Genomic DNA, 227867 nt, shown 5'->3' with positions numbered 1-227867 from the left:
GGGCGTCCTGGCATCCAGCGCATAGACGATGTTGATCCTGATATGAGGGAAAGTAATTCTCAGCCTAGGCAGCTGCGGAATGAGCCATCGCACCGCCATGGAGGGAATGCATGCAACGCTGACCGGCCGGCTGTTTGCTTCCAGCCTCAACTGCCGGGCGGCGACTTCGATATGCGCCAACGCCTGTGTAACGGCTGCGCCGAATTCCCTGCCTGCGGCCGTCAGCGTCACGCCCCGGCTATGACGCAAAAATAAGGGCATGCGGAGCCAATTCTCCATCGCCCTAACGTGCTGGCTGATGCCGGCCGGTTTCAGGTTCAGTTCGGCAGCCGCCCTGACGAAGCTTTCGTGGCGTGCGGCAGCTTCGAATGCCCGCAGTGATGCGAGGGGAAGGTTTCTCATTTCAGGATGACTAAGCAAAACTTTCCCATAGGGCAAGAAACATCTCGGTTGCCCAATGGCGCAGCCCTGCTAAGAGTGCTCGGCGACTTATCGCGTGTCACCGGGCGCAGCACCCGACGACCGCAAGCGGAGCGGAACCAACCGGATGTCGGAGCAGTCGATAGTGCCAATTCCATCTGACGCGGCCGAGCGGCGGTCAGCACCGCCCGTGGTCGTCTATCCCGTCGAAAGGTTGCCTTCCGCCGATCTCCGTCTGCTCGAGGCCGCCCGCCAAACGCTGACGAAGATCAGCGAGGTGATTGTGCCACCGCGCAAGGCGGGCAGCTTCCACGTTCCGCAGGGGCATTTCTTTCGCATCGTCAGTATCGACGGTCCGCAGGTTGGTGACCTCAATCTTTGGAACGCTGCCGATCTCACCGAACGGTTTTTCAGCGGCAAGACACGGGCTCTACACGCAACCCATGTCGGGGTCGGCGATCGTCTCTGGAGCACGCTGCCGCACCTGCGCCCTATGGCGACCATCACCTATGACAGCCTTGGCTGGTACGGATGGGACGACGATGGCGCCGGCATTCACGATGTCATCGGCACGCGTTGCGATCCCTATACCAACCGATTGCTGAAGGATAGCGACTATCATCATTGCTGCCATTCGAACCTGACGCGGGCGCTAGCCGCCGAGAGCGGCATGTCGGTCGAGCAAGCCGAGATACATGTGCATGACGTCCTCAACGTCTTCATGTGCACCGGCTTCACCAGGGACACGCACCAATATTTCATGAAGGCGAGCCCCGTCAGGCCGGGAGATTTCATCGAGTTCTTTGCTGAGATCGATCTTCTTGGTGCCCTGTCGGCCTGCCCGGGCGGCGATTGCGGCGCAGGCCATTCAAGCGACGAGGCCGCCTGCTATCCTTTGAAGGTCGAAATATGGAAGCCCGATCCTGCTGCACTCGCCAGCTGGACGCCACCGGAACCGAATCCTTATCCGAGAACGCATCGGTAAATCGGCGGGCCGCACAATTCTCCTATGGAGGAGCGGTCAGACGATCAGGATGGCTCTGAAATCGTTGACATTGGTGCCCGTCGGGCCGGTTTCGAAGAGGTCGCCGATGGCCTTGAAGCCGGAATAGCTGTCATTGGTATCCAGCACATGGCGCGGGCCAAAGCCTGCGGCGCGCAGCCGCTTGACCGTGCTGCCGTCGGCAAAGGCGCCGGCATTGCTTTCCGAGCCGTCGATACCATCGGTGTCGGCGGCAAGCACGTGAACGCTGTCATAACCGTCGATCGCCAGCGCCATGGCCAATGCGAATTCGCTGTTGCGCCCGCCTTTGCCCCCCCTGGTGCGCAACGTCACTGTCGTTTCGCCGCCGGAGAGGATGACGACCGGCCTTTTGAACGGCCGGTCGCGCCCAGCGACTTCCCGGGCGATTGCCGCATGCATCAGTGCCACATCGCGCGATTCCCCCTCGATGGAATCCGAGAGGATCGCCGGCGCAATGCCTTGCGCGCGGGCGGACTCGGCAGCGGCTTCGAGCGACACGCTGGACGAGGCGATGATGTGATGTTCGTGACGGGCAAAGACCGGGTCGTCCGGCCGCGGTGCATCGGCCTTTGGAGAGCTCAAATGATCCATGGCCGCCTGCGGCAGCTTGAGGCTGTATTGCTGGATGATCTGGAGCGCGTCATGTCGGGTTGAGTTGTCGGGAACGGTCGGACCCGAGGCGACATGGGCGGGGTTGTCGCCGGGAATATCGGAGACGATCAGGCTGACGACACGGGCTCTGGTCGCGGCGGCCAATCGCCCGCCCTTGATGGTGGAGAGATGCTTGCGTACGACGTTCATGTCCGAGATCGGCGCGCCCGAGGCGAGCAGCAGTTCGTTGAGCAGGATCTCATCCTGCAGTGTCAGGCCTTCGGGCGGGGAAGGCAGCAGTGCCGAGCCGCCGCCGCAGATCAGGGCTATGACGAGATCGTCCTCGCCCAATCCTGCGACTGCTTCCATCAGCCGCCTGGAGCCGATAAGGCCGGCTGCATCCGGAACCGGGTGGGCGGCTTCGATGATCTCGACGTGCCGCGTTTCGCAGCCATAGCCGTAGCGGGTGACGACCACGCCTCCGAGCGGCCCCTTCCATACGCTTTCCAGGGCGCGCGCCATCTGCGCTGCACCCTTGCCGGCGCCAACCACGACTGTCTTGCCCTTTGGTTTTTTCGGCAGATGCGCGGTGATGCCGGTCAGCGGATCGGCGGCGCGCACGGCTGCGGAAAACAGGCTGGTCAAGAAATCGCGGGGGGAGAGCAGGGTCATTATGATCTCTCTGGAGATACGGCAGGAAGGATGACTTCCGCTCTTTTAGGCATGACTGGCGAGCTATCGCTTGTCAATCTAATGGCGGTCCCTATCCGTTCGCTATGATTGATAATTGCCCCGACGCGGCTATCTATCAAAGAGAAAAGCAACAATCATTTGGAGAAATTGCAATGGTCAACGAACAGCAGTTGATCTCGAAGATCACCTGGCGGCTCATGCCATTCCTCGGAATCCTTTATCTTATTGCCTATATCGATCGTCAAAACGTCAGTTATGCCAAGCTGCAAATGGTCGATGCGCTCGGCATGAGCGAATATGCCTATGGGCTTGGCGCCTCGCTCTTCTTCATCGGCTATTTCCTCTTTGAAGTGCCGAGCAACCTGTTCCTCGACAAATTCGGTGCGCGTGTCTGGTTCGCGCGCATCCTGGTTTCCTGGGGCATTGTAACGATCCTGCTCTCCTATACCCAGAACGCGACGATGTTCTACATCCTGCGCTTCCTCCTCGGCGTCTGTGAAGCAGGTTTTTTTCCAGGCGTCCTTTATCTTTTGACGCTCTGGTTCCCGGCGGATTATCGCGGCCGCATGGTGGGGCTGTTCATGATCTTCAGTGCCCTTGCCAATGCCGTTGGCGCGCCGGTTGGCGGCATGCTGCTTGATCTCGACGGTTTTCTCGGCCATGCCGGCTGGCAATGGGTTTTCCTGGCAACCGGTATTCCGGCCGTCGTCGCCGGTATCGTCACCTTCTTCTATCTCAATGGCCGGCCTGAAGACGCAGACTTCCTTAGCGACGAGGAGAAGAGCTGGCTCGCAAATCGGCTAGCATCCGAAAATTCCGGCATGGATCACAATGCCGAAAACGGCTTCAAGGCGCTGATCGATCCGCGCGTCCTGTTGATGGCGCTTTGCTACATCGCCTTTCCGCTGGCCGCCTATGGTCTTAGCTATTGGTTGCCGACTATCGTGAAGGCTTTCGGCGTCAGCAATACCGTGAACGGTTTCCTCAACATAATCCCGTGGATGCTGGTGGCGATCGCGCTATGGGCGGTCCCGGCTGCCGCCGACAAGGTGAAGGCGAAGACGCCCTATATCGTCATTCCCGCCTTCATCGGTGCGGCCTGCCTGCTGCTCTCGGCGCTCGTTCCCAACAACACGCTGCAGTTCATCTTCCTCTGCATTGCCGCGGCCGGCATCTTCGCGCCGCAGCCGGTCTTCTGGAGCCTGCCGTCCCGCTTCCTGAAGGGCGCAGGTGCTGCCGCCGGCCTTGCCGCCATCAATTCCGTCGGCAATCTCGGCGGCTTCGTCGCCCAGAACGTCGTGCCCTGGATCAAGGACGAGACAGGAAGCACGATTGCGCCGATGTTCTTCCTGGCTGCCTGCCTCGCTGCCGGTGCGTTGCTCGTCTTCGTCGTCGCGACGGTAATGACGCGCAAGCAGCGCGATACCGTGCCGCGCGGCGCCTGAGGACTCTGTGCAGGCGAATGACAGGTGCAGGATTTTTCTCATGGCCGAATGAGCCACGAGCAATATTACGGGCAGTTTTCGCCGATATTTGAGGAGCATAGCCGGGACAGCGATGTAGCCTCGGGCGAGGAAGCGAAAAAGCAGCGGCGTTGAACACATCAACGCCGCATCAATGATTTGCGCTAGCGGGTATCTCGGGCGTTAGTCGCAGACCCGAACGGTTTCGGTATGATAGCCGCCGTCGTAACGGTTGCGAACATCACGATCTTCATACCAGCATCTCGGCGGCGGCGGGCCTGCATCGTAATAGCGAGGACCCTCGACATAACGAGGACCGCTATTGGCAAGCGCACCACCGATCAAGCCGCCAACGACACCGGCAGCAACGCCGCCGGCAATGATGCGGCCGGTATTGTTGTGATGGTGATGATCGCGTGCGGCAGCAGGCTGAATAGCCGAGCCCACAAGGGCCGTCGCGATCAACAGACTGCTAACAATTCTCTTCATGACATTCTCCTTAGTCGCAGATCGCCCCTATCGAACATAAAATGCTCCACGGCGGCGTTTGTTCGTTCAAATCTTGCACCTTTTGAGGCAAGCCGGCCAAGAAAACGGTAGGTAGGCCCTCAATTTATATTTTGCACTGAAATCCTCAGCGCGAATTCGGTGGATCAAACGCACAATCGCAACTGCCGGCATCAGGTCGCCGATTCTGTCACCGTTTCTTCCAGCACGTCCTCGGGAATATCGTCGAAGGATGCGTAGTTGAGGTTATAGAGCTTTGAGTAAAGCTTGCCGTTTTTCATGAGCTGGTGGTGATTACCGCTTTCGACGATCTCGCCGTTCTGCAGCACGATGATGCGGTCCGCTTCGCGGATCGTTGCCAGACGGTGGGCGATGACGAGACCGGTGCGGTTTTCGAGCAGCTTCACCAGCGCCTTCTGGATCAGCATTTCGGTATAGCTGTCGATATTGGCCGTCGCCTCGTCGAGCACGAGGATCTTGGCGTCCGCCACCAGTGCGCGGGCAAAGGAAAGAAGCTGGCGCTGGCCGAGCGAAAGATTGCCGCCGCGCTCGCCGAGCATACTGTCATAGCCCTGGGGCAGACGCATGATGAAGTCATGTGCACCAACGGCCTTGGCGGCCTCGATCACCTGCTCACGGGTGGCTTCCGTCTTATGATACCGGATATTTTCGAAAACGGTGCCGGTGAAGAGGAAGGGTTCCTGCAGCACCATGGCTATCTGCTGGCCAAGCGAATCCTGAGTGAGTTCGCGCACGTCATGGCCGCCGACCACCACCTGTCCCTGCTGCACCTCGTAGAAACGGTGGATCAGCGACATGCAGCTCGACTTGCCCGAACCCGTCGGGCCGACAAGGGCGACCGTCTCTCCGGGATTGACCCTGAAGCTCACATGCTTGAGCACCGGCTGCTTGGGATTGTACCCGAACACGACATCGCGGAATTCGACGGAGCCGTCCATATCGGGCGAGAGCACCTTGGCATCCGGAGCATCCTTGATTTCGATCGGCACGTCGAGCACGTCGGTCAGCCGCTGGCCCGAGGCCATGGCGCGCTGCATGACCGAATATTGCAGCGTCAGCGAGCGGATAGGGTCGAAGAAGCGCTGGATGTAGAAGAGGAAGGCGACGAGTACACCGACGTCGAGCGCCTGGTTCAATACGCGCGCACCGCCGACGACGATGACGAGCGCCATGGCGATACCTGTCAGCGTATCGACGATCGGCACCATGATCTGCGCGTATCGGGCCGCCGTCAGATGTGTCAGCAGGTTGGCATGCGCCTTGTCGTCGTAAAGCGTGAAGTTGACCTCCTGCCGATCCATGCTCTGGACGGCACGCACGCCATGGATCGCTTCGGCAAGCGCGCCATTCGCGACCGAATTCGTCTCATGCGCCGCCATGAAAGACTTGCGGGCGAGCGGCAGCCAGAACAGGCGCACGACAAAGAGTACCGGCAGCACGGACAGCGTCAGGAGGCCGAGCTTGAAGTCGAGATAGAGCATCACGAAGACGATGCCGAAGAGCAGGAAGATATCACCGACGGACAGTACGCAGGTTTCCAGAAATTCCTGCATCGAATTGACGTCGCCCTGCAGGCGCGACATCAGCCGGCCGATCTCAGTCTTATCCATGAAGGAGAGCGACACGCGCTGAAGATGGGAGAACATCGCCTTGCGGATATCGAAGAGCACGTTTTCCGCTACGCCGCCGACTAACGTTTCCTGAAAATAGCTGGCCCCGTAGTTGATGAGGATGGCGATCAGGAAGGCGACGATCGCTAAGGTCAGTGCTGAGCCATTGTCGTCCGGCTGCATGCCATGGTCGATGGCGTAGCGGATAATCAGCGGAATGAGAAGCTGCATGCCGGTAAAGACCAGCACGGAAATCACCGACAGGATGACATCGCGCCGGTAGGGATGGACGAAGGCCCAGATGCGCTTGACGATGTTGGAATCGAAGACCTTGCCGAAGATTTCCTCTTCTACACGCTGCGAGCCGACGACTGCTCTTGGCGGGCGTCTGCCATCCTCGCGAACGTCGGAGCGTTCGGTTTCCAGTTCCTCGGCCATCTTGTTTCCTCCTGCGCCGGTTTCTTACGCGCTCAAAGCGTCGTCGCCCGGTCGCACCTGCAAATCGTAAAGTGCCTTGTAGCGGCCGCCGAGCGCCAGGAGCTCGTCATGCGTGCCCTGCTCGACGATACGTCCGTCCTCGATGAAGAAGATCTTGTTGGCATGCATCAGCGAGCTCAGGCGATGGGCGACGATGATCGTCACGCGATCGGCGGCGTAGCGGCGCATGGCGCTGCGGATGCGCTGCTCGGTTGCTGCGTCGATTGCTGCCGTCGAATCGTCGAACACCATCACGGCGGGCTTGAGCATCAGCGCACGGGCGATCGAAAGCCGCTGTCGCTGGCCGCCCGAAAGCGAAACGCCGCGTTCGCCGACAACAGTGCCGTAGCCGGTCGGCAGGCCGAGCACGTAGTTGTGCAGCTGCGCGCTTTCGCTGGCCCGCTCGATGCGGCCTTCCTTGGCCCAAGGGTCGCCATAGGCGATGTTGTTTTCGATCGTCGTGGTGAACAGGAAGGAATCCTGCTGCACGACGGCGACGGAGCGGCGCAGCGACTGCAGCGTCGCCTTACGGATATCCTGCCCGTCGATGGTTATCCTACCGCCGGTTGCATCGTAGAAGCGTGGGATCAGGTGCGCGAGTGTCGACTTACCGCTGCCGGGTGGCCCGACAATGCCGACCGTTTCGCCGCGCTTGGCCTCGAAGCTCACGTCATGCAGAACCTCGTGCATCGGCGAACTTGGATAGGCGAAGCTGACATTCTCGAAGCGCAGCGTGCCCTCCGTCACCTTTAACTCCCTGGCATCGGGGGCGTCGCGCACGGCGATTTCGAGATCCAGAAGGTCAAAGAGGCGCGTGCCGCAGGTCGAAGCACGGGCGAAGGCGTTGACCATCAGGCCGAGCTGCCGCACCGGCATTTGCAGAATGGTCATGAAGGTCAGGAAGGAGGCCAGCGTACCGACGGTGATCTGGCCGGAATGCACTTTGCTGCCGCCGACCCACAGCACCAGTCCCATGGCCACGAAGAAGGAAAAAGTCATGGCGCTGGTATTGACGACGCGGATGCCGACACGCTGATGTGCAAGTTCCAACGCTTTCTTCGATGCCTCGTCGAACTTCGATAGTTCGTGGTCCTGGGCCGCAAAAGCGCGCACGACGCGGATGCCGCCGAGATTTTCTTCCATGATGCGCGTCAGCACCGACAACCGCTGCTGCAGGTCAAGCCAGGTGGCGCGCAAGCGAAGCTGGGTCACAGAAGAGCGCCAACCGACGAACGGCACGAACGAGAGCGCCAGCAGGCCGAGCAGGACGTCGGTCGAGAGCAGCATGTATGCGCCGATGCCGATCAGCATGGTCAGCAGGAAGACGCGCACAAGCGCCGTCGAGAAATACATGCGCACGCCTTCCAGATCGAGCAGGCCGACCGTTATCAGGTCGCCCGAATGCACGCTGTCATGAAAAGAGAAGGAGAGACGTTGGATCTTTTCGTAGCAGGCGAGGCGCAGTTCGTAGCCCATGTGGTGGCCGACCGCTTCGCTGTAGTAGTTCTGGATCATCGTGAAGATGCCGCGCAGCACGCTGGCGCCGAGCAGCAGCAGCGCCGTCGTCAGAAGCGCATCCTGCGCCTGCTGCCCGATTGTGCCGCCATGGAGCGCCACCTGCGTATGGTCGACCGCTTGGCCGAGCAGGCGAGGGATCAGAAGCTGGAAGGTGGAGGCGATCAGGGTCGCGCAGATGGCGAGGCCTGCTTGCCAGGGATGACGGAAGGCCATTACGGTGATGCGGAACAGCGTGTAGAGGCCTTTGCCCCACCCTGCCGCGGTTGCAAGCGCCATCGAAGCCGAAGGCTTCATCGCGCGTATGGACGCATCGCTGCTCACGGTATTTTCCAATAGATGTGTGCTCGGACACAGGTGGCCCGGAAAGAGGGCAAATCCATGAAGGGATTGATAGCGCATTCACTTTTGCCGATTCCAACAGGGGGTTCAAGTAAAGAATTCACCAGTTGGTTATTTTTACGTGAGCCTCCTTCGCATTGGCCGATGACGCTGCGTTGACGCGCCTCGCATACACGCAGCGGGCGTAGTTTTCCGCCGGAAGACGAAAATTTGGAAGCGGCGCAACGCCGGTGGAAATCCGCGTGCCAGGCATGTATGGTCCGCTCGCCAACCAGCACGAAGAGGCGTTCGATGTCATCCACGGTCCGGATTGCTAATCAGTTTCTCACCGTCGACGTTTCCTCGCTGGGCGCCGAAATGCAGGCGCTGACATCGAGCGACGGCCGCTCCTGGATCTGGAACGGTGACGCCGCCTTCTGGAGCGGCCGTTCGCCGATCCTGTTCCCGATGGTGGGCAAGGCGCCGAATGACATCCTGAAGGTTGGCGGTCACAGGGCGTCGATGGCCCAGCACGGCTTTGCCCGCCGCAGCGAATTTGCGCTGGCATCCTCGTCCGAAACGAGCTGCCGTTACGAACTCGTCGCTTCAGAGGCCACGAAGGCGGTTTATCCCTTCGATTTCCTGCTGGCCGTTATCCATAGCGTCGAAGGTCAGGCGCTGACCGTTGCCGCCGAAGTCACCAACCGCGACATTAGGCCGATGCCTTTCGGTCTCGGCTTTCATACGGCTTTCGTCTGGCCGCTGCCGGATGCTGCGAACAAGCCGCATAAGGTCTCTCTGGACAATGGCGCCGAGCCGGCACTCGTCCGGCTCGAAGGCGGTCTGATATCGCCGAAGAAACTTGCTTCACCCTTCAAGTCCGGCAGCCTCGTGCTCGATCATTCTATGTTCGAGGAGGACGCGATGATCTTCCCGGAAGGCGCTGGCCCCGGGCTGCGTTATGAGGCTGGAGGCGGTCCGTCCATGCATTTCAGCTTTGAGAACCTTCCCAATCTGGCGCTCTGGACTAAGCCCGGCGCTCCCTTCCTCTGCGTCGAGCCCTGGCACGGGACTGCCGCCGAAAACGGCGGTCCCGACGATCTGGAGGGCCGTCCCTACACGAACGTGCTTGCATCGGGCGAAACCGCACGCTTTTCCTTCACTGTCGAAATCCTCGCATAGGCCGGTCGCGTTTCCTTTTTGGATCAAGGTGTTAGGCAGGTGGTAAAATAAACTTCTTGCCACCTTGTGCTTTTCGCGCTTTCATACACGACTAGTTTGATAGACTATAGGTCGGGCGAGGATGCCTTTTCCGACCCAGATTTGGCGGCGAACGTTTTGAATGGCCGCATGAACCTGCCCAACGCACGACTTCAGATATCCTGCGTTGAAACCTCGATCGAGACACGTGCGGATGAGCCGCAAGGGAGTTGAGATGACGGTTCAGGGACTTTTTTCAGGCAAGGCGAATGCGGCCGCCCAGATTTCAGCCGTACCGCGCATTGCGATCGTCGGCCGCGGTTTTTCCGGTATGATGATGGCAGTGGCACTGATGCGCACCGTGCGCACGCCTTTCCACCTCCAGCTCTTCGATCCGAACTCCACGGTCAATGGCGGCCAGGCATTGGCGTCGGCTAGATCCTCGACCATCCTCAATACGCGTGTGCGTGATCTCTCCGTTTCGCTCGGCGATCCTGATGATTTCAATGACTGGCTCTGTAGCAACGCTGAATTCCGCGCCGCCGTACCAGCCGCCATCCCCGGCTTCCGGCAAATCTTCGTACCCAGGGAAATCTTCAGCGACTACGTCTACCAGCGCTTTTCCGAAGCGCTCGCCGCCCGTCGGGACATCACCGTCCAGGTCTGCCATGATCCTGTCGTGGCAATCCGCAGGAGCCATGGCAGCCGGTTCCTGCTTGAAAGTGCCAATCCGTCCAATCCGCTTTTCGATATCGTGATTCTCGCGACAGGTTACGGCCTGCCTCGACCTCACGAAGATCCGGAGGTTTCACCGGTCAGGGCGCAGCGCCTTGTCGCCCGGCCGCATACGGTTCTGCTCGGCAGCGGCATTCGCGTCGTGGACCAACTGCTGCAGCTTCGCGATGGCGGTTACACCGGCCAGATAACGATCATTTCACGGCACGGTTTCCTGCCGCAGAGCCATACGCCGAACTCCGCCGATCCAGTCTTCCCGGCCGAGGCGCTACCGCATAGCCTGCCCGATATCGTCAGTTTCATCCGCCACGCCTGCCGCGAAGCGGAAGAGGAGGGGCGAAGCTGGCAGTCGATCATGAACGGCCTTCGCAGGCACGCCCGTTCGCTCTGGCGATCGCTGCCAGCGCGTCAGAAGCGTCAGTTCAACCGGCATCTGCGGGCAATCTATGACAGTCACCGCAACCGCCTGCCGGAGGCGATGCATCTGCGCCTCAAGCAGGAGCTTGCCGGGGGCAGTACGGTGCTCAGGCGCGGCCGCGCCGGGCGTCGAGGTCTCAGCGGCCTGTTCTTCACGCCGTCCGGTTCATCGAGCGAAGAAGTCATCCATGCCGAACGCATCATCGATTGCCGCTGCCATGCGCCGGATCTTTCTGCTCCTCTGATTCAAAGCTTGTTCGCGGCGCGGCTCGCCATGCCTGACGAGCTCGCGCTTGGCCTGGCGGTCAATGCATGCGGCGAAACGTTCCTGGACGACGGCTCGTCGGTCGACGGGGTTTTTGCGGTCGGTCCTCTCGGCCTCGGCAGCCTGCCGGACATCGATCTCGTGCCTGAGATCGTCACTCAGGCTTATTCGGCGTCAGAACGCATTGCGGAACGCTTCTATCCGCAGAGCCAAGCCGTCTGAGGCAATTCGCAGCGCTTCTCTGGAACCATCCCCACGAACCAGCGTTATAATGCGCTGGTAATTCGTTTAGAGGGGCAGATGGAAGCTGTGGATAGATATGATACCTCTCTTGAGGATGAGGGGCGTTTCCGGGTGCTCGTCGATGCGATCACCGACTATGCAATCTATATGTTGAGCCCTGAAGGTTACGTGGCGAGCTGGAATTCCGGCGCTCAGCGCTTCAAGGGTTATCGCGCTTCCGAAATCCTCGGCCAGCATTTCTCCCGATTCTATCTCGATGCCGACAGGGAGGCTGGTCTGCCCGCCCGGGCGCTCAAAATCGCGGCGACGGAAGGACGCTTCGAGGGAGAGGGCTGGTGCCAACGCAAGGATGGCACGCGTTTTTGGGCGCACGTCATCATCGATCCGATCCGTCATGCCTCCGGCGAGCTGATTGGTTTTGCCAAGATCATCCGCGACCTGACGGAGCGCAGGGCGGCCGAAAACGCGTTAAAGCGCAGCGAAGAGCAGTTTCGACTTCTTGTTCAAGGTGTGTCTGATTACGCGATCTACATGCTCGACCCGGAGGGCAACGTGACGAGCTGGAATTCCGGGGCCGAACGCATCAAGGGTTATCGCTCGGAAGAGATCATCGGCCGGCACTTTTCCACATTCTACACGGATGAGGATCGCCTCAACGGATTGCCTCAGCTGGCATTGGCCACCGCTAGCCGCGACGGACGGTTCGAACGAGAAGGCTGGCGCGTACGCAAGGACGGGTCACGCTTTTGGGCAAGTGTCGTGATCGATGCGATTAGGGACGATTACGGCGGGCTGATCGGCTTTGCCAAGATCACCCGCGACATTACCGAGAAGCTGGAGACGCAGCATGCGCTGGAGCGGACCCGTGAAGAACTTTTCCAGGCGCAGAAGATGGAGGCGATCGGCCAATTGACCGGCGGGATCGCTCACGACTTCAACAACCTGCTGATGGCGGTGCTGGGCAGCCTCGAAATCCTCAAGAAGCGCATGCCGCAGGATCCTGTTTTGTCGCCCCTTGTCGACAATGCCATACAAGGCGCACAGCGCGGCGCGGCGCTGACCCAACGGATGCTCGCCTTTTCCCGCCGCCAGGAGCTGCAAGTGGAGAGGATCGATGTGTCTGAGCTCCTGCGTGGCATGATGGACATGGTCTCTCGCTCCATCGGCCCGATCGCCTCGCTTGAAACCGAATTCCCCGAAAGCCTCCCGACGATCGCTACCGATCCGACTCAACTGGAGACGGCGGTGCTCAATCTCGTCGTCAATGCCCGTGACGCCATGCCCGGCGGCGGAATTATCAGGATCAAAGCCACTGAAGAGATCGTGCCTGACGGTGGTACTATGGCGGCCGGTCATTATGTACGCGTCGCCGTTACCGATGAGGGCGAAGGCATGGACGAGGAGACGCTGAAACGGGCGGTAACTCCGTTCTTCACGACCAAGGGCGTCGGCAAGGGAACGGGCCTCGGCCTCTCCATGGTGCAAGGACTCGCCGGTCAGTCCGGCGGCAGGCTCATACTGAACAGCCGGCTGGGTGAAGGCACCGCCGCCGAGCTATGGTTTCCGGTCACGGAAGCCAAAAGCGCCGTTGAAGAGCCCGAACAATCCGTGCACGAAGCGGCAAATAGCTCACGACCGTTGCGCATCCTTGCAGTCGACGATGACGGGCTGGTTCTGATGAACACGGCGCTGATGCTGGAGGATCTCGGCCACACCGTGATCGAGGCGACGGCCGGCGCCGACGCGCTCGACATTCTTCGCCACGAAAGCGTCGATCTCGTTATCTCTGATCACGCCATGCCGCGGATGACAGGCTCGCAGCTTGCGCTCGCAATACGGAGCGAGTGGCCGGACATGCCAATCATTCTCGCGACCGGTTTTGCCGAGATTCCCGAGGGTGCAGGCATCACCGATATACCGCGCCTCGGTAAACCCTTTTCACAGGCGCAGCTTGCCGAGGCGATCAGCCGCATTGCGCAATAGATCATTCAAAAAAGCTCTGCGGACCCTGAATTCGTTGCGTGCGATATAGACCAGCAGCCCCGCCACCATGAACGCCAGCACATACCAGGTGACCGCATAGACAAGGTGGTTGTTCGGGAAATCGAGGACCGTCAGCCCTCCGACGGGCAAGCCGCCGGCATTGGGTGTCGCCTCCGCGTCGATGAAAAAGGGGGCAATGTCCGCAATACCACGCTTTTCGGCGATGGCTGAGACATCGCGCGAATACCAGCGGTCGGCAGCCGGATCGTTGGAGCGCAGCACCATGCCCCTTGGCTCCGTCATGCGCATCAGCCCGGTGATACCGGCCGGCCCATCGATCTCGCTTTCCGGTCGCGAGGCGGGGTCGCGGCGGTCTGTCGGCACAAAGCCGCGATTAATCAATATCGCGCTGCCGTCCGCAAGCCTTAGTGGCGTCAGCACCCAATAGCCGGCGCCGAGCGCTGTTGATGCTGCGACCAGCGTTTCCTTGTCGTTTTCGAAGGTGCCTGTTGCCGTTACCCGCCGGTATTCGTCATCGGCGGCATTAACCTTGGCCCAGTCGGCGCGAGTCGGCGGGGCGACGGGCTCGGCATGAACGCGCGCATCGACGCGGGCGATTAGATCGAGCTTCCAGGAGAGTCGATAGACCTGCCAGGTGCCGAGCGCGATCAGGGTGGCGACGAGGGCAAGAAGGCCGATGCCAAGGATCGCAAGTGTGACGGCCGAACGTGGCCTGTCCTGTCGGTCGGAAGAGATATCGGTCATGGGGACACCGCAACGGGCGGCGTTGCCGCCGTCCGTTCCTTTGCCGCTATGGCATGTTCTTCATCATTTCGGGGCTCATCGGCATCATGTTCGTGTTCAGGTGATACATGACCCAGAGCGAGCCCGAGAGAGCAATCGCGATGATGATGATCGTGAAGATCAGTGCCATGATCGTCCAGCCGCCTTCCGATTTCGTGTTCATGTGCAGGAAGAAGATCATGTGAACGACGATCTGCACGGCGCCGAGCGCCATCACCAAGATGGCGGTTACGATATGATTTTCGAAGACCTCTCCCATGACGAGCCAGAAAGGGATGGCAGTCAGGATGACGGATAGAATGAAGCCCGTCACGTAGCTCTTGAAACTGCCGTGGCCGGCCTGATGTCCATGGCTGTGGCCGTGGTGAGCCTCGTGGGCATCCTCATGTGCGGGTGCTTGCGAACTCATCCGAGAACTCCCATCAGGTAAACGAAGGAAAAGACGCCGATCCAGACGACGTCGAGGAAGTGCCAGAACATGGAAAGGCACATCAGGCGGCGACGATTGGCTTCATGCAGGCCATGCATGGAGACCTGCACCATCAGCGTGATCAGCCAGATGATGCCGGAGGTAACGTGCAGACCGTGCGTACCGACCAGCGTAAAGAAAGACGACAGGAAAGCGCTGCGCTGCGGACCGGCGCCCTCGTGGATGAGGTGTACGAACTCGTAAAGCTCAAGGCCGACGAAGGCCGCGCCGAAAAGGCCGGTCACTGCCAGCCAGAACAGCGTTTCCGCCTTTGCGTTTCGCTCCATCTGCAGCATCGCAAACCCATAAGTGATGGAGGAGAGCAACAGCATCGAGGTGTTGATGGCGACCAGGGGCAGATCGAAGAGATCGGCCGGCGACGGGCCGGCGGCATAACTGCGGCCGAGCACGGCATGGGTGGCAAACAGCACCGAGAAAATCAGGCTGTCGCTCATCAGATAGAGCCAGAAGCCGAGATTGGTGCTGTTCTCCGGATGATGGTCTTCCGTGAGGTAGAATTCAGGCTTTTGGGCCGTGTCGACAGTTTGATCGCTCATGGTCTCTTACACCTGTTCGGCAAGCAACTTTGTGCGCTTGCCTTCCGTTTCGGTGACTTCGTCCGCAGGAATGTAGAAGTCACGCTTGTAGTTGAACGTATGGCCGATCGCGACGACGAGCAGGGCGACGGCGGAGACGACGACGAGCCACCACATGTACCAGATCAGGCCGAAGGCGAGCGCGACGCTGATGGCGGACAGAATCGCGCCGGTACCGGTATTCTTCGGCATGTGAATCGGCTTGAAGCCGCCGAGCGGACGCTCGTAGCCGCGGTTCTTCATGTCGTACCAGCTGTCGTGATCGTGTACGACCGGTGTGAAGGCGAAATTGTAGTCCGGCGGCGGCGACGAGGTCGACCATTCCAGCGTGCGGCCATCCCACGGATCGCCGCTATCGTCACGCAGTTCCTCACGCTTCATGAAGGATACGACGATTTGAATCAGGAAGGACGCGATGCCAAGCGCGATCAGACCGACGCCGAAGGCGGCAATGATGAACCAGATCTGCAGCGACGGATCTTCGAACTGGCTCATCCGCCGGGTGACGCCCATCAGGCCGAGCACGTAGAGCGGCATGAAGGCGAACCAGAAGCCGATCTGCCAGAACCAGAAGCTCATCTTACCCCAGAAAGGATCGAGCTTGAAGCCGAAGGCCTTCGGGAACCAGTAGTTCACACCGGCGAACATACCGAAGAGAACGCCGCCAATGATCACGTTATGAAAGTGGGCGATCAGGAAGAGTGAGTTGTGCAGCACGAAGTCGGCCGGCGGCACGGCAAGCATGACGCCCGTCATGCCGCCGATAACGAAGGTCACCATGAAGCCGACCGTCCACAGCATCGGCACCTCGTAGCGGATACGGCCGCGGTACATGGTGAAGAGCCAGTTGAACATCTTCGCCCCCGTCGGGATCGAGATGATCATTGTGGTGATCCCGAAGAAGGAGTTGACGGAAGCACCCGAACCCATCGTGAAGAAGTGATGCAGCCAGACGAGGTAGGAGAGGATCATAATCACGCAGGTGGCGTAGACCATCGAGGCGTAGCCGAAGAGGCGTTTGCCGGAGAAGGTCGCGACCACTTCCGAGAAGATGCCGAATGCCGGCAGCACGAGAATGTAGACTTCGGGATGGCCCCAGATCCAGATGAGGTTGATGTACATCATCGGATTGCCGCCGAGATCGTTCGTGAAGAAGTTCGTGCCGGCATAGCGGTCGAGCGACAGGAGAGCGAGCGTTGCAGTCAGGATCGGGAAGGAAGCGACGATCAGGATGTTGGTGCAGAGCGCCGTCCAGGTAAAGACCGGCATCTTCATGAAGGTCATGCCCGGCGCGCGCATCTTCACGATGGTCGCGATCAGATTGATGCCTGATAGCGTCGTGCCGACACCGGCGACCTGCAGGCCCCAGATATAATAATCGACGCCGACACCTGGACTATAGGCGGCACCCGACAGCGGCGGATAAGCGAGCCAGCCGGTCTGGGCGAATTCGCCAATGAAGAGCGAGAGCATGATGATGATTGCGCCCGCCGTTGTCATCCAGAACGAGAAGTTGTTGAGGAACGGGAATGAGACGTCGCGCGCGCCGATCTGCAGCGGCACGACGAAGTTCATGAGACCGGTGACGAAGGGCATCGCCACGAAGAAGATCATGATGACGCCGTGGGCGGTGAAGATCTGGTCGTAATGGTGCGGCGGCAGGTAGCCTTCATTGCCGTTGAAGGCGATTGCCTGCTGGCCACGCATCAGAAGCGCGTCGGAGAAGCCGCGCAAAAGCATGATGACGGCCAGGATCACATACATGATGCCGATCTTCTTGTGATCGACGCTGCAGATCCAGTCGCGCCAGAGCGGACCCCAGAACTTGAAATAGGTGATGATGCCAAGCACTGCGATGGCGCCGATGACGACGCCGATGAAGGTCACGACCAGGATCGGCTCGTGATAGGGGATCGCATCGAGGGTCAACCGGCCGAAGATGAACTTCAGGAGGTCAGGATTGGAAAACATGGAACAACCCGTTCATTATGTCTTGCGACGCAAAGCGCCAGGTTAATTGTTATTGTTGAGCTGTGCCGGCGCCGGATCGCCGCCATTGCCCGAGCCGGGCATCGAATGACCCTCATGCTGCATGTCCATTCCGGGCATGTTCTGCATCCTGTTGCCATCAGTGCTTTCGGCCGGCTCGCTGCGTGCGGGTGCGCCCGTTGCAGGCACGGTGGCCGCAGGCGCGACGATCCCTTCGTCCGCATGGCGATTGTCGTAGGTCAGCTTTTCGCGGTTTTCTTCGCTTTCCTTGCCGCCGCCGCCCATCATGTCGATGTGCATCATCTCGTTCATGCACATCTTCCCGGGTGTGGCGCACATGTTGAGGATCGCGTCGTAGAGCTCGGCATCGGCGCCGGCATAGTAGCGCACCGGTTCCTTCTCGCTCGGCTTTTCGAGTTTCAGGTAAGCGTCGCGGTTCAGCATCGTGCCCTGCTGCTTGACTTGCGCCACCCAAGCGTCGAAGCCTTGCTGGCTCAGGCCGTGGAACTTGAAGCGCATATGTGAGAAGCCTTCGCCGCTGTAATTTGCGGAGAAGCCATCATATTCGCCTTCCTTGTTGATGACGGCGTGCAGCTTCGTTTCCATTCCCGGCATAGCGTAGATCTGACCGGCGAGGGCGGGGATGTAGAAGGAGTTCATCACCGAAGAGGAGGTGATCTTGAAATTGATCGGCACATCGACCGGCGCTGCGAGCTCGTTGACGGTCGCGATGCCGAGGTCGGGATAGAAGAATAGCCACTTCCAGTCGAGTGCCACGACCTCGACGGTCAACGGCTTGGTATCGGCCGGAATGGCACGGTCCGCATCGATGCGGTCAAGTGGACGGTAGGGATCGAGCTTATGCGTGGAAATCCAGGTGACCGCGCCGAGCGCGATGATGATGGCAAGCGGCGCCGACCAGATCACGATTTCGAGGCGGGTCGAATGATGCCATTCCGGTGCATAGGTCGCGGCCGTATTCGAGCGCCGGTAGCGCCAGGCGAAAAACAGCGTGAGGAAGATCACCGGAATGATGATCAAAAGCATCAGGACCGTCGACACGACGATGAGGTCGCGCTGTTGGGCTGCGATGTCGCCCGAAGGCGACATGACCACCATGTTGCATCCTGCCAAAAAAAACAGCGGCAAGATTAATAGAAGGCGGGAAAACTTCTGCAGTTTTGGCACGTCTCTAAGCTCTTTTTGTTTCGTTCGATTGCCGACTAAAGCACTGGCACAATGAGCGATATGAGGTCTTTGGTCGCAGTGCAACATGCATTTTGCACCGCGGGAGAAGTCAGCTTCCACGGCGCCCACAAATCCTGATAAAAGTCAGAAGGAAATTTCCGGCGCCGCCACGTATATAGCCGAAAAGCAAGACCTTGCCCAATGAAACTCTGGAATAAGTTGACGCAGGTATCACGCGATTTTTCCATCGCATCGATTTTTGAGAATTCGGCGCCAACTATTTGCGCCATCAGGACTTGATAAGCTGCAAATATGGAACAAGATCAGCTTGAGGTGCTTTGCAAAGGGCACCTTAAACGAGGGAGGCGTTTCATATGGCTACTGCCACACATTTAGGACCATCATCATCATCGCTGGAGCGGGACGCGCGGCGCATTCACGATGACAAGCCGGTTTCGCCCGGTAGCATCGCCATCGGCGTGGTGATCGGTCGCATGTCCGAGTTTTTTGATTTCTTCGTTTACGGCCTCGCATCCGTACTCGTCTTTCCACAGCTCATCTTTCCTTTCGCGCCGGACCGGCTGACGGGCACGCTCTATTCTTTCGCGATTTTCTCGCTGGCCTTCCTTGCTCGTCCCGTAGGCTCTGTCGTTTTCATGACGATCGACCGCTTCTACGGACGTGGCACTAAGCTCACCATCGCGCTCTTCCTGCTCGGCGGCTCAACTGCATCGATCGCCTTCCTGCCGGGCTATGATGAAATCGGCTACTGGGCGATCGCGCTGTTGGCCCTCTTCCGGCTTGGCCAAGGCTTTGCGCTCGGCGGGGCGTGGGATGGCCTTGCGTCGCTGCTTGCTCTCAACGCGCCGCCGAATCATCGCGGCTGGTATGCAATGATCCCGCAGCTTGGCGCGCCTATCGGCTTTGCGCTGGCAAGCATCCTATTCGGTTACTTCGTCGCCAACCTTTCTTCGGAAGACTTCCTCTCATGGGGCTGGCGTTACCCGTTCTTCGTCGCCTTCGCGATCAACGTCGTTGCTCTCTTTGCCCGCCTTCGGCTTGTCATGACCAAGGAGTTCGGCACGCTGCTGGAGCAGCATGAGCTTGAAGCAGCGCCGATCCTCGACGTGCTGCGCGTCCACGGCCGCGATATCCTGATCGGGGCCTTCGTGCCGCTCGCAAGCTTTGCCATGTTCCACCTCGTTACCATCTTCCCGCTCGGCTGGATGAGCCTTTACGGCAACCAGCCGATCGGTGCCTTCATGGTGGTACAGGTCATCGGCGCCATGGTCGGTATCGTTGCCATCATAGCCTCGGGCATGATTGCCGACCGCATCGGCCGGCGGAAGCAACTGGCGATTTGCGCCATTCTGATCGCGATCTTCAGCTTCGTCGGGCCGCTTCTGATCGGTGCCGGCAACAGCGGCCACGATGCCTTCGTCATCATCGGCTTTGGCGTGCTTGGCCTCTCCTTCGGCCAGGCGACAGGCTCGATCTCGTCGCGTTTCGGCCGCGGCTATCGCTATACGGGTGCCGCATTCACGTCGGATCTTGCCTGGCTGGTCGGTGCGGGCTTCGCGCCGCTGGTGGCGCTCAGCCTGTCCAGCCAGTTCGGCCTGACCTTCGTCGGCTATTACCTGCTCTCCGGAGCGATCTGCACGCTGGCGGCTCTCGCCTTCAACAGGGCGCTGGAACAGCGCGAATAGTGCAGGAAGCACAAAGAAAGGCGCGCTTGGGAAACCCGGCGTGCCTTTTCATTTGGGATCTCTTTTGAAATTCACTGCGCCATCTGCGGCTGTTTAGAAGCGCGCGCAGCGGTCAGTTCGGCGGTCGTGTGGTTGAGACGGTCAGCAAGCACGCGCATGATTTCTACCGCCATTTCCGGAAAATCGCTCAGAAGCTTGAGGAAGTGTTCCTTGCTGATACGCAGGACTTCGAGCGGTGAAGTGGCGCGCACGGTCGCGGTACGCGAGACGTCGCAGAGGATGGCGATTTCCCCGACGATAGAATTGACTTCGACATCGGCAACCTTGATCTCGCCGGCAGGAGAGGCAACGATGATATCGGCCGTGCCTGACAGAACCACGTAGGCGGCGTCGCCGACATCGCCCTGACGAAACAGGTTCTGGCCGGCCCGGTATGTCATACGGTCGGAGGTGAAAGCCAAGAGTTTGAGCTTCGCTGGTGCGATCCTCGAGAAGATCGGCACCCGCCGCAGCATTTCGACTTCATCTCTCAACAGCATGAGCGTTACAACTCCCTGCCGCATGGTCCTTGATCATGCGCTAAAACCAACTCAAGCGCCTTGCGGGCGCCGTCCGTGCCGCCCCAATAGAATATTACGATAACAGTTCCTTGAACATCCCGTTTTTCTCGGAAAGTTCCGGATAGTTGCCCGCCTCGGCAAGATTGCCGCGCTCGAAGAGCAAAATTCGATCGAAGATTTCCGCCAGTTTGGCGTTGGACAGCACCCAGATGATTGCCGGGCGCTTGCCTTCTTCGTGCAGACCTTCGATGATGTTGTGAGTGATCTGATCCTGGATACGCTGGTCGAGCGCCGGGATCGGCCGGTTGAAGATGAAGTAGTCGGAGCGTTTGAGCAGAGCCCGGGCAAGATTGAGCTTCTGACGCTGCACCCCGGTCAGGCGCTTGCCGCCGGTGCCGACATCGAATTCCAGCCCGATCGACAGTACGTCGTCATAGAGATCGAGCGCATCGAAGAGTTCTCCCATGATGAGGCGAATGCGGTCGGAGGCATCGGCCTGCTGATAGGCGATGCGACCGAAGAGCACATTGTCCATTAGACTCGCCGAGGCCGTGAAGCGATTGATGTCATAACGCTCGATCAGCTCGGCCAGATCGCTGGGGATGTTCTCGTGGAACTGCTTACGGGCGCTGACAATCTTGTCCGTCAGCGTCTGGGTCAAGAGACCGAAGCGATGCCGCGGTTCGATATAGGCAAAGCTTAAGCGGATGATGCTTGCCCGGTCCTCCGGTGTGGCATCCTCGAAGCGCTTGCCTTGGAGCTTCTGCAGCAGTGCCTGATAGGTCGGAATGTCATCCGCCGTCATGAAGGTAAGCTGCTGGAAGAAAGGGTGGTCCGGCGGCAGGTCGTGGAAGAGTTCCACTGCGTTTTCGGCGATTTCCAGCCCCATCGTGTAGAGGTCGGTACTCAGCCCGGTTTCGCGGAAGAGCTGCTGGAAATAGGGATGGCCGGCGAGCCGCCGGTTGTTCATCAGCGGCCGCTTCATCGTGCCGAAGAGCAGGTTTTCGCCGACGGTCGCCTGCGTGTTGTAGGTGTCGAAATCGAATGGCACGACGATGGCGTCGAGATTTTCCGCGGTCAGACGTTCGCGCAACGATGTTCTGAGTTCCACGATATGGCTGCCGAGTGCCGTGTGAACCTCGGTATTGACGGTGGATCGCAGCGCCAGATCCAGAATGTCCTGCGACATCATCACGGCGTCGAGCACCGGCCGGATCGCCTTCAGAAGATCTTCAGGTCCGTTGGCGCCCGCAGCGTTGTAGTCTACCCAATCACTGTTGAGATCGAGCGTGGGATTGCCTGCCTTCTGCGATTCCGCAACGTGCCATTTGTATTCCTGCGCTGCCTTGCCGTCATATTCGGGTTCTTTCATCGGCGCATGCTTGAGGCCGTAGACCAGATTGTCGCGCAGCGTGCCGTGGAAGAAATAACTCTCGGCAGAGGCATAGGAAATGCGCCGGCCAGTGACCGATTCCGGCAGATCCAGCAGATCCTGTCCGTCGATGGTGATGCGGCCGGAATCCGGCCAGACGAGACGGCCGAGCGCTTCGGCGAAGGCTTCCGCACCGCTCCCGTTCGGCCCGACGATCGCAACCGTCTCGTTCGGCTTGATCTCGACCGAGACATGATCGACGAGGCGCGCGCCGCTGTCGTCGCTGACGGAGAGATTGGTGACGACGAGGGCGCTTGTCAGCGGTGCGACCGGCGCTGTGGCGAGTTCCTGAATGCGGCTGTCGATCAGCGGCTCGACATTGAACTGCTCGTAGACCTGCGCATACTTGACTTGCACGTCCTGGCGCATCTGGTCCCAATCGATCAATTCCTTCAGCGGGCCGGGTAGGTCCTTGTAGGCGGAAATGACGGCGACGAGCTGACCGATGTCTAGCCGGCCCTGCAGTGCCAGGTAACCGCCGATCGCGTAGAAGAGGAAGGGCGTGACCTGGGCGAGGAAGTTGTTGATGAATTTGACCAGGAATTTCCACTGGTAAAGGTCGTAGCGGATAGAGAAGATACGGCCGAGGCGGGTTGCGATATCGGCGCGTTCGAAGTTGGAGGTGTCGTTGCCGTGGATCGTGCCGATACCGTCGACGATCTCGCCGACGCGGCCGGAGAGTTCACGTGCGGTCAGCTGGCGCTGACGCCCGAGTTCCAGCAGGCGCTTGCGCATGCGGGGGATGACCACAGCCTGCACGCCGACGATGGCAGCCGCGATCATGCCCAGCCAGAAATTCTGGATGATGATGAAGGCAAGCGCGGTAATCGCCTGGCCGCCGAGAAGGGCGGGCGAGACGAATGCATCGCCGGTGAAGCCGCCCATCGGCTCCACCTCGTCCTTGATCATGGTGGCGATTTCAGCAGACTTCACCCGCTTGAAATGGGCGGGCGGGAAGCGCAGCACGCGATCGATGAGCTCGAAGCGGATGCGGCGCAGCATACGCTCACCGAGCCGGCCCTTATAGGTATTGATATAGAACTTGAAGAGGCCGTTCAGCACCACCAGCGCCAGGAAGACGAGGCTCAGCGCCATCAGCATCTGAAGGCGGTTAAGCTCCAGGCCCCTGAAGAATTCGACATGACCGATGAACGGTATGTCGTAAGCGATGTGCATGAAGATCTGTCTTGCGCCCGGCCCTTCGAAGCCGTCACCCTGAATAGGTCCGTTGACGATCTGCTTCGGCAGGTCGAAGGACAGGAAATAGGGCACCATGGAAGCTGCGACGACCAGCAGAATCCAGAGCTGCTGCAATCGCGTGTTCTTCCAGATGTAGCGCGCGAGGCTTTTTTCCATGGCTAACCGTCAGACTGTTGGAAAAGTCCGGACAGCGACCCTGATGCTGAGGAAGAGGGAATCTTCGAGTACAGGACCATGCAGTCAGACCGCCGATATCGCAACGAAAACAAGGCGGAGCGGACTAATGTCGAAACGCCGATTCTCGCCGGAATTTTTCTTATATCACATGAATTTTGGAATAGGCGAGGGTTTCAACCGATCATCGAACGAATGATGCTTGCACTTTTGGCAGCCCCGTCGAGATCGAGGGACGTGGCCGGACGCAATGGTGCTGCAAGTGCCCGTTCGACCGCAGCCTTGAGATCCTCGAACGTCAGCCCCTCCTCCGGCAGAATTTCGGCAAGGCCAAGCGCCTGCAGTCGTTCGGCGCGCACCGTCTGTTCCGTCTCACCGGCGGCCACGAAAGGGATGAGGATCGGGCGGCATTGTGTGCGCAGGAGATCACCCACCGTGTTATAGCCGGCCTGCGAGATCGAGACTTTAGCGCCGCCCAGGAGGGAGGGGAAATCCTTGCGAAAGCGCACCATCCTCACATTAGCAGGCGCATCTTCCGACAATGTTGAAAAATCGGCCGCGGGAAGATTGGGGCCGGTAATCAGCAGCCAGCTGATATCGGCAGGCAGCAATGCTGCCGCACCGCGCGTGGCGCGGATCAGTTCCAGCCCGACGGCGCCGCCGCCTGCCGACGCGATAATATCGAACGTCTCGGCCGGTTCCGGCGCGGGCGGCGGAGCAACGAGACCGGTATAGCGCAGCCGGCCGGCGATCTCTGCCGTCAGCGGAAAGGTATCCTCCAGACGTACGAAGTCCGGGTCGCCATGGACGAGTACGGCGTCGAAATGGTCCTTGATGAGTTTGACGGTTTCCTCGTCGCGGCCGGGTTTGCGATTTTCCTGCAGGATGTCGCGTACGGAACTCAAAAGCTTCGGCCGCGGACTGGCCCTTTCGACCGCATCGAGCAACGGCAGCAGTTCGAAGCGCATCTGCCTGCGGCCGAAGGGAAAAGCCTCGATGATGACGACGTCTGGCTTCGTTTCCTCGAAGGCTTGCAGAAGCAGGTCGCGCCGTCTGGAAAGGAATTCCTCGCCCGCCGCCTGTCCATCGGCATCGGCCAGGCCGGAAAAGCCGACATTGCTGGCGACGACCGGCGGCAATTCGACTGTTCTGACACCCTCGCCCGGAAAACCCGGTACGGGCAGTCCGCCAGTGACGATCGTCACCTCCAAACCGTCCTTCACCAACGCATTGGCGATACGGCTCGCGCGCGCGATATGGCCGATACCGAGCAGATGCTGGACATAAAAGAAGATGCGGGGAGCCGTCATGACGCCTTCTGCCATTCTGCCTCGAACAGGGCGCTCAACTGCCGGATACTGGAGTGATAATCGAAATGACCGCGCACGCGCTCTTCGGCAGCGTCGCCGAGCCTCTTGCGCAGATCGGGATCGCGGATCGCCGTCTCGAGCGCTTTTGCAAGAGCTGCCGGATCTTCCGCCGGCACGACCAGGCCGTTCTCGCCATCGCTCAACAGTTCCGGCACGCCTGAGACATTGGTTGAAAGGCAAGCGAGCCGCTGACTGGAGGCTTCGACCAACACATTCGGCAAGCCGTCGCGATCGCCATTGGCGGCGATGCGGCAGGCAAGCGCGAAGAGATCGGCGCGGCGATAATGGTCGAGCACGTCTTCCTGTGCCAGTGCGCCTTTCCAGGTGATGCGCTCGGCAAGGCCGAGTTCAGCGGCGATCTTCTTCAGTGTCGAAAGCGCCTCGCCGCCCCCGATATGATCCATGCGCCAATTCAGTTCTTTCGGCAGCAAGGCAAGGGCACGCAGCAGTATATCATAGCCCTTCTTTTCCACGGCACGGCCGACGCTGAGGATGAAGGCGGGGTCGGTAGGGTCGCTGCCATTGCGGCTGGAGTGCTCGCCTGCGAAATGGCCGAAGCGGGCGAGGTCGAGGCCGTGATAGCTCAGATGCACGGCATCCTTGCGGTCCGTCAGCGTTTTCATATGCTCATAGCCGGCGCGCGTGCAGGTCACTGCCCAACGGGCGTTTTTGAGCTTTTGGCCGATATCCCAGTCGGGCGATGTCCAGATATCCTTGGCATGGGCGGAACATGTCCATGGCGTGCCGGTCAGGATGCTCGCATACTCCGTCACCGAGGCGGGTGTGTGGATGAAATGGGCATGCAGCCATTCGCCCTTGTCGGGCCATTCGCGTGCCAGCACCAGCGCCTGGCCAAGTCGGCGGAAACGATTGCGGGAGATATCGCGCGGCAGATCAGAAAAGAAACGCTTCATCAGCGCGCTGAAGCCCGGTTTCGAAAAACCTGAAAAGACGCCCTTCAGCACACGGACCGGCTCTTCGTGCAAATATTCCGGCAAATAGACGATCGGCGCCTTGATCTCGTCATGCACGGGGTGGCGCTTCTTGTCGGTCGGCCGGCGCATGGAGATCAGCGTCAGGTCGAAGCCGGCCTTTTCGAGACCGAGCAATTCCTGGGCGATGAAGGTTTCTGAAAGGCGGGGATAGCCTTTCAGCACGACGAGAATCTTGCGGCGTGGCGGCAAAGGACGGCTCTTTATTCTGCGCCGACAAGCGAAAGGTGGCGTCCGCGGCTGTCCAGCCACCCGCCAACGGTGCGGGAAATCTGGTTCAGTCCTTCAAGATGCATATTGCTGCCGCTTTTCGACGGCGGCAGTCGTGACGGCAGCTGCTTGAGCGTTTCAGCCATGATGGCTGGGTCGGCTGACTGCTCGGGCGGCAGCATGTCGACGAGGCCAAGCTCACTGGCGCGGCGGGCGCGCAAAAGCTGCTCTTCGCGGGGGGCGACGCGGGGCACGATCAACGCCGGCTTGTCGAAGGAGAGGATCTCGCAATAGGTGTTGTAGCCGCCCATGGCGACGACGGCAGTGGCGCCGTCGATCAGCTCTTCCATGTGGTTGTCGAACTCGATCACTTCGATATAGGGGATTTTCTCGCCTTTCCTGACAAGCTTTGCGCGTTCTGCCGCCGGCATATAGGGTCCGAGCACGACGAGCGCCTTCTGTCTCAGGGTCTCATCGGCCTCATAGGCGTTCATGACATCGTGAACGAGATCCGAGCCGTCGCCGCCGCCTCCCGTCGTGACCAGGATGTAGTCGTCCTTGCGAGCGTTCACCGAGTTCTTGCCCTTGGAAACGCTGCGCTGCAGAAAGCCGACGAAATCCATCTTGCGACGAACACTGGGCGGTACGTCGAGACCAACAAGCGGATCGTAGAAATCCGGTGGCCCATAGACCCAAATGCTATCGTAATACTGGTCGATCTTCTGCATGACGCTGTTTCTCTTCCACTCGGCTTCGAGCAGATGGGGTGCATCCATGATCTCGCGCAAACCAAGCACTAGAGTGGTGCCGCGCGCCTTCAGATAGGCAAGCGTCTCCTCAATCTCACCCTTCAGGCCCATTGGCTCCTTGTCGACGATGAAGATATCGGGCTGAAAGGTTTCGGCGGTGTGACGAATGCTCGCTTCGCGCATCTTCAGCGTATCCTGAAGGTCGATATGGCTGGCGAGAGACGTGTATTCGCCGTTGCGAAGCTTGATGACGCTTGGGATTTTCACGAAATCGACGCGGGCACGGTAGTCGAAAGCACCGGCAATCGTCGCACCTGATATGATGAGGATGTTCAGGCCGCGATAATCCTCAACGAGAGCATGGGCGATCGTGCGGCAACGGCGCAGGTGGCCAAGGCCGAATGTGTCGTGGCTGTACATGAGGATGCGTGCATCTTCGAGACGTCTGGCCATAGGTGTGCCCTCTGAGGTGGACGACATACTTCTACCACCCCCGGAAATCGGAGGCCACGATTCGACGGACGCGAAGCGCGCCGCCGAACTCGACGCTATTTGTAGGGATCTGCCGCATCGCGCAAGCCGTCTCCCAGAAAATTGAACGCCAAAATTACCAGCACTACCGGAACGATCGGAAACAGCAGCCACGGGTAGAAGGCGATGACGCTCACGCTCTTGGCCTCCGTCAGCAGGATGCCCCAGCTGGTAATGGGCGGTCGCAAGCCAAGGCCGAGGAAGGAGAGTGCCGTCTCACCGAGGATCATTCCGGGGATGGAAATGGTTGCGGATGCGATGAGATGCGATATGAAGCCCGGCACCAGATGCCGACCGATGATACGGGGCGTGCTGGCGCCCATGAGCTGGGCTGCCTGGACATAGTCTTCTTCCCGCAATGCCAGAAGCTTGGAGCGCACGGCGCGGGCAAGCCCCGTCCAGTCGATGATGCCGAGAATGACGGTGATGCCGAAATAAATGACGATCGGGCTCCACGTCACCGGCATGATGGCGGCAAGCGCCATCCAGAGCGGCAGCGAGGGCAGTGATTGCAACACTTCGATCAGGCGCTGCACGATGAGATCGAAGATGCCGCCCCAGTAACCGGCGAGACCGCCGATGACGATGCCGAGCACGAAACTGATGGCAATGCCTATCAGCCCGATGGTCAGCGAGATACGGGCGCCGTAGAGAATGCGTGAAAGCACATCGCGGCCGAGCCGGTCAGTGCCGAGCAAAAACATCTGTCCGCCGATCGCCGGGCAAATCAGATGATAGTCGGAAGAGACAAGCCCCCAGAACTTGTAGTCATCGCCGCGGCAGAAGAAGCGGATCGGCTGGATGTCGTTCTGCTTGTCGCTGTAGAGCCGGTGCAGGGTATCGATATCGAGCGTCATCTGCCGGCCATAGACGAAGGGGCCGACAAAATTGCCCTCGCTGTCGAAAAGATGGACGCGCTGCGGCGGCGAATGGATGAAATCGACGTTGCGCGTATGAAGCCCATAAGGCGCCAGGAACTCGACGATAAGGATCATAAGGTAGATGGCGGCAAGGAAAATTCCGGATGCAAGCGCCAGCTTGTGGCGTTTGAACTTCCACCACATGAGTTGCTTCTGCGAGGCGAGATGGATCCGCGACTGGGCCGAGGTCATCGTCTCCGTTGCGATCGGATCGAACGGGGCGGTCGAAACATAATGCGGCAGCGGCGCACCGGGAGCGGGTAGGGGCGACATTATTTGGTGCTCCTGCCTTGCAGACGGATGCGCGGATCGAGGAAGCCGAGCGCGACATCGGAAATGAGTACGCCAATCACGTTCAGGAACGCGAGGAACATCAGGAACGAGCCTGCGAGGTACATGTCCTGGCTCTGCAGCGCCTTGATCAGCATTGGTCCCGTCGTCTCCAGGGACAGGACGATGGCGACGATCTCGGCGCCCGAAATGATCGACGGCAGAATGGAGCCGATATCGGCGACGAAGAAGTTGAGCGCCATGCGCAGCGGATATTTGACCAACGCCCTTACCGGATGCAGGCCCTTGGCGCGTGCCGTCGTCACATATTGCTTCTGCATCTCGTCGAGCAGGTTGGCGCGCAAGCGGCGGATCATGCCGGCTGTCCCCGCCGTCCCGACGATGATGACCGGAATCCAGAGATGGGCGAGGATCGATCGGGCCTTTTCCCAACTCATCGGCTGATTGAGATATTGCTGGTCCATCAGATGGCCGATCGAGAGCCCGAACCAGACATTGGCGAAATACATGAGGATCAGCGCCAGCATGAAGTTGGGGATGGCGATTCCGAGCAAGCCGAGAAAGGTCAGTCCGTAATCGCTCCAGCTATATTGATGGGTCGCCGAATAGATGCCGATCGGAAAGGCGATCAGCCAGGTGAGAAGGATGGTCGAGAAAGAGACGAGGATCGTCAGCCACAGGCGGTCGCCCACCACGTCGGAAACCGGCAGCTGATATTCGAAGGAATAGCCGAAATCGCCGTGCAGCATGCCGCCGACCCAGTAGAAGTAGCGCACAATCTCCGGCTGGTCGAAACCGTATTGATGGCGCAGTTCTTCGATTTCCTGCAGGTTTGCGGTCTCGCCCTGGGCGCGCAGTTCGGCGATCTGGCTTTCGAAGAAGTCGCCGGGCGGCAATTCGATGATGACGAAGACCAGAGCCGATATCACGAGCAGGGTCGGCACCATGGCGGCAATGCGCCAGAGGATATAGCGGATCATCGCTTAGGCCTCCTTGAACCAGAACGTATCCGGCATGTAGACGCCGAGGAACGAGGTCGGATCGAAGCCGTAGAGCGCATGCTCCGGCATATTCCGCATCTTGGCTGATCTAAGGATCGGCTGCAGCGTGCTGTTGATGAGGCCGATCGAAAAGACCTGCTGGGTATAGAGGGACAGCATCTTGTGCCAGATAGCCTCACGCTCTTCCATCTTGGCGCTGGCGCCCCATTGGTTCAGAAGATCCACAAGCTCGGCCGCCTCCGGCAGGTCAGGCGCCTCGCCCTCCTGGCCGGCCGAAAGATAGTACATGCCCCAAAGCGGCCATTGAAGCTGGTCGTCAAGCGTGGGGGCTAGTCCATAAGGAGACATGTCGGCTGTCGGCACTCCGTTATCCAGCCCGTACCAGATCGACATCATGATCGAACCGCTCATGGCGCGATTGCGAAAGACGTCGCGCTGCGAAGTGCGGGTAAAGAGCGCCAGGCCGACATTGGCCCAGTGATCGTGCACGAGTTCCAGAACGTCCGTGTCGAGATTGCTTTCACCGGCAGTCTCAACGGTGATTTCGGCGCGCCGACCGTCCGGCAGGAGCCTGATGCCGTCGCTGTCGCGCTTGTCGAGGCCGAGTTCGTCAAGCAGCTTATTGGCCGTGTCGGGGTCGAAATTCACATAGGCATCGGCATATTCCTGCCTGAAGAGCGGACTTTCGGGCAACACCGTATCGGCACTCGCTTTGCCGAGACCGTAAAAGGCGACCATGTTGATCTCATGCCGGTCGATTGCCAGCGACAAGGCCCGGCGAAAGCGCACGTCGCGGAAGAGTACGCGCCAGGCTTCGTCGGCGACGTTGAGGTTCGGCAAGAGCGTCACGCGCGAGCCGCGTGCCATCTTCCAGAGATCGACTTTCACCGGGAAGCGCTTTTCCGCCTCTTTCAGGAAGGTGTAGTCGTTGAAGTCGATACCGGTCGCCTGCAGGTCGGATTCGCCAGCACCCGCCTTGGCGGCGATGATGGAGGAAGACGAGACGTTGAGGATGAAGCGGTCGAGATAGGGCAGTTGCACGCCGTTTTCGTCGACGCGGTGGAAGAAGGGGTTGCGCTCGAAGATGAACTGATCGGCCGGCGGAGCCGTGCGGTTCTGCCAGGGATCGAGCGTCGGCAGGTCGGGATTGTTCGGCCGTGAAGCGAGCGCCATCTTGATGTGCAGGTCGGCCCATTTCTTGGCGCGGCTTTTTTTCATCAGCTCTTCCAGCTTGGCCTTGTCCTGAAAACCCTTGTGGAATTGTTTCAAATAGTGGCCGGGGCCGTAGATAACGAGCGGCAGAGGTCCGGCGAGCGATGACAGGAAGACCGGGTTGGGCTTGTCCCAGCTGTAGCGCACGGTCAGTTCGTCGAGCACTTCGAAGCGCGGCAGGGAGCCGTGGGGACGCAGCTCAAGCGCGCCGCCGCCGGGCGTCAGTTCCTTGTTGAGGATGACGTCTTCCCACCAGTAGCGGAAGGCTTCGGCCGTGAAGGGATGACCGTCCGACCACTTATGTCCCTCGCGCAGACGAAAGGTGAAGACCGTATCATTCTCCGAGGTGAAGTCGCGCAGGATATCGGGCTGGAACAGCAGCTTCGTGTCGTAGCCGACCAGCCGCGAATAGCCGTAGACGGTCATGTAGCGGATGTCGCGTACGCCGCCGATGATGGTGCGCACGCTACCGCCATAGGTGCCGGGTACACGGCCCATCTCCTTGAGGTTGATGATACGCGGCTGCGCAGGAATGCGCTCGGCCATTGGCGGCAGGCTGCCGTTGGCGAGCCTCGCCTTCAAAAATTCGGGCTCGGCGATCTGCTGGGCCACGAGCACCGAAGGGGCGATGGTCGAGCCGATCAGGCCGCCGAGGAATACGCGGCGCGTCACCATCAGACCAGCTCCTTCGCATCGGCGCCCTTGCGGGCGCGCACCAGATGGCCGCCGCCGAGATCGGCATAGGCGAGTTCGGAGGCATCGTCATGGTCGGCCCTGAAGACACGGCCCCAATTTTGCTTGTCGGCCGCGCCATTTTCCTGCAGTGCCTTGAAGTCGAGCGGCCGGTCAAGATCCGGGAAGGGAACGGCGGCAAGCAATGACTTCGTATAGGGGTGAACCGGATCGCGCAGGATGATTTCACGCGGCGCGATCTCGACGATACGGCCCTTGCACATGACGGCGATGCGATCAGCCATGTAGTCGACGACGGCGAGATTGTGCGAGATGAAGAGATAGGTGAGCCCAAGTTCTTTCTGCAGATCCTTCAGCAGATTGAGGATCTGAGCCTGCACCGAGACATCGAGAGCCGAGACCGGTTCGTCGAGAATGACGAGCTTGGGACCGAGCGCAAGCGCCCGGGCGATGCCGATGCGCTGACGCTGGCCGCCGGAGAAACTGTGCGGATAGCGGTTGAGATAGCGCCGGTCGAGGCCGATCGCGCCCATCAGCGCCTCGACCTTGGCCTTGCGATCGGCACTGTCGCCGCGATCATGGATTTCGAGCGGCTCGCTGAGAATATTGCGCACCGTCATGCGCGGCGAAAGCGAAGAAACGGGGTCCTGAAACACCATCTGTATCTTGGTGCGTAAATCCTGCAGTTCCGAACCCTTAACGGAGAGGACGTCGATGACATCCTTGCCGTCGTTGAAGACGACCGCACCGCTATCAGGCGTGATCGCGCGCATCAGAATCTTACTGACGGTGGTTTTGCCGCAGCCGGATTCGCCGACGAGCCCGAGACATTCGCCGCGGCGGATATCGAAGCTGACATCGTCGACAGCGTGCACGATGGTGGCCTCCTGGCCGCCGAAGAAGCTACGCTTGCGCGTTTTGTAGGTCTTGGAAAGGTTGGCGACGGAAAGGAGCGTGCTGGGCGCTTCCTTTTCGACCGGCCTCTTCTTGCCGATCAGCGATTCCAGATTGACCGGAACCTCCCTCAGGGCTTTCAACCGCTCGCCCGGCTTCATATCGAAATGCGGAACAGCGGCCATCAGAGCCTTGAGATAGGCATGCTGCGGATTACGGAAGATCGCCTCGACCGGACCGGCTTCCATGATCTCGCCGTGATAGATCACCACCACTTCATCGGCCATATTGGCGACGACCCCGAGATCGTGCGTGATGAGCAACATGGCCATGCCGAGCTTGGCCTGCAGATCGCGCAAGAGTTCGAGGATCTGGGCCTGGATCGTCACGTCGAGCGCCGTGGTCGGCTCGTCGGCGATCAGCAGCGCCGGCTTGCAGATCAGCGCCATGGCGATCATGGCGCGCTGGCGCATGCCGCCTGAAAGCTCGAACGGATACATGTCGTAGGTGCGTTTCGGATTGGAAAAGCCGACGAGGCCGAGCATTTCCTCGGTGCGCTGGCGCGCTTCCTTCTTGTCGGCATCCGTGTGGATCAGCAAAACCTCGCTGATCTGATTGCCGACCGTGTGGAGCGGCGAGAGTGACGTCATCGGCTCCTGGAAGATGGTCGCCATGCGCCGGCCGCGCAGGTCGCGCATATCGGCGCTGTCGCGCGACAGGGAGAGAATATCGGTCGCCTTGCCATCCAGCGGGTCGGTAAACAGGATGCGACCGCTCGCATGAGCGGGTGCCGGCAGGATGCCCATGATCGCTTGGCTGATGACGGATTTGCCGGAGCCGCTTTCGCCAACCAAGGCAGTCACTTTGCCCGGCAGAATGCGGAGATTGGCTTCCTTTACGACACGCAGCCGGTCGCCGAAAACGGAGAAGGCGACGTCCAGATTCTCAATACGCAACAAATCGGCTGCTGACGCCATACCAATGAAATTCCCCAGTCTTTATGTGTTCCCGTTAAGGCACACTACCGTACCGTAAACGGGGTGTCCAGTTGATGACAGGCATGGGGAAAAGCGGCGCATGGCACCTGTGTTGAAGGCGCGTGATGCGAGGCTTCTGATATACGGTGCAGCTGCTAAAGCGGCTGCAATGTTTGCGCGTAATTACTGAATGAATTTTTCGATCGGCGTACGTTTTACCTGTTTCTTGTCGCGGTGAAGCATGATGACCTGTTCGGCTTCCGAGAGGCCGTTCTGAACGGATTCGCGGAAACCGTCGTCGACATGAATGGCAGATGCGGGCGCGCGCGGCTGCAGCACTGTCACCTTCTGGCGGATTCCGCGCAGCTTTTCCTCGCCGAGCGTGATCCATTCGCCGCCGCAATAGCCGGCAAAGGCCTGGCTCGCGACGACCTCGCGGCTGTATTTCTTCGTCAATACCTGCAGGCGCTGCACCTCGTTCACTGCAGAGCCGAAGGCGGAGAAGGTAAGGCGGTCCTTCAGGCCAACATTGCCGAACATGACGTTGCCGACATGCAGGCCGATGCCGTAGCCGATCTTCGGAAGCCCCTTCGCCTCGCGATCCTTGTTCAGCTCGGCAACCCGCGCTTGAGCGTGATGCACCGCGGAAAGCGCCGCCTCACAGGCGATTTTGGAGGGGTCCTTGTGGCGGCCGCAGGGATAGACGGCCAGGAAGCCGTCGCCGAGGAAACTCAGGATTTCGCCGCCGTTGCGGTTGAAGGGTGCGGCGATCGCATCGAAGAACTGATTGAGCGTATCGATATAAGCCTGCCGGCCTTCCTTCTCGGCATACATGGTCGATTCGCGCATATCCGCCATGACGAGAGCGGCACGGATCGTCTCACCGTCGCCACGACGAACCTGGCCGTTCAACACGCGTTTGCCGGCATCGCCGCCGAGATAGGTGGTCAGCATATTGTTGGCGAGCTTGGCAAGCACCGCCATCTTGGCGGCGACCGCCAGGTGGTTCTGCATGCGCAGCAGCGCGTCGATCATGTCGTCGGAAAAACCGACCGGGCTGTCGGTCGACCATGAACCCATCATGCCCTGCACCGAGCCGTCACCGAACGGCTGCACGAAGGCGAGGTAATCGGTGATCTTTTCCTGCCGCAGATCCTCGAAAATCGGGAATTCATTCGGGCCTTCAGGCATGATACGGCGACGGATATGCTGCAGATTATTGTCGAGAAGATGGAAATAGGGGCTCTGCAGGAAACGATCCTGCTTCTGGCCGGCCGGCATCCGAAAGCCTTCGATGGTTACGCCGCTCGCGCGCTTCCAGGTGAAGCTCAGTGCGTCGTAGAGGGGATGCAGCATCGAGAAGGTTAGGTGCACGCGCGCGAGTGGCAGACCGGCGGCAGCAAGCCGCTCGCAGAAACCGCGCACGATGTTTTCAAGGTCGTCACCGGCCAGCGAAGAATTCGTCAGCCATTCAGCAACACGGTCCAACAAAATGGAGGATACGCTGGATTCGATCGTGCTCATTCTTGGTATTATCCTCATGTCGCACGTCCATCCCGAAAGGCAAAAACGACCCAGACCTGCACATTCACGACGAGCAGATCACAAAGAAATCAGGATGTACGAGCGGCATTATCGTGTCAACGATTGCCAACGGCCGGCTGTGACACCCGCCGGCTTCCGACCTCCTGGAAACTGGCGAGCAATCTTTGCAAAGTGGTTCATTATCATCTGCCAAAATAGGCACGCTTAAAGTGCGAAACAATGGCATCAAGAATTTTTTTGTGCGCCCCGGTTGCCAAATTGGCGCCCCGTCACAGCCGGTTAATGAAGCCGGAGCTTGGTATGGTCAGGCGCCATGAAGAGGCCGGGTTTAATTTGCCGCGATCATGCATTAGATCAGCGTTCGGATTCACTTTTCGCAAGAGGCATGGCCTTGGACGCACGCTCCTCCACCTTCGGGACACTTTCAAAGAAGATTGAGACGCGCACCGCACGTGCCGGCATCATCGGTCTCGGTTATGTCGGCCTGCCGCTGGCGATGGCCGTGGCGCGCAGCGGCTTTGCCGTGACCGGCTTCGATATCGATCCTAAGAAGATCGTCGCGCTGGATGCCCGCCGCTCCTATATCGATGCGGTGACGAATGAGGCGCTGACGGCAGAGATCGATGCGGGGCGATTCTCCTCGACGACCGATTTCGCCGGACTTGCGGATTGCGATGTAATCGTCATCTGCGTGCCGACGCCACTCACCAAGCATCGCGATCCCGATCTTTCCTTCGTGGAAGCGACCTCGCGGTCGATCGCCGCCCATCTGCGGCCGGGCCAGCTCGTCGTGCTGGAATCGACAACCTATCCCGGCACGACCGACGATATCGTGAAGGTCATCCTCGAAGGAACGGGGTTAAAATCCGGCTCTGACTTCTTCGTCGGTTTCTCGCCGGAGCGTGAGGACCCCGGCAACCAGCATTACCACACCGCGACGATCCCGAAGGTCGTTGCAGGCGACGGCATGCAAGCCCTATCGCTCATGAAATCTTTCTACGGTGCTGCCGTCTCGACCGTCGTTCCGGTCTCTTCCAATGCGACGGCGGAAGCGGTCAAGCTCACCGAAAACATCTTCCGCTCGGTGAATATCGCGCTCGTCAACGAGCTGAAGACCGTCTATGCGGCAATGGGCATCGATGTCTGGGAAGTCATCGACGCTGCCAAGACCAAGCCGTTCGGTTATATGCCCTTTTATCCCGGCCCTGGTCTCGGCGGCCACTGCATTCCGATCGACCCTTTCTACCTCACCTGGAAGTCGCGCGAATACGAGCTGCCGACCCGCTTCATCGAGCTTGCCGGTGAGATCAATTCGGCCATGCCACGTTATGTCGTCGGCAAGCTGGCCGAGGCGCTCGATGTCCGTGCCGGAAAAGCGCTCAGCCGCTCGCGGGTCCTCGTACTTGGCCTGGCATACAAAAAGAACGTCGCCGATATTAGGGAAAGTCCATCACTGCGCCTGATTGAAATCATAGAGGAGCGCGGCGGCAAGGCGGATTATCATGATCCATTCGTCGCCGAGATTCCGCCGACCCGTGAATATCAGGCGCTGAAGGGCCGGCAATCCATCGACCTGACGCCGGAAGCCATTGCGGCATATGACGCGGTTCTCATTGCGACCGATCATGACATGATTGACTACGTTACTCTCTCGGAGAACGCCAAACTGATTGTCGATACCCGAAATGTTTTAAGCCGCCTCGGCCTTTCGGCCGATCACGTCATCAAGGCGTAACGAGCGCGGCGGAAAGCCGCTTGCCGGTGATCTGGCTGGCAGCGACCGCATAGCCACCGGAGGCACCATCGATGAAGTGCATGTGGTCGCGCGAAAGTGGCGTCGGCACGAAGCATGTCACCAGTGCCGATGACTGGCGGTGCAGGCCGTAGCGAGCCACGCCTCGTTCCTGCGCCTGCTTCAGCAGCGTCTCGATGCGGGCGAGATGAGCGGCATCCACATCGATAGTCATCTTCAGTCCGTCATCGAACTTTCGGAAATCCGAATTGCCCGCGATGTCCTTCTTATAGCGGCGAGCGTCGAAATGAGCGAAGGTGAGGCCGAGTTTGTGCAGGAAAACGATCAAGCCGGTCTGCAGGAAAATAAACAGCTTTTGCCGCAGCCGTCTGCCTTTGGGCGCCGTCGCATTCACCTCTCGATCGATACCCGTCATCGAAAAGGCAAATTCCGGCCCGTCTTCCGGCACCGGATGGCCATTGCGGTTCTGCTCGGCTGTGATCGAAACGATGCCGGCGACGAGAGCCTGGAATTCCGGGCCGGAACCAGCTTCGCCGGGGACGGCGATGATAGAGACGATCTCGCCGTTGCGGGCCTCGATCGGGCTCCAGCGGCAGGATAGGCCCGTCAGATCCGGACGGGTGCCGGGTGCGGCCTTTTCCACGCCATACCGGCCCATCTTCATGTTCTTTTCGGCCCAGATCGTGCCGCCGCCGGAGAACATCGCATAGGTGACATAGGGACTTGCCGAATAGCGGGCGACGCGCACGTCGAGACCTTCCGCGCGGATATCGGCGATCGGCACAATGGCGATACGCAGATCGAGGTCAAGATCCTCTTTCACCCAGACCTGTGTCGCGGCGAGCGCTTTTCGCGCTTCATTCTCAAGCGAGGCTGGCAAAGCGAGCAGCGCGCCGTCGCCCGCGAAGACAAAGGGATAGTCGCCTTTGCCGACGGCGTTCAGCACCGCGGAAATGACGCTGGCGCCGGCCATATTGACGTCCTTGTAGCGGCCACCGGAAATCGCTTTCGTCGAGCCGACGATATCGGCCATCGCCAGCACCCACCCTTCGGGCAGCGGCTGGTAATTGCTCTCATCGGTCACGCCTTCGAAGTCGCTGAAGACAGGCACGTCGGCGAAGAATGCGTCGTTGGACATCTCGTTCATGAGGCTGAGTTTATCACAGACCCGTGTTGCCGCTGCAACGGCAATTTGCGTTTCCGGCAATCGACTTACACTGCGTCGATATGGTAGCACCGCTGACATATTTTATGATGGACAGGACAAGATGAGCCGCCTCGACAGCTTCATTCGCCGATTGACGGCTCAACGCGATATTCTCAACGCGATCATTGACCTGGTAGAAGAGGTGGAGGGGCCGGTGCTCGAATTCGGTCTCGGCAATGGCCGCACCTACGACCACCTGCGCGAACATTTTCCCGATCGACGCATTATCGCCTTCGATTGGGAGATACGCGCCTATTCCGCCTCTACGCCGCCGGCCGAAAATATGGTGACGGGCAATATCCGCGACACCGGCCAGGCTTTCCTCGGGACCAATGCCGCACTCGCCCATGCCGACATCGGCACCGGCCATGACGAGATTGATGCCGTGACGTTGACCTGGCTGCCGCAATTGATGGCTGGCGTGCTTACCCACCATGGCATCGCCGTGAGCGGCCTGCCACTGGAACATCCCGAGCTTTTGCCCCTGCCTCTGCCCGGCGGCATCAAGGAGGGGCGCTATTTTCTCTACCGCAGGAAATGATCCGCGCTTATGAAGCGCAGGAATAGGGCGTAGCCGACAGCGCTGAAAATTTTGCCTCGAAGTCGGCCGCGATTTTTTCCAGCGTCACGTCGCCCAACCGTCTCAGGAGCAGGGCCTGGGCCTCCTTCATCGCGTCCTCGAGGGCGGCATTCACGGCTTGTTCCACAAGGCATTTCGGCTGGTCATCGGCCGGGCCGATGGCGAAAAGATGCGGTTCGCCGATGGCGTTGTAGACATCAAGCAACGTGATTTCCGACAACGGGCGCACCAGCGTCCAGCCCCCGCCATGCCCTTTTTCGGAACGGACATAGCCCTGTTCTCGAAGGCCGGCCATGGTGCGGCGGACGACGACGGGATTGGTGTTCAGCATCTTTGCAATCATTTCCGAGGTCACCGAATGTTCATGCCGATCCATGTGGATCAGCACGTGCAGCATGCGTGAAAGGCGGCTGTCATTGCGCATGGGGTCCTATTCCTGTCGATCGAGTGGACCCATTATCACAAGCAGATCGTAACAAGACAAGTAACATGATGCTTGACCGTAACCCTTCATGTAACTTATGTTGCTTCATGATGAGGACGCCATTAAAGGAGAGTTTTATGTCATTCGAAGTCATCGTCATCGGCGGAAACTTCGCGGGCCTGTCCGCGGCCATGCAGCTTGCCCGGGCGCGACGACGGGTTCTGCTTGTCGATGCAGGCACGCCACGCAATCGGTTTTCGCCGGCGTCGCATGGCTTCCTGGGCCAGGACGGTCAGACGCCCGCAGCGGTCATGCGGGAGGGGAAGCGGCAGCTTTCGCTTTATCCGAACATCACCATTCGCGACGGAGAAGTTGTTCAGGCGCGTGCGGATGGCGATGAATTCGTGATCGACATCAAGGGCGGTGGCCAAGAAAGGGCCACGCGCATCGTTCTGGCAATCGGCATAAGCGACACACTGCCTGAAATCTCCGGGCTGCGAGACCGATGGGGGCACTCCGTGCTGCACTGCCCCTATTGTCACGGTTATGAGGTGAGCGGCGGTAAGCTCGGTGTGCTCGCAAACCATCCGCAGTCGGCACATGCGGCCATACTCATTCCCGACTGGGGAGAGACGACCTATTTCACGCAGGCGCTGTTCGAGCCCGATGAAGAGCAACTCGTACGCCTGACCGCTCGTGGCGTAAGGATCGAACGCAGCCCTGTCGTGGAATTGCTAGGCGATAGTCCCAGGCTTGAGGCCGTTCGCCTTGCCGATGGCCGGGTCGTGCAGCTGGACGCCGTGTTCGTCGCTCCGAAAACGGCGATGGCGAGCCCGATTGCTGAACAGCTCGGCTGTGTCTTCGACGACGGTCCGTTCGGCCCGGTTATCCGGACCGGCGATAATAAGGAAACCACCGTCAACGGTGTTTTTGCCGGCGGCGATGCGGCAAGCGCCATGCATAACGCCACGCTCGCTTCCGCCTCGGGCGTGCTCGCAGGCGTGCATTGCCATCAATCGCTGGCAATGCGGGCCCGATAGTTCTTCTTCGGTCTAAGGCAGGAACAGCACGTTATATTGATCGAATGCACCCGGCAGATCACGGACTTTCATCTCCTTCTCGCCGTCCTCGAAGACAACGAGACAATCCTCGTAGAAGCCGGCGAGCGTGCGAATGAAGGCCGTCGTGCCCTCCGGGCCATAAAAGAGCGGCGTGAATTCCATATAAAGAGGAGCGCGGCGGGCAAGCAACGGCTGCATCGAGCGGCAGGCTACCGGCTCATAACCCTCAATATCCATCCAGACGAGGCCGATGGCAGTCTGGTCGATGCCGAGACCGTCGAGAATGCCGGTCACGGACCGCACCGGAACTGTGATCTTCCGGTCGCTGGCGCTCTGGCGGATGGCGCTGCTCTTGCCGTGATTAGCGCTGTTCAAAAAGAAGTCGATCTTGCCTTCGCCTTCGCCGGCAGCGCAATTGACGAGGCGCACCGTGTCGATAAGACCGTTCTGGCGGATGTTCTGTTCCAGAAGGCGGAAATTGCGCGGGTCGGGCTCGACGCTGACGATCCCTGCAAATGCGCGGGCGAGCGCAAAATAGACTGTCTGTGTGCCGATATTGCCGCCGATCTCCAGCAGCATGCTGTCCTTCTTCAGCAGGCCGCGCTGGCGCAGGATCACGAGCAGCCGGTCGACTGCCTCGCGCTCGAAATGGCCCTTCCGGAAGACCTTGCGGCCGATATAGTCGGCGGGTGAAAAACTCATCAGGTGATCGCCGGCATCGACGGTCATGGAGGTCACGCGCGGCCCGATATTCTCGATCAGCAGCCGGCGGCCAAAGCGGGTATTGAAGAAACGCGTGGCCAGCGCATTGCGTGCCTTGCGCAAACGGCGCTTCCAATATTTGCCTGTAAGCCATGCTTGGCCGGACATTATTGTCTTTCCTTGAGCGGTTCGGCGGCTTTCTCTCTCGGAATGACATAGACTTTCAAGGGGAGTGCCCGGCCACGCACATTGATTTCGCAACTTTCGATCGTTTCCGGATTGATGCCGGCGCGCATCGCGACCGGCTCGGAAATGACGATCGCAGCGTTGAGCTCCTTTGCCGCCGTCTCCAGGCGACTTGCGACATTGACCGTATCGCCGACGGCCGTCAGACTGCGCACCCGCCCATAGCCCATCGTGCCGACGACTGCCGGGCCGGCGTGGATGCCGATTACGATCTGCAACGGCAAAGGCAGTTCGTCGGACAATTCGGCGGCGAGTTTCTCGATCTCGGCAATAATCGTGGTTGCGGCTGCCATAGCCTGCCGGCAGGCTTCCTCAGGCGTGGTGTTGAGGCCGAAGAGTGCCATGGCGCCGTCGCCGATGAATTTGTCGAGCCGCCCACCGGCCTGTTCCACTGCTTTGCCGACGATCCCGAAATAGCGGTTCAGCAGGAAGACGACGTCGAAGGGCAGGCGGGTTTCGGTCAGCGCTGTGAAATGACGCATGTCACAGAAGAGCACGGCGATCTCCCGTTCTCGGCCGGGACTGGTTTCCTGGCTGTTGGCGGGAAGGGCAGCCTCCGTCTGCGGCACGAGCAGCGGCGCGACAGTCAAGTCCTTATCCGGGCGGAGCTGACAGGCGAGGCGTACATCCGGTGCCGCATTGATGCGCTTCAGCGTCGTCTGCTCCAGCTTGTCGGGCGGCGGCAGGGTCCAATAATCGCTGAGGATCTGCACGCGGCAGGTGGAGCACTGGCCCTTGCCGCCGCAGACCGAATAATGCGGCAGGCCGCCAAGCCTGCTTGCTTCCAGCACTGTAAACCCGCGTGGTACGCGCACCGTCTCGCCGCCGGGATAGTGAACCGCGACTTGATTCGCCCGCTCCTTTAGCCTGCGGCGTGCCCGTGCCAGGATGACGAGGGCAAGCGCTGCGGAGAAGCTGCCGTAGAGCCCGGCGCGGATCGTCGCGATGTGCTCGCGTGCGTCGGGATCGCTGTCATAGCGGGTATTGATCATTTCTTCGTAATGTCCGGCTTCAGCCTCGATATACGAGGGATCGGACAGTGTGCGGCCCATCTCGACGAAGCCGAGCAGCGCCAGCACTGGCAGGAGGATGGCGATCGCCAAAAGCAGTGATGAGGAATTGTCGTACCAGGGCCGATAGCGAAGCCAGAAATGTATGCCGATACAGCCATGGATCCAGACGGCGAGCAGTGCGAAAGTCTGGCGCACGCCGTTCTGCGGCGAGTTGATCCAGAGCGTGCGAACGATCGTTTCGTAATTGTCGGCATAGCCGTAGAGCGCATGGACGATGCGGGTGCCGATGACATGGTCGATGAGCAGCAGTGGAATCAGAAGGCCGAGAACGATCTGCGCCATCTCGTTCTTCGGCATGACGAGGCTGCGGCGCATATAGAGCCCACGCAGCACCAGCGTCATATGGACAAGGACCGATCCGTAAAAGAGTAGCGTGCCCAGCGGATTGCGCCAGATCGCCAGAAACAGCCGGCGCGCATCATCGGCCGCTGTCAGCGAAACAAGCCCCAACGCATGGTTTGACATATGCAGGATGATGAAGACGAACATCACAAGGCCGGAGCCGAGCCTGGCCTTCCTGATCGCGCGTTCCGAAAAAATCTCTGTGGCCCAGACCGTAGTCATCAATTCCTGTTCTTGAAGCTCAAATCGCAAATGCACTAGAGAAGACGAAAAAGGGCGGAATTATCGTCTCGTCTAATCACGATCGCTTCGGTATGCCTGCCTGTATCGTTCAAGATAGTGACAATAGCGGAAATTTTCGCTTACGGCGCGAGCGCCGATTGGAAACACACTGTCACAACCGGAGTGTCGCGATGCGGATCGCTTTCTATGCGCCGATGAAATCGCCCGATCACCCGGTGCCGTCAGGCGACCGGCTGATGGCGCGGTTGCTGATCCGCGCGCTGGAAGTGGCGGGGCATTCGGTCGAGGTCGTGTCCGAATTCCGTATCCATGCCGGCACGCCGGAGGCGGCGGCCGATGTGCTGGTGACGGCGGAAGACGAGCTTCAACGGTTGCAACGCAAATGGCGGGACGAGCCGAAGCCCGAACTCTGGTTCTGTTACCATCCCTATTACAAGTCTCCGGATCTCTTCGGTCCCACCATCGCGGCGCAATTCGCCATTCCCTATGTCACGGCGGAAGCCTCTTATTCGCGCAAGCGCGACGGAATGGGCTGGGCCGCCTTTCAGAAACGGGTCGCTGACGCCATCCGGCAGGCGGCGATCAACATCGCCTTTACCGAACGCGATCGGAAAGGGTTGGAAGACGTCTTTCCCAAAGCGCGTATCGCCGAGGTAAGACCTTTCATCGAAACAGCGCTCTTCGAGGCGATAACGCCCACTCCCGATCCGCAACGCCTTATGACCGTGGCCATGATGCGGGCGGGCGACAAGATGGCGAGCTACAAGATGCTCGCTGCGGCACTACGCACAATCGAGGATCGGCCCTGGACACTCGGCATCATTGGCGACGGGCCCCTAAAGACCGATGTGCAAGCGCTGTTTGCGGGTTTTGCCCCCGGTCGTATCGACTGGCTCGGGCAGCGGGAACCCGAAGAAATAGCCGACCTGCTTTCGACGAGCGGCATCTATGTCTGGCCGGGCTGCGGTGAAGCCTATGGACTTGCCTATCTCGAAGCGCAGGCGGCGGGCCTTCCTGTCGTGGCGCAGGAGACGGCCGGTGTGCCTGCCGTGGTGGAGGCCGACATGACCGGACTATTGACGCCGGATGGCAATACGGAAGCCTATGCGCGGGCCATCGCCGGACTGCTGGAGGAGCGCGGGCGCCGTGACGCCATGGCATCCGCCGCCCGCCGTTTCGTCATCGATGAGCGCTCACTTGCCGGCGCGTCACATCAACTGGATTTGATCCTACGCAATCATGCAGGAGCAGCACATGATCGATAGCAGCATCCGCGAGCCGTTGTATCGGGAGTTGGAGCGCTGGCGTACCGCTGGCCGCGTGGCTCGGCTCTGGCTGCGGGATGACGATGCAATCGAGCCGACGGCGGCGCTGGAGCGACTGCTCGCCGAGACGAAAAACTACGGCATCCCCGTGACGCTGGCGGTCATTCCAGCCTTTACCGGCGCGCCGCTTGCCCGACGGCTTGCAGATGAGGCGCATGTCAGCGTGGCGGTTCACGGCTGGGCGCATCACAACCATGCCGGGCCGGATGAGAAGAAGCAGGAACTCGGTGGGCCACGTCTGGAGGAAGCTGTTCTCAACGAGCTCTATGAAGGCTTCCTGAAGCTGAAGGACCTCTACCCGACACGCTTTCTGACCATGCTGGTTCCGCCCTGGAACCGGATCGACAAGGGTCTCGTTCCCAAGCTTCCCGCACTCGGCTTCGAATCCCTTTCCACTTATGGACGCGTCAGGGGGGAAAGCCCACTCGCCGTCGTCAACTCCCATGTCGACCTGATGGACTGGCACGGCACACGCGGCGGCCGGCCGACGGCAGACCTGATCGGCGAACTGGTTGCGGAGCTAAAGGACAGGTTCGAGGGTCGCAGCGAGCCGATCGGCGTGCTCGGGCATCATCTGGTGCATGACGCGGCCGCCTGGGATTTCCTTGCCGAACTCTTCGAGGAGACGGCGGGCCACCCTGCAGTGGAATGGGTCTCGGCAACTGCGTTGGTGCAGGATCAGATGTCGACCACCTGATTGTCGCGGGCGGCGAAGGCGCCGGCAAAGGCGGCCTGCGCCTCGCTTTCCATAACGGCAAGCTGGTCATCGGTGCGCGAGGGCGCATGATGGAACAAGGCGAAGCGCTTTGCGCCCGCCATTTTCGCAAGTTCAGTGCCATGCTGCCACGTGGAGTGGCCGAAGCCCTTGAAGCGCTGCATCTCGTCTTCGTTATAGGTGCAGTCGTAGACCACGAGATCGGCGTCCTTCATCATCTCAAGCGCCACCGGATCATGCGTCCCCGGAATGTGCTCGATGTCGTAGATCAACGCCACGATGCGGCCCTTCCAATGGATGCGATAACCGATCGCGCCGCCCGGATGGTTCAGCATGTAGGTCTGCATTTCGACGCCTTCATGCGGGGTCAGCGTCTGGCCCGCGTGGAAATCACGGAAGTTCATCGTCGCCTGACAGATATCGGTCTTTACCGGAAACCAGGGCGGGCTGATGAACTGCTCGACCATTTCGCGCGTGCTCATCTTGCCGTCCAGGTGGCCGGACCAGATGTTGACATTGATCGACGGGTAGTAGATCGCCTTGAAGAAAGGCAGGCCGATGATGTGGTCGTAATGGCAGTGGCTGAAGAAGAGATCGACATCGCGGACTTCATCCGCAAGAAGCGAAAGGCCAGCCTCCCGCAATCCCGAGCCCGCGTCGAAGATCATCCGGTGCTCGCCGCAGCGAATTTCTATGCAGGAGGTGTTGCCTCCATATTGGTCGAATTCCGGGCCTGACACGGGAATGCTTCCCCGAACGCCCCAAAATTTTACCTGAAACAGATCGTTACTCATTTTCCTTCAAACCAGCTTTCCCGCTTCGTCATCGTAGTCACCATCGATCTCGATGCGAAGCTGCAGAATTCCACGGGTTTGCCTATATCCCCTCGCGCTCTTCCAACGGCTAGCCGAAGAAGAAGTAGATTTTCCTAAGCAATCGGCTTTTGGCTCAGAATGCAAGCCGGTATGGTTCGTTTTCGGTAAACGTTCCGGCATATGCGAGGTCGCCATATTTCCCGCGGGATCGTGCATCTTAAATGGTTGCGCGCGACCGAAAATGCAAATCTCTGCATTTCTGCGGTGTTAAGCCGTTGCACTATTCCAAAATCCGGGCGGAAGATTTTCGCGGAACAGGTCCAGTCAGGTGGGCACAGCTCTGAGCAAAATGCGGAATCTTCGCTCGCAAGGGCGGTTATAGCGACCGCTCTTAAAGCGAGGCGGTGATCCCGCCGTCCACCATCAGCATATGACCGTTGACAAAGGACGACGCGTCCGACGCCAAGAAGACGGCGGCACCCACTAGTTCTGCGACATCGCCCCAGCGGCCAGCCGGTGTGCGGGTCTCAAGCCACGCGGAAAATTCAGGGTCATCGACGAGCGCCTGATTGAGCGGCGTCTTGAAGTAGCCAGGCGCGATGGCATTGACCTGCAAGCCGCGCTTTGCCCAGTCGGTCGCCATGCCGCGGGTGAGATTGCGCACGGCACCTTTGGTGGCCGTATAGGGCGCAATGTTCGGACGGGCGAGTTCGGCCTGTACCGAGGCGATATTGATGATCTTGCCACGGCCGCGGCCGATCATTGCCTGTGCCACCGGCTGGCTCACATAGAAGATGCTGGACACATTGGTGCGGAAAAGCTCGTCCCATTTTTCGACAGGAAAATCCTCCAGCGGTGTGCGGAACTGCATTCCGGCATTGTTGATGAGAATATCGATCTGGCCGATCTCCGTCTCGATATAGGTAATAGCCGATCGGCAGGCCTCAGCATCCGTCACATCGAAGGCGGCGCTGACTGCATGGCGTTTCTGCTCGCGGATTGTCTCGGCTGCCGCCTCCGCCTTCTGGGCATTGCGGCCGTTAATGATGACGGAGGCGCCGTGTTCGGCAAGGCCGAGCGCCAGAGCGTAGCCGATGCCCTGGCTGGAGCCTGTCACGAGCGCGCGGCGGCCGGAAAGATCGAAGAGCGGAAATGTCACGGGATCACCCTCTGAAATCAACATGCTTACATAGCCGGTTTAACCGCTGCCGTGCAGAGGCGATGAGTTTGTCCCCAGACGTTGATATTGCCGACCAGTTTCGTTGCCAGGCGCAGCGAAGCGACGGTCGCCATCGCCATCGGCAGCAGGACAAGCCATTCGAGCAATCGGGACCGCACCCGGTTGCTGCTTATGGACGAGCGAATGGTGGAAGGCCGAGAGCCGCTTGGTGGCGACGGGCCGCCTTGCCCGCCGGCCTGACGTTCAGATGCACCATTGCTCATGGGCTCTTGTCTCCGATAGATGAGAGGAAGGCGCGCATGATCGCAGTCAGCGCTTCCGGCTGTTCGACGGGCGGAATATGAGCGCAGTCCGTGATCATTTCGTAGCGCGCTTTGGGAATCAGCTTTGCCGTTGAAAGCACCAGATCCGGCGGCGTCGAACCATCCTGATCACCGACGATGCAGATGGTCGGCACCTTGATCCTGCCCGCGGCCTCGGTGAAATCGGCGTCGCGGACCGCCGCACAGGTGGCAACATAACCTTCAACCGGCTGGCGGATCAGCATGTTGCAATAGCCGGCATAAGCGATGTTTTCCGGCCGGCGGAAAGCCGGCGTGAACCAGCGCTCCATGACCATGTCGACGATGCTGGCAATGCCATTCTTCTCGACAGCGGCGATACGACTGTTCCAGCTATCGGCTGTCCCGATCTTATGGGCAGTGTCGCAAAGGATCAGCGCTTTCACCAGATCCGGGCGGCGCTGGTAGAGCGACTGGGCGATCAGGCCGCCGACCGAGAGCCCACAGATGACTGCGTTCTTCACCGAAAGCAGATCAAGCAGGCCGGCCAGATCGGTGGCATGGTCCTCCATGGCGTAGGGCACCTGGCCGATGTCGGAGAGACCATGGCCGCGCATGTCGTAGAGGACAATGGCATAGTCACCGGCAAGACGCACGATCACATCTCGCCAGATGCGGAAGTCCGTACCGAGTGAATTGGCAAAGACGATAACCGGCCTGTCAGCAGGCGCGCCGATGAGCTGGTAGTGGATCGTTACGCCGTTGATACTGGCAAACTGCACTTTAAATCTCCTCCACGCGCAAATTGGGCGAGTTGATCCGGTTAAGTAGGTGAAATTTACCGGCTTTCCAATAACTCAGGGGTTGATACGAGCGAGACGAAGAGACCAGTCGGACCGACGGTTGCGCGCTGTGCAGCCGGCCTCCCGCTCGTTGCTGCTCTTGATCCTCATGGAGACAATCCGCACGGCGGTGCTGGAGAATTTCAGGCTAACCCGCGCCTGCGCACGAACCTTCAAGACAGACGTCTCATTTGCTCGTAGCATCGGTCCCTTGGGCATCCAGAGAGGCGGAAGCAATGACAACAGGCTTCATCGGTCTCGGCGTTATGGGCACGCCGATGGCGCTCAATCTCGCGCGGGCAGGCACAAATCTCATCGTCTGGAACCGTTCGCCGGAAAGCGCTGAGACGCTACGGACAGCCGGCGCCGAGGTTGCCGCGGATGTCGACGAAGTGTTTGTCAAAGCCCGAACCGTCATCCTTATGCTTGCGACGGCGGCGGTGATCGACACGGTTCTCGGGCGCGGCACACCAGGTTTTGCCGAACGTGTAGCCGGACATGTCGTCATCCATATGGGGACCACCGCGCCCGAATATTCGAAAGCGCTTGAGTCGGATATTCGTGCCGCCGGCGGCCGTTATGTCGAGGCGCCTGTTTCAGGCTCGCGTCGGCCGGCAGAGGCAGGCCAGCTTGTGGCCATGCTTGCGGGAGATGCGGATGTCGTCGAAAAGATTCGTCCGCTTTTGAGACCCATGTGCATGGAAACGGTTGTCTGCGGTGCCGTGCCGAATGCGCTCCTGATGAAGCTTGCCGTCAATATATTTCTGATCACGACGGTGACGGGGCTGTCGGAAGCAGCGCACTTTGCCGCCCAACAGGGATTGGACATGGGACTTTTCAAAGCCGTCGTCGATGCCGGCCAGATGGCGAGCGGCATCTCGCGCATCAAGAGTGGTAAGCTGGTGGATCGGGATTTCTCAGTACAGGCGGCGATCTCTGACGTGTTGAAGAACAACAGGCTTGTGGCCGAAGCGGCGCGGCAGGCAGGTATTGCCTCGCCGCTGCTCGATGCCTGCCATACACTTTATGCCGAAACCGAAAGCCTGGGATTCGAGCGCGAGGATATGGCGGCTGTCATCCGCGCGCTTGAAGCGCGGACGGAAGCGCTCGGCCAGTCTTTTGCCGACTGAACGCCAGACCGGGCTGGCCTTTCGCGTCATGCTGACGCAATCTTGCCTGTGCAGAGAGCGGCTTTTGAAGTTGGACGGTTGAATGCGCGTCTTGCTGGCGGAAGATGAACCGGAAATGGCCGCCGTGCTTGTGGCGGCGCTCCGCTGCAACAATATCATCACGGATCACGTTTCCACCATCGAGGCGGCCGAGGAGGCCGTGCGGCTTAACAGCTATGATGCCCTGCTGCTCGATCGCAGCCTGCCCGACGGTGATGGGCTTGAGCTGATTGCCGACGCGCGCCGCATCCAGCCCGCCGTTCCAGTCATCATGTTGACGGCACGCGGCGATCTGAAGGACCGGATCGAAGGCCTCGATCTCGGCGCCGACGACTATCTCGCCAAACCCTTTGCGGTCGAGGAACTGATGGCCCGTTTGCGGGCCATTTTGCGCCGCCCCGGCAATATCGAGATCGAGAGCCTGCGCCTCGGCCGGCTGCATTTCGACCTGCGCAACCGTGAGGCGCGTGTCGGCGACATGGCACTCGAATTGCCGCGTCGCGAATTGCTGGTGCTGGAAGCACTCATGCGCCGGGCCGGCCGCACGGTGGAGCGCTCAAGCCTCGAGGAAGCGGTCTATGGCATGGATGACGAGATCCAGTCCAACGCGCTCGATGCGCATGTCTCGCGGGTGCGCCGCAAGCTCGATGCCGCAGGCGCCGGCGTCGAAATCCATACGATCCGTGGCGTAGGCTATCTGATCCGGCAGGCCCGGTCATGAAGACGATGAAGTTCTATTCGCTGAAATGGAGGCTGATACGCCGGCTGGTGGCGCTGCAGGCCGCAACCCTGGTGCTGATCGCGATCGCCTTCGCCTTCGTCTTCTGGATTTCGGGCATGAGCGGCATTTTCGCTCCAGACGAACATGCAATCGATGCGGTTTCGGAATCGATTGCCTGGAACGCCGACGGTTCGATGCGTATCACCAACACCGATGATCTGGGTTACCAGCGAGATAAGGCGGCCGACTTCTGGTTTCTGGTGCGCGATCAGCAGGGCCGCATGGTCAGCGAAGGCAATGTGCCGGCGCAATATCTCGCCATCGCCGCGTCGGGTAGCGATATCGCCGAAGCCCGTTTCAATGGGGATGAGGACAATCCGGCGACAATTGCCGCACGCCTGCAAAAAATAAAGACGGATCACGGCGATCTGCTCGTCATTGTCGGTCGGCAAGGCAGCCTCTCTGCCGGCAAGCTGCTGGTTGTCTTCATGGCAATCGCTTCCGGTATCGTGCTGCCGGTGATTTTGCTGACGGGCCTGATAACACTGGCGGTCACACCATTCGTGGCGCGAGGCATCCACCGCGGATTGAGCGAGGTGGCGCAGGCGGCACAGGGCATCGACGGGACGACACGCGGCTACCGTTTGCCGCTGGAAAACGTGCCGGAAGAAGTTGCTCCACTGGTGATTGCCATGAACGAGACGCTGCAGCGTCTCGACGATGATCACAACAAGCAGCGGCGTTTCATGCTGGCCGCCGCCCACGAGCTGCGCACGCCGATCGCCATCCTGCAAAATCGCCTGGAAACTATGCCGCCGACGGAGGCAACGAACCGGCTGCTGGAGGATGTCGCCCGCCTTTCGACGCTGGCCCAGCAGCTGCTCGACCTGCAGCGGCTCAATCAGGAGCCGGTGCCCGATTGCTCGATCGATCTTGCGACGGTTGCGCGGCGGCAGGCCGCGGAGCTTGCGCCACTGATCATTGCCGCGGGCTATCAGGCGAATTTTGAGCTGCGCTCGATGCCGGAGCGTATTCTCGGCGACGAGACGGCGCTGGAGCGGGCAATTGCCAATCTGGTGCAGAATGCCATCCAGCACGGAGGCAGGAGCGGTACGATTACCATCGCCGTGGAGCGGCCGGCGCAGATCTCCGTCAGCGATGAAGGCCCGGGCATCGCAGCCGAAGACCGAGAGCGGATCTTCGAGCCCTTCCAGCGCGCCAATGGGCGCAGCCAGGGTATCGGGCTCGGGCTCCATTTGGTGCGCGAAATCGTCAAAATACATCACGGGCGCGTCTGGGTATCGGATGCGGCCGGCGGCGGGGCAAGCTTCAACATGAGTTTCGAGTCGACAGTTCAGCCCGCGTGAATCTTTTGCGTGGCGCCGGCACATGTCATGCTCGCATCATTTTAAAACGGAATATCGGCCATCGATTGATCGATGCTGGAGACCCGCATGCAACAGCCGCCACTGGCCGCCTTCTTTAGTACACTTCTCGCCGAGCCCAGGAAATCGGCGCGATCGTACCCTCGGGAGGGCGGCTGGCGCGACTGATGACCAGCGAAATTGAACCTTCCACAGGCAAGGTATTGGAACTCGGCCCCGGCACGGGAGTCTTCACGGACACGCTCTGAAGCGCGGCCTGCCGGCGCGAAACCTCACGCTGGTTGAGCTTGAAACCCGCTTCATCGCTCCGCTGCGACAGCGCTTTCCAGATGTAACGATACTCCAGCCACATGCGCGCGAGCTTGCCGCCTGCGTGACCGATGACGCGAAATATTCTGGTTTCCATAGGCGGGGTGGTGAAATATGGCGTCGAGGCTTCGGGATGTGAGGCAATGGAAGATTTCGATTTTTTCGTTGCGAGGCATCGTGAGGCTGACGACCTGAAAGGAGCGTGTGAATTGAGTTCTATGCCAGGCCCGCCGCACAGGTCGTTTCAACGGGCGGTCTACATTTGTCTCGGTCTGCTCATGACCGGTTTTGGAATTATCGGCGCCATCCTCCCGCTCATGCCGACGACGATCTTCCTTATCCTGGCCGCGTGGTTCTTCTGCCGATCGTCCGTGCGCCTGGAGGCCTATTTGATGAACAGTCGATTTGGCGGATCGTTGCGCGACTGGCGCGAGAACGGAGCGATTTCTCGAAGATCCAAGAGTTTAGCCTTTATCGGGATGACCGCTGGATACGCGATATTTCTCTTTACATCGGAACCGTCGGTTTCCCTTGCGATCATTGTCGGCGCACTGATCCTGGCTTGCGCTGTTTACGTCGCTTCGCGGCCGGGGTCGGCCAGGCGCGACCAGCAGGATGAAAACAACGAATGATCTGCGTTGCCGACAAGAACCACTTTACAACGGGCGCAAACTCAAATTATACGGCCCGCTCACTATTGCTCCCACCTCCCAGCATTCCCATCTGAGCGCCATGCCAAAAACCCATAAGCACAAGTTCCTTCGGGAACAGTATCGACGCATGCTTGCGTCCGACCTCCACATCGATCCACGCTGGCGCGACAGTTTTGACGCCTTTCTAACGGATATCGACCACTTGGCGCCGAACACCGGAAGTCGCCGAATTATTGGTCGCAGGAACCTCAAGCTCGGTTTCGTGCCCGGGAATGTTGAATGGCATTGGGAAAGGACGACACTGCCTGCATCGCGGGAAAGCAGGGGACGCCAAGCCTGACAGCGCGACACGGATGTAAGCATCTAATCAAACGGGAACGCTGAGGGCAAGGGGCAGGAAAAGCGGCCATCTCAGGCTTGGCCTGCCTTCCCTCAAAGTGCGCTGTCCCTTGCCCTGAGGGCCTTGCGGGCCGTTGGTCCGCGGCAGCACCCGCTCCGCCGGCGCCCTATCTCGCTTTTTCGTGCATTGCCCTTCTGCGATCTCGCCTGCTAAAACTGGCCCATATCGTTTCATCACCTATGTCCTTGGTTTTTGGGAGGCTATCGTCGTCATGGCAGATCTTGCACAATCGCTTGCATCCATAAAAATTCCCGACCTTGCCAGCAAGGCGGTGCTGATTACTGGCGCTTCGACGGGCATCGGTGCGGCCGTCGCACGCGCTCTCGCTGCGCAGGGCGTCAAGGTCGGCGTGCACTATAATTCCAGCCGCGAATCCGCCGAAAAGCTTGCCGATGAGATCAGGGCAGCCGGCGGCACGGTGCATCTGGTGCATGGTGACGTATCGCGGGAGGGGGAGACGGAACGCATCGTCGAAGAGACGGCGAAGACCTTCGGCCATCTCGACGGCCTCATTAACAATGCCGGCGGCATGCTCGGCCGTAAGCCGACCGCAGAATATACCGACGAGCATTATGAGAAGGTCATGAACCTCAATGCCCGTTCGGTGCTCGCAGCAACACGCGCTGCCCATCCCTGGCTGAAGAAGCAGGGCGGTTTCATCATCAATACGACCTCGATTGCAGCGCGCAACGGCGGCGGCAATGGCGCAATTCTCTATGCTGCCTCCAAGGGCTTCGTCTCGACGATCACTCATGGCCACGCCAAGGAATTCGTCGCCGACAAGATCCGCGTCAATGCAGTTGCGCCTGGGGTCATCGCGACACCCTTCCACGAGCGCTATACGAATGACGAGCAGATGGAATTGCAGCGCAAGTCCATTCCGATGGGCTTCGTCGGGACGTCGGAAGACTGTGTCGGCGCTTATCTTTTCCTCGCCTCCCCGACGCTCTCCGGCTACATCACCGGTCAGATCATCGAGGTAAACGGCGGTCAACTGATGCCCTGACGGGCCGGAAAGATCGTCGTTTACGGAACTTTCGCACCGCAATGACGTTTCCCGCTTGCCATTCATCAAGCGGGGGCGTCATGAGCTTTTCCTTTTCCGAACTCGACTTCCTGAAACCGGAGCTGGGGGCGGAATATACCGGTTCAGGCACGCATTTCGCGGTTTTTTCCGCCCATGCCGAGCAGATTGAGCTCTGTCTTTTTTCTCCCGACGGTAAAAGCGAAATCGCCCGGCTGCCATTGCCGAAGCGAGAAGGCGATATCTGGTCGGGCTATATTGCCGGCATCGGGCCGGGCACGGTCTATGGCTATCGCGCCCATGGCCCTTACGATCCGAAGAACGGCCATCGCTTCAACCCGAACAAACTGCTGCTTGATCCCTATGCCAAGCAGATCCTTGGCGACCTCAAATGGGACGACGCCCTCTACGGCTATACGATTGGTAAGGACGACCTTTCCTTCGATGAGCGCGACAGCGCGCCTTATATGGTCAAAGGCGTCGTTCAGGATCCGGATTTCGACTGGGCGGGTGAAGAGGCAATACGCCGGCCATGGCCGGAGACGATCATCTATGAGGCGCACGTTCGTGGACTGACAATGTTGCATCCCAAAGTGCCCGAGAGACTGCGAGGCACTTTCCTTGGCATGTGCAGCGATCCGATCATCGATCATCTCGTCAAACTCGGCATATCCGCAATCGAACTGCTGCCGATCCAGTTCTTCCCCAACGACCGCTATCTCGAAGAGAAGAAGCTGACGAATTATTGGGGCTATCAGACGCTCGGCTTCTTCGCGCCGCAGGCCCGTTATCTCTCGGGCGACAAGATCACCGAGATCAAGACCATGGTGAAGAAGTTCCATGCGGCCGGCATAGAAGTCATCATGGACGTCGTCTATAACCACACGGCCGAGGGTAGTGAGAAAGGCCCGACAATGTCTTTCCGCGGCCTCGACAATGCAAGTTACTACATCCTTTCGCCCGACGATCCGCGCCATACCTTCGATACGACTGGCACCGGAAACACGCTGAACGTCGCTCATCCCATGGTCATGCGCATGGTACTGGATAGTCTGCGCTACTGGGTGGGCGTGATGCATATCGATGGTTTCCGCTTCGATCTTGCTAGCACCCTTGGACGTCAGGATTTGGAGTTCGACCGGCAGGGCCTGTTTTTTGGCGCCATCCGTCAGGACCCGATCCTTGCCGGCGTCAAGCTGATCGCCGAGCCCTGGGATGTCGGTGCCGGTGGCTATCAGGTCGGCGGCTTTCCGCATCCCTTCCGCGAATGGAACGACAAGTTTCGGGACGATGTACGCCGCTTCTGGAAGGGAGACGGCGGCATGGTGTCGGAACTCGCGCAGCGCATTACCGGCTCGGCGCTGCAGTTCAACCACTCGGATCGGGGTGCGACGTCATCGATCAATCTCCTGTCGGCTCATGACGGCTTCACGCTCATGGACACCGTTTCTTTCAACGACAAGCACAATGAGGCAAACGGCGAAGATAACAGGGACGGTCATTCGGACAATCATTCCGACAATATGGGTGCCGAAGGCGCGACCGATAACGAGGACATCAACAGGCTGCGCGCGCGCCGACGCCGCAACATGATGGCAACATTGATGCTCTCCCAAGGCGTGCCGATGATCCTTGCTGGCGACGAGGTCGGCAACAGCCAGGGCGGCAACAATAACGCCTACTGTCAGGACAATGAGATCGGCTGGACGAAGTGGGACGGCCTCGATGATCCCTTTCTCGATTTCTGCCGCAAGATAGCCGCCTTCCGCAAGGCGCATCTGGTGCTCAGGCAAGAGCGCTTTCTGACCGGCGACAGTACCGAGGACGGCCGTATCGAGATCGCCTGGTACAAGCCGGACGCCAGTTTCATGGACGATGGTGCCTGGAATGATGACGCACTTCAAGTGCTTGGCGTCTATCTGTCGAAAAGTGCGCATTCTCCCGACACCGAGGAGATGGACGATCTTTACCTAGTCTTCAATGCCGGTGGAGACTGCGAGGTGCATCTGCCGGAGGTCAATGGGCTGAAGAAATGGGCGCGTGTGCTTGACACAGGCGCCGAGGACGACGCTTTCAAGCTCCATGAGCAGGAGAGCCCCGTCATGGTTTATGCCCAAAGCATCGCAGTCTTTGCACCGAGGGGACAAACCAAACCGCCAGAAGACGCAACCAAGGCGGAACGACGCAGATGGTTCCACTTCGGCCGGTGGGGTAGGTGATGGGTCGATAACCGGCAATGAATGCAGAAGTCATCACTGAGCTTGGCCTTGTTTATGTCAGCGACACCGAACCGGGTATCCGCAGGCGAAGGAAAGGCAAGGGTTTTAGCTATCAGCTCCCGGATGGTACTAAACTGACCGACGAATCCCAGCGGGCGCGCATACAGGCGCTCGGCTTGCCGCCGGCCTATGAGAATGTCTGGATCTGCATCTACGAGAATGGCCATTTGCAGGCGACGGGCTATGACGCGCGCGGACGCAAACAATATCGCTACCATAAGGATTGGCAGTCTTTCCGAAGCGCCGGCAAGTTCCATCAGCTCATAGAGTTTGGCCGGGCGCTGCCGAAGATCCGGCGAACGGTCCTGCATCATCTCGACACCGGTGCCGATGATATCAACGGCGTACTCGCGGCGCTGACGACCCTGCTTGACGAAGCGCATCTGCGTGTCGGCAACCAGGCCTACGTCAAAGAAAACGATACCTATGGCGCGACGACGCTTCTCAAGCGCCATCTGAAGATCGTCGATGGCCGCATCGAGCTGAAGTTCCGCGCCAAAGGCGGCAAGCGCGTACAGCGCAGTCTCAAACACCCGCGCCTGCAGAAAATTCTGGAGGAGATCGCGGACCTGCCGGGCCGGCAGCTCTTCGTCTGGAAGGATGAGACCGGCGCGCTGAAGCCAATCGATTCCGGTCGGCTGAATGCCTATCTCGCCGAGATTTCGGGCGTCGCCATTTCGGCCAAGACCTTCCGCACCTGGGCAGGCTCGCTTGCCGCTTTCGCCGCGGCACGCAAAGCCAAATCAGAGGGACGACGGCCGAGCGTGAAGGAAATGTCGGAGGCTGCGGCAGAGGCGCTGCATAACACGCCCGCGATTTCGCGCTCCAGCTATATCCATCCGTCAATTATCGCACTGTCAGGTTCCGACGAGACGCTGGAAGAAAGCAATATCGAGCCCTTGCGCGGGCTTCGGGCAGACGAAAATCGCATGCTGAATTTTTTAGAGTGCCACTCGTCGCCGGATGACGAAAAGAACCCGCGGCTGTGATCTGACGCCGCGGGCATCAAGTTTAACAGGAGCGTAAGCGTCAGGCGGCGCGCTTCTCGTGGCGGCCTTCCTCGACCTCTTCGACGATCTTGTTGACGAACGCTTCAAGATCGTCTGGTGAGCGGGAAGTGATGATGCCCTTGTCGGTAACGACTTTCTCGTCTTTCCATGTCGCTCCGGCATTCTTTACATCGGTCTTGATCGACCAATAGGAGGTTGCTTGGCGGCCACGAAGGGCATCAACCTCAATCAGCAGCCAGGGCGCATGACAGATGGCGGCAACGACCTTGCCGGATTTGACGAATTCGCGGACGACTCTTACAGCACTGTCGTCTATACGCAGCTTGTCAGGATTGATTTGGCCGCCCGGCAGCACCAGCGCGTCAAAATCTTCGATTTTTACATCCTTGGCCTGCAGATCGACAGGAACGCTATCGCCCCAATCGGTCTCGTCCCAGCTCTTGATCTCACCTTCCTTGATAGAAGCGATCTTCACGGACGCGCCGCGTTTCTGCAATTCGTCGAAGGGCACACGCAGTTCGGAGCGCTCGTAGCCGTCCGTGGCCAGGATCAGGATTTTTGCAGATTTGATGGAAGGCATTGCTTCTCCTTTCCTTCGTTTCGAATTCGGGATCAAAAGCAAAACTGATAGCGCACCTGATCGTTCCCGGAAAATTGAAGAAAGAGCTCAGGAAACGTCCGTGTCGAGTTCCGGATAGTGACGGAAAACTCCCTCCGTGTTGAAGGCCAGCCGGCGGTCGGATTTCAGATAGCGGGCGATATTGGGGCGCTGCTCGACGCTGTCATGCAAAGCAGCGAGCAGAGGGTATTTGCGGTGATAGTTGCTCATGGCTTTCGGGAAGGCATAAATGAGACCCTCGATGATCTGGAATAGCGACAAATCGGCATAAGTGAGCGTGTCACCGACGATACAGCCCGGACCTCTCGGGTTCTGTTTCAGCACCCGTTCAAAGTAGCCGAGGAATTTCGGCACACGCTCCTTGATGAAGGCGGCCGAACGAGCCTTCGCTTCTTCTTTCTGATCTTCATAATAGAGCGATGTTGCGATCGGATGGTGTGTGTCATGCACCTCGGCTACGAAATCGGTGATGGTGAGTTGCAGGCCGTTGACGACATAACGCAGCCCCTCGTCGTCAGGCGCAAGCCCGAGCTTGGGGCCAAGATAGAGGAGGATATTGGCCACATGCGAGATAATGAGATCGCCATCTTTCAGGAAAGGTGGCGCAAAGGGTATTTGGGTCTCGTTGTTGCTCTCCATGATGGCAAGCATCGCGCCGGTGCCGCGTCCGCGGCCCGACTGGCGGGTGATGTCGATCCTCCCGCTCTGCCCTGATAGTAGAGCTATTAGTGGTGGGCGTGTTGCTCGTTACGCTTGCGCGTAGCAGCGGCCTTCTTGGCTGATGCTGAGCGCTCTTCCTTCGAACGGGATGCAGAAGCCTGTCCACCGATGCGGCCGCCCTTTTCGGAGGATTCGTGTGTATCCTTCTTGCCGCGGCCCGAACCGGATTTATTACCGCCGCCACTTTCCTTGTTGACGGTTGCCCAGGCGCGGCGCTCGGCTTCGCCCTGAGAAACGCCGCGATCCTCATAGCCTTCCTCGATATGCTCGGCCTTCCTCTTTTGCTTGTCTGTGTAAGAAGATTTGTCACCTTTCGGCATGACTGCCTCCTCTGGTTAGAATGAAATTCAACTGCCGGCTTTCATAAAAGTTCCGGCCCGTTGCCGTTCTGCGGCGAAGAGATCGAAACCAGGAGCGAAGCTGTATTTGCGCGGCTTCGCTATCACCGCCTGGCCGGCTCGATGTCGGCGACACTCTGTCGATCGGCCTGAGGGCTCGCGATGACAGCTGCGCAAATCGCGAGGTCCTGTTTCAAAAATATGCGGAATTTGACGGCGCCCGGGCGGTCCGGGTCTAGGCGATGGGGCGCTGTTGCGCGGCAACCTTTACCGCGCGCTCGAGTGCTGCGGTCGTAAACGGCTTCGGCAGCAGCACCGAACCGGAAAAACGGCTCGCCTCCGGAAGGTTGCTGTTACCGGTCGCAAAGATAAGGCCGACCGAAGGGAAAGCTTCGCGCGCCAGCGCTGCGAAGGCCGGGCCGGACATGCCGGGAAGGCCGACATCGGCAACGATAATATCGATATCCGTATCTGTGCCGCGCAAGACTTCGATGCCCTGTTCGCCGCTGTCGGCTTCGATTACGTCATACCCGAGATCTCGCAGGATTTCGGCAGTATCCATGCGGATGAAGGTATCGTCTTCCACCAGGAGAAGCTTCAGCCTGGGCTGGACAATGTCACGCGGCTGTCCGTTGGCCGGCAATGGCACCGGATTGGTCTGGCGGCGTTGAGCCTGATTGACGAGGACGTGGCGGACTTTCCGCGCCAGAGCCTCCCGTGTATACGGCTTGGAAAGGAGCTCCAGGCCGGGGTCGAGCCGGCCGCCATGGACGATAGAGTTTTCGGTATAGCCTGACGTGTAAAGCACTGCGATATTCGGCAAGCGCTCGCGGGCCATCCGCGCTAGCTCCGGGCTTTTTAGCGGACCGGGCATGACCACGTCGGTAAAAAGCAGGTCGATATGCGCGCCGCTCTCGATCACGGTCAACGCGCTCTGGGCGTCCTTGGCTTTCAGCACGTAATAGCCAAGGTCGGTCAGCATCTCCACGACCGTTGCACGCACACCTTCATCATCTTCAGCGACCAATATCGTCTCGGTGCCGCCGGTTGCGGGGACATTGTCCCCAGTGGCTATTCTGTCCTCGCTCTGGAAGGAGCGGGGAAGATAAAGTTTCACTGTGGTGCCGTCGCCGGTCTCGCTATAGATCTTCACATGGCCACCGGACTGCTTGGCGAAACCGTAGACCATGGAAAGGCCGAGGCCGGTGCCCTTGCCCTCCGGTTTGGTGGAGAAAAACGGCTCGAAAGCCTGCTCGACGATCTCGGGCGGCATGCCAGAGCCGGTGTCGGTGACGGCAAGAACCACATATTGGCCGGCTGCGACCCCCGGATGCGTGCGGCTATAGGAATCATCGAGAAAGGCATTGCCCACTTCGATCGTCAGTTTGCCTGCGCCATCCATTGCATCGCGTGAATTGATCGCAAGGTTCAGCAGCGCGTTTTCAATTTGGGCAGGATCGGCAAAGCTGTTCCAAAGGCCGCCGGAAACCATGGTCTCTACCTCGATTTCCTCACCAAGCGCGCGGCGCAGCATGTCATCCATGGCAGAGACAAGGCGTCCGATATTGATTACCTTCGGCTCCAAAGGCTGGCGGCGGCCGAAGGCGAGAAGCTGACTGGCGAGCCGCGATCCGCGCTCGACGGCTAAGAGTGCGTTGGAAATGCGTTCTTTGGCCCGGCCGTTGTTCATCACATCCTTGCCGAGCAATTGAAGATTGCCTGAAATCACCTGCAGCAGGTTATTGAAATCATGTGCGACGCCGCCGGTGAGCTTGCCGATCGATTCCATCTTCTGCGCTTGCTGGAGAGCTGCCTCCGCCTGCTGTCGTTCGAGAATTTCGGCAGCGACACGGATCTCAAGCGTTTCGTTCAGCTTGCGGAGCTGGTCCTCGGCCTCGCGGCGCTGGGCGATTTCGATCTCTGCGGCGCGGATGAGCCGGGCATTGTCGATTGCGACGGCAGCCTGGCCAGCCAAGCTGACGAGGCTTGCCTCTGCCGCATCCGAAAAGCGAGCGGGCTGGCTATGACCGAAGAACAGCCCGCCGATGACGCCGCCGTCGCGCGACTTGACCGGCACGGCGAGATAGCTGCGCACGGGAAGGTGGCCGCTCGGCATCCCGGAATGCGGCGCATTCTGGCCGTAGCGCGGATCAAGCAAGATATCGTCGGAGCGCACGACGCCTTCGCCGCTGAAAGTCGGCTCAAAGACCTTGGTATTACGCGGCATCGGAAACCTCTCGAAATGTTTCCGATCGACGCCCGACAGCGCGTAAAGCATGTAGCTGCCGCCTTCGCCGTCGTCGACATTGTAGAAAAAGGCGCCGAATTCAGCGCCCGTCAACGCTACGCCGGCATCGACGGCGATCTGCGTCAGGCGATCGACATTGAGCTCGGCGGTAATCGCCGAGCCGGCCTGGTTGACGAGAGCCAGTGTTGCTGATTTTTCCCGCGCCTCATCCAGTGCGATGCGCTCCCGTCGCTTGGCGAGCACCTGGTCCGTCACTTCCATTGTCGCGCAGAGGATGCCGGCGACCTTGCCGTCGTCGTCCCGCAGCGGTGTGTAGGAAAAGGTGAACCAGGTATCTTCCGTCTGCCCCTCGCGCCACATGGGAACGCGCAGTTCCTTGTAGAGCTGCGACCGACCGTTGAGCGTCGCCTTCACGATCGGCTCGAACTGCGGCCAGATATCTGACCAGACCTGCTGAAACGGTTTTCCGAGGGCGGCCGGATGTCGTTCGGGGAAGATCGCGACATAGGCGTCGTTATAGATGAAGGCGAGTTCGGGACCCCAGGCGACGAATTTCGGCTGACGCGAATTGACGACCATCTCCACAATATGCCGCAGTGAACTCGGCCATGCTTCGACTGGCCCGATGCCGGTCGCCTCCAAGCCGTTCTGGCGCAGCAAGTTCCCGATTTCGCTATCGCCTTCCGGCCAGCGGCCCCCAACCCGTGCCATCAAAATCGCTTTCAATCTTACTGTGGCATCACCCGAGCCGGGTCTGCCGGTCCACCGTCGACAAAATAGAGGCGTCGGGCAGGAGGGAAAGGGCGAGCTGCAAATATCGTTAACCGGGAAAAGTGTCCGATTACTCGCAGAAAGGCTGTTTATATTTGTTATTCTTCGTCCAGTTTCTGCGAGGTGATGAGGCTCAAGGCAAAGGAACGAAGCTGGATCGGTTTGCGTGCATCGCGAAAAAATACGCCGACTATATTATCAACCAGAAGGATAAGCCCCAGTGCGAAACCGATATAGAGCAAAGCGGCGATTAGAAGAAGCGACATCTCCATCCTCACACCAGTGCCAAAAAAACCGGGCCGAAAGCCGCGGGAACTGGGGTAACGAGGGCATAAGCGAAATGGCGGTTCACGGCGACTTCCCCTGTTTGCCCATAAACAGCTGAAAGATAATCTTGTTCCCCGTTTCGAGGGGTGGACGCAGCTTTTTACAAAGCTGTCCGGACGGACGTTTCATTCGGCTTGTGTTCACCCCCGCGCAGAAGCTGTCGCTCCATAATCCTCCTATCACGCAACTAATTCAAACTTATGACAAAACCGCATCAGGGCGCCGTGAAGGCGCCCCTTTCGTTAAATTTGAATATTGCTCTGTCAGGAAGCCGACTTGCGTACGGCTGCGCGCTTCGGGGCCGGGTTGACGATGCCGCTAGCCTTTGTGTTTGTCGCCGCCCGTTTGGCAGATTTCTTGGCTTCACCGCCATTCGTAACCTCAGCCGCTGCTGCGGGTGCCCCCGTCTTGGCCGCCGCTGTTCGCTTCGCCCGAGGTTTCACTTCCTTACCGTTTGAGGATTTTGAAGCCCCCTTGAGTGCGTCATGCTCAACCCGTGCTTGCTCCCAATGGATCGAATCCCGTCCCGTTGGGTGTCCCTCTTCTTCCCAGAGGGCATATGCACGTTTTTTTATCCACTCGTCCCGAGTTTCTGCCATCGCTGATCTCCAGTCACAACATGCCGTCGTCCGAACGCGATACTGTTGGAAAGGTTCCAGACAATGGGTCCGGTTTCAAGGGGATTTGCCAAGTAAATCCGGAATATTTTTGCGTTGCAGTATTTATAGGCAACAACTCGTTCTAGTTGCCTTGATATTGGACAGCGCGGTGCAGGTCCGCGATGAAATTTGCACGCTGGCGCGCGACATCCTCTTCGTCGCGAATCCGCAGAAGGAAGGAGGGGTGGATGGTCACGAGGACCGGCGGGTGGTTGCCGGGCGTAAGAATGTGGCCGCGCTCCGGCGTCAATTTCACCTTCGAGCCGAGGAGAGAGTACAGTGCTGTCGCGCCGAGTGCGACAACCAGATTCGGCCGCACCAGTTTGATCTCGGCCCCGAGCCACCAGGCGCAACGCTGGATCTCCCCTGCATTGGGTTTCGAATGCAGGCGACGCTTGCCGCGAGGCTCGAATTTAAAATGCTTGACCGCATTGGTGACGTAACAGCGCGAGCGGTCGAGCACGGCTTCTTCGAGACAGGTGTCCAGCAGACGTCCGGCCGGGCCTACGAAAGGGCGTCCGGCAATATCCTCCTTGTCGCCGGGTTGTTCGCCGACGAGCATGATCGCAGCTCTCTGCGATCCCTCGCCGAAGACGAGCTGGGTGGCGTTTTTGTAAAGTTCGCAGCGCGTGCAGCCTTCCGCCTGATGTCTAAGCTGATCAAGGCCGGCGGCGTCGGCGCTTTCAAGCGTGAAGGCAGGACCGAATTTCGGTGCGACGTTCATTGGCGGTAGACCCTTGGCTTTCACTCTCAACCGATCGCGCCGCGGATTGTTCCTGTCCGTTCGGAACAACCCGCAGCCTCGGGACTTTGATGCTGATCGGAAATCACACAGGGCTTGCGGGATGAACCAAATTTCAAAGACCGGCACGAATACGGAAAGCACGGGACGCTGGGGCGCAGAGCTGCTTGGGGGCGGAGGTGCGCGTTTTCGCCTCTGGACGCAGGGTCAAAACGCGATCTGGTTGCGGCATCGCGGCCGGGATATTCCGATGCACGATGCCGGCGGCGGTTGGTTCCAGTTGACGGTGGCGGAAGCGTCCGCCGGCGATGCGTACATGTTCGTCCTCCCGGATGGAAAAGCCGTGCCGGACCCGGCGTCGCGCGCGCAGGCCGGCAACGTGCACGGCCCGTCGCTGATCGTCGATCCGCGCTATCCATGGCAGAATTCGCGCTGGCGCGGCCGCCCCTGGGAAGAAGCCGTCATCAGCGAAATCCATATCGGCGCCTTCACGCCCGAGGGTACATTCCGCGCCGCGGCACAGAAGCTCAAGCATCTCGCCGAAACTGGTATCACGGCCATTGAAGTGATGCCGGTTGCGCAATTTGCCGGCAATCGCGGCTGGGGTTACGACGGAGTGCTCCACTATGCGCCGCACTCCGCTTATGGCACGCCAGCCGATTTCAAGGCCTTCATTGATACGGCGCATGGCCTCGGCATCATGGTGCTGCTCGACGTCGTCTACAATCACTTTGGCCCTGAGGGCAATTATCTCCACGGCTATGCGCCGGGCTTCTTCCGTAAAGACCGGCAAACGCCCTGGGGAGCGGCAATCGATTTCGGGCGGGAACCGGTGCGGCGCTTCTTCATCGAGAATGCGCTCTACTGGATCGATGAGTTCCAGCTGGACGGGCTCAGGCTCGATGCCGTGGAGCAAATCCATGACACCTCCGAAAAGCATGTGCTTTCGGCCTTGGCCGAGGAGGTGAAAACCGCCTTCGCCGACAGACAGGTGCATCTGGTCGTCGAAGACCAGCGCAATCTCGTAGAACTGCTGGTCCGTGACGAAAATGGCGCTGTCAACGCCTACGAGGCCGAATGGAACGATGATTTCCATCATGTGGCGCATATCGTCGCGACAGGGGAAACCGTCGGTCATTATAAACCTTTCGCCGATCAGCTCTGGCATAAGCTTCGCCTGGCACTTCAGCACGGCTTCATCTATCCTGACCGAACCGATCCGCCCGCACTACCCGTCGGCGAGCGTTGCTATCTGCCGCCGACCGCCTTCGTCGATTTCCTGCAGAACCACGACCAGATCGGGAACCGCGCCTTCGGCGAACGGCTGGTGAGCCTTTCCGATCCCGACATGCTGGATGCTTTGACAGCGATACTCCTGCTCTCACCGCACATTCCTTTTCTCTTCATGGGAGAGGAGTATGGGGAGAGGCGGCCCTTCTATTTCTTCACCGATTATACCGGCGAGCTTGCCAAAATAGTTCGCGAGGGTCGCATGGCGGAAGCCGAGGGTTTCGGCGGATTGAAGGCCGGCAAGACCGCGGCCGATCTGCCCGATCCGAATGCGCTTTCAACCTTTGAACATTCAAAGCTCGACTGGCAATGGCGGGAGAGCGAAGGCGGGCGAAAGAGTCTGGTTTTCGTCGCGGAGCTCTTGAAATTACGCAAGACCCATATCGTGCCCTTGCTGCGGGAGAGCTGGGCCATCGAAAGCGGCGTGGTGGAAGCACCTGAAGGAGGTGTTGCCGTCTGGTGGAAGTTTGCGCACCGGACACTGGCGCTGCGCGCCAATCTCTCCGAACAGCCGCTGATCCTGCCACCGGTCGCCGGGACCGTGATCTATGAGCGCTACGGCAAGGAAGCAAAGGCCTCGGAAAACGTAGAGTTGCCGCCGCATTCGGTCATTTTCGCGATTGAGTTCAGCGGGCAGATGGAACTTTAAATCGAGTTGGTCTGCTTGGCAGGCGAAGCCAGGCCGCGAATTAAAGACCGCGCGTCGGCAATGCGCGCTTGACGTCGTTCAGAGATGGTTCCCGAACGATGCGATAACGCGCTTCGATTAGGTTGTAGAACCCGAATGCTGCAAGACCGATAGCGACGGCAACGTAAAGGACCGACCCGAAGGGCAGCTGCCGCAGCCACTGCAGCGCATCTGCCATGCTGCCGGCTTGAGCCGGATCCACGCGCAAGCCTGCATAGGCAAATAAAATGCCGGTGATTGCAAAGACGAGGCCGCGTGCAACCAGCCCGTAGATGCATATCGCAGTGATGACGCCGCTGTTGTTCGGGATCCGCAGGTATCGTTCGAATTTCTTCGTCAGTCCCTTGGCCGCGGTGATCCCGCCGCCGATGATGAAACCTGCGCCGACGGTAATGGCCAGATAGGATCCAAACGGCTTCGACATGATCCATTCGGCGAGATCCTTTTCGCCAGCCTCGTCGCTTCCGCCTGCAAAAATCAGGGCGTGTCCAATAGCAAAGGCCGCGAGGCTGAGATATGTCGCAGCACTGCCAAACCATGCGATCCTGATCACCAGCGCCTTTGCTCCAGAGCCACGTCCATCGCTGTCTGCAAGCGACTGAGCAAGCCTCCAGACGACGAACCCTAGCAGGCCCAGGCCGATCAGGCCGACCCAGACGCGGCCGAACGGCTGCTGCAGCAGGGTTGACAGCGCCGACTTCGTCTCCGGTCGGCCGCCCGACACGCCCGAGAACAGGGCAAGGCCTGCGACAAGAAGAAAGACGATGCCGCGCGCGGTATAGCCGCTCTTGGCAAGCAGGTCGAAACGAAATCCCTGTGGCATCGTGTTCATAGTGGATCCTCCGACTGGGAAAGCTAACGCGCCAGCACACGAAAAGTTTGGGCCGGCTATCGAACCTGAAAACCCTTCCGCTGTTTTCGATACTCTGCAGATAACTCTATGCTGCTTTGACCAATTGGCAGAGCTCGGTGATTGCGCCGGTCGCCCGAGAGCTGCATATAAGCGCGTAAATCTATTCCCTTGTCTTCCACTCCATCGCCGCGGCCGACAGCTTAACGCTGTGTTTTGTATGCGCGCGAAAGAAGAGGTAAAATCATGCAGACTTTATCAAGGTCGCTCGCAGACATGACGTTGCAGGAACGCACCAATATGGCCGATGTCGTCGTAGAAGCCCTCGAGGCTTTCGCGGAAGAAGCAGAAAACGGCGGCGACGAGCGGTTTGCTCGAGACTCGAAGGCGATTGCCTGTACGATCCGCGGCTGCGGGAACGATCTTTCCAAATGCGAGCTTGAGACGGCGGAGCTTCTGCTCGAATTCGGAATTCAGTTCATGTACGCTTATACCTGTCGTGAGCAGGAGTTTGGCAGCGAGGGGTCGGCCGCCGCACAGCACTGACGGTGCGAGGGCCGACGCAGATAGGGCGGCAAAAATCGACCTTCACAAATAGCTATGGAAAATCGCACTCCCTGGATATTTTTGCGTCACATCGCTGGATCGGTGCGATAATACCGCTACTTAGCCGGTTTCGTGCATTGATGCAGGGCACTCACACTTTCTGGACGCGATGTTTCAACTGCTGTCGACCTACTGGCCGCATATCCTCTTCGTCATCTCCATTGCCATGGGGGCAGCGGCGGCGATCCATGCCACCATGACTAAGGAAGAGGTCCGCGCCGCGACCGGCTGGGTGGGCGTCATCATCCTCTCGCCGATCATTGGCGCGCTGCTTTACATGATCGCCGGCATCAATCGCATCCGCCGCAAGTCGCTCAGCCTTCGCCGCGACGTGTTGCTGCCTGCCGCCGATCTGCACGAGCTCGAAAAATTCGACGCCGAAACCGATGCCGTCATCAGCCAATTCGGCCGGCGTTTTGCCGCCTTGCAAACGCTCGGCGATCGCGTCACGCGTTACCCGCTGACGACGGGCAACTCCATCGATATGCTGGAAAATGGCGACGAAGCCTATGCGGCGATGAAGACGGCGATCGACGGTGCCGAGCGCAGTATCCTGCTCGAAACCTATATCTTCGACCGCGACAGGATCGGCCTTCGCATCGCCGACGCACTGATTGCGGCCGTCAAGCGCGGTGTCGCGGTACGCGTATTGATCGATGCAGTCGGGGCGCGCTATTCGGTGCCGAGCATTCTCGGCTATCTGCAGGACGGCGGGGTGACGGTCAATGTCTTCAACGGCAACGTCATCATGGGCCTGAGGCTGCCCTATGCCAACCTGCGGACCCACCGCAAGATCCTGATTGCGGATGGAAAAACTGCCTTGACGGGCGGCATGAATATCCGCGAAGGCTTCAGCGAGGAAGCGGTCGGTGGGAGTTTTGCCCATGACACGCATTTCATCATCAGCGGCCCGGCGGTTGCCGATCTCTTCGACGTCGCTGCCGAGGACTGGCGCTTCACGACAGGCGAGGTCCTGAACGGCGAGGCCTGGCGCATCGATCGACTGGAGCGCAGGCGTGGCGATCCAGTCTTCCTGCGTGTCGTCGCTTCCGGACCTGATCGGAGTGTGGAGACCAACCACAAGATGCTGATGGGCGCATTTTCCATCGCGCGCCAGTCGATCCGGATCATGTCACCTTACTTTTTGCCGGATCGGGAGCTGATTAGTGCACTGACGACGGCGGCCCGGCGCGGGGTGGAGGTTGATATCGTCGTGCCTGCCGCCAATAATCTCGTCCTGGTCGACCGGGCGATGACGGCGCAATTCGACCAGATCGTAAAGAACTACTGCCGCATCTGGCGTTCGACCGGCAGCTTCAGCCATTCCAAGCTGCTCTCTATCGACGGAACCTGGGCCTATGTCGGCTCTTCCAATCTCGACCCGCGCTCGTTGCGCCTGAATTTCGAGGTCGATCTCGAAGTGCTGAATGCCGGCTTTGCTGCTGAGATCGACGAGCGCGTCGACGATGCCATCAAATCCGCAACGCCGGTTACGCTTGAAGGGCTTTGGTCGCGGCCCTTCCTGGTGCGGCTTCTCGAAAAGGTGTTGTGGCTGGGTTCGCCCTATCTTTGAGCGGGATTTCGTGATTGCAGCATGGCAAGTTTTGCTGCGCTGCCTATAATGCAAGAAAAAGAGCTTTCGAGCAATGGAGCCGACGTTCCTTCCGATGCAAGCCAAGAAGAAAGATAGTCTCCCCGCCAATATCCTCGCTTCCATCAAAAACAGAAGGAAACGCGTCGAGACCTGGAGCGCCGGGCCGGCGCCGCGGGGCGAGGGCACGCTGATTGCTTCCTACAATGTCCACAAATGCGTCGGCACCGACCGGCGTTTCGATCCCGAGCGTACCAGCCGCGTTATCCACGAGATCGACGCAGATGTGATCGCCCTGCAGGAGGCCGATACGCGCTTCGGCGAGCGCACCGGCATCCTTGATCTGCCGAGGCTGGAACGCGAAACCGGCCTTGTGCCTGTTCCGATCTCGGGAGCGGTAAAAGCACATGGCTGGCACGGCAATGTGGTGCTCGTCCGAAAGGGCCTGGTGCATGATGTGCACCAGGTGAAGCTGCCGGGGCTGGAGCCGCGTGGCGCCCTGGTTGCGGAAATTGAGCTCGAAGCTGGTGGGAAGCTGCGCATCATCGCCGCCCATTTCGGCCTGCTGCGCCATTCTCGGGCGCAACAGGCAAAGACGCTGGTCGATCTCATCAGCGACCGTCACGAAATGCCGACCATCCTGCTAGGCGATCTCAACGAATGGAGGCTCGGCGACCGCTCGTCCCTCAATACTTTCCAGATGGCCTTCGGCCCGCTGCCGCCCGCCGTTCCGAGCTTTCCTGCCGGTTTGCCGGTCCTGGCGCTCGACCGCATCATTGCCAACCGGAAAGGGATCATCTCTTCCGTGGAGGTGCATGACACCCCGCTCGCGCGCATGGCGTCCGACCACCTGCCGATCAAGGCGGTGGTCGATCTACAGCAGGAAGTGGCAAGTGTTTAGCGCCCTGTGGGCTTTCAGGCCCGGACAGGAGCAGGAAGGAGCTTGCCTCTCACCAGCAGCCAGAGCGTGCCAACTGCAATAATCGCAAGCGCGATGTTGACGAGCACGAAGATAACAGGCGCAAGCTCGCTGATCGCGCCGGTGTCGCCGCGCGCCGTCATGCGCAGTGCTGTCGTGGAAAGCGCAGTAAGGCCGAAGGTGAAAGCCCAATAGGAGCCGGCGAAGGGTTGTTGCATGATCCAGGGCAGCTGGCGGCCGATGATCAGGACCTGGAGGATGGCGTAGCCGAACATGGCATGCACGAACATATCGGGCGTGCCGGTCGTCACACTCAGATAAGCGGCGCTGCCAACGGCGGGCGGGGCAAGTTGGATGCCCAGAGTCGGCCTCAGCGGTGCGGCTAGCTCCGGCGCCATTAGCAGCCGGTGCAACAATACGGATTCGATTGCCAGCCATGAAAAGAAACCGGCGCCGAAGGCGAGCTGACCCCAGTCGGCATAACCAAGCGTGCCTGCCGCGATGGCGGTGACGAAAGAACCGGCAACAGTCGGCAGATAAAGAACCGGCGTGTTGGTGACCGGATCACGCCCGCCACGCCAGAGCAGACCGGTTCGCCAAAGCAGGAAAAGCAGGGTGATAGCGAACCCCGCCAGAGCCAAGACTTCAGTTGTGATACGCGAATAGGGAAGGATTGCAAGTCCGGCCAGCATGGTCGCGACGCCGATCAGTCCGACGAAGCAGCACTGGATGGGATGCTGAAGTTCCGCCATCATCTCCTTCGGCGCGACAAAGCATTTCGCGGCATAGAGGAGGATGAGGACGAGCCAGGTCACAAAGCCAAGAAGGCTGATGGTTTCGCCCACGCCGGCCGGAACCGGCCAGATGGCAGCGGCGGCGCGCCAGCTGTTGCCGAGCCCGACAACACCAAGAACAATGCCAAAGAATGCAGCGGGTATGCGTGGGAGCGACATTTCGGTTCTCCGAATTGGTCCGGCAGGATCATTTATCCTGCCGGTGCGGCAAGCGGTTCAGGTTGGATGTTCTATTTTGCAACGGCGTCGGCGGCGTCCATCACGCGCGCCGAATAGACAAGAGCAGCACCGGCATTTACCGAGATCGCGACACCGAGGGCTTCTGCAATTTCCTCCTTGGTAGCGCCGACCTTCTGGGCTTCGGTCGTATGTACGGCGATACAGCCATCGCAGCGGACGGTGACGGCCACGGCAAGCGCGATCAGTTCACGCTGCTTGGGGTCGAGATGATTGGTCTTCTGTCCGGCGGTCGAAAGGGTTTGATAGCCTTTGATCGTCTCTGGCACGATCTTGGCGATTTCGCCGATCCGACCCAGGAGTTCGCCGCGATATTCCTTCCAATCCAACATGAAAATCATTCCTTCTCACATCAGCGATGGCGTGATTGCCTCGGCTGTTGGAAATGACTATGACTTTGAAGGTCGATAGTTTGAATGCTCAAAAAAGTCATTTTCTAGCTCGATCGTCTCATGGATATTCTAAGCCGCCTTATCGAACTTGCCCGCCTGCAGCCGACGCTCGACATTCGCTGCCGGCTGCAGGGCGCATTTCATATCGACCACGAACCCGCTGCAACAGGTACGCTACCGTTTCATCTGATCCTCGGCGGCGATTGCCTCATTCGCCTCGGCTCCGGTCGTCAAATCACCTTGCGCTCCGGCGATTTCTTGCTGCTGCCGCGCGGGGATGCGCATACGATCGTCGGCTTGCGGCCACGTGGCGAAGCACAGCCTCTGCGCATCGCTACGGGTGGCATGTTGCTCTTGCGCGAAAACGGTGAAGGCGAGGCCGATGTCGACCTGCTCTGTGGCCATTTCGATTGTGCCCCGGGATCGGCCGCCTTGCTGCTCGATAGCCTGCCTGATGTCTTTCACGTGTCGCTCGCCGAGGAAACGGAGGAGCTGCTGAAGACGTTGGTCGCCATGCTTTACAGGGAAACGGCTGAGGAGAAACCGGGAGCATTGGCGATCATTACCGCGACCTGTCTCTCGCTTTTCATCATGGCGGTGAGGGCTGGCAAGGTTTCGCCCGTCGCATCCGGGGGGCTGCTGCAATTGCTTGGGGATGCCAGGCTCGGCAAATCCGTTGTGGCAATGATGTCTTCGCCGGCCTTTGACTGGACGGTCGATGATCTTGCCCGTCGTTCGGCAATGTCGCGTGCCACCTATGCCCGGCAATTTCGCGAGCGCGCCGGAATGACGGTTGGCGCATTCCTGACCGATATCAGAATGATGCTGGCGAGCGACCAGTTGCTTAGGACCCGCCGGACTGTTGCAGATATCGCTGCAGAGGTCGGTTATGAATCCGAAGCGGCATTCGGCAAGGCTTTCAAAGCAAGACGCGGCATGACGCCATCGCGCTTTCGCGCTGCGGAACAGGCGAGACAGAATGGGCAGAGGTGATGAGTGGGGGCCTAAGCGCCTTGCCGCTCGACTTCCGTCAGCACGGATATGAAGGCCCTGAGGCTTTGCGGCACATGCCTGTGACCGGGATAATAAAGGCAGAGTCCGGGGATCGACGGGCACCAGTCGTCGAGAACGGAGATTAGATCGCCGCTGGCAAGGTAGGGCCTGGCGACCCTTTCCGGCACATAGGCGATGCCAAGTCCTTTGACCGCCGCCTCCGCCATCAGGTCTACATGATCGAGCGTCAGGGCGCCCGATACCTCGATCGTCACTTCCTGGCCATGTTTCTCGAACTCCCAGCGGTAGAGTTTGCCACTCGGCATACGCAGGCGGATGCAGCGGTGGCGCTTGAGGTCTTCAGGCGTTTTCGGTTGCTTGTGGTCTTTCAAATAAGCTGACGAGGCAATCGCAAGGAAACGTGCCTCGCCGCCGAATTCGACCGCTATCATATCAAGCGGCACGGATTCTCGCAGGCGGATGCCGGCGTCGAAGCCCTCGCCGACAATATCCACCAGCCGGTTTTCGGTGACGATATCGAGCGATATCTCCGGATAGCGCTCGAGAAAGAGAGGAATGGCGGCATTCAACAATACGCGGGCGGCAATTTCGCTGGCGTTGATGCGCAGCGTGCCGCTCGGCTGCCCGCCGAATTCGCCGACGGCATCGAGCGCCAGATCGAGATCGCGCAGGACCGGTTTCAGCCTATCTAAAAGCATCTCGCCGGCTTCGGTGGCTGCGACGCTGCGTGTCGTGCGATGCAGCAGGCGCACGCCCATGCGCGCTTCCATATTGCGCATCATGTGGCTCAGTGTCGAAGGCGACAGGCCGAGTTCGCCGGCCGCCTTGCGGAAGCTGCGGTGGGTGACGATTGCCGCAAAGGCATTGAGGTCATCAAGTGTCGGCCGATAACTCATGGGTATTTTTCAACAACTCATGCAGATTTGAATGGATTATCACATCAATAATCACCTCTATCTTTGCTGTCATCAAGCCGCGATCCAGCGGTGTGAGAAAGGTAGAGACGATGACAAAGACATGGTTCATCACAGGCACATCCTCCGGTTTCGGCCGGATCATGACCGAGAAATTGCTGGCGCGCGGCGATCGCGTGGCCGCCACTCTCCGCAAGCGGGAGGCTCTGGCTGACCTCGAGGCGCAATATGGCGACCGGCTCTGGGTCACGACGCTCGACGTCACCGACGACCGCGCCGTTCATGCAGTCGTCGACGCCGCCTTTGAGCAGATGGGGCGCATCGATGTCGTCGTCAGCAATGCCGGATACGGCCTGTTTGGCGCAGCAGAAGAGGTGAGCGATGCGCAGATCCGCCATCAGATCGATACCAACCTGATCGGCTCCATTCAGGTGATCCGCGCGGCCTTGCCGTATCTGCGTCAGCAGGGCGGTGGTCGCATCCTGCAGGTCGCTTCGGAAGGCGGCCAGATCGCCTATCCGAATTTCAGCCTATATCATGCCACCAAATGGGGGATTGAAGGTTTTATCGAGGCGGTAGCGCAGGAAGTTGCTCCCTTCGGCATCGACATCACCATTGCCGAGCCGGGGCCGGCGGGGACCGATTTCGGCAAGGGCCTCGTCAGGGCGCCGAAGATGGAAGTCTATGACGAAACGCCGGCCGGCCAGGTGCGCAGAGCCATTGCCGACGGCTCGTTCAAGATCCTGGGCGACCCCGTGAAGATGACCGACGCGATGATCGCGGCGGCCAAAAAACAACCGGCGCCCAAAAGACTTGCGCTCGGCAGCACGACATATCAGTCGATCCGCAAAGCTCTGAACGAGCGGCTTGCCGAGCTGGAGGCGCAAAAGGAGATCACGCTGTCGACCGACATCGACGCGTGAGCCACCCTCAGCGGTCGATCGTCGCCATGATCGTGTCGTTGTAGCGCTTGCCCGAAACCTTGCCGGGGGCAAGCGCTACATCGAGCGCCTTCATCTGCTCAGCATTGAGCGAAATGGCGGCCGCGGCGATATTGTCTTCCAGGTAGGTGCGGCGCTTGGTACCGGGGATCGGCACAAAGTCGCTGCCCTTGTGCAGGATCCAGGCGAGCGCGATCTGGCCCGGCTTGACGCCGAGCGAGGATGCAACCGAGCGGACGGCCTCGGCTGCGCGGACATTGGCATCGTAATTTTCGCCCTGATAGCGCGGATCGCCGCGACGGAAATCGCCTTCCGGATAGTCTTCGGCACGCTTGACCTCCCCGGTCAGGAAGCCGCGGCCGAGTGGGCTGAAGGGCACGAGGCCGATGCCGAGCTCCTTCAAAGCAGGGATGACGTCGGCTTCGAGATTGCGCTCCCAGAGTGAATATTCGCTCTGCACGGCCGACACGGGATAGACGGCGTGGGCGCGGCGGATATTGGCAACACCAGCTTCGGAGAGGCCGAAATAGCGAACCTTGCCTTCCTGGACGAGCTCGGCGACGGTACCGGCGACATCTTCCATCGGGACAGCCGGATCGACGCGGTGCTGGTAGATGAGGTCAATGTGGTCGGTGGCAAGGCGCTTGAGCGAGCCTTCGACGGCGCTGCGAATGGTTTCCGGCCGGCTGTCACGCTCGGTGCCAACCTGCTTGCCATCTTTCAGGCGAAAGCCGAATTTCGTGGCCAACGTCACCTCATTGCGGCGACCTCTTAGCGCACGGCCGAGCAATTCCTCATTCCTGTAGGGGCCGTAGACCTCGGCTGTATCGAGAAATGTGCAGCCGAGTTCGATGGCACGGTGAAGGGTGGCGATGGATTCCGTTTCATCAGCCGGCCCGTAGGACTGGCTCATGCCCATACATCCGAGGCCGATGGCCGATACTTCAAGTCCCTGGCCGCCGAGTTTGCGCTTCTGCATCATCATGCTCCTGCTTATCAAATGGGAGAGGTCTATATAGGCTTCGGTGCAGGATTATGAATGCGCGAGAATCCCGATAAACTGCGTGAGCGTTCAGGTGTTCCAGCGGCGCCGGTTTTTCCTGTCATCAGATGTGTAGGTGACGAGGCGAAGCGCATCCATCAGGGCGGTAATGATTTGCTTCCACATGGCGTTTCTCCTTTCGCAAGTGTTCTCCTCCTCTTGCGCCCAGTCTTCAAACGAGCTTATCGTCGGCTTCGGATAACTTGAGGTTATGGGATGAAACGCGGCCGGCTTCCGCTGACGGCATTGCGCAGTTTCGAGGTTGCCGGGCGGCTCGAGAGCTTCACGCTCGCAGCCGAGGAACTGTTCATCTCGCAGGCGGCCGTCAGCCGACAGATCCGCGAACTGGAACAGCTATTGGGCCAGCCGCTCTTCGAGCGGCGCCATCGAAGTGTTCTGCTGACTGGAAGCGGCCGGCAACTGCTTGCCGTGCTCACTCCTTCCTTCGACCAGATCGATGAATCCCTGGAGGATATCCGCGGAGCTTCAATGTCAGCGGATCTGAAAGTCAGTGTCGAACCTTCCTTTGCCGCTTGCTGGCTGGTGCCGCGGCTGCCGGAATTCCGCAAACGTCATCCTGACGTGGAGATATTGCTCGATGCCGATCCGCGGACGATCGAATTCCGTACCGGCCAGGCGCAGATTGCAATCAGGCACAGCGCCACCGTCGCCGCATGGCCACGGACAGAAAGCCGGCACCTGATCGACGTCCGCTCCGTGCCGGTAATCGCTTCCGATCTTCTGGCGCGTGGTCCACCGATCTCTTCTCCGCATGAGATCTTTGCTTATGAGCTCTTGCATGAGGAGACCCGCGACGCCTGGAGCCGGTGGTTCGAGGCGGCCGGCATCATGCCCGAGACGGCAAAAGGACCCGTCTATGCCGATGACGGGCTCGTTCTACAGGCGGCGCTACGCGGCCAGGGCGTTGCACTCCTGGACGAAGCCTTTGCAGAAGAGGAAATCAAGGCCGGCCGCTTGCGCCAGCTCTTCGACCTCGCTGTTCCGAATGGCGCCTACTGGCTGGTCGCCCGCAGCTTCGATCGCCTTACGCCCCCGGCTGCGGATTTTGCGCGCTGGGTGACGGAGAGCTTTCACAAACGCTGACCTCTACCCGCCTGTCGCCATCCGCTTCTTGGCCGCCTCGCGGACAAGCTTCCATCGGCTAAGCTCAAGCGTGGCGTCCGCCAATGCGCGATGCGCCGGGATTGCCGCCTTGCTTTCCTCGACGATACCGTCGATGAGCTTCGATAACTCTGTCTCCGTGATCGCCGCTCCTGTCAATTCACGCGCCGCAGCCATAAAGGCATCGCGTGACTTGCCGAGCCGGAGAGCATGGCGCGGAAAGCCTGCGGCGCGCAGGAGAACGCTCAGCCATTTTCCATCCCACGACGGCGCGCTCGCATAGAGATCGTGGCCGGTCAAAACCTCGATCATTTCGCTGGCGACCTGCTTCACCGGCACGCCTTCCGATGCGAGCAACTCCCGCGAGATCCCGTGGATTGCTTCTGCATCGGCTGCCCAATCGTCCCAGTCGGCGGCGGGGCGGATCAAGATAGAGCGTGAGCTACCGTCTTCGAACACCCAGGCAATTTCGATCGGAACGCTTTTCTTGCTGAGGGACGAGGCCTCGAAGTCCAGGAAAACGATCAATGCAACGCGACAGGCGGGGCTGTCCTCCAGCGGGAAATGGGGTCGGCCGGTGCCGCAGCGTCCGACCGAAGAACGGACCGCAGCCTACAATCGGTCGAGTTTACTTGTCGAGCCGGACACCATCGGCGTTGAAGATATGCAGATGGGCAGGATCGCAGGTGAAGGCAAGCTGGCTGCCGGTCGCCATGTCGGAGGAGCCCCGATATTCGACAGTCAGCGGCTGGCCGTCGCCAAGCTGGCAATAGAGGAACTGAGTGCCGCCGAGGTATTCGTCAAAATCGACCGTGGCCCTTAGCGTTTCATCTTGAGAGTTGGCGGCAACCCTCAGATGCTCCGGACGCATGCCCAGTGTAATCTTCTGCCCTTCGCTCAAGCCGGCGCCGCCGATCGGCGAACGGATCCGCTTGCCGGCCACCATGATATTGCTGTCGCCGGCCCAGCTTGCCTCAAGAAGATTCATGCGCGGCGAACCGATGAAACCCGCGACGAAGACATTGTTCGGCCGTTCGTAGATCTCGCGCGGTGTTCCCGCCTGTTCGATATATCCATCGCGAAGTACGACGATCTTGTCGGCGAGTGTCATGGCTTCGGTTTGGTCATGCGTGACATAGATCATCGTATTGCCGAGCTCGCGGTGAAGTCTTGCGATTTCGATACGCATCGAGACGCGCAGTTCCGCGTCGAGGTTAGACAGCGGTTCGTCGAAGAGGAAGACATCCGGCTTGCGGACGATCGCGCGACCGATCGCGACGCGCTGCCGCTGGCCACCAGAAAGCTGGCCCGGCCGGCGATCAAGCAAATGATCGATCTTCAGGATCGCCGAGGCTGCCTTGACGCGGGCCTCGATCTCCGAGACCTGCGTTCTAGCCATCTTCAGGCCGAAGGCGAGATTGTCGCGCACGCTCATATGCGGATAGAGCGCGTAAGACTGGAACACCATGGCGATGCCGCGATCGGAAGGGTCGAGATCGGTGACGTTGCGTCCCTTGATCTCGATCTCGCCGTCGGTGACATCCTCCAACCCCGCGATCATGCGCAGCAGCGTCGATTTTCCGCATCCAGACGGGCCGACGAAGACGACGAAGGACCCCTCCGATATGGTCAGGTCGATGCCATGGATGACTTCCAGATTGCCGAAACTCTTGCGAATTTCGGTCAGCACGACGCCCGTATCCGCCATTTTATTCACCGCGCGCCTCGCCGGCTCTGACCCAGACGAGCATCTCGCCCGGTTCGCGATTATCCCAGAAAGGATAGGGGACGAAGCGTGCGCTCGCCTGTTTTGTGGCAGGCGGCGAAGTGCGATAGAGCGCCGAGCCCCAGTCGGCCGTATCACGGCTGACGGGAAGTTCGAGGGCGACTGCGCCGCGAAGACCAGCAATTTCGGAGGTCTTGGCCTGCGAAACATCGGCCGAAAGGGTAATGCCGTTCAGCCCGGCGCCGTTGTCGGTTTCCTCGACGCAATAGACCAGAGGTCCTCGCATCAGCGCCGTGCGGCCGGCGTCCTGACGTACCAGCGGGTTGGCAAAGAGTTTACGGACTGTCAGCGGGATCGACAGATCGACCTTGTCACCGCTCTTCCAGTCGCGCTCGATACGAGCATAACCATCGATGACGACGGATTGCAGATCGAGCTTTTCGCCATTAACGGAGAGCGCCGCACCTTCAGCCCATTCCGGGATGCGCAGCGACAGCGCGAAACGGGCGGGACGGTCGAGCGCCACATCGAAGTGGATCGCGCCATCCCAGGGATAGCGGGTCTGCTGTGAAAGCTCCACCTTGGCGCCGGCAAGATCGAAGCGCGCCTTGCTCTCCCCGTAGAGATGGACGGCAATCTCGTCTTCGGCGATCGCATACATATAGGAGCCGACGGAGGCGAGCAGACGGGCGATGTTCGGCGGGCAGCAGGGGCAATGATGCCAGATCCAGCGGTGATGCTTGCCGGCACTTTCGAGCGGGTTTTCATAGAAGAAGCGCGTGCCGTCGAGCGACAGGCCGGCCATGGCGCCATTGTAGAGTGCCTGCTCCATGATATCGGCATAGCGGCGGTTCGGACCGCGGCCGAGCATGCGGTTCGCCCAGAAGACCAGGCCGACGGAAGCGCAGGTTTCTGCATAGGCGCTCTCGTTCGGCAGGTCGTAATAGTCGGTAAAGCCCTCGTTGGAGGCTGCCGGGCCGATGCCGCCAGTGACGTACATCTGCTTGGTCGTCAGGTCGTCCCAGAGGGTCTCGAGCGCGGACGTCAGTGTATCGTCATTATATTCCGTGGCGATATCGGCCATGCCGGCATAGAGGTACATGGCGCGCACCGCATGGCCGACGACCTTCTTCTGCTCGCGCACCGGCAGATGCGCCTGACCATATTCATAGGTTTTCTGATGGAAATCAGCGGCGCTGCGACCGTCTCGGATCGCTTCTTCGGTAAAGAAATGCGGTTCGGTGCCGCGCTCGTCGATGAAGAATTTTGAGAGGTCGAGATATTTCTTTTCGCCGGTGACGCGCGCCAGCTTGACCAGCGCAAGTTCCACCTCTTCGTGGCCGCAATAGCCGGGGATCTGGCCAGGGCCATGGCCGAAGACCGTGATCAGGTAATCGGCATAGCGGCTCATGATGTCGAGCAGCTTCTTCTTGCCGGTCGCCTGGTAGTAAGCGACGGCGCCTTCGATCAGGTGTCCCGCGCAATAGAGTTCGTGGTGGTCGCGCAGGTTCGTCCAGCGGCGACCCGGCTGTACGCGCTGGAACCACGCGTTCAGATAGCCATCCTTGTCCTGGAGTTTCTCATACATGTCGATGATCTGATCGACGCGGGCCTCGAGCTGCGGATTGGGCCGGCGGTAGAGTGAGTAGGCCACGGTCTCGATCGACTTGCCGAGATCGCTGTCCCAGAACATCTGCGTCGTGCCGCCCCAGGGGCCGATCGGAATGACGACGCCGGGGCTTGGCTTCGTCACGTCGATCGCTTGCAGCATACCGGCCTCGACGCAGCGGTCGAGCAGCGTTTCGGCGGTGGAATCGCAGATTGCATCCTGGCGATCGCCAAACAGGCCCTGCAATTCGACACTCGGCACGGGCAGGGGGCGGAACTGGCGATCTCTTTTCAGCTGGTTCATGGCTTCATCCATTTTGTTGAAAGGTCTTCATTTCACCGCGCCGGCCATCAGCCCGCGCATGTAGTAGCGTTGCAGGAGCAGGAAGACGATCAGGCAGGGGATCGTCATCACGACGACACCGGCCTGGACCGCGCCCCAGTTGATGGCGCCGAGGCGTCCGGCGCGCACCGCCGTCATCAGGACGGGAAGCGTGTATTTCTCGTTGCTGGAGAGCAGCACGAGGGCAGCCAGGAACTCGTTCCAGGCATTGAGGAAAGCAAAGATCGCGACCGTCGCAATACCCGGCAGCACCAGCGGCAGGAGCACGCGGATCAGCAGCCTCAGATCCCGTGCCCCGTCGATGCGCGCTGCCTCCTCGATCTCCTTCGGCACGGCGTCGAAAGCATTGCGCATCATGAAGACGGAGAAGGGAAGTTGCAGAGTGACATAGACGAGGGTCAGCCCCAGCAGCGAATTGTTGAGACCGAGCTTTGCCAGGATGATGAAGAGCGGTGTCAGGATCGACTGGAACGGGATCATCAGCGTGGCGATGATCAGCACGAAAAGCGCATTCTTCAGTGGAAACCGGTAGCGCGAGAAGCCATACCCGGCGAGCAGGCTCACGATGACCGTCAGCAGCACCGTTGCCAGCGAAACGAAGAGCGAGTTGATCATGTGCCGCCAGATGCCGGCGCCGAACGTATCGAGCAGCGCATAGGCATCGAAGCTGACCCCTGTCGTCGGCCAGGGCGGGAGCGGCGGCAGGCTCGCCTCCGTGCCGTGCCGGAAGGAGGCGAGCAGCGTGATGACGAAGGGCGCCAGGAAAAAGATCGAAATGGCAATGCCGGCGACATGATAGGCCGATTGCGACCTGAAGCGTTTGCGGGCGCGGCGTTCACGGGAGGAGATCATCAGCGTTCCTCCCCGACACGCAGCAGCCAGAGCTGGACGATTGAGATCGCAACGAGGATTGCCAGAAGCACGATCGAAAGGGCGGATCCGTAACCCAGATTGAAGGAGACGAAGGACTGGTTGAAGATGTAATAGACGACCGAGATCATCTTGTTCTGTGGTCCACCTGCCGTCATGATGTAGAACTGGTCGAAGGCGAGGATCGAGCCGGTGACCGAGACGATCAGCGCTAGCGCAATCGTCTTGCGCATCAGCGGCAGGGTCAGGTGCCGGAAGCGCTGCCAACGGCCGGCGCCATCGATGCGGGCAGCCTCCGTCAACTCGGATGGGATGGCCTGCAGTCCGGTCAACAGGATGATCATCGTAAAGCCGGCGATTTTCCAGACGACCATGACGATGATGGTTGCAAAGGCGGTATCGAAGCTTGCCATGATATTGGGGCTTCGCTCGACGAAGCCAAGCGCACGAAGGGCCGGCCCGATAAAGCCGCTGTCGACATTGGCAAGCCACACCCAGAGCAGCGATGCTGTTGCCAAACCGACCACGACGGGGAGGAAGATGATCGTGCGGTAGGTGCTGACGAAGCGGCGTTCCTTCTCTACGAAGATCGCGAGGGGGAAGGCGACTGCGAAGATCGCGATGGTTACGATGACCGTGTAATAGGCGGTGAAGTTCAAGGCCGCCATGAAACGGCTGTCGTTCCACATGCGGATATAATTGGCAAAACCGATCCAGCGCGCTGCACCCATCAGCGGCCAGTTGTGCAGGCTCATCCACCCAGTGAACAGCACGGGCATGACGAAGAAGACGATGACGAGTGCCATGGCCGGCGCGATATAAAGAAAGCCGCGCCATTGCGATCTTCGCCGTTTTCGGACAGCGCGCGTGCGCTGTGAACCGGAACCGGTCATCGAAACCTCCGCATCTTACGAATAAAGTCCATGGATCGGCCGGGGAACTGCCACCGTCCCCCGGCCACGGCCGGGAGAGTTATTGGCCGCTGTCGATGATGGACTGCATCTCGGACTGAGCATTCGAGAAAGCGCCATCGACGTCATCGCCGAAGATCGCGGCGTTGGTGAAGGTCGCCCAGGGTCCATTCGCGCTGTTGATCAGATCATTGAACTGCAGCGTATAAGGTGTTTTGGCAACGGAGATTGCCTTCAGGCCCACCTGCATGCGGGGATCGAGTCCGGCAAGAACCTGATCGGCGATATCGCCGCGCGTCGGCAGGCTGCCATATTTCGCCATGACCTTCTGGCCGTCCATCGAATAGATGTACTCGAGGAATTCCTTCACGGCATCGATCTTCTTCGTGCCCTTGGTGATGACGAAATTGTCGCCGCCGGCAAAGGAGGAAGTCTTGCCATCCACGCTCGGGATCAGCGTCACGCCGAAGTTGATGTCAGGATACTGGGTAACCAGCGTCCCAATCGCGAAGGCGCCGAGGCTCTGCTGGCCGATCTTGCCGTTCGTGAAGCTCAGGAAGTTGGTGCCATTGTCGCTCGCAGCACTTGCCGGAACGAGATCCTTCTTGACCATATCGCGATAGAAGCCGACGGCCTTGCGCATCTGCGGCGTGTCGAGCGTTGCGGTCTTGCTGTCCGCCGAGAGGATATCCGCACCAGCACCCCAGACGAGCGGCGTGAAGGTGAAGATCATGCAGCCACCGCAACCGCCGCCCGAGAAGTAGAAGCCGTAGGTATCATCGCCGAGCTTGCGGATTTTCTCGGCGTTGGCTTCGATTTCCTCCCAGGTCGCAGGTGCCTTTTCAGGATCGAGGCCAGCCTTCTTGTACAGGTCCTTGTTCCAGGCAAAGACAGAAGTCTCGACCGAAAGCGGCAGACCGTAGATCTTGTCCTGATAGGTGCCGAGTTTGACATGCGACGGCGACAGCGAATTGAAATAGGGCAGACTCTTTGCCCAATCCGTCAGGTCCTCAAGCTGACCCGCGGCAGCGAAGGCCGGGTTATAGATCAGGTCCATCGACAGGGCATCGGGCGCCTGGCCTCCGGCGATTGCGGTTGCGTATTTCTGCACCAGTTCGCCGAAGGGCACTTCGGTCGTGACGACCTGGTTTTCGTGGCTCGCATTATAGGCCTCGACAACCTTCTTGAAGGAATCGCCAATACCCGTGCGAACCCACATTTCGATTTTTTCGGCAGCCGAGGCTGTCGAGACCAGGCTGAGGGTGGCAATACTAGTTGCCACCAATAGACGCTTCATCATTGGCTCTCCTCCCAAATTGGCGCGTCTCCTTCGCGCCGTTGCTATATTCCGAGGGTGTCACCCCCGCATGATTGCCGCACGACAAGACGGCATGGCAGTTTCCTGATGCCGGGCTCGACAGAGCGTCCCTCCGCAAGCGCCAGAACCGTTAATCCGGCCTGTCGCCCCAGTTCCTTCAACTCCATATCCACCGTCGTCAGCGGCGGCCGTGTCTGGGCGGCGACAATCTCCCAATTGTCGAAGCCGACCACCGAAACATCCTGCGGCACCCGGATGCCCCGTTCGCGTAGCGCATCGATGACACCGCGCGCAATCTGGTCATTGCCGCAGAAGATGCCGTCCGGCTTTTCGCCGCCGTCGCTCCACAATCTTGCAACGGCCTCGTGGCCCCAGGTTTCCGACCACACCCCAAACAGGACCGGCCGCTCTTCTCCCGCGACCCTGCGATAGGCATCGGCACGCTCGCGCACCGAGAAGAAATTCTCCGGTCCGGTGACATGCACCATTCGCTTGCGCCCGAGCTTTGCCAGCCACTCGACGGCAAGCCGCGCGCCCTGCGCATCATCGGAGCGGAAGGTGACACTTCCGGAAGCTCCTTCCGTAAATGCGTAGACCACCGGCACATTCAAATTCGACAGATCGACCGGTAACCTTCTATCGAGACGCTTTCCCGTTGCGATGATGCCGTCAACCTGTTTGTCGAGCATCGCCTCGACATGAATCTGCGCCAGCGCCGGGTCCTCCTCGATCGCGCACAGAAAGACCGAAACGCCATGATCAACGAGAGCATCCGATATGCCTGCCATGACCGGCAGGGTAAAACGGCCATAGGTATCGTTGGTGAGAAGCCCGATCGTGAAACTGCGTTTGCTGAGCAGGCCCCTCGCCAAAGCGTTCGGCCTGTACCCGATCTCCGCCGCGATGCGCTTGACCCGTTCGCGCGTTTCCAGTCCCATCCGGCCCGTATCGTTTAGCGCCTTCGATGCCGTGGAGATGCTGATTCCAGCAGCAGCCGCGACATCGTGAATGGTGATCCGGCCTCTTTTCCCTCCCGTTGTGTCCAGCAGCTCCTCCCATCGAAATTACGATGAGAAAACCTTTTCTCAGGTAACGTGTCAAGTGAGAAAAGGTTTTCTCAGCTGTTGCTGACCAAGTCTAAGGGCGATGAGTAGAGATGAACCGGTGTCAATGATGAGCCGGCTCCTGATCGAAGCTAGGCGCGATGGGCTAGTCAGTGTGTGATCGCAATCACTTACAGATATCCGACATGCTCGCCGAACGGGACATCCTCATCCAGGTTGCCGCTGCCGATGCGGTCACTCTCGCCGGACAGGCGTTCTTCGTCCGGATCGGCAGCCTCTGCACGGGGATGGGGGGAGTGATGGTCCAGATGCCGATCCGCTGCGCGATCATCATCAGCGTCGATACGATCCCCATCGCTATCAGCGGTATGGTGATCATCTTTTTTCTCATTGCCAGCGGTGATCTTTGCCTGTCGCCCGGCGACCCAGGCATTGTCAGGTTCGGAGCCGATGGAGGTGCTGTGGTTCACGTGTGTGGCCGAGGAGGCTGCCGTGGGCGAGGTGGGCGCGATCTTTTCGACCATTGAAACTCTCTGGCTTATGGCCGGTTATGATTTCTGTCGCCCAAGCGGGTGCGCATGGGGATCGATGCTGATCTGGTCGCGGCCTCTCATCTTGGCCGCGTAGAGCGCCAGATCGGCCCTTCGATAGATATCATTGGCATAGTCTCCGCTCATGAGAGAGGCAATGCCTGCGGAAAAACTGTAGCGGAAGCTGAGCTGATCGGCCAGCGGGCGAGACTGCCTCACGGCAACCAGCATGCGATTGACGATCTCTGCCGCTTCTTCGGGAACCGTGTTCGGAAGAACCAGAACAAACTCTTCGCCGCCGACGCGACCGAGAATATCCGTCTTGCGCACCATTTTCTGCAGCGTGGCTGCGAAATCCCTGAGAACGGCATCACCGGTAATATGGCCGAAACGGTCATTGATATATTTGAAATTGTCGATGTCGAGAACCGCGAGGCAACCGCCCTTCTCCTGCTGATTACCACAGCCGCGCACCAGCTCCTCGATCTTCGACATGACGAAACGTCTGCTGGGGATACCGGTCAGCTCGTCGGTCTGGGAGGCCTTGATCGCGCTGTCGCGATCTTGCCGCAGCGTCCTCTGGTCGGAGCGGATCGATGTCACGTCGCTTGCGACACAGAGCATCCAGCCATTGGCCTGCATGGTCTCGGTCATCCATAACCATCGGCCGTCATGAAGGTCGGTCTCAAAGGCGCGAAACCCGGCTTTGCCCCGACGGGCGAGCGTCGACAGCAACCAGCTCTCAAAGTCGGTCATGGCAATGATCGTTCCGCGGCGGGCGTGAAAGTTGCGCCGCATCGCCTCGGACCAGAGTGGTTGTTCGTCCTCTGCGATAAACCAGGCATCGCGAAACGCACGACTGGCAAAGCGTAACCGGTCATCCTGGTCGTAGACCGCAACCATCACGCCCGCAGCTTCCATCAGCTGCGCCATTTGCAACATTGCTTCCATGTCACCCAAGGTCATCATGCCCTCAGAACAGATCATCATTTTCTTGAACTATCTGCCTGGCGTGAAGAAACAGTTAGCTGGTTTGCACATGCACAGGTGGTTTTGTGCCGTCACCGCTGGCTGGATCGCGATGCCTGCTCGCGATAGGGGGCGAATTCTTCCTACAAGTGGAATAATAACTTCCACGTTCTGCCGATTAACGGATTCCGATGAATGGCTATGTTGGTGCCAGGCCAGCAAGGGCTGTTGGTGAATTTGTCAAAACGGAGAACTGAGATGAACAGACTGATCCTTTCCCTGATGCTGGCAACCGTCAGCTTTGCTCCCCTTTCCCAAGCCGTCGCCGCTCCTGCCAAGCAGGTTGCGATCGCCCAGCAGGTGCCGGTGACCGTACACTATCGTTCGGCCAAGATCGATGGCGTCGACATATTCTATCGGGAAGCCGGCCCGGCCGACGGCCCGGTCGTCCTGCTTCTGCACGGCTTCCCAACATCCTCGCACATGTTCCGCAACCTCATTCCGTTGCTGGCAGATCGCTACCACGTCATCGCCCCCGACTATCCGGGCTTTGGTCAGAGTGACGCACCGGATCACACCAAGTTCGCCTACACATTCGGCCATTATGCAGACATGGTCGATACGCTGATGACTGAGCTCGGCGCCAAGAAATACGCCATGTATCTCATGGATTACGGCGCACCGGTTGGCTACCGTCTGGCTCTCAAGCATCCGGAACGGGTGAGCGGGTTGATCGTCCAGAACGGCAACGCCTATGAAGAAGGCCTGCGCGAGTTCTGGGATCCGATCAAGGCCTACTGGGCCGACGATTCGAAGGAGAAGCGCGAGGCGCTCTCCAATCTCGTGGTTCTTGAGACCACCAAGTTCCAGTACACGGACGGTGTCAAGGACCTCACCCGCATCAGCCCCGACAACTGGGTTCACGATCAGGCTTTGCTCGACCGTCCCGGCAACAAGGATATCCAGCTCGACCTCTTCCACGATTACGGCACGAACGTCCCGCTCTACCCGCAGTTCCAGGCCTTCTTCCGTGAACGAAAGCCGCCGACGCTGATCGTCTGGGGCAAGAACGACAAGATCTTCCCGGAGGTCGGCGCCCATCCTTACCTGCGTGATCTTCCTGATGCTGAAATGCACCTCCTCGACACAGGTCATTTCGCCCTTGAAGACAAGCTGGAGGAGATGGTGCCACTCATCCGCGATTTCCTCGATCGCAAGATTGCAAGGTAACAATCGCTTTCATGAGAGCCCGCGCATTCAGAGCTGAATACGCGGGTCTTTCCCCACTAATTGAAGTGTCTGTTGGATCTCAGCTTTTCCACCGAAAAATCGATGAAGCTTCGCACTTTTGCCGAAGCATGCCGGCCTTCGGGATGGACGACATGGATCGGCAAAGCCTCCTCTTCATAATCAGCGAGGACGGTGCGCAATTCGCCAGCCTCAAGCTGCGGCGCAATCTGATAGGACAGAACGCGCGTCAGACCCCAGCCGGAAGCCGCCGCCGAGATAGCAGCCTCGTTGGTGCTGCAGAAGAGACGAGGATTGACGTGGACGGTTGACTTCTTCCGCACCCCGAAACGCCATTCGAGCGATGTCCACGCACTGGTCGAGGCGACAATGCGATGGGTCGACAGATCGCCGGGCGTCATCGGAACGCCATGCTTTTCAAAATAGCCAGGGGATCCGCAGATCACGCGTCTCACTTGGCCGACGCGCGTTGCGGTGAGGCCGGAGTCGGGCAGATGACCGATGCGGATCGCAACATCGATACCTTCGTCGATCATGCTCACGACCCGGTCGACGAACAGGCCGCGACCGATCACATCGGGATAGAGATCAAGATATTCGGTCATTAGTGGCAGGACGAACATCGTGCCGAACATGACGGAGGTGGTGACGGTAAGCGTGCCAGTAGGTTTGCCATACGCGCCGGCTGCGGCTGCTTCGACCTCCGAGAGATCGGCGAGGAGCCTCTGGCAGTCTGCAAAATACTGGACACCCGCCTCCGTCAGTTTGACGGACCGTGTCGTGCGCGTGAGAAGGCGCGTGCCAATGATATCTTCCAGGGCAGACACCATGCGAGTGACTGCGGGAGGACTCATGTGGAGTTGCCGTCCTGCGTCTGCAAAGCTCTCGGCCTCCGCGACCTTCACGAAGACCCTCATTGCCTGCCATCGATCCATGCGGTTCACACTGTCTTCAAAAGCCTAAGCCCCTGACAGAGGTTTAAACGCTTTTATTCCGATCGCAATCTATCAGCCAAGGCAAGCCGCTGACGTCCTGCTTTTGATCTCGCCTTCGAGGGCTCCAGTTTCTTGATGAAGGCTCGCAGTTCCGAAGCGATGTGAGGAGCACCGAAAGCCCTTAGTTGCTGACTTGCGAGGGCGCTTGCCGCTCCGTCACCGGCTTCTATCGCCAGCGCGAATTTGACGGCGATTTCGACAAACAGGTCGAAACTGACTCCGCGCTTCGCAGCGTCGATTTCAGCTCCACTGAGCGCCATTTGCTTCGCCTCGAGTTCCAGGAATCGAAGCGCGTCGAAATCACGTCTCGAACTTGCAATTGCAAGTTGAATTTGTATGCGCATGAGGGTAGAAATAAGGTCCTTGCTCACGTTGTTCTCCATGGGCTGCAATAGCCATCGTCTCTTCGGTCACCGTTTCGAGCCTGCGGTACGGTATCGCTTGATACTTTGTCAGGTGGGGCGATCGCGGACTGTTGGCCGTTTGCAGACGGAATATCGTCGGTGCAGCGATACACCCGGCCGCAGTGAGCCTGAACTGACGTTCTGCTGAAGGCTTTCTTCCTCGTGATGCAACAATCGGACGAAGCTGCTTCGCAGGCCTCTCCGCAAAGTGGACCCACACCAAAGGACAGTTCCTGACATCGCGAGGCTCTGCTAACCGTCGCAAAGATCCAACTGGGTGCTATAAACCAAGACAACCGAATACCACTTCGAGGAACGCCATGCCCCAACCTGTCCTGTTTTCGCCCTTCGCCGTGCATACTCTCGAACTCGCGAACCGCATCGTGATCGCGCCCATGTGCCAGTACTCGGCCGTCGACGGCTGCATGACGGACTGGCATCTGATCCATCTCGGACAGCTGGCGCTTTCCGGCGCGGCACTGCTGACCATCGAAGCGACCGCTGTCGTTCCCGAAGGACGCATTACCTTTGCCGATGTCGGCCTTTATGACGACCCTTCCGAGGCCGCGATGGCCCGCACGCTCGAAAGCATCAGGAAATGGTCGGATATGCCGATTGCCGTCCAATTGGCGCACGCCGGCCGCAAGGCGTCGACCGAGGTTCCATGGAGAGGCGGCGGCCAGTTTTCGCCGACCGATCCGAACGGATGGCAGACCGAAGCGCCTTCCGCTATCGCCTTCAACCCGAACTATGTGCCGCCGACTGCACTCGACCGCGATGGCATGAAGCGTGTCCGCGATGCCTTTGCCGCTGCTGCGCGGCGGGCGGCGAAAATCGGCATTGATGCCATCCAGATCCATGGCGCCCATGGCTATCTGCTGCACCAGTTCCTGTCGCCTCTATCGAACCAGCGAACCGATGAATATGGCAGTTCGCTGGAAAACCGTGCCCGGTTTCCGCTGGAGGTCCTTGACGCGGTGAGGGATGCCTTTCCCTCCGATCGGCCGGTGACGATGCGCGTATCCGCCACAGACTGGGTCGAAGGCGGTCTGGGGATTTCCGAGAGTGTGGAATTTGCCAGGATGCTAGAAGCGAGAGGCTGCGATGCCATTCACGTATCGAGCGGCGGTCTGCACCCCTCTCAGGCGATCCCGGTCAGCCCGAGCTACCAGGTGCCGCTCGCCCGGGCCATCAAAAGCGCCGTAAAGATGCCTGTTATTGCCGTCGGACTGATCACCGAGCCAACGCAGGCCGAGGCAATCGTTGCGACGGGCGATGCAGACCTTATCGCGCTCGCTCGTGCCATCCTCTACGATCCGCGATGGCCATGGCACGCAGCCGCCGAACTCGGTGGGCAGGTGAAAGCGGCCAATCAATATCTCCGTTGCCAGCCGTCGCAGCTCAAAAACCTGTTCGCAAAATAGCATGGAGCGCGAATATCCGCGCGAGAAACGCGCTATCTGCGTTGATCGTTGCTTTAAGCTGGACCTATTGCTGGAAGAGGATATCCCGGCATCGCCCCAGTGGGCTGGCGGTCATTGAGCCGAATACCCATATAGGCGTCAGCGGAGCGCACCAGACGATTCCCGCCCATCTCGCGCACTGGAAAGGACATGTCCATGACGACAGAACGTGCAGTACTTGCTGGCGGTTGCTTTTGGGGAATGCAGGACCTTATCCGACGGCTTCCCGGCGTTGTTTCGACGCGTGTCGGTTACACGGGCGGTGAAATCCCCAATGCAACCTACCGCAACCACGGCAACCATGCCGAGGCGATAGAGATAATCTTCGATCCGCAAAAGACGAGCTATCGCGATATTCTGGAATTCTTCTTTCAGATCCATGATCCGTCGACCCCCAATCGACAGGGCAATGACATTGGCACAAGCTATCGTTCGGCAATCTTCTACGCGGATGAAAACCAGCGGCAGACGGCCGAAGATACGATCGCCGATGTGGATGCGTCCGGCCTCTGGCCTGGCAAGGTCGTGACGGAAGTCGTTCCCGTCAGCGACTTCTGGGAAGCCGAACCGGAACATCAGGATTATCTTGAGCGCATTCCGAATGGCTATACATGCCATTTCGCCCGCCCCGGCTGGAAACTGCCGAAGCGCCAGGCAAACGTCGCTTAATCCTCTGACTACGTTCGAATTTCACGAGCGGCGGCCTCGGGCCGTCGCCCGCGAGGTTCTGGTGACACGAGGCCGGCGACGTCACGATCTTCCTTCTTTTCCGCCGCACGATCCTCCTCCCAAACTGTCCCTTTTGTGCCTGCGTGGAGGAGTGGGCGGCGGAGGTTTTTGCCTGCAAAGTTACTAGACATCACGGCATCAGAAGTTTAGTAGCTGCCCCCGCTAACCGGTCGCAGCCCACCCGGTTCAACAAAACAAGGGATCCTAAAATGAAAGTACTTGTCGTCTGCTCAGGCGGACTTGATTCTATTTCGCTTGCATACAAGATCGCGGCGGACCACCAACTGATCGGTCTGATCTCCTTCAACTACGGTCAACGGCATGTCAAAGAACTGGAATTCGCGGCTCTCTGCGCGCGAAGGCTCGCCGTGCCACACGACATCATAGACATATCGAATGTGGGCAAGCACCTGACCGGCTCCGCCCTCACGGACGATATTGAGGTTCCTGACGGGCACTACGCCGAAGAGACGATGAAGGCGACGGTCGTGCCGAACCGCAACGCCATCATGCTGTCGATCGCGTTCGGCCTTGCTGCAGCTCGTCACGCAGACGCCGTGGCGATTGCGGTCCACGGTGGAGACCATTTCATCTACCCGGACTGCCGGCCTGGATTCATTTCGTCGTTCGAGGTGATGCAACAGCATGCGCTCGAGGGGTATGCGAATGTCGGGCTGCTTGCGCCGTACGTGAATGCCACGAAGGCTGACATTGTCACTGATGGCGCGAAAAACCGGACGCCTTTTGAAGAGACCTGGTCCTGCTACAAGGGCGATCGCCTGCACTGCGGAAGATGCGGAACCTGCGTTGAGCGCCGCGAAGCCTTCCATCTCGCCGGTGTCGAGGATCCGACCGTCTATGGCGACCCGGATTTCTGGGTCACTGCGACGAGTGCATTCAGAGCAGAAGAGGCTAAGTAATGTACCGGATCACCAAGGAGTTCCATTTCTCGGCCTCGCATCAACTGTCCCATCTTCCTGATGACCATCAGTGCGCGCGTCTTCACGGCCACAATTACATAGTCGAGATCGAGCTTGCCGCCTCTGAGTTGAACGAGCATGGCTTTGTCCGTGATTATCACGAGCTTTCGCCACTCAAGCACTACATCGATGAGAGTTTCGATCACCGCCACCTCAATGATGTGCTCGGTCATGACCGGGTGACATCCGAATGGCTCGCCAGGCATTTTTATGACTGGTGCAAGCAACGCCTACCGGAGACGTCTGCTGTCAGGGTGAGTGAAACGCCGAAGACATGGGCGGAATATCGTCCATGACGGGCAGGGAACAAAAGATCCGCATCAGCGAAATCTTCGGACCGACGATCCAGGGGGAAGGGCCGCTCGTGGGCCTTCCGACCGTTTTCGTCAGAACAGGCGGCTGCGACTATCGCTGCGAATGGTGCGATACCCTCCACGCCGTCGACAGCGCCTTCCGTGACGAGTGGACGCCGATGTCGGTCGAGGATATCTGGTCGAAAGTGGAATCACTCTCTGACGGCTGTCCGCTGACGATTTCCCTCTCCGGTGGAAACCCGGCGATTCAGCCGCTCGGGCCGCTGATAACCAGGGGAAAGCGCGATGACTACCAATTTGCTCTGGAAACGCAGGGATCGATCGCTCAGGACTGGTTTGCAGAGCTAGATCATTTGATCCTCAGTCCCAAACCACCGTCCAGCGGTATGGAATTCAAGCCAGGCGAACTGAGGAACTGCGTGGCGGCCGCACGCAGCGGTCCCCGAATCGCGCTGAAGATCGTCATCTTCGATGAGGCCGACTATGCTTTTGCGAGGTCTGTCGCGAAGGAATTCAAAGAACTTCCGATCTTCCTGCAGCCAGGCAATCATACGCCGCCGGTGGAAGATGAAGCCTTGATCGATCTCGAAGGTATTCTCAACCGGATGCGGTGGCTGGTCGACAGGGTCGCCTCAGACCGGTGGTTTGATGCGCGCGTTCTCCCGCAGCTCCATGTCCTGCTTTGGGGAAACATGCGCGGGGTGTGATCACGTTTGAGGAAGGTTACGACCTCAGCGGCTTGATGCGCCCCGATTTCGGCGGGCTTTTTGGCATCGTTTCCAGTTGAAAGACGCGGGTCTCGGTTCGCATCAGTTCTCGATCAGTTGGTCCGAAACAACGCTGACGATGACCTCGTCGCTTCCGTTCGGGTAAAGTGGCAGGTCGAGCGTAATCGCTTCCCGGCGCTCTGGGGACGATGCTTTGAAGAACTTTCTGGCGCGCGCCTGTCCATTCCCTTCTCCGGACGCTTGAGCATGCGTCTCGCTGACCAGGCGTCGTTCGAAGGCCGCAGCATCGATCTCCGCGAACGCCATGGTGCAGCTTTCGACGGTATTGTCGCCGACGGACGCCCGTGCCACTACCAGCGCCCGGAATGGTACGTCTTCGCCGGCGCTCAAATTCCAGCCCTCCAACGCGACGGGATTTTCCATCGGCACCAGACTGCTAGTCATATCCTCCGCCAGTGCTGGCCAATCCCGTTCCTTTGCTAAGGCGACCGCTCGTTGATAATCCGTTCCCCGGTTGAGGCAGCGTTCATTGAACTGGTCAAAGGGATCCGGCTCATCTGCCGCGACGACATCGGCAATGCTGGCAAGAAGAAACGCAGTTGCGAAGCCGTATGTCATCCATCGCATTAAAACCATGGGATCTGCCTGTGACCTTCGTCGGTTGTTACTGCGCCGCCTATAACTATCATCCCAATGAAAAAGGAAAAATCATGTCTCTGTATGCCGGGGTCAAGTAATGCCTCGCTCCAGCAGACGCTTGATCGCCCACAACTGGCTGGAAGATCAACCAGCAAACACCTACATGTTGAGACGCCAAAACATCGCGTTCGCGACTAATTCAAGCGGCCAAGAGTTGGGCGATGACAAAGGCCTCATATCACGTCGTCCTTTTGGACGGCACAAAGGTAGAGAAACGAGACCCGCCATATGATTTTACTGATAGTCGCGGTGGTCATCGTTATCGTCTTTTTCTTTCTGTTTCCAAAGCCGACGCTGCTTACCCTCACCGGAGTGGTGGTCGTGGGCGGCGTTGTTGCGACCTTCATCTACTTCCAGCAAACAAACCGCGATGGATCGAGTGCCTCGGTAGAAGGCACGAGCAGTGGAACTAGGGGATGCCCAGATCCCGCCAGGCCAGTTTTCGTTCGGCTTTTCAACGGTTCTCGGCAGCAGGTGAATGTCGTCCGCTTCCGGCTGATCGCAAAACGTCGCGGCTTCAGCATCGAGTATTATTCCGACCACCTCACGAGCTATAAAATCATCGAGCCTGGCGGCACCTATGACGACTGCTGGGCGCTAAACCAATATCGAGGCCTGCAGACTTTGCCGGATAAATTGACGCCACAGGAACTGGATTGGTCAGTCGAAATATCATCGGTTGAGTTCGCAAGCAGTCGGTAGACGTGGGCGGCTCCGCCTTTATAGAGGTCGAGTTAGAAGCGAGCTTGAAGATCTTCTCATGGGAGCCGTTTAAGACGGCCGTCCACTTAACGGGATCGGTGGCCTAGTCCGTTGCAGTGAGCGCTCACGGAACTAGCTTTTATACCACGTAGCCGTTTGAAGCGGCGGAGTGACGAAAAAGGAAAGCAAGGCATGTGCCGAAATATCAAGCCCCTATTCAACTTCGATCCCCCAGCGACGGACGAGGAAATCCATGATGCGGCGCTTCAATTCGTACGCAAGTTGAGCGGTACCAACAGGCCATCAAAACGCAATGAGGCCGCTTTTGAACACGCGGTGGTGTCGATCGCGAAATCCGCCAGGGAACTGCTTAACTCGCTGGAGACCTCTCAGCCTCCTCGCGACCGCGACGAAGTAGCCGCGAAAGCGCGGGCACGAGCAGCGACCCGCTTCGCCTAAGAAAGCCGCCTTGCAATTCCTCCATTTGGCGGGTAGTTCGCCCTGCCACCTGGAGTATGTCAGTGATTTCTCATTGCTTGGATACGATACTCCAAGCTGATCAGTCCCTTGGCGAAGATATCCTGCGACGTCAAACAGTATGACTTGACGCCTCTCCATCTTTGAGAAATGCTAAGATGTCAGACCAATTTTACGGTCGGCTACCTAAATAAGAGAACTTGGGGAAGATGAACGCAAATGGTAGCGACAGGCCGGTGATCCGGCCGCTTCCGGCGATGGACCGCGCCCGTCAGGTGACGGAAGCGCTGGCGCACTATGTCGAGGATGCCCGGCTTCAGGCGGGCGACCGACTGCCGGCGGAGCGTGAATTGATGGCAGCGCTTGCCGTCGGGCGGTCTACCATTCGCGAGGCAATCCGGCATTTTCAGGCGCTCGGCGTCATCGAGACGCGCAAGGGCAGCGGAACTTATCTGCTGAAACCAGTTTCCCGAGATACGGTCCACATGCCGCTGTCGCTCGATACGACGCACCAGCGTGACGCACTTTTACAGACGCTTGAGGTTCGCCGCGGTATCGAATGCGAAGCCGGCATGGTGGCCGCCCGGCGGCGAACTGCCCGAGATCTCGCGATCATCGAGGAAAAGCTCGACGAAATGGAGCGGGTGCATATTGCCAAGGGTACGTCCGGGCCGGAAGACCTTGCTTTCCACCTCGCTGTCTATGACGCCACGCACAATCCGTTGTTTCGGCAACTGCTGGAGCAGATGCGCGAAACCTTCGAGCGTTTTTGGTCGCATCCCTTTGACCGGCAGGATTTTGCTCGCCGTTCCTTTCCCTTCCACCGAACCCTTTTCAACGCGATTGCCGCCCAGGACACCGAGGCGGCGCGGCGTGAGACACTGAAAATCCTCGACGTGGTCGAGGAAGACATCAAGGAAATGTCCCGATGACTGACGGCCTCGAACCGTTCGACCTTGCCTCGCTGATCACCGCTCATGACGAAGGCAACTTCGCAGAAGCAGTCGTCCCGCCGATTTTCCAAACCTCGCTTTTCACCTTCTCCGACTACGATGACATGATCGCCTCCTATCGCGGCGAAAAGGTGCGGCCGATCTATACGCGTGGCCTCAACCCGACCGTGCGTATGTTCGAGGAGATGCTGGCAAAGCTAGAAGGTGCCGAGGATGCTTTGGGTTTTGCAAGCGGCATGGCGGCAATCTCCTCTGCGGTACTGAGCTTCGTGGAGCCGGGCGACCGCATCGTCGCGGTCAAGCATGTCTATCCCGATGCCTTCCGCCTGTTCGGCACGATCCTGAAGCGCATGAAGGTCGAGGTGACCTATGTCGACGGCCGTGATGAAGAGGCCATTGCCAAGGCGCTGCCAGGCGCCAAAGTCTTCTATATGGAGAGCCCGACGAGCTGGGTGATGGAAGCCCATGATGTCGGCGCGCTCGCCGCACTCGCAAAGAACCATGGCGTCGTCACCATGATCGACAATAGCTGGGCGAGCCCGTTCTTTCAGCGGCCGGTAACGCTCGGCGTCGACCTCGTCATCCATTCCGCCTCCAAATATCTCGGCGGCCACAGCGATGTCGTCGCCGGTGTTGTTGCCGGTTCGAAGGAGATGATCGCCCGCATCAAGGCCGAATCCTATCCCTATCTCGGCGGCAAGTTGTCGCCCTTTGACGCTTGGCTGCTGATCCGCGGCTTGCGGACCCTGCCTTTGCGCATGCGGGCGCATGAGGCGGCGGCCATGACGATCGCGCAGCGCCTGCAGGCGCTCGACGTGGTCGAGCAGGTCTGCCATCCGGGCCTCGCCAACCGCCTGCCCGCCGGCCTCAACGGCACGTCGGGTCTTTTCTCGTTCATATTCCGCGAAGGAATCGACATCAGAGCCTTCGCGGACCACCTCAAGCTTTTCAAACTGGGTGTCAGCTGGGGTGGGCATGAAAGCCTGATCGTACCGGGCGAAGTTGTGCTGCAGCAGAAGGCACAGCCGAATTCCGCACAAGCTTTCGGCATCAGCCCGCGATCTGTGCGCCTTCACATTGGCCTCGAAGGAACCGAGGCCCTGTGGAGGGATATCGAGGAGGCGATTGCCGTCGCCTCTTAACCGAAACCTCACAACAACTACGGAGGGGAACCAAAAATGAAAAAGCTTATTCTTTCAACGCTCTTTGCCACGATGATGGCGGGTACGGCTTTTGCGGACACGACGCTCAAGCTTGTCGAAGTCATTACCAGCCCGGAGCGCACCGAAACGCTGAAATCGATCGTCGGCAAGTTCGAAGCCGCCAATCCCGGCACCAAGGTCGACATCATCTCGCTGCCCTGGAACGAAGCCTTCCAGAAGTTCGCGACTATGGTCTCGGCCGGCGATGTGCCCGACGTGATGGAAATGCCCGATACCTGGCTGTCGCTCTATGCCAATAACGGCATGCTCGAAAGCCTCGAGCCCTATCTTGCAAAATGGGAGCACACCACGGAATTGACGCCGCGTGCGCTCGAACTCGGCCGCGATGTCAAGAACACGGCATACATGCTGCCTTACGGCTTCTATCTGCGCGCCATGTTCTACAACAAGAAGCTGCTCGCGGAAGCCGGCGTGAAGGAACCGCCGAAGACCATGGAGGATTTCACCAAGGCCTCTGAAGCCGTCTCCAAATTGCCGGGCAAATACGGCTACTGCATGCGTGGTGGTCCGGGCGGCCTGAACGGCTGGATGATCTTCGCCGCCTCCATGGCCGGCGACAACAAGTACTTCAAGGAGGATGGCACCTCGACCATGAACAGCGAAGGCTGGGCAAAGGGCATCGAGTGGATGGTGGACCTCTATAAGAAGGGCTATGCGCCGAAGGACAGCGTCAACTGGGGCTTCAACGAAGTCGTCGCCGGCTTTTATTCCGGCACCTGCGCCTTCCTCGACCAAGATCCCGACGCGCTGATCGCGATTGCCGAGCGCATGAAGAAGGACGATTTCGGCGTCATTCCGCTGCCGAAGGGTCCCGCCGGCAAGTCCTATCCGACCATTGGTTACGGCGGCTGGTCGATGTTCACGACGAGCCAGAACAAGGATCTTTCCTGGAAGCTGATCGCCACCCTTGAAGGGCCTGAAGGCAACATCGAGTGGAACAAGAAGATCGGTGCCCTGCCGGCCTATACGGCGGCCGAGAAGGATCCGTTCTACGCCGGTGACCAGTTCAAGGGCTGGTTCGAGGAGCTTGCCGACAAGAATACCGTCCCGACGGTCATGCCGACCTACCTAGAGGAATTCGCCTTCTTCAAGGATTCCATGGCGATCAAGACCTCGCAGCAGGCGCTGCTCGGCGACATCTCGGCCAAGGATCTTGCCGATCAGTGGGCCGATTACCTCACCAAGGCGCAGCAGAAGTTCCTGGCCAAGAAGTAAGGCCAAAACCGGAAACGGCGGCGGAGATCTTCCGCCGCCGCTCATGCAATGACAGACGGCGCGCAGAAGTGCCGCAAGGGGAAGTATCGGGTAAATGACTATCACCGCCGACACGCTCGAGATGCGCCACGACCGCCGGCCATGGCTGCGCCGTCTGGCTGATGCCTCGGAGCCTTATCTCTATAGCGCGCCCTCGCTGATCCTGATCATTGCGGTCATGCTGGTCCCGCTGGTGGTCGGCGTTTCCTATGCCTTCCGCGATATCCAGCTTCTCAATCCTTTTTCCGGTGGCTTCGTCGGGATCGAGCATTTCCGCGAGCTTGCACAGGACAAGGCCTTCTATGGTGCGCTGAAGAATACGCTCTGGTGGACCGGCGCTTCAGTGATCCTGCAATTTATCTTCGGTCTCATCCTCGCCCTTCTGCTCGACAAGTCGTTCTGGGGCAGGGGCGTCATTCAGGCGCTGGTTTTCCTGCCCTGGGCCGTACCGTCATTCCTTGCCGGCCTGAACTGGGCCTGGCTTTTCAATCCGGTCATCGGGCCGATCCCGCACTGGCTCTTTGGGCTCGGGCTGATGAGTGAGCCGGGCAATATTCTCTCCGATCCGCAATATGCGATGTGGGGCCCGATCATCGCCAATGTCTGGTGGGGTATTCCCTTCTTTGCCATCACGCTGCTTGCAGCCCTGCAGGCGATCCCGCGCGATCTTTATGAAGCGGCCTCGATCGACGGCGCCGGCTGGTTCCAGCGCTTCTGGTCGATCACCTTGCCGTTTCTGGCGCCGACCATTGCCATTACCGTCATGCTGCGCACCGTCTGGATTTCGAATTTCGCCGATCTCATCGTCGTCATGACCGGCGGCGGCCCGGCGGACAGGACGCAGATTGTCGCGAGCTACATCTTCACCCAGGCCTTCAAGCGGCTCGATTTCGGCTATGCCTCGGCGATTGCGCTGGTGCTGCTGGTCCTGCTTCTCGCCTATTCCATGCTGATCATCCTGCTGCGGCAGAGCCTGCTGTCCAAGGATTGAGCCATGAGACGAACCATTCTCCCCGTCATCGCGCATCGTCTGGCGATCCTCGTCTATGTCGTCTTCGCGCTTTTCCCGCTCTTTTGGCTCTTGAAGGTCTCGGTAACGCCGAATGACCTGCTCTATACCGAGGGTGTTCGCATGTGGCCGTCGCGGACCACTTGGGAGCACTATAGTTTCGTGCTGCAGCACAGCGCCTTCCCGACCTTCTTCAAGAACAGCGTCATCGTTTCCGCCTCAACCGCGGTAGCGGTGACGATCTGCGCGTCGCTGTCGGGTTATGCGCTGTCGCGTTTCAATTTCCGTGCAAAATACTGGATCGTGGCGCTGATGCTGCTGACGCAGATGTTTCCGCTCGTCATGCTGGTGGCGCCGATCTTCAAGATCTTGTCGCCGCTGCATCTTACGAACAGCCTGACCGGCCTCGTCATTGTCTACACCGCCTTCAATGTGCCCTTCGCGACCTTCCTGATGCAGTCCTTCTTCGACGGCATTCCGAAGGATCTCGAAGAGGCGGCCATGATTGATGGGGCCACCCAATTCATGGCCTTCCGGCAAATCATCCTGCCGCTGACCTTGCCCGGCATCGCGGCAACCCTCGGCTTCGTTTTCACCGCGGCGTGGAGCGAGCTGCTTTTCGCACTGATGCTGATCAACGGCAATGACGCGGCGACCTTCCCGGTCGGTCTTCTCACCTTCGTTTCGAAATTCTCCGTAGATTTCGGGCAGATGATGGCTGCAGGCATCATGGCGCTCATTCCGGCCGGCCTCTTCTTCCTGCTCATCCAGCGTTATCTCGTCCAGGGCCTGACGGCCGGCGCGGTCAAGGGTTAGTCACATGGCATCGATCGACATCAAGAATATCAAGAAATCCTACGGTCATTTCCCGGTGCTGCATGGCGTCGATCTGGAGATCAAGGACGGCGAATTCGTCGTCCTCGTCGGCCCGTCCGGCTGCGGCAAGTCTACGCTGCTGCGCATGATCGCGGGCCTGGAAGACGTGACGGGCGGCGAGATCCGCATCGCCGGCAATCGCGTCAACGAGCTGCATCCGAAGGACCGCGACATCGCCATGGTGTTCCAATCCTACGCGCTCTATCCACATATGAATGTCGCCGGCAATATGAGCTACAGCCTGAAGCTCAGAAAGACGGCGAAGGAAAAGATCGCCAGCGCGGTGGCCAGCGCCGCGACGAAGCTCGGCCTCGATCCGTTGCTGGAGCGCCGGCCGAAGGCACTCTCGGGCGGTCAGCGGCAGCGCGTTGCCATGGGCCGCGCCATCGTGCGCCAGCCGAAAGCCTTCCTGTTTGACGAGCCGCTGTCGAACCTCGATGCGCGCCTGCGCGAGCAGATGCGCGCCGAGATCAAGAAACTGCATGGCGACCTCAAAGCGACCTCGATCTACGTAACCCACGACCAGATAGAGGCGATGACGCTGGCGGACCGGATCGTCGCCATGCATGGCGGGGTCGTGCAGCAGGTCGGCAGCCCCTTGGAACTTTATGACCGCCCCGCCAATCTCTTCGTGGCGGGTTTCATCGGCTCGCCAGGCATGAACTTCCTCGATGCGAGCTATGAGCCAGGCGGCGTGAAGCTGAAGGACGGCACGATCGTGCCACTCGACACATCATTGTCTTTATCGACAGGCGAAAAGGTGACCCTCGGCATCCGGCCCGAACATGTCGTGATGACGAACGATGGGGTCGGGATTGCCGCCGATGTCGAACTCGTCGAACCGACAGGGTTCGGCATAATCCTGCATCTCTCTCTGCACGGCCTGCCGTTCAAGATCTTCACGCTTGATCGTGATGCGCTGAGCGCGGGACCGACGGTCAATGTCGCTTTTCCGGCCAAACACCTGCATGTGTTCAATGGTGAAGGCAATCGCATCGATTGAGCCGGCAAAGGCGATAGCCCGGCTCGGGGCGGATGCGATGCAATCCGTCACAAGCGGAAAAGACCTTTCATCACAGTGCCTCCGATGGCTATATGATCGAACGTTGATCATGCTGGAATGGATATTATGACAGACACTGTTCTCGACCGTTTTCTCCGCTACGTCGTCATCGACACCCAATCTGATCCCGCCTCATCCACGCAGCCGACCACCGAAAAACAGAAGGATCTCGGCCAGGTTCTGGTCGCCGAGCTCCTGGAGATCGGCCTTTCGGATGCTCATCTCGATGAGCATGGTTATGTTTATGCGACGATTCCGGCCAATACTGACAAGAGCGTGCCGGTCATCTGCTTCTGCTCGCACATGGACACTGCGCCTGACTTCACCGGCAAGAACGTCAAGCCGCAGATGGTGAAGGCTTATGCGGGCGGGGATATCCAGCTTCCCGGTGATCCGAGCCGGGTGATCCGCGTGTCGGAACATCCCGAGCTGAAAAACCAGATCGGCAACGATATCGTTACCACCGATGGGACGACCTTGCTCGGCGCCGACGACAAGGCTGGCCTGGCAGAAATCATGACTGCGGCCCAGATCCTCGTCGACAATCGTGAGATCAAACACGGGCCGATCAAGATCCTGTTCACGCCGGACGAAGAAGTCGGTCGTGGCGTCAATAAGGTCGACCTGGAGAAGCTCGGCGCGGATTTCGCCTATACGATGGACGGCGAAACCATCGGCCATATCGAGGACGAGACCTTTTCGGCAGATAGCGTCGATATTGTTATCACAGGCGTAGCAATCCATCCGGGTTTTGCCAAGGACCGGATGGAAAACGCCATCAAGATCGCCGGCGCGATCATCGACCGGCTACCGAAGGAGATCGCGCCGGAGGCGACTGAGGGAAGGCACGGATTCATTCATCCGACAGGAGTGGCCGGCTCGATGGAAAAGACCGCAATCAGCCTTATCATCCGCGATTTCACAAACGAGGGTCTGACCGAAAAGGAGGCCATGCTCGAAGCGATCGTCAAGGATGTGATGAAGGCTTATCCGGGCTCGACCTATGATTTCGACGTGAAGGAACAGTACCGCAATATGAAGGTGGTGCTCGACCGTCATCCCGAGATCGTCGAGAACGCAGTCGAGGCGGTGCGCCGGGCGGGTATGACGCCGGTGCGCGGCAGCATCCGCGGCGGCACCGACGGCTCGCGTCTTTCCTTCATGGGCCTGCCGTGTCCCAACATTTTCGCTGGCGGTCACGCTTTCCACTCGCCACTCGAATGGATCAGCCGCCAGGATATGGAAAAGGCTGTCAGAACGATCGTGGAGCTTGCGAAGGTCTGGGAAGAGCGCGCCTAGCGCTCCTCCCTCCAGGATCAGCCGCCGTTTGCCGGAATGCTTGGCCGCAACATCACGCTGTCATAGGCAGGGCGCGGTGTTGGGATGGCGATCGGTGTGCCGGGTTCAGGCTCGATTGCCGTCGCCGCTGCGGGCATCGGCATCGGGTTGATGCTTGCCGTCGCCGCTGGGTCGGGAGATGGGATAGGTACCGGAACCTCCGACGGAATCAGCATCTCGAACTGTGGCGGCAGCATGCTCTCGCCGGGGACATAGTTCATTGCGACTTCGTAGGACGGCAGTGGTGGCGGCGTTTCGAGCGTGCCATTTTCGTCGCGCTTTTCGTAGAAGGCGTTGCCGCCCGCTACCGTCACATAGTGCATGTTATTGTAGGGAAATTTCAATCCCGCGGTGTGGAAGAACATCGCATCTCCCACGGCTGGATGACGCTCGCCCTTCAGGACCGCATCAGCCGCTGTCGTAAGTTCAGGTTCGGCCTGCGGCTTGACCTCGCGGGTCATGACGCCTGGCGCAAACTGCTTCTTCTGGGCCACGACGCCGCAGATGGAGTCGGCATAGGCACCGGAGGTCAGCCTGTTCATGATCACACTGCCGACGGCCAGATAGCCAGCCTCGTCCGAATGCTGCGATTCGAAATACATCGCTCGCTTGAGGCAGTCGCGATCCTTGGTGGTATAATTGAAAGTGACTTTTGCCGACTGAGCCTGTTTCTGCTTGGCTTTGACCGGCGCTGCCGCCGGTTTCGGTGTGGTTGTGCAGCTTGCGGCTGCTAGTCCTACGAATAAAATCCCAACCAGGGATTTTCCAAAGGAAATCTCCGCCCTCAACGCCAGGTGCCTCCTATTGGAATTAGTCCAGCCCTTTTCGATTCAGCGAAAACGTTTTACCCGGCATGTGACAAAAATACAAACAACCGGAGATAACAAAAATAACAAAGGGTTCCCGCTGAAATACGATTCTGGCGGGAACCGGTATTGCGGCGATATCAATTCCGGAAGAGCTTCCAGCGAGTCGGCTTGAAGGCGACGCGTAAGCGATCCAACCTGTCGGCTTCGCTCGGCGGAAGTTCGATTTCGATATGCGGCCGCTCCTTACCGATATCGAGTTCGATATGGCGAGTGCCAGCGACGCGCCGGCTTGCGATCGGTTGGCCGGCAATGCAGTTTTCGGCGGATTCGCAAAGCCGGACATCGTGCGGGCGGAAATAGAGCTGCGCAGCGCCATCAGCTTCGCCCTCGGCGTTGAGACCGAGCGAACGGCCTTCGAAGCGGATATCGCCGCCGGCGACCTCCACCTGCAGGCAGTTGGACTGGCCTACGAAGCCGAAGACGAAAGGTGAATTGGGGCTGTCGTAGACCTGATCCGGCGTGCCAACTTGCTCAATCGCACCCTGGCTCATGACGACGACGCGGTCGGCGAGCTCCATCGCTTCGTCCTGATCGTGGGTGACGAAGACGGTGGTGTGGCCGGTGCGATCATGGATTTCGCGCAGCCATTTGCGCAGGTCTTTGCGCACCTGCGCATCGAGCGCGCCGAAGGGCTCATCGAGCAGCAGGACATTCGGCTCCACGGCCATGGCGCGGGCCAGCGCCACGCGCTGGCGCTGGCCTCCAGAAAGCTGCGCTGGATAGCGTTTTTCAAGGCCTGAAAGCTGTACGAGATCGAGCAGTTCCAGCGCCCGTTTGCGAATCTCTGCCTTCGGCGGACGGCGCGATGCACTGCGCACCTTCAGGCCGAAGGAGACGTTGTCGAGCACCGTCATATGGCGGAAAAGCGCATAGTGCTGGAACACGAAGCCGATATTGCGTTGCTGGACTGTCTTTCTCGATGCATCTTCGTCGCCGAAGAAAATCAGACCATCGGTCGGGCTTTCGAGGCCGGCGATGAGGCGCAGCAGCGTGGTCTTGCCAGAGCCTGAGGGGCCGAGCAGTGCGATCAGTTCTCCCGAGCGGATGTCGAGCGAGACATCGTGCAGCGCCGGAAAGCGATCGAATTCCTTGCGTAGGTTTTGGACGCGTACTTCCATGCTAGTTCCTTCAGTGCCGCCGGCTGGCGGCGATTTCCGCGCTATAGCGCATTTCCAGTAGCGTCTTCAAAACAAGCGTGACGAGGGCAAGCAAGGCCAGAAGCGAAGCGACCGCAAAGGCTCCGGTGAAGTTATATTCGTTGTAGAGGATTTCCACCTGCAACGGCATCGTGTTGGTTTGCCCGCGAATATGGCCTGATACAACCGACACGGCGCCGAACTCACCCATGGCGCGGGCGTTGCAGAGCAGCACTCCATAGAGCAGGCCCCATTTGATGTTCGGCAGCGTGACGTGCCAGAAGGCCTGCCAGCCGCTTGCGCCAAGCGAAAGGGCTGCCTCTTCATCCTGCGTTCCCTGTTCCTGCATGAGCGGAATGAGCTCACGTGCAACGAAGGGGAAAGTGACGAACATGGTGGCGAGGATCAGCCCCGGCGCTGCAAACAGGATCTTGATGTCACTGGCACTCAGCCATTGGCCGAGCCAGGTGTTGGCGCCGAAGAGCAGCACGAAGACCAGGCCCGAGATAACAGGTGAGACCGAGAAGGGCAGGTCGATCAGCGTGGTCAGGAACGCCTTGCCTTTGAATTCGAACTTGGCGATCGCCCAGGCAGCGGCGATGCCGAAGACGAGGTTCAGCGGCACGCTGACGCCGGCGACGATCAGCGTCAGGCGGATCGCCGAGAAGGTTTCGGCGTCCTGAAGGGCTGTGAAGAAAGCGCCGGCACCTTTGCGGAAGGCCTCGACGAAGACGGCCGCAAGCGGCAGGAGCAGGATCAAGAGCAGGAAGACGAGCGCGACGACGACCAGCGTGATACGGGCGACCTTGCTTTCGGTGACAGCCGAATGAACCTTGTGCGGCTCCGCGGTCGAAACGGTTGCGGTAGCATTAGACGCCATAACCGTACCTCCGCCTGCTCCAGCTCTGGATCAGATTGATGACAAGCAGCATCGTGAAGGAGATGATCAGCATGATCGCCGCAATGCCGGTCGCTGCCGCGTAGTTGTATTCTTCGAGCTTGATGACGATCAGCAGAGGGGCAATTTCCGATTTGAACGGCAGATTGCCGGCAATGAAGATGACCGAGCCGTATTCGCCGACCGCGCGGGCGAAGGCGAGAGCGAAACCCGTCAGGACCGCAGGCGCAAGGCCCGGCAGCAGCACGCGTGCGATTGTCTGGAAGCGATTGGCGCCGAGCGTGGCGGCAGCCTCCTCCACCTCCTTGTCGATCTCTTCCATGACCGGCTGGACCGTTCGCACGATGAAGGGCAGGCCGACGAAGATGAGGGCGACGACAATGCCAGCCGGCGTGAAGGCGATCTTGATGCCGAGTGGCGTCAGGAACTGCCCGACCCAGCCGTTCGGAGCATAGAGCGTGGTCAATGCGATGCCAGCGACGGCCGTCGGCAAGGCGAAGGGCAGGTCCACCATGGCATCGATGACGCGTTTGCCGGGGAACCGGTAACGCACCAGCACCCAGGCAAGGATAACGCCAAAGACGACATTGAGACAGGCGGCGATGAAGGCGCAGCCGAAGCTGATGCGCAGCGCGCTCAGCGTCCGCTGGTCGAATGCAATGCCGAAGAACTTCTCCCAGCCGAGTGCGCTCGACCGCCAGGCGAGGCCAGACAGCGGGATAAGGACGATAAGGGTAAGCCAGATCAAGGTAAGGCCGAGCGCCAGTCCGAAACCCGGAATGACGCTCGGCCGCTTGAACCGCCACCGTGTGGGGTTATGTGCGCTCATAAGACCTATTATTGGGCCGGCTTGTAGATCTGGTCAAATACGCCGCCATCGCTGAAGAATTTCGGCTGTGCTTCCTTCCAGCCGCCGAAGTCGTCAATCGTGGCGAGCGTCAGCTTCGGGAAGCGGGCAATGTCGGCTGGATCAGCTGCTTCCGGCTTGATCGGGCGGTAATAATGCTTTGCCGCGATCTTCTGGCCTTCATCCGAATAAAGGTAGTTCAGATAGGCTTCCGCGACCTTTCGTGTGCCCTTCTTGTCGACGTTGCCATCGACGATTGCAACAGGCGGATCAGCGCGGATCGAGAAGGTGGGGGTCACGATCTCGAACTGATCGGGGCCGAGTTCCTCGAGCGAGAGATAGGCTTCGTTTTCCCACGCAAGCAGGACATCGCCGAGGCCACGCTGGACAAAGGTGGTCGTAGCACCACGAGCGCCAGTATCAAGAACCGGAACGTGCTGCAGCAGTTTCGCCACATACTCCTGCGCCTTGCCGTCGTCGCCGCCATTGGCCTGTTTTGCCCATGCCCAGGCAGCCAGGAAGTTCCAGCGAGCGCCGCCCGAAGTCTTCGGGTTCGGCGTGATGACCTGCACGTCCTCCTTGACCAGATCGCTCCAATCCTTGATGCCCTTCGGGTTGCCCTTGCGCACCAAGAAGACGATCGTCGAAGTGTAGGGGGTTGAATTGTTCGGGAACTTGGTCTTCCAGTCGGCCGGGATCTTGCCGGTCTTCTTGGCGATGGCATCGATATCGCCTTCAAGGGCAAGCGTCACGACATCGGCTTCCAGGCCATCGATGACGGAGCGGGCCTGGGCGCCGGAACCGCCGTGCGATGCCTGGATCGTCACGGTTTCACCGGTGTCCTTCTGCCACTTGGCGGCAAAGGCAACGTTGAAATCCTTATACAATTCGCGCGTCGGATCATAGGATACGTTGAGAAGCGTCTGATCGGCGAATGCAGGTGCGACGCTGCCGATCGCAAAACTGCCTGCCACGACCGCGGCCGCAACGAGCCGGGTGAACCTTAAAGCCTGCATGGAAACCCTCCGTGTTTATACGCTAAACTCTATCAACTAGGTCGTATAATGAAACGAAGATTGTTCCGGTTCCGGGGACCAACCTTAGAAAGCCATCCCATTTCACCAGACGTCTGCGGATGAGACGTGCTGCCGTTGATCGCAGCCAATTATGGCATCTCGTCGCAATCGTGATTTTTCTGCCACAGTTCCATCGCGAAAGTGACATTGGTGTGTCGATTTTTGGTCATCTTTTACAGCGTTGACGTTTTCGAGTGCCTACATGGACTTCCGGTCGTTGGGATTCGGCGACCGACGGTGGGGGTGTCCTTGAAGCATTGCCTGCCTCTTTACTAACCGTAAAAGGTCTTTCTGATGTCTATTAAAACTATCCTTCTTGGCTCTGTTGCCGCCCTTGCAGCGGTTTCCGGAGCACATGCAGCCGACGCTATCGTCGCCGCCGAGCCGGAGCCCGTAGAATATGTTCGCGTTTGCGACGCCTACGGGACTGGCTATTTCTACATCCCGGGCACGGAAACCTGCCTGAAGATCGAAGGCTACATCCGTTTCCAGCTTAATGTCAGCCAGAACGCTGGCGGCCGGGATGCCAACGACTCTGACTGGGATGCCGTTACCCGTGGTCAGGTCACCTTCCAGACCAAGAACGACACCGAGTATGGCACGCTCACGGGCGTTATCACGCTGCGTACCAACGCTGACAACGCCACCGATCAGAAGACCACGCTCGATGAAGGCTACATCGACATTGCCGGCTTCCGCGTTGGTAAGCAGTACAGCTGGTGGGATGACGATCTGAGCGGCGAGACGGACACGCTCTCGAGCAATGAGACGACCCACAACTCGATCCGTTATCAGTACGAGACGGACCGCTTCGCAGCCGGTATCTCGCTCGACGAACTTGAAGAAGACTATGTCGAGAAGGATGGCGAAGGCCCGAACAACTTCGGCGTCGCAGCCCAGGTTTCCTTCAAGAGCGGCGCATTCAGCGGCTACCTGCTCGGCAGCTACGATACCGACAACGAGGAAGGCGCCATCCGCGCAATCCTGTATGCCGACATCGGTCCCGGCACCCTCGGCCTCGCTGGCATCTGGGCTAGCGGCGCTAACTACTACTATGAAGAGTCCGAATGGACGGTCGCTGCCGAGTACAAGGTCAAGCTCACCGACAAGTGGGCCGTTACCCCGGCCTTCCAGTACTTCGACAAGATTGATCTCGACGCTGACGGCAAGGGCTTCAGCGGCGGCAGCGCTTACACGACCGGCGTGACCGTCGACTACCAGATCGCTGAAAATCTGCGCAGCAAGGTCAGCGTTCAGTATCACGACGAAGAAGACGGTGACGACGAAACCTTCGGTTTCCTGCGTCTGCAGCGCGACTTCTAATAAAAGTGGGCCGAAGCGGCCCCTTTGTTTCGATTTGCCTTCTCCCCGCTACGGCGGGGGGAAGGTGGAAAACGCGAATCTGATTTTCCTTACACGCGCGAATCGGCGATGAAATCCGAATAGAATTCATCGACGCTTCTGGCCTTGCGCATGGCGGCCAAGACGCCCTCCGATTGAAGCCTGCGGGCGATGGCGGCAAGCACGTTCAAATATTCCCCGCGATTGTTTTCCCCGAAGAGCAGCACGAAGGCGATGTCTGTTGGGATATCGTCGATCGCATCGAAATCCAGCGGTTGAGCGAAACGGATCAGCAGACCACGGGGGCTCGTCATACCGTCGATAGCCGCATGCGGAACCGCAATGCCGTTGCCGATACCGGTGGAGCCGAGCTTCTCGCGGGATTCAAGTGCCTTCAGGACGGCCTGACCGTCGATGTCGAAGGCTTTGCCGGCCTTTTCGGATATCGCCTGCAGCGCGCGCCACTTGGTCGTCACCGACAGGCCGATGAAAGTGTGCTCCGGCCGGATGATATTGGAGAGGTTCATTTCTTTCTCGATGCTGTTTTCGGCGCGTATCAGTCAGGCTCGCGGAGCCGATAGCCGACGCCGGTCTCGGTGGTGATATAGTGTGGCTGGTCGGGAATCTGCTCGACCTTTTGCCGCAGCTGGCGCACGTAGACGCGCAGATATTGCACGTCCGCTGCCGGGCCCCACACCTGTTTCAGAAGAAATTGATGTGTCAGCACCTTGCCGGCATGCTGGGCGAGCACGCGCAGGATGTCGTATTCCTTCGGCGACAGCTTAATTTCTTTGCCGTCAACTTTGACGATGCGCTTGACGAGATCGATCGACAGGCCACCCGTCTGGAAGATCGCCTTTTCTCCCTGCTGTTGCAGCCGGTGGCGCAGCGCCACGCGGATGCGGGCGCCGAGCTCGTTGATGCCGAAGGGCTTCGTGACATAGTCATCGGCACCGGTTTCCAGCGCCTTGACGATGCCCGCCTCGTCGGTGCGGCTGGACAGGATGACGACCGGCATGGTGAGCCCGTCCTCACGCCATTCCTGCAGAAGGTCATGGCCTGGCAGGTCGGGAAGGCCGAGATCGAGCACGATGAGATCTGGCTGCTCGTCCTTGACCGACTGGCGGGCTGCACCAGCATTCGGCGCCTCATGGACTTCATAGCCCTGCGCGGTGAGTCCGACACGTAAGAGCTTGCGAATCGGGGGCTCGTCGTCGACGACGAGAATCTTGACGGCTGAACCAGTCATTTGAGTTCATCCAGTTTGGGAATGTCATTCGGTTTGGGAAGCCGGATGGTGAAGACAGCGCCGGACCGGCCCATTCGGTTGCCGGCAGTGATCGTGCCACCCATCGCCTCGATGAAGCCCCGGCATATGGAGAGGCCGAGGCCGGTGCCGGCGCGCACCTGATCGCCCTTGCGCACACGATAAAAGGTGTCGAAAATACGGGTGAGGTCTGCAGGGGGAATGCCCGGCCCTTCGTCGGAGACCTGTACGACGACGTTGTCGGCATCCGCCCAACCCTCTATGCGGATGACGGAGCCTTCCGGCGCGTATTTGGCCGCATTGTCGAGCAGGTTGAAGAGGACCTGTTCGAAGAGAACGGGATCGACGCGGACCATGGGCAGATCGGTGGGGATCGTCATTTCCGTCTTGTGACGGTCGAGAATCTTGGCGGCACGGCGCAACGCGCTGCCGGCGATGTCGCCGGCATAGTGCAGCGCGTAATTCGGTTCCATAGCGCCGGATTCGATCTTCGTCATGTCGAGCAGGTTGGCGATGAAGCGGTTGAGCCGTTCGGATTCATCGACGACAGTCGAGAGAAGGTCCGTGCGGTCGTCGGCCGACATGGAATCGAAATAGTCGCGCAGCGTGCCGGACGCGCCGAGGATCGCTGCAAGCGGTGTCTTCAGATCATGCGAGATCGAAGTCAGCAGCGCCGAACGCAGGCGGTCTGCTTCCGCCGCAAGTTTCGCCCGGTCGACATCGGCAACGAGCTGCACGCGTTCGATGGCGAGGGCCGCCTGGTCGGCGAGCGCGTCCAGAAGGCGCTGCTGCTCGGGCGTCAGCAGCGGGCCGTCACGGCGGTCGCTGTCGAGACCGATGACGCCGACGGCGGTGCGGCCGGTGCGCAGTGGTACATAGAGACGCTTGGCGCCGGGCAGAGTGTCGGCGCCACGACCGGCGGCATGATTATGCTCCCAGGCCCAACGCGCGGCGGCAATATCGGCGTCGTCGAGCGTATCGTCGGGCGGGTATCCGGCCTTGACGGCGATGGAATTATCCTCCGGCAAGAGCAGAACCACGCGCACCTTGAGCATGGAGGCGATCTGGAAGGCGGTTGCCCAGAGAACGTCGTCCAGCGTGCCGGTGCCGGCAAGCTTCTTGGAAAACAGATAGAGGTCTTCCGTCGTTCGCGCCCTTTGTCGGGCTGCCGCTGCCTGTCGCTGCACGGTTGCGGTCAGATTGGAGGCGATGATGGCGACGCCGAGGAAGAAGAAGAGCGCCAGCACGCTTTCAGGGTCGCTAATCGTCAGCGTATAGCGCGGCGGGAGGAAGAAGAAATTGAAGGAGAGGGCACTGACGATACAGGTATAGAGCGCCGGCCTCAGGCCATGGATGACGGCCGAGGTCAAAATGGCCATCAGGAAGACGAGAGCCAGGTTGCGCACGTCCAGAACCTGATCGAGCACCACACCGACAGCCAGCGCAATCGCGACATAGACGGTCGAGAGGAGATAGGACCTGATATTCAGCGTCGGGACACTTGAAGCCGCTTTGACGCCGCGTTGCGAGGCGGTGTCCTTGTCGTTGCCGGAGATGACATGCACGCTGATGTCGCCGGCTCGGCGGATCAGCTCATCCGGCGTCGAGCGGCTCCACCACCATTCGCGCCATGTCGGCTTCTTCGGCGCGCCGATGACGATGTGGGTGACATTGTTGCTGGTGGCGTGGCGCACCAGCTCTTCGGCCACTTCGCGGCCGGGAATGGTAATCGCCTCGCCGCCAAGCTGTTCGGCAAGTCGCAAGGTGGCCGCGATCGTGTCGCGCTGCGCTTCCGAGAGATTGATGGAGCGACTGGTCTCGATATAAACCGCCGCCCACGGCCCTCGCAGCCGCGCCGCCATCCGAGAGGCGTAGCGGACGAGCGACGCGGAGCGGGGATGTTCGTCAATCGATACCAGCACGCGTTCGCCAGCGGCCCACGGGCCGGAAATGGCGTGTGCCTGCATATGAGTCAGCAACTGATCGTCGACGCGCTGGGCAGTCTTACGCAGGGCAAGTTCGCGCAGCGCCGTCAGGTTGCCGGGCGTGAAATAGTTGGTTAGCGCTCGCTCGGCTGTTCGTGCGACATAGACCTTGCCGTCATGCAGGCGCTTGATGAGATCGTCGGGCGTCAGGTCGATGATCTCGATATCGTCAGCCATGTCGATCACCGAATCCGGCACGGTTTCGCGCACCCGGATGCGAGTGATCTGCGAAACGACGTCGTTCAGGCTCTCCACATGCTGGATGTTCAGCGTCGAATAGACATCGATACCGCGGTCGAGCAGTTCCTTGACATCGAGATAGCGCTTCGGATGGCGGCTGCCCTCGGCATTGGTGTGGGCGAGTTCGTCGACCAGAACGAGATCGGGCTTGCGCGCGAGAATGGCATCGAGGTCCATCTCTTCGAGCGATTGGCCGCGATAGGCGATCTTCACACGCGGAACGATCTCGAAACCGGCTAGCAGCGCCTCGGTCTCTTTGCGGCCATGGGTCTCGACAACTCCAATCACCACGTCGAGGCCGTCAGCCACCTTGGCGCGGCCGGAGACCAGCATCTCATAGGTCTTGCCGACGCCGGGGGCGGCACCCAGGAAGATCTTGAGGCGCCCGCGCGCCTCCGCCCGCGCTTTTTCAAGCAGCGCATCGGGCGAGGGCCTGCCGGCCTGATCGCGGTTGTCGTCTGGCATCGGTTTGGTCTTTCTTTACGAGCAAGCCCCGGCCCGCTTGTCGCGTTCCGGGGCTCTCGACCTTCACTGATTCATAGAAGCATCAAGGCCCCGGTTCAACGCCAGAACATTGACGGTCGGCTCGCCAAGCAGGCCAAGTTCGCGGTCCGTGACGGCCGCATCGACCAGCGCCTTGACCTTGGTTTCATCGACACCGCGCGCCTTGGCGACACGCGGCACCTGGAAGTAGGCGGCATCGGGTGAAATATGCGGATCGAGGCCACTGCCCGAAGCGGTGACGAGGTCGGCTGGAACCTCGGCATTCGGGTTGGCTGCCTTGGCAGCGTCATAGTCGCCCTTCACGCGATCGATCAGCTTTTGGCTGGTCGGGCCGAGGTTTGAGCCCGAGGATGCAGCGGCATTGTAGCCATCGCCTGCGGCCGACGGGCGGCCGTGGAAATATTTGTCACTGGTGAAGGCCTGGCCGATCAGCGTGGAGCCGATAACCTGGCCGTCCTTTTCGATCAGACTGCCGTTTGCCTGGACCGGGAAGAGCACCTGGGCGACTCCTGTCATGGCAAGCGGGTAGAGAAGGCCGGTGATGGCAGTCGTGGCAACGATCATGACGATTGCCGGACGAAATTCTTTCAACATCGAATTACTCCTTAGGCGAGGCCGACGGCGGTGATGACAATGTCGATCGCCTTGATGCCGACGAAGGGGACGATGATACCGCCGCCGCCGTAGATCAGCAGATTGCGGGAGAGCAGCGCTCCCGCACCGATCGGGCGGTAGCGCACGCCCTTCAGTGATAGCGGGATCAGCGCGATGATGATCAGCGCGTTGAAGATGATCGCCGAGAGAATGGCACTCTGCGGTGTGGCGAGACCCATGACGTTGAGCACGCCGAGCTGCGGGTAGAAGGTCAGGAACATCGCCGGGATGATGGCGAAGTACTTGGCGATGTCGTTGGCGATCGAAAAGGTCGTCAGCGCGCCGCGGGTCATCAGCAGCTGCTTGCCGATTTCGACGATCTCGATGAGCTTCGTCGGGTCGCTGTCGAGGTCGACCATGTTGCCGGCTTCGCGGGCGGCGACCGTGCCGGTGTTCATGGCCACACCAACGTCGGCCTGAGCCAGAGCCGGGGCGTCGTTCGTGCCGTCGCCGCACATGGCGACGAGCTTGCCCTTGGCCTGTTCCTCGCGGATCAGCTGCAGCTTGTTTTCAGGCGTTGCCTGGGCGAGAAAGTCGTCTACGCCGGCTTCGGCTGCGATGGCGGCTGCCGTCATCGGGTTGTCGCCGGTGATCATGACGGTGCGGATGCCCATGCGCCGAAGCTCGTTGAAGCGCTCGCGAATGCCGCCCTTGACGATATCCTTGAGCTGGATGACGCCGAGCAGCTTGCCGTCGCGGGCAACCGCAAGCGGCGTGCCGCCGGCCTTGGCGATCTCGTCTGATATCGAGTGCAGTTCGCGAACGATTTCGGCGCCGTTCTTCGAGGAGGCATCGCCATTGACGTAGGTGAGCACTGCATCGACCGCACCCTTGCGGATCGCCGAACCTTCGAGGTCGACACCGCTCATGCGGGTCTGGGCGGTGAAGGGCACGAATGTGGCCTTGAGGCTTGCCATGTCGCGGCCGCGGATTGCGTATCTTTCCTTGGCGAGCACGACGATCGAGCGGCCCTCCGGCGTTTCGTCGGCGAGCGAGGCAAGCTGGGCCGCATCGGCGAGATCCTGTTCGGAGACGCCGCGGACCGGGCGGAAGCTGGTTGCTTGGCGGTTGCCCAGCGTGATCGTACCGGTCTTGTCAAGCAGGAGTGTGTCGACGTCGCCGGCGGCTTCGACGGCGCGGCCGGACATTGCGAGCACGTTGAAGCGGACGAGACGGTCCATGCCGGCAATGCCGATTGCCGAGAGCAGGGCACCGATCGTGGTCGGGATCAGCGTGACGAAGAGGGCAACGAGCACGATGATCGGGATCGAGCCGCCGGCATAGGCCGCAAAGCTCGGGATCGTTGCCGTGGCGAGAACGAAGATCAGCGTCATCCCGGCAAGCAGGATGTTGAGCGCGATTTCGTTCGGCGTCTTCTGACGTTCGGCGCCTTCGACGAGCGAAATCATGCGGTCGAGGAAGGTCGAGCCTGCAGCCGCGGTGATGCGCACGCGGATCCAGTCGGAAAGAACCTGCGTACCGCCTGTTACGGCGGAGCGGTCGCCGCCGGATTCACGGATGACAGGGGCGGATTCGCCGGTGATGGCCGCTTCATTGACGGAGGCAACACCCTCGACGACTTCGCCGTCTGAGGGAATGATATCCCCAGCTTCGACGAGAACGAGATCGCCGACCTTCAGGCTGGTGCCAGGGACCATGCGGTAGCCGGTGCCGTTGTTGGCGGTCAGGAGCTTCGCCTGGGTCTCGGTGCGCGCCTTGCGCAGCGAGTCTGCCTGCGCCTTGCCGCGGCCTTCGGCGACGGCTTCGGCGAAGTTGGCAAAAAGCACGGTGAACCAGAGCCAGAGGTTGATCTGGAAGGAGAAGGCGAGATTGCCGTTACCTGAAACGAGGTCGCGCAGGAACAGGACTGTGGTCAGCGCGGAAACCGTGGCCACGACGAACATGACCGGGTTCTTGGAAAGAGTGCGCGGGTTGAGCTTGGTGAAAGCAGCGCCCACGGCCGGAATGAGGATGCGAGAATCGAGGATGCTCGCGGATTTTGCCTGGCTCATAAGAGACTCCAGCTTTGAAACGAGGATGGCAAACCGGATTGCCGGTCAGCCCTGTAAAATTCTGATGGCGCAGACGACGACGAGGAGGCCTGCCATCATCACCAGGATGATGTCGGAGGCGCGGGGCATCCGCTGAGCTCCACGCCCCGGCAGACCGGGACGTAGATGAAAGGCTTTTCGGAGCCTGTGACGGATAATCATGGAGAGCCTCAAAAGGTCTGGCCGGCGATCATGACCAGATGCTCGACAACTGGGCCAAGGGCGAGTGCCGGGAAGAATGTGAGACCGCCGACGATCAGGATCGTGCCGATCAGCAGGCCGACGAAGAGCGGACCGTCTGTCGGGAAGGTGCCTGCCGAGGCCGGAACCGTCTTCTTCGTGACCAGCGAGCCGGCAATCGCAAGAGCCGGAATGATGACGAGGAAGCGGCCCATGAGCATGCCGATGCCGAGCGTGATGTTGTACCACGGCGTGTTGCCCGTGAGGCCGCCGAAAGCCGAGCCGTTGTTGGCCGCAGCCGACGTGTAGGCATAGAGGATCTCGGAGAAGCCGTGCGGGCCTGCCGTGCCGATCGAAGCCACTGCCGAGGGCAGGACGCTGGCGATCGCGGCGAAGATCAGCATGGCGAGCGGCAGGCAGAGGATGGCAAGAACGGCCATCTTCATCTCCTTCGCCTCGATCTTCTTGCCGAGATATTCCGGGGTGCGGCCGACCATGAGACCCGCCACGAAAACGGCGACGATGATGAAGAGCAGGATGCCGTAGAAGCCTGCGCCGACACCGCCGACGATGATTTCGCCCAGCTGCATGTTGATGAGCGGAATCAAGCCGCCGAGCGCTGTGAACGAGCCATGCATTGCATTGACCGCGCCGCAGGAGGCGGCCGTGGTGATGACCGCAAACAGCGAGGACAAGGTGATGCCGAAGCGGACTTCCTTGCCTTCCATGTTGCCGCCCTCAAGGCCGAAGGCATGCATCAGCGGGTTGCCCGCGGCTTCGGCCCAGTAGGTGATGCCGACGCCGACGATAAAGAGAATGCCCATCGCAGCCAGGATCGCCCAGCCCTGGCGCTGATTGCCGACCATGCGGCCGAAGACGTTGGTCAGTGCCGCACCGATCGCAAAAATCGAGACCATCTGGATGAGGTTTGAGATCGCGTCCGGGTTTTCGAACGGATGGGCGGAGTTGGCGTTGAAGAAGCCGCCGCCATTGGTGCCAAGCATCTTGATGGCAAGCTGAGAAGCGACCGGGCCGATGGCGATCGTCTGTTTAGCGCCTTCCAGCGTCGTTGCTTCGACATAGGGGCCAAGCGTTTGCGGAACGCCGAGCCAGACATAGGCGAGCGTCAGCACAATGCAGATCGGCAGCAAAATGTAGAGTGTGGAGCGGATAAGATCGACCCAGAAATTGCCGATCGCCTTGCCCGATGCGCGCGAGAAGGCGCGGATGAAAGCCACGGCGATCGCCATCCCGGTCGCTGCCGACACGAAATTCTGCACCGTCAGACCCATCATCTGGGTCAAGTACGACATGGTGCTTTCGCCGCCGTAATTCTGCCAGTTGGTGTTCGTCGGGAAGCTGACGGCAGTGTTGAAAGCAAGATCTGTCGGCACGGCTGTCATGCCTGCCGGATTATAAGGGAGCCCGCCCTGCAGACGCATGATCGCATAAAGCAAGACGACGCCCATCAGATTGAACATCAGCATGGCGAAGGCATACGACGCCCAGTGCTGATCCTCGCGCTCGCTGGTGCCGGCGGCGGCGTAAAGCCCTCGTTCGATCGGAACGAGAACCGGTGAGAGGAATGTGCGCTCGCCGCTGTAGACGCGTGTCATATAGCCGCCGAGCGGTTTGACGAGCACGAGGACGATCCCGCAGTAAAGCAGGATCTGAAGCCATCCGTTGAGGGTCATGGAGAAAACTTTCAGTACCCGGCCGCTTCGGGATCAGAAGCGCCGGTTTTGTCAGAAACGTTCTGGGCGGATGAGAGCGTAGGTGAGGTAGACGGTGAGAAACACGGTCACGGCACCGCTCAGGACATAGTCGAGGGTCATCGTTCTCTCCTGTCAAAGCCGGTCACAGGCGCGCGTGTAGGCAAAGCAAAGTCCGAAGAATACGACTGCAGTGCCGAGTAGAATTATATCCATCATCGATCTTGACTCTGGTTGGTTATTCTTGGAGTCAGACAAGACAAAGGGCGCCATTGCGGTGAGGTGGCGCCTTTATGCTTTCTGGCATGGAGATGATCTTTGCGATCTCTCGGGTATTAATATGCGGCCGAAGTGCATAAAGGTTCGAGATTGCGCCGAGGGTATCAATATAAAAATCTTATAAATGCTTTTATGCGATCAAGGCGTGCTTTAGGGCGGCCCGATAGATGGGTTGCTCAATGTCGAAAGCTTCAGGGATCGACCCGGAACTGGTAGTGGCCTTCAGCGCTGTGGCCATCCATCGAGAGAACACGCCAGTTGAGCGTATAGACACCGGGCGCCATGGCGGGATCGAGCGGAATCTTGAAGACGGAGCCTTCCGGTCCCGAAAGAAACGGCTTGCCGATCGGCAATGTGAGACCCTGGGCATCGAGCAGCGTAGCAGTCGAGCGGGCAAGATCGACAGGGCCGGTAAAGGTGAGCTCGAGGTTGGCCGGCACCAGCTGCTCTTCCTGCTGTAGCGGCGGAAGCGATGCTTCCTCAATCGCTGCGGACGCCTGGCCTGCGGCCAAGAGAAGAGATGCAAACAGGCAGAATGACGCGATCGATTTCATGACGGTCTTTCCCTAGGTGCCGATCCGCAAGGCCGGGGGCGTCATGCCCGCCACGCCATGCCGGCGCATGCTTAATAACGCTGCGAGGGGCGATTTCGATCCCGCGCCCGTGCAATAATCCGCACCGGCTGAAGCAGTGGCTGCCGCTGGCGGCTTTGCGGAAGTGCGGCGAGAGCCTCATCCATTAGGTTGCGCCAGAAATCGCGGAGCTGTTTGGCCATCTGCGTGGTGGAAGACAAGTTTCTGCCGACGTTATCATTGTCGTGCTTCATCGCTTTTCTCCTTCCCGCTTGTCGTGGTCATTGAGAGTAATGTAGTCCTCGCCGCGCTTTTCCGGAATCATACAGACGTTTAGGGCAAGCTTATCTTTCGGGTAATAACCATCTGAGCATTTCGTCACATAATGAGCAGAAGCCTGCTGGAGATGATTGAATTGTCGTCCCGTGCGGTCTTATAGTCGGCGCAACGGCGCCCGATGAATCATGGGAGCCATAGGGAAGGAAACCGATCATGACCAAAGTCCGTGCGCTGGTACTCGAGCGCCAGCATGAGCTCGCGCTTCGCGATATCAATCTGCCTCTGGAGACAGGCCCCGGGCAGGTGAAGATCAAGATCCACACCGTGGGTGTCTGCGGCTCCGACGTGCACTATTATACGCACGGCAAGATCGGCCCCTTCATCGTCAATGAGCCTATGGTGCTCGGCCATGAGGCTGCAGGCACGGTGATCGAGGTCGGCGCCGGTGTGACGCATCTGAAGGTCGGCGATCGCGTCTGCATGGAACCCGGCATTCCTGATCCCAATTCCAAGGCAAGCCGGCTTGGCATGTACAATGTCGATCCGGCCGTCACTTTTTGGGCGACGCCGCCGATCCACGGCGTGTTGACCCCCGAGGTCGTGCACCCCGCCAATTATACGTTCAAGCTGCCGGACAATGTCAGCTTCGCCGAAGGCGCAATGGTCGAACCTTTCGCGGTCGGCATGCAGGCAGCCACCAAGGCGAAGATCGCACCCGGCGACACGGCTGTTGTGCTTGGCGCCGGTCCGATCGGCACCATGGTTGCGATCGCCGCCCTCGCCGGCGGCTGTGCCCGCGCGATCGTTGCCGACCTCGCCCAGCCGAAGCTCGATATTGCTGCGCAGTACCAGGGCGTTATCCCGGTCAATATCCGCGAAAAAAGCCTCGCTGAGGAAGTCAGCCGATTGACCGATGGCTGGGGTGCGGATGTCGTCTTCGAATGCTCAGGCTCGCCAAAAGCCTGGGAGACGATCATGGCTTTGCCGCGCCCTGGCGGCGTCATCGTCGCTGTCGGCCTGCCGGTCAACCCTGTTGGTTTCGACGTCTCGACGGCCTCGACGAAGGAAATCCGCATAGAGACGGTGTTCCGCTACGCCCATCAATATGAGCGCTCGATCGCGCTGCTCGGCTCGGGAAGGGTGGATCTGAAGCCACTGATATCGGAAACCTTCACATTCGAGGATTCGATCAAGGCCTTTGACCGCGCGGTCGAGGCACGTCCTGATGATGTCAAACTGCAGATCGTCATGGACTAAGGCCCTTTACGGGTATTTGATTCCAAATTTCCTCTTGCGAAGCACCAGCGCCGCGCCCGCGATAAGGGCCGCGGCGGCAAGTGCGATCAGCAGGTGATGATGCAGCGGCAGGCGACCGAGCATTTGTTCTATTCCGTGCCCGAAGGCATAGCCAAGCGCGGTGAAGAGCTGCCCCCAAACGAGCGCCGCCAGAAGGTTGAGCACGAGGAATCTCTGCGTCGATATATGCGTCGTCCCAATGACGATCGGGCTGATCGTGCGCAATCCCACCAGAAAGCGGAACGCGAAAATGAATCCGGTCGGATATTTTTCGAGAAGCTGCGTGACCCGTGCGAGCGCCGGCGTCTCCATCACGCGGCGAACAAAGTTCCATTGGGCGGCATAGCGGCCGGCAAAGAACCACATCTGGTCTCCGGCGAATGATCCCGCCGAAGCAGCCATTGAGGCGGCCCAATAGGTTAGAAGCTCGCGATGCGCGATGACGCCGCCGAGAAAGGCGGCGGTTTCGCCCTCGAAGGCCGTGCCGAGAAAGATTGCCGGCAGGCCATAATTTTCGATCAGCAGTTCGATATTCAATAGCCTGCCTCCGGATGATTGCGATCTTTGCGGATCAGATCGCCTTCAAATCACCCAGCAGCGTCGGGATCAATTCCGAAACGGTCGGGTGGATTGGCATGGACCACTTCAGCACCGGGTAGGTTGTGCCGGCATTCATGGCGTCGATGAAGCCGTGGATCACCTCGTCGCCCTCGATCCCGAGGATAGCTGCACCCAGGATTTCCTTGCTCTCCGCATCCGCGACCACTTTCATGAAGCCCTTGGTTTCGCCGCGCTCATTGGCGCGGCCGACTTTGCTCATCGGGCGGGTCGAGACCATGATCTTGCGGCCCGAGGCGCGTGCCTGCTTTTCCGTCATGCCGACGCGGCCGAGCGGCGGGTCGATATAGAGCGCATAGGCCGGAATGCGGCTCGACACTTTGCGATCGCCACCGTCGAGCAGATTGGCTGCGGCGATCTCGAAGTCATTATAGGACGTATGGGTGAAGGCACCGTGGCCGTTGCAGTCCCCGAGCGCCCATATGCCTTCGACATTGGTGGCTAGCTTGTCGTCGACGCTGATGAAGCCACGCTTGTCGATAGCCACACCTGCAGCATCGAGGCCGAGATCGTCGGTATTCGGCGTCCGGCCGGTGGCGACAAGCACGTGGCTTGCCTCGATCGTTTCGGAGTCGACCGTAACAGTTGCACCATCGGCGCCCTTGGCGAAGCGGATGTCCTTGACGTCGGTATGGATCCTTATGCCCTCGGACCTGAGGATATCGGCGATCGCATCGGAAATATCCTCGTCCTCGCGGGAGGCGAGTTTCGGGCCGCGCTCGATCACCGTTACCGCCGCACCGAAACGTCGATACATCTGTGCAAATTCCAAGCCGATATAGCTGCCGCCGATAATGGCGAGATGCTTCGGCAGGCTGTCGAGATGGATGATGCCGGTGCTGGTCAGATAATCGATATCGGCAAGGCCCGGCATGTCGGGGATTGTCGGGCGGGCGCCGACATTGAGGAAGATCTTCGGTGCCGTCAGCGTTTCGCCATTGACGACGACTTCTTTCGGGCCTGTGAAGCGGGCATGGCCGTAGATGACGGTCATGGTCTTCATGCTGCCGAACCAGTCGCTCAAACCGTCGCGGGCATCCTTGATGATCGTTTCTGCGCGATCGCGCACGGTCTTCATGTCGATTGCGATTTCGCCCGGGATCTGGACCCCGTAGTCGGCACCGCGCCGCGCCACATGGGCGGCGCGCGCACTTGCTACCAATGTCTTCGTCGGCATGCACCCTGCATTGACGCAGGTGCCGCCAAGGAACTTGCGTTCGATCAGCGCCACCCTCATGCCCGTTTCCGCCATGCGGGCGGCGAGGAATGGGCCGGCCTGGCCGGCGCCGATGAAGATTGCGTCGAAGCTCTTCATCAGACTGCCCACGCGATGATAATGGCGCCGACGACAGCGACGGCATCTTCGATCAGGGCAGCCGGACGATCCTGGCCGAAGGAGGCTGCAAGTTTGCCGCGGGCGGCTGCGCCGCCGAGCGTACCGATGACCGCGCCAATGATGCCGGCGATCAGGCCGCCGAAGAGCAGGCTGCTAGCGACACCGATGACGGCACCGCACAGCGCGCCGACGATGATGCGGGTAGCGAACTGGATCGGCACCTTGCGTGAGGGGGTGGAGGGCAACTGGTCGGTGATGAGCTCAATAACGGCGAGCGCCGTAAAGATCCACGGCGTCCATTGGTAACCCATGAAGGCGAGCGGTGTCTGAGAGAGATCGAACCAGCCGAGTGCAGCGCCCCAGGCAATGGCAGCAGGTGCGGTCATGGCGCGAAGACCGGCAATGACGCCGATCAGAAGTGCGAGCAGCAGAAACATATGCAAATCCCCCTTGCACCATCGGCCTCTCTGCCGCGGTGAGGGGAGGTTTGCACATTGTCATCCAGGTTGCAATTCGCCTCGCACGTCACGGAATCAGTTGGAGAAGGCGGCAATGCCTGTGATTGCACGACCGAGAATGAGCGCATGAATGTCATGCGTTCCCTCGTAGGTGTTGACCACTTCGAGATTGACGAGGTGACGGGCGACGCCGAACTCGTCGGAAATGCCGTTGCCGCCAAGCATGTCGCGGGCTGCCCGGGCAATCTCCAGTGCCTTGCCGCAGGAATTGCGCTTGAGGATCGACGTCAGTTCGACAGGCGGATGGCCCTCTTCCTTCATGCGGCCGAGACGCAAACATCCCTGAAGACCGAGCGAGATTTCAGTTGCCATATCGGCAAGCTTCTTCTGGATGAGCTGGTTGGCGGCAAGCGGCCGGCCAAACTGCTGGCGGTCCAGCGTATATTGCCGGGCCGTCGCATAGCAGGCTTCGGCTGCACCCAGCGCGCCCCAGGCGATGCCGAAGCGTGCGGAGTTGAGGCAGGTAAACGGACCCTTGAGGCCGCTGACGTTGGGCAGCAGGTTCTCTTCCGGCACGAAGACATTGTCCATGACGACTTCGCCTGTGATCGAGGCGCGAAGCCCAACCTTGCCCTGGATCTTCGGCGCCGAGAGACCCTTCCAGCCCTTTTCCAGGATGAAACCGCGAATGAGGCCATCGTCGGTCTTTGCCCAGACGACGAAGACATCGGCAATCGGCGCATTCGAGATCCAGGTCTTGGAGCCTGTCAGGCTATAACCGCCATCGACCTTCTTTGCCCGCGTCGCCATGGAGCCCGGATCGGAGCCGTGATTGGGCTCGGTCAGGCCAAAACAGCCGATCCATTCGCCGGTCGCAAGTTTCGGCAGATATTTCTGCTTCTGCTCTTCCGAGCCGAAGGCGTCGATCGGCACCATGACGAGGGAGGACTGCACGCTCATCATCGAACGATAACCGCTGTCGATGCGCTCCACCTCGCGGGCGATGAGACCATAGGCGACATAGCCGAGGCCGGCGCCGCCATATTCCGGATCGATCGTCGGGCCGAGAAGGCCGAGTTCACCCATCTCCCGGAAGATTTCCGGGTCGGTCTTCTCATTGCGGAAGGCTTCGAGCACACGGGGGCCGAGCTTCTCCTGCGCATAGGCATGTGCGGTCTCCTGCACCATGCGCTCCTCGTCGGTCAGCTGCTCCATGAGCCGGAAGGGATCTGCCCAGTCGAAAACCTCGCGCCTATGCTGCATGTCCAATCTCCTCACCATCATTCAGGCATGCCTGATCTATGGTCGCATAGACCTGCCCGGTTACGGCGTCAACAAGACGGGGTCGCGCACCAAAGATGCAGAAGTCATCTTTTCAAATGCGGATCGTTGCGCCAGTTTGCGGGCGACAGATTCTGGAATGAGGAGGCAGACATGTCATCAAGCGATCTCTTCGTATCGGCCGAAGGCGCCGAATGGGTAAACCCGGAGCCGGGCGTGACCCGCCGGATCATGACCTATCTGCCCGAGATGATGATGGTGGAAGTTGCGTTCGAGGCAGGCGCCGTTGGTACTGCGCATTTCCACCCGCATATACAGGCGAGCTATGTTGCCGAAGGCAGCTTCGAAGTGACGATCGACGGCCGCACTGAAGTCTTGAACCAGGGCGGCAGCTTCATCGTACCGCCCAATCTGGTCCACGGCGTCAAGGCGCTGGAAAAGGGGCGCCTGATCGACACATTCACTCCGCATCGCGCCGAATTCCTGAAATAATCACATCTCCGCCTTCGCCTTTCGTGCTGTGCCGATATAGGGCGGGATGAAACAGGCGTCTTCGCTGCGTGCCGTTTCCCTCAGGAAATCGATGACGGCGCGCACGCGCGGCGCTTGCTTCAAGTCGCGGTGGCAGGTGATCCAGTAATGCCGTTTGAGATCGATTTCGTCGGGCAGCACGCGCACCAATTCAGGATAACGGCAGGCGAAGAAATAGGGCAGGATGCCGAGGCCGAGGCCGTTTCTGGTGGCCGTCAGCTGCGCGAAGATGCTGGAACTCTGGAATTGGGGCTTGATGCGCGGATGCACGTCGCCGAGATAATCGAGCCCCGGCGCGAAGATCATTTCCTCGATATAACTGATGAAGGGATGGTTCAGCAGGTCGTCACGCGTCCGGATCGGCTCGGCGCGCGCCAAGTAATCGCGGGAAGCGTAGACCTGCAGATGATAGTCCGTCAGCTTTTCGGCAAAGTAGGGGCCGCCTTTGGGCTCGTCGAGGACGACGGAAATATCCGCCTCCTTGCGGGAGAGCGACATGATCTGCTGAATGGTGACCAATTCAAGCGCCAGATGCGGATGGCGGGCGGCAAATTGCGGCAGGACGGTCGCAAAGAAGAAATTCGCAAAGCCTTCCGGCGCACTCAAGCGAACGAGGCCGCGTTGGCTCAGCGAGCCATCGGACAGGTCGGCGCGCAGCCGCTCCGTTTCCTGTTCCATCTTCTCGGCGGTTTCGACGAAGCGCGTGCCCATGGCGGTCAGCACGTAGCCGCGGGGATTTCGCTCGAAAAGCTTGACCTTCAGGGCAAATTCCAGCCGGTCGATGCGCCGCGAGACGGTCGCATGGCTTGAGCGCAACTGCCGCGCCGCCGTTGAAAGCTGACCGGTGCGGGCGACAGCTAGAAAAAACTGCAGATCGTCCCAAGTAAATTGCGAAGCGTGGCTCATCGGCGTCGCCCATCCGTCTACGTCTTTGGTCTAATGTCGCCCACAAAGGCGCGCGTTGTGATTGTCACCGCGGCGGCATTATGACGGGGTCTGTTCAAAAACGAACAGATACTGTTTGGAATTAGATGTAAACCGCCAGTTGCCTCATGGAGGAAATTCCGTGATCGTAAGGGAGGAGTGATCGCTTTGAGGAGGGCGGGTCGCCAATTTTGAACAGATTCTCAATCTGGCCAATCTCTGGGAGGAGAGACTATGCGAAAGAAATTCATTGCGTCCGTTGCCTTTTTGCTTGCAAGCAGCACTGCCGTGTTCGCCCAAAGTGCGGCCATTTCCGATGGCAAGGTGAAGATCGGCATTCTGAACGACCAGTCGGGCGTCTATGCCGACTTCGGTGGCAAGTCCTCTGTCGAGGCTGCCAAGATGGCCGTCGAGGATTTCGGCGGCAAGGTGCTCGACATGCCGGTCGAGATCGTCAATGCCGACCACCAGAACAAGCCTGATATCGCCTCCAACATTGCCCGCCAGTGGTATGACACCGAACAGGTCGATGCCATCATGGAGCTGACGACATCTTCCGTGGCGCTTGCCGTGCAGGCCATAGCCAAGGAAAAGAAGAAGATCGATATCGTCACCGGTGCGGCGACGACGGATCTTACCGGCAAGGCGTGTTCACCCTATGGCTTCCATTGGGCCTATGACACCCATGCTCTGGCTGTCGGCACCGGCGGCGCGCTGGTCAAACAGGGCGGCGACAGCTGGTTCTTCCTGACGGCGGACTATGCCTTCGGCTATTCGCTGGAACAGCAGACCACCGATTACGTGAAGGCGAGCGGCGGCACGGTCGTCGGTTCGGTGCGTCATCCCCTGTCGACCCAGGACTTCTCGTCCTTCCTGCTGCAGGCGCAATCGTCGGGCGCCAAGGTGATCGGCCTTGCCAATGCAGGTCTCGACACGTCGAACGCCATTAAACAGGCCTCTGAATTCGGCATCACCCAGGGTGGTCAGCATCTGGCGGCGCTGCTGTTCACGCTTGCAGAAGTCCATGGCCTCGGCATGGAGGCGGCGCAGGGCCTGACGTTGACGGAAGGCTATTACTGGAACCGCGATGACCAGAGCCGGGAATTCGCCAAGAAGTTCTTCGCCCGCACCGGCAAGATGCCGAACATGATCCATACCGGCACCTATTCGGCCGTTCTGCAATATCTGAAGGCGATCCAGAAGGCTGGCACGGATGAGACGGAAGCCGTCGCCAAGCAGCTTCATGAAATGCCTGTCGATGATGTCTTCGGCCGCGGCGGCACGGTTGGCCCGAACGGCCGTATGATCCACGACATGTACCTGCTGCAGGTCAAGAAGCCGTCGGAAAGCAAGGAGCCGTGGGACTATTTCAACGTTCTCGCCACCATTCCGGGCAAGGAAGCCTATATCGACCCCGCCAAGAGCGGCTGCGATCTGGTGAAATAAGATATGGCGGTCTCCGCATTTGAAACTCGGGCCAAGCCGCGGGTGGTGCTTTCCGCCCGCGGCCTGCGCCGCGATTTCGGCGGCTTCACGGCCGTCAGGAATGTCGATCTCGATGTGCATGATGCGAGCGTGCATGCGCTGATTGGGCCAAACGGTGCCGGCAAGACGACGGTGTTCAACCTGCTCACCAAGTTCCTGCAGCCGACATCAGGCACCATCACGCTGATAGGCACTGACATCACCCGGACGCCGCCCGACCGGGTGGCGCGCATGGGCCTCGTCCGCTCCTTCCAGATATCCGCCGTCTTCCCGCACCTTTCGGTGCTCGACAATGTTCGGGTCGCCCTGCAGCGGCCGAACAATCTGTCCACGCAGTTCTGGCGGCCGCTTTCGGCACTCGACAGCCTGAATGACCGCGCTGAGCAATTGCTTGCGAGCGTGGGGCTTTCCAAGGAGCGCGATCACGTCGCCGCAGATCTCTCCTATGGCCGCAAGCGTGTGCTGGAGATTGCCACCACTCTGGCGCTCGATCCGAAAGTGCTGCTTCTCGACGAGCCGATGGCCGGCATGGGGCAGGAAGATGTCAGCGTCGTCTCCGCCATCATTCGCGACGTCGCCCGCGACCGGGCGGTTCTCATGGTCGAGCACAATCTCTCCGTCGTCGCCAATATCTGCCAGCATGTGACCGTTCTGCAGCGTGGGGAAATCCTCGCCGAGGGCGACTATGCAGCTGTCAGCCAGGACGAGCGCGTGCGGCAGGCCTACATGGGCACGGAGGAGCACCACTGATGGCGCCGCTTCTCGAAATTCAAGGTCTGAATGCCTGGTACGGCGAAAGCCATATTCTCCACGGCATCGACATGACGGTCGGTGAGGGTGAGATGATCACCATTCTCGGCCGCAATGGCGTTGGCAAGACGACAACTTTGCGCACCATCACCGGCATCGTACGTGCGCGAAAGGGAAAGCTCAGTTTTGCCGGCACCGACATGATGCAGGTGCCGCTTCACAAGACAGCGCACAAGGGCATCGGTTTCGTTCCGGAGGAGCGTGGGATCTTCGCGACGCTGACGGTTTCGGAAAATCTGATGCTGCCGCCTGTCGTGGCGCCCGGCGGCATGACTCTCGATGAGATCTATGAACTCTTTCCAAACCTTTATGAGCGGCGCACGAGTTCCGGCACCAAGCTTTCGGGCGGCGAGCAGCAGATGCTGGCGATCGCCCGCATCCTGCGCACGGGTGTGCGCCTCTTGTTGCTCGACGAGCCGACCGAGGGGCTGGCGCCCGTTATCGTCCAGCGGATCGGGGAGGTTTTGAAGACGCTGAAGGAACGCGGCATGACCATCGTGCTTGTCGAACAGAATTTCCGTTTCGCAAGCCGTATTGCCGATCGCTTCTATCTGATGGATCATGGGCAGATGGTCTCCGAATTCCCGGTCAGCGAACTGCCGCAGCGCATGGATATGCTGCACAAGGTTCTGGGAGTGTGATGCGATGACGATGATCTTCGGCATTCCCTTGCAGGCGCTGTTCGGCCAGCTGTTGATCGGCCTGATCAACGGGTCTTTCTATGCGCTGCTGAGCCTTGGTCTTGCGATCATTTTCGGTCTTCTGCGCGTCATCAATTTCGCGCATGGCGCCCAGTACATGCTCGGCGCTTTCGTTGCCTATCTGCTCTTGAATTATCTCGGTATTGGCTACTGGCCGTCGCTGGTCCTGGCGCCCGTCATCGTTGGGCTTGCCGGCGCTGTCATCGAGCGGCTCTTCCTGCGCAGGCTCTATGATCTCGATCCGCTCTATGGCCTGCTCTTCACTTTTGGCCTGGCGCTCGCCGTCGAAGGCACGTTCCGTTATCTCTACGGCTCGTCGGGCCAGCCCTATGCAACGCCGCCCGCACTTGCCGGCGGCATGAACCTTGGCTTCATGTTCCTGCCGATCTATCGCGGCTGGGTAGTGGGCGTTTCGCTCGTCGTCTGCATTGGCACCTGGCTCTTGATCGAAAAGACCAAGCTCGGTGCCTATCTGCGCTCGGCAACTGAAAACGCCACTCTGGTGCAGGTCTTCGGCGTCAACGTACCGGTCCTTTTGACCTTCACCTATGCGCTTGGCGCCAGCCTTGCTGCCTTTGCCGGTGTGCTTGCCGCACCCATCTATCAAGTCTCGCCGCTGATGGGCTCCAACATGATCATCGTCGTCTTCGCCGTGGTCGTCGTCGGCGGCATGGGCTCGATCATGGGCGCCATCATCACCGGCTATGTGCTCGGCATCGCGGAAGGTCTGACCAAGGTCTTCTATCCGGAAGCCTCTAACATCGTCATCTTCGTCATCATGGCGATCGTGCTTCTCATCAGGCCCGCGGGCCTCTTCGGACGGGATGCGTGACATGGCTGACATCACCGAAACGATCCGAACGGAAAAGAGCCGCACCGCCCTTTCGGTGCAGGCCGGCTTCCTGATCATCGGGCTCCTGCTTCTCTTGCTCGCGCCCTTCTTCTTCTACCCGATCTTTCTGATGAAGCTGCTCTGCTTCGCGCTCTTTGCCTGCGCCTTTAACCTGCTGCTCGGCTACACGGGGCTGCTGTCCTTCGGTCATGCGACCTTCTTCGGCGGGGCGGCCTATTTCACCGCCTATACAGTCAAATCCTGGGGATTCCCGCCGGAGCTCGGCATTCTCGTTGGTGTTGCCGGGGCGGCCCTTCTCGGCTTCGTCATGGGCTTCTTCGCGATCCGCCGCCAGGGCATCTATTTCGCCATGATCACGCTGGCGCTGTCGCAGATGTTCTTCTTCTTCTGCCTGCAGGCCGAATTTACCGAAGGCGAGGACGGCATCCAGTCCGTGCCGCGCGGCCACCTCTTCGGCTTCATCGATCTCAACAGCTCTACCAACATGTATTATTTCGTGCTGGTACTGTTCCTGATCGGACTTCTGATCATCTGGCGCTTCATCAATTCACCCTTCGGCATGATCCTGAAATCGATCCGCGAGAACGAGCAGCGGGCGATCTCGCTCGGCTATTCCGTGGCGCGTTACAAGCTCGGCGCTTTCGTGATGTCGGCAGCCCTTGCCGGGCTTGCCGGATCGGTCAAATCGCTGGTCTTCCAGTTTGCGACGCTGACAGATGTCGCCTGGCAGATGTCGGGTGAGGTGATCCTGATGACACTGCTTGGCGGCATCGGCACGCTGATTGGCCCGGTATTCGGCGCGGGCCTCGTCGTGACGCTGCAGAACTATCTGGCGACTTCGGAATTTCCGGTGACCATCATCACGGGTGTGGTCTTCATGATCTGCGTGCTGATTTTTCGCCGCGGCATCATCGGCGAATTCTACGCCTCGCGGCTCGGGCGTAAACTGGGCTTTGTCTATCGCCGCTGAACGGGCGGACCTCTTTCCTGCAATGGGAAAGGATGTGCAGCGGCGCCGCGAAATCCCGCCTCCTCGGCCCCGGGGAGGCGGGATGCAGGCATTTCGGAGTGCATGATCCATGGATCGCTATGACTACATCATCGTCGGGGCAGGTAGCGCCGGCTGCGTGCTCGCAAATCGGTTGTCAGCTGACCGCAACACGAGGGTCTTGCTGTTGGAGGCGGGCGGCAACGACAATTACCACTGGATCCACATTCCCGTCGGTTACCTCTACTGCATCAACAATCCGCGCACCGATTGGTGTTTTATCACCGCGCCCGAGGACGGGCTGAACGGGCGGGCGCTGAACTATCCGCGTGGTAAGGTGCTCGGTGGCTGCTCCTCGATCAACGGCATGATCTACATGCGCGGCCAGGCGCGCGATTACGATCTCTGGCGGCAGATGGGGTGCACCGGCTGGGGCTGGGAGGACGTGTTGCCGTTCTTCCGCAAGTCGGAGGATCACTACAGGGGCGGGGACGAGATGCATGGCGCCGGCGGCGAATGGCGCGTGGAAAAGGCGCGCGTGCGCTGGGATGTGCTCGATGCCTTCCAGCAGGCGGCCAAGGAGGCCGGCATTCCCGAAACGGCGGATTTCAATCGCGGCAGCAACGAAGGCTCCGGCTATTTCGACGTCAACCAACGCTCCGGCATCCGCTGGAACGCGACCAAGGCCTTCCTGCGCCCGGCGATGAAACGCGGCAATCTCACTGTGATGACGAAGGCGCAGGTTCGGCGATTGTTGATCGACGAAGGCGCCGTTGTCGGCGTCGAATTCCAACATCGCGGCACGGCAAAGCGGGCCTATGCCGCAAAGGAAACCGTGCTGTCGGCCGGCTCCATCGGTTCGCCACACATTCTGGAACTGTCGGGCGTCGGCCGCGGCGAGGTTCTGCGTCAGGCTGGCATCGATGTGCTGACAGAGGTGAAGGGCATAGGCGAGAACCTGCAGGATCACCTGCAGCTTCGGCTTGCCTACAAAGTGACGGGCGTGCCGACCCTCAACGAAAAGGCGTCGAAGCTGATCGGCAAGGCGGCGATCGGGCTTGAATATCTCATGCGCCGCTCTGGGCCGATGGCTATGGCACCGAGCCAGCTTGGTATCTTCACCCGTTCGGGACCGGACAAGGAAACGCCCGATCTGCAGTATCACGTGCAGCCGGTGTCGCTGGAGAAATTCGGCGATCCGGTCCACGCCTTTCCTGCGATTACAGCGAGCGTCTGCAATCTCAGGCCGGAAAGCCGCGGCTCCGTGCATGTTTCCAGCCCGGATTTTGCCGCCCAGCCAATCATTGCGCCAAGATACCTCTCGACGCAGCGCGATCGCGACATAGCTGTTCGTTCGATAAAGCTGACGCGCAGGATCGTGGCTCAGCCCTCGTTCGCCCGTTTCCATCCGGAGGAATTCAAGCCGGGTCCGAGCTATCAGAGCGAAGCGGAACTGGAAAAGGCGGCAGGCGATATCGGCACGACGATCTTCCATCCCGTCGGCACCTGCCGCATGGGCGTCGATCGGGATAGCGTGGTCGATCCGCGGCTCCGGCTGCGGGCGCTCGCCAGGCTGAGGATCGCGGACGCCTCGGTGATGCCGGCCATCACGTCCGGCAACACCAATTCACCGACGATCATGATCGCCGAAAAGGCAGCGGCCATGATCCTCGAAGACAACAGATAGGAGATGACCATGGCAAGGATCGGATTCATCGGGCTTGGCAATATGGGTGGGCCGATGGCCGCCAATCTCGTCAAGGCTGGGCACGAGGTTCTGGGTTTCGATCTGGCGGCACCGGTGCTGAAGGCCGCCGAGGAGAGCGGCGTGAAGCCCGCGAGCCACGCGAGCCAGGCGGTCAAGGAGGCCGAGATCGTCATCACCATGCTGCCGCAGGGAAAACATGTGCTGACGGCCTGGGCGGATATCCTGCAATCGGCCAATCAGGGGGCGCTCGTCATCGATTGCTCGACGATCGATGTCGAAAGCAGCCGCAAGGCGCATGAGATGGCCAAGGCCGCAAGTTGCCGGTCGCTCGATGCACCGGTTTCCGGCGGTACCGGCGGGGCGAGTGCCGGCACGCTGACCTTCATGGCTGGCGGATCCGAGGAAGCCTTCGCCAAGGCGAAACCGATCCTGGAGGCCATGGGTAAGAAGATCGTCCATTGCGGCGAGGCCGGCGCCGGACAGGCAGCGAAGATCTGCAACAACATGATCCTCGGCATTTCCATGGTCGGCGTGTGCGAAGCCTTCGTGCTTGCCGAAAAGCTCGGCCTTTCGCATCAGGCGCTCTTCGATGTCGCCTCCACGTCATCCGGGCAGTGCTGGTCGATCAATACCTATTGCCCGGTGCCGGGACCTGTGCCGACATCGCCTGCCAATAACGACTACAAACCGGGCTTTGCGGCCGCACTGATGCTCAAGGATCTCAGGCTCTCGCAGGAGGCCGCACTTGCAAGCGGCGCCTCCACGCCGCTTGGCGCAGAGGCCGCGCAGCTTTATGCGCTCTTCGAGAAGCTCGGCAACGGCGGCAGGGATTTCTCCGCCATCATCGAGCTGTTCCGCGAAAAGACGTGAGGCGGATTTATCGCTCCCAATAAGCGCCGATGCTCATCCTATGGCGGTCATGGCTGCGCTCGGTCTTCAGGAAATCGCGGATGCGTTTTGCTTCGGATCGTTCGCAGCCGGCCCAGACGAAAGTGTCGGCATCGGCGTCGGCCAGCGCGTTTCTGACGGCGCTCTCGACGAGACCCATCGTGCCGGCGGGCGCGCCATGACGATGCATCCAGATGAGGTCGACCTTGCCGGCCGATGGCATCCCAAGCTCTTCCGATGGACCATCGACTTCCAGGAAAATCCGTAGCTGCGTTCCAGGGGGAACTTCGGCGGCGATACGCGATATGGCGGGCAAGGCCGTCTCGTCTCCTGCGAGGATCATTGACGTGGCTTCCGGCACGCCGCCTCCGCCGGGGCCGAGTGCGCCGGCGATATCACCGGGCTTCGCATTCATCGCCCATTCGGCGCCAGGCATGTTTTCGCCCTCATGCAGCACAAAGTCGATATCGATCTCGCCGCGCTCCAGATCGATGCTGCGGAACGTGTAGATGCGCACGGTCAGCGCATCCTCGTCCTTCGCCCATTCGATGCGGCCGTCCGCGCGCAGTTTCGGCCAGACGGGCGTGCGACCCTTCGGCGGAATGAGCAGACGGAAGTGCAACCCGCCGTGAGCGAAATGCCTGGCATCGTCGCAGGCCACAGTCACGCGGCGCATATGCGGGCTGACATTGCGGGCGCCGACCACCCGGATTTCGCGCAAATCTGGCAGCTGGTCCGCTTTCGGCGCGTCCGACCAGGTTATTTTCAATCTCTCTTCACCGGCGAACTGGAAGAGATGCTCGGCAAGCACCGAGCGGACATTCTGAAGCGCCCGCGCGCTCCTGCAGGAAAGCTGGATGGCGAGCTTGCGGCCTTCGTGGCGGATATCGGCCCTGCCGGTAATCATCTCCAGCGTCACCAGATCGCCTTCGCGCTTGACGGTGCTGTGTTCGGCAAAATGCGAGCAAAGCGCGTCGAGCATCCTGCCGGGATCGACGGCGATTGCGACGCCAGATGCGATAAAAGGCTCAGCTAGCATTGTTTGATGTCCTTTTGTCAAACTGCTCGGGTGAACAATGCCATGCGCTACAACAGATAGCTGACCGGCTCGTTGCGAACCGGATGCGGGAAGACGCCCATGCCGACACCGAAGATCGACTGCAGCTTGTCGGCCTGCATGATCTCGGCCGGCGTTCCCTCTGCGGTGATCTTGCCGTGGTTGAGGGCGATGATCGCATCGCAATAGCGGGCCGCGAGATTGATGTCGTGCAGCACGATGATGACTGTGAGCCCACGTTCGTGGCTGAGTTCCTGCACCAGCGAAAGAACGCTTGCCTGATGGGCGAGGTCCAGCGCCGACGTGGGTTCGTCGAGCAGCAGGCAACGGGCGTTCTGCGCAAGCATCATCGCGATCCAGGCGCGCTGGCGCTCGCCACCAGACATGCTGGCGACGAGACGGTCGGCAAAATCCTCGAGTTCGGTACGGATGATTGCTTCCTCGACCATCTCGCGGTCCGTGGCGCTGAAACGGCCGAGTGTGCCGTGCCAGGGAAAGCGGCCGAGCGCCACGAGTTCGAGCACGGTCATGCCGTCAGTTGCCGGGGTGAACTGCGGCATGTAAGCGACATGGCGGGCGAAGGCGCGGCTGCTCCAGTCGGCGGCGGCCTTGCCGTCGAAGGAAATCATACCGTTCTTTGGGGCGACCTGCCGGGCGATGATTTTCAGAAGTGTGCTTTTGCCGGAACCGTTCGGGCCGACAAGGCCATAGATGCGGCCAGCCTCGAGCGTCAGATCGATGCCGTTGAGGATGGGCCTGGTGCCGATGGCATAGTCTATTCCGGAAAGGTTCAGGAAGGGCGTGGACACAAGGAAACTCCGGTTTCGCTGCAAAGGTTCGGGAGAAGCCCTCCCTTTATAGCAGGCTCCTCAAAAACTAAACCTGATTTGTCAACTTACCATTTCTTGCTGAGCTTAAATGTGACCGTGCGTGCATCGCCGTAACCGCAGACTGTCAGACCTTGGCAGCTTGACACATATTCCTTGTCGAAGAGATTGGCGACGTTGAGCGAGGCGCCCCAGTTTTCGTTCTCATACCGGATCGCCGCGTCGAAGAGGGTGGCGGCCGGTACCTTCTCGGTATTGAGCTCATCGGCCCAGGACGTTCCCTGGTGACGGACACCTGCGCCAAAGCTCAGGCCTTCCAACGTACCTGTCGTAACCGTGTAGTCGAGCCAAAGCGACGCTGTCACCTTCGGCACGATGTAAGGCGATTTGCCGATCAGGCGTGGGTCGGCTTCGTTCTCAAGCACTTCCATATCGGTATAATCGACCCCCGCAATGACCTTCCAGTTATCATTGACGTTGATCTTGCTTTCCAGTTCGAAGCCGCGCGAGCGCACTTTGCCAAGCTGGCTCTGGGCGAAGGTCGCTGGGTTGGTAACCGTGTTGTTGCGCTTGTCGATCTGGAAGACGGACGCGGTGATGGAGCCATCGAAGAAGGTCGGCTCGTATTTGACGCCACCCTCAATCTGGTAGCCTTCTTCCGGCTTCAGCGGACCGGAGACGCCTGTGCCGATCAGCGGATTAAAGAAGGTTGCGACGCTGACATAGGGCGTCAGGCCGGTGTCGAATTCATAGGCAAGACCGGCACGACCGCTCACGGCATTGTCGTCCGAACTATAAGACGTTCCGACAATGGCATCCGAATTGGTATCAACATAGTCGTAACGGCCGTTCAGCGTCAGCAGCCAGCCGTTGCCAAAATGGATCTGGTCCTGAGCGTAGAGACCAAGCTGCCTCTGAGTGACTGTCTGATCAATCTGAATGTCGTTTGCCGGCTGGGGCAGGCCATAGATCGGATCGGTGGCGCTGATCGGCGTCGCGACGGTCGGCCATGTCGGCCATTTCTGCAGATTGTCGAGTTTGTAATACTTGTAGTCCAGGCCGACGAGCATGTTGTGCGTGGCGCCGCCAAACTCGGCGTCGCCTTCCAGCCGATTGTCCATGCCGAAGGAATCGACTCCGGAGCGGCCTTCGAAGCCGACACGCGCCAGCAGATAATCGGGACCTGTTGGCGCCCCGCCGTTCCAGCCATTCAGATATGGGCCGATCTCATGCTTGTCGAGGCGGCCATAGCGCAGGTTCTGGGAGAACTTGATGCCATTGTCGAATTCATGCTCGAATTCGTAGCCGATCATCTTCTGGACATAGCTGCCGTCGTCGATATCGGGCTCGCCATAGAAGGCATCCCGCGGGATTTTGCCGAAAGGTGCATCCTTGACCGTACCGACATAGGGGAAGAAGCCGTTGCCGGTATGGACCTGGTCGAGGCCGCCGATATAACCCCATACCGTGAAGCTCGTCGCATCGTCAGGGGTGATTTGCAGTTGCGGCATGATGAAGCTGCGGAAATCACGAGAGGAATCCGAATAGTTATCGCCACCGGCAACCTTTCCGGTGATGCGATAGGTCATGGTCTCGCTGGAGCCGACCTTGTCGGAGATATCAAATCCCGTGAAGGCGTTGCCATTACTGTTGATGCCGATATCGGTGTAATAGAGTGGCTCGTCCAGCGGGCGCTTGCGCACGAGATTGATGATGCCGCCCGGGTTGGCGCCGCCATAGAGAACCGAGGCAGGACCCTTCAGGACATCGACGCGCTCCAGCATGAAAGGATCGATCTGGAAGCCGCCGAAGCCATAGCTGAAGAGCGTGAGGTTGTCGAAGAAGACACCGGTCTGTGTGGCGTTGAAGCCGCGGATGTAGAACCAGTCGGTATCGGGGTCATTGCCGAAGGGCTGGGTTGTGACGCCGGGAGTGTAAAGGAGCGCCTCATCGACCTTGTTGGTGATACCACGGTCATCCATTTCCTGCTTGCCGATGACGGAGACTGACTGCGGGATTTCGTTGATCGGCGTGTCGCTCTTGGAGCCGGCAGTCGAATTCTTCGCGACATAACCTTTGACCGGGCCGGTGGCGCTGTCATCGCCGCCTTGGATGACGATCGGCGCCAGTTGTGTCGGGCTGACGTCCTGAGCAAGAGCGGAGGATGCCGCCATGATGCCGGCGACGGCCGCTCCTGCCATTAGATATGCCCTGAAGATGAGCCGCTCAGTCTGCGATCGCATAGAATACCCCACTCGTGCCGCGGCTTTTCCTGCCACGGTATGGCTTTGAATAAGTCGAGTGTTTAACTCAATTTTAATTTGCCGGATTGTCGCGATCGGGTGGAAATTGAACGTTCTTGGGCAATATTCCGCGCGGCGTGCAAAAGCCCGGACGTGTTGCACTTACGCAATCTGCGCCTTTTTCCAGTTCGCCGGCGTGGTTCCTAGGTTCTTGCGGAAGACACGGGTGAAATGGGCCTGGTCGGCAAAGCCGGTTTCGACAGCGATGGTTGTCAGCGGATACTCGCTGCGCACGAGCAGATGTTTTGCGCGATCGAGGCGGAGATTGGTCTGATATTGATGCGGCGCCACACCGGTCGATGCCTTGAAGGCGTGGCTGAAGTGCGATTGCGACAGGCCCGTGACGGATGCCAGTTCCTCAAGCCGGATGTTGCGCAGGCAGTTTTCCTCGATGAAATCGGTGGCGCGGCGTAATTGCCAGCCGGCAAGCTTGCTGCGCTTGCGCGGCTGCACCTTGGTAAGCTTCAGCACATCGATGATGAGGGAGAGCGACAGGCCGTCGCCATAGAGATCATGCAGCGGCTGCGGATTGACACATTCGGCGGCAATCAGCTGGGCGAGCGACAACAGGCGCTCGTCGGAAAACAGGAGTTGGGCATTGGCGAGGCGCTGCGGATCGAGATCGTCGCCGAGCCTTCGGCTGATCGTCTCGACATCGAAATGAATGTCGAGATGGCGCAGCGAATGCACATCCACCAGATCGGCCCAGACTTCCATATCGGCCGGCACATAGGAGATTGGCCGCTTTTCGGTGTCCTGAACCGTGCCGTGGGCGCGTGGCGAAAGCTTTACTCGCGAATTGCCCGGCCCACGCTTTTCAAGGAGGATGAAAAGCCGCGGGTCGCGCGATACGTAATAGCCACCGGAATGGGGAGCGCAGTCCACATCCCAGACATCGGCCACGATGCCGTTCCACACCCGACGATTGACGCCTTTGGTGACGGAAAAGCCGTGAATCCTGTTTTGCATGCGCGGTTGAAACGTCATTTCCACTTCTGTCTCCGACCGACGGCCGAATAAACCTTCGTGTTAAACTCAAGTTTAATACAGGAGGCGGAGTGGGATGACAATCACCCAGTTCATGCGGGTGGAAATGCCGCTATCAGGCGACGGAGAAGGTCAACCTAGCGCTGTCGCCGAAGCGGATGTCGATCTCCCCGGGTTCGGTGAGTTCGACCGCCCCGCTAAGAGTACCCGTCGTGACAAGCGCGCCCGATTTCAGTGAATCTTCTGGGCGCAGCGGGTCGTTGGCGTAATCGACCAGCCAGGTCACGATGTCGCCCTTCGGATGTTTGGCAAGACCGTCATAGATCGTCTTGCTGTCTTGGGTGACCTTCAGCGGCGTGCTTGCCGCGGTATCGATAAAACTTTTTGCGACGGAGGGGCCGAGCACATAGCCGCTATTGCCGAGGCGGTCTGCGAGGAAGAGAAGGAAGGAGACAGCACCGCTTTCCTTGACCGCGCTGACCAGCAGTTCGGCGCCAAGATAAGCGGTGGAGATCGCCTCCAGCACTTCGGCGCGGCTATAGGGGGCACCCTTGCGATAGGGCAGATCCCTGCCCAAGCGAACGGCAATTTCGGTTTCGAATTTCAGGCCCGGTTACCAGGCAATGGTGGCGCCGGAGGTGGCTTCGGCATAGGGATGGAGAGGTGCGGTGACCGGCTGGCCCTCGGGCGAGGCCGTGACTTTCCAGGCGTTGCTCGTAACCCCTTCTTCAATCTTGAGGGCATCCTGGGTTGCCATCGCCTGGTTCAGATCAGCCGGCAGCGAAAAGGTGCTCGTCGGCTCCTGCTTTGCGGCCTGGCGCAAGCCGCGGAGTTTGGTGGCCAGTGCGCGCGGGTCGAATGAATCAGTCATGCTGTTTCCTCCATCAAATCGAGAGGTGCCACAGTAGCGGCGCAGCCGACGTGGACAAGGCCAGTCTTGGAAAGGCTGTTATTCCATCGCGGCGTACCAGCGCTCCCGGTAGGCGGGAAGGCCTGGAATTGCCTGCGGCGAGAAGTGTTTTTCCACCCCGGATACCGGCTTGATGCCGGCAAGCAGGGCAGCGCCCTGACTGGTGCCGGTAGAGCCCGGCAGCGCCATCGTATCGCGGCCGGTGATTGCGGCAATCAGCGACAGATAGGTCTCGTTCAATGCGAAAGGACCCTCGACGATGATTGGACCTTTGGCGCCGATCAACCCGAGGCAGGCCTCCGTCATCAATGCGAGATAGAGGCAGGCAGCGGCATATCGTTCGTCGCGGCTCGCATCTTCCGCGTTGATCCAGCGGCTGACCTTGCCCGGAAAGGGACCGGAGCCGGGCGCCACGTTCGGCAGCAACATGATGCCCCTTTCGACGACATCCGCGATAACAGCTTTTGCCTCTGCATCGCCGACCTTGCCGATCTCGGCCGAGAGGATTTCGAATTCGCGACCGCCCATGAAGCGGGAGGAGGGCACGGCGCGGCCATAGGCATCGACATTGGCGAGCGCATCGCGCTTGGCGTCGAGATGGGCGAGATCTCCGCCGACGCCGAAATTGATGACCCAGGTCCCGGTCGAGACGACGGTAAAGGGCGCCTCGCGGCCGACGAGATGCGGCAGCAGTGACGCGTTGGAATCATGGATGCCGCAATAGACCGGCACCGAGAGACCGATTTCTTCGGCAATGTCCGGCAGAACGGGACCGAGTGGATCAAAGGCCGAATGGATCGGCGCCATCCGGTCGCGAATGGCAAGCGCATCGACCAGCGAAGAGTAGGCACCGGTCTTCGGGTTCCAGAGGTCCGTGTGGCAGCCGAGCGAGGTTGCCTCGTTTGCCGCCACGCCGGTCAATCGTGCCGACCAATATTGTGCATAGGTGAGGATGGTTGCGACCTTGGCGAACTCTCCGGCAAAAGCCGTTTTCTGGTAATGGAGTTGCGCCCCGATATTCAGACCCATTGAAAGACGGGGCGAGAAGGTTTCGGTGAAGGGCGGCCGCAACGCGTCATAGGCGTCGCGGATCTCCTGCGGGTATTCATGCTCATAGTCGATGACGGGCATCGCAAGCTTGCCGTCGGCGGCGAGCAGGGCCGCGGCCGCGCCATGCGTGGTGATCGAGATCGCGTCGAAACCCGGCTCACTGGCAAAGGCTTTCAGCGAAGCGAGAGCGAAGCTCCAGAGTGCTTCAATATCATAATGCGGATAGAGGCCGTCGCGGATGACCGTATTCGGCTGCTTGCGGACGGCGATTTCTGCGCCCGTCGCACTGTCGAGAACGACGACCTTGGCGTTTGTCTTGCCGATATCGAGAACGGCGATGCGGCGGTAATCGCTCATGGCATATGAAAAACAGTAACGAGGTCGCTCTGTACGGGCGAATTGTCCGGATTGGACGCCATGATATCAGCCATATGCGCCCACCATTTCTTCATGACGGGATGGTCCGGCAGGCTTGCCATCGTGTGATCCTGCGGCCGGGTCAATACGCCGAAAAGCGTGTTGGTCTCGCGGTCGAGATGAATGGAATAGTCGCTGGCGCCGGACTGATGCAGTAGCTCGACCAGTTCCGGCCAAATCTCGTTATGGCGCTTGCGATATTCAGCCTCCATACCGGGATTGAGCTTCATCTTGAAGGCGTGTTTTTCCAGGGTCATTTGGCGCTCATGGCTTTGATGCGGCGGGCGATGATCGGGATCGCGATGGTGATGATCAGGAGCAGGCCGATGAAGATCGACATGACGATGCCGGGCACGTTCAACAGGCCAAGGCCGAAAGTGACAAGGCCCATGACGAAGGCGGCGATGACGACGCCGCCGATCGTGCCGGAGCCGCCGAGGATCGAGATGCCGCCAAGCACGACCATGGTGACGACTTCGAGTTCCCAGCCTTGCGCGATCGAAGGACGCGTCGAGCCGAGGCGCGAGGTCAGGCAGACGGCGGCGACACCGCTCATCACACCGGTCAGCAGGAAGAGGATGAATTTGACGCGCTCGACCGGAATGCCGGAGAAACGGGCGGCAAAATCATTGTTGCCGATCGTATAGACTTGTCGGCCGAAATTCGTGGCATGCAGCAGGATGGCAAAGAGGATCGCCAGCACGATGAACAGTACGAATTCGAAGGAGAAGACCCAGACGACGTAACCCTGGCCGAAATAGGCGAAATCCGCCGGATATTTGCCGTAGGCCTGGTCGCCGAGCACGATGTAGGAAATGCCGCGGAATAGGCTCATCGTGCCGATGGTGACGACGATCGACGGCAGCTTCAACACCGAGACGAGGAAGCCGTTGAAGATGCCGCAGAGAAGACCGGTGCCGATGCCGATCAGCACGAGGCCCGGCGTACCGACGCCGACCTGCGCTGCAGCACCCATGGCCGTCGAGGCAAGGGCGATGATGGCGGCGACCGACAGGTCGATTTCGCCGGCGATGACGAGCAGCGCCATGGCGAAGGCGATCATCGCCTTTTCGGTGAAGTTGAAGGTCGCGTCAGACAGGTTCCAGGCATCGAGGAAATAGGGCGAAGCCACGGAATTGAAGATGAAGATCAGGACGGCGACGCCGAAGAGCAGCACTTCCCAGCTCGACATGATGCGCTTGAAGGGCGTGCCGAGCCGATCGGGGATGACGCGTTTTTCAGGTGTTGACGAAACGGCGCTCATGCTGCGACCTCCGCTGCTGCGCGATCCCGCAGGATGATACGCCCGCGATTGCGCTCGCGCCTTGCGTTGAAGACGACGGCGAGGATGATGACGGTTCCGGAGATCGCCATCTGCGTGAAAGGCGAAATGCCAATGACGGGAAGGGCGTTCTTGATGACGCCAAGAAAGAGTGCGCCGAGCACCGTGCCGGCTACCGAGCCGACACCGCCGGCAATCGAGATGCCGCCGATGACGCAGGCCGCGACGCTATCGAGTTCGAAACCGTTGGCAATGTCGACATAGGCGACTGCATAACGGGAAACCCAGAGATAGCTGGAAAGACCGGCAAGCGCACCGGAGAGCACGAAGGCCAGAAATTTCGTCTTGCCCGTATTGATACCGGCATAGACGGCGGCCGTCGGATTGCCGCCGGTCGCATAGGCCGACCGGCCGAACTGGCTGTAGCGCAGCAACATATACATCAGCCCGACGATGATGATCGCAACCCAGCTTAAGACCGGCAGGCCGAGGATCGGCGCGCGGGGAACGGCAAGGAAAGTCGGCGTCATCTGATGCGCGTTCACCCAGGCGCCGCCCGAGAGCACGAAGGCCATGCCGCGATAGATGGTGAGCGTGCCGAGGGTGACGACGATCGGCGGGATTTCCAGGCGCCAGACGAGGAAGCCGTTGATCGAACCGAGGGCTGCGCCAATTACGACGGCTGCGAGAATGAGGACGATGAGCGGCAGTCCAGGGAAGGCAGCATTCATCATCGCAATCGCCATGCCGGTAAAGGCAAGGTTGGCCGCGACCGAAAGATCGATCGATTTTGTCAGGATGACCGTCATCTGGGCAAGCGCCAGGATGATCAGGATTGCCGTATCGTTGAAGATGCCGGCGAGATTGTCCGGTGTCGCGAAATCGGCAGCGCGCGTCGAGAACACGGTAATCATCACCACGATGATGGCAAAGAGCAGGGTTTCGCGTTTTCTGATCAGTCTCATCATACCCGTCACCTCATGCATTTCCGGTCGCCGCGCGCACCAGCGCTTCCGGTGAAAGCCGATCGCGTTCGAAGAGCCCGGCCGACAGGCCTTCTTTCATGACCAGAACGCGGTCCGACATGCCGATGATCTCGGGCAATTCGGAAGAGATCATGATGATAGAAAGGCCCTCGGCAGCGAGCTCGCTTATGAAGCCGTGGACAGCAGCCTTCGAGCCGATGTCGATGCCTTTAGTTGGCTCATCCAGGATGATGACCTTGGGCATGGTGGCGAGCCACTTGCCGATGACGACCTTCTGCTGGTTGCCGCCCGAAAGCGTGCCGACCGGCACTGAAAGGGCAGCGGCACGCAGGTCCAGGCGTTCGGCATATTTGCGGGCGAGCGCGAATTCTTCCGCCGCCTGCAGGAAGCCCTTGCGCGAGGTGCGCGTCAGCGAGGGCAGCGTCATGTTCTGATAGATCGGCATTGGCAGGGCCAGTCCATGGCGGCCGCGCTCTTCCGGCACATAGACGATGCCGGCGCGAATGGCGTCATGCGGAGAATTGATCGAAATCTCCCGGCCTTCAAGCGATAGTCTGCCGGAGAGCGGCCTGGTGATGCCGAAGAGCGATTGGGCTAGTTCCGACCGTCCGGCGCCGATCAGGCCGTAGATGCCTAGAATTTCGCCCTTGCGCAGCGTCAGCGAAATGTCGCGGAATTCGGTGCGGTGGCTGTATTTTTCGACTTCGAGTACCGGCCCGCCGATCGCCACGTCGATCTTCGGGAAGGCGTTTTCGACGTCGCGGCCGACCATCATGCGGACGATTTCGTCCTGCGGCGTTTCCTTCAGCTTCCCGTGACCGACATCGCGGCCGTCGCGGAAGACGACATAATTGTCGGCGATTTCGTAGAGCTCGTCGAATTTGTGGCTGATGAAGAGGATGGCCTTGCCGCTTGCCTTCAGGCCTTCGACGATGCGGAAAAGATCGTCGATCTCCTTGCGTGACAGGGCAGCGGTCGGTTCGTCCATGATGACGATGCGGGCCTCGATCGACAGAGCGCGAGCGATCGCCACGAGATGGCGCTGCGCAATCGAGAGGTCCTTCAGGCGGATCGTCGGATCGATATTGCTTTCGAGCGAAGTCAGCAGCGTTCTTGCGCGGCTATTCATCTCGCTCCAGTCGATCGTGCGCCAGCGTGTGCGTGGCGCATGGCCGAGAAAGATGTTTTCAGCAACCGAAAGCTCGTCGAAAAGCACGGTTTCCTGATGGATGGCGGTCACGCCGGCATCGATGGCGGCCTGTGCCGTCGCAAAATGCACCGGCTTGCCGTCGACGATGATCTCGCCCTCGTTCGGGCGGTAGATGCCGGTCAGGATCTTGACGAGCGTCGACTTGCCGGCGCCGTTTTCGCCGATCAATGCCGTCACCTTGCCGGGATAGAGCGCGATGCTGACATTATCGAGCGCCTTCACGCCCGGAAAGATCTGCGAGATGCCGCGCATTTCCAGAATGGCGGCTGCGTCGTCGGTTTTTTGATCCGCGACGGGGTGTTGAAGGGCAGGGGACATCAGCAAGCTTACCACCATCGAAAGAGAAGCCCGGCGGCAGAGCCGCCGGGTGTCCGTTCATGATCTCTGAAATCAGAAGACCTTGGAGAACTGGTCGATGTTCGAGGCATTGTAGACGAAGGGGTCGGCCATAGCGGCTTCGCCATTGTCGCCGATCTTGATCTTGCCCATGCGGCCGGCTTCGATTTCGCTGCCCGGCTTGCCATCGGCATCACCCTTTGCCAGATGATAGGCGATCTGGGTTGCGGAATAGCCGAGGTCGATCGGGTTCCAGATGGCGAATTCCTTCGTGGCGCCCGACTTGATCGCGCCAGCCATTTCGGATGGCAGGCCGAGACCGGTGACGTAGACCTTGCCAACGAGGCCCTTGTCTTCAACGACCTTGGAAGCAGCCAGAACGCCGACCGTCGTCGGAGCGACGATGACCTTGACGTTCGGGTTGGACTTCAGGAGGCCTTCGGCTTCACGATAGGACTTGTCCGAGAGGTCGTCGCCGTAAACCGTGGTGACGAGGTTGAGACCCGGGAAGTCCTTGAGCTGCTTCTTCATCTGGTCGATCCAGATGTTCTGGTTGGTCGAGGTCGTCGTCGCCGACAGGATGGCGAAGTCACCCTTGCCGCCGTCGAGATGATCCTTGGCGAGCGTCAGGCACATCTTGCCGATCAGCTCGTTGGAAGACGGGTTGAGCTGCAGGATGCGGCCTTCCGGAGCAACGCCGGAATCCCAGGAGATGACCTTGATGCCGCGCTGGGCAGCCTTCTTCAGAGCCGGAACGACAGCGTCCGGATCGTTTGCCGAGATGGCGATGGCATCGACGCCCTGGGCGATCAGCGAGTTGATGACTTCGATCTGGCCTTCGGCCGTCGTGCTCGTCGGGCCGGTGTAGATCACTTCTACGCCGCCGAGTTCCTTGGCTGCTTCCTGAGCGCCCTTGTTGGCGGCGTCGAAGAAACCGTTGCCAAGCGACTTCACGACGAGGCCGATCTTGATGTCCTTGGCGCTTGCGGCGCCGGCCATCATGGCGACGGCAAACGCCACGCCGATTGCAAGTGTCTTTGCAAGTTTCATGTCATGTCCTCCCACTGAGTTTTAGACTTCCACACCTCGCCGACGCCTCATGCGACCGACGAGGAATCCTCCTTCACTGCCTGCGCCATTGGGCTCGCGACAACGAGCCGGACACCTGCATTCTCGATCATACGGGCCGCCTCATCGGCGATACCGTCGTCGGTTATGATCGTCGAAACCCGGTCGAGCGCACAAAGAATGAGGCTCGACCGGCGATTGAACTTGCTGGAATCGGCCATGACAACCAGCTCGTCGGCCTGGTGCATCAGTTTCTGCTCGCTCTGGATGATGAGGGCATCCGCCTCCATGATGCCGAGCGGGCCGACGCCCTGGGCGCCGATGAACATGCGCCGCGCATAAAAATTGCGGATCGCATCATTGTCGAAGGGCGACAGGATCAGGCTCTGCTCGCGATAGATCGCGCCGCCCGGCACTGTCACACTGTTCTTGGAATGCTTCACCAGATGTTCGGCAATGGCGAAGGAATTGGTCATGACCTGCATGCGATGGCCGGCCATGTAATGCACCATCTGGAAGGTCGTGGTGCCGCCATTGATGATGATGGCGTCGCCAGCCTCGCACAGATCGACGGCTGCTCGCGCAATTGCGCGCTTTTTATCGATGTTGACTGATTCTGACACCCGGAAGGGACGGCCCGCAAGATTTCCGAGCTGCGGCGGATGGACAGCTTCCGCACCACCCCGGACGCGCCGGATCTTACCCTGCACGTGAAGAGCCGCAATGTCGCGCCTGATCGTCGCTTCAGAAGCGTCCGTCAGCTCGGAAATGTCCTGAATCGTAACGACGGACTTTTCCTGGACAGCGCTTAAGATAATGCGATGGCGTTCGCGTTCGTGCATTGGGCTCCTCCTCTTGTCATATTTATTTCGTATCCGTTAAAGCCTGTCAATCAGAAACGATCATAAATTTTCATATTGCGATGCAGCATAATCGAATTTGATCGTTTTCGATTGACAAGCGCCATTTTGATGCGCGATACCGTGAGCGAAAGGGCGTGCTTATCGCGGTGCCCGCAGGCCTATACACAAGCCTATATGGGAGGATGACATGGCGGCAAAGGTTCGACTTCTCGAGAACCGGTGGGATGATGCTTATGCGGCGGGCCTCGATGAGCCCGGCAAGCTTCTCTATCGCTCGAATCTGCTCGGCGCCGACAAGCGCATCACCAATTATGGTGGCGGCAACACGTCGGCCAAGGTCATGGAAACCGACCTGCTAAGCGGCGGCAAGGTTCAGGTTCTCTGGGTCAAGGGCTCGGGCGGTGATGTCGGCACGATCAAGCTCGACGGTTTCGCGACGCTTTATCAGGACAAGCTGGAATCGCTGAAAGGCATCTACAAGGGCGTCGAAGACGAAGACCGCATGGTCGGCTTCCTGCCGCATTGCACTTTCAACCTCAATGCCCGCGCCGCTTCGATCGACACGCCGCTGCATGGTTTCGTGCCCTTTACCCATGTCGACCACATGCATCCGGACGCGATCATCGCCATCGCCGCCTCCAAAAACTCCAAGGAACTGACCAAGCAGATCTTCGGTGACGCGATCGGCTGGCTACCGTGGCGCCGCCCGGGTTTCCAACTCGGCCTCGACCTTGAAGCTTTCGTCAAGGCGAACCCCACGGCTAAGGGTGTCGTGCTCGAGAGCCACGGCCTCTTCACCTGGGCAAACGATGCCAAGGCCTGCTACGAACTGACGCTCGATATCATCAACAAGGCAATCGAATGGTTCGCCGGCCAGACCGAAGGCAAGACGATCTTCGGCGGTGCCGTCGTGCAGAGCCTGCCGGTAGCAGAGCGCCGCGCGATTGCTGCCCGCCTGATGCCGGAAATCCGTGGCCGTATCGGCAAGCAGGAGCGAAAGCTCGGACACTTCGATGATCAGGACGCCGTACTTGAATTCGTCAATTCAAAGGACCTGCGTCCGCTCGGCGCGCTCGGCACCAGCTGCCCGGACCACTTCCTGCGCACCAAGATCCGCCCGCTGATCGTCGATTTCGATCCGGCCAAGCCCGACGTCGATGCGATCGTCGCCGGTCTCGACAAGGCGCTGGAAGACTACCGCGCCGATTACGCTCGCTACTACAATGCCTGCAAGCACGCCAATTCGCCCGCCATGCGTGACGCCAATCCGGTCATCTTCCTGGTGCCGGGCGTCGGCATGCTGTCCTTTGCCCGGGACAAGGCGACGGCTCGTATCGCCAGCGAATTCTATGTCAACGCAATCAACGTGATGCGCGGTTCCTCGACGGTCTCGGAATATCAGGGCCTGCCGGAGCAGGAAGCCTTCGATATCGAATACTGGCTGCTTGAAGAAGCCAAGCTGCAGCGCATGCCGAAGCCGAAGAGCCTGGCAGGCAAGGTCGCCTTCGTGACCGGCGGCGCCGGCGGTATCGGTCGCGCCACGGCTGCGCGCCTCGTCGGCGAGGGCGCCTGCGTGGTGCTTGCCGATATCGATCAGGCCGCACTTGAATCGACCGAAGCCGAATTCGTGAAGAAGTACGGCGCGGATGCGGTGCGCACTCTGAAGCTCGACGTTACCAAGGAAGACGGAGTCATCGCCTCCTTCGCCGAATCCTGCGTCGAGTTCGGCGGCATCGATATCCTCGTTTCGAATGCCGGCATCGCGTCTTCGGCGCCGATCGAGACGACAGAGCTTTCGACGTGGAATCGCAACATAGACATTCTGGCGACCGGCTATTTCCTCGTTTCGCGTGAGGCTTTCCGTCTCTTCCGCCGTCAGGCGCTTGGCGGCAACGTCGTCTTCATCGCATCGAAGAATGGTCTTGCCGCTTCGCCGAATGCGGCCGCCTATTGCACGGCAAAGGCTGCCGAAATTCACCTTGCCCGTTGCCTGGCGCTCGAAGGCGCAGAGGCCGGCATCCGTGTCAACACAATCAATCCGGATGCGGTGCTCCGCGGCTCGAAGATCTGGAGCGGCGAATGGCGTGAACAGCGCGCGGCTTCTTCGAAGATCGAGGTGGATGACCTCGAGGAACATTACCGTAAGCGTTCGATGCTGAAGCTCAACGTCTTCCCGGAAGACATCGCCGAAGCCGTCTACTTCCTGGCATCCGATCTTTCGGCCAAGTCGACCGGCAATATCATCAATGTCGATGCCGGCAATGTTCAAAGCTTCACGCGCTGATCGCGAGCGGCGGGCGTTGCCCGCCGCAACAAAATCTCTGGGAGGAAGACATGGCTGAATTCAGGATTGCGCCGGATCTGGTCGCAACGGAAAACGACAAGCGCGCTGGCGCGCTGAAGGCTGACTACGAAGCGCTTGGCGCCACACTCGCCCGTCGCGGCGTTGACATCGAGGCGATCACCCGCAAGGTTTCGGAATTCACCGTTGCCGTGCCCTCTTGGGGTGTCGGCACCGGTGGTACGCGCTTTGCCCGCTTCCCCGGCGCCGGCGAGCCGCGCGGCATTTTCGACAAGCTAGACGATTGCGCCGTCATCAACCAGCTGACGCGCGCCACGCCAACCGTTTCGCTGCATATTCCCTGGGACAAAACCGATGTGAAGGAGTTGAAGGCGAAGGGCGATGCGCTCGGCCTCGGTTTTGACGCGATGAATTCCAACACCTTCTCGGACGCGCCTGGCCAGACGCTGACCTATAAATATGGTTCGCTCAGCCACACAGATGCGGCGACCCGCCAGCAGGCGATCGAGCATAATCTTGAATGTATCGAGATCGGCAGGGCGCTAGGCTCCAAGGCGCTCACCGTCTGGATCGGCGATGGCTCCAACTTCCCCGGCCAGAGCAATTTCACCAAGGCGTTTGAGCGTTACCTCGCCTCGATGGCGGAGATCTACAAAGCCTTGCCCGACGACTGGCGGCTCTTCTCCGAGCACAAGATGTACGAGCCGGCCTTCTATTCGACCGTCGTACAGGACTGGGGCAGCAACTATATGATCGCCCAGACGCTCGGTCCGAAGGCCTATTGCCTTGTCGACCTCGGCCATCATGCGCCAAACACCAATATCGAAATGATCGTCGCCCGGCTGATCCAATTCGGCAAGCTCGGCGGCTTCCATTTCAACGACTCGAAATATGGCGATGACGATCTCGACGCCGGCGCGATCGAGCCCTACCGCCTGTTCCTCGTTTTCAACGAGCTCGTCGATGCCGAACAGCGCGGGGTCAACGACTTCCATCCGGCCCATATGATCGACCAGTCGCACAATGTGACGGATCCGATCGAAAGTCTTGTTAACAGCGCCAACGAAATCCGTCGCGCCTACGCACAGGCCCTCATCGTCGATCGCAAGGCGCTCGATGGCTATCAGCAGGACAACGATGCGCTAATGGCTTCGGAGACACTGAAGCGCGCCTACCGCGCCGATGTCGAGCCGATCCTGGCCGAAGCGCGCCGCCGCGCGGGCGGTGCGATCGACCCGATCGCTGCCTACCGCACCAGCGGCTACCGCAAAAAGGTAGCCGCTGAGCGTCCCGCCTCCGTCTCTGGCGGCGGTGGTATCATCTGATCGGTTGGAAGCCGTCGATCACGGCTTCCACTGTCCCGCGACCTGCCGGGTGGCGACGTTCAGCCGGTTCCAGACATTGATATTGGCAATTGCGATGACGAGGGCCGCAAGGCTCTTGCCATCGTAATGGCGCGTGCATTCCTCCCAGACCTCATCCGGCACCGGATCGGCTCGGTCGCTGAGGCGAGTGACGGCTTCGGTCAGTGCCAGTGCGGCGCGTTCGGCGTCGCTGTAGTAGGGGGCTTCGCGCCAGCCGGCCACGGCAAACAGCCGCTCGTCGGTCTCGCCGTGCTTGCGGGCAATGCGCCAATGTCCATCGATGCAGACGCTGCAGCCGTTGATCTGGCTGGCGCGCAGATAGATGATCTCCAGAAATCCCGGCGCAAGGCCGACCGTAACAGGCAGTTTGCCGAGGGCATTCAGTGCCTGCATGGCGTCGGGGATGACGAGGGCTGGATTTCCCATTCTCTCTTGCATGCTCAATCTCCTGATGACGTGTTCCGTTTGACGCAGAGCCGGGCAGTTGCCGGTTTCGTTCGTCATGGATTTGACGGACCAGGGGCAGAGAGTGTGACGAGGGCAGCGTAAAAAGATGAGAAGCGAATTGGTGAGCATTTGCTGCGTTGGGAATGAACGGCCATCGTCGCGGCCGTTTCGCAAGCAGCCCACAGGCTCTCCAACGCCGTGAAGTTCCGATCCCGGGCTCCTGCGCCGGCGACAACGATATCAGGCTCAGAGGTGGTTGGGGACGGGGACCCAGCGCCTCGTAGGTGTGGCTGTCCACAATCGCTATCGTGTGCGGACTTTATATCGCAGGGCGACGGCGCCGTTGTCTTTCGTCTCGGCCGAAATGAGCGAGAGTTGTGTCTTGCCCGCCAATCCGCCTTCGAAGGTGACGATAGGCTGGCCGCCGCTACCGTCCAGGGCCGGCGCGACAAGCAGATAGAGTTCATCGATAAGATCAGCAGCAAAGAAGGCGCCGTTGATCGCGGCTCCGCCTTCGAGCAGAAGTTTGCGGATGCCGAGTTCCTTTTCCAGCACATCGAGCGCTACGGGCAGGTCGATATCTGCTGATGGTGAAACGATGTAGGAGATGCCGTCGGCAGCGAGTTCTGCGAGATGGGTGTCCGGCACGGTATTGCCGAGGATGACGACGATATGGTCGCCTTCAATATCCGCTCGCGTGAAATGCAGCTTGCCCGACGTGTCGAGTGCGATCGCGTAATTATTTGCCTTGCGATCGGCAAAATGGTTCGGCCGTTCGACCGAGCCGGCAGATTGTGGCGGATGCGGCTCTCCCTTCGCCATTTCGGCCATCGTCACGCGCCCGACAATCCAGGCGTCGCCCCGCAGTTCTTCATGGATCTGCTGATAGAGCGCCGACCATTCCTTGCGGCCGCCATCGGGACTCTCGGTCCATTTGCTCGGATGCAGGCCGCCGTCGAGCGACGACATCATCAGGCAGACGATTTCCGGTTTCATGGGAATTCCTTTCCGGTGGATGCGGCAGGCGTCAGAACTTGATCGAAAGGTGGCCGCTGTCAGCAATCACAACAGTCGCGTCCGCATAATGTTCGATCTCCGGATAACCCTCCAGCGAATGCTTGTGACCGGCAGCCGTGATGACCATGACGTCGGCTCCAGCTGCCAGTCCCGCCTTCACGCCGGCTTCGACGTCTTCAAATACCAGGCATTCATGCGTGGAGAAACCGAGCTTTTCGGCGCCGAGGATATAGCATTGCGGGTCGGGCTTGCCGATGGTCACGTCTTCCGCCGTCACGATACCCTGCGGCATTGGCAGCCCGGCTGCCTCGAGCCGCCGCTCCGCAAGGCGACGCGGCGAAGAAGTGACGATGGTCCAGCGGTCTGGCGGAAGCGATGCCAGGAAATCGGCAGCACCCGGCAATGCGACGACGCCTTCGACGTCCTGGATTTCCGCTTCGGTGATCTCGGCCGCTTCTGTTTCTGCATCGACGCCCGGAAGGTTCAGCCGCCGGATCGTGTCGATGCCACGCGATCCGTGCATGATCGGCAGGAACTTTTCCACATCCAGCCCGTGCCGCTCGGCCCAGCGTCCCCAGACGCGCTCTGCTGACGCCGTCGAGCTCAGGATTGTGCCATCCATGTCGAACAGGAAGGCAGCATATTGTTTGGAACTGTCAAATCGGAAGGACATCGGGGAAACACCATAGGGAGCGATATGCGCGCCATCAGCCAATGAAAAATGCGGCAGGTCAAGCCGCCGGCAAAATTTCATTAGGCTTGATATGATGCCGCTCCTGTCACATCGTCCCGCTTCCGTTCGTCACCATCTTTGACGCAACAGGATGAGGAATGGATCGATGGACGAGAAACAATGGCTGGCAGAGGAGTTCGAGGCGAACCGTGGGCATCTGCGGGCCGTCGCCTTCCGCATGCTTGGCTCCCGTGCGGAGGCGGAAGATGCGGTGCAGGAGGCGTGGCTGCGGCTGACAAGGTCGGACGGAGGCAGTGTCGATAATCTCGGCGGCTGGCTGACGACGGTCGTCGCGCGGATATGCCTCGACATGCTGCGATCACGCAAGACACGCCGCGAAGAGCCGCTCGACCTGCCGGCACATGGTGCGATTGTCGATATCGTCAGCAATCCGGAGCGGGAGGCAGCCTTCGCTGATTCCGTCGGCATCGCCCTGCTCGTCGTCCTGCAAACGCTTTCGCCGGCAGAACGCGTCGCCTTCGTGCTGCACGACATGTTCGATCTACCCTTCGAAGAGATCGCCGCAGTGATCGGGCGAAGTGCCGCCGCCGCCCGGCAGCTTGCCAGCCGTGCCCGACGCAGGGTGCAGGGGCAGCCGGAAACGCCAGATGTCGATCTCGCGCGCAAGCGCAGCATAGCTGAAGCCTTCCTCATCGCGTCCCGCAACGGCGATCTGGAAGGGTTGATCGCAGTCCTTGCACCGGATGCCGTCTTCCTGCCGGATGCAGCCGCGACCCGTCTCGGCAATGTTATTCCGCTTCGTGGCGCCAATGCCGTCGCCGAAAGCTTCAAAGGACGGGCAACGTCGGCTAAAGTCGCGCTTGTCGACGGCGAAATAGGTCTCGTTGTCTTCATCGGGGGGCAGCTGCGCGTGGTGCTGGCGCTGAGTTTTAACGGGGATAGGATTTCGACCGTCGATGCGATCGCCGATCCGGATCATCTCAGCGATATTGACTATTCGATCTTGGAAGGCTGACGGATCGCAACCAGTGAGTTTTTCAGACAGGCGGCCTCCGATCGGTCGCCTAGCCTCGGAGTTGGACCACGCGAAAATACCGATCGTGAGCGCTTGTTCTCATCCCCGTATCAAGGACCGCGCGGCTTAGTGGCCGCGCCAGCCCATTAATTTTTCAATGCGTTCGGCCGAGCTTCGAACCTGCGCCGTGTAATGACTTTCGTCCGAAAAGGCCTTTTGTTCCGGCAGGACGATGGAGATAGTGGCGACGCACTTGCCTTCACGATCGCAGATCGGCGAGGCGATGCAGGCGACCGCATAATCGGATTCACCCGCCTGGATCGATAGGCGCGATTCGAAGGCCCTGCCTGCCGATTCAGACAACGTGATCGGGTCGATCTCGGCGCGTCCGGTCGGCGAGGAACGGGCGCATCGCTTGAACAGCTCGAGGCGTTCGTCTTCCGGCAGGTGGCCGACGAGCAGGCGGCCGGAGGCCGTCCAATTGAGCGGTACGCGGGTGCCGACACGCGAGGCAACCTGGAAATGGCTGGGGCCGTCGGCCATGGCCAGCACCAGCATGAAATCGCCGTCGCGACCGCAAACTTGAACGGTTTCACCGGCCTGACGACAAAGATCATGCATCTCATGCGTCGCTATGCTCATGAAATCGAGCGAGCGCGCGTAGGCAAGGCCGTAGTGGTATAGCCGCGAGCCGAGCCAGATCGAACCGTCGGACTGGCGCGTCAGCATGTTCTTTTCGACCAGATCGTCGACGATGACATAGATGGTTGAAAGCGGCGCCTTCACAGCTTTGGCGATGGCATAGACACCCGCCGGCGATCCCCTCTCGTAAAGATGATCGATCACCTGCAGCGCCCGGTCGATACCGCTGACGCGTGCGCGGCGACTGCCCTTAGTTCCGGTCTCTTCGATCGGGCTTTCATCTTCGGAGATTGCGGGTGATGTGTTTCCGTCCAACTCAACGTACCTCTGATGCTATACGAGCCTGTTACATTACTATGGCATAGCTACTTGCGAAGCAAATCGCAAAAAGTTGGGAGATAGAAATCTTCAGCGCCGACGGAAATGCTGGTTAGCAGTACAGCGTTGAAAGAGACCTGGAGAAGTTGGTGTGGAGTACGGAATTCGGCGCAGACACTTGCCATCCCGGAACAACGAGCCTCAGCCCGAGTTTTTGTCCCATCAGCAGATATCGGCTGATCGCATGCGGGCTATGTCTCCGGCCAGGCATTGCGGTCAGCAATGGCAAGCCTTCGGGCTTGCCGAGGCCACCGCCGGCGGGCGTCGTCATGATGACGGCATCGCCGGCGGCGAGCGTTCTATCGCCTTAGAAACATAGTCGGAATTGCCTGGGATGTTAAAAAGAGCTCGCATCTCTGCAATGCCGAGGCGGGAAGCAAGCAACAAATACGTCGCAAGGGCTGCCGCCTGTTGACAGCGGCAGCCCGTCTGGGAACAGGGCTTATCCCCAGTGCCGATCGGGCCTTTCAGGGCCAGCGGTCAGATCAGCCGAAGCAGGGCATTGCCGGCAGATTGGCGCGGCTGGCAAAGGACCCGATCATATCGCTCGCCGTGGAGGGACGCGGCTCGCGTTTACGAGCAGCCACCTCAAGGAGTTGCTTGAAGTCGTCAAGCTTTACGCCGTCGGCGCGGAGCACCATGGCGATCAGCGGGTCGCGAAGGGCTTCGGAAATAGTCAAATCTTCTCTGGTCTTTCTCATGGTACGGTCCTCCTTTCGTGGGCGGTCGCCCGTGTTCCACTCCTGCTGCCAAGTGATCCCGGCATTGACTTCTGCAAAGAGTGGTGTTACCGGTAAGTAACAATGCATTTGTTACCGATCGGTCACATTGATGTCAAGGACTTCGTCCGCAAAAAAATCAGAATCATTGAATGAAATCTCCGCAGCTGTTTCAGACGATCGAATCCCCCCGCGGGAGCGTATTGTTTCGACCGCTTCGGAGCTTTTCCGCGAGCGCGGCATTCGTGGCATCGGCGTCGATGCCATTGCGGATGCGGCCGCCACCAACAAGATGACCCTCTATCGGCATTTCGGCTCCAAGGATGAGCTGGTCTGCGAGACGTTGCGCCGCGCCTCCGAAAAGGCCGAGAAGATCTGGCGCGATCTCGAAGCCGCCCACCCCGGCGATGCGCGCGGCCAGCTGCTTGCCTGGGTCGAGGACCGGGCTCACTGTCTCAGCGGCGAGCCCGCAGGTTGCGATCTGGCCAATGCCGCCATCGAATTGAAGGGCGAGGGCCATCCGGCGCATGAGTTGATCGAGCGCCACAAAGCGATGCAGCGCAACCGTCTAGCAGCGCTTTGCGTTGCTGCCGGCGCGCGCGAGCCAGAACTTCTTGCCGATACGTTGACGCTGCTGCTCGAAGGCGCGCGCGTTACCCGCCAGGCCATGGCGGACGGCGGCTGTTCCTGTCATTTTGAAAAAGCCTGCAACGTGGCGATTTCCGCTTTCTGCTGACCTTGCCGCGGCCCAAGTGTTCACGCTTGGGAACCTTGGGGTTGGATGGCCGTTTTCTGCTGATCCAGGAGCAATCTGGAGGCAGAGATGAATTACGCTTATCTCCGGCGCCTATATGCCAGACGGGCCGAACTTGAAGCCAAGCTCGAACTGCACGACGCACGTTATTGCTTCGGCGAAGAGGAAGTGGAGGACGGTACGCAAATCGATCTGCGACAGCGCATCGAGGAAATCTCCGAGGAGATTGCAGCGCTGGAACACTCTCCCGGCTAATCGTTGCCGGCGCTCAGGATGGAAATTGTCCGTTCGTCGAATTTCCCGTCGTAAAAATGATCGATCGCTTTGTGAAAAGGTGAGCCGTGATCGCTGACCGCGGCAAACAGTGTCATCGACGAGCGCAGTTTCAGATCATCAGGGGAACCCATGATATCGTGAGCGCTGCGGTCACTGACGGAGAGGATTGCCTCGACACAGCGTAAGAGACGGCTGCCGAGGATCGGATCGGAAAGGTAGGCTGTGGCTTCCTCCACCGAGCGAATGGCGTATTTTTCCGCCATGGAAGATGTCCCGAGTCCGGCGATCTGGGGGAAGATGAACCACATCCAGTGGGAGCGTTTGCGACCGGCCTTCAGCTCTGCAAGAGCCTGTTCATATATGCCGTTCTGCGCTTCGATGAAGCGGTGGAGGTCGTAATCTACGTCACCGGCCATGGTTCTTCCTTTTCTATGCTTCTTATGCACGTCAGACGAAAGATTTCCATGCCCGGCGAAATGGCCGGCTCTTAGCAGACCTTGTCTGCATAAGGGCTCGTTTCACGGCAATGGCCGTAGCGCTGGTGGTGCGGCACCAGACTATCACCGGGAGATGTCTGCTCCTCAACAGCCGACGTCGTCATCGGATCGGTCGCTGATGTCTGTGCCGACGGTGCTGTGAAACCTACAAAGCTCAGCAGCACGAGGGCACCTACGACGACAATCCGCTCCAGCACCGACAGCTTCTGTGCGCTGACGTGGTCGGCGTAATCGCGTTCAGCCTCGCCAGAGGTCACGTCCTCCTTCACATGCTGATGCACCGTATCCTGGTGACCGGACGTCCAAGTTTCAGATTGTGTCATTTCAAGTCTCCTGCAATGCACCGGGATGCGGCTTGGGAAGGCAAGCTAATGGCGTGCCTATCCGCTTCCCGCGCGCAGCACCGCATGTGTGTCTTAACTGCGGCAAATAGAAGAGGGCTAAATCAAACTCAGTGTTCACAAAATCGTACCAATCATCATGAAAAGCCGTGCAAGGGCTGGTCCTGCGAAATGATAGGCGGTAAATCCTGGGTGATATCCACAGGACTCTCCCTCATGGCCCTGACTTTCGGTGCGATGTCTGTCGCGCAGCTTTCCTTCCTCATCCAAAGCGGCAAGGCCGATCCGGTCGATGTCGCAGAGGCCATCTTCGACGGGATCGAGCAATATGCCGACAAGGCCGTCTTCACTGTGCTGTTGCGCGAGCGCGCGGTGCGGGAGGCTCATACTTCTTCGAAGCGTATCCGCGACGGCCGCTCGCTCGGTGCGCTGGATGGCATTCCGATCGCCTGGAAAGATCTTTTCGACATCGAAGGCATAGCAACTACGGCCGGTTCGGTGGTTTTGGCGGAGGATCCGCCTGCGAAACAGGATGCGGCCATCGTCACAACGCTCAAGAATGCTGGCATGTTGGCCGTCGGCCGTACCAATATGAGCGAATTCGCTTTCTCCGGCCTCGGCATCAATCCGCATTACGGCACGCCGCAAAATCCTCACAGCAAGGACGAGCCGCGCATTCCCGGTGGGTCGTCCTCCGGCGCCGGCGTGGCGGTTGCCGCAGGCCTTGTACCGGTTGCAATGGGCACGGATACCGGCGGTTCGGTGCGTATTCCCGCCGCCCTGAACGGCATCGTCGGCTATAAAGCGACGCGCGGGCGCTATGCCATGGAAGGCGTCTATCCGCTGGCTGCGAGCCTCGACTCGCTCGGTCCCCTCTGCCGTTCCGTGCAGGACGCCGTCTGGATCGACGCGGCCATGCGCGGGTTGACGGCGCCGACGGTAATCCGGCAGTCGCTGAAGGGCGTAGAAATCGTCATTGTCAGGAATATCGTGTTCGACGGCTTGGGCTCGGGCATCGCCGAAGCCTTCGGAGGCGGTGTGGAGCGGCTGCGCAGCGCTGGCGCGCATATCAGCTTCATCGACATTCCAGCCTTTGAGGAAATCCTGGCGCTGATGGAAAAACATGGTGCTCTGGTCACCGCCGAAGCCTTCGCTCTCCATCGCGAACGGCTTGCAGGGCCGGAGGCAGCGCGGATGGATCATCGCGTCGTCCTGCGCACACGGCTCGGCGAAAAGACCGGCATGGCCGATTACATTGCTATTCTTGCCGAACGTACCCGCCTGATCGCCGAAGTCGACCGGCTTGTCGGCAAGCGCTTCCTCGCCTTTCCTTCGGTCGCCCACGTGGCGCCGCCGATAGCGGCACTTGAGCGTGATGACGAGCTTTTCTTCGCCACGAACGTCAAGACGTTGCGCAACACAGCGCTCGGCAATTTCCTGGACTGGTGTGGCGTTTCAATTCCCTGCGGCAAGGGCGAGGCGGATATGCCGGTCGGTTTCCTTCTCTCGGCCCCGGCTAATAGGGACGAAGCGCTGCTTTCCGTCTCGCTGGCGGCGGAAACGGTCATTCGCGGCGACTGGATTTAGGCGATTGCGGGCTTGATGCGGCGCGGCATTCTTGCCAGAGTTCTCACGAGGAAACGGGAGGAGATGAAAGATGCAGGCTTTGCAGAACGGCCGGTTTGCAGTTTCTACATGGTCGCTTCACAGGATGCTGGGTGCAACTTACCCCTATAGTCCCGATCCGAAGAAAAGCGCGGCACGCCAGGAGCCCTATGGGCCGGGCACGGTGAGCCTGCTCGACGTGCCGCGCATGCTTGCCGAACGCGGATTAGGCCGACTGGAGGTTTGCTCGTTCCACCTGCCGAACCTGGACGCCTCTTATTTCGCCGAATTTCGCGATGCGCTGGAAGCCTCCAACATCCTTTTCCAGACGCTGCTCGTTGAGGACGGCGATCCGAGCAATGCCGAGACGGCTGAGCGTGATATAGGCTGGATTGCCGATTGGATCGATATTGCAGAAAAGCTCGGCGCTGAGCGCATCCGCGTCATTGCCGGCAAGCAGGCACCGAATGAGGAGAACCTTGCGCGTTCGGCGCACCATCTGAAGTGGCTCGCTGGGCAGGCGGAGGGAAGCGGCGTGCGTGTCGTGACCGAAAACTGGTTTGCACTTCTGCCCTCGCCGACGGAAATGAACTGGCTGTTGGATGAATTCGACGGCAAGATCGGCCTCAATGGCGACCTCGGAAACTGGGCGGCACCGGCTAAATATGAAGGGCTGGCGAATATCATGCGCCGCGCCGAAATCTGCCATGCCAAGGCCGACTATAATGCTTTCGGACTTGATGCTGCAGACTACCGCCTTTGCCTAGAAATGTGCGAAGAGGCCGGCTATCAGGGTCCCTATACGCTGATCTACGACTCGCCGTTCTTTGCGGATGAGTGGGATGGCATCCTGCTGCAGAAGCGCTTCATCGAGGAATTTCTTCAAGACGCCCCGATGCGCCGCACGGCCTAGGCTGTTCCAGCCCGTTCTTCCAATCCTCACCGCACGTCGCTTTCAAATGATCGCGGCCGATACGCGCTCTGATTTCGGTTATGTTGCCATGTCAGTACCGGCGGCGGCATCTTCCGGGTTGCCGAAGCTCTGGAATTCGGCATTGTCGGTGTCAACAAGAGACTCATCTCGACGGCGATCGCATCTGTCGGCGGCATGAAGAGGTCCGGCATCGGCCGGGACGGTTCGAAATACGCATCGAAGCGTTTCCCAAGCTTAATATAGGGCTATTGATGGCCTGGCGAATTGAGGAGAATGCCATGAGCGCAATCGACATCGACGGCTTTGCAGCCCGGATCAGGAACCATGACAGCGCGATGATTTCCGCTTGGGTGGGCATTCCCGACCCGCTGCTGGTCAATCATCTGGCCCAGGAAGCCTTCGATGCCGTCGTGCTCGATATGCAGCATGGCATGTGGGACCTCCCCTCGGCTGCTTCCGCCGTCGGCCATGCACGAGTTGCCGGCAAGCCGGCAATCGCACGTATTCCGGTCGGCGATTTCGCCTCTGCCTCCCGCCTCCTCGATGCTGGCGCGTCCGGCATCATTGCGCCAATGATCAATTCGGCCGAGGATGCGAAGGCTTTCGTGAGGACAACTAAATATCCGCCGGTCGGTGAGCGCAGCTGGGGGCCGTCTCTCGCGCTCAACCATACCCGCCTCTCGGCAGATGATTATCTCAAGAAGGCCAATGACCTGACGGTCGCGATTGCCATGGTCGAGACGCGTGCGGCGCTCGAAGCGATCGACGATATCCTTGGCGTCCCCGGCATCGATGGCATCTTCATCGGTCCTTCGGATCTCTCCATTGCGCTATCCAACGGCGACCAGGTCGCGCCGAACGCTGCCGAAATCGATAGCGCCATGCAGCACGCCGTTGTCCGTTGCCGTGCGCACGGAAAATTCGCCTGCGCCTTTGCCGGTGATGGCGAACGCGCCGGCGAACTTCTGAAATTTGGTTTTGCCTTGGTCATTGCCGGGGCGGAGACCGCGCAGTTGCGGTCTGGGGCTCGCAGGGCAATCAACACCGCAAGGAAGATTGCTTCCGGCGGCTGATCTAACTCGGCCGCCTTGGAGTTGGCGGATGCGCCCGATGAAGAGTTCCGGCGCTTTCATCGCTCAATCGTGAACACGGTTTCCCAGCTTTCTACGCTTGACGCAATAAAGGCCCAGGCTCTCTGGCCAGATGAAGAAGGTCTCACGCAATCATGTAGCCGCCATCAACAGGCATTGAGATGCCGTTGACCATTGCGGCTTCGTCGGAGAGCAGGAACAGGATCACCTCCGCTACGTCCTCGGGCTCGGCAAACCGGCCGACCGGGATGCGCTTTTGCATTCCGGCAGCCTTTTCCGGATCGCTCCAGGCCTTGATCGCCATTGGCGTCAGCGTAACGGTTGGATGCACGCCATTCACCCGGATCCCTTGAGGCGCGAGTTCCTTAGCCATGACGCGCGTCAGGCCGTCCAGCCCCCCTTTCGAAGCGCAATAGGCGGCATGGTCTGGGATGCCGACGAAAGCGGCGACGGAGGAGACATTGACGATAGCGCCGTGGCGGTGGTCCTCGATCAACGATCGCGCAAATTCCTGCGCGACGATCATCGGGGCGCGCGTGTTCACCGCAATCAGGTGGTCAAAGGCTTCGACGGTGGTTTCGAGAAAGGACTGCAGTTCGGTCGTTCCGGCGCAATTGATCAGAAAATCCGCAGGAAGCGCTGCACGCGCGGCCTCGCGCGTTGCCTTTGCATCGGCAAGATCGACCTGAATGGCCTGGCAGCCTAAATCCTTCCTTAAGGAAACAATATCGTCAGCACTTCTGGTCAGGGCCGCGACCTTGGCCCCACGCTTGACCAATATTTCCGCGACGACACGACCGATGCCCTTGCCGGCACCGGTGACGATTACTTTTTTACCGTCGAAATTCATTTGTTCCTCGCCTTACAGTCGCTGACCCGTTGCCTGATCAAAGATATGAATACGTCGGGGATCAAGATGAAAATGCACCGTCTTGCCGGGCTCGACCTCGATACGTTCGCGGATGAGAGCATCGATCGGTGCCCCGCCGACGCGGCCGAAGATCAGTGTTTCGGAGCCGGTCGGCTCATATACCGACACCTCAACCGGAATGCCGTCGTCGCTGATGGTGATGTGCTCAGGGCGAATGCCGTAGGTCACCGGCTTGCCGTCCTCGGCATTCACGCGATCTACGGGCAGGACGACACCCTGATCGGTGACGACGACCTGTTTGCCCTCCCGGGATGCGATCTTGCCCTGGAGAAAGTTCATTGCGGGGCTGCCGATGAAGCCGGCGACGAAGAGATTGGCGGGGAAATCGTAAAGGTCGAGCGGTTTGCCGATCTGTTCCACTCTTCCGTCCCGCATGACGACGATCTTGCTCGCCATCGTCATGGCTTCGATCTGGTCATGGGTGACGTAGACGGTGGTGGTTTTCAGCCGCTGGTGAAGCTCCTTGATTTCGACGCGCATGGTCACGCGAAGCTTGGCATCGAGGTTGGACAGCGGCTCGTCGAACAGGAAAACCTGTGGGTCGCGGACGATGGCCCGTCCCATGGCGACGCGCTGCCGCTGCCCACCCGACAGCTGTTTCGGATAGCGATCCAGATAACGCGTCAGGTCGAGAATCTCGGCTGCCCTGCCAACCTTCTCGTTGATCTCCGACTTCGGACGTTTCGCCATTTTCAGCGGAAAGCCCATGTTCTCGGCAACGGTCTTATGAGGATAGAGCGCATAGCTCTGGAAAACCATGGCGATGTCACGCTCCTTCGGCGGAGCGTTGGTGACCACGCGGCCGCCGATCCTGATGTCGCCGCTGCTGACGGTCTCGAGGCCAGCGATCATGCGCAGCAGCGTGGACTTGCCGCAGCCGGAGGGGCCAACGAGCACGACGAACTCGCCGTCCTCGATATCGACGCTGACGCCGTGCATCACCTGAAGTGCGCCATATCTCTTGGTGACGTCGCTAACCTGTACGTTTGCCAATGTCGTTTCTCCCTAACGCAGCACGGCCTGTCTCGTGTTAATGCAAAAAGAATTCAAATGCTTACCCTTTCCAGATGATGTAGGCTCCTAGTACGGTGGATATTGCCGCCGCAAACCACACCGACAGCCCGAACGGTTCGATGAAGCGCATCCAAAGCAGAGAGAGCGCGACCCAGATCACGATTGAGATGAACAACCGGTCGAACCAGTTCGTTTCGATCGGCAGGAAGCCCGGCTGTTTTTCGTTGCTTCGAGAATCCGAGGCCATGTCGCTATCCTTTCACTGCGCCGAAGGTCAGGCCAGCAACGATGTGACGCTGCACCACGGAGAAGACGATAAGCGCCGGGACCAATGTCAGCATCGAGATTGCCGCCATAACGCCCCAGGCCGTCCCTGTCGTCGTCACGTATTCCGACAAGCCGGTGGTGAGTGTGCGGGCGTTGAAGTTGGTAAGCGTCGCGGCAAGCAGATATTCGTTCCATGCGAAGACCCAGGTGAGGATAAGCGTCACTGCAAGGCCGGGTCGGGCTAGAGGAAAGACGATATCGTAGAGGACCATCCACGGGCTTGCGCCGTCCATATAGGCAGCCTCGTCCAGTTCTTTGGGAATCCCCTCTACTGTCGGTCGCAGGGTCCAAATGGCAAAGGGGAGGTTGAAGGAGCAGTAGACGAGGATCATGCCCAGCCGGGAATCGGCTAGCGAAAAGTCTCCGATCCTGTAGACCTGTGTCAGCAGCAGGAAGAGCGGCAGCAGGAAGACCGCCGGCGGCGCCATGCGATTGGTGATCGTCCAGAAGAAAATGCTCTCCTTGCCTGCAAGATCGAAGCGCGTCAGCGCATAGCAGGCAAGAAAGCCGAGGGTCGTCACCAGGATCGCATTTCCCGACGAGATGACGAGCGAGTTGATCATGTATCGCCGCAAAGTCTCATTCGTCAGCACGTCCTGATAGTTCTTCCAGAAGAAGCTCCTGATGACGACGTCCGGCGTCGAAAACAGGTCGAAAGGCTGCTTCACCGATATGACGAAGAGCCAATAGATGGGGAAGAGGGTTGCAAAGCTTATCAGCGTCCACAAGAGGACCGGAAGCCAGGGGTTCTGTCTCTTCATAGCATCAGCCTCTCTTTGCGCGCGGAGCAATCAGGCCAACGTAGAGCAGCCAGCAGACGACGATGGTCAGGTAGAGAACGACGACGGAGATCGCCGAACCGTAACCGTAGTTCGTCTTCGGGAAGACCTCCCTGAAGATATGGACGCCGATGTAGCGCGTTGACGACCCCGGACCGCCGCCTGTCAACATCAGGACCTCGTCGACCGTGCGCAATGCGTCCATGAGCCTGATGAATACTGTAGCCAGGAGGGCAGGGCGGATCAGTGGGAGCGTGATATGCCAAAAGATCTGGCTCTTGCCGGCGCCGTCGATCTGCGCCTGCTCGAAAGGATCTGGCGGAAGCGAGACCAATGCGGCGATCAGAGAGAGGGTGACCAGCGGCGTCCAGTGCCAGACGTCCATGATAACAGTGATTGTAAAGGCCGCGGCGGCACTCTGGCCGATGTTCAGATCATAGCCGAACCAGCTTCGCAGCAGATATGGAATAATGCCGATCGAAGGTGTCGTCATCAGCTTCCACACCGATCCGACGATGATGGGTGCCATGATAAGAGGAAGGGTATGGATTGTCCGGAATAAGGCTTTTCCGGGAAAGTCCTTCATCAGCGCCTGCGCGAGCAGGTATCCGAGGACGAGTTCGGAAACGACAGCGAAGAAGACGAAGGCGGTCGTGATGCCCAGCGAGGCCAGGAACTGTGTGTCGAAGACGAGGCTCCGGTAGTTCGAAGCCCAATTGAAAACCATCAGCGGATTTGCTGCAAACGGATTCCACTGGTGAAACGAAACCCAGACGACGTAGATGAAAGGAAAGATGCCGAAGAGCCCGAGGATCAGGATCGTCGGTGACAGCAGCAGCCATCCAAGCTTTTGTGAGTGCATTGCCTCATCCTCTCGGCACCCAATGGGGCGCCCTCTCGGTCAGGAAAGGAGCGGGCCGCCAACTGAAGACGACCCGCCAAGGTGGGGAGGATGACTTATTTGCGATAGCCGAGCGACGTGAGCTCTTCTTCCGTCTTGGCGGCCATCTGGTCGAGCCCTTCGTCAGGCGCGATCTTGCCGGTCAGGATGTCGAAGAAGATCGGCAGGGTTGCTTCACGCAACTGGGCGTGGAACGGATACGGAGGAGCGCCGGCGAAGAGTTTGCCTTCGTCCTTCAGCATTGTGTAAAAGCCGCCGAGTTTGACGTCCATCGCCTTCACCTTCGGATCATCGAAGGTCGCCTTGTTGGTGATGCGGGGTGCCGCGATCGCCCAGTCGGGTTGTACGTCGTTCTGACCCATGAACTCAAGGAATAGCAGAGCGGCTTCTTTGTTCTTGGATGTGACTGGCAGGCCGAAGGCGCCGCCGTCATAATAGCCGATGTAGCCCTTTCCGGACTTTGCATCTTCCAGAACACCCGGTTCGAGCGGCGGCAGGGCAAAGCCTACTTTGTCGACCACCTTAGACTGTGCGGGATCACTCGCGATCCATGCCGCGTTCTCGCCGTAGATCAACCCTTGAGCAACGCGGCCCGCAGCAAACGTCGTAGCAGTTTCCGTCCAGGTTGATTGCGTCGATTCCGGCGGGGCGATGTCGCGCAGGTGCAGCCAGTATTTCAGCGCGGCCTTCGCCTTGTCGCTGTTCATCGCACCGCCATGCTCGACCGTAGCCGCATAGTTGTTGCTGGCGTCGATGCCCCAGTTGTAGACGCCGAAGGTCGGCGCGATGGATTCGAAATATTCGTACCAGGATGCAGCATGGCCTGTATGGGCCTGGGCGGTGGTGCCCCAAAGTTCGAGACCGTTGTCCTTGCCATACTTGGTGAAGAATTCGGCGATCTGCGTATAATCCTCATGCGTGGTCGCCGGCTTCAGATCCTTGCCGGTTTCCTTCTTGAAGGCCTCCTTGATCTTCGGATCGTCGAAAAGGTCCTTGCGATAGAGGTAAGTCTTCAGGAAGGCTTCCATCGGTACGCCGAAAAGATCGCCCTTCTTGTCCTTGAAATAGTCGGCGAAGCTGGTGAAGTTTGCGTCATCGTAGGTCGGCGCCTTCAGATCCGCCTGATCCTTCAGCGTCTGTGTGATGTTGACCAGGAAGTTGCGCGACAGATACGAGTAGATGATGTCCTGTTCGATGTAGACCATATCATAGATGCCTGTCTTGGCCTCCATGTCCTTGATGGCCTTGTCGTACATCTGATCCCAGGACGTCGTCTCGATTTCGACTTTGATGCCCGTCTTCTTCTCGAATTCCGGCGCCAGCACATTCTTGATGTAGTTGGACGGCGGGGTACTTTCGGTCACGCCATGCAGGGTCACGCCCTTGAATTTGGCGCCCGCGTCGGACCAGAAGTCTGCCCAAGCCGGCGATGCGGCGGTGGCGAGGCTGAGCGTCAGCGCAAGCGCGCTGGCCTTCCAAGCGTAATTCATTTCAATCCTCCCAGATAGCAGCGAGATCATTCGCTGGGCCATTGTGTAGATGAAAATCCCTGCACACGCAATATTTGTTGTCTGAACCTGCAAATATGGGGGCTATCTCGTTGATTTCGGTGGAAAGTAATTTTCTCGAAAGCTACGTCAATCGAAATTTCGGAACAAATTGCTGCATCGCAACGAATTTCTCTCCTATTTGCAAAGTATGATTCCAGAATTTATTTGTTGCTTCTCCATACTAAATGACATAGCTGTTGCGCGACTGAGACGTCCGACGGAGAGAATTAGCTATGCGCCGATTGGGAATCCATTCATTTGTATGGACAGGCGGTCAAACGCAGGAGGGCCTCGAGATGGCTCTCAACAAGACGGCCGAGCATGGATACCGCACAATCGAATTTGCCTATCTGCGCCCCGAGAGATTCAATCTCGATCGTCTGGCGAAGCTTGCGCAATCGCTGGATGTCGAGATCGGTGTGACGATGGGGCTGCCTGTCGACAAGGATATCTCAAGCGAAGATAGGGCGGCGGTCTCCGCCGGCAGGCAGATGTTGGCCGACGCCGTGCGTGCAGTCCGCGACATCGGCGGAAACAAGCTCGGCGGCATCCTTTATTCCGCGCACACCAAATATAACCGGCAGCCGACGAAGAAGGGCTGGGATAACAGCGTCGCGGCGATCGCCGCGACTGCGGATATCGCAAAAGATGCGAGCGTCGATCTCGTCCTGGAGATCGTGAATCGCTTCGAGACGAACCTTCTGAACACGACGGCCCAGGGGTTGAAGTTCATCTCCGAAACCGGGTCGGATCATGTTCGCCTGCATCTCGACACTTTCCACATGAATATCGAGGAAGCAAATCCGGCGGCCGCGATCCGGCTCGCCGGTGATAAGATCGGCTATTTCCACATCGGTGAAAGCAATCGCGGCTATCTCGGCGATGGCGTCATCAACTTCGATCTCATCTTCGATGCGTTGCTCGATATCGACTACAAGCGCGACATCGTGTTCGAAAGCTTTTCAACCACCGTCGTCGATGAAGGCCTCTCGCTCGCCTGCGCAATCTGGCGCGACACCTGGACCGAGAATGATCCGCTGGCGGCGCATGCCAAGCGCTATATCGAGCTGAAATATGAAGAAGCCAAACGGCGCCGCGTCACGAACGCGCGCCCCTGATAATCCTTCTGCCGATCTGCTTCGTAAGTGTAGGCTGGAGCGGTCGATTTGAAGAGAAGTGAACATGAACGACACCGTCTCTATCGGAAGCTCGCCGCGCAGGATCAGGCAAAACAATATCGTCGCAGCCCTGCAGACGATCTACAGCCATCGCCGCCTGAGCCGGGCCGATCTGGCGCGGAAGCTCGGAATGAACCGTTCGTCGTCGGGAGAGATCGTTGCCGAACTGACGGAAGGCGGCTTGGTCCAGGAGTCGGAGGAGAGCAGCAAACTGCGTCCGGAGCAATCCCGTGCCGGCCGTCCGGGGATCATGCTGGAGCTGGTTCCGGATGCGGCATTCTTCGCCGGGATCGAACTTGGCGTCGAGCATATATCTGCTGTTGTCGTGGATTTTTCGGCAGATGTGCGGGCCTCCCGCAGGCTAGCCTTCCACGCGCAGTCCTCGACGGTCGAGGAGGCTGTGGCGCGTGGAGTCGAGCTCATCATGGACGCCACGTCGAAGCAGATGATCGAGCGCTGTAAGGGCCTCGGCATATCTGTGCCGGCGCATATCCGGCCGGACGGAATTGTAACCCTTGCGCCGATCATCGGCTGGCGGGAGGTGTCATTGAAGGAGATCGGGCGGAGTGCCTTTCCGGCCGAAGTGCCGATCGCGGTGGAAAACGACGCCAACGCTTTCGCGATCGGTGACAGTTATCGTCACGGCCTTGGCGGCGTGACGCTCTTCCTGCTCATGGAGACCGGTGTCGGCGGCGGGATCATGATCGACGGAAGGCTGTTTCGTGGCGGTCACGGCCTTGCGGGCGAAATCGGCCATACTCTCGTGCCCGGAAGCGGCGGGCAGAAATTCGAGCAACTGATCGGCCGGGAGGTATTGATCCGGCGGTACCGGGATGCGACCGGCCGCACCGACGTCGATCTGCAGGACTTCCTCGCAGACGTTCGCGATCGCGTTCCTGACGCGGTAAACATAGCGGAGATCTGGTCGCGGCATCTTGCCTATGCGCTGCTCCAGGCCTGTCGTCTGCTCGATCCTGACAGGATCGTGCTGGGGGGCTCTGTGGCCTCGCTCTATCCGATGGTGGCGGCCCGCGTGGCGGTCCACATGTCGGAAGGTCAGAACATTCCTTTTCCGACACCCGAGATCGTCGTCGATGGCGATGCGGAGTTCGGTTCCGCCTTCGGGGCGGCATGCATGCTGCACCGGCGCTTTCTCTCTCTCGAAAACGAGGAGTTCGGCAGCGAAGACGGTGGCTTACAGCGGTCAACGGCGATTTAGCGAACACCTATCGAAGGCAGGAATGCAATGGTTTCAGTGCTGGCTCCGGATCATCTCGGCCCTACGGTTTGTGTCGGCGAGATCCTCGTGGAGATCGTTGCCGCGACGGTCGGAGACGGGTTCCTTGAAGCCCAGCCGCTCGTCGGGCCGTTTGCGAGCGGCGCGCCGGCGATCTTCATCTCGCAATGCGGCCGGCTCGGCGGCGCGGCAGCCATGGTGGGCGCGGTCGGCGATGACGATTTCGGTCGCGTCAATATCGATCGCCTCAAGCGCGATGGCGTCGATGTGTCGACCATTGCCGTCGATCCTGACTATCCGACCGGAAGCGCCTTCGTCCGCTACCGCAAGGACGGCTCTCGCGACTTCGTCTACAATATCGCCAGGTCCGCGGCCGCCCGCTTCGGCTGGTCTCAGGGCGTCAGCGATCTCATCAACCGCACCGGACATCTCCATGTGATGGGGTCGGCTCTCTCGGTTCCAAGCGCGCGGGAGGTGATCGAAAGGGCGGTCGACATCGTCAAGGCACGCGGCGGCACGCTCTCGGTCGATCCGAACATCCGCAAGGAATTGCAACTCGATGTGGAGACCGAGCGCCGATTTTTGCGAACTGTCGCCGCCGCTGATCTTCTCCTGCCGTCAGGGGAGGAACTCGAGCGTGCTGCAGGCATTACGGGCGAAGCCGATGCGATCCGCCGCCTGTTCGAGATCGGCGTGAAGGAAATCGTTCTGAAGCGCGGAGCGGAGGGTGCGACCTATTTCGGCAGGAACGGGGAGCGTATTGATGCGCCTGCGTTCTTCGTCGAGGAGGTCGATCCGACCGGCGCCGGCGACTGCTTCGGCGGAGCCTACCTCACCTGCCGGCGGCTCGGAATGTCGCCGGACGAGGCTCTCACCTATGGTTCGGCTGCAGGTGCGCGCAATGTGACAGTCCGCGGTCCGATGGAAGGTGCCGGCACCCGCCAGGAGCTCGACGCGTTCATCGCTTCGACGGAAAGGCGCTCCTGATGCAGGTAGCACTCAACGAACTGGCTGCACTCAGGGTCCTGCGTCGCCCTGCCGGTATCACCTCCGTCTGCTCGGCCCATCCGATCGTGTTGCGGGCAGCACTGCGCCATGGGCGTGACCATTCAAGCACCGTCCTGATCGAAGCCACCTGCAACCAGGTCAACCATCGGGGCGGCTATACCGGGATGAGCCCCGCGAACTTTGCGGCTCTCGTGCTGCGCATCGCTCAGGAGGAGCGCTGCCCGGAAAATCTCATCGTGCTTGGGGGCGATCACCTCGGACCGAGCCCCTGGCGGGATCGTGCGGCCGAGGAGGCGATGGCGGAAGCCGAGAAGATGGTGGCAGCCTATGTCGCAGCCGGATTCCGCAAGATCCATCTGGACGCGTCGATGGGCTGCATGGGTGAACCCGCCGGATTGAACGACGAGACGACCGCTCATCGCGCTGCCCGCCTTGCTGCTGTCGCAGAGACCGCGGCAAGGCGGGCAGGGAGCGCCATGCCGGTCTATGTGATCGGCACGGAGGTTCCTCCTCCCGGTGGCGCGGATCACGCGCTGACCGCGATCGAGCCGACAGCGGCTTCGGCCGCCAGACGGACGATCGAAGTCCATCGTCGCGTCTTCGCCGAATCCGGCCTCATGGAGGCGTTTGCACGCGTCATCGGCCTGGTGGTGCAGCCGGGCGTCGAGTTCGGCAACCACAATGTCATCAGGTATGATCGCAGCAAGATCGACGCGCTGAAGCAGGTGCTCGATGACGAGCCGCAATTCGTGTTCGAAGCGCATTCCACCGATTATCAGGGCGCTAGTTCGCTGGCCGCGCTCGTCGAAGATGGTTTTTCGATCCTCAAGGTCGGACCGGAATTGACCTTCGTCCTGCGTGAGGCCCTCTACGGGCTGGATCTGATCGCGTCCGACCTGGTGCCAGGCTATGGCGAGCGTCCCCTCTATGCCACGATGGAGGCTTTGACGCTGGCGCATCCGGAGCACTGGAGCCGTCACTATCACGGCACGGAGGATGAGCAGCGCTGGCTTCGGCATTATTCGCTATCCGATCGCATTCGATACTATTGGGTCGCTGAGCAGGCCCAATCCGCGGTTGCGCGCCTTTGCGGCGCACTTGCCGGAAAATTCATACCGCTTCCGCTCTTCTGGCAGCACATGCCGGCAGCCGAACGGTTTTCTGATGCGCCGTTCGACCCGCAGGAGGTCTTGATCTGGCGGGTGACGAGAAGTCTTGCCGAATATCATGCAGCATGCGGCGGAGCGAGATGAGGCCGCCTAACCGAGGAGGAAAGAATGAACGAGTTGAATGGGAAGGTCGCTGCGATCACGGGCGCGGCTTCGGGTATCGGAATGGCGTCGACGGAGGCGATGATGGCGGCGGGCGCCACGGTCGTTCTCGTCGATCGTGATGAGAAGGCGTTAAAGGCAGCCTGCGAGCGTCTCGGGGAACGGGCGATACCTCTCGCTCTGGACCTGTTGGATTCTCAGGCATGCGCCAGCCTTCTTGACCGCGTGTTGTCGAAGGTAGGGCAGCTCGACATTCTTCATGCCAATGCCGGCACCTATATCGGCGGCGACCTTGCGGATGCCAATCTCGATGCCATCGACCGGATGCTGAACCTTAACGTCAATGTCGTCATCAAGAATGTCCGGAGCGTCATTCCGCACATGATCGAACGTGGTACAGGCGACATCATCGTCACGAGCTCGGTGGCCGGCCATTCGCCCGTTCCATGGGAGCCCGTCTATTCGCCGTCGAAATGGGCGATGCACTGCTTCGTCCAGACGATGCGCCGCCAACTTCTGAAAAACGGAATTCGTGTCGGCTCGGTTTCGCCGGGTCCAGTCATCAGTGCGCTACTGGCCGACTGGCCCGAGGAGAATCTCCGCAAGGCGAAAGAGGCCGGTGCCCTGATCGAACCCAAAGAGGTGGCAGACGCGATCATGTTCATGCTGACGCGGCCCCGTAACGTGACGATCCGCGACATCGTCGTTCTCCCAAGCGCATTCGACATCTGAGGAGCCGAACCGTGAGTTATCAGGAAAAATTCCGTCTCGATGGTGAACGGGCAGTCGTCACCGGCGGCGGACGCGCCATCGGACTTTGCTGCGCCCACGCGCTCGCCGAAGCGGGTGCCGCTGTCGTCGTGATCGAGCGTAATGAATCCGACGCAGAGCAGGCCCTGGCTCTCAAAGACCTGGGATACGACGTCGAACTGCGCCTCGGTGACGTGACTGATTCGGCCCGCATGGAGGCGATCGCCAACGAACTCGCCGAAAGCGGCCGTCCGGCGACGGTTTTGGTAAACAACGCCGGGATCGGCCAGAACGGGATTGCCGCAGAAGACGTCACGGATGCCGATTGGCTGCGGATGATGAATGTCAACGTCAACGGCGTCTTCTGGTGCTCGCGCTCGTTCGGCCGCCATATGGTGGCGATGAAACGCGGGGCGATCGTCAATCTAGGTTCGATGTCCGGCATCATCTGCAATCGGCCGCAGCCGCAGACAGCCTATAACGTCTCCAAGGCTGCCGTTCATCACCTCACCCGTTCCATGGCCGCCGAATGGGCACAGCACGGTGTCAGAATCAACGCGGTCGCTCCGACTTATATCGAAACGCCGATGGTCGCGGCAGTCGAAGCCAATCGCGAGCGGATACCGATCTGGCTCAACGATACGCCGATGGGTCGGATGGGCACGCCGGAGGAGGTCGCAAGCGCGGTTCTCTTCCTCGCATCCGGTGCGGCAAGCCTGATGACGGGAGCAATCGTCAACGTCGATGCAGGATTTACCTGCTGGTAGGCCGGTCCGGGTGAAAGTTTCGAGGCGCCTGCGATCCTGCTGGCGCCTCCCTTCTTTGCGCTGGCCTGCCGCACGATCGCCCGTCAGCTTTTGGCCGGATCATCCTTCACGGCATCGGCAAACTTCCGCATCAGGCGGACCAGATTGTCCAGATCATCCGGATCCCATGTCTTGAATATCTCGATTCCTATCCTCTCACGCGCCGCATCGACGCGATCCGTCATCGCTTTTCCCTTCACGGTAACGGTCGCTTCGCTCACGCGACGGTCCAACGCGCTTGGCTGTCGTTTGACGAGGCCTAGGCTCTCAAGCTTGGCGACCTGACGGCTGACCGTCGTGTAGTCCCGGCCGGTCCGGTCGGCCAATTCGACCACGCCAATCGGTCCCAGTCTTTCGATTCCGACGAGCAGAGGAAAGAGGGCCCGGTCGAGCGAAATTCCTGCCTCCTTGACCATTGCCTCATCCCGTTGCGGCCGATTCATGACGCTGACGATCTCAAGCAGCGATCCATGAAGTTCATGTATGCGTTTTGAGATATGTGTATTTTGCACATTTTTTGTTGACGGCATTTCTGATCTCCTGTTATGTGCATAATACACGTAAATAGGGAGCGACAGCAATGACAGAAGATGACGCAATCGATGTATTGATTTGTGGAGCCGGCGCAGCCGGCCTGACACTGGCGATCGACCTCGCCCGGCGGGGTGTATCCTTCCGGCTGATTGAGAAGATGGACGATCCGTTCCGAGGCTCGCGCGGCAAGGGGATACAGCCGCGAACGATGGAAGTGTTCGAGGACCTTGGCATCGTAGATAGGGTTGCCGCATCCGGTGGTTTCTATCCGCATCAGCGCGAATATCGCGGCGACGGTAGCACGAAAGATGTCGCGCTTGTCGAGGCCGGCGAGCAGCTCCCGTCGGAACCTTACGGTATGCCTTTGCTCGTGCCTCAATTCCTGACGGAACGAGCAATGCGGGAGCGCCTTGCCGAACTCGGACATGCTCCCGAGTTCGGCTGCGCTTTGATCGCCTTCGAACAGGATGGCCAAGGTGTAACCGCAAAGATTGCCAATGGCGGTAAAGAGCAGACTATCCGCACACGTTATCTCGTCGGCACCGACGGCGGCCGAAGCTTCGTACGCCAGGCCCTCGCCGTGGGCTTCCCCGGAAAGACGCTCGGTGTTCGCGCCATTGTTGCCGATGTCACGCTGACGGGGCTCAGCTGCGATGTCTGGCATCGCTTCAACGAAGGGTCGATGGAGACGCAGATATCCTTTTGCCCCTTGGCCGAAACAGGGCTTTTCCAGCTGCAGGGACCAATACCTCTGGAAGGCGACATAGATTTGTCGGCCGTGGGACTTACGGCGCTGAGTGCCGAGCGCACAGGCCGGGCGGATATCCTTATCCAGTCTGTTTCCTGGGCATCGGCATTCAACATGAATGCCCGGCTTGCCGACAGCTATCGCGTCGGTCGCGTCTTTCTCGCCGGTGACGCCGCCCACACCCATCCGCCGACGGGCGGCCAGGGTCTGAACACCAGCGTTCAGGACGCCTACAATCTCGGTTGGAAACTCGCAGCCGTCCTAGCAGGCGCCCCGGAGACGCTTCTCGATAGCTACGAGGAAGAGCGCCGCCCGATCGCGGCAGACATGCTGGGACTTGCTTCCAGACTGCTCGAAGACATGAAGCGCGGCGACATTCGGCGTGGCCGTGAGGTGAGGCAGCTGGACATCGGCTATCTCGGTTCGAGCCTTTCGCTCGAAGGACCTCCGCGTCAGGCTCTCGTCCTCGCCGGCAACCGCGCTCCCGACGCGCCGTTGAAGGGCGCCGCAGGGCAACCCGCGCGGCTGTTTGACCTCTTTAAGGGTCCCCATTGGACGCTGCTGGAATTCCAAGTGAAGACGGATGCCATCCAGCCACGCAAGGGACTGCATATTCACGGCGTCGGGCAAGGTGGCGACTTTGTGGACAGCGAGAACCGATTCCGCGACACCTACGAAGTTGCGCCGGGCGACCGGGTTCTTATTCGTCCGGATGGCTATGTCGGTGCAATCGTCTCGCAGGGCGAAGTGGCGGCATTGGAAGCCTATCTCCATGATGTCGGGTTGCGAGCAGGGGCGGCAACCGCCCGATGAATGCTTTCGCGGCACCTCACATAGGTCTCATGATGGCCGATGGTCTATGACACGGTGGTGCGATGTTCGAAACGGATGACACGGAAGTTCTTTTCCAACGATGCAGCGATTTGATCCGTGCCCGGAGCGCCCCGCACGGATTTCCACCTGATCTCGTAGATCAGCTCGCGATGCCCGTCATTGCTATCAGTGAGCCCGGTAAACGTTGCCTCGGAGAGTTCGATAGCCGTTGTCGTCAGATCTGGAATGCCGGCGTCAACCGGCAGTTTGATCGCGACCATGCCCTTCTGTTGACCTGATATCCATCGATCCACCTGCTTCAGCGGGGAAAGGATCAGAACGGCAAGAATGGTCACGATAGCCGCGACTACCATTTGTCCACCGCCGAAGCACAGGCCGATTGCCGTGATCAGCCACAGCGTAGCCGCGGTGGTTACGCCGGTTGTGATGTCGCCCCTTTTCAGGATCGCCCCGCCGCCGATAAAGCCTACGCCGGTGAGTACACCGAGCGGGAAGCGCAATATGTCCATCGATCCATTCGCGCTCTGGCTCGTTGCCAGGAGGATATTCGCCTGGATCATCGAGAGACACGCCGCTAATCCGACGAGGATGGTCGTGCGCAGCCCCGCGACATGTCCCCCTCGCTCTCTGTCGAGGCCGATGAATGCGCCGGCGATGATCGTTGCCGCCAGACGGATTGCGATGTCCGCCCAGCTCGGCGTGATCGGCATCAGGTCGATCAAATCCATTCCATGCTCCCTTGTCCCCGATCAGGGTCTCTCCCCCTAGGATGAAGACCTTCGGGCTCTACCGGGATGGCTTCCGTAAGCCGGATTCCTGCCAATCGGTTAGTGCGGGAAGCTAGAGCGAAACCGGCAAGCCGGCCAGTGGGGTTGTAAACCGGTCACGAATTCGGCAGGGGCAGGTTTGGGCTCACCCCGTGGAGACCTGATGGCGCAGGCTTGCGGCCGAATGGCGGATGACCTCCGAAATCTGAAGCAGTTGCTTGGCGAGAGGCGTAGAATTGCGCCAGATGATCCCGATTGTTCGCAAGGGCTTTGGCGTGCGGAAGCGGGAGATGGAGACATCCGCAGAGCGCGTCTCAACCGGCACCGCCATTTCGGGGATCAGGGTTATGCCAATACCGGCACTGACCATCTGAACCAGTGTCGAAAGAGAACTGCCCTCCATGATTTCCCGGGGACGGGTCGATTCTATGCCGCAGAATGACAAAGCCTGATCGCGAAAACAGTGCCCTTCCTCGAGCAGAAGCAGACGCATTTCGCGCAGGGCCTCGGGTTCCGGCACCGGCTTGTCTCCGTCTTCTCGTCGCCGGACCAGCACGAACTCCTCTTCAAACAATTTGAGTTCGGTGAGCGATGGTTTCGATACCGGCAATGCGACCACCGCCAGATCCAGCTCGCCTTGTGCCACTTCGTGTACCAGCCTGGCAGTCAGCGTTTCGCGCACCTGAATTTCAATGTTGTCGAAGGTCCTATTCAGATCGCTGATGATCGCCGGCAGCAAATAGGGCGCGATAGTCGGGATGATTCCGATTCTGAGCCGCGTCAGCAGCTTGTCCTGCGAAACACGGGCAAGATCCGCAAGCTCGTCCACGGCGCGAAGAATGTCGCGGACGCGCAGCGCAAACAGCTGCCCGAAGGCGGAGAGTTTCACTTCTTTGGCGCCTCTTTCGAAGAGATCGCCACCCAATTGTTCCTCGAGCTCCTTGATTTGCATGGACAAGGCGGGCTGCGAGATCGCGCAGGCATCTGCGGCGTGCCGGAAACGGCCATGGCGTGCCAGGGCTTCAAAATAGCGTAGCTGTTTGAGCGTAAGATTGGTCATAATCTCAGCTTATCGCAGCTATCAGCAAATCCAACTTAAATTTATGAAGGGCTTCCGATAAGAAGGAGTTAAGGGAGGGCGCGCAGCGATCCTGCTGCTGGCTCCTGAGGGAGTGGGAGGCAATCGGGCAGGCAGCCAAGCCGAATGATTAAACGCACGGGCCGCCGTAAGGCGGCAGTCACAGCAAGCAACAGGAGAAAATCATGGACCAGAAACCTGACAGCGCGGGCAAATGTCCCGTTGATCATTCGGCGGCGCGCGGCAAACGGAATCGCGACTGGTGGCCGAACCATCTCGATCTTCAGATCCTTCATCATCACTCCGGTCTTGCCGACCCGATGGGTAAGGATTTCGACTATGCCGAGGCGTTCAAGAAGCTCGACCTCGACGCGGTGAAGAAGGATCTTCATGCGCTGATGACGGATTCGCAGGACTGGTGGCCGGCAGACTTCGGCCATTACGGCGGCCTGTTCATCCGCATGGCATGGCACAGCGCCGGAACCTATCGCATCACTGACGGCCGCGGCGGCGCCGGTCAGGGCCAGCAGCGTTTTGCACCCCTCAACAGCTGGCCTGACAACGTCAACCTCGACAAGGCGCGCCGCCTGCTTTGGCCAATCAAGCAGAAATACGGCAACAGCATCTCCTGGGCCGACCTGCTGATCCTCACCGGCAACGTGGCGCTCGAATCCATGGGCTTCAAGACCTTCGGTTTTGCCGGCGGTCGTGCCGACGTTTGGGAGCCGGAAGAGCTCTACTGGGGTCCGGAAGGCACTTGGCTCGGCGACGAGCGTTATAGCGGCGAACGCCAGCTGGCAGAGCCGCTCGGCGCCGTGCAGATGGGTCTCATCTATGTCAACCCAGAAGGCCCGAACGGTACTCCCGACCCGCTCGCATCGGCTCGCGACATCCGCGAGACCTTCGCCCGCATGGCGATGAACGACGAGGAGACCGTGGCGCTGATCGCCGGCGGCCATACTTTCGGCAAGACCCATGGCGCCGGCGATCCGTCGTTTGTCGGCGTCGATCCAGAGGGTGGTGAACTCGAGGCGCAGGGCCTCGGCTGGGCAAGCAAGTTCAACAGCGGCGTCGGTCGCGATGCCATTGGCAGTGGCCTGGAAGTCACGTGGACCCAGACGCCGACCCGGTGGAGCAATTACTTCTTCGAAAATCTGTTTGCTTTCGAGTGGGAGCTGACCACGAGCCCGGGCGGTGCCAAGCAATGGGTGGCCAAGAACGCCGAGGCTTCGATTCCGGATGCCTACGACCCTTCGAAAAAGCAACTGCCGACCATGCTGACGAGCGACCTGGCGCTGCGTTTCGATCCGATCTACGAGAAGATCTCGCGTCGCTTCTTGGAAAATCCGGACCAGTTTGCCGACGCGTTCGCCCGCGCCTGGTTCAAGCTGACCCACCGCGACATGGGTCCGAAGGTCCGCTACCTCGGCAAGGAAGTCCCGGCGGAAGATCTGATCTGGCAGGATGTCATCCCGGCAGTCGATCATCCGCTCGTCGACGACCAGGACATCGCCGCTCTCAAGGCCAAGATCGCTGCCTCGGGCCTGTCGGTGCAGGAACTGGTTTCGACCGCCTGGGCTTCCGCTTCGAGCTTCCGCGGCTCCGACAAGCGCGGCGGCGCCAATGGCGCACGCATCCGCCTTGCGCCGCAGAAGGACTGGGAAGTCAACGAGCCGGCACAGCTCGCCAAGGTTCTGGGTGTCCTGGAAGGCATCCAGAAGGACTTCAACGCTGCCCAGAGCGGTGGCAAGAAGATCTCGCTCGCCGACCTGATCGTGCTTGCCGGTGCAGCCGGCGTCGAAAAGGCGGCGAAGGCCGGCGGCCACGATATCGTCGTTCCGTTCGCGCCGGGCCGCATGGACGCTTCGCAGGAGCAGACCGATGCCGCTTCCTTCGCAGCGCTCGAGCCGCGCATTGACGGCTTCCGCAACTATGTGAACAGCAAGCGCCTGCAGTTCATGAAGCCCGAGGAAGCGCTTGTCGATCGCGCGCAACTCCTGACGCTGACCGCACCTGAGATGACGGTTCTTGTCGGCGGCCTGCGTGTGCTGACGGTCGGCAAGCCGGAGCATGGCGTCTTTACCGCGCATCCGGAAGCGTTGACGAACGACTTCTTCGTCAACCTGCTCGACATGGGAAGCGTATGGGCGCCTGTTGCCGGCAAAGACGGCGTTTACGAAGGACGCGACCGCAAGACGAATGAACTGAAGTGGACCGGCACCCGCGTCGACCTGATCTTCGGCTCGCACTCGCAGCTTCGGGCTATCGCCGAAGTCTACGGCCAGTCGGATGCCAAGGCGAAATTCGTGAAGGATTTCGTTGCGGCATGGAACAAGGTCATGAATGCCGATCGCTTCGATCTTGTCTGATTGAAAGCTCTGTCTGGACGCTGCGGCATTCCCCGCGGCGTCCAGATGTCGGTGCGATTTGGCATCGATGGAATGACGCTGAGCAAAGACCCTGGGAAAAGTGTACGGGATGTCAGCCCGCGTGGTCGGAAAGGTCACGTGAAGCCGGGCAAATCGCACGGACCTAACTGATCAGCCAACCGCTACCGATCGCGGCGTGCGTCACGTGGCTGATATCAGCAAGCAGGCGATGCGCAGGTCAGTTGCTGACTACGCCATGCGGCGCATGTTCGGCAATCTCGCGGGCGGCGCCATAATCGCGCTCATGAGACGAGCGGAAGCGGTGCTCGGTGTGACCGGTCAGATCGCGGTAGTAGCGGTCGGTCATGCCGTCGGCATAAGTGCCGGTATCGGCGCCGAAGTCTTCAGTCGACGGCTTGATCGAGAAAAATTTGAACATTTTCAGGCTCCTCCACGGCGTGCTATCAACACCCGGACGTGTCGTTCGGTTCCTTCTCCCAGATGATTATAATGAAAAAATTAACCATGTTTAAACAAACGGCATGTGTTTGAGCGCATGCCGCCTGATTGCTTAAGATTTTCATGCCTGATGCAAAAGCAGCGCCAGCAATTGCTGCAGCGAAACCCCGCCTAGTGGCGGACCTTCCTGTGACATGACAGCGGCAGACGAGACGTTGGCGCGCGACATTTCACGTAGTGCTCCTTCGATATCCATATCTTCGGAAAGCTGCAGCTGGCTCTCGACCGAAATCTGTTTCGCGACGGCACCGATCTTGATGACCCTGCCGCGATTGACCTCTTTAACGAATGCCGCGATGTAATCATTGGCGGGATTGAGGACGATCTCAGCCGCCGAACCCTGCTGGATGACCTCGCCGTCGCGCAGGATGGCGATTTTCTCTCCGAGCCGGAGAGCTTCATCGAGATCGTGGGTGATGAAGACGACCGTTTTCTTCAGGTCCTTCTGCAGATCGAGGAGGACGGTCTGCATGTCCACGCGGATCAGCGGATCGAGCGCCGAATAGGCCTCGTCCATCAGCAGGATTTCGGCATCATTGGTGAGTGCCCGCGCTAAGCCGACACGCTGCTGCATGCCGCCGGAGAGTTGGTTCGGATAGTGTCCGCCGAAGCCTTCCAGGCCGACGCGCCTGATCCAGGCATTGGCCCGTTCCTCACGTTCCGCCTTGGGGACGCCCTGGATTTCCAGACCATAGACGGTGTTCTGCAGCACGTTGCGATGCGGCAACAGGCCGAAACGCTGGAAGACCATGGCAGTCCTCCGGCGGCGGAATTCGCGAAGCTGCAAGGCATCCATGCGACAGACATCTTCGCCACCGCAGAGAACTTCGCCCGAAGTCGGGTCGATCAGCCGGTTGATGTGGCGGATCAGCGTCGATTTGCCGGAGCCGGAAAGACCCATGATGACGGTGATCTTGCCGCCGGGAATGGTGATGTTGATGTCTTTCAGCCCCAGCACATGACCATGCGCTTTGTTGAGCTCGGTCTTCGACATGCCCTTGCGGACGGCTTCCACATAGTCGCCGCCGCGCGGGCCGAAAATCTTGAAGAGGTTTCGGATCTCGATCGAATTGCTAGCCATGCACGATCTCCCGGTGCTTCTGGAGTCGCAGGCCGTAGGCCTGGCTGATCCGGTCGAAGATGATGGCAATGCCGACGATTGCGAGGCCGTTGAAGACGCCAAGGGCGAAATACTGGTTGGAAATGGCTTTGAGAACCGGCTGACCGAGACCCTGCACGCCGATCATGGAGGCAATGACCACCATGGCGAGCGCCATCATGATCGTCTGATTGATGCCGGCCATGATGGTCGGCAGCGCCAGTGGCAGTTGGACGTTGCGAAGCTTCTGCCAACTTGAGGAACCGAATGCGTCGGCTGCCTCCAGCACGTTCTCGTCCACCATGCGGATGCCGAGATTGGTGAGGCGGATCATCGGCGGCAGGGCGTAGATGACGACGGCGATGACACCAGGCACGCGACCGATGCCGAGAAGCATGACGACGGGGATCAGGTAGACGAAGCTCGGCATGGTCTGCATGACGTCGAGGATCGGATTGACGATCTTCTGCATCGCATTCGAGCGCGCCATCAGGATGCCGAGCGGCAGGCCGATCACGATCGAAAGCACGGTACAGACGAAGATCATCGACACGGTCTTCATCGTATCCTGCCACATGTCGAAATAGCCGATGACAACCAGCGTCAGAACGCAGCCGATGACGACTTTCCAGCTGCGGCTGGCAAACCAGGCAATGGCGGCAAAAACAATCAGAATGATTGGCCAGGGCGTGCCGGTCAGCAGCCGTTCGGCCCAGATAAGAAAACTCTGCAGTGGGCTGAAGGCCGCTTCGATGCTGTCGCCATAAGCGCGTGTGAAGGCGCGAAATCCTTCATCGACGCTCTTCTTCAGCTCACGCAGCACGTCGTCGTTCATTGTCGGAAATTTCCAGAGCCAATCCATACCGGTTCCCCAAAATAGATAGTGGCGGCGGCCGATTGTTATTTTGGCCGTCGCGCCGAAGGATTGTCTGGGCAGCCCCGAGGCTGCCCATATCTGAGTGATTAGAGCGAAGCCTTGATCTTCTCGACGGCTTCCGGCGAGACCCAGTCCTTCCAGAGGGGCTCATTGTTCTTGAGGAAGTATTTGGCGCCGTCTTCGCCGGTTGCCTGGTTATCGGTCATCCAGGCGATCAGCTTGTTGACGGTGTCGTTGGTCCATGCCCGCTTCTTCAGGTAGTCGACGGCAGGGCCGCCGCGATCGGCAAAACTCTTGCTGATCAGCGTCTGTACATCGTCTGCGGGCCAGGCATTCGGCTTGGGATCGGCGCAATCGGCAACGGAAGTGCAACGCTTCCATTCGGCGGCATCATATTCCGTCCCGTAGCCGAGTTTGACCATCTCATATTTGCCAAGCAGTGAAGTCGGTGCCCAATAATAGCCAACCCAGGGCTGCTTGCCTTCATAGGCCTTGGCGATCGAGCCATCGAGGCCTGCGGCGGACCCGGTATCAATGAGCGTAAAGCCTGCTTTCTCGCCGTTATAGGCCTTGAAGAGCTGCGCGGTGACGACTGTGCCGCCCCAGCCCTGAGGGCCGTTGAAGACGGCGCCCTTGCTCTTGTCTTCTGGTGCCGGGAAGAGTTCGGGATGCTTGAGAAGGTCGGGGATTGTCTTAATGTCGGGGTGGGCGTCGGCGATGTATTTGGGGATCCACCAGCCCTGGATTGCGCCATCGGAGAGGATCTTGGCGCCTTCGACGACCTTGCCGCCTTCAAGGCCCCGTTTCACCAGTTCCGGCTGAAGGCTGACCCAGGCTTCCGGGGCGATATCGGGTTCGCCTTTTTCTGCCATGGAGGTCAGGGTGGGCACGGTATCGCCAGTGACGATTTCGGCCGTGCAGCCGTACCCTTCCTCAAGAATGATCTTGTCGAGGCTTGCGGCCACTTCGGCGGACTGCCAGTTCATGCTCGCGATCGTGACATTGCCGCAATCGGCTGCAAAAGCGCTGCCGCCCGCGAGCATCGTGCCGGCTGCCAAGATGGTGGATGCCAAAAGTACTTTCATTTTTTTGTTCCCTCTGGTCGCGGTGCATCCTTAACCCGGGCGCCGGCGGCACCGCGCGCGCCGACCCTTGCATTGAGCCTGCTTTAGGACCGCAACGGCCATTCTGGTTGCGCCAGAAAATGGCGTATTAGAGCCTTCTTTCAAGGCTGTCTTAAATACGGCGTCGTTGACGGAATGGCGATGGGGCGTAGTCGCGCCTCGGTTGCGCATTTCGTTCGAAAAGATCCTCGCCTAGGAGCTCGGTCATCATTCAATTACAGGAATGGTTTGGTGAATCCTTCGGACTGATAGCGTCGACACTCTCGTCCTCTGTGCGCCTGTGAGATTCCCACCCAGCTTCGTTTTCCACAACCGCAAAACTACGGTTCATCGACCCGATTGCCAAAAGTTGGATACTAATATATTACTTTGGCATCGGAACGAGTGGGGCGGTCCCTCGATGATTTCAAACGCTGGATTGCTGGTCTGCTTCTTGGAAGGAATGCAATGAACTCGTCCGCAATCGTGCGCAGGAAGCGCTCCCTGCAAGGGGTCACGGTCCTTTCGCATCAGCGGGCGGCTGCCCCGCGGGCAGCGACGCTGGTCTACAATGCGCTTCTCGATGATATCGTTTCGCTGCGGCGCAAGCCGATGGAGTTGTTGAACGAGAAAGAGCTCGAAGCCCAGTTCGGCGTCAGCCGCACGCCGATCCGCGAGGCGATCATCCGTCTTGCCGATGACGGTCTGGTCGACGTCTTCCCGCAGTCGGGCACGTTTGTTTCCCGTATTCCGCGCCGGGCGCTTTACGAAGCGATCCTCGTGCGCAAGGCGCTGGAAGATACAACGGTTTCGATCGCAGTCGAGAAGATGACGCCGGCGGGTCTCAGGGCGCTGGAGCGCAATCTTGCTGATCTCGATGCCTGTCATCGTGAAGGTGATGTCGCAGCCTTCCATATCATCGACAATGATTTCCACCAGCTCATCAGTGCTATCGCCGGCTTTCCCGGCATCTGGGCGATCATTCAGCAGGTCAAGGTTCATAGTGATCGCTACCGCCTGCTGACGTTGCCGCAACGGGGCCGTCTGACGCGCGTCATCGAGGAACATGCAGCCGTCATCGATTGCATGCGAACCGGTGACAAGGACGGAGCAAAGGCCGCCATGGAGTTCCATCTCGGCAAGCTGCTGCACGAGGTCGAAAAGGCCGAGATGCTCGACCCAGCCTATTTCATTGAGGATGCCCCGCAGATGCCGGCACCCGGAGGAGAGAAGGACAATTCCAATGCAGATTGACGTGCGACACGCCTCCCATCCCGAAGCGGTCCGGGGCTTCGATACGGAAACGCTGCGGCATCACTTTCTGGTCGAGACGGTGTTTGCGCCCGATGACATCAGGCTCACCTATTCCCACTATGACCGCATGGTGATCGGTGGCGCTGCGCCACTCGGGGCGGCTCTCGTGCTGACCGCACCAAAAGCGATTGGCCAGGAGACGTTCTTGGCGGAGCGCGAACTCGGCGTGCTGAATGTCGGCGCCGACGGCCGCGTGGTCGTCGATGGCAGAGCCTATGAGTTGGCGAAGTACGATTGCCTCTATATCGGCCGAGGGGCAGTCAATGTCAGCTTCGAAAGCGCCGACGCCGGCAATCCTGCCAAATTCTACCTCGTTTCGACGCCCGCTCATGCCAGCCATCCGACGGTGCTCTTAACGCGTGACAAGGCGCGGCACCTTACGCCGGGCGAGGCCGCAACCGCCAACAAGCGTTCGATCTATCAATATATCCACCCGGAGGTCTGCCAGTCCTGCCAGTTGACCATGGGCTTCACCAGCCTGGAGACCGGCAGCATCTGGAATACCATGCCGAGCCACACGCATGACCGGCGCATGGAGGCCTATCTCTATTTCGATCTCGATGCCGACCAGCGCGTCTTCCATTTCATGGGCGAGCCGCAGCAGACGCGCCACATGCTCGTCGCCAACGAGCAGGCGATCATTTCGCCGCCCTGGTCCATCCATTCCGGCGCCGGTACCAAGAATTACAGCTTCATCTGGGCGATGGCCGGAGACAACAAGAGCTTCACCGATATGGACCACATCGCCATCGGCGATCTGAGGTGATGGTGATGCAGGCTCTTTTCGACCTCTCGGGCAAGATCGCCGTCGTCACCGGCGCCAATACCGGCATCGGGCAGGGGATCGCCGTCGCATTGGCTAAGGCCGGTGCGTCGATCGTCGCCGTCGGTCGCTCGTCGATGGATGAGACGGAGGCGCTAGTGGCAAGCGCCGGCACGAAATTCCACGTGATCAAGGCCGATCTCGGCACGATCGAACCGGTCAAGCCGATCGTTGCGGAAGCGCTGGAGCGCTTTGGGGCGCTCGATATCCTCGTCAACAATGCCGGCATCATCCGCCGCACGGACGCGATCGATTTCACCGAGGAAGACTGGGACGCGGTGATGAACGTCAACCTGAAGACAGCCTTCTTTCTGTCTCAGGCGGCTGCCCACCACATGCTCGAAAAAGGGCGCGGCAAGATCATCAACATCGCTTCGCTGCTGTCCTTTCAGGGCGGCATCCGCATCCCGTCTTACACGGCCTCGAAGAGCGGCCTTGCAGGTCTGACGCGGCTGCTAGCGTGCGAATGGGCGGGCAAGGGCGTGAACGTCAACGCCATCGCACCCGGCTATTTCGTCACCAACAACACGACGGCGCTGCGCGAGGATGCCGATCGCAATGCCAGCATCCTGGCCCGAATCCCGGCGGGCCGTTGGGGTGAGCCCGGCGATATCCGCGGTGCCGCGGTGTTCCTGGCGTCGGCGGCATCCGACTATGTGCACGGCACGGTTCTGCCCGTCGATGGAGGCTGGCTGGCGCGCTGACGCGACAGCCAGGAGGAGACATGACGCCTTCCTACGGGAAGGCGAGGCAGCGTTGGTGGAGTTGGCGCGGCCGGAATGGAGGAGGACATGCAGTACCAGTTCGATTTTTCGGCCTTGCTGCCCTATTGGAGCGATTTCCTGTCGGGCGCGCTCGTCACGATGGAGATCACTGTCTTTTCGGTGATCATCGGTCTGTTGATCGGTGTCGCCTGCGCCATCGCCCGCCGTTCCATTTTCGGGCCGCTCCGCACTCTCGTCAGCATCTATGTCGAGGCGGTGCGCAACACGCCCTTTATCGTGCAGATTTTCTTCATCTTCTTCGGCCTGTCCTCGGTCGGCATCCGTCTGCCGATCATAGCTGCCGCTGTCTTTGCCATGGTTATTAATGTTGGCGCCTATACGGCGGAGATCGTGCGTGCAGGCATGGATTCCATCCATCCGAGCCAGATCGAGGCGGCTGAAGCGCTCGGCCTGTCTAAGCTGCAGATCTATCGCGACATCATTCTCCTGCCGGCGATCGAACGCGTTTATCCTGCGCTTTCCAGCCAATTCATCCTGATGATGCTGTCAACCTCGATCGCTTCGCAGATCTCCGCCGAGGAGCTGACGGGCGTCGCCAACAACATCCAGTCGAACACATTCCGATCGCTTGAAACCTATGTTGTCGTCGCGGTCCTCTACATCGCCATCACCTATCTGATGCGGGCAGGTTTTTACGGCCTCGGTCTCATCGCCTTCCCACGCCGTCGTCGGCTCGGCACGTCGCTTTAGAGGTCGCCATGCTCGGTGGGTTTTCCTTCAATCACCTGATCTATCTGCTGGATGGCTTGGTCTGGACAGTCGTGCTGTCTGCACTCGCCTTCCTGCTCGGCGGCATTGCCGGCTTCTTCGTCATGCTCTGCCGCATCTCGCGCTTCCTGTGGCTGCGGCGCGCGGCCCTCGTCTATATCCAGGTCGTCCAGGGCACGCCGCTGCTGATCCAGATGTTCATCCTCTATTTTGGCCTCGGGGTGGTGAATATTTCCGTGCCGCCGCTGGTGGCAGCAGGCCTCGGCATGATGATCTATTCGAGCTCCTATCTCGGAGAGATCTGGCGCGGCTCGGTGGAATCCATTTCGCGCACCCAGTTCGAGGCGGCCGAATGTCTCGGCCTGACGCGCTGGCAGACGCTGCGCGATGTGATCCTGCCGCAGGCGTTGCGGATTGCCACGCCGCCGACGGTCGGCTTCCTCGTCCAGCTCGTCAAGAACACCTCGCTTGCCTCCGTCGTAGGCTTCCTGGAGCTGACGCGTGCAGCACAGGTCATCAACAATTCCCTGTTCCAGCCCTTCCTGGTCTTCGGCGTCGCAGCGCTTCTCTATTTCGCTGTCTGCTATCCGCTGTCGGTCTGGAGCCGCTCTCTCGAGAGGAAGCTCAATGTCGGTCGCCGTTAAACTCACCAATGTCGTCAAGCGCTTCGGCGCCCTGGAAGTGCTGAAAGGCGTTTCCTTCGAGATCAATCCCGGCGAAGTGGTGGCGTTGATCGGCCAGTCCGGCTCCGGCAAGAGCACGGCTCTGCGCTGTATCAACCGGCTGGAGACGATCCAAGACGGCTCGATCGAGGTGTGTGGCCATCGTGTGGAGGATCCGAAACTCGATCTGAGGACATTGCGCCGCGATATCGGCATGGTGTTCCAGAGCTACAATCTCTTCCCGCACATGACGGTTGCCGAAAACATCATGCTGGCGCTGCGCCGCGTGAAGGGCATGCGCAAGAATCAGGCCTTCGAGATCGCCAAGCAGGTGCTCGCCAAGGTCGGTCTCTCGGAAAAGATCGACGCCTATCCGGAACAGCTGTCCGGCGGCCAGCAACAGCGCGTGGCGATCGCCCGTTCGCTTGCCATGCAGCCGAAGGTGATGCTGTTCGACGAGGTGACCTCAGCTCTCGACCCGAAACTGACGGGCGAAGTGCTGCGCGTCATGGAAGATCTGGCCCGCGGCGGGATGACGATGATCGTCGTCACCCACGAGATGGGCTTTGCCAAGCGTGCTGCCAACCGCGTCATCTACATGCATACCGGCAAGGTCTGGGAGACGGGTGGCGCCGGCATTCTGAGCAATCCGCAGACACCGGAACTCAAGGAATTCATGGCCGCAGAACTTTAGACCCCGTCATCGGGGGAAATTGCCTGTCCCGGATGAGCCGGCGCAGGTTTGAGAGGAGGCCCGACAGAGAGCGGGCAGAGGCAATCAGGTAGAGGAGACTTGGAGTATGCCGAAGACAATGATTTCGAAACTGGCACTGTTGGCGGGCGCCAGCCTGCTGGCGCTGGCAAGCGTTGCCCATGCCGACGTGCTCGACAATATCAAGAAGGCCGGCAAGGTGCGCATCGCGGTAGCAATGGGCATTCCGGAATATTCCTTCGTCGATGAAAACCTGCAGCCGTCGGGTTCCGATATTGAAACGGCCAAGTTGATCGCCAGGGATCTTGGCGTCCAGCTCGAACTGGTGGAAATTACCAATGCCGCCCGCGTTCCCTCTGTCCAGACCGGCAAGGCCGACATGGTCGTCTCCTCGCTCGGCATCACCGAAGAGCGCAAAAAGGCGATCGATTATTCCGTTCCCTATGCGACGCTCGCGCTCGTCGTTGCTTCTCAGCCGAGCATCGAGATCAAGGGCTATGCCGATCTCGACGGCAAGCGCATCGGTGTGACCCGCGCCACGACCAATGATCAGGACATCACTGCCAACGCGAAGGGTGCCAATATCGTCCGCTTCGAGGATGACGCAACACTGATCACCTCGGTCGTGTCAGGGCAGGTTGATACCGTTTCCAGCCAGTCGGCCGTCATCAACGGCATCAACAAGAAGATGGCCGATCACCCGCTGCAGGTGAAATTCACGCAGAAGGAAACCAACCTCGGCATCGGCATTCCAAAGGGCGAATCCGGCCTCAAGACCTGGCTCGACCAGTGGGTGAAAACTAATTTCGACAACAAGGTGTTGCGCGACATCTACCGTAAGTACCACAATGCCGAACTGCCCGACGATCTGACCTCGCGTTGATCAAGCGGGAAGGGCGGGGTTTGAGGGCTGGCCTTCAAGAATCCGTTAATCATCCCAATCTTGTCGCCGCGGCCTTGGGTCGCGGCGTTCGATTCCGTGCGCCTGAATGTCTGGCCGGTCCTACGTTCTTCACCCATCGATATCCCTCGGCGTTTGTGTCTTCTATAAAACGTTGACGATTTATCGATAATTTCTTAGTGATGTCGAAAACGAACGGTGGAGGCGATTTTGTCGGGCATTGCGGCTGGTAGCTGGGATTTCTGGATCGATCGTGGAGGCACCTTCACGGATATCGTCGGACGCGACCCGTCCGGTGCCCTGCACGCACGAAAGGTGCTGTCTGAAAATCCGGCAGCCTATCGTGATGCCGCTGTCCACGGGATCCGTCTGCATCTCGGTCTGAGAGCTGGTGAAGCTATCCCGGCCGGATTGATCGGCGAGGTGCGCATGGGCACCACCGTCGCGACCAATGCGCTTTTGGAGCGCAAGGGCGAACGGCTGGCGCTGGTGACGACGAAAGGTTTCCGGGATGCTCTGCGCATCGGCTACCAGGAACGCAAGAAGATTTTTGCGACCGAGATCATCAAGCCGGAAGCGCTTTATCAGGATGTGGTCGAGCTCGACGAACGCGTACTGGCTGACGGTACGGTCGAGCTTCATCTCGATGAAGCATCGACGGAAGTGGCGCTGCGCGATCTGCGCGCAAAGGGCTACCGCGCTGTCGCCATCGTTTTCATGCATGCCTATAAATATCCGGAGCATGAGGCGGCAGCGGCGCGCATTGCCCGCGCCATCGGTTTCGAGCAGGTTTCCGTCAGCCACGAGGTCTCGCCGCTGATCAAGTTGGTCGGCCGCGGCGATACGACCGTTGTCGATGCCTATCTTTCGCCGGTTCTCGGTCGCTATGTGGACCAGGTTTCGGATGAGCTCGATGTAGCGCGCACCGGCGCGCGCGTCATGTTCATGATGTCCTCTGGCGGTCTGACGGCGGCCGACATGTTTCAGGGCAAGGACGCTATTCTGTCCGGCCCGGCCGGCGGTGTTGTTGGTCTTGCCAAGACCGGCGAGCAGGCCGGTTTCGACCATGTGATCGGCTTCGACATGGGCGGCACCTCGACTGACGTCGCACATTTCGATGGCGAATATGAGCGTGCTTTCGAAACGGAAGTGGCGGGCGTGCGCGTTCGTGCGCCGATGATGCTGATCCATACGGTGGCTGCCGGTGGGGGCTCCATCCTGCATTTCGAGAGCGGCCGTTTCCGTGTCGGGCCCGATTCCGCTGGGGCTTATCCAGGCCCTGCCTGCTATCGCAATGGCGGGCCGCTTGCGGTGACCGATGCCAATGTGATGGCCGGCAAGCTGCTGCCGGATTTCTTCCCGGCGATCTTCGGCCCGAACCAGGATCAGCCGCTCCATGTCGAGACGGTGCGGCGGAAATTCGCCGAACTCGCGACCGAGATCGGTGACGGGCGCAGCCCGGAAGAGGTGGCTGACGGTTTCATCCGCATCGCCGTCGCCAATATGGTCGAGGCGATCAAGAAGATTTCCGTCCAGCGCGGTTATGACGTGACGCGTTATGCGCTCAACTGCTTCGGCGGCGCCGGCGGCCAGCATGCCTGCCTGGTTGCCGATGCGCTCGGCATGAAGAGCATTCTCCTTCATCCGATGTCCGGCCTGCTGTCTGCCTATGGTATGGGCCTTGCCGATATTCGCTCCACCCGCCAAAAGGCGCTCGGCGTGCCGCTGAACACGGATGCGCCTGCTGCGATTGCTACGCTTGGTAGGGAGCTGCAGGGCGAGTGTCGGCCGGAGCTGGTGGCGCAGGGCGTCGAGACCGACAAGATCAAGACAGTGCTGCGCGCTCATATTCGTTATCCTGGCACCGATACACTGCTCGCCGTCGAGGCGCTGTTCCCGCAGGATGATGATCCGGCGCGCCTTCGCAGGGACTTCGAGGTGCTGCACAAGCGCCGCTTCGGCTTCGTCGTCGAAGACAAGCCGCTGGTCGTGGAAGCCGTCGAGGTCGAATGCATCGGTGGTGCCGCGGCCGAAATCGATATCGATCGTGGCGAGGCGGGTGAGGGCGAGGCTTCGCCCGTCCGGCGGACCCTGTTTTATTCGCAGGGCGAAAGCCATGATGCCGCGGTCGTCCTGCGCGATCGCATCCTTCCCGGCCAGACCGTGACCGGGCCGGCCATCATCATCGAGCCGAACCAGACCATCATCGTGGAAGATGGCTGGCAGGCGAAGCTGACGGCGCGCGACCATATCGTACTGACCCGCATCAAGGCGCTGCCTGCGCACACCGCGATCGGCACCAAGGCCGATCCGGTCATGTTGGAGATCTTCAATAATCTCTTCATGTCGATTGCCGAACAGATGGGGGTGACGCTGCAGAACACGGCCTATTCCGTCAACATCAAGGAACGGCTCGATTTTTCCTGCGCGGTCTTCGACGCGGACGGCAATCTCGTTGCCAATGCGCCGCATATGCCTGTTCATCTCGGTTCCATGGATGCGTCGGTGGCGACCGCCATCCGCGAAAATCCGGTTATTAGCCCGGGCGACGTCTTCCTGATCAATGCGCCCTATAATGGCGGCACGCATCTGCCTGACCTCACAGTCTGCACGCCCGTCTTCGACGATGCCGGCACGCGCATACGTTTCTGGGTGGCGAGCCGCGGACACCATGCCGATATCGGCGGTATCTCGCCGGGCTCGATGTCGCCTCTTGCGACGCATATCGAGGAGGAAGGCGTCTATATCGACAATTTCAAGCTGCTCGATCGCGGCAAATTCCGCGAAGACGCTCTTGCGGATTTGCTCACTGGTGCGCGTTATCCGGTGCGCACGCTGGCGCAGAACGTCAACGACCTGAAGGCGCAGGTTGCCGCCAATGAAAAGGGCGTGGCTGAGCTCAAGAAGATGATTGCGCTCTTCGGTGAAGACGTGGTCGATGCCTATATGAGCCATGTGCAGGATAACGCCGCCGAAAGCGTGCGTCGTGTTCTCGACCGCCTGCCGGACGGCGAATTTTCCTATGAGATGGATCAGGGCTGCAAGATCGTCGTCAAGATTTCCATCGATCGCGAAAAGCGCGAGGCGACGGTTGATTTTACCGGCACGTCGGCCCAGCGTACGGATAATTTCAATGCGCCGGCGCCGGTGACGCGCGCTGCCGTGCTCTATGTTTTCCGCGTGCTGGTCGAGGCGGATATTCCGATGAATGCCGGCTGCCTGCGGCCGATCCGCATCGTCATTCCCGATGGCACCATGCTGACGCCCGCTTATCCGGCAGCCGTCGTTGCCGGCAATGTCGAAGTCAGCCAGGCCGTTACCAATTGCCTGATAGGTGCTGTCGGCGCTATGGCCGCGGCCCAGGGCACGATGAACAACCTGACCTTCGGCAACGACAAGTACCAGTATTACGAAACCATCTGCTCCGGCGCGCCGGCAGGCCCGGGCTTCAACGGTGCGGATGCCGTGCACACGCATATGACCAATTCACGCCTCACCGATCCGGAAATCCTGGAGAGCCGTTTCCCCGTTGTGCTCGAGGACTTCCATATCCGGCCAAATTCCGGTGGCCGCGGTCAGTGGCATGCCGGCAACGGCACACAGCGGACGATCCGCCCGCTCGAGAAGCTGGAATTCGCCGTTCTCTCCGGTCATCGCCGCGTGGCACCGTTCGGGCTGAAAGGCGGCGAAGATGGACAGACCGGCCGCAACTACGTTCGCCGAAACGACGGTACGACTGATGAACTGATCGGTGCTGCCCACACGGTATTGGAAGCGGGTGAAGCCTTTACTGTCGTGACGCCAACAGGCGGCGGGTACGGACCGAGAGATGCCTGAGCAATTGGGATGGAAGTGCGTTCAATGGAAAAATCGAAAGAACAAAAGGCGCCCCGCGATCTGATCGTCTCGTCGGCCCATCTGGCACTCGGCAGCTCGCCGGCTCTTTCGGAGCTCGAATACGGATCGGTCCTCTTTTCTCACGCGTTTAATCGCTGGATGGTGCGCTGCATGGCTGCCGCCGGGGTGCCGAGCCTGTCGCCGGTCGAGATCCTCATCATTCACTCAGTTCGCCATCGCGGCCGGCCGAAGACATTGTCCGACCTCTGCCTCGTGCTCGATATCGAAGACACGCATGTTGCCAACTACGCGGTGAAAAAGCTTGACGCAGCCGGCCTCGTCAAAACCGGAAAATCCGGCAAGGAAAAAGTCATCCAGGTCACCGATAAGGGCTTGGAGGCGCTGACGCGTTATTCGGAAATCCGCGAACGGCTTCTGGTCGAGGCAACAAAAGTGTCGGGACTGTCGCAGGACGATCTATCCAGCATTGCCGCCCATTTGAGAGCTCTCTCGGGCTATTACGAGCAGGCGGCGAGATCAGCGGCAACATTATGATCGAAATGGCGAGAGCAGAGACGTCGCCATTCTCTCGGCTCTCTACCCGGCGTCCATCGGCATTCCGCTCTCTCGTCAAAAGCGTGCTCCGCCCTTCAGAGGCGGAGCACGATCGCAAGATCCGGCCTCAGTTCTTGACCGTGTCTTCCAGGAAGAAGCGGCCGAGCGGGTTCTGATAGAAGTTGTCGATGTTCTTGCGCGCCACATTGATATAGGGGCTGTAGTAGAGATCGATCCAGTTGACGTCGTCCTTCGCGGTCTTCTGCAGGTCGACATACATTTGTTCGCGCTTTTTCGGATCGAGCTCCAGTCGAGCCTTGGCAACCAGCTCCTTTACCGCGTCGTTCTTGTAGTTGGTCATGTAGTTGTTGTTGGAATCGTGGCCGAGCACGAAAGTCGTCTTCTGGTCCGGGTCGAGAATATCGTTGGTCCAGTAGTTGACCGAGATATCGTAGTCGCCGGCGATCGTCATGTCCCATTCCTGGCTGGGATCGACTTTCTGCAGGTTGGCGGTGATGCCGGCCTTGGCGAGCTGTTGCTGCACCAGCACGGCCGTCTGTTCGTCCACTTCGTCGCCGGCGCGGATCAGGTAATTCAGCGTCAGGTTAGAGACGCCGGCATCGGTGAGCAGCTTCTTGGCCTTTTCCGGATCATAGGGGCGCTGCAGGTTGTCGGCGTAATAGTAAAGCGCGCCCTTCGGAATATAGGAATTGGCGATCGTGCCCTGGCCGAAGGTGACGGCGTCAACGATCGCCTTCTTGTCGATTGCCAGATCAAGCGCCTGGCGCACTTCTTTCTTGCCGAGATCACCATGCGCATGGTTGATCAGCAGATGATCTTCACGCGTTGACGGGTCAATCAGCACGTTGAGGCCTGCATCCTTCTTCAGCTCCTCGACGCGCGAGAATGGTACGAAGATCGCCGCATCCAGCTGGCCCGCCTGCACGTTCAGCATGCGGGTATTGTCATCAGGCACGGAGATCCATTCGACGCCGTCGAGCTTCACGCGGTCCGCCTGCCAGAAGTTCGGGTTCTTCTTCAGGATGATACGGTCGCCGCGCCGCCATTCGTCGACAACGAAGGCGCCGGATGCAATCGGCTTTTCGGCGTAAGCGTCCGCGCCCATGGATTCGATGCCGGCCTTGGAGATGACGGATGCGTTTGGCAGCGCCAGCGTCGACAGGAAGGGCGCCGACGGGTTCTTGAGCTTGATCGTCAGCGTGTGCTGGTCCGTGGCTACGGCCGTGTCGATCACCTTGTAGGAATCGCTCCAGAGCGAGCCTGCGTCATCGCGGATACGCAGCAGGCTGAAAGCCGCGTCTTCCGCCGTCAGCGGCGAACCGTCGGAGAATTTTGCGTCGCGGATCTTGAAGACATAGGTCAGGCCATCGTCTGAGACGGTCCAGCTTTCGGCAAGGCCGGGCTCCAGCTTGGTGCCGGTCTTGTCGACGCGGATCAGCACGTCATAGACGTTGGAGAAAACCCAGTTGTCGATGTTCTGCGCCGTCTTGATCGGATCGAATGTCGTCGAATCCTCGCGGCGGCCGATCGTAAGCACGCCGGCGGCTTCGGCATAGGATGCGCTGAGCGTCAGGCCGGCAAGAAGCGCTGCAAGCCCGATTGATTTCCATCTGGTGATCATGCGTTCGTTCCCTTCGTTGTTATGGCATGCGTTTGACGGGCAGGGCCGGCATTGATGGCAGCTCGTCTTCCAAGCTGGCGCTGCTCCGAAGCGGCTTGTCCGGATCGATGTCGGGAATGGCGGCGATCAGTGCCGCGGTATAGGGATGTTTCGGCCGTGCGAAGACCTCTTCCGAACGGCCTTCCTCGACGATCTCGCCGTGATACATGACGACGACGCGTTCGCAGAGATTGCGCACGATTGCCAGATCATGGGCGATGAACATCAGCGTCAGATTCATCTTGGCTGTGAGTTCGCGGAAGAGCGCGATAATCTGTGCCTGGATGGTGACGTCGAGGGCCGCGACACATTCATCGGCGATGATGAGCTTCGGATCGACGGCAAGTGCGCGGGCAATGCCGGCGCGCTGGCACTGGCCGCCGCTCATGCTACGAGGCTTGCGATCGGCAAACTCCCGCTCCAGGCCGACAAGATCGAGCAATTCGCCGATCCTCGCGGGAATGGCCGATGGCGGCACCTTTCCCTGCACCTTCAGCACCTCGACAAGCATCTGCCCGATCGTAAGGCGCGGATTGAGTGCGTTATAAGGATCTTGGAAGACCATCGCCGTCTCGCGCCGCAGCTTTGCAAGACCCGCGGTCCGCTGTTGCGCGAGGTCTATACCCTCAAATGACACGTGACCCGATGAAATCGGCGTCAGCCCCAGCACGGCGCGCGCAAGCGTGCTCTTGCCGCTGCCGGATTCGCCGACAATGCCAATGGTTTCGCCCGGCATGACCTGCAGGCTGACGCCGGAAACGGCGCTCACTGTCTTGTCGCGGCCCTTGAACAGGCTGCCGCCAACCTTGAAACGCACATGCAGGTCATCGATTTCGAGCAGCGGCTTGATCGATGCCGCGGATGGCGCAACTTCCGGTGCGGCTGCCTCATCCGACATGGAGGGATGGCTGTTGATCAGGTTGACCGTATAGGCATCCTTCGGTCGGGACAGGATCGTGCGTTTCGGCCCCTGTTCAAGCAATTTGCCGTTGCGCATGACAGCGATGCGGTCGCAGGTCTGGGCGACGATGCCGAGATCGTGGGTGATGAGGATGATCGACAGGCCGCGCTTTTCTCGGATCTCCAGCAAGAGTTTCAGGATCTGCGCCTGGATCGTTACGTCGAGTGCCGTCGTCGGCTCGTCGGCGATCAGGATTTTCGGATTGCAGGAGAGCGCCACGCCGATCATGGCGCGCTGGCGCATGCCGCCGGAAAACTCATGCGAATAGCTGTCATATTGGCGAACGGGATCGGGAAAGCCAACCTGTGCGAGGATCTCGATCGCCGCCGACCGCGCTTCCCTGGCACTCAGCCCCTGATGATAGCGTATACCCTCGGAAATCTGGTCGCCGATGCGCATGACCGGATCGAGATGGCTCGTCGGGTTCTGGAAGATCATCCCGATTTCGCCGCCGCGGACTTCCAGCATCTCGGCATCACTTGCTGTGGTCAGATCGCGCCCCTCGAGCAGGATGGTGCCGCCCTCGATCGTGATCAGAGAGGAGGGCAATAGCCGGAGGAGCGAGCGGCAGAGCAGGCTCTTGCCCGAGCCGCTTTCGCCGACGAGGCCGAGGATTTCGCCCTTGTCAAGGTCAAGCGAGACATGGTCGATCAGCGTTCGCACGCCGCCATCGAGATGAACCTTGACCGTCAGGTCGCGGACGGAAAGGACCGAAGCGCTCATTCGTGAACTCCGAGAAGTTCGCCGAGCGCATCACCCAGCATGCTGAAACCGAAGGCAAGGCAGACGATGGAAAGGCCGGGGAAAAGCGTGATCCACCAGGCCGCAGTGATGAAACTCTGGCCTTCAGCGACCATCACGCCCCATTCTGCGAGCGGCGGCTGCACGCCGAGGCCGAGATAGCTGACCGCTGCGCCGCTGAGCAGCACCAGTGTGGCATCCGACATGGAAAAGACGATGGAGCCGGCAATCGCATTCGGAAGGAGATGACGGAACTTGATCCTGAAACGGCTGAAGCCGAGGCTGACGGCGGCAACCGCGTAGTCGCTGCTTTTCAGCACCAGCATCTGAGCGCGGATAAGGCGCGCATAGGAGACCCAGCCGACCAGTGCCATGGCAATATAGAAGCTGCTGAGGCCCGGTCCCAGGATGGCGATGATCGACAGCATCAGGACAAGGAACGGGAAGGCGAGAATGATATCGACGAGGCGCATGAAGACGGCATCGACGATGCCGCCGAAGAAGCCGGCGATGGTGCCGACCGTCGTTCCGATCAGGAAGGGGAAGATCACGCCGATGACGGCGATCTGCAGGTCGATGCGGGCGCCCCATATGACGCGGGACAGGATGTCGCGACCGAAATTATCGGTGCCGAAGAGATGGGCGAAGGAGGGTGACTGTAGCCGTACATCGGCATTCTGCAGGATCGGATCATAGGGTGCGACCAGCGGAGCGGCGATTGCCAGAAGCAGGAAGAACAAGAGGATGCCGACGCCGATGACGAGTGTCAGCCGACGGCCGACGAAACGGCGCCAGGCGGCGGGAGAGGGAGTAAAGGCCTCGACGCTCATAGCTTCACCCTCGGATCGACAGCGACGGTGACGATATCGGCAATGAAATTGACGAGCACGGTGGCGCAGGCAAAGGTCATGGCGACGCCCTGAACAACCATATAGTCGCGCGAGAAGATGGCGCGCACCAGCAACTGGCCCATGCCGGGTAGGGCAAAAACGCTTTCCACGACGACAGTGCCGCCGATTAGCCAGCCAATGTTGACGGCCAGAAGATTGATTGTCGGTACCAGCGAATTCGGCAGGACGTGCCGCCAGAAGACGATACTCTCGGGCATGCCGCGAGCGCGCGCGGCTGTCGCTACATCCGATTTCAGGGATTCGATCATCGCAGAACGCAGACTGCGGGTCAGCACCGTCGAGAGTGACAATGCAACGGTCAGCGCCGGCAAGATGAGATGGGAGAGCTTATCGCCCAGTGTCGTGCCATAGCCGGAGACCGGCAGGGCGCCGAGTTCGACGCTGAAAAGAATGATCAGCATCAGGCCGAGCCAGAAAGGCGGAAAGCCGATCCCGAATGTGGAGATGACGCGTACTGCATGATCAGGCGCCCGGCCAGCGTTGCGCGCGGCAATCGCCGACATCGGCACGGCGATCAGGATCGAAAGGATGACGCTTGTCAGGACAAGCGCGATCGTCGGCTCGATGCGCGTGGCGATCAGCGGAAATACGTCGATCTTGTAGAGGATCGACTTGCCCATTTCGCCATTCGCGAGGTTCTTGAGAAAGTAAAAGTATTGCAGCCACATCGGCTGATCGAGGCCGTACTGGGCGCGGATATTGGCAAGAGCCGTCGGTGTCGCGCGCGTGCCAAGAATATTGCGGGCGGGATCGCCGGGGATCAATCGCACCAGAATGAAGGTGATGATGCTGATACCGAAGATGACGGGCAGAAACTGGATCGGCCGGATCAGTATGAATTTATAGCGATGCATGGCGGCGCTCGCCCCCTTGTCTCCGGCGGGTTCCGATCACCTGATCCTGCATCAGCTTGCCCTGTGTCGCGATAGAAAATCGACCAGCGCAGGATAATAATCTTGCGGATTTTCGTAGAACGGCATGTGGCTGGCATTGGCGAAGACCTTGAGCTCGGCATTCGGCAAGGCAAGCTTCATGCGCAGCGCGCAGGACGGCGTCAGCTCGTCATGTTCGCCCGTGGTGATCAGCACCGGCGTCGTCACGCGCTCCAGGTCGGGAATGCGGTTCCAATCCTTCAGATTGCCGATATAGAGAAATTCGTTCGGCCCCTGCATCGTCTCGTAGGGACCCATGTTCCAGTCGTCGAGCGACCGGCGTACAGGCGCCGGCCATTCCGGCAGTCGGCAGACGTGGCGGTAATTCAGGATCGTCACCGCGGCCTGATATTCCGGATGATTGTAGGTACCCTGCGCCTCGTGCTTCTGCATCATCGCGACCGTCTCAGGCCCGAGGGCAGCCCGCAGCCGTTCCAGCTCGGAAATCAGGTGCGGCATGTCAGCGACGGTGTCTTCCAGGATCAGCGTCTGCAGGTTTTCCGGATAGGTGAGCACATAGTCGATCGCCAGCCAACCGCCCCATGAATGGCCGAGCATATGCACCTTGCCGAGTCCGAGTGCCTTGCGCACCGTCTCGGTCTCCTCGACATAGCGGCCGATGGTCCAGAGTGATCGGTCGGTCGGACGGTCGGAGGCGCCGGTGCCGAGCTGATCGAAAGCCACCACGCGATAACCCTTATCGATGAGGCAGGAATGAGCCTCACGCAGGTAGTCGCAGGGCAGGCCGGGGCCGCCATTCAGGCAGAAGACGGTCTCGCTGCCGCTCCCGAAACTGTAGGTGACCACCCTGTAACCGTCGACTTCGATCTCATGTCGCGCCTCAGGCTCGATTTCACGCCACATTCACCGCTCCGGCAGAAGATTTCGCTTGCTCAATAATTGGGCATGGCTAAATTTTTATCCGAAACTATGTTCTTTGCCAGCTATAAGAAGTGATAGGGTGGGAAACCACCGGAGCCTGCCATGCTTGACGAAATCGGCACGATAAGACGGCATTTCTCAGCGCACCAGACACTTGAGGGGCGCATCGATCAGGTCTTCGAGGCGATGAAGGGGATAGGCTTCGAAGCCTTGATCTACGACTATACGCCAGTGCCTTATGATCTCGACGGAGGGATCATGATCCCGTCACTGTTGAAGCTGCGCAATATCTCCGAAGATATGCGCGAATACTGGTTCGATCGCGGCTATTTCCGCATCGATCCGGTGCAGCAGGTGGCCCTGCGCACGTCGGCACCCTTCTTCTGGAACTACGACAGAGACGCCGATACTCTGATCAACCGCTTCATGAGCGACGACACGGTGCCGGTGGCGCGTTTCCTCAACGAGCGCGACATGTCAACGGGCGTGACGGTTCCTGTCCATATGCCGCGCGGCGATTATGCGACTGTGACCGGCATCCGTTTCGGCGTTAACAGCGATTTCGAGCACCACGCGCTGCGCTATATTGCCGATTTCAATCTGCTGGCCCATGTCTTCCATGAGGCCGCCTATTCGCTTTTCGACGCCGAGGCGCTGCGGGTCGGCAAGGTCCGTTTGACAGAGCGGGAGCGGGAATGCCTGCGCCATTCAGCAGAGGGACTTTCGGCCAAGGAAATTTCGCGCGTCATCAATCGTTCGGTGCCAACGGTCGTCATGCATCTCAATGCGGCCGCCAAGAAGCTTGGCGCCCGCAACCGCACGCAGGCGGTGGTGCGTGCCACCCATTACCGGCTGCTGGAAGATCGCCCATCCTATAACTTCTGATAGCTGCCTTCGCCTTTTCGGCCACGCTATGGTTCCCATCGTTGCCCTAGAGGATGGAGATATCAGTGGCCCCAGTTCCGACGAAGGAAGCCTTTCTGCCGTTTCGCGAATACCGGACATGGTATCGCATCACCGGTTCGCTTGATTCCGGAAAACTGCCACTCGTCGTCGCCCATGGTGGTCCCGGCTGTACGCATGACTATGTCGATTCCTTCAAGGGCATCTCCGAGCTCGATGACCGCGCCGTCATCCATTACGATCAGCTCGGCAACGGCAACTCGACCCGGCTACCCGAGAAGGGACCGGATTTTTGGACGCCGGCGCTCTTTCTCGACGAACTCGATACGCTGCTGAAGCATCTCGGCATTCAGGATCGTTACGCCTTTCTCGGCCAGTCCTGGGGCGGCATGCTGGGCGCAGAACATGCCGTACGCCAGCCGAACGGCCTGAAGGCGCTCGTCATCGCCAATTCGCCGGCCAACATGCATACTTGGGTGGCGGAGGCGAACCGTCTGCGGGAAGAACTGCCGAAGGAGGTACAGGACACGCTGCTGAGGCATGAGGATGCCGGCACCATTACCGATCCGGACTATGTTGCGGCCTCGCGCGTCTTTTACGACCGACATGTCTGTCGCGTTTCCCCATGGCCGCCGGAAGTTGCGCGCACTTTTGCGATCATGGACGAAGACAATACTGTCTACCGCAACATGAACGGCCCGACCGAATTCCACGTGATCGGCAGCATGAAGGACTGGACGATCGAGGATCGCCTGCCGCTCATTCAGGTGCCGACGCTTTTGATCTCCGGCAAATATGACGAAGCGACCCCGCTCGTCGTCAAACCCTATGTCGATCACGTGAAGGGTTGCGAGTGGGTGCTCTTCGAGAATTCCAGCCACATGCCGCATGTCGAGGAAAAGGATCTTTGCCTCGACGTCGTCTCAGCCTTTCTCACCAGGCATGATTGAACGCAGTCAGCGGCCTGCGCGGTCAGTGCAGGCCGCATTCCATTACCGCTCGAATGGCTCACCCAGCGAGGCGACGCCGTTGAGCTTCAGCAGGCGGCGATCTGCCGAGATGATGCCGAGCACGATGATCGTCACGAGATAGGGCAGGCAAGACAAAAGCTGCGAGGGCACGTCGAGCCCGGTTGCCTGGGCTGCAAGCCCCATCAGCGAGACGGCACCGAAGAGGCAAGCTCCGAGGAATATCCGCCCCGTTAGCCAGGTTCCGAAGACGACGAGCGCAATAGCGATCCAGCCTCGGCCGGCGATCATGCCGTCCGCCCAGAGCGGCGTATAGATCGTCGATGCGTAAGCGCCGGCAAAGCCGGCCATCATCCCGCCGAATGCGACAGCGGTGAAGCGTACGGCGATGACGGAATAGCCGATGGCGTGAGCAGCCTTTGGGTTTTCGCCGACGGCACGAATGACGAGACCGATCTTGCTATAGGCAAACGTCGCCCAGATCGCGAGTGTCACCAAAAGCGAAAGCCAAACGACGATATCCTGGATGAACAATCCGCCAATGACAGGAATGTCGGAAAGGCCCGGAATAGCGATTTTCGGCAGCGCCTTGATGGTGAGGCTCTCATAGCTCTTGCCGAACAGCGCCGACAGGCCCTGACCGAAAATGCCGATAGCAAGCCCCGTCGCGACCTGGTTTGCGTTGAAGCCAAGAATGATCCCGGCAAAAACAAGCGAGAGCAGGATGCCGCCGATGCCGGCTGCAAGAAAAGCAAGAAAGTGGCCGCCGCCGTGATAGACGACGATGAATGCAATGACGGCGCCGAACGCCATTAGCCCTTCGACGCCGAGATTGAGCACGCCCGCGCGCTCGACCACAAGCTCGCCAAGCGCTGCGAGCAAAAAGGGCGTCGCGGCCGCCAGCATGCCGGCCAGGATGAACTCGATAGCATTCATGATGGGCTCCGAACGGCGGCAGAGCGCCAGGCAAGGCGGTAGCGGACGAAGGCGACGGCGATCAGATAGGCGAGCAGCAGGCTGCCCTGGAAAACGCGGACGGCAGCGATCGGCAGGTTGGCGGAGACCATGGCATTGTCGCCGCCAATGTAGAGGGCCGCCATGACGACCGACGATATGACGATGCCGATCGGGTGCAGCCCGCCGAGATAGGCGACGATGATTGCGGCATAGCCATAACCGGTCGAGATCGAGCGCTGCAGCTGGCCGAGCGGGCCGGCGACTTCGGCCGCGCCCGCAAGACCGGCGGCTGCGCCACCGATCAGCAGCGACAGCCATATTGCCCAGCCCTCTTTGAAGCCGGCATAGCTCGCCGCACGTGGCGCCAATCCGCCAACCTGCAATTTATAGCCGATGAAGCTCTTCTGCATGAAGATCCACGCGGCAATCGACAGAAGAACGGCAAGGATCAACGAGACATTGACGCGCGTTCCCTCGATCAGGATCGGCACCATCGCATCATACTGAAACATCACCGACTGCGGGAAGTTGAAGCCATTCGGATCCTTCCAGGGGCCGAGCAGTAGATAATTGAGAAGCTGCACCGCAACGAAGCTCAGCATCAGCGAGACCAGGATTTCGTTGGCGTTGAGCCGGACACGCCAGAAGGCGGTTAGCGATGCCCAGAGAGCGCCGCCGATCATGCCGAGCAGCAGCATTGCCGGCCAGATCCACTGGCCCGCTGCATCAGGCCACCAGATCGGGATAGCCGAGGCGAAGATCGCGCCGAGCACGAATTGCCCTTCGGCGCCGATGTTGAAGACCTTGGCGCGGAAGCCGATCGCCAACCCTTGCGCGATCAGCAGCAGCGGCCCGGTTTTCAGCAGGACTTCGGAGAAGGATGCCCAGGAAAAGAAGGGTTCGATCAGCATCGCATAGATGACCGCAGCCGGATCACGTCCCATGACGACGTAAAGGCCGAGATTGAGGATGATCGTGACAGCGAGTGCGATGGGCGGGGCAAGCAGGGTAGCGACAAGCGAGGCGCGCTCCCGGCGCACGAGGGTTGGCAGGGCGGCAAACAGAGGTCTGCTCATGCGATCGCTTTCTCGCGCTGCGACTGGGCGCCGATCATGTATCGGCCGATCTCTTCGGGTTTGGTGTCGCGCGTGACGAGCGGCGGGCTCAGCATGCCGTGGTGCAGGACCTGGATGAAGTCGCTGAGTTCGAACAGTTCTTCCAACTCCTCGGAAATGACGAGGATCGCCATGCCTTCGTTGCGCAACGTGATCAGCCGCTTGCGGATTGCCGAGGCTGCGCCGATATCGACGCCCCAGGTGGGTTGAGCGAGGAAGAGCAGCTTCGGCGCCAGCATGATTTCGCGCCCGACGATGAATTTCTGAAGATTGCCGCCGGAAAGGGAGCCGGCTTCGGCCTCGGGACCGCGCGTACGCACGTCGTAATCACGAATGCACGCGTTGGTGAAGGCGGTTGCTTGCGCCTTGTCGAGTAAGCTGTTTTTGACGAGGTTCAGAGGATGGGCCGTCAGCAGGCTATTGAGCGTGAGCGACATTTCGGGGACCGCACCGCGACCGAGCCGGTCCTCCGGCACGAAGGCAAATCCTAGTTTCCGGCGGGTCGCCGGGTCGAGCATGCCGACATCCTTGCCCATCATGAAGATTTGGTCGCGCTGCTCGCGCGGCAGGATCGTCTCGCCTGAGATCAGTGCGGCAAGCTCGCTTTGGCCATTGCCCGAAATTCCGGCAATGCCGAGGATCTCGCCCGCGCGGACGCTAAGGCTGACTTGCGAGAGCGGCACGGCGAAGGGATCATCCGGCCTGTAATCGAGGCCGATCAGCTCCAGTCGCTTCTCGCCCTCGGAAAGCGGCAACGCCGGCATGGGTTCCGGCATGTCACGGCCGATCATCATGCGGGCAAGGTCATGGGCATCATGCTCGCGCGGATCGACGTGGCCGGTCACGCGTCCACCGCGCAGGATCGTCGCCCGGTCGCAAAGCGACTGGATTTCTTCCAACTTGTGGGAAATAAAAAGGATGGAAACGCCGCCGTCGCGCAGACGTCGCAAGGTCTCGAACAGCTTCTCCACGGCCTGCGGCGGCAGGACCGATGTCGGCTCGTCGAGGATCAGCAGTTTTGGATCGGTCATCAGGCAGCGGATGATTTCCACGCGTTGCCGCTCGCCGACCGAAAGCGAGTGTACATGGGCGAGCGGATCGACTTCGAGGCCGAACTCGTGCCCGAGCTTGCGGATACGCTCCGCAAGTTCGGCTTTGTTGCCGGCGACGATCAGGCGGATATTTTCGACGACAGTCAGGCTCTCAAACAGCGAGAAATGCTGAAAGACCATGCCGATGCCGGCACGCCTTGCCTCTGCCGGAGAGGCAAGGCTGAGGTTCTGCCCGTTCCAGGAAACAGTTCCGCTGTCCGGCTGCTCGACGCCATAGATCAGCTTCATCAGGGTCGATTTGCCGGCCCCGTTTTCTCCGAGGATGGCATGGATCGAGCGGGGAGCGACGTCAAGGTCGATCTGCTGGTTGGCATGGACCTGGCCGTAGCTCTTGGAAATGCCGCGTAGCGACAGGAGCGGGCTTTCCATGGCTTATTTCGGCAACGGCGTCTTGACACCCTTGACGTGCCAATCCATCGCGACGATCTGGGCATCCGTCAGCGTGGTGCCGGAGGCGACACCTTCACTGCCATCCGCCTTGGCGATTGGGCCTATAAACGGCGAGAAGCTGCCGCTGGCGATCTTGGCCTCGATTTCCTTGATCTTGCTCATCGTGTCGGCTGGGATGGCCGGGTTCCAGTCGACAACCTCGACTACCTTGTCGGCAACGCCAAGGAAGGCGTTGGCGCCCTTGAAGGTGCCGGCGAGGTGGGCATCGACCGAAGCCTTGAAGAAGGGCGACCAGTCGGTGGCGACGCAGCCGAGATAGGTCTTCTCGGCATATTTCTTCATCGAGGAGTTCAGGTTGAAGGCATAGATGCCGGCCTCTTCGCAGGCCGAGATCACCGAGGGCGTATCCTGGGCATTCGAGAAGATGACGTCGCAGCCCTGCGAGATCAGCGCCTTGGCGGCTTCCTGCTCCTTGGCCGGATCGAACCAGGAATTGACCCAGACGACGGAGACTTCGATGTCAGGCTTGACGGACTGCGCGCCGAGCGTGAACGCGTTGATGGAGGTGATGAGTTCCGGAATGGCAAAGGCCGACACCGAGCCGAGCTTGCCAGTTTTGGAGACGGCGGCGGCCGCCATGCCGAGCAGATAGGTGCCCTGGAAATATTTGGCGGCAAAGGGCGAGAAGTTCGGCGCGACCTGGAAGCCGGAAGCATGCAGGACGGTGACCTTGGGATTGCGGCGGGCAATCTGCAGCGCACCGTTCTGATAGCCGAAGGAACCGGCGATCAGGAAATGGTTTCCGTCGGCAACCGTCTTGTTCATGATGCGGTCGGCATCTGGACCTTCGGCGATGTTCTCGATAACTGTGACTTTCACCTTATCGCCATAGGCGTCCTTGATCGGATCGATGCCGGCGGCAAGCGCATGACCCCAGCCGACATCGCCGATCGGCGAGGGTACGACGAGAGCGATGCCGAGCGGTTCGTCGCCAGCAAGTACAGAGCGGCCGGCAAAAGCGGTGGCAAGGCCGGCCGCGGCTGCGCTCTTCATCAACGTTCTGCGGGTCAGATTGTTGGACATGTCAGTTCCCCTCTTTTGGTTGTTCAGAATTCGACGGTCGCGAGCGCCGCTTCGGCGTCCGCGAAAAGCTTGGCTTCGTCGAGGCCGGTGAATACACCGGCCTGCCAGACGATGCGTCCATTGATCATGGTGAGGTCGGTCGGCATGCCGATCCCGACCTTGGCGATCAGGCTCAGCGGGTCATGCCGCGTGCCGACATAATCCATCCGCCGCGTATCGATCGCGAAGAGATCGGCGGCCATGCCCGGCGCCAAACGGCCGATATCGCTGCGTCCGAGCAGGCTTGCGCCGCCCGTCGTTGCGTAACCCAGGAAATCGGCCGGCGGCGGAACGGGATGCGCGCGTGTCGATGCCGCCAGGCATTGCAGCATATAGGCGGAATGGATGCAGTGCATGAGGTTGGAATTGTCGTTCGACGCAGCGCCGTCGCAACCAAGCCCGACGCGCAGGTTGAAGGCCGACATGGCCGGAATATCCGTCACCTCAGCGCCTACAAGATAGACCGGCTCCGGGCAATGGGAGACGCCGGTGCCGCTTGCCGCCATCTTGCGCAGTTCGTCATGCCTCAGTTCCCAGCAGTGAGCATAGAAGGTATCCGGACCTGCAAAGCCGAGTTCCGTGCAGTAATCGACCGTACGCATGCCATGCCGCGCCTCGATGACAGGGCTTTCGCCTTCGCCGACATGGGTGTGCAAAAACACGCCGCGGTCACGGGCAAGGGCCACGGATTCAACGAAGGTCTCACGATAGCAATTGACCGGCTGGCAGGGCGCAACGACCACCTGCCGCATGCTGAAGGGACCGGCATCGTGGTAGCTGTCGATCAGCCGGGCGCAATCGGCTATGAATTCATCCGTCGTTTCCAGCATGGCATCCGGGATCGTCGATCCCTCGGATTTCGGCAGCGTATTGCCGCCGCGGCCTGCATGGAAACGCATGCCGAGAAGCTCGGCCGCCTCGAACTGGCGGTCGATCAGACGCTTTCCGGCGTGCCGGGGAAAGCAGTATTGGTGGTCGAAAGCCGTCGTGCAGCCATGCTTGATCATCTCGGCCATGGCGGTCACCGAGGAATGGTAGAAGCAATCCTCGTTCAGCCGCGAGAAGATCGGGTAGATCCGGTCCAGCCATTCGATGACCGACAGTTTTGTCCAGTCGAGATCGGCCCTGTTGCGCACGAAGCACTGGAAGAAATGGTGATGCGTGTTGACGAGGCCCGGATAAACGAACCAGCCGGTGGCATCCTGGATGGCCGTGCCGGCGGGCAATGTTTCTGTCGGAAGGTTCGTTCCGATCGCCCGGATCGCCGGACCATCGGTGAGCAGATCGACATTCCGGCGTATGGCAGGGCCGTTGCCCTCGTCGACAATGACGGCTGCGCAGTTCTTCAGGAGGTAGCCGGCCATCTCAGCTTTCCTCCTTCGCAGGATGAGGATCGGGCTTCAGCTCGTGCAGGCGGTGAATGCCGGGCATCTCGATAAAGCCGCCGAGGCTGCGGACGGCCCTCAACCAGAGCCGGATGTTTGGATAGGGATCGAGCGAGATGCCGCCGTCGGGGGCGAGCGCGACGTAAGGGAAGCAGGCGATATCGGCGATCGTGGCGCGGTTCGACGCCAGGAAGCGCATACCGCGAAGCTGCTGTTCGAAGAGACCGGCTTCCAGCTCGCGCAGCGCGGCGATGCCCTCCGCCTGCAGGCTTTCGATATTGCCGGGGCGCAGAAGCATTTCATGCAGCCGCGCGCCGCCGAGATTGGCCGTCAGCCGATGCGAGAAGGAAAGCCACTGCTGCACCTGCGCCGTCTCTTCAGGCTTACCGTTGCCCAGCCATTCCCGGGCGCCTTGGGCGGCGAGATAGGCTAGGATGGCCGAGGATTCCGTCAGGACGAGATCGCCATCCACAAGGATCGGGATGGAACCTGCCGGATTGAGCGCCAGGAGTTCTGGACGACGATGTTCGATGCCGGGATGAAAATCGACCGGGCGGATATCCAGCTTGATGCCGAGGATCGCTGCCATCAGGCGGACCTTGTAGCAGCTCGGCGAGAGAATGTAGTCGTAGAGCTTCATTGCGCGACCAACTGTGCGCCGTAGGTGTAATTATGGCGCTTGAGCCAGCGCCGATAGGCGACCGAGGTCAGGTCGGCCCTCGTCGGGATTTCCATGCCGGGATCGAGCGGCAGCAGGGCCGGGATCTGGTTCTCAAGGATCGAGCGATCCTGCAGGAAGATCATCTGCTGAAAATGGATGAGGTCTGTCATTGGTGTCACGTCATCAAAGAGGGCCATCCACGGCCATACGTCGCAAAGGTCTTCCGCAAGCGGCTGCACGAAGAGCGTAATGACATCCCATTCGCCCGGCCGGGGAGGGCAGGTCTTGTAGAGCACCGAGCAGGTCGGTGCCGGCACGCGGTACATATATTCAGTCGTGATCCCGCCGCTCGCCGACTTGGCGGCCTGCGGCTGATAGAATTTTACCTGGGTCGCCCAGACCTCGTCTTCGTCCTCGCGGATCTCGACCTTGTAATTCTCGACTTCCGTGTGCGGCTCGGCGCCGAGAATATCGGTGTGAACAAACGGGAAATGGGCGATGTCGAGAAAATTCTCCACCGCGCGCAGCGGCGAGCAGCGCACACGTACCACGCCGACGTCGACAAAACGGCGGCCGGGTTGATCCGCCTCTGGAATGGCAAAAAGTTCCTTGGCGGGATTGCCGAGGGAGGACCAGACATGGCCGTAGCGGACACGGACCGGCAGGCTGCGCCCATCGGTAGATGTCACCCGCGCATTGCCATCGGGCGTGCGCGCCACTTCGATGGGTTCACCCATTAAAGCGGTTTTCGTTCCTGCCTCGGTCAGTTGGGAAAAAAGGCCGACTGGATACCACTCGTTGATCATCGCAGCAGCCTTCGTCATGCGACCTCCTTCTGCCGCGATTCCGCCTGCCGACGCACCGCTTCGGCGACACGGGACGCCGTGACACGGTCCGCCGGGCTGCGGCCCTGCTCGATCAGCAGGTGAATGAGCGTGCAGTCAGCTTGCTCAGTCGGCAGCAGCCTGATCCATGGAGAGTGCGCGATATGGATAAGCCCATCGGCGCCGGCTTTGGAGCCAGCCGCCGATTCAATGGCCGAAATATCAGCGTCTGCCGTCATCGAGCGCAGCGGAACGAGATCGGTAAAGCGTGGCGGCTGTTCCGCCGGCTCTCCGACAGTTACCCAGATGATACCAGCCGATTCCTCGACCTTGTGGACCGCGACACGGATCGTTTCCGGCGGCACAAGATCGGGATGGGCAGGGATGCGAATGCAGGTTCCTGCAGGAGAATAGCTCCAGCCATGATAAATACAGGAGAGTGACTCGCCGCGCACGAAGCCATGGGACAAACGCATCCCGCGATGCGGACAGCGATCCGACGATGCCGACACACGCCCGGACTGACTGCGCCAGAGGGCGATCGATCCTGCTGGTATCCACGCTGGCATGACGGTTGCCGACGGCAGATCAGCAGAAAGGGCGACAGGCGTCCACGAGCCGGCCGTATCAGATGGCATGACCTTTACTTCCTCAATTTTACCAATGCTTTAGCGCCGCTGGCCGCGCACTGTTGCCGAGCTTGCGGCGTCAGTGATCAGAGGCTTGCATAAAAAAATCGCATTGGCAACAATGATTAAATAAAGGGCACAGGATCAATGCCGCCTGAGCTACCGTGTGTCGGCGGGATCTACAATCCTGCGCTGAATCTCCTCCACCCAAACGTCGATCGGGCCAAGCGAACATCCCATTTCAAGCATGTCGATCAGCTCTATCGGGCCTGCGACCTCGAGTTCGATTCGGTCGGCGCCGGTGTGAATGAAATCCTGGGATAGTCCGAGCTTATCGGCATGGCGGCGGATCCACGGGACGAACGATGCGGCATTGACCTCGCCGAGGATCGTCATTCGCTCGTGCAATTCGCCCCCCTGCCGTCCCTGTATCACTGATTTATCTCTTGTTTCATTCATGATGACAGCATAGTGGCAATGAAAGCGCCATGACAACCGGCATGGGCGGTGAGCCGGCAGCATATCTGGCCCCGGCGCCCCATCTGCACGCTCGCAATCAGCGGCGGCTTGTGTGGTGCGGCGGCGCTGCATCCACTGGCATATCTTCCGTTGGCGGCTCCCAGCCGAAGACGCTTCGGCCGCCGAAGGTCGAGGATTGCCGAAATTCGCCGGCCACGATCTCCTTGAGGTCTGGGCCGGTGACATAGCGCTCCAGGCTGCGCGACTGGTCGTCGAGCCGGCGCAAGGCCTGCAGCTCCTCCTCGCGGCCGAGCCTACCTTTCATGACTGCCGATTTCATCACATTGATGGTTTCGTCATAAACCTTGAGCGGCACAGGGAAGGGGTGCCTGTCCTTGCCGCCGTGAGCGATCGAAAAGCGGGCGGGATCGGAGAAGCGGCAGGGCGCGCCATGCACGACTTCGGCAACGAGCGCCAGCGCCTTGACCGTGCGGGCACCAACGCCCGGCACGAGAAGCAAATCCTCGAAATCGACCGGTCCGCGATCGGCAGCCGCGGCAAGATTGCCATGCAAACGCCGCATGTTGACGTCGCTTTCGCGCACATCGTGATGTGCGGGCATGATCAGATGCGGCAGCATCAGCTGTTCGGATGACTGCGGCAAGGGTGCAGGATCGGCCGCCAGGGCAAGGGCTGCGGCCTCGCGGATAATGCGGTCCGGCCCAAGAGCTGCGAGAAGATCCAGTTGGTCGTGGCGGGATTTTTCCGCGCGCCGGTCGGCGAGATTGATGATTTCGCCCTGAGATCGGCCTTCGATGGCCGCATGCGGGGAATTGACGAAGCTTTCCAACCCTTCCGAGAACCAGTGATAGCGCCGTGCCTGACGCTTATCGCCATTCATGCCTTGCTGAACGATCACCCAATGGCCGTCATCGGCGACGATGAAGCCGTGAAGATAGAGGTCGAAACCATCCTGGACGGCTGCACTGTCCACTTTGGCGACCAGCCGGCTCGTCTTGGCAAGGACAGCGCCATCCAACCCCGTCCGTTCGCCGATCGCCATCAGCTCATCCGGCGTCTTGCGCGATTGCGCGCCGCGGCCGCCGCAGACATGCAGTCCGAGTTCCCTCGAAAGCGGCTTCAGCCCGCGCTTCAATGCTCCCAAAACGCTCGTCGTAATTCCCGAAGAATGCCAGTCCATGCCCATGACGGCACCGAAGGACTGGAACCAGAAGGGATGGGCAAGCCGGCGCAGGAATTCGTCACGCCCGTAGTGGTGAACGATGGCTTCGGTTATCAGCGCACCGAGCGTCGTCATACGGTTGCCCAGCCATGGTGGCACGCGCCCTCCGTGAAGGGGGAGGTCGGCGCTGCCCGCTCTTTGCGACATGCTTCCTCTTTCTGCCTGCGATCTGCTGTGATGGATCGGATCACCCGATAAAACAGCTATCCGTCAAAATCGCGGCGATGGCAATAAATTCCCATCTCCGAGAGTCCTGTCCGCTGCACCAGCAAATTAGCGCCTAAAAATGCGATTTTCGACCTGTTGGCGGAACCGAAGCGCGGCGTTCCTAATTTCTATACGGACAGAATGGGAGATCGCGTCATGAAGTCGTTTGCTGCACCATTCATATGTCTGGCAGCGGTCGGGGCCGTTCTGGCTGGCAGTCTCGGGTTTGTTTCCTATGGGTTCCGCGGTCCGGAACCACATCGTTTCGCCAATCTCGATGCGCCGCTTTGGACGACGACACCAAGGCGCGTTGATCCCAGAATGCAGGATTACGAGCGCCTTCCACCTCTTCAGGTCACGGCCGACGCCTCGTCTTCGATACCGGCCAATCTCGTCGGCGTGTCGGCCATTGCACCGCCTGACCCAACCGTGACGGGGGCAATTGAGCAGCCGATGCAGGAGTGGATGGCCGACAGCCGCCATCTCAGCCGGTGCCAGCAACGCTATCGATCCTATAACGTCGCCGACAATACATACCAGCCTTTGGACGGTGGCCCGCGGAAGCCCTGCGTGATCGAAGAAAGGGAGCTTTCCGTCGGACTGCCAGCTGCAGATGCAAGCCCCGACCCGCATATGTCGTGGTGCGCTGCCCGCTATAATTCCTATCGTGCGTCGGATAATACCTACCAGCCTTTCAGCGGACCAAGGCGCCAGTGCGTTTCCCCCGTCATCTGAGCGACGCCATTATTCTCCTATGAGAAGATTGCATGCTTGGGAGCGACTATTGCTCGTGATCCCCGACCAAAGTCCCAGACCGTCTGGTACCTATGTCCGACCGCCTTGCAATTTCGGAACAAGCGGTCAATCTCATGCTTCTGTTCCCGATAGAACAGGCTGGATGAGGCACAAGGCAAAGGACGATGGTGATCTCGAAACGTAATTTCCTGAAGGGCTTCGGCGCGAGTGTTTTTGCCGTCGCGACGCTTGCACCGCTGAAGATCGAGGTCACGGGTACGTTTCCCTCACTCGCCATTCAGGCCGCATTCGCAAAGAACGAAAACGGCAATGGCGGGGGGAATGGAAACGGCAATGGCGGTAATGGCGGCGGTAATGGAAACGGCAGCGGCGGAGGAAATGGAAGCGGTAATGGCGGGGGTGGCGGTAACGGTAATTCGGGCGGCAACGGCAATAGCAGTGGTGGCGGCCGATCGGGCTCGACCGGAACCGGTAGTACGGACAATGCGCCCTCGATATCAGGAGCGCGCGCGACTGAAGATACGGACGGCTCGATCGATATCCGGCATACGAATGGAATAACCGAAACGCTTCGTGCTGGACGCTATATCATGAAGGACTCGAAAGGCCGCACGATCATCAACAGGCGGGCGACATCTGCTGATAGTACGCGGCTCACGCGGCTCCTGCGCTAACGTTTTTCGCGCCACCGCAAGGCAGCTTCCGTCCTGTTCGTGACGCCGAGTTTCGTCAGAATCTGGGTCATATGATGCTTTACCGTTTTTTCCTGTAGATCGAGACGCAGGCCGATGTGCTTGTTTGAAAGGCCTTGCGCAACAAGGTCCATCACCTCGCGTTCCCGCGGGGTAAGTGTGTCCCTGTCCGATGCCTGGCCGCTCAACGAATATTCCATGACTTTGGCCGACATTGTCGGGGAGACGTAGCGGGTTCCCTTGAAGACGGTGCGGATCGCTTCCGCCAGGCCGCGGGAACCGACCCCCTTGAGAATGTACCCCTTTGCTCCGCGCTGCAGGGCGTCGACGAGCGTATCGACTTCCTCTGAAGCCGTGAGCATGAGGATTTTGGTATCCGGGCTTAAGGAAAGGATATCGTCGATGACCGAAAGCCCGTTCCCAGGCATCGACACATCGAGCAGCAGCACGTCCGGACGGCTATCGGCGGCGATCATTGCGGCATCGGATGTGTTGGCGCCTTCTCCGACAACAACAAAATCGCTGACCTCGGAGAGGCTGCGGGTCACCCCTTCGCGAAACAGGGGATGGTCGTCCACGACGCCGATTTTGATGGGCACTATTCTATTCCTCCACTTCCATAGGCGAAAAGGTCATGATGACGGTCGTACCACCTTCGCCGGTTCTTATGTCGAATTCCCCGCCAAGGCTATCGATACGCTCTTTGAGTCCCACCAGACCGAGGCTCGTCGGCCTCACCTGCGTCGGATCGAAACCCTCGCCCTGGTCACTGACCTCGATGCGGACGGCGCCGCCGTGTGATATTGCCCTGACAGCCTGCTGAACGCCGCCGCCATGGCGATAAGCATTGTTGAGTGCCTCTTGAATGAAGCGGTAGATACAAATCTTGAGAGCGGGGGCAAGTTCTGGATCGTCCTCGTCAATTGTCGTATCGACCGCGGTATTGGTCTTCTGCTGGTGGGCTTCAACAACGCGTTTCACGATCTCCGTAATCGAAGCCTTCTCGATTTGCGGCAGGACCAGACCTTTGCAGATATCGCGGATCTCCTTCATCGCTTCGGCAAGGCTCGAACGGATCCAGGAAAGTTCCTTCTCGCGCGTCTCCGGCAGGGTGGCGGCATCGATCAGCAGGTCGCTGTCGAGACGCAGCGAGGCATAGGCGATGTGCTGGGCGGGGCCGTCATGCAGATCGGCGCCGATGCCGCGCAAATAGGTCTCGTTCAAGGCTGCGGCGCGCTGGGAGGACAATTGAAGTCTGCGTTGCAGGCCGCGATTTTCGGCGAGAAGTGCGGAGAGTTCGTCCACTCTGGCCTTTAGGGCTTCGCGCTGGACCTCGATCGTATGGCTGCCGCGAAAGACGAGAATGGAGAGAACGAGGAAGAAGATTGCGGTCAGGCCGGCAACAGCCAGCCAGCTCCAGAGCCGTGCTCGCGCGAGGCTGTCTTCCAGCCCTTCGGCTGTCTCATAAAATTCAAGCACGGCCACAGCCTCTCCGGACCAAGGCTGCAAAACAGGATTGTAAATTTCCATGAGCGCCCTGCCGAGACTACGCTCCTTGGCGCTTTCGGGGTCGCTTGCGACTTCGTAACGTGCGACCAGCGAGCCTGCAAATGCTTGGGCAAGCTTGCCATTGACCGGAAATGCCTTTCCCACCAGTTCCTTTTCATTGGAATAGAGGATCGTACCGTCACGACGCCATAGCTTGAAGGACACGAGACGCCGGCCGAGGGCGCCCTGTCCGAGCGTTTCGTCGAGCGCCTGAGCGCTTGCTTCGTCTAGCAGTGATTCCTTCTGCATGTCCGGAAGCAAGGGCGCGACGACGCTATCGACATAGAGCGCCGTTGCGGCCCCGGAATTGTGAATGACGGCATCCTCGATGAGGTGGGTGACGATAAGCCCTATGACGAACATCGCGCCAAGGGAAACGAGCCCTCCCATGATGAGGAATTGGGAGGCGAGGGAGCGGGCATTCCAGCGTATGAGCCAGTTCATTTCCGACCTGAGTTGCGACGATTCAATCAAACTATCGCATTGGCTGGACTTTTCCAGCTCACTTGACCTCGATGACGTCGGCGCCCGGGACTTTGGCGGTCAACTGGCTCGTGTCGCCAGACATGACCGTACCGAAGACATAGAGCATGGCGGCAAGGAAGATGACGAGCGCCGCCAGGGAGGCATTCCATGCGCTGGAAATTGCCGGGATTTCGTTCCTGTCGTCCATGACCGAACTCCTCTTTTGACAGAGAGTCGAACGGCGTGGGAGATCGTGCGTTCCGGATCTGGGACTTCAGTCCGAGCGTCGTCAGACGAAGGTCGGAGGCGAATCCGACCGAAATCCGTTGCGGCGGGCGGGTATTGCTCGGCAGCGGGATGTGAATGCCCGCAATGGCAGTTGCCGCCCGCCGCTATCGAATGGCTGCCGAGCTAGCAGTATCCACGCCAGTCGATAGCGCTGCCGTCAACGCGATAAGGCTTGCCACGGCGAGATTTTTCCAAAGACGTTGGCAATGGCCGAGAGCGAGGCGGCTCTCATGCGCAACAATCTTTGCCGGCGAAGGGCGTCGACGCGGGTGCCCGGTGCCTTTGCGAGCGCGGCTCGGGCGTCTCTCACCGGACCCACCAGACTTGCGGCAACCTCGGGCAAGGCATCCACTTCAGCCTCGAGGCGTGTGAGATAGGCGTTGAGCCCGTCTGCAGCGGCTTGCCGCAGCCGGCGGGTGGGTGCGTTGCGAAGTTTACGCGTCGCCCAGCGCAGATGTTCTTCGGCATGCCGGTGTAGCGCCTGCGGATGCTTATAGGCCCGGTGATCGCCAAGCATGTCGGCGACGAAGGCCACTTCTCCAAGTTCGCCGCAGCGCCACCAGAGCTCCATATCCTGGAGATATTGCCAGGCCGGGTCCCAGCGGCCGGCCTTGAAGAAGACATCCGTGCGGATCGTTGCGCCCGGCATTGCGACCATATTGTTGAGCAGCAGCAATTCCCGAAACGCCTCGCCGCTGTTGCTGTAACTCCACCCGAAGCGGCGGCCGGGAATCGGATCACCTTCGTAGGTGATCTGCCGGAAACGGCCATGGATCAGAGCAGGGTGGCGCATCGCCGCGCGCCCGATGGCCCGCAACGCTCCCGGCGCGAGACGATCGTCGGCATGCAGCGTGACGAGGTAGTCGGCATTCGCACCGGCGTCGTAGGCGCGATTCCAGTTATCCGTGCGAGGCAGGGTGTCCGGGTGCAGGGCCGGCTTCAGCAGTGGAGATGAGTAGGATGCGATTATTTCCCGACTGCCGTCCGTGGAGCCGTTATCGCAAATATGAACCGCGAAGTCCGGATAATCCTGTGCCAGAGCACTGTCGAGCGCCTCGGCAAGTGTCTCTGCGTTATTGAAGCAGGGTATGATGATGGCGAGAGAGGGTAACTTGCTCGATGTCCCGGCTGTCATGACGAACTCCCGTTTATTGGGCTCCCCGATCCCGCGAACGCGGATTGAGGAGATCGTTGGCAAGGCTCCGCCTGTCGAAGCGGAATGGCACCACTGCTTCCCTCAGACGCTAGCAGCAAGGGTCGCGTCTGCAATTTTGACATCGAACACCTCACGCGCCGGCAACGTCCGGACATCGAAACCGTGTGCGACCACGCCGTTCAGCATCGGGCAGACGAAGAGCAGGCCATTATGCGAGAGGCTTGTCCTGCTCTGCAGGCTGTGGGCCAGAGCCAGATGAAAAACGGCGGCGCTGCGGAATGCATAGACGCCCGCCGATGCAATGTCGGAAATGACGATCTTCTCCCTCGCTTCCAGCATCCGGCCATCATCTCCAATCCTGAGATAGCTGTATTGCGGATGGCGGGAGGAAAATGTGAGCGCGAGACCGCCAAGCTTAGAGTCGGCGGCAAAGATTGCGGCAATGTCTGCATCGCTGTCGAACATGATGTCGCAGAGATCGACGACGACGGGCGCATCCGCAAAGGCGACAAGTGCCGCGCCGGCCGCAGCACTCCAGGCAGCACCGCCGCTCATATCGGACAGCCAGACGATCCGCGCTGTTGGATAGCGGACCAGCAATGTGTCACGAGCGTAGCGCCGCGAAGCAGGCGTGTCCCGCAGCACGAAAACAGGCACAGCCGCGTCGCTCCACCAGGGACGAGCCTCCAGCGTGGCGCCGAGCAATGTCGTTTCTCCAACCGGCATTTCCGCCTTCACCGCGCCGTCAGCCTGTTCAAAATCATTTCCGGCCATGGGAATAATGATATTCAGCGGCGCTGCCGCGCCCGGTCTGACGCCCACGTCATGCATAGGCAGGCTCGCGGCCCCGTAGATATTCGGCCAGATCCTCGGGTGTGCCAAGCCCGTGCATGTTTCTGACATCGATCTCGTAAACGCCGATGCGCGCACCGTTGCGGATCGCATAATTATAGGCGGGGCAGACGTAGAACTCGTTGTTGGTGCGGTCGTTGTGCACCATCATGTCGAGCGCGCCTTTCATGAAATCGCCGGCGCGGCGGAAGAAATAGATGCCGACCGTGGCAAGTTCGGAAATAGGCTGCTTTTCGGCAACCCTGAGCACGAAGCCTGCCGCATCGGTTTCGGCGAAAGACCATTTCGGGTCGCGCTTCGGATCGCGAAACACGAGGATTGATCCGTCGAGATCGCGCGACATGCAGTCATCGATGAAGTCGACGATACGCATGTCCACGACTTGGTCGGAATTGGCGATGAGAAGGGGAGCTTCCTCATCGAGATGCTGACGCGCCAGCAGAACGGTGCAGGCGGTGCCTTCGGTGAGTTGATCGACTGAAACGATCCCGACACCCTGCGAGCGAAGTTCGGCCACCGCATCCGCCTGGCTGTCCAGATGCTCGCGCAGCAGCAGGACCGTCGGCTGTCCATCTGGCGGCAGCGTGTTTTCCAGCACATGCTGGATCATCGGCCGGCCAAGCACGTCGATGAAGGGCTTCGGGCGGGTAAACCCGACTTTGGCGAAGCGGCTGCCCCGGCCGGCGGCCGGCACGACAAGTTGCACGGGTCGTGCCGCTTGTGCGGAGGATAGGCGTCGTACTCCGTTAACCTCGAAATTCTCGATCATTTTTGGGTTGTAAAAACTGTGGTAGCGGTCTGCGGGAACGCTTGCGGAAACGACGCGGCCGCCATCCAGGATCACCTCGTTCAGCGACGAGCTGACATAGTAGCGGTCGTCCACCGTCACTCCATGCCGCAGGGCAGCAGTGGCGGCCTTGAAGAAGATCTGAGCCTCGCGGAAATAGTAGAATCCGGCGATTGCCTTGTTGCTGATGACATCCTTCTCGGACGTTCGGTTGACAAGCCCATCGTCGCCGAGCGTCACATAGGACCAGCGCGGGTGGATCGTCTCGAAGGTAATGACGCCGGCATCCGCCTTGGCTGCCTCGAATTCTGCAATCACGGATGAAAGCCGGGTGTCAATGATCTGGTCGCTGTTGGCGATCACCAGCGGCTCGGTAGGATCGATCCTGTCGACCGCCATCAGGCAGGTGCAGAGTGCGCCGGCCGTCGGGCCTTTCAGCATGACCACCTCCGAGCGGCCGTTGGTGCTGAGGTCGAAGATCCGCTCGTAGGAATATTTCACGGCATCCTGCTGGTCGACGACGAAGAGAAAGCGCGCGCCACTGCCGAGCGACTTCATGTTTTCGATGGCCCACAGGATCATCGGCTTTCCGGCCACTTCGATGAGCGGGCGCGGATAAGCATAGTCTTCCGGGCTGAAGTGGGGGCTTGTGCCCGTGGTAGGGAACAGGACGATCATGCCATCACCTCCGATACACGCTTGATCTCCGACACGATCCGGCCGTAGACAACGTCGGCCGGCGTTCCGATCTGCATGACGTAAGCGCCGCTGTCGCGCGCGGCCTTCAGGCCATATTCATTGTCCTCGAGGATCAGGCACTCATCCGGTCTGAGGCCGAAGCGCTCCATGGTCGTCACATACATTTCCGGATCCGGCTTGGCGCGCGTGACATCTTCGTTGGACACGATGAGGTCGATATATTCCGTCAATCCGGCGCGCCGCATCATGGACTCAATAGTGACACGGATGGAGTTCGAGCAGACGGCGATCTTGTAGTCGTCGTGCTTGAGACGGCTCAGCGCGTATTGATGAGCAAATACAGGCTTGCAGCGGGTGTAGATCAGCTCCATCGTATAGTCCTGCTTCAGCTCGTGGATAAGCTCGTTCAGGCCCTTCGGCAGGCCATTGGTACGGGAGAGAATCTCCAGCTTGCGGCGAGTTGGCAGGCCATCGAACGTGGTCAGATGCGCCTGGCGGTCGATCGGCATACCGAAAAGATCGAGCGCCCGGTTCAGCGCCTCGTAATGCCATTCCTTGGCATCGATCAGCACGCCATCCATGTCGAACAAGACAGCTCGGATCATGCGACTTCCTCCTCAACCATCCAGGCAAAACTCCGCTCGGCCGCGTTGGGCAGATCGGTACAGATCATCAGCCGATCGAGCTGAAGACCGCTCTTTGCAGCCTGTCGCAATGCAGCCGACCAGGCGGCCCAGACCGCTTCGTGCGCGCGCTTGTGCAGTTCTGGAGAGACCATTGCGACATATTTGCCGCGTCTGAGGTCGTCGATCGCGCGTTCGATCGAGGCCGGCGTCTCGGTGAAGGAATCCACCCAGACGCCTTCACAGCGTTCGTAGAAGGACGGGTAGAGCTCGACCTCGCTGTAGCGGGTGAAAACCGGGATATCGCTGTCGAGATAGGGCCTGAGATCGGGAACCGACGCGTCGAAAACGAAGGAGTGTTTCATTACCCCGTATTGTTCCAGCATCGGCACCAGGGCAGGGCATAGGCCGTCCGCCTTGATGTTGATGGCCAGCCGTCCCGGAGCGCCCTTTGCTGCATAGCACTCGAGAACTCGCGCAAAGGACAGTGCTCCGGTTGTGGCAGGATCGTGTGAAATAACCAGCTCGCCATTCAGATCGCGAACATCCAGTTCAACACCGTGTCCGGCGGCAAATGCCTTGTCGAATGCCCCTAAAGTGTTCCGCTCGTGGGATGTAAGCCACCAGCCACGATGTGCGAGTATCATCATTACGTCCCTCCGGGCCAAATCGGCCAATAAACCTGTCGCAAACGGCCGGATGAAATCCTCATGCGTCTGTCGACTAATCCTTGCGCGTGTGGTTGTAATTCATATTAACTATGCGGAATTGAGTATAAATCGTCAACCTGGAATATATAAGAAAGTTGTTACTTAGGTAACATACGAAGTGTGTACAGAAATGCCAAGATATATGAGAGATAAACTCAAAAACATGTGACCATGGGCACAACTATTACAGATTCAGCTGATTTGTCCGACGCAGAGGAAGATCAAGGGCGAGGTACCGCCTCTACATCACGGGATGCGTTATGGATTTCTGGCGCTCGTTTGGTCAGCCAGTTCTGCGGCATCGGCACATTGCTGGTCGCAGCCCGCGTGCTCTCACCGGCAGAGGTCGGCATATTTGCCATGGTTTCGTCGACCGTATTGCTGCAATCAAAGATTGCAGAGGCCGGCTGGAGTGAATATCTGATTGCTGCACCGCACGATAGGGAGCTGCCCGGCACAGTTCTATATTGCGCGCTCGCAAGCGGCCTTGCCTTCACCATTCTCGGCTTGATTGGGCTTGCTGTTTCCCTTGTCTGGCTAACGCCGGCCGGCTCAATCTTCTTCACACTCTTGCTGCTGATGGCGACCATCGTTCCGGGTACCTTCATCATCTGCCAGAGTGGCGTATTGGTCAGAGACCGACGTCTGCGCGAACTTGCCTTCTATCAGGCAGCCTCGGAATTTTCGGGCCTTCTCGTCACGACCGGGGGGCTATTGCTCGGCTGGGGCATCATTGCACTCGCGGCAGGGCGCTGTTGCGTCGTGCTTGTCGCACTCGTCATGTCGATGGGCTTTGCCCGCTGGCTTCCGCGCTTTGAATTCAAGCTCGCCACCGCCCGCGAGGCGCTTGCCTATTCTTCCCGGCTCCTGGCATCGCGCCTGATGCAATTTGCGCAAAGTTACGGAGCGGAGTTCCTGATCGTGTTCTTCATCGGCGCGACGGAAGTCGGTCTCTACAGAATGGCAAGCCGTATCGTCGGCGCCGTCACAGAGTTGATTTCCGAACCCGTACGGATGCTGGCATGGAGCTATTTCTCCCGCCAGCAGGGCGAGGCGGGTGGCGGGGCGGAAGGCCTTGCCCGGCTTGCGGGATTGATCATGGCGGCCACCGCTTTTGCCGCTCTTCCCGTCTTTATGGGCCTTGCCGTCATATCCGAACAGCTCGTCAGCGTGCTGCTCGGCGCGCAATGGCTGGCAGCCGCGCCGGTCCTCATCCTGCTGGCGGCTGCGCGCGGTATCGCCGTCGTCCAAATGCTCAACGAGCCCGTGCTTAGCATCACCGGGCGGGTTGCCCTGCTGCCGCGGCTGAACATGTTGTTTACGGCAACGAGCCTCGCTTGCCTTGCGATCGCCGGCTGGGTCCGTCCGGACCTCGTCAACATTGCGGTTGCGCAGGTCGTGGCCGCGGCATTGACGACCTCGGTGTCGCTTTACTTCCTGCAATGCAGCACGGGTTTCCGTTGGCCCTCCTTGTTGCATCGGATCCTTCCCGCGGGGTTCGGCGCGTGTGTCATGGTCGGTGCGGTCGGCCTGGCTCTCCATACGGTACGCGGCAGCCTGCACCTTCCCTTGCTGAATTTGTTGATGGGAGTTGTGGTGGGGAGCCTGGCCTATGGAGTCATCGCATGGTCCAGCGGTCGCGCCTTAATGGCGGAACTCAACCATGTTACGGGTGCGCAATAGCGGCATCAATGAGATGCCTTTCAAAGTCGAGCTTTTGCCGATCCCCCTCAAACAACCTGAAGCAAATCCTTGCGAGGACTGTTCGCGCTCAGATGACGGTGAGGTTGCCCGCTCGACTGGCGGTCGCTCTGGATTGAGGCACGACGCGGGATGTGTTGGCAAGCTTCGAACTTATGACGACTGAGCGCGTTCTTATCACGTGACAATAGACCCGCCGGATGGGGAGGAGCCAATGACGGATATACGCGCACGCGGATTCAATACGAAGGCCGAGTTAGACGAATATCTTGCCGACATCGAGGCCGCCGAAACCGAAGCGGCTACGGTGCCCCGGGTCGATGTTGCGGTGGAGAAAGGGGAAGCCGTCGAGCTTGCAAGATTGCAGGAGGAGCTGACATTGCTGCGCAGACATCTTGCTCTCCTGCGCGAGCAGACAAAGACCGCGATCTCGGCACGCGCTCCACGGATGGATGCGAGCACCCAAAGGCAGTTTGGAAACTATCCCTGGCTGAAGCTCGCCGGGATCATTGCCATAACGTTCCTGGTGGCAAGACGGATGCGATGGCTGCCCCATGCGGGGATGAAGACGATGCCCCTCTCCCTTTTACGCTTCGGCTGGGTGTGATTAGACTTTTAAGCCAAACGCTCAGTCAAGGCGCAGCCAATAGTAACCGTAGGGCTGGAAGGTCAGCCGGTAGCCGCTTTCGGAAATTGGGGGAAACGCCAAGCCATTGATGAGTTCGACGGGAGTGCTGCCCTCCAATCCGACGAGCTGTACATCGGTCGCGACGGACGCGTCCGACAGATTGGCAGCGCAAAGTAATTTCTCCTCGCCATATTCCCGCAAATAAGCGATGACAGCCGGGTTATCATTTTCGAGAAAGTGGATGCTTCCTCGCCCGAAAGCCTGGTGCACTGTCCGCAGCTGCAGGATGCGGCGAAGCCAGTTGAGCAGCGAATGCGGATCGCTTTCTTGCTCCCTGACGTTGATTGCCTTGAAGCCATATTGCGGATCGTCGATCAGTGGCAGTGCGAGCTGCTCCTCAGGCGCGGTCGAAAAGCCGGCGTTTTTGTCCGGCGACCATTGCATCAGCGTGCGCACTCCGTTCCTGTCCCCGAGCTCGATATTGTCACCCATTCCCAGTTCGTCGCCATAGTAGAGCACCGGGCTGCCCGGCAATGATAGGAGCAGGATGTGCAGGAGTTCGATGCGCCTGCGGTCCTGGCCCATCAACGGCCCAAGCCTGCGTCGGATGCCGAGGTTCAATCTTGCCCGTTTGTCTGCGGCATAGGTGTTCCACAGGAAATAGCGTTCCTCTTCGCTGACCATCTCCAGCGAAAGTTCATCATGATTTCTCAGGAAGATCGCCCATTGGCAGCTGTTCGGGATATCGTAGGTCTGGCCAATGATGGTGACGATAGGCTGCTTGTCGGCTTTGGCGATCGCCGTGAATATCCGCGGCATCAGCGGAAAGTGAAAAGCCATGTGGCATTCATCGCCCTTGCCGAAATATTGGCGCGCCTCTTCCGGCCATTGATTGGCCTCGGCAAGAAGCACCTTACCGGGATAGCTGCCATCCAGTGTCCTTCGGATGTATTTCAAGAGGGCGTGAGTTTCCGGCAGGTTTTCGTTGCGTGTTTCGTCGCGCTCGACAAGATGCGGAATGGCATCGAGCCGAAAGCCGTCGACACCGAGATCGAGCCAAAAACGCATGGTATTCAGCAGAGCGTCGACAACTGCCGGGTTTCGATAGTTGAGATCCGGCTGGTGGGAATAAAAGCGGTGCCAGAAATAGGACTTCGCCACGGGATCCCACGTCCAGTTGGACCTTTCGGCATCGACAAAGATGATGCGCGTTTCCTTGAACTTTTTGTCAGTGTCCGACCAGACGTAGAATTCCCGCTCAGGCGAACCGGCAGGCGCCCGCCTTGCTCGCTGGAACCAAGGGTGCTGATCGGACGTATGGTTGATGACGAGTTCGGCGATGACGCGGATCGACCGCTTGTGGGCTTCCTCGACGAACCGGCTGAAGTCGTCGATTGTCCCAAATTCGGGTCGGATGCCCTCATAATCGGAAATATCATATCCGTCATCTCTGCCCGGCGACGGGTAAAATGGCATCAGCCAAATCGTGTTGATGCCAAGCTGCGCCAGGTAATCCAGCTTCTGCGTTAATCCCTGGAAATCGCCGATCCCGTCGCCGTTGGCATCAAAAAAAGATTTGACATGCAATTGATAAATGATGGCATCCTTATGCCAGAGAGGATGCTGCAGCCCGCTATCCGACATTAAGATTCTCTGGGTTTCCGCCGATTCGAAAGGTGCCGTAATGAATTGTGCATCTATCAAATCCGATCTTCCACGAACTGTTCCGCGCCCTCGACCGGCTGCAGCCAGGGTTCGCGCCGTTTGATCCAGAGCTCGTAGGTGGGCCTGAGGCCGGTCGGTGCGTCTTGCAGGGTTCCGAGTTTGATCTCGGCCTCGTCTTCGCTGTAGGCAAAGACCCGCGAACCGCAGGTCGGGCAGAAACGGCGGCCGTGATGCTCGACGGTTTCGCCTGTGGTTTTGAAGGCGGATGTCTGCCAGATCGCGTAATAGGTAAAGGCCGAGCCGCTCTCCTGTCGACAATCGGTGCAATGGCAAAGCCCGACGCGTATCGGCTCGCCCTCCACCTGATAGCGCACCTTGCCGCAATTGCAGCTGCCGTGTCGTATGGTCATCCAGGACCTCCCTTAGTGTTTCACCTCGAAAGGCGATTGATCGTCGTCGAAATTGCCGTTGCTCAAACTGTCGTAGCGATTGAGGCTTGGTTCGCCGCCGCGGGTACCGAAGGGCGTCAGCTGCACCATCATTTCCCTGGCGCGATCGATTGCGTCTTCTTCGCTCCGCGCTGCCGCCTCGGGGAGATGCACCGTCAGCTGCTCACCGGCGTCGCCGAAGAAATCGACATGCCAGCCCTCCTGCTGATGTGTCACCTTTGCCTCGTTCGGATGCATGGAAACTTTCCTCCGGCCTTTCCGCTGGTTTGCCTTCTTGCGTGGCATGGAGATCAGTGTATCAACCGATATGATGGCGATTGGTTCCGGAGCTTTCCTCCTCCGGTTCTGCACTGACGGCCTGCCGGCGCGGTTCACTCAATCCTTCATTTCGCCGGCCTTCATTCTGTCCGCATCTGCCGAGGGACATGAATATTCATTGAGGAGGAGCGGTCGAGATAAGCTTCGGCTCGGCGGTCGCGCATAGAGACGATCGACGCATCTATTTGCCATCCTCTGCGTTCACTTCAAGGACGCATCTTGCGCGAACCCTCGAAAGGAACGCATATGAGTTTTCCAGTCCCGACCAGCAATGATCCCACGCGTCGTTTTCAGGAAGCGACTGATGCCGCCCGCGCTGCCCTGGAGGCGGTTATCGCCGATGCCAATGCCGCGGGTTGGGGCACGGATGAAATCGCCGTGGCGCTCGTCGAGGCGGCACGGTCTCTCAAAGACGCCAACACGAGAGATCCTGACCCTGCCAGCGATCCGGCAATCGGCGATGTCGACGCGAAGCAAGGACAGATCGGACGTGGTGAGTTATTTGATTGAGCGATGACCCGCCGGTCGTTCGCAACAGGACAAACGACCGAAGCGTGCCACCGGCGCGATCGTCTCGTCAGATCCTGATCTGCAACAGACCGCCTCGGGCCACCTGTCTGCCGTGGCACCAGAACGGGTGGATCATGTCATTGATGGTCAGGGTGTCGGCACATGGGACAAGCGGCTGCCATCCTTCATTGGCATCAAGCCCGACGAATGCCAATCTTGTGAGGGATTTTGTGCCTGCAAGCAGATCTTCATCATCGATGGTGATGTCTACCAGCAGCACCTCCGGCGCCCGCGCGGAGCAATCGATCGCTTCCCGGGCGATTGTCGTCACGGACGTGCTTGCTCCCATATAGAAAGCCATGATTGGATTGTTGTCGAAGTCGGCGATGGCCGGAACGAGCAGATTTGCGGGCAGGACCGTCAGCGTATCGCGGCTGCCATCAAACCGGTGTCCGGTTGCGTCCTCGCCTGCGAGGCTGCGATTACCCGAAAACTGGTAGAAGATCTCACGTCGAGTGAGATATTCGACTGTCCAACGACCTGAATGGTCTGTTGCATTAGTCGCGAGCGCCGCGATTTCCGCTATAACTTCATGATAGGTGGTGCGAGCATTGGCCATAGCGATTCTCCTTGAGGGACAAAGGCGGCCGGCGGGTGAATGTTCCTGTTCAAAAGAGAATTACTTCCTGTGCGGGCACAATGACGATGGCCTCGATCATGACGCGGTGCTTTCGGTACGGTGCTGCTGAAATGCGCGAAGAGTGCCATCATATTGACGCAGTGCGCGTTAACCTTTGAGTGCGAAGGGAGATGAGCATGGCTGGACACGATAGCTACTATATCGAGATCACCACGCGTCTTCGATCGGTGCGATCCTTCTGCGAGTTTCTGTCGAGCGGCGGGACTGTCGGCGTCGCTCCGGCGGACGGCTTGCGCTATGGCGATGTTACCACCGATCTGCTTGCAAGAACCCGCAAGGAGGCGGAAGCTCTCGATCGCATGCGCCGTCAACTCTTTCCAGATCGTGCGGACGAAGAGGTTTCGCCGGCACTCTACACCTGTGGACTCACCGGCTCCCGTCGCTCACATAAGCCAGATCGAGCTCAATCATGACGGGCGCATGATCGCTCGTATGATCCCAGCTCCGCGGATTGCGCCGAACGCTGGCAGAGCGAAGATGTGGGGTGATATCAGGACTGAGAAGAGCGTGGTCGATCCGCAGTCCCGCGTCTCGCTCGAATGAGTTTCTCCAGTATTTCCAGAATGTGTAGATCCGCTCATCCGGGTGAAGGTGGCGAAGCGAATCCGTCCATCCCTGTTGAACCAGTCTGGCATAGGCTTCTCTGACCTCGGGTCTGAACAAGGCATCGTCGCGCCATCGTTCCGGGGAATAGACATCCATCTCTGTCGGCATGACGTTGAAGTCGCCGATGAGCAGGGCTGGGACTTTGAGGTCTAAGAGCTCGCCGGCATAGTGATGCAGTCGATCAAACCAGCGCAGCTTGTAGTCGAACTTGGGACCGGGCGCAGGGTTGCCGTTTGGAAGGTAGAGGCAGCATATCAACAAGCCGTTTATGGCAGCTTCGATATAACGGCTGTGGCTGTCGTCCGGGTCTCCAGGCAGGCCTCGGCGCGTGAGTACCGGTAAGGCGCCTCTCGCAAGGATTGCCACACCGTTCCAGCTTTTTTGGCCATGCCAGACGGCGCGATAGCCTGAACGTTCGATCTCCCGTCGCGGGAATTTGTCATCGGAAGTCTTCAGTTCTTGAAGGCAGACGACGTCTGGCGCATCTTCTTCCAGCCATCGTAGGAGTATCGGAAGGCGGCCGAGGATTCCGTTGATATTATAGGTGGCTATTTTCAATCGACCTCCAGACGGCGAGGCGGACCGGACAGGTTGGGTGCTCGTCTGCCATTGCGTTAGCCATGGCGGGAAACCGGAAAATCGCCATGTTCACCATCCCTATTGCGTCCGGTTGACACGGCCCGTACTCGGCGAATGGAATGTGCATGGCTTCAGAAAGTTCCCGTTGGCTTGTGACTGAGGCGGATCGGGCTGCCTTGCAATAGCGTCATGCCGTTCTTATTTAAGCGACATCACCCGTATCGGCCTGGGCAGGGACCACAGCGCGACAGGCTCTCCTCTTGAGGAGAGATTGCGCGGTCCAGCCAAGGCTTTCGCAAGCCGGACCATCGGCTGGCTCTGCATCATTGCCGCCGTGCCGGCAAGCGCAATCCTTTGATCGTTTCATTCAAAGCTACCTTCGATTGCGCCATTCGCGCAGAACGAGTGCCGAGGGATTGGGGCGAGCAGGCTCAACACCACCATCCGCAAGGAGAAAACATGCAGGTCATCGTCAGAGATAACAATGTCGAACAGGCTCTCCGCGCCTTGAAGAAGAAGATGCAGCGCGAAGGATTATTTCGCGAAATGAAGGAGCGGCGGGCCTATGAGAAACCTTCCGAGAGGCGTGTCCGCGAAAAAGCCCAGGCAATTGCCCGACAGCGCAAGGCTGCCCGAAAGAAGATGCAGCGCGAAGGGCTTCTGCCAGCCGCAAGACGTGGTGCGTTTACACGCTGATAAGAACAGCGCCGCCGCACCATGCCGGCGGCCCTATCCTTGGCTTCAATTCTGGAAAGGGACACCATGGAAGAGTTGCGTAGTTTGACAGTTTCCGACGATCGGCTCGACGATTGCCGTGAGGCGATCGGACCGGATCTACAGGATCTGATCGAGGCGACTGTGGCCTCCGGTTTTACGATCGAGGAAACGTTGATCGCGATCAGCGAACTGGTGGCGGAAGATTTCGCTTCCGCAGTGAATATCCCCAGCGTTCACTGAGGCGGAAGATCATGGTCGCGTGTCCATCAGATCCAGATCTGAGAGGCGTTGGAAGCTCGGTTCCTCAAGCGCGTGACACGCGATCGCGAGGCAGTGCATCCTGACTGCCGGCCACTTTTTCTTCCCCGTCCAGAGCATTTTGCATTTCCGTGAAAACGCGAATGAGCTGCGAGGTCGCGGGTGCTGCATCGTCTGAGAAAACTGTGCCGGAGGCAATATTGGCGGGCGTTTTCTGGCCCGTCTGCGATGGCACCGGGAGCAGGCTTACGATGAGTGAGGCGAAGAATTTCTTTCGGCGTTCGGCGACTTCCGCAAGCAGGAAGCAAAGGATGAAGCAGACGACGAGCAGGGCGGCCGCCATCGCAATATGCTCCTCCACCGGATGCAGAAAAGATGCAAACATGAGGATGAGCGGCTGGTGGACGAGATAGAGCGTGAAGCTGCCGCCGGCCAGCCATTTGATCACCGGGCCTGTCTTCGTAAACAGTGCGGGAGCCTGGGAAAGCAATGATGCGGTGCCGATGAGGTGCAGGACCACGGCAACGCCGATGAGATTGAAGTAGACGAAATTGATCGCTTCTTGAGTGAGTGACCAAGTCTCGTACATGTTGGTAGCAGCGCGGTCGGCGAAAAATTTCAGGCTGAAGAACAGCAAAAGCGATGCGGTTATCATCGCGATGGAAATGGTGCGCCGAAATGGCGGGCGTTCGATGACGCACTTCATCGTCAACCAGCCCATGAGCCACAGCGGCATATACATCAGGATCTTCGGGCCGGCGGCAGCGGCCCACAGAAACAGCAACGGCACTTTCGCGCGCCGCGGCGAAAAGGCGAAGAGCCCAAAGAACAAATAGTACTGAACTTCGAAGCCCAGCGACCAATACGGTTCGCCGCTACCAAAAACGGCATGTGCAAACCATAACTGATTGGTGAAGGTCACGTAGGCCAGCGCCGCTTCGACTGATACCGGGGTAAAAAATCCGGTGTTGATGAAATCATAGTAAAAGGCGTTTGCGTGCATCCCGATGCTATCGGCAACGAAGATCACCGCGATCGCCAGCAGAGCAACAGGCATTATTCGGGCGACGCGGGCGACGAGGTATGCGCGCCAGTCCTTCTCGCTCACCTGCCCGACATAGCTGATGACAAATCCAGAAAGAACAAAGAAAACCGCGACTGCCTCCCGTCCCCAGCCCAGAGGTCCGATCTTGATGGAGGGGAGCAGGAAAACATGCGCATGGGAAAGAAATACGACGATGGCTGCGCCGAGCCGCAGCAGATCAAGATAGATGGAAAGATTGCCGTCAATCTTCCTGCTTTGGATTGCACCCATGACTGATTTCCCGTTAGATGACAAAGCGTATGTTCAACTAAGAGCGGCTTTGTCAGGAACTGGTTTCGCGCTGATGCGCGAGGGTGCCATTCGATCAAGCAAACCTTTTAAAAGTGTTTACTGAATAAGCTTAAATATTGAATGAGCGGTCGATATTAGCGATCTCACGGCGAGCAGTGGATCTGCCAGTTATAATCGCTCTGCCCAAGCAGTCGTATATTCGGACAGGCGCCGAAGATGGTCGCCAGCGGAAAATCCGGAGATTTTCTTTCGTGGCTTGAGATCGTGATCGCCATCTTCCAGCCAGAGGAGATCGATTTGATCCGAGAGCGCGCAGGATGCAACTTCTTCCCTTGAACCGAAGGGATCACGCGTTCCCTGGCAGATCAGTGTAGGCGTGCGCAGGCGTTCCAGATGCGCAGTGCGAAGCTGGTCCGGCTTTCCCGGCGGGTGAAACGGATATCCGAGGCAAAGCAAGCCCCGGACTTTCTTCGCCGCGAAGCTCTCATCGGCGATCATGCTTGCAACGCGGCCTCCCATCGACTTGCCACCGATGATCAATTTGCTCGCGTTTAGTGCGCCGACTGCGGCGCGATACTCATCCAGGAGATGGTCGGCGCGCGGAGGAGGCTTGACCGCTCCGGTCAGGCGGCGCTGCGCCATATAGGCGAACTCGAAGCGCGCCACCCTGAAACCGCCGTCTGCCAGCGCTTTGGCAAGATCGGTCATCGACGCAGAATCCATTGCTCCGCCTGCGCCATGGGCCAGGAGAATCGTGAAGGCGGCCGTTTCCGGTCCTGTGATCAAAAAGCTGGTCATTGCTGTTCCGCCTACTTTAATTTCGGGCTGACCGCATCGGAAATTCATTCTGCGAGAGCACGTTCGGCTTTGGCAAGAGCATGGCTCCTCGAGCAAGCGATAGCTTTCGATTTCCTGTTGCGTCTCAAATCAGAACAAGCTGCTCCCGACAAAAATCTCCACGACGCTGACCTGAAACAATACATCTTCGTGTTTTCGGGATCGGGTGGCATGCCTTGCCGGGATGCAGCGATGTCGCTGGTTTATGGGTGCATGGAGCTTCTGGACAGGCTGGCGAGCGACGAGAAGCCGCAAGACCGGCCCTCGGAAAGCCTCACCCGGCGGGAGATCGAATGCCTGCGCTGGTCGGCTGCGGGCAAGAGCAGCGACGAGATTGCGATCATTCTTGATCTGTCGTCGCATACGGTGGTGGGATATCTGAAGAGCGCGATGCGCAAGCTGGATTCGGTCAACCGCATGCAGGCGGTCGCCCGGGCATTCCG

General features: G+C 59.6%; 220 protein-coding genes and 2 pseudogenes (1 of these 222 running past the window's edge). 87 read left to right on the top strand and 135 right to left on the bottom strand.

Features of this window, described 5'->3' with window-relative positions; all coding sequences use genetic code 11:
- Positions 1–402 carry the 5' portion of a LysR substrate-binding domain-containing protein gene (locus FHT92_RS15705; RefSeq protein WP_183826789.1) on the bottom strand. It extends 468 nt beyond the left edge of the window, so the window shows 402 of its 870 coding nt (coding positions 1–402); the start codon lies at positions 400–402; its stop codon lies off the left edge, out of view.
- 145 nt (positions 403–547) lie between these two features.
- On the opposite strand from FHT92_RS15705, the gene FHT92_RS15700 reads away from it, so the two are divergent.
- The gene (locus FHT92_RS15700) at positions 548–1405 is read left to right on the top strand and encodes an urea carboxylase-associated family protein (protein ID WP_183826786.1); all 858 of its coding nucleotides are present in this window, start codon (positions 548–550) and stop codon (positions 1403–1405) included.
- A gap of 36 nt (positions 1406–1441) precedes the next feature.
- Here the strand turns inward: FHT92_RS15700 and FHT92_RS15695 are convergent, their stop codons facing one another.
- Entirely contained in the window at positions 1442–2707 is a 1266-nt protein-coding gene (locus FHT92_RS15695) for a glycerate kinase (protein ID WP_183826783.1), read from the bottom strand.
- A 173-nt stretch (positions 2708–2880) separates the two neighbouring features.
- On the opposite strand from FHT92_RS15695, the gene FHT92_RS15690 reads away from it, so the two are divergent.
- Positions 2881–4173 carry an MFS transporter gene (locus FHT92_RS15690; RefSeq protein WP_183826780.1) on the top strand — a complete coding sequence of 431 codons (1293 nt, stop codon included), beginning with the start codon at positions 2881–2883 and terminating at the stop codon, positions 4171–4173.
- A gap of 201 nt (positions 4174–4374) precedes the next feature.
- On the opposite strand, the gene FHT92_RS15685 is transcribed toward FHT92_RS15690, so the two are convergent.
- The 4 genes from FHT92_RS15685 to FHT92_RS15670 all read right to left on the bottom strand — a co-directional run bounded on the left by FHT92_RS15685 (position 4375) and on the right by FHT92_RS15670 (position 8965).
- The gene (locus FHT92_RS15685; RefSeq protein ID WP_183742577.1) at positions 4375–4680 is read right to left on the bottom strand and encodes a hypothetical protein; all 306 of its coding nucleotides are present in this window, start codon (positions 4678–4680) and stop codon (positions 4375–4377) included.
- 191 nt (positions 4681–4871) lie between these two features.
- On the bottom strand, positions 4872–6767 hold the full coding sequence (locus FHT92_RS15680; protein WP_183826777.1) for an ABC transporter ATP-binding protein: 1896 nt from the start codon (positions 6765–6767) through the stop codon (positions 4872–4874).
- 24 nt (positions 6768–6791) lie between these two features.
- Complete coding sequence (locus tag FHT92_RS15675; RefSeq protein WP_183826774.1) at positions 6792–8645, bottom strand: ABC transporter ATP-binding protein; 1854 nt, start codon at positions 8643–8645, stop codon at positions 6792–6794.
- A complete protein-coding gene (locus tag FHT92_RS15670) occupies positions 8642–8965 on the bottom strand; it encodes a hypothetical protein (RefSeq protein WP_183826771.1) in 324 nt (107 codons plus the stop codon). Before FHT92_RS15670 ends, FHT92_RS15675 begins: the two co-directional genes overlap by 4 nt.
- Here FHT92_RS15670 and FHT92_RS15665 point away from each other — a divergent pair.
- The 3 genes from FHT92_RS15665 to FHT92_RS15655 all read left to right on the top strand — a co-directional run bounded on the left by FHT92_RS15665 (position 8955) and on the right by FHT92_RS15655 (position 13485).
- On the top strand, positions 8955–9824 hold the full coding sequence (locus FHT92_RS15665; protein ID WP_183826768.1) for an aldose 1-epimerase family protein: 870 nt from the start codon (positions 8955–8957) through the stop codon (positions 9822–9824). The two genes, FHT92_RS15670 and FHT92_RS15665, sit on opposite strands and share 11 nt — an antisense overlap.
- Before the next feature lie 253 nt (positions 9825–10077).
- Positions 10078–11481: an FAD/NAD(P)-binding protein gene (locus FHT92_RS15660; protein ID WP_183826765.1), complete on the top strand. Its 1404-nt coding sequence runs from the start codon at positions 10078–10080 to the stop codon at positions 11479–11481.
- Positions 11482–11559: 78 nt separating this feature from the next.
- On the top strand, positions 11560–13485 hold the full coding sequence (locus FHT92_RS15655; protein ID WP_183826762.1) for a PAS domain-containing sensor histidine kinase: 1926 nt from the start codon (positions 11560–11562) through the stop codon (positions 13483–13485).
- On the opposite strand, the gene FHT92_RS15650 is transcribed toward FHT92_RS15655, so the two are convergent.
- Genes FHT92_RS15650 through cyoA form a run of 5 tightly spaced genes read right to left on the bottom strand, consistent with a single transcriptional unit; the run spans position 13441 to position 18531 of the window.
- Positions 13441–14250, bottom strand: a complete 810-nt coding sequence (locus FHT92_RS15650; RefSeq protein ID WP_183826759.1) for an SURF1 family protein — start codon at positions 14248–14250, stop codon at positions 13441–13443. The genes FHT92_RS15655 and FHT92_RS15650 overlap by 45 nt on opposite strands.
- A gap of 46 nt (positions 14251–14296) precedes the next feature.
- A complete protein-coding gene (gene cyoD / locus FHT92_RS15645; RefSeq protein WP_183742590.1) occupies positions 14297–14698 on the bottom strand; it encodes a cytochrome o ubiquinol oxidase subunit IV in 402 nt (133 codons plus the stop codon).
- On the bottom strand, positions 14695–15315 hold the full coding sequence (cyoC, locus tag FHT92_RS15640) for a cytochrome o ubiquinol oxidase subunit III (RefSeq protein WP_183742592.1): 621 nt from the start codon (positions 15313–15315) through the stop codon (positions 14695–14697). Before cyoC ends, cyoD begins: the two co-directional genes overlap by 4 nt.
- Positions 15316–15321: 6 nt before the next feature.
- Positions 15322–17325 (bottom strand): cytochrome o ubiquinol oxidase subunit I, encoded by a 2004-nt coding sequence (gene cyoB, locus FHT92_RS15635; RefSeq protein WP_183826757.1) that lies wholly within the window; start codon positions 17323–17325, stop codon positions 15322–15324.
- 42 nt (positions 17326–17367) lie between these two features.
- Positions 17368–18531 (bottom strand): ubiquinol oxidase subunit II, encoded by a 1164-nt coding sequence (cyoA, locus tag FHT92_RS15630; RefSeq protein ID WP_183826754.1) that lies wholly within the window; start codon positions 18529–18531, stop codon positions 17368–17370.
- Between the two features lie 374 nt (positions 18532–18905).
- Between cyoA and FHT92_RS15625 the strand changes: the two genes are divergently transcribed.
- Positions 18906–20237 carry an MFS transporter gene (locus FHT92_RS15625; RefSeq protein WP_183742598.1) on the top strand — a complete coding sequence of 444 codons (1332 nt, stop codon included), beginning with the start codon at positions 18906–18908 and terminating at the stop codon, positions 20235–20237.
- 71 nt (positions 20238–20308) lie between these two features.
- On the opposite strand, the gene FHT92_RS15620 is transcribed toward FHT92_RS15625, so the two are convergent.
- The 10 genes from FHT92_RS15620 to FHT92_RS15575 all read right to left on the bottom strand — a co-directional run bounded on the left by FHT92_RS15620 (position 20309) and on the right by FHT92_RS15575 (position 34967).
- Entirely contained in the window at positions 20309–20776 is a 468-nt protein-coding gene (locus FHT92_RS15620; protein WP_183742600.1) for a cyclic nucleotide-binding domain-containing protein, read from the bottom strand.
- A 94-nt stretch (positions 20777–20870) separates the two neighbouring features.
- Positions 20871–23585 (bottom strand): ABC transporter transmembrane domain-containing protein, encoded by a 2715-nt coding sequence (locus FHT92_RS15615; protein ID WP_183742601.1) that lies wholly within the window; start codon positions 23583–23585, stop codon positions 20871–20873.
- A 194-nt stretch (positions 23586–23779) separates the two neighbouring features.
- Positions 23780–24913, bottom strand: a complete 1134-nt coding sequence (locus tag FHT92_RS15610) for a glycosyltransferase family protein (RefSeq protein WP_183826751.1) — start codon at positions 24911–24913, stop codon at positions 23780–23782.
- Positions 24910–26157 carry a glycosyltransferase family 4 protein gene (locus FHT92_RS15605; RefSeq protein ID WP_183826748.1) on the bottom strand — a complete coding sequence of 416 codons (1248 nt, stop codon included), beginning with the start codon at positions 26155–26157 and terminating at the stop codon, positions 24910–24912. Before FHT92_RS15605 ends, FHT92_RS15610 begins: the two co-directional genes overlap by 4 nt.
- Positions 26158–26168: 11 nt before the next feature.
- Positions 26169–27377: a glycosyltransferase family protein gene (locus tag FHT92_RS15600; RefSeq protein ID WP_183742607.1), complete on the bottom strand. Its 1209-nt coding sequence runs from the start codon at positions 27375–27377 to the stop codon at positions 26169–26171.
- Between the two features lie 95 nt (positions 27378–27472).
- Positions 27473–28648, bottom strand: coding sequence for an ABC transporter permease (locus FHT92_RS15595; protein ID WP_183826745.1), 1176 nt, complete (start codon positions 28646–28648; stop codon positions 27473–27475).
- Positions 28648–29646, bottom strand: coding sequence for an ABC transporter permease (locus FHT92_RS15590; RefSeq protein WP_183742611.1), 999 nt, complete (start codon positions 29644–29646; stop codon positions 28648–28650). The genes FHT92_RS15595 and FHT92_RS15590 overlap by 1 nt, the downstream gene beginning before the upstream one ends.
- 3 nt (positions 29647–29649) lie before the next feature.
- Positions 29650–31554, bottom strand: a complete 1905-nt coding sequence (locus tag FHT92_RS15585; protein ID WP_183826743.1) for an ABC transporter substrate-binding protein — start codon at positions 31552–31554, stop codon at positions 29650–29652.
- The gene (locus tag FHT92_RS15580) at positions 31554–33443 is read right to left on the bottom strand and encodes an ABC transporter ATP-binding protein (RefSeq protein WP_183826740.1); all 1890 of its coding nucleotides are present in this window, start codon (positions 33441–33443) and stop codon (positions 31554–31556) included. The genes FHT92_RS15585 and FHT92_RS15580 overlap by 1 nt, the downstream gene beginning before the upstream one ends.
- 183 nt (positions 33444–33626) lie before the next feature.
- Positions 33627–34967: an adenylate/guanylate cyclase domain-containing protein gene (locus tag FHT92_RS15575; protein WP_183742617.1), complete on the bottom strand. Its 1341-nt coding sequence runs from the start codon at positions 34965–34967 to the stop codon at positions 33627–33629.
- 412 nt (positions 34968–35379) lie between these two features.
- Here FHT92_RS15575 and FHT92_RS15570 point away from each other — a divergent pair, with 412 nt between their 5' ends.
- Entirely contained in the window at positions 35380–36723 is a 1344-nt protein-coding gene (locus tag FHT92_RS15570) for a nucleotide sugar dehydrogenase (protein ID WP_409527157.1), read from the top strand.
- Here the strand turns inward: FHT92_RS15570 and FHT92_RS15565 are convergent.
- A complete protein-coding gene (locus FHT92_RS15565) occupies positions 36713–37888 on the bottom strand; it encodes a DUF3095 domain-containing protein (protein WP_183826734.1) in 1176 nt (391 codons plus the stop codon). The genes FHT92_RS15570 and FHT92_RS15565 overlap by 11 nt on opposite strands.
- Before the next feature lie 121 nt (positions 37889–38009).
- Between FHT92_RS15565 and FHT92_RS15560 the strand changes: the two genes are divergently transcribed.
- Positions 38010–38489 (top strand): class I SAM-dependent methyltransferase, encoded by a 480-nt coding sequence (locus FHT92_RS15560; protein WP_183826730.1) that lies wholly within the window; start codon positions 38010–38012, stop codon positions 38487–38489.
- Between the two features lie 7 nt (positions 38490–38496).
- Here the strand turns inward: FHT92_RS15560 and FHT92_RS15555 are convergent, their stop codons facing one another.
- On the bottom strand, positions 38497–38952 hold the full coding sequence (locus FHT92_RS15555; protein ID WP_183826727.1) for an Rrf2 family transcriptional regulator: 456 nt from the start codon (positions 38950–38952) through the stop codon (positions 38497–38499).
- A 137-nt stretch (positions 38953–39089) separates the two neighbouring features.
- On the opposite strand from FHT92_RS15555, the gene FHT92_RS15550 reads away from it, so the two are divergent.
- The gene (locus FHT92_RS15550) at positions 39090–39992 is read left to right on the top strand and encodes an NAD(P)/FAD-dependent oxidoreductase (protein ID WP_183826723.1); all 903 of its coding nucleotides are present in this window, start codon (positions 39090–39092) and stop codon (positions 39990–39992) included.
- A gap of 12 nt (positions 39993–40004) precedes the next feature.
- Here FHT92_RS15550 and FHT92_RS15545 read toward each other — a convergent pair whose 3' ends face one another.
- Positions 40005–40883 carry an FkbM family methyltransferase gene (locus FHT92_RS15545; protein WP_183742629.1) on the bottom strand — a complete coding sequence of 293 codons (879 nt, stop codon included), beginning with the start codon at positions 40881–40883 and terminating at the stop codon, positions 40005–40007.
- Complete coding sequence (locus tag FHT92_RS15540; protein ID WP_183826720.1) at positions 40883–42598, bottom strand: adenylate/guanylate cyclase domain-containing protein; 1716 nt, start codon at positions 42596–42598, stop codon at positions 40883–40885. Before FHT92_RS15540 ends, FHT92_RS15545 begins: the two co-directional genes overlap by 1 nt.
- A gap of 191 nt (positions 42599–42789) precedes the next feature.
- Between FHT92_RS15540 and FHT92_RS15535 the strand changes: the two genes are divergently transcribed.
- Positions 42790–43884 carry a glycosyltransferase family 4 protein gene (locus tag FHT92_RS15535; RefSeq protein ID WP_183826717.1) on the top strand — a complete coding sequence of 365 codons (1095 nt, stop codon included), beginning with the start codon at positions 42790–42792 and terminating at the stop codon, positions 43882–43884.
- Positions 43874–44641, top strand: a complete 768-nt coding sequence (locus FHT92_RS15530; RefSeq protein ID WP_183826714.1) for a polysaccharide deacetylase family protein — start codon at positions 43874–43876, stop codon at positions 44639–44641. Before FHT92_RS15535 ends, FHT92_RS15530 begins: the two co-directional genes overlap by 11 nt.
- Here FHT92_RS15530 and FHT92_RS15525 read toward each other — a convergent pair.
- From FHT92_RS15525 to pcaD, 4 genes are all read right to left on the bottom strand, one after another.
- Positions 44623–45453 (bottom strand): MBL fold metallo-hydrolase, encoded by an 831-nt coding sequence (locus tag FHT92_RS15525; RefSeq protein WP_183826711.1) that lies wholly within the window; start codon positions 45451–45453, stop codon positions 44623–44625. The genes FHT92_RS15530 and FHT92_RS15525 overlap by 19 nt on opposite strands.
- Positions 45454–45865: 412 nt before the next feature.
- The gene (locus FHT92_RS15520; protein WP_183743457.1) at positions 45866–46633 is read right to left on the bottom strand and encodes an SDR family oxidoreductase; all 768 of its coding nucleotides are present in this window, start codon (positions 46631–46633) and stop codon (positions 45866–45868) included.
- A 26-nt stretch (positions 46634–46659) separates the two neighbouring features.
- Positions 46660–46917, bottom strand: a complete 258-nt coding sequence (locus FHT92_RS15515; RefSeq protein ID WP_183826709.1) for a hypothetical protein — start codon at positions 46915–46917, stop codon at positions 46660–46662.
- Positions 46914–47717: a 3-oxoadipate enol-lactonase gene (pcaD, locus tag FHT92_RS15510; protein ID WP_183826706.1), complete on the bottom strand. Its 804-nt coding sequence runs from the start codon at positions 47715–47717 to the stop codon at positions 46914–46916. Before pcaD ends, FHT92_RS15515 begins: the two co-directional genes overlap by 4 nt.
- 251 nt (positions 47718–47968) lie before the next feature.
- Here pcaD and FHT92_RS15505 point away from each other — a divergent pair, with 251 nt between their 5' ends.
- From FHT92_RS15505 to FHT92_RS15495, 3 genes are all read left to right on the top strand, one after another.
- A complete protein-coding gene (locus tag FHT92_RS15505; RefSeq protein WP_281413027.1) occupies positions 47969–48907 on the top strand; it encodes an NAD(P)-dependent oxidoreductase in 939 nt (312 codons plus the stop codon).
- Positions 48908–48989: 82 nt separating this feature from the next.
- On the top strand, positions 48990–49667 hold the full coding sequence (locus tag FHT92_RS15500; protein ID WP_183742642.1) for a response regulator transcription factor: 678 nt from the start codon (positions 48990–48992) through the stop codon (positions 49665–49667).
- Positions 49664–51034, top strand: coding sequence for a sensor histidine kinase (locus FHT92_RS15495; RefSeq protein WP_183826699.1), 1371 nt, complete (start codon positions 49664–49666; stop codon positions 51032–51034). The genes FHT92_RS15500 and FHT92_RS15495 overlap by 4 nt, the downstream gene beginning before the upstream one ends.
- Positions 51035–51149: 115 nt before the next feature.
- Here FHT92_RS15495 and FHT92_RS15490 read toward each other — a convergent pair whose 3' ends face one another.
- Positions 51150–51458 (bottom strand): hypothetical protein, encoded by a 309-nt coding sequence (locus FHT92_RS15490; protein WP_183826697.1) that lies wholly within the window; start codon positions 51456–51458, stop codon positions 51150–51152.
- A 46-nt stretch (positions 51459–51504) separates the two neighbouring features.
- On the opposite strand from FHT92_RS15490, the gene FHT92_RS15485 reads away from it, so the two are divergent.
- The 4 genes from FHT92_RS15485 (at position 51505) to FHT92_RS15470 (ending at position 56706) form a co-directional block, all read left to right on the top strand.
- Positions 51505–51993, top strand: a complete 489-nt coding sequence (locus FHT92_RS15485) for a YbaN family protein (protein ID WP_246735307.1) — start codon at positions 51505–51507, stop codon at positions 51991–51993.
- 632 nt (positions 51994–52625) lie between these two features.
- Positions 52626–53420, top strand: coding sequence for an SDR family NAD(P)-dependent oxidoreductase (locus tag FHT92_RS15480; protein ID WP_183826694.1), 795 nt, complete (start codon positions 52626–52628; stop codon positions 53418–53420).
- An 80-nt stretch (positions 53421–53500) separates the two neighbouring features.
- Positions 53501–55657 carry a glycogen debranching protein GlgX gene (gene glgX, locus FHT92_RS15475; RefSeq protein WP_183826691.1) on the top strand — a complete coding sequence of 719 codons (2157 nt, stop codon included), beginning with the start codon at positions 53501–53503 and terminating at the stop codon, positions 55655–55657.
- 17 nt (positions 55658–55674) lie between these two features.
- On the top strand, positions 55675–56706 hold the full coding sequence (locus tag FHT92_RS15470) for a DNA topoisomerase IB (RefSeq protein WP_183742649.1): 1032 nt from the start codon (positions 55675–55677) through the stop codon (positions 56704–56706).
- Positions 56707–56746: 40 nt separating this feature from the next.
- Here FHT92_RS15470 and FHT92_RS15465 read toward each other — a convergent pair whose 3' ends face one another.
- The 7 genes and pseudogenes from FHT92_RS15465 to FHT92_RS15435 all read right to left on the bottom strand — a co-directional run bounded on the left by FHT92_RS15465 (position 56747) and on the right by FHT92_RS15435 (position 63133).
- Positions 56747–57307 (bottom strand): DJ-1/PfpI/YhbO family deglycase/protease, encoded by a 561-nt coding sequence (locus FHT92_RS15465; protein ID WP_183826688.1) that lies wholly within the window; start codon positions 57305–57307, stop codon positions 56747–56749.
- Positions 57308–57394: 87 nt separating this feature from the next.
- A pseudogene (locus tag FHT92_RS15460) lies at positions 57395–58045 on the bottom strand (glutathione S-transferase C-terminal domain-containing protein); the annotation flags it as partial.
- A 26-nt stretch (positions 58046–58071) separates the two neighbouring features.
- Positions 58072–58386, bottom strand: a complete 315-nt coding sequence (locus FHT92_RS15455) for a plasmid stabilization protein (RefSeq protein WP_183826682.1) — start codon at positions 58384–58386, stop codon at positions 58072–58074.
- Between the two features lie 253 nt (positions 58387–58639).
- Entirely contained in the window at positions 58640–61363 is a 2724-nt protein-coding gene (locus FHT92_RS15450; RefSeq protein WP_183826679.1) for a response regulator, read from the bottom strand.
- Positions 61364–61521: 158 nt separating this feature from the next.
- Entirely contained in the window at positions 61522–61689 is a 168-nt protein-coding gene (locus FHT92_RS15445; RefSeq protein ID WP_183826676.1) for a hypothetical protein, read from the bottom strand.
- A 324-nt stretch (positions 61690–62013) separates the two neighbouring features.
- Positions 62014–62349, bottom strand: a complete 336-nt coding sequence (locus FHT92_RS15440) for a DUF2934 domain-containing protein (protein ID WP_183742662.1) — start codon at positions 62347–62349, stop codon at positions 62014–62016.
- Between the two features lie 142 nt (positions 62350–62491).
- Positions 62492–63133, bottom strand: coding sequence for a UdgX family uracil-DNA binding protein (locus FHT92_RS15435; RefSeq protein ID WP_183826673.1), 642 nt, complete (start codon positions 63131–63133; stop codon positions 62492–62494).
- A gap of 121 nt (positions 63134–63254) precedes the next feature.
- Here FHT92_RS15435 and treZ point away from each other — a divergent pair, with 121 nt between their 5' ends.
- Positions 63255–65090, top strand: a complete 1836-nt coding sequence (gene treZ / locus FHT92_RS15430) for a malto-oligosyltrehalose trehalohydrolase (RefSeq protein ID WP_183826670.1) — start codon at positions 63255–63257, stop codon at positions 65088–65090.
- Between the two features lie 40 nt (positions 65091–65130).
- On the opposite strand, the gene FHT92_RS15425 is transcribed toward treZ, so the two are convergent.
- Complete coding sequence (locus tag FHT92_RS15425; protein WP_183743463.1) at positions 65131–65952, bottom strand: DUF1206 domain-containing protein; 822 nt, start codon at positions 65950–65952, stop codon at positions 65131–65133.
- A gap of 273 nt (positions 65953–66225) precedes the next feature.
- On the opposite strand from FHT92_RS15425, the gene FHT92_RS15420 reads away from it, so the two are divergent.
- The 3 genes from FHT92_RS15420 (at position 66226) to FHT92_RS15410 (ending at position 69077) form a co-directional block, all read left to right on the top strand.
- The gene (locus FHT92_RS15420; RefSeq protein ID WP_183742664.1) at positions 66226–66525 is read left to right on the top strand and encodes a hypothetical protein; all 300 of its coding nucleotides are present in this window, start codon (positions 66226–66228) and stop codon (positions 66523–66525) included.
- Between the two features lie 169 nt (positions 66526–66694).
- Positions 66695–68158 (top strand): phospholipase D-like domain-containing protein, encoded by a 1464-nt coding sequence (locus tag FHT92_RS15415; protein WP_183742666.1) that lies wholly within the window; start codon positions 66695–66697, stop codon positions 68156–68158.
- 73 nt (positions 68159–68231) lie between these two features.
- On the top strand, positions 68232–69077 hold the full coding sequence (locus FHT92_RS15410; RefSeq protein WP_409527156.1) for an endonuclease/exonuclease/phosphatase family protein: 846 nt from the start codon (positions 68232–68234) through the stop codon (positions 69075–69077).
- 14 nt (positions 69078–69091) lie between these two features.
- Here the strand turns inward: FHT92_RS15410 and tehA are convergent, their stop codons facing one another.
- Together tehA and FHT92_RS15400 are read right to left on the bottom strand one after the other, a co-directional pair.
- Positions 69092–70048, bottom strand: coding sequence for a dicarboxylate transporter/tellurite-resistance protein TehA (gene tehA / locus FHT92_RS15405; protein ID WP_183826667.1), 957 nt, complete (start codon positions 70046–70048; stop codon positions 69092–69094).
- A 71-nt stretch (positions 70049–70119) separates the two neighbouring features.
- Entirely contained in the window at positions 70120–70458 is a 339-nt protein-coding gene (locus FHT92_RS15400) for a carboxymuconolactone decarboxylase family protein (RefSeq protein WP_183742670.1), read from the bottom strand.
- Positions 70459–70578: 120 nt separating this feature from the next.
- Between FHT92_RS15400 and FHT92_RS15395 the strand changes: the two genes are divergently transcribed.
- Complete coding sequence (locus FHT92_RS15395; protein ID WP_183826663.1) at positions 70579–71511, top strand: AraC family transcriptional regulator; 933 nt, start codon at positions 70579–70581, stop codon at positions 71509–71511.
- An 11-nt stretch (positions 71512–71522) separates the two neighbouring features.
- Here FHT92_RS15395 and FHT92_RS15390 read toward each other — a convergent pair whose 3' ends face one another.
- Positions 71523–72428 carry a LysR family transcriptional regulator gene (locus FHT92_RS15390; RefSeq protein WP_183826660.1) on the bottom strand — a complete coding sequence of 302 codons (906 nt, stop codon included), beginning with the start codon at positions 72426–72428 and terminating at the stop codon, positions 71523–71525.
- A gap of 110 nt (positions 72429–72538) precedes the next feature.
- On the opposite strand from FHT92_RS15390, the gene FHT92_RS15385 reads away from it, so the two are divergent.
- Entirely contained in the window at positions 72539–73369 is an 831-nt protein-coding gene (locus FHT92_RS15385) for an SDR family oxidoreductase (protein WP_183742676.1), read from the top strand.
- A 7-nt stretch (positions 73370–73376) separates the two neighbouring features.
- Here FHT92_RS15385 and FHT92_RS15380 read toward each other — a convergent pair whose 3' ends face one another.
- Positions 73377–74372: an aldo/keto reductase gene (locus FHT92_RS15380; RefSeq protein ID WP_183826657.1), complete on the bottom strand. Its 996-nt coding sequence runs from the start codon at positions 74370–74372 to the stop codon at positions 73377–73379.
- 273 nt (positions 74373–74645) lie between these two features.
- Here FHT92_RS15380 and FHT92_RS15375 point away from each other — a divergent pair, with 273 nt between their 5' ends.
- On the top strand, positions 74646–75533 hold the full coding sequence (locus FHT92_RS15375; protein WP_183826654.1) for a LysR substrate-binding domain-containing protein: 888 nt from the start codon (positions 74646–74648) through the stop codon (positions 75531–75533).
- A 3-nt stretch (positions 75534–75536) separates the two neighbouring features.
- Here the strand turns inward: FHT92_RS15375 and FHT92_RS15370 are convergent, their stop codons facing one another.
- The 9 genes from FHT92_RS15370 to FHT92_RS15330 form a co-directional block, all read right to left on the bottom strand.
- The gene (locus FHT92_RS15370) at positions 75537–76079 is read right to left on the bottom strand and encodes a transcriptional regulator (RefSeq protein WP_183826652.1); all 543 of its coding nucleotides are present in this window, start codon (positions 76077–76079) and stop codon (positions 75537–75539) included.
- A 100-nt stretch (positions 76080–76179) separates the two neighbouring features.
- Positions 76180–77259: an ABC transporter ATP-binding protein gene (locus tag FHT92_RS15365; protein ID WP_183826649.1), complete on the bottom strand. Its 1080-nt coding sequence runs from the start codon at positions 77257–77259 to the stop codon at positions 76180–76182.
- Between the two features lies 1 nt (position 77260).
- Positions 77261–79189, bottom strand: coding sequence for a glycoside hydrolase family 127 protein (locus FHT92_RS15360; protein ID WP_183826646.1), 1929 nt, complete (start codon positions 79187–79189; stop codon positions 77261–77263).
- A gap of 27 nt (positions 79190–79216) precedes the next feature.
- Positions 79217–80080 carry a carbohydrate ABC transporter permease gene (locus FHT92_RS15355; RefSeq protein WP_183826643.1) on the bottom strand — a complete coding sequence of 288 codons (864 nt, stop codon included), beginning with the start codon at positions 80078–80080 and terminating at the stop codon, positions 79217–79219.
- Positions 80080–80991: a carbohydrate ABC transporter permease gene (locus tag FHT92_RS15350; RefSeq protein WP_183742686.1), complete on the bottom strand. Its 912-nt coding sequence runs from the start codon at positions 80989–80991 to the stop codon at positions 80080–80082. The genes FHT92_RS15355 and FHT92_RS15350 overlap by 1 nt, the downstream gene beginning before the upstream one ends.
- A gap of 79 nt (positions 80992–81070) precedes the next feature.
- Positions 81071–82309 carry an ABC transporter substrate-binding protein gene (locus tag FHT92_RS15345; RefSeq protein ID WP_183826640.1) on the bottom strand — a complete coding sequence of 413 codons (1239 nt, stop codon included), beginning with the start codon at positions 82307–82309 and terminating at the stop codon, positions 81071–81073.
- A gap of 41 nt (positions 82310–82350) precedes the next feature.
- Complete coding sequence (locus FHT92_RS15340; protein ID WP_183743466.1) at positions 82351–83373, bottom strand: LacI family DNA-binding transcriptional regulator; 1023 nt, start codon at positions 83371–83373, stop codon at positions 82351–82353.
- A gap of 188 nt (positions 83374–83561) precedes the next feature.
- On the bottom strand, positions 83562–83915 hold the full coding sequence (locus FHT92_RS15335) for a hypothetical protein (protein ID WP_183742688.1): 354 nt from the start codon (positions 83913–83915) through the stop codon (positions 83562–83564).
- Between the two features lie 24 nt (positions 83916–83939).
- Positions 83940–84887, bottom strand: a complete 948-nt coding sequence (locus FHT92_RS15330) for a GGDEF domain-containing protein (RefSeq protein ID WP_246735305.1) — start codon at positions 84885–84887, stop codon at positions 83940–83942.
- Between the two features lie 261 nt (positions 84888–85148).
- Between FHT92_RS15330 and FHT92_RS15325 the strand changes: the two genes are divergently transcribed.
- Positions 85149–86120 carry an alpha/beta fold hydrolase gene (locus FHT92_RS15325; RefSeq protein WP_183826636.1) on the top strand — a complete coding sequence of 324 codons (972 nt, stop codon included), beginning with the start codon at positions 85149–85151 and terminating at the stop codon, positions 86118–86120.
- A 56-nt stretch (positions 86121–86176) separates the two neighbouring features.
- Here FHT92_RS15325 and FHT92_RS15320 read toward each other — a convergent pair whose 3' ends face one another.
- Together FHT92_RS15320 and FHT92_RS15315 are read right to left on the bottom strand one after the other, a co-directional pair.
- Complete coding sequence (locus FHT92_RS15320) at positions 86177–87073, bottom strand: LysR family transcriptional regulator (RefSeq protein WP_183743470.1); 897 nt, start codon at positions 87071–87073, stop codon at positions 86177–86179.
- A 53-nt stretch (positions 87074–87126) separates the two neighbouring features.
- Positions 87127–87504 carry a hypothetical protein gene (locus tag FHT92_RS15315; protein ID WP_183826633.1) on the bottom strand — a complete coding sequence of 126 codons (378 nt, stop codon included), beginning with the start codon at positions 87502–87504 and terminating at the stop codon, positions 87127–87129.
- Positions 87505–87857: 353 nt separating this feature from the next.
- Between FHT92_RS15315 and FHT92_RS15310 the strand changes: the two genes are divergently transcribed.
- The 5 genes from FHT92_RS15310 (at position 87858) to queE (ending at position 91730) form a co-directional block, all read left to right on the top strand.
- On the top strand, positions 87858–88961 hold the full coding sequence (locus FHT92_RS15310) for an NADH:flavin oxidoreductase/NADH oxidase (RefSeq protein ID WP_183826629.1): 1104 nt from the start codon (positions 87858–87860) through the stop codon (positions 88959–88961).
- 195 nt (positions 88962–89156) lie between these two features.
- A complete protein-coding gene (msrA, locus tag FHT92_RS15305; protein ID WP_183826626.1) occupies positions 89157–89669 on the top strand; it encodes a peptide-methionine (S)-S-oxide reductase MsrA in 513 nt (170 codons plus the stop codon).
- A gap of 269 nt (positions 89670–89938) precedes the next feature.
- Positions 89939–90649 (top strand): 7-cyano-7-deazaguanine synthase QueC, encoded by a 711-nt coding sequence (queC, locus tag FHT92_RS15300; RefSeq protein ID WP_183826623.1) that lies wholly within the window; start codon positions 89939–89941, stop codon positions 90647–90649.
- Positions 90649–91005: a 6-carboxytetrahydropterin synthase QueD gene (gene queD / locus FHT92_RS15295; RefSeq protein WP_183826620.1), complete on the top strand. Its 357-nt coding sequence runs from the start codon at positions 90649–90651 to the stop codon at positions 91003–91005. Before queC ends, queD begins: the two co-directional genes overlap by 1 nt.
- On the top strand, positions 91002–91730 hold the full coding sequence (queE, locus tag FHT92_RS15290) for a 7-carboxy-7-deazaguanine synthase QueE (protein ID WP_246735304.1): 729 nt from the start codon (positions 91002–91004) through the stop codon (positions 91728–91730). Before queD ends, queE begins: the two co-directional genes overlap by 4 nt.
- Before the next feature lie 102 nt (positions 91731–91832).
- Here queE and FHT92_RS15285 read toward each other — a convergent pair whose 3' ends face one another.
- Entirely contained in the window at positions 91833–92387 is a 555-nt protein-coding gene (locus FHT92_RS15285) for a hypothetical protein (RefSeq protein ID WP_183826614.1), read from the bottom strand.
- Between the two features lie 291 nt (positions 92388–92678).
- Between FHT92_RS15285 and FHT92_RS15280 the strand changes: the two genes are divergently transcribed.
- The 9 genes from FHT92_RS15280 to pepT all read left to right on the top strand — a co-directional run bounded on the left by FHT92_RS15280 (position 92679) and on the right by pepT (position 101306).
- Complete coding sequence (locus FHT92_RS15280) at positions 92679–93152, top strand: hypothetical protein (RefSeq protein ID WP_183826611.1); 474 nt, start codon at positions 92679–92681, stop codon at positions 93150–93152.
- A 192-nt stretch (positions 93153–93344) separates the two neighbouring features.
- The gene (locus FHT92_RS15275) at positions 93345–93611 is read left to right on the top strand and encodes a DUF2277 domain-containing protein (RefSeq protein WP_183826609.1); all 267 of its coding nucleotides are present in this window, start codon (positions 93345–93347) and stop codon (positions 93609–93611) included.
- 227 nt (positions 93612–93838) lie between these two features.
- Entirely contained in the window at positions 93839–94561 is a 723-nt protein-coding gene (locus FHT92_RS15270; RefSeq protein WP_183826606.1) for a FadR/GntR family transcriptional regulator, read from the top strand.
- The gene (locus tag FHT92_RS15265) at positions 94558–95724 is read left to right on the top strand and encodes a PLP-dependent transferase (RefSeq protein ID WP_183742708.1); all 1167 of its coding nucleotides are present in this window, start codon (positions 94558–94560) and stop codon (positions 95722–95724) included. The genes FHT92_RS15270 and FHT92_RS15265 overlap by 4 nt, the downstream gene beginning before the upstream one ends.
- 36 nt (positions 95725–95760) lie before the next feature.
- The gene (locus FHT92_RS15260; protein WP_183826603.1) at positions 95761–97020 is read left to right on the top strand and encodes a sugar ABC transporter substrate-binding protein; all 1260 of its coding nucleotides are present in this window, start codon (positions 95761–95763) and stop codon (positions 97018–97020) included.
- A 94-nt stretch (positions 97021–97114) separates the two neighbouring features.
- Positions 97115–98050, top strand: coding sequence for a carbohydrate ABC transporter permease (locus FHT92_RS15255; RefSeq protein WP_183826600.1), 936 nt, complete (start codon positions 97115–97117; stop codon positions 98048–98050).
- A gap of 3 nt (positions 98051–98053) precedes the next feature.
- A complete protein-coding gene (locus FHT92_RS15250; RefSeq protein ID WP_183742715.1) occupies positions 98054–98884 on the top strand; it encodes a carbohydrate ABC transporter permease in 831 nt (276 codons plus the stop codon).
- Positions 98885–98888: 4 nt separating this feature from the next.
- Positions 98889–99947 carry an ABC transporter ATP-binding protein gene (locus FHT92_RS15245; RefSeq protein ID WP_183742717.1) on the top strand — a complete coding sequence of 353 codons (1059 nt, stop codon included), beginning with the start codon at positions 98889–98891 and terminating at the stop codon, positions 99945–99947.
- Between the two features lie 126 nt (positions 99948–100073).
- Positions 100074–101306, top strand: coding sequence for a peptidase T (pepT, locus tag FHT92_RS15240; RefSeq protein ID WP_183826597.1), 1233 nt, complete (start codon positions 100074–100076; stop codon positions 101304–101306).
- A gap of 17 nt (positions 101307–101323) precedes the next feature.
- Here pepT and FHT92_RS15235 read toward each other — a convergent pair whose 3' ends face one another.
- The 5 genes from FHT92_RS15235 to FHT92_RS15215 form a co-directional block, all read right to left on the bottom strand.
- Positions 101324–102133, bottom strand: a complete 810-nt coding sequence (locus FHT92_RS15235) for a cell wall hydrolase (protein WP_183826594.1) — start codon at positions 102131–102133, stop codon at positions 101324–101326.
- 158 nt (positions 102134–102291) lie between these two features.
- Positions 102292–103332, bottom strand: coding sequence for a sulfate/molybdate ABC transporter ATP-binding protein (locus FHT92_RS15230; protein ID WP_183742723.1), 1041 nt, complete (start codon positions 103330–103332; stop codon positions 102292–102294).
- A gap of 10 nt (positions 103333–103342) precedes the next feature.
- Positions 103343–104230: a sulfate ABC transporter permease subunit CysW gene (gene cysW, locus FHT92_RS15225; protein WP_183826591.1), complete on the bottom strand. Its 888-nt coding sequence runs from the start codon at positions 104228–104230 to the stop codon at positions 103343–103345.
- Complete coding sequence (cysT, locus tag FHT92_RS15220; protein ID WP_183742727.1) at positions 104220–105077, bottom strand: sulfate ABC transporter permease subunit CysT; 858 nt, start codon at positions 105075–105077, stop codon at positions 104220–104222. Before cysT ends, cysW begins: the two co-directional genes overlap by 11 nt.
- Positions 105078–105085: 8 nt before the next feature.
- Positions 105086–106111 carry a sulfate ABC transporter substrate-binding protein gene (locus tag FHT92_RS15215; RefSeq protein ID WP_183826588.1) on the bottom strand — a complete coding sequence of 342 codons (1026 nt, stop codon included), beginning with the start codon at positions 106109–106111 and terminating at the stop codon, positions 105086–105088.
- A gap of 354 nt (positions 106112–106465) precedes the next feature.
- On the opposite strand from FHT92_RS15215, the gene FHT92_RS15210 reads away from it, so the two are divergent.
- Positions 106466–107494, top strand: a complete 1029-nt coding sequence (locus FHT92_RS15210; RefSeq protein ID WP_183826585.1) for a porin — start codon at positions 106466–106468, stop codon at positions 107492–107494.
- Positions 107495–107583: 89 nt separating this feature from the next.
- Here the strand turns inward: FHT92_RS15210 and FHT92_RS15205 are convergent, their stop codons facing one another.
- From FHT92_RS15205 to FHT92_RS15165, 9 genes are all read right to left on the bottom strand, one after another.
- Positions 107584–108039 carry a PTS sugar transporter subunit IIA gene (locus FHT92_RS15205; protein WP_183826582.1) on the bottom strand — a complete coding sequence of 152 codons (456 nt, stop codon included), beginning with the start codon at positions 108037–108039 and terminating at the stop codon, positions 107584–107586.
- Positions 108040–108068: 29 nt separating this feature from the next.
- Positions 108069–108761, bottom strand: coding sequence for a response regulator transcription factor (locus tag FHT92_RS15200; RefSeq protein WP_183826579.1), 693 nt, complete (start codon positions 108759–108761; stop codon positions 108069–108071).
- Positions 108758–111469: a sensor histidine kinase gene (locus FHT92_RS15195; RefSeq protein ID WP_183826576.1), complete on the bottom strand. Its 2712-nt coding sequence runs from the start codon at positions 111467–111469 to the stop codon at positions 108758–108760. Before FHT92_RS15195 ends, FHT92_RS15200 begins: the two co-directional genes overlap by 4 nt.
- A 63-nt stretch (positions 111470–111532) precedes the next feature.
- Positions 111533–112102, bottom strand: coding sequence for a potassium-transporting ATPase subunit KdpC (kdpC, locus tag FHT92_RS15190; protein WP_183826573.1), 570 nt, complete (start codon positions 112100–112102; stop codon positions 111533–111535).
- A gap of 11 nt (positions 112103–112113) precedes the next feature.
- Positions 112114–114174 (bottom strand): potassium-transporting ATPase subunit KdpB, encoded by a 2061-nt coding sequence (gene kdpB, locus FHT92_RS15185; RefSeq protein ID WP_183826570.1) that lies wholly within the window; start codon positions 114172–114174, stop codon positions 112114–112116.
- Between the two features lie 209 nt (positions 114175–114383).
- A complete protein-coding gene (gene kdpA, locus FHT92_RS15180; protein WP_183826567.1) occupies positions 114384–116087 on the bottom strand; it encodes a potassium-transporting ATPase subunit KdpA in 1704 nt (567 codons plus the stop codon).
- Between the two features lie 51 nt (positions 116088–116138).
- Positions 116139–116228 (bottom strand): K(+)-transporting ATPase subunit F, encoded by a 90-nt coding sequence (locus FHT92_RS15175; protein ID WP_007825856.1) that lies wholly within the window; start codon positions 116226–116228, stop codon positions 116139–116141.
- 347 nt (positions 116229–116575) lie between these two features.
- Positions 116576–116938 carry a copper resistance CopC family protein gene (locus FHT92_RS15170; RefSeq protein WP_183826564.1) on the bottom strand — a complete coding sequence of 121 codons (363 nt, stop codon included), beginning with the start codon at positions 116936–116938 and terminating at the stop codon, positions 116576–116578.
- A 71-nt stretch (positions 116939–117009) separates the two neighbouring features.
- Positions 117010–117210: a hypothetical protein gene (locus FHT92_RS15165; RefSeq protein ID WP_183742744.1), complete on the bottom strand. Its 201-nt coding sequence runs from the start codon at positions 117208–117210 to the stop codon at positions 117010–117012.
- Between the two features lie 238 nt (positions 117211–117448).
- Here FHT92_RS15165 and FHT92_RS15160 point away from each other — a divergent pair, with 238 nt between their 5' ends.
- Positions 117449–118492, top strand: a complete 1044-nt coding sequence (locus FHT92_RS15160) for an NAD(P)-dependent alcohol dehydrogenase (protein ID WP_183826561.1) — start codon at positions 117449–117451, stop codon at positions 118490–118492.
- 6 nt (positions 118493–118498) lie between these two features.
- On the opposite strand, the gene FHT92_RS15155 is transcribed toward FHT92_RS15160, so the two are convergent.
- The 4 genes from FHT92_RS15155 to FHT92_RS15140 form a co-directional block, all read right to left on the bottom strand.
- Positions 118499–119068, bottom strand: coding sequence for a DedA family protein (locus FHT92_RS15155; protein WP_183742748.1), 570 nt, complete (start codon positions 119066–119068; stop codon positions 118499–118501).
- Positions 119069–119102: 34 nt separating this feature from the next.
- Positions 119103–120464, bottom strand: a complete 1362-nt coding sequence (locus FHT92_RS15150; protein ID WP_183826558.1) for an FAD-containing oxidoreductase — start codon at positions 120462–120464, stop codon at positions 119103–119105.
- A complete protein-coding gene (locus FHT92_RS15145) occupies positions 120464–120922 on the bottom strand; it encodes a DUF4126 family protein (RefSeq protein WP_183826555.1) in 459 nt (152 codons plus the stop codon). The genes FHT92_RS15150 and FHT92_RS15145 overlap by 1 nt, the downstream gene beginning before the upstream one ends.
- A 96-nt stretch (positions 120923–121018) precedes the next feature.
- Positions 121019–122206, bottom strand: coding sequence for an acyl-CoA dehydrogenase (locus FHT92_RS15140; RefSeq protein ID WP_183826552.1), 1188 nt, complete (start codon positions 122204–122206; stop codon positions 121019–121021).
- Positions 122207–122377: 171 nt separating this feature from the next.
- Here FHT92_RS15140 and FHT92_RS15135 point away from each other — a divergent pair, with 171 nt between their 5' ends.
- Complete coding sequence (locus FHT92_RS15135) at positions 122378–122716, top strand: cupin domain-containing protein (RefSeq protein ID WP_183826549.1); 339 nt, start codon at positions 122378–122380, stop codon at positions 122714–122716.
- On the opposite strand, the gene FHT92_RS15130 is transcribed toward FHT92_RS15135, so the two are convergent.
- Positions 122717–123661: a LysR family transcriptional regulator gene (locus FHT92_RS15130; protein WP_183826546.1), complete on the bottom strand. Its 945-nt coding sequence runs from the start codon at positions 123659–123661 to the stop codon at positions 122717–122719.
- Positions 123662–123913: 252 nt separating this feature from the next.
- Between FHT92_RS15130 and FHT92_RS15125 the strand changes: the two genes are divergently transcribed.
- The 7 genes from FHT92_RS15125 (at position 123914) to mmsB (ending at position 131094) form a co-directional block, all read left to right on the top strand.
- Positions 123914–125125 (top strand): ABC transporter substrate-binding protein, encoded by a 1212-nt coding sequence (locus FHT92_RS15125; RefSeq protein WP_183742759.1) that lies wholly within the window; start codon positions 123914–123916, stop codon positions 125123–125125.
- 3 nt (positions 125126–125128) lie between these two features.
- A complete protein-coding gene (locus FHT92_RS15120; protein ID WP_183826542.1) occupies positions 125129–125914 on the top strand; it encodes an ABC transporter ATP-binding protein in 786 nt (261 codons plus the stop codon).
- Positions 125914–126615 (top strand): ABC transporter ATP-binding protein, encoded by a 702-nt coding sequence (locus FHT92_RS15115; protein ID WP_183826539.1) that lies wholly within the window; start codon positions 125914–125916, stop codon positions 126613–126615. The genes FHT92_RS15120 and FHT92_RS15115 overlap by 1 nt, the downstream gene beginning before the upstream one ends.
- 4 nt (positions 126616–126619) lie before the next feature.
- The gene (locus FHT92_RS15110) at positions 126620–127507 is read left to right on the top strand and encodes a branched-chain amino acid ABC transporter permease (protein WP_183826536.1); all 888 of its coding nucleotides are present in this window, start codon (positions 126620–126622) and stop codon (positions 127505–127507) included.
- A 1-nt stretch (position 127508) separates the two neighbouring features.
- Positions 127509–128498, top strand: coding sequence for a branched-chain amino acid ABC transporter permease (locus FHT92_RS15105; protein WP_183826533.1), 990 nt, complete (start codon positions 127509–127511; stop codon positions 128496–128498).
- A gap of 109 nt (positions 128499–128607) precedes the next feature.
- Positions 128608–130203, top strand: a complete 1596-nt coding sequence (locus FHT92_RS15100; protein ID WP_183826530.1) for a GMC family oxidoreductase — start codon at positions 128608–128610, stop codon at positions 130201–130203.
- Between the two features lie 9 nt (positions 130204–130212).
- Positions 130213–131094 (top strand): 3-hydroxyisobutyrate dehydrogenase, encoded by an 882-nt coding sequence (mmsB, locus tag FHT92_RS15095; protein WP_183826527.1) that lies wholly within the window; start codon positions 130213–130215, stop codon positions 131092–131094.
- 7 nt (positions 131095–131101) lie between these two features.
- Here the strand turns inward: mmsB and FHT92_RS15090 are convergent, their stop codons facing one another.
- From FHT92_RS15090 to FHT92_RS15035, 12 genes and pseudogenes are all read right to left on the bottom strand, one after another.
- Complete coding sequence (locus tag FHT92_RS15090; RefSeq protein ID WP_183826524.1) at positions 131102–132151, bottom strand: siderophore-interacting protein; 1050 nt, start codon at positions 132149–132151, stop codon at positions 131102–131104.
- Positions 132152–132198: 47 nt separating this feature from the next.
- Positions 132199–132978 carry an ATP-binding cassette domain-containing protein gene (locus tag FHT92_RS15085; RefSeq protein WP_183826521.1) on the bottom strand — a complete coding sequence of 260 codons (780 nt, stop codon included), beginning with the start codon at positions 132976–132978 and terminating at the stop codon, positions 132199–132201.
- An 86-nt stretch (positions 132979–133064) separates the two neighbouring features.
- Entirely contained in the window at positions 133065–135239 is a 2175-nt protein-coding gene (locus FHT92_RS15080; protein WP_183826518.1) for a TonB-dependent siderophore receptor, read from the bottom strand.
- Between the two features lie 162 nt (positions 135240–135401).
- A complete protein-coding gene (locus tag FHT92_RS15075; RefSeq protein ID WP_183743472.1) occupies positions 135402–136286 on the bottom strand; it encodes a helix-turn-helix domain-containing protein in 885 nt (294 codons plus the stop codon).
- 115 nt (positions 136287–136401) lie between these two features.
- Positions 136402–137157 (bottom strand): annotated as a pseudogene (locus FHT92_RS15070) (fumarylacetoacetate hydrolase family protein).
- A gap of 78 nt (positions 137158–137235) precedes the next feature.
- Entirely contained in the window at positions 137236–138603 is a 1368-nt protein-coding gene (locus FHT92_RS15065) for an FGGY-family carbohydrate kinase (protein ID WP_183826516.1), read from the bottom strand.
- On the bottom strand, positions 138600–138920 hold the full coding sequence (gene rhaM / locus FHT92_RS15060) for an L-rhamnose mutarotase (RefSeq protein ID WP_183826513.1): 321 nt from the start codon (positions 138918–138920) through the stop codon (positions 138600–138602). Before rhaM ends, FHT92_RS15065 begins: the two co-directional genes overlap by 4 nt.
- Entirely contained in the window at positions 138917–139927 is a 1011-nt protein-coding gene (locus FHT92_RS15055) for an ABC transporter permease (protein ID WP_183826510.1), read from the bottom strand. Before FHT92_RS15055 ends, rhaM begins: the two co-directional genes overlap by 4 nt.
- A complete protein-coding gene (locus FHT92_RS15050; protein ID WP_183826507.1) occupies positions 139924–140913 on the bottom strand; it encodes an ABC transporter permease in 990 nt (329 codons plus the stop codon). The genes FHT92_RS15055 and FHT92_RS15050 overlap by 4 nt, the downstream gene beginning before the upstream one ends.
- Before the next feature lie 10 nt (positions 140914–140923).
- Complete coding sequence (locus FHT92_RS15045; protein ID WP_183826504.1) at positions 140924–142459, bottom strand: sugar ABC transporter ATP-binding protein; 1536 nt, start codon at positions 142457–142459, stop codon at positions 140924–140926.
- A 72-nt stretch (positions 142460–142531) separates the two neighbouring features.
- Positions 142532–143527, bottom strand: coding sequence for a rhamnose ABC transporter substrate-binding protein (rhaS, locus tag FHT92_RS15040; protein ID WP_183725586.1), 996 nt, complete (start codon positions 143525–143527; stop codon positions 142532–142534).
- A 47-nt stretch (positions 143528–143574) separates the two neighbouring features.
- A complete protein-coding gene (locus FHT92_RS15035; protein WP_183826501.1) occupies positions 143575–144387 on the bottom strand; it encodes a DeoR/GlpR family DNA-binding transcription regulator in 813 nt (270 codons plus the stop codon).
- A 208-nt stretch (positions 144388–144595) separates the two neighbouring features.
- Between FHT92_RS15035 and FHT92_RS15030 the strand changes: the two genes are divergently transcribed.
- The gene (locus FHT92_RS15030) at positions 144596–146692 is read left to right on the top strand and encodes a bifunctional rhamnulose-1-phosphate aldolase/short-chain dehydrogenase (protein WP_183826499.1); all 2097 of its coding nucleotides are present in this window, start codon (positions 144596–144598) and stop codon (positions 146690–146692) included.
- A gap of 50 nt (positions 146693–146742) precedes the next feature.
- On the top strand, positions 146743–148035 hold the full coding sequence (rhaI, locus tag FHT92_RS15025; protein ID WP_183826496.1) for an L-rhamnose catabolism isomerase: 1293 nt from the start codon (positions 146743–146745) through the stop codon (positions 148033–148035).
- Between the two features lie 18 nt (positions 148036–148053).
- Here rhaI and FHT92_RS15020 read toward each other — a convergent pair whose 3' ends face one another.
- The 3 genes from FHT92_RS15020 to FHT92_RS15010 form a co-directional block, all read right to left on the bottom strand.
- Entirely contained in the window at positions 148054–148512 is a 459-nt protein-coding gene (locus FHT92_RS15020) for a carboxymuconolactone decarboxylase family protein (RefSeq protein ID WP_113114426.1), read from the bottom strand.
- Between the two features lie 312 nt (positions 148513–148824).
- On the bottom strand, positions 148825–149517 hold the full coding sequence (locus tag FHT92_RS15015; protein ID WP_183826493.1) for a RibD family protein: 693 nt from the start codon (positions 149515–149517) through the stop codon (positions 148825–148827).
- A gap of 31 nt (positions 149518–149548) precedes the next feature.
- On the bottom strand, positions 149549–150211 hold the full coding sequence (locus FHT92_RS15010) for an HAD family hydrolase (RefSeq protein WP_183826490.1): 663 nt from the start codon (positions 150209–150211) through the stop codon (positions 149549–149551).
- Positions 150212–150377: 166 nt separating this feature from the next.
- Here FHT92_RS15010 and FHT92_RS15005 point away from each other — a divergent pair, with 166 nt between their 5' ends.
- Complete coding sequence (locus tag FHT92_RS15005) at positions 150378–151247, top strand: sigma-70 family RNA polymerase sigma factor (RefSeq protein WP_183826487.1); 870 nt, start codon at positions 150378–150380, stop codon at positions 151245–151247.
- Positions 151248–151373: 126 nt separating this feature from the next.
- Here FHT92_RS15005 and FHT92_RS15000 read toward each other — a convergent pair whose 3' ends face one another.
- Both FHT92_RS15000 and FHT92_RS14995 read right to left on the bottom strand, forming a co-directional pair.
- Positions 151374–152204 (bottom strand): IclR family transcriptional regulator, encoded by an 831-nt coding sequence (locus FHT92_RS15000; protein ID WP_183826484.1) that lies wholly within the window; start codon positions 152202–152204, stop codon positions 151374–151376.
- A gap of 548 nt (positions 152205–152752) precedes the next feature.
- A complete protein-coding gene (locus FHT92_RS14995; protein WP_183742806.1) occupies positions 152753–152968 on the bottom strand; it encodes a hypothetical protein in 216 nt (71 codons plus the stop codon).
- A 130-nt stretch (positions 152969–153098) separates the two neighbouring features.
- Here FHT92_RS14995 and FHT92_RS14990 point away from each other — a divergent pair, with 130 nt between their 5' ends.
- Both FHT92_RS14990 and FHT92_RS14985 read left to right on the top strand, forming a co-directional pair.
- Positions 153099–153722, top strand: coding sequence for a TetR/AcrR family transcriptional regulator (locus FHT92_RS14990; RefSeq protein ID WP_183742808.1), 624 nt, complete (start codon positions 153099–153101; stop codon positions 153720–153722).
- Positions 153723–153809: 87 nt separating this feature from the next.
- Positions 153810–153995 carry a hypothetical protein gene (locus FHT92_RS14985; RefSeq protein WP_183742810.1) on the top strand — a complete coding sequence of 62 codons (186 nt, stop codon included), beginning with the start codon at positions 153810–153812 and terminating at the stop codon, positions 153993–153995.
- On the opposite strand, the gene FHT92_RS14980 is transcribed toward FHT92_RS14985, so the two are convergent.
- Together FHT92_RS14980 and FHT92_RS14975 are read right to left on the bottom strand one after the other, a co-directional pair.
- Complete coding sequence (locus tag FHT92_RS14980; RefSeq protein WP_183826481.1) at positions 153992–154432, bottom strand: DUF1810 domain-containing protein; 441 nt, start codon at positions 154430–154432, stop codon at positions 153992–153994. The genes FHT92_RS14985 and FHT92_RS14980 overlap by 4 nt on opposite strands.
- A 71-nt stretch (positions 154433–154503) precedes the next feature.
- Complete coding sequence (locus FHT92_RS14975) at positions 154504–154836, bottom strand: hypothetical protein (RefSeq protein ID WP_183742813.1); 333 nt, start codon at positions 154834–154836, stop codon at positions 154504–154506.
- A 234-nt stretch (positions 154837–155070) separates the two neighbouring features.
- On the opposite strand from FHT92_RS14975, the gene FHT92_RS14970 reads away from it, so the two are divergent.
- The 4 genes from FHT92_RS14970 (at position 155071) to FHT92_RS14955 (ending at position 158466) form a co-directional block, all read left to right on the top strand.
- On the top strand, positions 155071–156441 hold the full coding sequence (locus FHT92_RS14970) for an amidase (RefSeq protein ID WP_183826478.1): 1371 nt from the start codon (positions 155071–155073) through the stop codon (positions 156439–156441).
- A gap of 70 nt (positions 156442–156511) precedes the next feature.
- Positions 156512–157372, top strand: a complete 861-nt coding sequence (locus FHT92_RS14965) for a sugar phosphate isomerase/epimerase (RefSeq protein ID WP_183742817.1) — start codon at positions 156512–156514, stop codon at positions 157370–157372.
- Positions 157373–157480: 108 nt separating this feature from the next.
- Entirely contained in the window at positions 157481–157636 is a 156-nt protein-coding gene (locus FHT92_RS14960; protein WP_183743474.1) for an aldehyde dehydrogenase family protein, read from the top strand.
- A gap of 35 nt (positions 157637–157671) precedes the next feature.
- Positions 157672–158466: an HpcH/HpaI aldolase family protein gene (locus FHT92_RS14955; protein WP_183742819.1), complete on the top strand. Its 795-nt coding sequence runs from the start codon at positions 157672–157674 to the stop codon at positions 158464–158466.
- A 142-nt stretch (positions 158467–158608) separates the two neighbouring features.
- On the opposite strand, the gene FHT92_RS14950 is transcribed toward FHT92_RS14955, so the two are convergent.
- The 6 genes from FHT92_RS14950 to FHT92_RS14925 form a co-directional block, all read right to left on the bottom strand.
- A complete protein-coding gene (locus tag FHT92_RS14950; protein WP_183742821.1) occupies positions 158609–159334 on the bottom strand; it encodes an SDR family oxidoreductase in 726 nt (241 codons plus the stop codon).
- A gap of 12 nt (positions 159335–159346) precedes the next feature.
- Positions 159347–160408: an ABC transporter ATP-binding protein gene (locus FHT92_RS14945; protein WP_183826475.1), complete on the bottom strand. Its 1062-nt coding sequence runs from the start codon at positions 160406–160408 to the stop codon at positions 159347–159349.
- Positions 160409–160469: 61 nt separating this feature from the next.
- On the bottom strand, positions 160470–160676 hold the full coding sequence (locus tag FHT92_RS14940; RefSeq protein WP_183826471.1) for a DUF2160 family membrane protein: 207 nt from the start codon (positions 160674–160676) through the stop codon (positions 160470–160472).
- Positions 160677–160680: 4 nt separating this feature from the next.
- Positions 160681–161517 (bottom strand): carbohydrate ABC transporter permease, encoded by an 837-nt coding sequence (locus tag FHT92_RS14935; RefSeq protein ID WP_183826468.1) that lies wholly within the window; start codon positions 161515–161517, stop codon positions 160681–160683.
- Between the two features lie 4 nt (positions 161518–161521).
- Positions 161522–162397 (bottom strand): carbohydrate ABC transporter permease, encoded by an 876-nt coding sequence (locus tag FHT92_RS14930; protein WP_183826465.1) that lies wholly within the window; start codon positions 162395–162397, stop codon positions 161522–161524.
- A 95-nt stretch (positions 162398–162492) separates the two neighbouring features.
- Positions 162493–163926: an extracellular solute-binding protein gene (locus tag FHT92_RS14925; RefSeq protein WP_183826462.1), complete on the bottom strand. Its 1434-nt coding sequence runs from the start codon at positions 163924–163926 to the stop codon at positions 162493–162495.
- Positions 163927–164219: 293 nt separating this feature from the next.
- Between FHT92_RS14925 and FHT92_RS14920 the strand changes: the two genes are divergently transcribed.
- The 6 genes from FHT92_RS14920 to FHT92_RS14895 all read left to right on the top strand — a co-directional run bounded on the left by FHT92_RS14920 (position 164220) and on the right by FHT92_RS14895 (position 170197).
- Entirely contained in the window at positions 164220–165104 is an 885-nt protein-coding gene (locus FHT92_RS14920) for a sugar phosphate isomerase/epimerase family protein (protein ID WP_183826459.1), read from the top strand.
- A 64-nt stretch (positions 165105–165168) separates the two neighbouring features.
- A complete protein-coding gene (locus FHT92_RS14915; RefSeq protein WP_183826456.1) occupies positions 165169–166383 on the top strand; it encodes an ROK family protein in 1215 nt (404 codons plus the stop codon).
- A 27-nt stretch (positions 166384–166410) separates the two neighbouring features.
- Positions 166411–167388 (top strand): sugar kinase, encoded by a 978-nt coding sequence (locus FHT92_RS14910; RefSeq protein ID WP_183826452.1) that lies wholly within the window; start codon positions 166411–166413, stop codon positions 167386–167388.
- Complete coding sequence (locus FHT92_RS14905; protein WP_183826449.1) at positions 167388–168662, top strand: class II D-tagatose-bisphosphate aldolase, non-catalytic subunit; 1275 nt, start codon at positions 167388–167390, stop codon at positions 168660–168662. Before FHT92_RS14910 ends, FHT92_RS14905 begins: the two co-directional genes overlap by 1 nt.
- A gap of 24 nt (positions 168663–168686) precedes the next feature.
- Positions 168687–169412, top strand: coding sequence for an SDR family oxidoreductase (locus FHT92_RS14900; protein ID WP_183826446.1), 726 nt, complete (start codon positions 168687–168689; stop codon positions 169410–169412).
- Between the two features lie 11 nt (positions 169413–169423).
- Entirely contained in the window at positions 169424–170197 is a 774-nt protein-coding gene (locus FHT92_RS14895; RefSeq protein WP_183826444.1) for an SDR family NAD(P)-dependent oxidoreductase, read from the top strand.
- An 83-nt stretch (positions 170198–170280) separates the two neighbouring features.
- On the opposite strand, the gene FHT92_RS14890 is transcribed toward FHT92_RS14895, so the two are convergent.
- On the bottom strand, positions 170281–170766 hold the full coding sequence (locus FHT92_RS14890) for a MarR family winged helix-turn-helix transcriptional regulator (RefSeq protein WP_183826441.1): 486 nt from the start codon (positions 170764–170766) through the stop codon (positions 170281–170283).
- A 50-nt stretch (positions 170767–170816) separates the two neighbouring features.
- On the opposite strand from FHT92_RS14890, the gene FHT92_RS14885 reads away from it, so the two are divergent.
- Positions 170817–172331, top strand: coding sequence for an FAD-dependent oxidoreductase (locus FHT92_RS14885; protein ID WP_183826438.1), 1515 nt, complete (start codon positions 170817–170819; stop codon positions 172329–172331).
- A 44-nt stretch (positions 172332–172375) separates the two neighbouring features.
- Here FHT92_RS14885 and FHT92_RS14880 read toward each other — a convergent pair whose 3' ends face one another.
- Together FHT92_RS14880 and FHT92_RS14875 are read right to left on the bottom strand one after the other, a co-directional pair.
- Positions 172376–173080: an MgtC/SapB family protein gene (locus tag FHT92_RS14880; protein WP_183826435.1), complete on the bottom strand. Its 705-nt coding sequence runs from the start codon at positions 173078–173080 to the stop codon at positions 172376–172378.
- 184 nt (positions 173081–173264) lie between these two features.
- On the bottom strand, positions 173265–174179 hold the full coding sequence (locus FHT92_RS14875; RefSeq protein WP_183826432.1) for a hydrogen peroxide-inducible genes activator: 915 nt from the start codon (positions 174177–174179) through the stop codon (positions 173265–173267).
- A gap of 203 nt (positions 174180–174382) precedes the next feature.
- Between FHT92_RS14875 and katG the strand changes: the two genes are divergently transcribed.
- Positions 174383–176566: a catalase/peroxidase HPI gene (katG, locus tag FHT92_RS14870; protein ID WP_183826429.1), complete on the top strand. Its 2184-nt coding sequence runs from the start codon at positions 174383–174385 to the stop codon at positions 176564–176566.
- Between the two features lie 238 nt (positions 176567–176804).
- Here katG and FHT92_RS14865 read toward each other — a convergent pair whose 3' ends face one another.
- The 4 genes from FHT92_RS14865 to FHT92_RS14850 form a co-directional block, all read right to left on the bottom strand.
- Complete coding sequence (locus FHT92_RS14865) at positions 176805–177005, bottom strand: hypothetical protein (RefSeq protein WP_183826426.1); 201 nt, start codon at positions 177003–177005, stop codon at positions 176805–176807.
- A gap of 141 nt (positions 177006–177146) precedes the next feature.
- On the bottom strand, positions 177147–178166 hold the full coding sequence (locus tag FHT92_RS14860; protein ID WP_183742851.1) for a glycine betaine/L-proline ABC transporter ATP-binding protein: 1020 nt from the start codon (positions 178164–178166) through the stop codon (positions 177147–177149).
- Entirely contained in the window at positions 178159–179046 is an 888-nt protein-coding gene (locus tag FHT92_RS14855) for an ABC transporter permease (RefSeq protein WP_183826423.1), read from the bottom strand. The genes FHT92_RS14860 and FHT92_RS14855 overlap by 8 nt, the downstream gene beginning before the upstream one ends.
- 101 nt (positions 179047–179147) lie before the next feature.
- Positions 179148–180146 carry an ABC transporter substrate-binding protein gene (locus FHT92_RS14850; RefSeq protein ID WP_183826420.1) on the bottom strand — a complete coding sequence of 333 codons (999 nt, stop codon included), beginning with the start codon at positions 180144–180146 and terminating at the stop codon, positions 179148–179150.
- Between the two features lie 486 nt (positions 180147–180632).
- On the opposite strand from FHT92_RS14850, the gene FHT92_RS14845 reads away from it, so the two are divergent.
- From FHT92_RS14845 to FHT92_RS14805, 9 genes are all read left to right on the top strand, one after another.
- Complete coding sequence (locus FHT92_RS14845; RefSeq protein WP_183826417.1) at positions 180633–181418, top strand: GntR family transcriptional regulator; 786 nt, start codon at positions 180633–180635, stop codon at positions 181416–181418.
- On the top strand, positions 181408–182244 hold the full coding sequence (kduI, locus tag FHT92_RS14840) for a 5-dehydro-4-deoxy-D-glucuronate isomerase (RefSeq protein WP_183826414.1): 837 nt from the start codon (positions 181408–181410) through the stop codon (positions 182242–182244). Before FHT92_RS14845 ends, kduI begins: the two co-directional genes overlap by 11 nt.
- A gap of 5 nt (positions 182245–182249) precedes the next feature.
- Positions 182250–183005 carry a 2-dehydro-3-deoxy-D-gluconate 5-dehydrogenase KduD gene (gene kduD, locus FHT92_RS14835; protein WP_183826411.1) on the top strand — a complete coding sequence of 252 codons (756 nt, stop codon included), beginning with the start codon at positions 182250–182252 and terminating at the stop codon, positions 183003–183005.
- Positions 183006–183092: 87 nt separating this feature from the next.
- Entirely contained in the window at positions 183093–183776 is a 684-nt protein-coding gene (locus tag FHT92_RS14830) for an amino acid ABC transporter permease (RefSeq protein ID WP_183826408.1), read from the top strand.
- 8 nt (positions 183777–183784) lie between these two features.
- The gene (locus FHT92_RS14825) at positions 183785–184438 is read left to right on the top strand and encodes an amino acid ABC transporter permease (RefSeq protein ID WP_183826405.1); all 654 of its coding nucleotides are present in this window, start codon (positions 183785–183787) and stop codon (positions 184436–184438) included.
- On the top strand, positions 184422–185150 hold the full coding sequence (locus FHT92_RS14820; protein WP_183742867.1) for an amino acid ABC transporter ATP-binding protein: 729 nt from the start codon (positions 184422–184424) through the stop codon (positions 185148–185150). The genes FHT92_RS14825 and FHT92_RS14820 overlap by 17 nt, the downstream gene beginning before the upstream one ends.
- Positions 185151–185256: 106 nt before the next feature.
- Positions 185257–186051, top strand: coding sequence for a transporter substrate-binding domain-containing protein (locus FHT92_RS14815; protein WP_183826402.1), 795 nt, complete (start codon positions 185257–185259; stop codon positions 186049–186051).
- Between the two features lie 228 nt (positions 186052–186279).
- Positions 186280–189906 carry a hydantoinase B/oxoprolinase family protein gene (locus FHT92_RS14810; RefSeq protein ID WP_183826399.1) on the top strand — a complete coding sequence of 1209 codons (3627 nt, stop codon included), beginning with the start codon at positions 186280–186282 and terminating at the stop codon, positions 189904–189906.
- A gap of 24 nt (positions 189907–189930) precedes the next feature.
- The gene (locus FHT92_RS14805) at positions 189931–190461 is read left to right on the top strand and encodes a winged helix DNA-binding protein (protein ID WP_183826396.1); all 531 of its coding nucleotides are present in this window, start codon (positions 189931–189933) and stop codon (positions 190459–190461) included.
- Between the two features lie 127 nt (positions 190462–190588).
- Here the strand turns inward: FHT92_RS14805 and FHT92_RS14800 are convergent, their stop codons facing one another.
- From FHT92_RS14800 to FHT92_RS14780, 5 genes are read right to left on the bottom strand one after another with little or no spacing between them, the layout of a single operon-like run.
- On the bottom strand, positions 190589–192103 hold the full coding sequence (locus tag FHT92_RS14800) for an ABC transporter substrate-binding protein (protein WP_183826393.1): 1515 nt from the start codon (positions 192101–192103) through the stop codon (positions 190589–190591).
- Positions 192104–192122: 19 nt separating this feature from the next.
- Positions 192123–193826, bottom strand: a complete 1704-nt coding sequence (locus FHT92_RS14795; protein WP_183826389.1) for an ABC transporter ATP-binding protein — start codon at positions 193824–193826, stop codon at positions 192123–192125.
- Positions 193823–194674: an ABC transporter permease gene (locus tag FHT92_RS14790; protein WP_183826386.1), complete on the bottom strand. Its 852-nt coding sequence runs from the start codon at positions 194672–194674 to the stop codon at positions 193823–193825. The genes FHT92_RS14795 and FHT92_RS14790 overlap by 4 nt, the downstream gene beginning before the upstream one ends.
- Positions 194671–195609, bottom strand: a complete 939-nt coding sequence (locus tag FHT92_RS14785) for an ABC transporter permease (protein WP_183826383.1) — start codon at positions 195607–195609, stop codon at positions 194671–194673. Before FHT92_RS14785 ends, FHT92_RS14790 begins: the two co-directional genes overlap by 4 nt.
- Before the next feature lie 51 nt (positions 195610–195660).
- Positions 195661–196551 carry a proline iminopeptidase-family hydrolase gene (locus FHT92_RS14780; protein ID WP_183826380.1) on the bottom strand — a complete coding sequence of 297 codons (891 nt, stop codon included), beginning with the start codon at positions 196549–196551 and terminating at the stop codon, positions 195661–195663.
- A 120-nt stretch (positions 196552–196671) separates the two neighbouring features.
- Between FHT92_RS14780 and FHT92_RS14775 the strand changes: the two genes are divergently transcribed.
- On the top strand, positions 196672–197454 hold the full coding sequence (locus FHT92_RS14775) for a LuxR family transcriptional regulator (RefSeq protein WP_183826377.1): 783 nt from the start codon (positions 196672–196674) through the stop codon (positions 197452–197454).
- A gap of 53 nt (positions 197455–197507) precedes the next feature.
- Entirely contained in the window at positions 197508–198422 is a 915-nt protein-coding gene (locus tag FHT92_RS14770; RefSeq protein ID WP_183826373.1) for a proline iminopeptidase-family hydrolase, read from the top strand.
- Between the two features lie 42 nt (positions 198423–198464).
- Here the strand turns inward: FHT92_RS14770 and FHT92_RS14765 are convergent, their stop codons facing one another.
- The 10 genes from FHT92_RS14765 to FHT92_RS14720 form a co-directional block, all read right to left on the bottom strand.
- Positions 198465–199376, bottom strand: a complete 912-nt coding sequence (locus FHT92_RS14765) for an ABC transporter permease (RefSeq protein ID WP_183742885.1) — start codon at positions 199374–199376, stop codon at positions 198465–198467.
- Complete coding sequence (locus FHT92_RS14760) at positions 199373–200473, bottom strand: ABC transporter permease (protein ID WP_183742886.1); 1101 nt, start codon at positions 200471–200473, stop codon at positions 199373–199375. Before FHT92_RS14760 ends, FHT92_RS14765 begins: the two co-directional genes overlap by 4 nt.
- On the bottom strand, positions 200470–201993 hold the full coding sequence (locus FHT92_RS14755; protein WP_183826370.1) for an ABC transporter ATP-binding protein: 1524 nt from the start codon (positions 201991–201993) through the stop codon (positions 200470–200472). Before FHT92_RS14755 ends, FHT92_RS14760 begins: the two co-directional genes overlap by 4 nt.
- A 3-nt stretch (positions 201994–201996) precedes the next feature.
- Positions 201997–203097, bottom strand: coding sequence for a BMP family ABC transporter substrate-binding protein (locus FHT92_RS14750; protein WP_183742889.1), 1101 nt, complete (start codon positions 203095–203097; stop codon positions 201997–201999).
- Between the two features lie 23 nt (positions 203098–203120).
- The gene (locus FHT92_RS14745; protein ID WP_183826367.1) at positions 203121–204500 is read right to left on the bottom strand and encodes an amidohydrolase; all 1380 of its coding nucleotides are present in this window, start codon (positions 204498–204500) and stop codon (positions 203121–203123) included.
- A gap of 1 nt (position 204501) precedes the next feature.
- On the bottom strand, positions 204502–205161 hold the full coding sequence (locus FHT92_RS14740; protein WP_183826364.1) for a glutathione S-transferase family protein: 660 nt from the start codon (positions 205159–205161) through the stop codon (positions 204502–204504).
- Positions 205158–206006, bottom strand: a complete 849-nt coding sequence (locus FHT92_RS14735; protein WP_183742895.1) for an aromatic ring-hydroxylating dioxygenase subunit alpha — start codon at positions 206004–206006, stop codon at positions 205158–205160. The genes FHT92_RS14740 and FHT92_RS14735 overlap by 4 nt, the downstream gene beginning before the upstream one ends.
- Complete coding sequence (locus tag FHT92_RS14730; protein WP_183742897.1) at positions 206003–206644, bottom strand: aromatic ring-hydroxylating dioxygenase subunit alpha; 642 nt, start codon at positions 206642–206644, stop codon at positions 206003–206005. The genes FHT92_RS14735 and FHT92_RS14730 overlap by 4 nt, the downstream gene beginning before the upstream one ends.
- Before the next feature lie 150 nt (positions 206645–206794).
- Positions 206795–207094, bottom strand: coding sequence for an acylphosphatase (locus tag FHT92_RS14725; RefSeq protein WP_183827437.1), 300 nt, complete (start codon positions 207092–207094; stop codon positions 206795–206797).
- A gap of 97 nt (positions 207095–207191) precedes the next feature.
- A complete protein-coding gene (locus FHT92_RS14720; RefSeq protein WP_183826361.1) occupies positions 207192–208484 on the bottom strand; it encodes a DUF763 domain-containing protein in 1293 nt (430 codons plus the stop codon).
- Positions 208485–208700: 216 nt separating this feature from the next.
- On the opposite strand from FHT92_RS14720, the gene FHT92_RS14715 reads away from it, so the two are divergent.
- Complete coding sequence (locus tag FHT92_RS14715) at positions 208701–209279, top strand: BA14K family protein (protein WP_183826358.1); 579 nt, start codon at positions 208701–208703, stop codon at positions 209277–209279.
- 185 nt (positions 209280–209464) lie between these two features.
- Positions 209465–209974, top strand: coding sequence for a hypothetical protein (locus FHT92_RS14710; RefSeq protein ID WP_183826355.1), 510 nt, complete (start codon positions 209465–209467; stop codon positions 209972–209974).
- Here the strand turns inward: FHT92_RS14710 and FHT92_RS14705 are convergent.
- The 8 genes from FHT92_RS14705 to FHT92_RS14670 form a co-directional block, all read right to left on the bottom strand.
- Positions 209971–210594, bottom strand: coding sequence for a response regulator (locus FHT92_RS14705; RefSeq protein WP_183743478.1), 624 nt, complete (start codon positions 210592–210594; stop codon positions 209971–209973). The two genes, FHT92_RS14710 and FHT92_RS14705, sit on opposite strands and share 4 nt — an antisense overlap.
- Position 210595: 1 nt before the next feature.
- Entirely contained in the window at positions 210596–211984 is a 1389-nt protein-coding gene (locus FHT92_RS14700; protein ID WP_183826351.1) for a sensor histidine kinase, read from the bottom strand.
- 58 nt (positions 211985–212042) lie between these two features.
- A complete protein-coding gene (locus FHT92_RS14695) occupies positions 212043–212213 on the bottom strand; it encodes a hypothetical protein (protein WP_183742907.1) in 171 nt (56 codons plus the stop codon).
- Positions 212214–212450: 237 nt separating this feature from the next.
- The gene (locus FHT92_RS14690; protein WP_183826349.1) at positions 212451–213428 is read right to left on the bottom strand and encodes a glycosyltransferase; all 978 of its coding nucleotides are present in this window, start codon (positions 213426–213428) and stop codon (positions 212451–212453) included.
- A gap of 102 nt (positions 213429–213530) precedes the next feature.
- Positions 213531–214280, bottom strand: coding sequence for a hypothetical protein (locus tag FHT92_RS14685; protein WP_210278490.1), 750 nt, complete (start codon positions 214278–214280; stop codon positions 213531–213533).
- Positions 214273–215766: a glycosyltransferase family 2 protein gene (locus FHT92_RS14680; RefSeq protein ID WP_183826346.1), complete on the bottom strand. Its 1494-nt coding sequence runs from the start codon at positions 215764–215766 to the stop codon at positions 214273–214275. The genes FHT92_RS14685 and FHT92_RS14680 overlap by 8 nt, the downstream gene beginning before the upstream one ends.
- On the bottom strand, positions 215763–216392 hold the full coding sequence (locus FHT92_RS14675; RefSeq protein ID WP_183826343.1) for an HAD family phosphatase: 630 nt from the start codon (positions 216390–216392) through the stop codon (positions 215763–215765). The genes FHT92_RS14680 and FHT92_RS14675 overlap by 4 nt, the downstream gene beginning before the upstream one ends.
- On the bottom strand, positions 216389–217060 hold the full coding sequence (locus FHT92_RS14670) for a hypothetical protein (RefSeq protein WP_183826340.1): 672 nt from the start codon (positions 217058–217060) through the stop codon (positions 216389–216391). Before FHT92_RS14670 ends, FHT92_RS14675 begins: the two co-directional genes overlap by 4 nt.
- A gap of 231 nt (positions 217061–217291) precedes the next feature.
- Between FHT92_RS14670 and FHT92_RS14665 the strand changes: the two genes are divergently transcribed.
- Together FHT92_RS14665 and FHT92_RS14660 are read left to right on the top strand one after the other, a co-directional pair.
- Entirely contained in the window at positions 217292–218803 is a 1512-nt protein-coding gene (locus FHT92_RS14665; protein WP_281413025.1) for an oligosaccharide flippase family protein, read from the top strand.
- Positions 218804–219035: 232 nt separating this feature from the next.
- Positions 219036–219428: a hypothetical protein gene (locus FHT92_RS14660; RefSeq protein WP_183826335.1), complete on the top strand. Its 393-nt coding sequence runs from the start codon at positions 219036–219038 to the stop codon at positions 219426–219428.
- Positions 219429–219449: 21 nt separating this feature from the next.
- Here FHT92_RS14660 and treS read toward each other — a convergent pair whose 3' ends face one another.
- The 3 genes from treS to FHT92_RS14645 are packed head-to-tail and all read right to left on the bottom strand — an operon-like array spanning position 219450 to position 221800.
- Positions 219450–221093 (bottom strand): maltose alpha-D-glucosyltransferase, encoded by a 1644-nt coding sequence (treS, locus tag FHT92_RS14655; protein ID WP_183826332.1) that lies wholly within the window; start codon positions 221091–221093, stop codon positions 219450–219452.
- Between the two features lie 56 nt (positions 221094–221149).
- The gene (locus tag FHT92_RS14650; protein WP_183826329.1) at positions 221150–221524 is read right to left on the bottom strand and encodes a GFA family protein; all 375 of its coding nucleotides are present in this window, start codon (positions 221522–221524) and stop codon (positions 221150–221152) included.
- A 12-nt stretch (positions 221525–221536) separates the two neighbouring features.
- Entirely contained in the window at positions 221537–221800 is a 264-nt protein-coding gene (locus tag FHT92_RS14645; protein WP_183742924.1) for a hypothetical protein, read from the bottom strand.
- Between the two features lie 327 nt (positions 221801–222127).
- Between FHT92_RS14645 and FHT92_RS14640 the strand changes: the two genes are divergently transcribed.
- The gene (locus FHT92_RS14640) at positions 222128–222391 is read left to right on the top strand and encodes a hypothetical protein (protein WP_183826326.1); all 264 of its coding nucleotides are present in this window, start codon (positions 222128–222130) and stop codon (positions 222389–222391) included.
- 67 nt (positions 222392–222458) lie between these two features.
- On the opposite strand, the gene FHT92_RS14635 is transcribed toward FHT92_RS14640, so the two are convergent.
- Positions 222459–223010, bottom strand: a complete 552-nt coding sequence (locus FHT92_RS14635; protein ID WP_183826323.1) for a hypothetical protein — start codon at positions 223008–223010, stop codon at positions 222459–222461.
- A gap of 197 nt (positions 223011–223207) precedes the next feature.
- On the opposite strand from FHT92_RS14635, the gene FHT92_RS14630 reads away from it, so the two are divergent.
- Entirely contained in the window at positions 223208–223504 is a 297-nt protein-coding gene (locus FHT92_RS14630; protein WP_183826320.1) for a hypothetical protein, read from the top strand.
- Here FHT92_RS14630 and xth read toward each other — a convergent pair.
- Positions 223458–224255, bottom strand: coding sequence for an exodeoxyribonuclease III (xth, locus tag FHT92_RS14625; RefSeq protein ID WP_183826317.1), 798 nt, complete (start codon positions 224253–224255; stop codon positions 223458–223460). The genes FHT92_RS14630 and xth overlap by 47 nt on opposite strands.
- 480 nt (positions 224256–224735) lie before the next feature.
- Between xth and rpsU the strand changes: the two genes are divergently transcribed.
- Together rpsU and FHT92_RS14615 are read left to right on the top strand one after the other, a co-directional pair.
- A complete protein-coding gene (gene rpsU, locus FHT92_RS14620) occupies positions 224736–224972 on the top strand; it encodes a 30S ribosomal protein S21 (RefSeq protein ID WP_183742934.1) in 237 nt (78 codons plus the stop codon).
- Positions 224973–225038: 66 nt separating this feature from the next.
- Entirely contained in the window at positions 225039–225233 is a 195-nt protein-coding gene (locus FHT92_RS14615) for a hypothetical protein (RefSeq protein ID WP_183742937.1), read from the top strand.
- Positions 225234–225297: 64 nt separating this feature from the next.
- Here the strand turns inward: FHT92_RS14615 and FHT92_RS14610 are convergent, their stop codons facing one another.
- Together FHT92_RS14610 and FHT92_RS14605 are read right to left on the bottom strand one after the other, a co-directional pair.
- A complete protein-coding gene (locus FHT92_RS14610) occupies positions 225298–226566 on the bottom strand; it encodes an acyltransferase family protein (protein WP_183826314.1) in 1269 nt (422 codons plus the stop codon).
- A gap of 189 nt (positions 226567–226755) precedes the next feature.
- Positions 226756–227385 carry an alpha/beta fold hydrolase gene (locus tag FHT92_RS14605; protein WP_183827431.1) on the bottom strand — a complete coding sequence of 210 codons (630 nt, stop codon included), beginning with the start codon at positions 227383–227385 and terminating at the stop codon, positions 226756–226758.
- Here FHT92_RS14605 and FHT92_RS29640 point away from each other — a divergent pair.
- Positions 227326–227867: helix-turn-helix transcriptional regulator (locus FHT92_RS29640; protein ID WP_281413024.1), on the top strand; the 542-nt coding region annotated here is incomplete at its 3' end. The two genes, FHT92_RS14605 and FHT92_RS29640, sit on opposite strands and share 60 nt — an antisense overlap.

Source organism: Rhizobium sp. BK377 (assembly GCF_014193935.1).
Lineage (GTDB): Bacteria > Pseudomonadota > Alphaproteobacteria > Rhizobiales > Rhizobiaceae > Rhizobium.
Note: the sequence above shows the minus strand (reverse complement) of the source record. Positions and strands in the feature narration are given on the sequence as shown.

Coding starts and splice junctions, on each gene's coding strand:
- FHT92_RS14910 (WP_183826452.1), top strand. CDS start 166,411: ATGGTTTCAGTGCTGGCTCCGGATCATCTCGGCCCTACGGTTTGTGTC.
- FHT92_RS15470 (WP_183742649.1), top strand. CDS start 55,675: ATGAATGCAGAAGTCATCACTGAGCTTGGCCTTGTTTATGTCAGCGAC.
- FHT92_RS14675 (WP_183826343.1), bottom strand. CDS start 216,392: ATGATCCGAGCTGTCTTGTTCGACATGGATGGCGTGCTGATCGATGCC.
- FHT92_RS14955 (WP_183742819.1), top strand. CDS start 157,672: ATGAGCGCAATCGACATCGACGGCTTTGCAGCCCGGATCAGGAACCAT.
- FHT92_RS15665 (WP_183826768.1), top strand. CDS start 8,955: ATGTCATCCACGGTCCGGATTGCTAATCAGTTTCTCACCGTCGACGTT.
- FHT92_RS15565 (WP_183826734.1), bottom strand. CDS start 37,888: ATGAACGAGATGTCCAACGACGCATTCTTCGCCGACGTGCCTGTCTTC.
- FHT92_RS15625 (WP_183742598.1), top strand. CDS start 18,906: ATGGCTACTGCCACACATTTAGGACCATCATCATCATCGCTGGAGCGG.
- FHT92_RS15115 (WP_183826539.1), top strand. CDS start 125,914: ATGGCGCCGCTTCTCGAAATTCAAGGTCTGAATGCCTGGTACGGCGAA.
- FHT92_RS15080 (WP_183826518.1), bottom strand. CDS start 135,239: ATGCGATCGCAGACTGAGCGGCTCATCTTCAGGGCATATCTAATGGCA.
- FHT92_RS15265 (WP_183742708.1), top strand. CDS start 94,558: ATGACTGACGGCCTCGAACCGTTCGACCTTGCCTCGCTGATCACCGCT.
- FHT92_RS15195 (WP_183826576.1), bottom strand. CDS start 111,469: ATGCCAGACGACAACCGCGATCAGGCCGGCAGGCCCTCGCCCGATGCG.
- FHT92_RS15440 (WP_183742662.1), bottom strand. CDS start 62,349: ATGGCAGAAACTCGGGACGAGTGGATAAAAAAACGTGCATATGCCCTC.
- FHT92_RS14670 (WP_183826340.1), bottom strand. CDS start 217,060: ATGATGATACTCGCACATCGTGGCTGGTGGCTTACATCCCACGAGCGG.
- FHT92_RS14695 (WP_183742907.1), bottom strand. CDS start 212,213: ATGGACGACAGGAACGAAATCCCGGCAATTTCCAGCGCATGGAATGCC.
- FHT92_RS14820 (WP_183742867.1), top strand. CDS start 184,422: ATGTCGGTCGCCGTTAAACTCACCAATGTCGTCAAGCGCTTCGGCGCC.
- FHT92_RS15680 (WP_183826777.1), bottom strand. CDS start 6,767: ATGGCCGAGGAACTGGAAACCGAACGCTCCGACGTTCGCGAGGATGGC.
- FHT92_RS14935 (WP_183826468.1), bottom strand. CDS start 161,517: ATGAAGAGACAGAACCCCTGGCTTCCGGTCCTCTTGTGGACGCTGATA.
- FHT92_RS14760 (WP_183742886.1), bottom strand. CDS start 200,473: ATGAGCAGACCTCTGTTTGCCGCCCTGCCAACCCTCGTGCGCCGGGAG.
- FHT92_RS15420 (WP_183742664.1), top strand. CDS start 66,226: ATGCAGACTTTATCAAGGTCGCTCGCAGACATGACGTTGCAGGAACGC.
- FHT92_RS15205 (WP_183826582.1), bottom strand. CDS start 108,039: ATGAACCTCTCCAATATCATCCGGCCGGAGCACACTTTCATCGGCCTG.
- FHT92_RS15215 (WP_183826588.1), bottom strand. CDS start 106,111: ATGCAGGCTTTAAGGTTCACCCGGCTCGTTGCGGCCGCGGTCGTGGCA.
- FHT92_RS15650 (WP_183826759.1), bottom strand. CDS start 14,250: ATGACCGATATCTCTTCCGACCGACAGGACAGGCCACGTTCGGCCGTC.
- FHT92_RS14975 (WP_183742813.1), bottom strand. CDS start 154,836: ATGACACAATCTGAAACTTGGACGTCCGGTCACCAGGATACGGTGCAT.
- FHT92_RS14660 (WP_183826335.1), top strand. CDS start 219,036: ATGACGGATATACGCGCACGCGGATTCAATACGAAGGCCGAGTTAGAC.
- FHT92_RS15210 (WP_183826585.1), top strand. CDS start 106,466: ATGTCTATTAAAACTATCCTTCTTGGCTCTGTTGCCGCCCTTGCAGCG.
- FHT92_RS15450 (WP_183826679.1), bottom strand. CDS start 61,363: ATGGCACGGGTTGGGGGCCGCTGGCCGGAAGGCGATAGCGAAATCGGG.
- FHT92_RS15590 (WP_183742611.1), bottom strand. CDS start 29,646: ATGATCCGCTATATCCTCTGGCGCATTGCCGCCATGGTGCCGACCCTG.
- kdpA (WP_183826567.1), bottom strand. CDS start 116,087: ATGACCCTCAACGGATGGCTTCAGATCCTGCTTTACTGCGGGATCGTC.
- FHT92_RS14690 (WP_183826349.1), bottom strand. CDS start 213,428: ATGACAGCCGGGACATCGAGCAAGTTACCCTCTCTCGCCATCATCATA.
- FHT92_RS15120 (WP_183826542.1), top strand. CDS start 125,129: ATGGCGGTCTCCGCATTTGAAACTCGGGCCAAGCCGCGGGTGGTGCTT.
- kdpC (WP_183826573.1), bottom strand. CDS start 112,102: ATGTTGAAAGAATTTCGTCCGGCAATCGTCATGATCGTTGCCACGACT.
- FHT92_RS15560 (WP_183826730.1), top strand. CDS start 38,010: ATGAGCCGCCTCGACAGCTTCATTCGCCGATTGACGGCTCAACGCGAT.
- FHT92_RS14950 (WP_183742821.1), bottom strand. CDS start 159,334: ATGAATTTCGACGGTAAAAAAGTAATCGTCACCGGTGCCGGCAAGGGC.
- FHT92_RS15595 (WP_183826745.1), bottom strand. CDS start 28,648: ATGTCGCCCCTACCCGCTCCCGGTGCGCCGCTGCCGCATTATGTTTCG.
- FHT92_RS15480 (WP_183826694.1), top strand. CDS start 52,626: ATGGCAGATCTTGCACAATCGCTTGCATCCATAAAAATTCCCGACCTT.
- cysT (WP_183742727.1), bottom strand. CDS start 105,077: ATGAGCGCACATAACCCCACACGGTGGCGGTTCAAGCGGCCGAGCGTC.
- FHT92_RS15270 (WP_183826606.1), top strand. CDS start 93,839: ATGAACGCAAATGGTAGCGACAGGCCGGTGATCCGGCCGCTTCCGGCG.
- FHT92_RS14980 (WP_183826481.1), bottom strand. CDS start 154,432: ATGGCCGGTGACGTAGATTACGACCTCCACCGCTTCATCGAAGCGCAG.
- FHT92_RS15365 (WP_183826649.1), bottom strand. CDS start 77,259: ATGGCGGATACGGGCGTCGTGCTGACCGAAATTCGCAAGAGTTTCGGC.
- FHT92_RS15490 (WP_183826697.1), bottom strand. CDS start 51,458: ATGGAAACCAGAATATTTCGCGTCATCGGTCACGCAGGCGGCAAGCTC.
- FHT92_RS15230 (WP_183742723.1), bottom strand. CDS start 103,332: ATGGAAGTACGCGTCCAAAACCTACGCAAGGAATTCGATCGCTTTCCG.
- FHT92_RS15690 (WP_183826780.1), top strand. CDS start 2,881: ATGGTCAACGAACAGCAGTTGATCTCGAAGATCACCTGGCGGCTCATG.
- cyoC (WP_183742592.1), bottom strand. CDS start 15,315: ATGAGCGATCAAACTGTCGACACGGCCCAAAAGCCTGAATTCTACCTC.
- FHT92_RS14755 (WP_183826370.1), bottom strand. CDS start 201,993: ATGGAAAGCCCGCTCCTGTCGCTACGCGGCATTTCCAAGAGCTACGGC.
- FHT92_RS15260 (WP_183826603.1), top strand. CDS start 95,761: ATGAAAAAGCTTATTCTTTCAACGCTCTTTGCCACGATGATGGCGGGT.
- FHT92_RS14880 (WP_183826435.1), bottom strand. CDS start 173,080: ATGGATTTGATCGACCTGATGCCGATCACGCCGAGCTGGGCGGACATC.
- FHT92_RS14905 (WP_183826449.1), top strand. CDS start 167,388: ATGCAGGTAGCACTCAACGAACTGGCTGCACTCAGGGTCCTGCGTCGC.
- kduI (WP_183826414.1), top strand. CDS start 181,408: ATGCAGATTGACGTGCGACACGCCTCCCATCCCGAAGCGGTCCGGGGC.
- FHT92_RS14900 (WP_183826446.1), top strand. CDS start 168,687: ATGAACGAGTTGAATGGGAAGGTCGCTGCGATCACGGGCGCGGCTTCG.
- FHT92_RS15445 (WP_183826676.1), bottom strand. CDS start 61,689: ATGTCGCTTCTTCTAATCGCCGCTTTGCTCTATATCGGTTTCGCACTG.
- FHT92_RS15685 (WP_183742577.1), bottom strand. CDS start 4,680: ATGAAGAGAATTGTTAGCAGTCTGTTGATCGCGACGGCCCTTGTGGGC.
- FHT92_RS15110 (WP_183826536.1), top strand. CDS start 126,620: ATGACGATGATCTTCGGCATTCCCTTGCAGGCGCTGTTCGGCCAGCTG.
- rpsU (WP_183742934.1), top strand. CDS start 224,736: ATGCAGGTCATCGTCAGAGATAACAATGTCGAACAGGCTCTCCGCGCC.
- cyoD (WP_183742590.1), bottom strand. CDS start 14,698: ATGAGTTCGCAAGCACCCGCACATGAGGATGCCCACGAGGCTCACCAC.
- FHT92_RS15200 (WP_183826579.1), bottom strand. CDS start 108,761: ATGACTGGTTCAGCCGTCAAGATTCTCGTCGTCGACGACGAGCCCCCG.
- FHT92_RS15435 (WP_183826673.1), bottom strand. CDS start 63,133: ATGAACGTCGCACCGAAATTCGGTCCTGCCTTCACGCTTGAAAGCGCC.
- FHT92_RS15600 (WP_183742607.1), bottom strand. CDS start 27,377: ATGGCCAGACGTCTCGAAGATGCACGCATCCTCATGTACAGCCACGAC.
- FHT92_RS14925 (WP_183826462.1), bottom strand. CDS start 163,926: ATGAATTACGCTTGGAAGGCCAGCGCGCTTGCGCTGACGCTCAGCCTC.
- treS (WP_183826332.1), bottom strand. CDS start 221,093: ATGTCGGATAGCGGGCTGCAGCATCCTCTCTGGCATAAGGATGCCATC.
- tehA (WP_183826667.1), bottom strand. CDS start 70,048: ATGTCGCTCCCACGCATACCCGCTGCATTCTTTGGCATTGTTCTTGGT.
- FHT92_RS14885 (WP_183826438.1), top strand. CDS start 170,817: ATGACAGAAGATGACGCAATCGATGTATTGATTTGTGGAGCCGGCGCA.
- FHT92_RS15160 (WP_183826561.1), top strand. CDS start 117,449: ATGACCAAAGTCCGTGCGCTGGTACTCGAGCGCCAGCATGAGCTCGCG.
- FHT92_RS15075 (WP_183743472.1), bottom strand. CDS start 136,286: ATGACGTTTCAACCGCGCATGCAAAACAGGATTCACGGCTTTTCCGTC.
- FHT92_RS15050 (WP_183826507.1), bottom strand. CDS start 140,913: ATGATGAGACTGATCAGAAAACGCGAAACCCTGCTCTTTGCCATCATC.
- FHT92_RS14860 (WP_183742851.1), bottom strand. CDS start 178,166: ATGGCTAGCAATTCGATCGAGATCCGAAACCTCTTCAAGATTTTCGGC.
- FHT92_RS15395 (WP_183826663.1), top strand. CDS start 70,579: ATGGATATTCTAAGCCGCCTTATCGAACTTGCCCGCCTGCAGCCGACG.
- cyoB (WP_183826757.1), bottom strand. CDS start 17,325: ATGTTTTCCAATCCTGACCTCCTGAAGTTCATCTTCGGCCGGTTGACC.
- FHT92_RS15540 (WP_183826720.1), bottom strand. CDS start 42,598: ATGACTACGGTCTGGGCCACAGAGATTTTTTCGGAACGCGCGATCAGG.
- FHT92_RS14795 (WP_183826389.1), bottom strand. CDS start 193,826: ATGAGCGCTTCGGTCCTTTCCGTCCGCGACCTGACGGTCAAGGTTCAT.
- FHT92_RS15285 (WP_183826614.1), bottom strand. CDS start 92,387: ATGGTTTTAATGCGATGGATGACATACGGCTTCGCAACTGCGTTTCTT.
- mmsB (WP_183826527.1), top strand. CDS start 130,213: ATGGCAAGGATCGGATTCATCGGGCTTGGCAATATGGGTGGGCCGATG.
- rhaM (WP_183826513.1), bottom strand. CDS start 138,920: ATGACCCTGGAAAAACACGCCTTCAAGATGAAGCTCAATCCCGGTATG.
- FHT92_RS15010 (WP_183826490.1), bottom strand. CDS start 150,211: ATGTCCTTCCGATTTGACAGTTCCAAACAATATGCTGCCTTCCTGTTC.
- FHT92_RS15615 (WP_183742601.1), bottom strand. CDS start 23,585: ATGGAAAAAAGCCTCGCGCGCTACATCTGGAAGAACACGCGATTGCAG.
- FHT92_RS15165 (WP_183742744.1), bottom strand. CDS start 117,210: ATGAAGCACGACAATGATAACGTCGGCAGAAACTTGTCTTCCACCACG.
- FHT92_RS14725 (WP_183827437.1), bottom strand. CDS start 207,094: ATGAATGAAACAAGAGATAAATCAGTGATACAGGGACGGCAGGGGGGC.
- FHT92_RS14720 (WP_183826361.1), bottom strand. CDS start 208,484: ATGTCGCAAAGAGCGGGCAGCGCCGACCTCCCCCTTCACGGAGGGCGC.
- FHT92_RS15515 (WP_183826709.1), bottom strand. CDS start 46,917: ATGAGCAATGGTGCATCTGAACGTCAGGCCGGCGGGCAAGGCGGCCCG.
- FHT92_RS15695 (WP_183826783.1), bottom strand. CDS start 2,707: ATGACCCTGCTCTCCCCCCGCGATTTCTTGACCAGCCTGTTTTCCGCA.
- FHT92_RS14635 (WP_183826323.1), bottom strand. CDS start 223,010: ATGGCCAATGCTCGCACCACCTATCATGAAGTTATAGCGGAAATCGCG.
- FHT92_RS15045 (WP_183826504.1), bottom strand. CDS start 142,459: ATGTCCCCTGCCCTTCAACACCCCGTCGCGGATCAAAAAACCGACGAC.
- FHT92_RS14850 (WP_183826420.1), bottom strand. CDS start 180,146: ATGAAAGTACTTTTGGCATCCACCATCTTGGCAGCCGGCACGATGCTC.
- FHT92_RS15130 (WP_183826546.1), bottom strand. CDS start 123,661: ATGAGCCACGCTTCGCAATTTACTTGGGACGATCTGCAGTTTTTTCTA.
- FHT92_RS15655 (WP_183826762.1), top strand. CDS start 11,560: ATGGAAGCTGTGGATAGATATGATACCTCTCTTGAGGATGAGGGGCGT.
- FHT92_RS15320 (WP_183743470.1), bottom strand. CDS start 87,073: ATGGATCGATGGCAGGCAATGAGGGTCTTCGTGAAGGTCGCGGAGGCC.
- FHT92_RS14890 (WP_183826441.1), bottom strand. CDS start 170,766: ATGCCGTCAACAAAAAATGTGCAAAATACACATATCTCAAAACGCATA.
- FHT92_RS14775 (WP_183826377.1), top strand. CDS start 196,672: ATGCTTGACGAAATCGGCACGATAAGACGGCATTTCTCAGCGCACCAG.
- FHT92_RS15400 (WP_183742670.1), bottom strand. CDS start 70,458: ATGTTGGATTGGAAGGAATATCGCGGCGAACTCCTGGGTCGGATCGGC.
- FHT92_RS14730 (WP_183742897.1), bottom strand. CDS start 206,644: ATGCCATCTGATACGGCCGGCTCGTGGACGCCTGTCGCCCTTTCTGCT.
- FHT92_RS15100 (WP_183826530.1), top strand. CDS start 128,608: ATGGATCGCTATGACTACATCATCGTCGGGGCAGGTAGCGCCGGCTGC.
- FHT92_RS14700 (WP_183826351.1), bottom strand. CDS start 211,984: ATGAACTGGCTCATACGCTGGAATGCCCGCTCCCTCGCCTCCCAATTC.
- FHT92_RS15020 (WP_113114426.1), bottom strand. CDS start 148,512: ATGCAAGAGAGAATGGGAAATCCAGCCCTCGTCATCCCCGACGCCATG.
- FHT92_RS15545 (WP_183742629.1), bottom strand. CDS start 40,883: ATGTCCGGCCAAGCATGGCTTACAGGCAAATATTGGAAGCGCCGTTTG.
- FHT92_RS15170 (WP_183826564.1), bottom strand. CDS start 116,938: ATGAAATCGATCGCGTCATTCTGCCTGTTTGCATCTCTTCTCTTGGCC.
- FHT92_RS15175 (WP_007825856.1), bottom strand. CDS start 116,228: ATGACCCTCGACTATGTCCTGAGCGGTGCCGTGACCGTGTTTCTCACC.
- FHT92_RS14915 (WP_183826456.1), top strand. CDS start 165,169: ATGAACGACACCGTCTCTATCGGAAGCTCGCCGCGCAGGATCAGGCAA.
- FHT92_RS15145 (WP_183826555.1), bottom strand. CDS start 120,922: ATGTTTCTGCTGCTCGCACTTCTGATCGGCGTCATTGCCGGTCTTCGC.
- FHT92_RS14855 (WP_183826423.1), bottom strand. CDS start 179,046: ATGGATTGGCTCTGGAAATTTCCGACAATGAACGACGACGTGCTGCGT.
- FHT92_RS14825 (WP_183826405.1), top strand. CDS start 183,785: ATGCTCGGTGGGTTTTCCTTCAATCACCTGATCTATCTGCTGGATGGC.
- FHT92_RS15350 (WP_183742686.1), bottom strand. CDS start 80,991: ATGACCGGTTCCGGTTCACAGCGCACGCGCGCTGTCCGAAAACGGCGA.
- FHT92_RS15620 (WP_183742600.1), bottom strand. CDS start 20,776: ATGCTGTTGAGAGATGAAGTCGAAATGCTGCGGCGGGTGCCGATCTTC.
- FHT92_RS14710 (WP_183826355.1), top strand. CDS start 209,465: ATGGTGATCTCGAAACGTAATTTCCTGAAGGGCTTCGGCGCGAGTGTT.
- treZ (WP_183826670.1), top strand. CDS start 63,255: ATGAACCAAATTTCAAAGACCGGCACGAATACGGAAAGCACGGGACGC.
- FHT92_RS15660 (WP_183826765.1), top strand. CDS start 10,078: ATGACGGTTCAGGGACTTTTTTCAGGCAAGGCGAATGCGGCCGCCCAG.
- FHT92_RS15360 (WP_183826646.1), bottom strand. CDS start 79,189: ATGAACCAGCTGAAAAGAGATCGCCAGTTCCGCCCCCTGCCCGTGCCG.
- FHT92_RS15375 (WP_183826654.1), top strand. CDS start 74,646: ATGAAACGCGGCCGGCTTCCGCTGACGGCATTGCGCAGTTTCGAGGTT.
- FHT92_RS14990 (WP_183742808.1), top strand. CDS start 153,099: ATGTCAAGGACTTCGTCCGCAAAAAAATCAGAATCATTGAATGAAATC.
- FHT92_RS14995 (WP_183742806.1), bottom strand. CDS start 152,968: ATGAGAAAGACCAGAGAAGATTTGACTATTTCCGAAGCCCTTCGCGAC.
- FHT92_RS14930 (WP_183826465.1), bottom strand. CDS start 162,397: ATGCACTCACAAAAGCTTGGATGGCTGCTGCTGTCACCGACGATCCTG.
- FHT92_RS15335 (WP_183742688.1), bottom strand. CDS start 83,915: ATGGTCGAAAAGATCGCGCCCACCTCGCCCACGGCAGCCTCCTCGGCC.
- FHT92_RS15425 (WP_183743463.1), bottom strand. CDS start 65,952: ATGCCACAGGGATTTCGTTTCGACCTGCTTGCCAAGAGCGGCTATACC.
- FHT92_RS15610 (WP_183826751.1), bottom strand. CDS start 24,913: ATGACGGCTCCCCGCATCTTCTTTTATGTCCAGCATCTGCTCGGTATC.
- rhaI (WP_183826496.1), top strand. CDS start 146,743: ATGGCTGAATTCAGGATTGCGCCGGATCTGGTCGCAACGGAAAACGAC.
- FHT92_RS14780 (WP_183826380.1), bottom strand. CDS start 196,551: ATGTGGCGTGAAATCGAGCCTGAGGCGCGACATGAGATCGAAGTCGAC.
- FHT92_RS14630 (WP_183826320.1), top strand. CDS start 223,208: ATGGCTGGACACGATAGCTACTATATCGAGATCACCACGCGTCTTCGA.
- FHT92_RS14985 (WP_183742810.1), top strand. CDS start 153,810: ATGAATTACGCTTATCTCCGGCGCCTATATGCCAGACGGGCCGAACTT.
- queD (WP_183826620.1), top strand. CDS start 90,649: ATGTACCGGATCACCAAGGAGTTCCATTTCTCGGCCTCGCATCAACTG.
- FHT92_RS14800 (WP_183826393.1), bottom strand. CDS start 192,103: ATGATCACCAGATGGAAATCAATCGGGCTTGCAGCGCTTCTTGCCGGC.
- FHT92_RS14735 (WP_183742895.1), bottom strand. CDS start 206,006: ATGACGAAGGCTGCTGCGATGATCAACGAGTGGTATCCAGTCGGCCTT.
- FHT92_RS15465 (WP_183826688.1), bottom strand. CDS start 57,307: ATGCCTTCCATCAAATCTGCAAAAATCCTGATCCTGGCCACGGACGGC.
- FHT92_RS14650 (WP_183826329.1), bottom strand. CDS start 221,524: ATGACCATACGACACGGCAGCTGCAATTGCGGCAAGGTGCGCTATCAG.
- glgX (WP_183826691.1), top strand. CDS start 53,501: ATGAGCTTTTCCTTTTCCGAACTCGACTTCCTGAAACCGGAGCTGGGG.
- FHT92_RS15345 (WP_183826640.1), bottom strand. CDS start 82,309: ATGATGAAGCGTCTATTGGTGGCAACTAGTATTGCCACCCTCAGCCTG.
- FHT92_RS15150 (WP_183826558.1), bottom strand. CDS start 120,464: ATGAAGAGCTTCGACGCAATCTTCATCGGCGCCGGCCAGGCCGGCCCA.
- FHT92_RS15055 (WP_183826510.1), bottom strand. CDS start 139,927: ATGAGCGCCGTTTCGTCAACACCTGAAAAACGCGTCATCCCCGATCGG.
- FHT92_RS14605 (WP_183827431.1), bottom strand. CDS start 227,385: ATGACCAGCTTTTTGATCACAGGACCGGAAACGGCCGCCTTCACGATT.
- FHT92_RS14815 (WP_183826402.1), top strand. CDS start 185,257: ATGCCGAAGACAATGATTTCGAAACTGGCACTGTTGGCGGGCGCCAGC.
- FHT92_RS14680 (WP_183826346.1), bottom strand. CDS start 215,766: ATGATCGTCCTGTTCCCTACCACGGGCACAAGCCCCCACTTCAGCCCG.
- FHT92_RS14940 (WP_183826471.1), bottom strand. CDS start 160,676: ATGGCCTCGGATTCTCGAAGCAACGAAAAACAGCCGGGCTTCCTGCCG.
- kdpB (WP_183826570.1), bottom strand. CDS start 114,174: ATGAGCCAGGCAAAATCCGCGAGCATCCTCGATTCTCGCATCCTCATT.
- FHT92_RS15255 (WP_183826600.1), top strand. CDS start 97,115: ATGACTATCACCGCCGACACGCTCGAGATGCGCCACGACCGCCGGCCA.
- FHT92_RS15415 (WP_183742666.1), top strand. CDS start 66,695: ATGTTTCAACTGCTGTCGACCTACTGGCCGCATATCCTCTTCGTCATC.
- FHT92_RS14805 (WP_183826396.1), top strand. CDS start 189,931: ATGGAAAAATCGAAAGAACAAAAGGCGCCCCGCGATCTGATCGTCTCG.
- FHT92_RS15330 (WP_246735305.1), bottom strand. CDS start 84,887: ATGACCTTGGGTGACATGGAAGCAATGTTGCAAATGGCGCAGCTGATG.
- FHT92_RS15250 (WP_183742715.1), top strand. CDS start 98,054: ATGAGACGAACCATTCTCCCCGTCATCGCGCATCGTCTGGCGATCCTC.
- FHT92_RS14765 (WP_183742885.1), bottom strand. CDS start 199,376: ATGAATGCTATCGAGTTCATCCTGGCCGGCATGCTGGCGGCCGCGACG.
- FHT92_RS14740 (WP_183826364.1), bottom strand. CDS start 205,161: ATGAAGCTCTACGACTACATTCTCTCGCCGAGCTGCTACAAGGTCCGC.
- FHT92_RS14745 (WP_183826367.1), bottom strand. CDS start 204,500: ATGGCCGGCTACCTCCTGAAGAACTGCGCAGCCGTCATTGTCGACGAG.
- FHT92_RS15325 (WP_183826636.1), top strand. CDS start 85,149: ATGAACAGACTGATCCTTTCCCTGATGCTGGCAACCGTCAGCTTTGCT.
- FHT92_RS14640 (WP_183826326.1), top strand. CDS start 222,128: ATGAGTTTTCCAGTCCCGACCAGCAATGATCCCACGCGTCGTTTTCAG.
- FHT92_RS15410 (WP_409527156.1), top strand. CDS start 68,232: ATGGAGCCGACGTTCCTTCCGATGCAAGCCAAGAAGAAAGATAGTCTC.
- FHT92_RS15355 (WP_183826643.1), bottom strand. CDS start 80,080: ATGATCTCCTCCCGTGAACGCCGCGCCCGCAAACGCTTCAGGTCGCAA.
- FHT92_RS15105 (WP_183826533.1), top strand. CDS start 127,509: ATGGCTGACATCACCGAAACGATCCGAACGGAAAAGAGCCGCACCGCC.
- FHT92_RS15015 (WP_183826493.1), bottom strand. CDS start 149,517: ATGAAACCGGAAATCGTCTGCCTGATGATGTCGTCGCTCGACGGCGGC.
- katG (WP_183826429.1), top strand. CDS start 174,383: ATGGACCAGAAACCTGACAGCGCGGGCAAATGTCCCGTTGATCATTCG.
- FHT92_RS15700 (WP_183826786.1), top strand. CDS start 548: ATGTCGGAGCAGTCGATAGTGCCAATTCCATCTGACGCGGCCGAGCGG.
- FHT92_RS15575 (WP_183742617.1), bottom strand. CDS start 34,967: ATGAGCACGATCGAATCCAGCGTATCCTCCATTTTGTTGGACCGTGTT.
- FHT92_RS14770 (WP_183826373.1), top strand. CDS start 197,508: ATGGAGATATCAGTGGCCCCAGTTCCGACGAAGGAAGCCTTTCTGCCG.
- msrA (WP_183826626.1), top strand. CDS start 89,157: ATGACGACAGAACGTGCAGTACTTGCTGGCGGTTGCTTTTGGGGAATG.
- FHT92_RS15495 (WP_183826699.1), top strand. CDS start 49,664: ATGAAGACGATGAAGTTCTATTCGCTGAAATGGAGGCTGATACGCCGG.
- FHT92_RS15135 (WP_183826549.1), top strand. CDS start 122,378: ATGTCATCAAGCGATCTCTTCGTATCGGCCGAAGGCGCCGAATGGGTA.
- FHT92_RS14715 (WP_183826358.1), top strand. CDS start 208,701: ATGAAGTCGTTTGCTGCACCATTCATATGTCTGGCAGCGGTCGGGGCC.
- FHT92_RS14875 (WP_183826432.1), bottom strand. CDS start 174,179: ATGACCAATCTTACGCTCAAACAGCTACGCTATTTTGAAGCCCTGGCA.
- cysW (WP_183826591.1), bottom strand. CDS start 104,230: ATGGCGTCTAATGCTACCGCAACCGTTTCGACCGCGGAGCCGCACAAG.
- FHT92_RS15390 (WP_183826660.1), bottom strand. CDS start 72,428: ATGAGTTATCGGCCGACACTTGATGACCTCAATGCCTTTGCGGCAATC.
- kduD (WP_183826411.1), top strand. CDS start 182,250: ATGCAGGCTCTTTTCGACCTCTCGGGCAAGATCGCCGTCGTCACCGGC.
- FHT92_RS15525 (WP_183826711.1), bottom strand. CDS start 45,453: ATGAGTAACGATCTGTTTCAGGTAAAATTTTGGGGCGTTCGGGGAAGC.
- FHT92_RS15090 (WP_183826524.1), bottom strand. CDS start 132,151: ATGCTAGCTGAGCCTTTTATCGCATCTGGCGTCGCAATCGCCGTCGAT.
- FHT92_RS15535 (WP_183826717.1), top strand. CDS start 42,790: ATGCGGATCGCTTTCTATGCGCCGATGAAATCGCCCGATCACCCGGTG.
- FHT92_RS15005 (WP_183826487.1), top strand. CDS start 150,378: ATGGACGAGAAACAATGGCTGGCAGAGGAGTTCGAGGCGAACCGTGGG.
- FHT92_RS14645 (WP_183742924.1), bottom strand. CDS start 221,800: ATGCATCCGAACGAGGCAAAGGTGACACATCAGCAGGAGGGCTGGCAT.
- FHT92_RS14665 (WP_281413025.1), top strand. CDS start 217,292: ATGGGCACAACTATTACAGATTCAGCTGATTTGTCCGACGCAGAGGAA.
- FHT92_RS14790 (WP_183826386.1), bottom strand. CDS start 194,674: ATGAGCGTCGAGGCCTTTACTCCCTCTCCCGCCGCCTGGCGCCGTTTC.
- FHT92_RS15485 (WP_246735307.1), top strand. CDS start 51,505: ATGGAAGATTTCGATTTTTTCGTTGCGAGGCATCGTGAGGCTGACGAC.
- FHT92_RS15280 (WP_183826611.1), top strand. CDS start 92,679: ATGATTTTACTGATAGTCGCGGTGGTCATCGTTATCGTCTTTTTCTTT.
- FHT92_RS15245 (WP_183742717.1), top strand. CDS start 98,889: ATGGCATCGATCGACATCAAGAATATCAAGAAATCCTACGGTCATTTC.
- FHT92_RS15555 (WP_183826727.1), bottom strand. CDS start 38,952: ATGCGCAATGACAGCCGCCTTTCACGCATGCTGCACGTGCTGATCCAC.
- FHT92_RS14920 (WP_183826459.1), top strand. CDS start 164,220: ATGCGCCGATTGGGAATCCATTCATTTGTATGGACAGGCGGTCAAACG.
- FHT92_RS14830 (WP_183826408.1), top strand. CDS start 183,093: ATGCAGTACCAGTTCGATTTTTCGGCCTTGCTGCCCTATTGGAGCGAT.
- FHT92_RS15275 (WP_183826609.1), top strand. CDS start 93,345: ATGTGCCGAAATATCAAGCCCCTATTCAACTTCGATCCCCCAGCGACG.
- FHT92_RS15140 (WP_183826552.1), bottom strand. CDS start 122,206: ATGCAGCATAGGCGCGAGGTTTTCGACTGGGCAGATCCCTTCCGGCTC.
- pepT (WP_183826597.1), top strand. CDS start 100,074: ATGACAGACACTGTTCTCGACCGTTTTCTCCGCTACGTCGTCATCGAC.
- queE (WP_246735304.1), top strand. CDS start 91,002: ATGACGGGCAGGGAACAAAAGATCCGCATCAGCGAAATCTTCGGACCG.
- FHT92_RS15035 (WP_183826501.1), bottom strand. CDS start 144,387: ATGCACGAACGCGAACGCCATCGCATTATCTTAAGCGCTGTCCAGGAA.
- FHT92_RS15385 (WP_183742676.1), top strand. CDS start 72,539: ATGACAAAGACATGGTTCATCACAGGCACATCCTCCGGTTTCGGCCGG.
- FHT92_RS14970 (WP_183826478.1), top strand. CDS start 155,071: ATGGCCCTGACTTTCGGTGCGATGTCTGTCGCGCAGCTTTCCTTCCTC.
- FHT92_RS14610 (WP_183826314.1), bottom strand. CDS start 226,566: ATGGGTGCAATCCAAAGCAGGAAGATTGACGGCAATCTTTCCATCTAT.
- FHT92_RS15580 (WP_183826740.1), bottom strand. CDS start 33,443: ATGGCGTCAGCAGCCGATTTGTTGCGTATTGAGAATCTGGACGTCGCC.
- FHT92_RS14685 (WP_210278490.1), bottom strand. CDS start 214,280: ATGCATGACGTGGGCGTCAGACCGGGCGCGGCAGCGCCGCTGAATATC.
- FHT92_RS15530 (WP_183826714.1), top strand. CDS start 43,874: ATGATCGATAGCAGCATCCGCGAGCCGTTGTATCGGGAGTTGGAGCGC.
- FHT92_RS15030 (WP_183826499.1), top strand. CDS start 144,596: ATGGCGGCAAAGGTTCGACTTCTCGAGAACCGGTGGGATGATGCTTAT.
- FHT92_RS15310 (WP_183826629.1), top strand. CDS start 87,858: ATGCCCCAACCTGTCCTGTTTTCGCCCTTCGCCGTGCATACTCTCGAA.
- FHT92_RS15125 (WP_183742759.1), top strand. CDS start 123,914: ATGCGAAAGAAATTCATTGCGTCCGTTGCCTTTTTGCTTGCAAGCAGC.
- rhaS (WP_183725586.1), bottom strand. CDS start 143,527: ATGAAACTTGCAAAGACACTTGCAATCGGCGTGGCGTTTGCCGTCGCC.
- FHT92_RS15380 (WP_183826657.1), bottom strand. CDS start 74,372: ATGATGATGCAGAAGCGCAAACTCGGCGGCCAGGGACTTGAAGTATCG.
- FHT92_RS14865 (WP_183826426.1), bottom strand. CDS start 177,005: ATGTTCAAATTTTTCTCGATCAAGCCGTCGACTGAAGACTTCGGCGCC.
- FHT92_RS14750 (WP_183742889.1), bottom strand. CDS start 203,097: ATGTCCAACAATCTGACCCGCAGAACGTTGATGAAGAGCGCAGCCGCG.
- FHT92_RS15500 (WP_183742642.1), top strand. CDS start 48,990: ATGCGCGTCTTGCTGGCGGAAGATGAACCGGAAATGGCCGCCGTGCTT.
- FHT92_RS14785 (WP_183826383.1), bottom strand. CDS start 195,609: ATGCATCGCTATAAATTCATACTGATCCGGCCGATCCAGTTTCTGCCC.
- FHT92_RS15455 (WP_183826682.1), bottom strand. CDS start 58,386: ATGCCGAAAGGTGACAAATCTTCTTACACAGACAAGCAAAAGAGGAAG.
- FHT92_RS15550 (WP_183826723.1), top strand. CDS start 39,090: ATGTCATTCGAAGTCATCGTCATCGGCGGAAACTTCGCGGGCCTGTCC.
- FHT92_RS14965 (WP_183742817.1), top strand. CDS start 156,512: ATGCAGGCTTTGCAGAACGGCCGGTTTGCAGTTTCTACATGGTCGCTT.
- FHT92_RS14615 (WP_183742937.1), top strand. CDS start 225,039: ATGGAAGAGTTGCGTAGTTTGACAGTTTCCGACGATCGGCTCGACGAT.
- FHT92_RS15065 (WP_183826516.1), bottom strand. CDS start 138,603: ATGAGCGATTACCGCCGCATCGCCGTTCTCGATATCGGCAAGACAAAC.
- FHT92_RS14845 (WP_183826417.1), top strand. CDS start 180,633: ATGAACTCGTCCGCAATCGTGCGCAGGAAGCGCTCCCTGCAAGGGGTC.
- queC (WP_183826623.1), top strand. CDS start 89,939: ATGAAAGTACTTGTCGTCTGCTCAGGCGGACTTGATTCTATTTCGCTT.
- FHT92_RS15585 (WP_183826743.1), bottom strand. CDS start 31,554: ATGGTGACGCGCCGCGTATTCCTCGGCGGCCTGATCGGCTCGACCATC.